The 230,686-nt window shown below is 36.1% G+C and carries 197 protein-coding genes, 17 tRNA genes, 5 rRNA genes, 7 pseudogenes, 7 riboswitches and 1 other annotated feature (2 of these 234 cut by a window edge); of the genes and pseudogenes, 62 read left to right on the top strand and 164 right to left on the bottom strand.

Translation table 11 applies throughout. The features are described 5' to 3' along the window. The 6 genes from queG to MHH66_RS02815 form a co-directional block, all read right to left on the bottom strand. Positions 1–745: the 5' portion of a tRNA epoxyqueuosine(34) reductase QueG gene (queG, locus tag MHH66_RS02840; protein ID WP_078185195.1), read on the bottom strand. 398 nt of this gene lie to the left of the window's left edge; the window shows 745 of its 1,143 coding nt (coding positions 1–745); it begins with the start codon at positions 743–745; the stop codon falls past the left edge of the window. A gap of 200 nt (positions 746–945) precedes the next feature. After that, positions 946–1,019: transfer RNA gene (locus MHH66_RS02835), tRNA-Gly, on the bottom strand. A gap of 115 nt (positions 1,020–1,134) precedes the next feature. Next, positions 1,135–1,788, bottom strand: coding sequence for a DsbA family protein (locus MHH66_RS02830; RefSeq protein ID WP_078185194.1), 654 nt, complete (start codon positions 1,786–1,788; stop codon positions 1,135–1,137). 186 nt (positions 1,789–1,974) lie between these two features. Further along, on the bottom strand, positions 1,975–2,754 hold the full coding sequence (locus tag MHH66_RS02825; RefSeq protein ID WP_078185193.1) for a transglycosylase domain-containing protein: 780 nt from the start codon (positions 2,752–2,754) through the stop codon (positions 1,975–1,977). A gap of 529 nt (positions 2,755–3,283) precedes the next feature. Next, positions 3,284–3,745 (bottom strand): NUDIX hydrolase, encoded by a 462-nt coding sequence (locus MHH66_RS02820; RefSeq protein ID WP_002063701.1) that lies wholly within the window; start codon positions 3,743–3,745, stop codon positions 3,284–3,286. Positions 3,746–3,894: 149 nt separating this feature from the next. Continuing rightward, on the bottom strand, positions 3,895–4,614 hold the full coding sequence (locus MHH66_RS02815; protein WP_002113875.1) for a YebC/PmpR family DNA-binding transcriptional regulator: 720 nt from the start codon (positions 4,612–4,614) through the stop codon (positions 3,895–3,897). Positions 4,615–5,276: 662 nt separating this feature from the next. On the opposite strand from MHH66_RS02815, the pseudogene MHH66_RS02810 reads away from it, so the two are divergent. Next, positions 5,277–5,605, top strand: a pseudogene (locus tag MHH66_RS02810) (DUF3884 family protein). 209 nt (positions 5,606–5,814) lie between these two features. Here MHH66_RS02810 and MHH66_RS02805 read toward each other — a convergent pair. From MHH66_RS02805 to MHH66_RS02715, 19 genes are all read right to left on the bottom strand, one after another. After that, positions 5,815–5,896, bottom strand: a tRNA-Leu gene (locus MHH66_RS02805). A gap of 9 nt (positions 5,897–5,905) precedes the next feature. Then, positions 5,906–5,976 (bottom strand) — tRNA-Cys (locus MHH66_RS02800). A 14-nt stretch (positions 5,977–5,990) separates the two neighbouring features. After that, a tRNA-Gly gene (locus MHH66_RS02795) sits at positions 5,991–6,065 on the bottom strand. A 5-nt stretch (positions 6,066–6,070) separates the two neighbouring features. Further along, positions 6,071–6,145, bottom strand: a tRNA-Gln gene (locus MHH66_RS02790). A gap of 66 nt (positions 6,146–6,211) precedes the next feature. Next, positions 6,212–6,287, bottom strand: a tRNA-His gene (locus MHH66_RS02785). Between the two features lie 19 nt (positions 6,288–6,306). Further along, a tRNA-Trp gene (locus MHH66_RS02780) sits at positions 6,307–6,380 on the bottom strand. 8 nt (positions 6,381–6,388) lie between these two features. Then, positions 6,389–6,472, bottom strand: a tRNA-Tyr gene (locus MHH66_RS02775). Between the two features lie 10 nt (positions 6,473–6,482). Next, a tRNA-Thr gene (locus MHH66_RS02770) sits at positions 6,483–6,558 on the bottom strand. A 14-nt stretch (positions 6,559–6,572) separates the two neighbouring features. Continuing rightward, a tRNA-Phe gene (locus MHH66_RS02765) sits at positions 6,573–6,648 on the bottom strand. Between the two features lie 9 nt (positions 6,649–6,657). Beyond that, positions 6,658–6,733: transfer RNA gene (locus MHH66_RS02760), tRNA-Asp, on the bottom strand. A gap of 3 nt (positions 6,734–6,736) precedes the next feature. Beyond that, positions 6,737–6,813, bottom strand: a tRNA-Met gene (locus tag MHH66_RS02755). A 57-nt stretch (positions 6,814–6,870) separates the two neighbouring features. Then, positions 6,871–6,947: transfer RNA gene (locus MHH66_RS02750), tRNA-Met, on the bottom strand. 24 nt (positions 6,948–6,971) lie between these two features. After that, a tRNA-Val gene (locus MHH66_RS02745) sits at positions 6,972–7,047 on the bottom strand. Between the two features lie 5 nt (positions 7,048–7,052). Then, positions 7,053–7,127: transfer RNA gene (locus MHH66_RS02740), tRNA-Glu, on the bottom strand. A 19-nt stretch (positions 7,128–7,146) separates the two neighbouring features. After that, positions 7,147–7,238 (bottom strand) — tRNA-Ser (locus MHH66_RS02735). Between the two features lie 2 nt (positions 7,239–7,240). After that, positions 7,241–7,315 (bottom strand) — tRNA-Asn (locus MHH66_RS02730). A gap of 8 nt (positions 7,316–7,323) precedes the next feature. Further along, a 5S ribosomal RNA gene (rrf, locus tag MHH66_RS02725) occupies positions 7,324–7,439 on the bottom strand. 100 nt (positions 7,440–7,539) lie between these two features. Next, positions 7,540–10,461: ribosomal RNA gene (locus MHH66_RS02720) — 23S ribosomal RNA — on the bottom strand. Positions 10,462–10,607: 146 nt separating this feature from the next. Further along, a 16S ribosomal RNA gene (locus MHH66_RS02715) occupies positions 10,608–12,159 on the bottom strand. Together the 16S, 23S and 5S rRNA genes with 16 tRNA genes alongside form the textbook arrangement of a ribosomal RNA operon. A 447-nt stretch (positions 12,160–12,606) precedes the next feature. On the opposite strand from MHH66_RS02715, the gene MHH66_RS02710 reads away from it, so the two are divergent. After that, positions 12,607–12,963 carry a YgzB family protein gene (locus tag MHH66_RS02710; RefSeq protein ID WP_002125074.1) on the top strand — a complete coding sequence of 119 codons (357 nt, stop codon included), beginning with the start codon at positions 12,607–12,609 and terminating at the stop codon, positions 12,961–12,963. A gap of 203 nt (positions 12,964–13,166) precedes the next feature. On the opposite strand, the gene perR is transcribed toward MHH66_RS02710, so the two are convergent. The 6 genes from perR to MHH66_RS02680 all read right to left on the bottom strand — a co-directional run bounded on the left by perR (position 13,167) and on the right by MHH66_RS02680 (position 17,461). Beyond that, positions 13,167–13,595, bottom strand: a complete 429-nt coding sequence (gene perR, locus MHH66_RS02705; RefSeq protein ID WP_000237831.1) for a peroxide-responsive transcriptional repressor PerR — start codon at positions 13,593–13,595, stop codon at positions 13,167–13,169. Between the two features lie 301 nt (positions 13,596–13,896). Then, the gene (gene bcp / locus MHH66_RS02700; RefSeq protein ID WP_002029647.1) at positions 13,897–14,352 is read right to left on the bottom strand and encodes a thioredoxin-dependent thiol peroxidase; all 456 of its coding nucleotides are present in this window, start codon (positions 14,350–14,352) and stop codon (positions 13,897–13,899) included. A gap of 44 nt (positions 14,353–14,396) precedes the next feature. Next, positions 14,397–14,801: a potassium channel family protein gene (locus MHH66_RS02695; protein WP_002125072.1), complete on the bottom strand. Its 405-nt coding sequence runs from the start codon at positions 14,799–14,801 to the stop codon at positions 14,397–14,399. 72 nt (positions 14,802–14,873) lie between these two features. Next, a complete protein-coding gene (locus MHH66_RS02690; RefSeq protein ID WP_002125070.1) occupies positions 14,874–15,659 on the bottom strand; it encodes an ABC transporter permease in 786 nt (261 codons plus the stop codon). Positions 15,660–15,663: 4 nt separating this feature from the next. Beyond that, complete coding sequence (locus tag MHH66_RS02685) at positions 15,664–16,455, bottom strand: ABC transporter permease (protein ID WP_078185192.1); 792 nt, start codon at positions 16,453–16,455, stop codon at positions 15,664–15,666. Continuing rightward, a complete protein-coding gene (locus MHH66_RS02680) occupies positions 16,448–17,461 on the bottom strand; it encodes an ABC transporter ATP-binding protein (protein WP_002029644.1) in 1,014 nt (337 codons plus the stop codon). The genes MHH66_RS02685 and MHH66_RS02680 overlap by 8 nt, the downstream gene beginning before the upstream one ends. 127 nt (positions 17,462–17,588) lie before the next feature. Between MHH66_RS02680 and hemL the strand changes: the two genes are divergently transcribed. From hemL to MHH66_RS02665, 3 genes are all read left to right on the top strand, one after another. After that, a complete protein-coding gene (gene hemL, locus MHH66_RS02675; RefSeq protein WP_002159373.1) occupies positions 17,589–18,887 on the top strand; it encodes a glutamate-1-semialdehyde-2,1-aminomutase in 1,299 nt (432 codons plus the stop codon). 202 nt (positions 18,888–19,089) lie between these two features. Then, complete coding sequence (locus MHH66_RS02670) at positions 19,090–23,526, top strand: glutamate synthase-related protein (RefSeq protein ID WP_078185191.1); 4,437 nt, start codon at positions 19,090–19,092, stop codon at positions 23,524–23,526. 422 nt (positions 23,527–23,948) lie between these two features. Further along, positions 23,949–25,037: an aromatic acid exporter family protein gene (locus MHH66_RS02665; RefSeq protein WP_002159375.1), complete on the top strand. Its 1,089-nt coding sequence runs from the start codon at positions 23,949–23,951 to the stop codon at positions 25,035–25,037. A 13-nt stretch (positions 25,038–25,050) separates the two neighbouring features. On the opposite strand, the gene MHH66_RS02660 is transcribed toward MHH66_RS02665, so the two are convergent. From MHH66_RS02660 to MHH66_RS02645, 4 genes are all read right to left on the bottom strand, one after another. Continuing rightward, complete coding sequence (locus MHH66_RS02660) at positions 25,051–26,811, bottom strand: ABC transporter ATP-binding protein (RefSeq protein WP_078185190.1); 1,761 nt, start codon at positions 26,809–26,811, stop codon at positions 25,051–25,053. Between the two features lie 55 nt (positions 26,812–26,866). Further along, positions 26,867–27,397 (bottom strand): nucleoside tri-diphosphate phosphatase, encoded by a 531-nt coding sequence (gene ntdP / locus MHH66_RS02655; RefSeq protein WP_000506630.1) that lies wholly within the window; start codon positions 27,395–27,397, stop codon positions 26,867–26,869. A 319-nt stretch (positions 27,398–27,716) separates the two neighbouring features. Next, positions 27,717–27,971, bottom strand: coding sequence for a YgaB family protein (locus MHH66_RS02650; RefSeq protein WP_078185189.1), 255 nt, complete (start codon positions 27,969–27,971; stop codon positions 27,717–27,719). Between the two features lie 188 nt (positions 27,972–28,159). Continuing rightward, positions 28,160–28,441, bottom strand: coding sequence for a gamma-type small acid-soluble spore protein (locus MHH66_RS02645; protein ID WP_002125062.1), 282 nt, complete (start codon positions 28,439–28,441; stop codon positions 28,160–28,162). A 125-nt stretch (positions 28,442–28,566) separates the two neighbouring features. Here MHH66_RS02645 and MHH66_RS02640 point away from each other — a divergent pair, with 125 nt between their 5' ends. Beyond that, positions 28,567–28,743 carry a hypothetical protein gene (locus MHH66_RS02640; RefSeq protein WP_002091123.1) on the top strand — a complete coding sequence of 59 codons (177 nt, stop codon included), beginning with the start codon at positions 28,567–28,569 and terminating at the stop codon, positions 28,741–28,743. A gap of 239 nt (positions 28,744–28,982) precedes the next feature. Here MHH66_RS02640 and mutY read toward each other — a convergent pair whose 3' ends face one another. After that, entirely contained in the window at positions 28,983–30,080 is a 1,098-nt protein-coding gene (mutY, locus tag MHH66_RS02635) for an A/G-specific adenine glycosylase (RefSeq protein WP_078185188.1), read from the bottom strand. A 149-nt stretch (positions 30,081–30,229) separates the two neighbouring features. Between mutY and MHH66_RS02630 the strand changes: the two genes are divergently transcribed. Beyond that, complete coding sequence (locus MHH66_RS02630) at positions 30,230–31,210, top strand: metal-dependent hydrolase (RefSeq protein ID WP_078185187.1); 981 nt, start codon at positions 30,230–30,232, stop codon at positions 31,208–31,210. A gap of 24 nt (positions 31,211–31,234) precedes the next feature. Here MHH66_RS02630 and MHH66_RS02625 read toward each other — a convergent pair whose 3' ends face one another. Next, on the bottom strand, positions 31,235–31,501 hold the full coding sequence (locus MHH66_RS02625; protein WP_002010328.1) for a YfhJ family protein: 267 nt from the start codon (positions 31,499–31,501) through the stop codon (positions 31,235–31,237). Positions 31,502–31,623: 122 nt separating this feature from the next. Between MHH66_RS02625 and MHH66_RS02620 the strand changes: the two genes are divergently transcribed. Beyond that, the gene (locus MHH66_RS02620; protein ID WP_002125059.1) at positions 31,624–31,782 is read left to right on the top strand and encodes a small, acid-soluble spore protein K; all 159 of its coding nucleotides are present in this window, start codon (positions 31,624–31,626) and stop codon (positions 31,780–31,782) included. A gap of 32 nt (positions 31,783–31,814) precedes the next feature. After that, positions 31,815–31,967 (top strand): YpzG family protein, encoded by a 153-nt coding sequence (locus MHH66_RS02615; protein ID WP_002010325.1) that lies wholly within the window; start codon positions 31,815–31,817, stop codon positions 31,965–31,967. A gap of 62 nt (positions 31,968–32,029) precedes the next feature. Here the strand turns inward: MHH66_RS02615 and MHH66_RS02610 are convergent, their stop codons facing one another. Then, complete coding sequence (locus MHH66_RS02610; RefSeq protein ID WP_002010323.1) at positions 32,030–32,347, bottom strand: YfhH family protein; 318 nt, start codon at positions 32,345–32,347, stop codon at positions 32,030–32,032. Between the two features lie 9 nt (positions 32,348–32,356). Next, positions 32,357–33,169 carry a recombination regulator RecX gene (gene recX / locus MHH66_RS02605; protein WP_002125056.1) on the bottom strand — a complete coding sequence of 271 codons (813 nt, stop codon included), beginning with the start codon at positions 33,167–33,169 and terminating at the stop codon, positions 32,357–32,359. 81 nt (positions 33,170–33,250) lie between these two features. Here recX and MHH66_RS02600 point away from each other — a divergent pair, with 81 nt between their 5' ends. The 4 genes from MHH66_RS02600 (at position 33,251) to MHH66_RS02585 (ending at position 36,462) form a co-directional block, all read left to right on the top strand. Beyond that, positions 33,251–34,156, top strand: coding sequence for a TIGR01777 family oxidoreductase (locus tag MHH66_RS02600; protein ID WP_002140287.1), 906 nt, complete (start codon positions 33,251–33,253; stop codon positions 34,154–34,156). Between the two features lie 147 nt (positions 34,157–34,303). After that, the gene (locus MHH66_RS02595) at positions 34,304–35,434 is read left to right on the top strand and encodes an amidohydrolase (RefSeq protein WP_002010318.1); all 1,131 of its coding nucleotides are present in this window, start codon (positions 34,304–34,306) and stop codon (positions 35,432–35,434) included. 240 nt (positions 35,435–35,674) lie between these two features. Then, positions 35,675–36,232: a GNAT family N-acetyltransferase gene (locus tag MHH66_RS02590; RefSeq protein WP_002091129.1), complete on the top strand. Its 558-nt coding sequence runs from the start codon at positions 35,675–35,677 to the stop codon at positions 36,230–36,232. Between the two features lie 110 nt (positions 36,233–36,342). Continuing rightward, positions 36,343–36,462, top strand: coding sequence for a YfhE family protein (locus tag MHH66_RS02585; protein ID WP_000358484.1), 120 nt, complete (start codon positions 36,343–36,345; stop codon positions 36,460–36,462). 526 nt (positions 36,463–36,988) lie between these two features. Here MHH66_RS02585 and MHH66_RS02580 read toward each other — a convergent pair. The 14 genes from MHH66_RS02580 to MHH66_RS02515 form a co-directional block, all read right to left on the bottom strand. Further along, positions 36,989–38,155, bottom strand: a complete 1,167-nt coding sequence (locus MHH66_RS02580; RefSeq protein WP_078185186.1) for a diglucosyl diacylglycerol synthase — start codon at positions 38,153–38,155, stop codon at positions 36,989–36,991. 411 nt (positions 38,156–38,566) lie between these two features. Further along, the gene (gene pflA, locus MHH66_RS02575; RefSeq protein WP_002010313.1) at positions 38,567–39,298 is read right to left on the bottom strand and encodes a pyruvate formate-lyase-activating protein; all 732 of its coding nucleotides are present in this window, start codon (positions 39,296–39,298) and stop codon (positions 38,567–38,569) included. Positions 39,299–39,367: 69 nt separating this feature from the next. Beyond that, on the bottom strand, positions 39,368–41,617 hold the full coding sequence (pflB, locus tag MHH66_RS02570; protein WP_002063690.1) for a formate C-acetyltransferase: 2,250 nt from the start codon (positions 41,615–41,617) through the stop codon (positions 39,368–39,370). A gap of 152 nt (positions 41,618–41,769) precedes the next feature. Further along, the gene (locus MHH66_RS02565) at positions 41,770–41,988 is read right to left on the bottom strand and encodes a hypothetical protein (RefSeq protein WP_078185185.1); all 219 of its coding nucleotides are present in this window, start codon (positions 41,986–41,988) and stop codon (positions 41,770–41,772) included. Further along, positions 41,960–43,504: a glycosyltransferase family 2 protein gene (locus tag MHH66_RS02560; RefSeq protein WP_078185184.1), complete on the bottom strand. Its 1,545-nt coding sequence runs from the start codon at positions 43,502–43,504 to the stop codon at positions 41,960–41,962. The genes MHH66_RS02565 and MHH66_RS02560 overlap by 29 nt, the downstream gene beginning before the upstream one ends. Continuing rightward, the gene (locus MHH66_RS02555) at positions 43,497–44,462 is read right to left on the bottom strand and encodes an NAD-dependent epimerase/dehydratase family protein (protein WP_002166985.1); all 966 of its coding nucleotides are present in this window, start codon (positions 44,460–44,462) and stop codon (positions 43,497–43,499) included. The genes MHH66_RS02560 and MHH66_RS02555 overlap by 8 nt, the downstream gene beginning before the upstream one ends. Next, a complete protein-coding gene (locus tag MHH66_RS02550; RefSeq protein ID WP_078185183.1) occupies positions 44,459–45,703 on the bottom strand; it encodes a nucleotide sugar dehydrogenase in 1,245 nt (414 codons plus the stop codon). The genes MHH66_RS02555 and MHH66_RS02550 overlap by 4 nt, the downstream gene beginning before the upstream one ends. After that, on the bottom strand, positions 45,693–47,273 hold the full coding sequence (locus MHH66_RS02545) for a glycosyltransferase family 2 protein (RefSeq protein ID WP_340866652.1): 1,581 nt from the start codon (positions 47,271–47,273) through the stop codon (positions 45,693–45,695). Before MHH66_RS02545 ends, MHH66_RS02550 begins: the two co-directional genes overlap by 11 nt. Beyond that, positions 47,254–47,448 (bottom strand): hypothetical protein, encoded by a 195-nt coding sequence (locus tag MHH66_RS02540; protein ID WP_002029614.1) that lies wholly within the window; start codon positions 47,446–47,448, stop codon positions 47,254–47,256. The genes MHH66_RS02545 and MHH66_RS02540 overlap by 20 nt, the downstream gene beginning before the upstream one ends. 16 nt (positions 47,449–47,464) lie before the next feature. Beyond that, positions 47,465–47,866, bottom strand: a complete 402-nt coding sequence (locus MHH66_RS02535; RefSeq protein ID WP_002125041.1) for a hypothetical protein — start codon at positions 47,864–47,866, stop codon at positions 47,465–47,467. 169 nt (positions 47,867–48,035) lie between these two features. Further along, positions 48,036–48,851 carry a sugar ABC transporter ATP-binding protein gene (locus MHH66_RS02530; RefSeq protein ID WP_078185181.1) on the bottom strand — a complete coding sequence of 272 codons (816 nt, stop codon included), beginning with the start codon at positions 48,849–48,851 and terminating at the stop codon, positions 48,036–48,038. A gap of 86 nt (positions 48,852–48,937) precedes the next feature. Beyond that, complete coding sequence (locus tag MHH66_RS02525) at positions 48,938–50,182, bottom strand: serine hydrolase domain-containing protein (protein WP_078180138.1); 1,245 nt, start codon at positions 50,180–50,182, stop codon at positions 48,938–48,940. 268 nt (positions 50,183–50,450) lie between these two features. Further along, entirely contained in the window at positions 50,451–51,956 is a 1,506-nt protein-coding gene (nagE, locus tag MHH66_RS02520; protein ID WP_078185180.1) for an N-acetylglucosamine-specific PTS transporter subunit IIBC, read from the bottom strand. A 141-nt stretch (positions 51,957–52,097) separates the two neighbouring features. Next, positions 52,098–52,211, bottom strand: coding sequence for a transcriptional regulator (locus MHH66_RS02515; RefSeq protein WP_078185179.1), 114 nt, complete (start codon positions 52,209–52,211; stop codon positions 52,098–52,100). Between the two features lie 69 nt (positions 52,212–52,280). On the opposite strand from MHH66_RS02515, the gene glsA reads away from it, so the two are divergent. Then, complete coding sequence (glsA, locus tag MHH66_RS02510; protein ID WP_078185178.1) at positions 52,281–53,210, top strand: glutaminase A; 930 nt, start codon at positions 52,281–52,283, stop codon at positions 53,208–53,210. Positions 53,211–53,384: 174 nt separating this feature from the next. Further along, positions 53,385–53,729, top strand: coding sequence for a DUF3969 family protein (locus MHH66_RS02505; protein ID WP_002125038.1), 345 nt, complete (start codon positions 53,385–53,387; stop codon positions 53,727–53,729). Between the two features lie 162 nt (positions 53,730–53,891). On the opposite strand, the gene ytaF is transcribed toward MHH66_RS02505, so the two are convergent. Beyond that, positions 53,892–54,503: a sporulation membrane protein YtaF gene (ytaF, locus tag MHH66_RS02500; RefSeq protein WP_078185177.1), complete on the bottom strand. Its 612-nt coding sequence runs from the start codon at positions 54,501–54,503 to the stop codon at positions 53,892–53,894. Between the two features lie 137 nt (positions 54,504–54,640). Between ytaF and MHH66_RS02495 the strand changes: the two genes are divergently transcribed. Continuing rightward, positions 54,641–55,294 carry a helix-turn-helix domain-containing protein gene (locus MHH66_RS02495; RefSeq protein ID WP_002169221.1) on the top strand — a complete coding sequence of 218 codons (654 nt, stop codon included), beginning with the start codon at positions 54,641–54,643 and terminating at the stop codon, positions 55,292–55,294. Between the two features lie 97 nt (positions 55,295–55,391). Here the strand turns inward: MHH66_RS02495 and MHH66_RS02490 are convergent, their stop codons facing one another. The 3 genes from MHH66_RS02490 to MHH66_RS02480 form a co-directional block, all read right to left on the bottom strand. Then, positions 55,392–56,714, bottom strand: coding sequence for an acetylornithine deacetylase (locus MHH66_RS02490; RefSeq protein WP_078185176.1), 1,323 nt, complete (start codon positions 56,712–56,714; stop codon positions 55,392–55,394). 47 nt (positions 56,715–56,761) lie between these two features. Further along, entirely contained in the window at positions 56,762–58,183 is a 1,422-nt protein-coding gene (locus MHH66_RS02485; protein ID WP_061674659.1) for an amino acid permease, read from the bottom strand. A 106-nt stretch (positions 58,184–58,289) separates the two neighbouring features. After that, positions 58,290–58,544, bottom strand: a complete 255-nt coding sequence (locus MHH66_RS02480) for a biotin/lipoyl-containing protein (protein WP_002010281.1) — start codon at positions 58,542–58,544, stop codon at positions 58,290–58,292. A gap of 301 nt (positions 58,545–58,845) precedes the next feature. On the opposite strand from MHH66_RS02480, the gene MHH66_RS02475 reads away from it, so the two are divergent. Then, the gene (locus MHH66_RS02475; RefSeq protein WP_061689201.1) at positions 58,846–60,249 is read left to right on the top strand and encodes a sigma-54 interaction domain-containing protein; all 1,404 of its coding nucleotides are present in this window, start codon (positions 58,846–58,848) and stop codon (positions 60,247–60,249) included. Positions 60,250–60,330: 81 nt separating this feature from the next. Continuing rightward, complete coding sequence (locus MHH66_RS02470; protein WP_002140273.1) at positions 60,331–60,528, top strand: hypothetical protein; 198 nt, start codon at positions 60,331–60,333, stop codon at positions 60,526–60,528. Between the two features lie 52 nt (positions 60,529–60,580). Here the strand turns inward: MHH66_RS02470 and truA are convergent, their stop codons facing one another. The 6 genes from truA to MHH66_RS02440 all read right to left on the bottom strand — a co-directional run bounded on the left by truA (position 60,581) and on the right by MHH66_RS02440 (position 66,682). Continuing rightward, positions 60,581–61,318: a tRNA pseudouridine(38-40) synthase TruA gene (gene truA, locus MHH66_RS02465; RefSeq protein ID WP_002125027.1), complete on the bottom strand. Its 738-nt coding sequence runs from the start codon at positions 61,316–61,318 to the stop codon at positions 60,581–60,583. Positions 61,319–61,401: 83 nt separating this feature from the next. Further along, positions 61,402–62,781: a 23S rRNA (uracil(1939)-C(5))-methyltransferase RlmD gene (rlmD, locus tag MHH66_RS02460; RefSeq protein WP_002029595.1), complete on the bottom strand. Its 1,380-nt coding sequence runs from the start codon at positions 62,779–62,781 to the stop codon at positions 61,402–61,404. Positions 62,782–62,791: 10 nt separating this feature from the next. Next, positions 62,792–63,655: a DNA-3-methyladenine glycosylase family protein gene (locus MHH66_RS02455; RefSeq protein WP_078185175.1), complete on the bottom strand. Its 864-nt coding sequence runs from the start codon at positions 63,653–63,655 to the stop codon at positions 62,792–62,794. A 59-nt stretch (positions 63,656–63,714) separates the two neighbouring features. Next, complete coding sequence (pdaA, locus tag MHH66_RS02450; RefSeq protein ID WP_016093405.1) at positions 63,715–64,497, bottom strand: delta-lactam-biosynthetic de-N-acetylase; 783 nt, start codon at positions 64,495–64,497, stop codon at positions 63,715–63,717. A 126-nt stretch (positions 64,498–64,623) separates the two neighbouring features. Beyond that, the gene (fumA, locus tag MHH66_RS02445; protein ID WP_088293327.1) at positions 64,624–66,147 is read right to left on the bottom strand and encodes a class I fumarate hydratase; all 1,524 of its coding nucleotides are present in this window, start codon (positions 66,145–66,147) and stop codon (positions 64,624–64,626) included. 352 nt (positions 66,148–66,499) lie between these two features. Next, positions 66,500–66,682 (bottom strand): SE1561 family protein, encoded by a 183-nt coding sequence (locus tag MHH66_RS02440; protein WP_002010264.1) that lies wholly within the window; start codon positions 66,680–66,682, stop codon positions 66,500–66,502. Positions 66,683–66,895: 213 nt separating this feature from the next. On the opposite strand from MHH66_RS02440, the gene yfkAB reads away from it, so the two are divergent. After that, on the top strand, positions 66,896–68,023 hold the full coding sequence (gene yfkAB, locus MHH66_RS02435; RefSeq protein ID WP_002125019.1) for a radical SAM/CxCxxxxC motif protein YfkAB: 1,128 nt from the start codon (positions 66,896–66,898) through the stop codon (positions 68,021–68,023). A 37-nt stretch (positions 68,024–68,060) separates the two neighbouring features. Here yfkAB and MHH66_RS02430 read toward each other — a convergent pair whose 3' ends face one another. Together MHH66_RS02430 and cax are read right to left on the bottom strand one after the other, a co-directional pair. Beyond that, on the bottom strand, positions 68,061–68,858 hold the full coding sequence (locus tag MHH66_RS02430) for a YfkD famly protein (RefSeq protein ID WP_078185174.1): 798 nt from the start codon (positions 68,856–68,858) through the stop codon (positions 68,061–68,063). An 81-nt stretch (positions 68,859–68,939) separates the two neighbouring features. After that, positions 68,940–69,995, bottom strand: coding sequence for a calcium/proton exchanger (gene cax, locus MHH66_RS02425; protein ID WP_078185173.1), 1,056 nt, complete (start codon positions 69,993–69,995; stop codon positions 68,940–68,942). Positions 69,996–70,174: 179 nt separating this feature from the next. On the opposite strand from cax, the gene MHH66_RS02420 reads away from it, so the two are divergent. The 3 genes from MHH66_RS02420 to MHH66_RS02410 all read left to right on the top strand — a co-directional run bounded on the left by MHH66_RS02420 (position 70,175) and on the right by MHH66_RS02410 (position 71,429). Continuing rightward, on the top strand, positions 70,175–70,591 hold the full coding sequence (locus tag MHH66_RS02420) for a pyridoxamine 5'-phosphate oxidase family protein (RefSeq protein ID WP_002010256.1): 417 nt from the start codon (positions 70,175–70,177) through the stop codon (positions 70,589–70,591). Between the two features lie 155 nt (positions 70,592–70,746). Further along, positions 70,747–70,893, top strand: a complete 147-nt coding sequence (locus MHH66_RS02415; protein WP_000817786.1) for a BH0509 family protein — start codon at positions 70,747–70,749, stop codon at positions 70,891–70,893. Positions 70,894–71,000: 107 nt separating this feature from the next. Next, complete coding sequence (locus MHH66_RS02410) at positions 71,001–71,429, top strand: EamA family transporter (protein ID WP_002029573.1); 429 nt, start codon at positions 71,001–71,003, stop codon at positions 71,427–71,429. 14 nt (positions 71,430–71,443) lie between these two features. Here the strand turns inward: MHH66_RS02410 and MHH66_RS02405 are convergent, their stop codons facing one another. Beyond that, complete coding sequence (locus MHH66_RS02405) at positions 71,444–72,037, bottom strand: DedA family protein (protein ID WP_078185172.1); 594 nt, start codon at positions 72,035–72,037, stop codon at positions 71,444–71,446. Positions 72,038–72,513: 476 nt separating this feature from the next. Between MHH66_RS02405 and MHH66_RS02400 the strand changes: the two genes are divergently transcribed. Next, positions 72,514–75,297, top strand: a complete 2,784-nt coding sequence (locus tag MHH66_RS02400; RefSeq protein WP_078185171.1) for a tetratricopeptide repeat protein — start codon at positions 72,514–72,516, stop codon at positions 75,295–75,297. A 43-nt stretch (positions 75,298–75,340) separates the two neighbouring features. Here the strand turns inward: MHH66_RS02400 and lepB are convergent, their stop codons facing one another. The 3 genes from lepB to MHH66_RS02385 form a co-directional block, all read right to left on the bottom strand. Beyond that, positions 75,341–75,877 carry a signal peptidase I gene (lepB, locus tag MHH66_RS02395; protein WP_002010249.1) on the bottom strand — a complete coding sequence of 179 codons (537 nt, stop codon included), beginning with the start codon at positions 75,875–75,877 and terminating at the stop codon, positions 75,341–75,343. A 287-nt stretch (positions 75,878–76,164) separates the two neighbouring features. Beyond that, positions 76,165–76,845, bottom strand: a complete 681-nt coding sequence (locus MHH66_RS02390; protein WP_078185170.1) for a lysoplasmalogenase — start codon at positions 76,843–76,845, stop codon at positions 76,165–76,167. A 122-nt stretch (positions 76,846–76,967) separates the two neighbouring features. Beyond that, a complete protein-coding gene (locus tag MHH66_RS02385; RefSeq protein ID WP_078185169.1) occupies positions 76,968–77,918 on the bottom strand; it encodes a DMT family transporter in 951 nt (316 codons plus the stop codon). Between the two features lie 426 nt (positions 77,919–78,344). Here MHH66_RS02385 and MHH66_RS02380 point away from each other — a divergent pair, with 426 nt between their 5' ends. After that, positions 78,345–80,270 (top strand): heavy metal translocating P-type ATPase, encoded by a 1,926-nt coding sequence (locus tag MHH66_RS02380; protein ID WP_078185168.1) that lies wholly within the window; start codon positions 78,345–78,347, stop codon positions 80,268–80,270. Between the two features lie 185 nt (positions 80,271–80,455). Here MHH66_RS02380 and MHH66_RS02375 read toward each other — a convergent pair whose 3' ends face one another. The 3 genes from MHH66_RS02375 to MHH66_RS02365 are packed head-to-tail and all read right to left on the bottom strand — an operon-like array spanning position 80,456 to position 82,365. Next, positions 80,456–81,325 carry a YihY/virulence factor BrkB family protein gene (locus tag MHH66_RS02375; protein WP_078185167.1) on the bottom strand — a complete coding sequence of 290 codons (870 nt, stop codon included), beginning with the start codon at positions 81,323–81,325 and terminating at the stop codon, positions 80,456–80,458. 6 nt (positions 81,326–81,331) lie between these two features. Next, positions 81,332–81,847 carry a DUF4075 domain-containing protein gene (locus tag MHH66_RS02370; RefSeq protein WP_002010240.1) on the bottom strand — a complete coding sequence of 172 codons (516 nt, stop codon included), beginning with the start codon at positions 81,845–81,847 and terminating at the stop codon, positions 81,332–81,334. Between the two features lie 53 nt (positions 81,848–81,900). After that, complete coding sequence (locus tag MHH66_RS02365) at positions 81,901–82,365, bottom strand: low molecular weight protein-tyrosine-phosphatase (RefSeq protein ID WP_002167009.1); 465 nt, start codon at positions 82,363–82,365, stop codon at positions 81,901–81,903. A 175-nt stretch (positions 82,366–82,540) separates the two neighbouring features. Here MHH66_RS02365 and MHH66_RS02360 point away from each other — a divergent pair, with 175 nt between their 5' ends. Further along, entirely contained in the window at positions 82,541–82,765 is a 225-nt protein-coding gene (locus tag MHH66_RS02360) for a DUF1128 domain-containing protein (RefSeq protein WP_002010236.1), read from the top strand. Between the two features lie 192 nt (positions 82,766–82,957). Beyond that, complete coding sequence (locus tag MHH66_RS02355) at positions 82,958–85,624, top strand: cation-translocating P-type ATPase (RefSeq protein WP_078185166.1); 2,667 nt, start codon at positions 82,958–82,960, stop codon at positions 85,622–85,624. A 34-nt stretch (positions 85,625–85,658) separates the two neighbouring features. On the opposite strand, the gene MHH66_RS02350 is transcribed toward MHH66_RS02355, so the two are convergent. The 7 genes from MHH66_RS02350 to MHH66_RS02320 form a co-directional block, all read right to left on the bottom strand. After that, positions 85,659–86,741: a toxic anion resistance protein gene (locus MHH66_RS02350; protein ID WP_078185165.1), complete on the bottom strand. Its 1,083-nt coding sequence runs from the start codon at positions 86,739–86,741 to the stop codon at positions 85,659–85,661. A gap of 18 nt (positions 86,742–86,759) precedes the next feature. Next, positions 86,760–88,391, bottom strand: a complete 1,632-nt coding sequence (locus MHH66_RS02345; protein ID WP_002140256.1) for a YceG family protein — start codon at positions 88,389–88,391, stop codon at positions 86,760–86,762. Between the two features lie 110 nt (positions 88,392–88,501). Next, positions 88,502–89,293 (bottom strand): TerC family protein, encoded by a 792-nt coding sequence (locus MHH66_RS02340; protein WP_002139507.1) that lies wholly within the window; start codon positions 89,291–89,293, stop codon positions 88,502–88,504. A 73-nt stretch (positions 89,294–89,366) separates the two neighbouring features. Beyond that, positions 89,367–89,945, bottom strand: coding sequence for a TerD family protein (locus MHH66_RS02335; RefSeq protein ID WP_002010227.1), 579 nt, complete (start codon positions 89,943–89,945; stop codon positions 89,367–89,369). An 80-nt stretch (positions 89,946–90,025) separates the two neighbouring features. Then, positions 90,026–90,610, bottom strand: a complete 585-nt coding sequence (locus MHH66_RS02330; protein WP_002010225.1) for a TerD family protein — start codon at positions 90,608–90,610, stop codon at positions 90,026–90,028. Positions 90,611–90,636: 26 nt separating this feature from the next. Continuing rightward, complete coding sequence (locus MHH66_RS02325) at positions 90,637–91,233, bottom strand: TerD family protein (protein WP_002091200.1); 597 nt, start codon at positions 91,231–91,233, stop codon at positions 90,637–90,639. Positions 91,234–91,361: 128 nt separating this feature from the next. Next, positions 91,362–92,240, bottom strand: coding sequence for an ROK family protein (locus tag MHH66_RS02320; RefSeq protein ID WP_078185164.1), 879 nt, complete (start codon positions 92,238–92,240; stop codon positions 91,362–91,364). Between the two features lie 207 nt (positions 92,241–92,447). Between MHH66_RS02320 and MHH66_RS02315 the strand changes: the two genes are divergently transcribed. After that, positions 92,448–93,569: a cell wall anchor protein gene (locus MHH66_RS02315; RefSeq protein WP_106408016.1), complete on the top strand. Its 1,122-nt coding sequence runs from the start codon at positions 92,448–92,450 to the stop codon at positions 93,567–93,569. A gap of 91 nt (positions 93,570–93,660) precedes the next feature. Here MHH66_RS02315 and proS read toward each other — a convergent pair. After that, a pseudogene (gene proS, locus MHH66_RS02310) lies at positions 93,661–94,917 on the bottom strand (proline--tRNA ligase); the annotation flags it as partial. Positions 94,918–94,962: 45 nt separating this feature from the next. Next, positions 94,963–95,170, bottom strand: a binding site (T-box leader). Positions 95,171–95,263: 93 nt separating this feature from the next. Further along, the gene (locus tag MHH66_RS02305) at positions 95,264–95,557 is read right to left on the bottom strand and encodes a YesK-like family protein (RefSeq protein ID WP_078185162.1); all 294 of its coding nucleotides are present in this window, start codon (positions 95,555–95,557) and stop codon (positions 95,264–95,266) included. A gap of 154 nt (positions 95,558–95,711) precedes the next feature. Here MHH66_RS02305 and MHH66_RS02300 point away from each other — a divergent pair, with 154 nt between their 5' ends. Beyond that, positions 95,712–97,025: an alkaline phosphatase family protein gene (locus MHH66_RS02300; protein ID WP_002124992.1), complete on the top strand. Its 1,314-nt coding sequence runs from the start codon at positions 95,712–95,714 to the stop codon at positions 97,023–97,025. A gap of 108 nt (positions 97,026–97,133) precedes the next feature. After that, entirely contained in the window at positions 97,134–98,417 is a 1,284-nt protein-coding gene (locus tag MHH66_RS02295) for an MFS transporter (RefSeq protein WP_002010215.1), read from the top strand. Between the two features lie 75 nt (positions 98,418–98,492). Here the strand turns inward: MHH66_RS02295 and MHH66_RS02290 are convergent, their stop codons facing one another. The 7 genes and pseudogenes from MHH66_RS02290 to MHH66_RS02260 form a co-directional block, all read right to left on the bottom strand. Next, positions 98,493–98,744, bottom strand: a complete 252-nt coding sequence (locus tag MHH66_RS02290; protein WP_003187029.1) for a helix-turn-helix transcriptional regulator — start codon at positions 98,742–98,744, stop codon at positions 98,493–98,495. A 71-nt stretch (positions 98,745–98,815) separates the two neighbouring features. Further along, positions 98,816–100,033, bottom strand: coding sequence for an MFS transporter (locus tag MHH66_RS02285; protein ID WP_002139492.1), 1,218 nt, complete (start codon positions 100,031–100,033; stop codon positions 98,816–98,818). A gap of 66 nt (positions 100,034–100,099) precedes the next feature. Then, the gene (locus tag MHH66_RS02280; protein ID WP_002124986.1) at positions 100,100–100,681 is read right to left on the bottom strand and encodes a TetR/AcrR family transcriptional regulator; all 582 of its coding nucleotides are present in this window, start codon (positions 100,679–100,681) and stop codon (positions 100,100–100,102) included. An 80-nt stretch (positions 100,682–100,761) separates the two neighbouring features. Then, positions 100,762–100,845: pseudogene (locus MHH66_RS02275) on the bottom strand (histidine kinase); the annotation flags it as partial. Between the two features lie 129 nt (positions 100,846–100,974). Beyond that, positions 100,975–101,226: a hypothetical protein gene (locus MHH66_RS02270; RefSeq protein ID WP_002063640.1), complete on the bottom strand. Its 252-nt coding sequence runs from the start codon at positions 101,224–101,226 to the stop codon at positions 100,975–100,977. Positions 101,227–101,239: 13 nt separating this feature from the next. Further along, a pseudogene (locus MHH66_RS02265) lies at positions 101,240–101,559 on the bottom strand (thioredoxin family protein). 10 nt (positions 101,560–101,569) lie between these two features. Next, positions 101,570–101,941, bottom strand: coding sequence for a DnaJ family domain-containing protein (locus MHH66_RS02260; RefSeq protein ID WP_078185161.1), 372 nt, complete (start codon positions 101,939–101,941; stop codon positions 101,570–101,572). Positions 101,942–102,313: 372 nt separating this feature from the next. On the opposite strand from MHH66_RS02260, the gene MHH66_RS02255 reads away from it, so the two are divergent. Continuing rightward, the gene (locus tag MHH66_RS02255; protein WP_078185160.1) at positions 102,314–104,338 is read left to right on the top strand and encodes a glycosyl hydrolase family 18 protein; all 2,025 of its coding nucleotides are present in this window, start codon (positions 102,314–102,316) and stop codon (positions 104,336–104,338) included. Positions 104,339–104,812: 474 nt separating this feature from the next. Here the strand turns inward: MHH66_RS02255 and MHH66_RS02250 are convergent, their stop codons facing one another. The 7 genes from MHH66_RS02250 to MHH66_RS02220 form a co-directional block, all read right to left on the bottom strand. After that, positions 104,813–106,345, bottom strand: coding sequence for an ABC-F family ATP-binding cassette domain-containing protein (locus tag MHH66_RS02250; protein ID WP_078185159.1), 1,533 nt, complete (start codon positions 106,343–106,345; stop codon positions 104,813–104,815). A 445-nt stretch (positions 106,346–106,790) separates the two neighbouring features. Then, complete coding sequence (locus tag MHH66_RS02245) at positions 106,791–107,540, bottom strand: ABC transporter ATP-binding protein (protein ID WP_002139487.1); 750 nt, start codon at positions 107,538–107,540, stop codon at positions 106,791–106,793. Next, positions 107,537–108,535, bottom strand: coding sequence for an ABC transporter substrate-binding protein (locus MHH66_RS02240; protein ID WP_002124979.1), 999 nt, complete (start codon positions 108,533–108,535; stop codon positions 107,537–107,539). Before MHH66_RS02240 ends, MHH66_RS02245 begins: the two co-directional genes overlap by 4 nt. Continuing rightward, entirely contained in the window at positions 108,532–109,305 is a 774-nt protein-coding gene (locus MHH66_RS02235) for an ABC transporter permease (protein ID WP_002091231.1), read from the bottom strand. The genes MHH66_RS02240 and MHH66_RS02235 overlap by 4 nt, the downstream gene beginning before the upstream one ends. Continuing rightward, entirely contained in the window at positions 109,277–109,597 is a 321-nt protein-coding gene (locus tag MHH66_RS02230; RefSeq protein WP_000082898.1) for an MTH1187 family thiamine-binding protein, read from the bottom strand. The genes MHH66_RS02235 and MHH66_RS02230 overlap by 29 nt, the downstream gene beginning before the upstream one ends. A 101-nt stretch (positions 109,598–109,698) precedes the next feature. Beyond that, a riboswitch (TPP riboswitch) is annotated at positions 109,699–109,800 on the bottom strand. A 51-nt stretch (positions 109,801–109,851) separates the two neighbouring features. Beyond that, positions 109,852–113,433: a non-ribosomal peptide synthetase family protein gene (locus MHH66_RS02225; RefSeq protein ID WP_078185158.1), complete on the bottom strand. Its 3,582-nt coding sequence runs from the start codon at positions 113,431–113,433 to the stop codon at positions 109,852–109,854. Positions 113,434–113,574: 141 nt separating this feature from the next. Continuing rightward, complete coding sequence (locus MHH66_RS02220; RefSeq protein ID WP_016097008.1) at positions 113,575–115,317, bottom strand: methyl-accepting chemotaxis protein; 1,743 nt, start codon at positions 115,315–115,317, stop codon at positions 113,575–113,577. 140 nt (positions 115,318–115,457) lie between these two features. Next, positions 115,458–115,542: riboswitch (cyclic di-GMP riboswitch) on the bottom strand. 282 nt (positions 115,543–115,824) lie between these two features. Between MHH66_RS02220 and MHH66_RS02215 the strand changes: the two genes are divergently transcribed. After that, positions 115,825–117,138: an anaerobic C4-dicarboxylate transporter family protein gene (locus MHH66_RS02215; RefSeq protein WP_016097007.1), complete on the top strand. Its 1,314-nt coding sequence runs from the start codon at positions 115,825–115,827 to the stop codon at positions 117,136–117,138. A 117-nt stretch (positions 117,139–117,255) separates the two neighbouring features. On the opposite strand, the gene thiE is transcribed toward MHH66_RS02215, so the two are convergent. Next, complete coding sequence (gene thiE, locus MHH66_RS02210) at positions 117,256–117,915, bottom strand: thiamine phosphate synthase (protein WP_078185157.1); 660 nt, start codon at positions 117,913–117,915, stop codon at positions 117,256–117,258. Positions 117,916–117,928: 13 nt separating this feature from the next. Further along, positions 117,929–118,738, bottom strand: a complete 810-nt coding sequence (gene thiM / locus MHH66_RS02205) for a hydroxyethylthiazole kinase (protein ID WP_002091241.1) — start codon at positions 118,736–118,738, stop codon at positions 117,929–117,931. A 72-nt stretch (positions 118,739–118,810) separates the two neighbouring features. After that, positions 118,811–118,920: riboswitch (TPP riboswitch) on the bottom strand. Between the two features lie 228 nt (positions 118,921–119,148). Between thiM and topB the strand changes: the two genes are divergently transcribed. Continuing rightward, positions 119,149–121,338, top strand: coding sequence for a DNA topoisomerase III (topB, locus tag MHH66_RS02200; RefSeq protein ID WP_078185156.1), 2,190 nt, complete (start codon positions 119,149–119,151; stop codon positions 121,336–121,338). A 39-nt stretch (positions 121,339–121,377) separates the two neighbouring features. On the opposite strand, the gene MHH66_RS02195 is transcribed toward topB, so the two are convergent. The 4 genes from MHH66_RS02195 to MHH66_RS02180 form a co-directional block, all read right to left on the bottom strand. Continuing rightward, the gene (locus MHH66_RS02195; RefSeq protein WP_078185155.1) at positions 121,378–124,356 is read right to left on the bottom strand and encodes a YhgE/Pip domain-containing protein; all 2,979 of its coding nucleotides are present in this window, start codon (positions 124,354–124,356) and stop codon (positions 121,378–121,380) included. A 305-nt stretch (positions 124,357–124,661) separates the two neighbouring features. Next, positions 124,662–125,453: an endonuclease/exonuclease/phosphatase family protein gene (locus tag MHH66_RS02190; protein WP_078185154.1), complete on the bottom strand. Its 792-nt coding sequence runs from the start codon at positions 125,451–125,453 to the stop codon at positions 124,662–124,664. 4 nt (positions 125,454–125,457) lie between these two features. After that, positions 125,458–127,095: a PTS transporter subunit IIBC gene (locus MHH66_RS02185; RefSeq protein WP_078185153.1), complete on the bottom strand. Its 1,638-nt coding sequence runs from the start codon at positions 127,093–127,095 to the stop codon at positions 125,458–125,460. 202 nt (positions 127,096–127,297) lie between these two features. After that, a complete protein-coding gene (locus MHH66_RS02180; RefSeq protein WP_002151609.1) occupies positions 127,298–128,962 on the bottom strand; it encodes a glycoside hydrolase family 13 protein in 1,665 nt (554 codons plus the stop codon). Positions 128,963–129,353: 391 nt separating this feature from the next. Here MHH66_RS02180 and MHH66_RS02175 point away from each other — a divergent pair, with 391 nt between their 5' ends. Beyond that, positions 129,354–130,688, top strand: a complete 1,335-nt coding sequence (locus MHH66_RS02175) for an FAD-dependent oxidoreductase (protein ID WP_033716062.1) — start codon at positions 129,354–129,356, stop codon at positions 130,686–130,688. A 30-nt stretch (positions 130,689–130,718) separates the two neighbouring features. Here MHH66_RS02175 and MHH66_RS02170 read toward each other — a convergent pair whose 3' ends face one another. After that, positions 130,719–131,645, bottom strand: coding sequence for a methyl-accepting chemotaxis protein (locus MHH66_RS02170; protein WP_407060706.1), 927 nt, complete (start codon positions 131,643–131,645; stop codon positions 130,719–130,721). 15 nt (positions 131,646–131,660) lie between these two features. Further along, positions 131,661–131,846 (bottom strand): annotated as a pseudogene (locus tag MHH66_RS28520) (HAMP domain-containing protein); the annotation flags it as partial. A 375-nt stretch (positions 131,847–132,221) separates the two neighbouring features. Between MHH66_RS28520 and MHH66_RS02165 the strand changes: the two are divergent. The 3 genes from MHH66_RS02165 (at position 132,222) to MHH66_RS02155 (ending at position 134,646) form a co-directional block, all read left to right on the top strand. Continuing rightward, positions 132,222–132,944 carry an amino acid ABC transporter ATP-binding protein gene (locus tag MHH66_RS02165; protein WP_078185151.1) on the top strand — a complete coding sequence of 241 codons (723 nt, stop codon included), beginning with the start codon at positions 132,222–132,224 and terminating at the stop codon, positions 132,942–132,944. Positions 132,945–133,065: 121 nt separating this feature from the next. Further along, the gene (locus tag MHH66_RS02160) at positions 133,066–133,860 is read left to right on the top strand and encodes an ABC transporter substrate-binding protein (RefSeq protein ID WP_078185150.1); all 795 of its coding nucleotides are present in this window, start codon (positions 133,066–133,068) and stop codon (positions 133,858–133,860) included. Positions 133,861–133,953: 93 nt separating this feature from the next. Then, positions 133,954–134,646, top strand: coding sequence for an amino acid ABC transporter permease (locus tag MHH66_RS02155; protein WP_234803735.1), 693 nt, complete (start codon positions 133,954–133,956; stop codon positions 134,644–134,646). A 50-nt stretch (positions 134,647–134,696) separates the two neighbouring features. Here MHH66_RS02155 and MHH66_RS02150 read toward each other — a convergent pair whose 3' ends face one another. Further along, positions 134,697–135,782: a fatty acid desaturase family protein gene (locus tag MHH66_RS02150; RefSeq protein ID WP_002091268.1), complete on the bottom strand. Its 1,086-nt coding sequence runs from the start codon at positions 135,780–135,782 to the stop codon at positions 134,697–134,699. A 578-nt stretch (positions 135,783–136,360) separates the two neighbouring features. On the opposite strand from MHH66_RS02150, the gene MHH66_RS02145 reads away from it, so the two are divergent. Next, positions 136,361–137,887 carry an FAD-dependent oxidoreductase gene (locus tag MHH66_RS02145; protein ID WP_078185148.1) on the top strand — a complete coding sequence of 509 codons (1,527 nt, stop codon included), beginning with the start codon at positions 136,361–136,363 and terminating at the stop codon, positions 137,885–137,887. 99 nt (positions 137,888–137,986) lie between these two features. Here the strand turns inward: MHH66_RS02145 and MHH66_RS02140 are convergent, their stop codons facing one another. Then, complete coding sequence (locus MHH66_RS02140) at positions 137,987–138,769, bottom strand: nucleotidyltransferase domain-containing protein (protein WP_002201921.1); 783 nt, start codon at positions 138,767–138,769, stop codon at positions 137,987–137,989. Between the two features lie 113 nt (positions 138,770–138,882). Further along, positions 138,883–139,992: a PRK06851 family protein gene (locus MHH66_RS02135; protein ID WP_063217671.1), complete on the bottom strand. Its 1,110-nt coding sequence runs from the start codon at positions 139,990–139,992 to the stop codon at positions 138,883–138,885. 149 nt (positions 139,993–140,141) lie between these two features. Further along, positions 140,142–140,254: riboswitch (SAM riboswitch) on the top strand. Between the two features lie 85 nt (positions 140,255–140,339). On the opposite strand from MHH66_RS02135, the gene MHH66_RS02130 reads away from it, so the two are divergent. Further along, on the top strand, positions 140,340–140,972 hold the full coding sequence (locus MHH66_RS02130) for a cyclase family protein (RefSeq protein WP_002091277.1): 633 nt from the start codon (positions 140,340–140,342) through the stop codon (positions 140,970–140,972). A gap of 25 nt (positions 140,973–140,997) precedes the next feature. On the opposite strand, the gene MHH66_RS02125 is transcribed toward MHH66_RS02130, so the two are convergent. The 7 genes from MHH66_RS02125 to MHH66_RS02095 form a co-directional block, all read right to left on the bottom strand. Further along, positions 140,998–141,381, bottom strand: a complete 384-nt coding sequence (locus MHH66_RS02125) for a hypothetical protein (protein ID WP_033715352.1) — start codon at positions 141,379–141,381, stop codon at positions 140,998–141,000. Positions 141,382–141,610: 229 nt separating this feature from the next. Next, positions 141,611–142,837 (bottom strand): ATP-binding protein, encoded by a 1,227-nt coding sequence (locus tag MHH66_RS02120; protein ID WP_061676153.1) that lies wholly within the window; start codon positions 142,835–142,837, stop codon positions 141,611–141,613. 143 nt (positions 142,838–142,980) lie between these two features. Next, positions 142,981–144,246: an S-adenosylmethionine decarboxylase related protein gene (locus MHH66_RS02115; protein ID WP_078185147.1), complete on the bottom strand. Its 1,266-nt coding sequence runs from the start codon at positions 144,244–144,246 to the stop codon at positions 142,981–142,983. A gap of 244 nt (positions 144,247–144,490) precedes the next feature. Next, positions 144,491–145,159, bottom strand: a complete 669-nt coding sequence (locus tag MHH66_RS02110; RefSeq protein ID WP_078185146.1) for a DUF2642 domain-containing protein — start codon at positions 145,157–145,159, stop codon at positions 144,491–144,493. A 178-nt stretch (positions 145,160–145,337) separates the two neighbouring features. Further along, positions 145,338–145,781 (bottom strand): hypothetical protein, encoded by a 444-nt coding sequence (locus MHH66_RS02105; RefSeq protein ID WP_002029527.1) that lies wholly within the window; start codon positions 145,779–145,781, stop codon positions 145,338–145,340. A 20-nt stretch (positions 145,782–145,801) separates the two neighbouring features. After that, positions 145,802–146,326 carry a hypothetical protein gene (locus tag MHH66_RS02100; RefSeq protein ID WP_061676150.1) on the bottom strand — a complete coding sequence of 175 codons (525 nt, stop codon included), beginning with the start codon at positions 146,324–146,326 and terminating at the stop codon, positions 145,802–145,804. A 205-nt stretch (positions 146,327–146,531) separates the two neighbouring features. After that, positions 146,532–146,771 (bottom strand): helix-turn-helix domain-containing protein, encoded by a 240-nt coding sequence (locus MHH66_RS02095; RefSeq protein ID WP_002029523.1) that lies wholly within the window; start codon positions 146,769–146,771, stop codon positions 146,532–146,534. A 174-nt stretch (positions 146,772–146,945) separates the two neighbouring features. Between MHH66_RS02095 and MHH66_RS02090 the strand changes: the two genes are divergently transcribed. Continuing rightward, positions 146,946–147,314 (top strand): hypothetical protein, encoded by a 369-nt coding sequence (locus MHH66_RS02090; RefSeq protein WP_060751286.1) that lies wholly within the window; start codon positions 146,946–146,948, stop codon positions 147,312–147,314. Positions 147,315–147,545: 231 nt separating this feature from the next. Here the strand turns inward: MHH66_RS02090 and MHH66_RS02085 are convergent, their stop codons facing one another. Further along, entirely contained in the window at positions 147,546–148,595 is a 1,050-nt protein-coding gene (locus MHH66_RS02085) for an NAD(P)/FAD-dependent oxidoreductase (protein WP_078185145.1), read from the bottom strand. A 338-nt stretch (positions 148,596–148,933) separates the two neighbouring features. On the opposite strand from MHH66_RS02085, the gene MHH66_RS02080 reads away from it, so the two are divergent. From MHH66_RS02080 to MHH66_RS02070, 3 genes are read left to right on the top strand one after another with little or no spacing between them, the layout of a single operon-like run. Further along, complete coding sequence (locus MHH66_RS02080) at positions 148,934–149,851, top strand: iron-hydroxamate ABC transporter substrate-binding protein (protein ID WP_000732562.1); 918 nt, start codon at positions 148,934–148,936, stop codon at positions 149,849–149,851. Positions 149,852–149,899: 48 nt separating this feature from the next. Further along, the gene (locus MHH66_RS02075; RefSeq protein WP_078185476.1) at positions 149,900–150,940 is read left to right on the top strand and encodes a FecCD family ABC transporter permease; all 1,041 of its coding nucleotides are present in this window, start codon (positions 149,900–149,902) and stop codon (positions 150,938–150,940) included. Continuing rightward, positions 150,937–151,944 carry a FecCD family ABC transporter permease gene (locus MHH66_RS02070; RefSeq protein ID WP_002191791.1) on the top strand — a complete coding sequence of 336 codons (1,008 nt, stop codon included), beginning with the start codon at positions 150,937–150,939 and terminating at the stop codon, positions 151,942–151,944. The genes MHH66_RS02075 and MHH66_RS02070 overlap by 4 nt, the downstream gene beginning before the upstream one ends. 44 nt (positions 151,945–151,988) lie before the next feature. Here the strand turns inward: MHH66_RS02070 and MHH66_RS02065 are convergent, their stop codons facing one another. Genes MHH66_RS02065 through mtnK form a run of 3 tightly spaced genes read right to left on the bottom strand, consistent with a single transcriptional unit; the run spans position 151,989 to position 154,970 of the window. Then, the gene (locus MHH66_RS02065) at positions 151,989–152,630 is read right to left on the bottom strand and encodes an L-fuculose-phosphate aldolase (protein WP_002010177.1); all 642 of its coding nucleotides are present in this window, start codon (positions 152,628–152,630) and stop codon (positions 151,989–151,991) included. Between the two features lie 54 nt (positions 152,631–152,684). Continuing rightward, positions 152,685–153,728 (bottom strand): S-methyl-5-thioribose-1-phosphate isomerase, encoded by a 1,044-nt coding sequence (mtnA, locus tag MHH66_RS02060; RefSeq protein WP_078185477.1) that lies wholly within the window; start codon positions 153,726–153,728, stop codon positions 152,685–152,687. A 12-nt stretch (positions 153,729–153,740) separates the two neighbouring features. Further along, positions 153,741–154,970 (bottom strand): S-methyl-5-thioribose kinase, encoded by a 1,230-nt coding sequence (mtnK, locus tag MHH66_RS02055; RefSeq protein WP_063217666.1) that lies wholly within the window; start codon positions 154,968–154,970, stop codon positions 153,741–153,743. A gap of 590 nt (positions 154,971–155,560) precedes the next feature. Here mtnK and ahpC point away from each other — a divergent pair. Next, positions 155,561–156,124: an alkyl hydroperoxide reductase subunit C gene (gene ahpC / locus MHH66_RS02050; protein ID WP_000924420.1), complete on the top strand. Its 564-nt coding sequence runs from the start codon at positions 155,561–155,563 to the stop codon at positions 156,122–156,124. Between the two features lie 14 nt (positions 156,125–156,138). After that, complete coding sequence (gene ahpF, locus MHH66_RS02045; protein WP_002124933.1) at positions 156,139–157,665, top strand: alkyl hydroperoxide reductase subunit F; 1,527 nt, start codon at positions 156,139–156,141, stop codon at positions 157,663–157,665. A 50-nt stretch (positions 157,666–157,715) separates the two neighbouring features. Here ahpF and MHH66_RS02040 read toward each other — a convergent pair whose 3' ends face one another. Further along, entirely contained in the window at positions 157,716–158,324 is a 609-nt protein-coding gene (locus tag MHH66_RS02040) for an SAM-dependent methyltransferase (protein WP_016103219.1), read from the bottom strand. 150 nt (positions 158,325–158,474) lie between these two features. Further along, on the bottom strand, positions 158,475–159,590 hold the full coding sequence (locus tag MHH66_RS02035; RefSeq protein ID WP_078185478.1) for a M20 peptidase aminoacylase family protein: 1,116 nt from the start codon (positions 159,588–159,590) through the stop codon (positions 158,475–158,477). Between the two features lie 289 nt (positions 159,591–159,879). Between MHH66_RS02035 and nhaC the strand changes: the two genes are divergently transcribed. Then, positions 159,880–161,301, top strand: a complete 1,422-nt coding sequence (gene nhaC, locus MHH66_RS02030; RefSeq protein WP_078185479.1) for a Na+/H+ antiporter NhaC — start codon at positions 159,880–159,882, stop codon at positions 161,299–161,301. Here the strand turns inward: nhaC and MHH66_RS02025 are convergent. Beyond that, positions 161,298–162,575 (bottom strand): hypothetical protein, encoded by a 1,278-nt coding sequence (locus tag MHH66_RS02025; protein WP_060751292.1) that lies wholly within the window; start codon positions 162,573–162,575, stop codon positions 161,298–161,300. The two genes, nhaC and MHH66_RS02025, sit on opposite strands and share 4 nt — an antisense overlap. A 93-nt stretch (positions 162,576–162,668) precedes the next feature. Between MHH66_RS02025 and MHH66_RS02020 the strand changes: the two genes are divergently transcribed. Continuing rightward, positions 162,669–163,778 (top strand): mandelate racemase/muconate lactonizing enzyme family protein, encoded by a 1,110-nt coding sequence (locus tag MHH66_RS02020; RefSeq protein WP_078185480.1) that lies wholly within the window; start codon positions 162,669–162,671, stop codon positions 163,776–163,778. Positions 163,779–163,792: 14 nt separating this feature from the next. Continuing rightward, positions 163,793–164,488: an N-acetyltransferase gene (locus MHH66_RS02015; protein ID WP_078185481.1), complete on the top strand. Its 696-nt coding sequence runs from the start codon at positions 163,793–163,795 to the stop codon at positions 164,486–164,488. A gap of 200 nt (positions 164,489–164,688) precedes the next feature. Here the strand turns inward: MHH66_RS02015 and MHH66_RS02010 are convergent, their stop codons facing one another. From MHH66_RS02010 to MHH66_RS01970, 9 genes are all read right to left on the bottom strand, one after another. Then, a complete protein-coding gene (locus tag MHH66_RS02010; RefSeq protein WP_016103213.1) occupies positions 164,689–165,396 on the bottom strand; it encodes a M48 family metallopeptidase in 708 nt (235 codons plus the stop codon). 94 nt (positions 165,397–165,490) lie between these two features. Beyond that, entirely contained in the window at positions 165,491–166,009 is a 519-nt protein-coding gene (locus MHH66_RS02005) for a YehS family protein (protein ID WP_002029506.1), read from the bottom strand. A gap of 376 nt (positions 166,010–166,385) precedes the next feature. Then, entirely contained in the window at positions 166,386–168,404 is a 2,019-nt protein-coding gene (locus MHH66_RS02000) for a GAF domain-containing sensor histidine kinase (RefSeq protein WP_078185482.1), read from the bottom strand. 214 nt (positions 168,405–168,618) lie between these two features. Further along, positions 168,619–169,608, bottom strand: a complete 990-nt coding sequence (locus MHH66_RS01995; RefSeq protein ID WP_063217660.1) for a tRNA dihydrouridine synthase — start codon at positions 169,606–169,608, stop codon at positions 168,619–168,621. Between the two features lie 445 nt (positions 169,609–170,053). Continuing rightward, complete coding sequence (locus MHH66_RS01990) at positions 170,054–171,049, bottom strand: HNH endonuclease (RefSeq protein ID WP_078185483.1); 996 nt, start codon at positions 171,047–171,049, stop codon at positions 170,054–170,056. A gap of 49 nt (positions 171,050–171,098) precedes the next feature. Beyond that, on the bottom strand, positions 171,099–171,647 hold the full coding sequence (locus tag MHH66_RS01985) for a hypothetical protein (protein WP_078185484.1): 549 nt from the start codon (positions 171,645–171,647) through the stop codon (positions 171,099–171,101). A 990-nt stretch (positions 171,648–172,637) separates the two neighbouring features. Further along, positions 172,638–173,813, bottom strand: coding sequence for an AIPR family protein (locus tag MHH66_RS01980; RefSeq protein ID WP_078185485.1), 1,176 nt, complete (start codon positions 173,811–173,813; stop codon positions 172,638–172,640). Between the two features lie 473 nt (positions 173,814–174,286). Then, complete coding sequence (locus MHH66_RS01975) at positions 174,287–174,538, bottom strand: helix-turn-helix domain-containing protein (protein WP_078185486.1); 252 nt, start codon at positions 174,536–174,538, stop codon at positions 174,287–174,289. Positions 174,539–174,679: 141 nt separating this feature from the next. Next, positions 174,680–175,669 (bottom strand): phage/plasmid replication domain-containing protein, encoded by a 990-nt coding sequence (locus MHH66_RS01970; RefSeq protein WP_078185487.1) that lies wholly within the window; start codon positions 175,667–175,669, stop codon positions 174,680–174,682. 363 nt (positions 175,670–176,032) lie between these two features. Between MHH66_RS01970 and MHH66_RS01965 the strand changes: the two genes are divergently transcribed. The 3 genes from MHH66_RS01965 to MHH66_RS01955 all read left to right on the top strand — a co-directional run bounded on the left by MHH66_RS01965 (position 176,033) and on the right by MHH66_RS01955 (position 178,560). Then, positions 176,033–176,533 (top strand): hypothetical protein, encoded by a 501-nt coding sequence (locus tag MHH66_RS01965; RefSeq protein WP_078185488.1) that lies wholly within the window; start codon positions 176,033–176,035, stop codon positions 176,531–176,533. A gap of 387 nt (positions 176,534–176,920) precedes the next feature. Further along, positions 176,921–177,082 (top strand): hypothetical protein, encoded by a 162-nt coding sequence (locus MHH66_RS01960; protein WP_165689475.1) that lies wholly within the window; start codon positions 176,921–176,923, stop codon positions 177,080–177,082. Continuing rightward, the gene (locus tag MHH66_RS01955) at positions 177,079–178,560 is read left to right on the top strand and encodes a recombinase family protein (RefSeq protein ID WP_078185489.1); all 1,482 of its coding nucleotides are present in this window, start codon (positions 177,079–177,081) and stop codon (positions 178,558–178,560) included. The genes MHH66_RS01960 and MHH66_RS01955 overlap by 4 nt, the downstream gene beginning before the upstream one ends. On the opposite strand, the gene rlmD (MHH66_RS01950) is transcribed toward MHH66_RS01955, so the two are convergent. After that, positions 178,550–179,932, bottom strand: a complete 1,383-nt coding sequence (rlmD, locus tag MHH66_RS01950; RefSeq protein ID WP_078185490.1) for a 23S rRNA (uracil(1939)-C(5))-methyltransferase RlmD — start codon at positions 179,930–179,932, stop codon at positions 178,550–178,552. The genes MHH66_RS01955 and rlmD (MHH66_RS01950) overlap by 11 nt on opposite strands. Positions 179,933–180,053: 121 nt before the next feature. Further along, a riboswitch (purine riboswitch) is annotated at positions 180,054–180,155 on the top strand. A 196-nt stretch (positions 180,156–180,351) separates the two neighbouring features. Here rlmD (MHH66_RS01950) and MHH66_RS01945 point away from each other — a divergent pair. Further along, positions 180,352–181,548, top strand: coding sequence for a NupC/NupG family nucleoside CNT transporter (locus MHH66_RS01945; RefSeq protein ID WP_002063580.1), 1,197 nt, complete (start codon positions 180,352–180,354; stop codon positions 181,546–181,548). Between the two features lie 51 nt (positions 181,549–181,599). On the opposite strand, the gene MHH66_RS01940 is transcribed toward MHH66_RS01945, so the two are convergent. After that, a complete protein-coding gene (locus MHH66_RS01940) occupies positions 181,600–182,307 on the bottom strand; it encodes a hypothetical protein (RefSeq protein ID WP_002140208.1) in 708 nt (235 codons plus the stop codon). Between the two features lie 503 nt (positions 182,308–182,810). Here MHH66_RS01940 and MHH66_RS01935 point away from each other — a divergent pair. Then, positions 182,811–183,877: pseudogene (locus MHH66_RS01935) on the top strand (polysaccharide deacetylase family protein). Between the two features lie 116 nt (positions 183,878–183,993). Continuing rightward, entirely contained in the window at positions 183,994–185,223 is a 1,230-nt protein-coding gene (locus MHH66_RS01930) for an aminopeptidase (protein ID WP_078185491.1), read from the top strand. 40 nt (positions 185,224–185,263) lie between these two features. Here MHH66_RS01930 and MHH66_RS01925 read toward each other — a convergent pair whose 3' ends face one another. From MHH66_RS01925 to MHH66_RS01880, 10 genes are all read right to left on the bottom strand, one after another. Then, on the bottom strand, positions 185,264–185,587 hold the full coding sequence (locus tag MHH66_RS01925; RefSeq protein ID WP_002113527.1) for a DMT family transporter: 324 nt from the start codon (positions 185,585–185,587) through the stop codon (positions 185,264–185,266). Between the two features lie 47 nt (positions 185,588–185,634). Then, on the bottom strand, positions 185,635–187,086 hold the full coding sequence (gene gabD / locus MHH66_RS01920) for an NADP-dependent succinate-semialdehyde dehydrogenase (RefSeq protein ID WP_078185492.1): 1,452 nt from the start codon (positions 187,084–187,086) through the stop codon (positions 185,635–185,637). Continuing rightward, positions 187,079–188,446 (bottom strand): sigma-54 interaction domain-containing protein, encoded by a 1,368-nt coding sequence (locus MHH66_RS01915; protein ID WP_002029493.1) that lies wholly within the window; start codon positions 188,444–188,446, stop codon positions 187,079–187,081. The genes gabD and MHH66_RS01915 overlap by 8 nt, the downstream gene beginning before the upstream one ends. 307 nt (positions 188,447–188,753) lie before the next feature. Further along, positions 188,754–190,118: a 4-aminobutyrate--2-oxoglutarate transaminase gene (gene gabT / locus MHH66_RS01910; protein ID WP_063217657.1), complete on the bottom strand. Its 1,365-nt coding sequence runs from the start codon at positions 190,116–190,118 to the stop codon at positions 188,754–188,756. A 155-nt stretch (positions 190,119–190,273) separates the two neighbouring features. Continuing rightward, positions 190,274–191,020, bottom strand: a complete 747-nt coding sequence (locus tag MHH66_RS01905) for an HAD family hydrolase (RefSeq protein ID WP_002010052.1) — start codon at positions 191,018–191,020, stop codon at positions 190,274–190,276. A gap of 194 nt (positions 191,021–191,214) precedes the next feature. Beyond that, positions 191,215–192,120 carry a diacylglycerol kinase gene (locus MHH66_RS01900; protein ID WP_002010051.1) on the bottom strand — a complete coding sequence of 302 codons (906 nt, stop codon included), beginning with the start codon at positions 192,118–192,120 and terminating at the stop codon, positions 191,215–191,217. A 556-nt stretch (positions 192,121–192,676) separates the two neighbouring features. Further along, positions 192,677–194,104 (bottom strand): Asp-tRNA(Asn)/Glu-tRNA(Gln) amidotransferase subunit GatB, encoded by a 1,428-nt coding sequence (gene gatB / locus MHH66_RS01895; RefSeq protein WP_078185494.1) that lies wholly within the window; start codon positions 194,102–194,104, stop codon positions 192,677–192,679. 14 nt (positions 194,105–194,118) lie between these two features. Then, entirely contained in the window at positions 194,119–195,576 is a 1,458-nt protein-coding gene (gene gatA / locus MHH66_RS01890; RefSeq protein ID WP_002010048.1) for an Asp-tRNA(Asn)/Glu-tRNA(Gln) amidotransferase subunit GatA, read from the bottom strand. Positions 195,577–195,590: 14 nt separating this feature from the next. After that, positions 195,591–195,881 carry an Asp-tRNA(Asn)/Glu-tRNA(Gln) amidotransferase subunit GatC gene (gene gatC / locus MHH66_RS01885; RefSeq protein WP_000086999.1) on the bottom strand — a complete coding sequence of 97 codons (291 nt, stop codon included), beginning with the start codon at positions 195,879–195,881 and terminating at the stop codon, positions 195,591–195,593. Between the two features lie 141 nt (positions 195,882–196,022). Further along, the gene (locus MHH66_RS01880; protein WP_002029490.1) at positions 196,023–196,259 is read right to left on the bottom strand and encodes a YiaA/YiaB family inner membrane protein; all 237 of its coding nucleotides are present in this window, start codon (positions 196,257–196,259) and stop codon (positions 196,023–196,025) included. Between the two features lie 230 nt (positions 196,260–196,489). Here MHH66_RS01880 and MHH66_RS01875 point away from each other — a divergent pair, with 230 nt between their 5' ends. The 4 genes from MHH66_RS01875 to MHH66_RS01860 all read left to right on the top strand — a co-directional run bounded on the left by MHH66_RS01875 (position 196,490) and on the right by MHH66_RS01860 (position 199,112). Continuing rightward, positions 196,490–196,972, top strand: coding sequence for a MarR family winged helix-turn-helix transcriptional regulator (locus tag MHH66_RS01875; protein WP_000942491.1), 483 nt, complete (start codon positions 196,490–196,492; stop codon positions 196,970–196,972). A gap of 228 nt (positions 196,973–197,200) precedes the next feature. After that, on the top strand, positions 197,201–198,382 hold the full coding sequence (locus tag MHH66_RS01870) for an ArsA family ATPase (protein ID WP_002124897.1): 1,182 nt from the start codon (positions 197,201–197,203) through the stop codon (positions 198,380–198,382). Beyond that, a complete protein-coding gene (locus tag MHH66_RS01865; protein WP_002091335.1) occupies positions 198,375–198,566 on the top strand; it encodes a DUF3926 domain-containing protein in 192 nt (63 codons plus the stop codon). The genes MHH66_RS01870 and MHH66_RS01865 overlap by 8 nt, the downstream gene beginning before the upstream one ends. A gap of 63 nt (positions 198,567–198,629) precedes the next feature. After that, positions 198,630–199,112 (top strand): HXXEE domain-containing protein, encoded by a 483-nt coding sequence (locus tag MHH66_RS01860; RefSeq protein ID WP_002091337.1) that lies wholly within the window; start codon positions 198,630–198,632, stop codon positions 199,110–199,112. A 167-nt stretch (positions 199,113–199,279) separates the two neighbouring features. Here MHH66_RS01860 and MHH66_RS01855 read toward each other — a convergent pair whose 3' ends face one another. From MHH66_RS01855 to MHH66_RS01845, 3 genes are read right to left on the bottom strand one after another with little or no spacing between them, the layout of a single operon-like run. After that, positions 199,280–200,134 carry a MetQ/NlpA family ABC transporter substrate-binding protein gene (locus tag MHH66_RS01855; protein WP_002029488.1) on the bottom strand — a complete coding sequence of 285 codons (855 nt, stop codon included), beginning with the start codon at positions 200,132–200,134 and terminating at the stop codon, positions 199,280–199,282. A 21-nt stretch (positions 200,135–200,155) separates the two neighbouring features. Further along, positions 200,156–200,821, bottom strand: coding sequence for a methionine ABC transporter permease (locus MHH66_RS01850; protein WP_002091343.1), 666 nt, complete (start codon positions 200,819–200,821; stop codon positions 200,156–200,158). Continuing rightward, a complete protein-coding gene (locus MHH66_RS01845; RefSeq protein ID WP_002010037.1) occupies positions 200,811–201,830 on the bottom strand; it encodes a methionine ABC transporter ATP-binding protein in 1,020 nt (339 codons plus the stop codon). The genes MHH66_RS01850 and MHH66_RS01845 overlap by 11 nt, the downstream gene beginning before the upstream one ends. A gap of 125 nt (positions 201,831–201,955) precedes the next feature. Beyond that, positions 201,956–202,060, bottom strand: a riboswitch (SAM riboswitch). Positions 202,061–202,301: 241 nt separating this feature from the next. Here MHH66_RS01845 and MHH66_RS01840 point away from each other — a divergent pair. After that, complete coding sequence (locus tag MHH66_RS01840) at positions 202,302–202,847, top strand: cysteine hydrolase family protein (protein WP_002091344.1); 546 nt, start codon at positions 202,302–202,304, stop codon at positions 202,845–202,847. A 331-nt stretch (positions 202,848–203,178) separates the two neighbouring features. On the opposite strand, the gene pruA is transcribed toward MHH66_RS01840, so the two are convergent. The 6 genes from pruA to MHH66_RS01810 all read right to left on the bottom strand — a co-directional run bounded on the left by pruA (position 203,179) and on the right by MHH66_RS01810 (position 211,946). Then, a complete protein-coding gene (gene pruA / locus MHH66_RS01835; RefSeq protein WP_078185495.1) occupies positions 203,179–204,726 on the bottom strand; it encodes an L-glutamate gamma-semialdehyde dehydrogenase in 1,548 nt (515 codons plus the stop codon). Positions 204,727–204,879: 153 nt separating this feature from the next. Next, positions 204,880–205,650 (bottom strand): TSUP family transporter, encoded by a 771-nt coding sequence (locus MHH66_RS01830; RefSeq protein ID WP_078185496.1) that lies wholly within the window; start codon positions 205,648–205,650, stop codon positions 204,880–204,882. A gap of 94 nt (positions 205,651–205,744) precedes the next feature. Beyond that, the gene (locus tag MHH66_RS01825; RefSeq protein ID WP_063217654.1) at positions 205,745–206,941 is read right to left on the bottom strand and encodes a CamS family sex pheromone protein; all 1,197 of its coding nucleotides are present in this window, start codon (positions 206,939–206,941) and stop codon (positions 205,745–205,747) included. A 16-nt stretch (positions 206,942–206,957) separates the two neighbouring features. Continuing rightward, positions 206,958–208,967, bottom strand: a complete 2,010-nt coding sequence (ligA, locus tag MHH66_RS01820) for an NAD-dependent DNA ligase LigA (protein ID WP_063217653.1) — start codon at positions 208,965–208,967, stop codon at positions 206,958–206,960. A gap of 15 nt (positions 208,968–208,982) precedes the next feature. Next, the gene (pcrA, locus tag MHH66_RS01815; RefSeq protein WP_078185500.1) at positions 208,983–211,244 is read right to left on the bottom strand and encodes a DNA helicase PcrA; all 2,262 of its coding nucleotides are present in this window, start codon (positions 211,242–211,244) and stop codon (positions 208,983–208,985) included. A 12-nt stretch (positions 211,245–211,256) separates the two neighbouring features. Then, entirely contained in the window at positions 211,257–211,946 is a 690-nt protein-coding gene (locus tag MHH66_RS01810) for a heptaprenylglyceryl phosphate synthase (RefSeq protein ID WP_002029470.1), read from the bottom strand. 482 nt (positions 211,947–212,428) lie between these two features. Between MHH66_RS01810 and MHH66_RS01805 the strand changes: the two genes are divergently transcribed. The 3 genes from MHH66_RS01805 to MHH66_RS01795 all read left to right on the top strand — a co-directional run bounded on the left by MHH66_RS01805 (position 212,429) and on the right by MHH66_RS01795 (position 214,057). Next, positions 212,429–212,812 (top strand): YgaP family membrane protein, encoded by a 384-nt coding sequence (locus MHH66_RS01805; protein WP_078185497.1) that lies wholly within the window; start codon positions 212,429–212,431, stop codon positions 212,810–212,812. A 219-nt stretch (positions 212,813–213,031) separates the two neighbouring features. Beyond that, the gene (locus tag MHH66_RS01800) at positions 213,032–213,877 is read left to right on the top strand and encodes an SPFH domain-containing protein (RefSeq protein ID WP_002063557.1); all 846 of its coding nucleotides are present in this window, start codon (positions 213,032–213,034) and stop codon (positions 213,875–213,877) included. 15 nt (positions 213,878–213,892) lie between these two features. After that, positions 213,893–214,057 carry a toxin-antitoxin system HicB family antitoxin gene (locus MHH66_RS01795; RefSeq protein ID WP_001085171.1) on the top strand — a complete coding sequence of 55 codons (165 nt, stop codon included), beginning with the start codon at positions 213,893–213,895 and terminating at the stop codon, positions 214,055–214,057. Positions 214,058–214,094: 37 nt separating this feature from the next. On the opposite strand, the gene purD is transcribed toward MHH66_RS01795, so the two are convergent. The 12 genes from purD to purE form a co-directional block, all read right to left on the bottom strand. Continuing rightward, entirely contained in the window at positions 214,095–215,366 is a 1,272-nt protein-coding gene (gene purD, locus MHH66_RS01790; protein WP_078185498.1) for a phosphoribosylamine--glycine ligase, read from the bottom strand. Between the two features lie 221 nt (positions 215,367–215,587). Then, positions 215,588–217,123, bottom strand: a complete 1,536-nt coding sequence (purH, locus tag MHH66_RS01785; RefSeq protein ID WP_002167054.1) for a bifunctional phosphoribosylaminoimidazolecarboxamide formyltransferase/IMP cyclohydrolase — start codon at positions 217,121–217,123, stop codon at positions 215,588–215,590. Positions 217,124–217,147: 24 nt separating this feature from the next. After that, on the bottom strand, positions 217,148–217,735 hold the full coding sequence (gene purN / locus MHH66_RS01780) for a phosphoribosylglycinamide formyltransferase (protein WP_002124872.1): 588 nt from the start codon (positions 217,733–217,735) through the stop codon (positions 217,148–217,150). After that, on the bottom strand, positions 217,732–218,772 hold the full coding sequence (purM, locus tag MHH66_RS01775) for a phosphoribosylformylglycinamidine cyclo-ligase (RefSeq protein WP_063217649.1): 1,041 nt from the start codon (positions 218,770–218,772) through the stop codon (positions 217,732–217,734). The genes purN and purM overlap by 4 nt, the downstream gene beginning before the upstream one ends. 100 nt (positions 218,773–218,872) lie before the next feature. After that, positions 218,873–220,288, bottom strand: a complete 1,416-nt coding sequence (gene purF, locus MHH66_RS01770) for an amidophosphoribosyltransferase (RefSeq protein ID WP_002124870.1) — start codon at positions 220,286–220,288, stop codon at positions 218,873–218,875. Further along, the gene (purL, locus tag MHH66_RS01765; RefSeq protein ID WP_078185499.1) at positions 220,273–222,492 is read right to left on the bottom strand and encodes a phosphoribosylformylglycinamidine synthase II; all 2,220 of its coding nucleotides are present in this window, start codon (positions 222,490–222,492) and stop codon (positions 220,273–220,275) included. Before purL ends, purF begins: the two co-directional genes overlap by 16 nt. Continuing rightward, a complete protein-coding gene (gene purQ / locus MHH66_RS01760; protein WP_002140189.1) occupies positions 222,476–223,159 on the bottom strand; it encodes a phosphoribosylformylglycinamidine synthase subunit PurQ in 684 nt (227 codons plus the stop codon). Before purQ ends, purL begins: the two co-directional genes overlap by 17 nt. Then, the gene (purS, locus tag MHH66_RS01755) at positions 223,156–223,410 is read right to left on the bottom strand and encodes a phosphoribosylformylglycinamidine synthase subunit PurS (protein WP_000278823.1); all 255 of its coding nucleotides are present in this window, start codon (positions 223,408–223,410) and stop codon (positions 223,156–223,158) included. Before purS ends, purQ begins: the two co-directional genes overlap by 4 nt. Continuing rightward, positions 223,403–224,122 (bottom strand): phosphoribosylaminoimidazolesuccinocarboxamide synthase, encoded by a 720-nt coding sequence (gene purC / locus MHH66_RS01750; protein WP_002029482.1) that lies wholly within the window; start codon positions 224,120–224,122, stop codon positions 223,403–223,405. The genes purS and purC overlap by 8 nt, the downstream gene beginning before the upstream one ends. Positions 224,123–224,210: 88 nt before the next feature. After that, positions 224,211–225,518: an adenylosuccinate lyase gene (gene purB, locus MHH66_RS01745; protein ID WP_002139387.1), complete on the bottom strand. Its 1,308-nt coding sequence runs from the start codon at positions 225,516–225,518 to the stop codon at positions 224,211–224,213. Next, the gene (gene purK, locus MHH66_RS01740) at positions 225,515–226,666 is read right to left on the bottom strand and encodes a 5-(carboxyamino)imidazole ribonucleotide synthase (protein WP_002140188.1); all 1,152 of its coding nucleotides are present in this window, start codon (positions 226,664–226,666) and stop codon (positions 225,515–225,517) included. The genes purB and purK overlap by 4 nt, the downstream gene beginning before the upstream one ends. After that, positions 226,663–227,148, bottom strand: coding sequence for a 5-(carboxyamino)imidazole ribonucleotide mutase (purE, locus tag MHH66_RS01735; protein WP_002167058.1), 486 nt, complete (start codon positions 227,146–227,148; stop codon positions 226,663–226,665). The genes purK and purE overlap by 4 nt, the downstream gene beginning before the upstream one ends. 110 nt (positions 227,149–227,258) lie before the next feature. Continuing rightward, positions 227,259–227,360: riboswitch (purine riboswitch) on the bottom strand. Positions 227,361–227,658: 298 nt separating this feature from the next. Here purE and MHH66_RS01730 point away from each other — a divergent pair. After that, positions 227,659–227,912, top strand: a pseudogene (locus MHH66_RS01730) (hypothetical protein). Between the two features lie 43 nt (positions 227,913–227,955). Here the strand turns inward: MHH66_RS01730 and rrf (MHH66_RS01725) are convergent. After that, positions 227,956–228,071: ribosomal RNA gene (gene rrf / locus MHH66_RS01725) — 5S ribosomal RNA — on the bottom strand. Between the two features lie 49 nt (positions 228,072–228,120). Beyond that, a 23S ribosomal RNA gene (locus MHH66_RS01720) occupies positions 228,121–230,686 on the bottom strand (it continues 356 nt past the right edge of the window).

The raw sequence follows: 230,686 nt of genomic DNA, 5'->3' as shown, positions 1-230,686 counted from the left end.
TCGGACAAACAGTCTGACACGTATCACATCCATATATACGGTTTCCTATTTTATCGCGATATTCTTCAGGCAGAAACCCTTTTGTCTGTGTTAAAAATGCAATACATTTCTTCGAGTCCAACTGCCCACCTTGTACTAAAGCACCTGTAGGACAAATATCAATACATTTCGTACAACTTCCACATTGATCTTCTATTGGCCGATCAGGAGGGAATGGAATATTCGTAATCATTTCTCCTAAGTATACATACGAACCAAATTCCGGCGTAATAATAGCGCAGTTCTTACCACTCCATCCAATACCGGCACGCTCTGAAACAGCTCGATCACTTAGCTCCCCTGTATCAACCATTGATTTCACTTCTATATCCGGCAGCTTTTCGATTAAATACGCCTCTAACTTTTGCAAACGATCTCGTAGAACAAGGTGATAATCTTGGCCCCAAGAAGCACGGCAAAAAATCCCACGTCGTTCCCCTCGTTTACTTAATGGTGCATTTTTTAATTTTGAAGGGTATGCTAAAGCAATCGCAATAATTGATTTCGCACCAGGTAACAATAGCTGTGGATTCGTTCTCTTCTCTATATCAGGCTCTTCGAATCCAGACTGATAATTCAATTGTTGTTGCTGGATTAGACGCTGCTTTAATTCCTCAAATGGTGAAGCACTGGCAAAACCTATTTTATCTATACCAATCGTTTGACTATACGCAATTACATCTTGCTTTAATTGTTCAAAGTCCATTTTCAATCGCCTCCACCGATGAATCCATCCCTTATGTAACGACTATATTGGTTATCAATTCACTTTTGGAATAATATTCTTCACTTCTATTTTCGCATACAATTATGATTTTCAAACATTAAAAAACGCAATGCTTCGTTTATCTTAGAAACGAAACACTGCGTTGATCACAATTTATTAGAAAAACATTAAATAAAATTTGGAGCGGGTGAAGAGAATCGAACTCTCGACCAGAGCTTGGAAGGCTCTTGTTTTACCACTAAACTACACCCGCAAATATGAAAAAAATATAAGATATTGAAATAACTTATGTAAAGTAGTATAGCATGTAAAAAAAATCGAAGCAAGAAATTTATCGAAAAAAGTCGAAAAAGTGATGAGATACCTCATCACTTTTTCAATTCTTTATCAATCGCCTTCTTCATACTATCGAAATCAGGGTTTGCAAGATTCCCATTTATATATACTGAAGGAGCACCTTGAACTTTTAATTTTTGAGCACGATCTGAATCTTTACGTACTTTGTCTTTCATTTCTTTACTGTGTAAATCTTTTTTAAACTGTTCTACATTAATTTTCGGAAGCTTTTCTTTCACAATATCAAGAAGTAATTCTTCTGTAATCCATTCTTCCGTATCTTTCTTTTGATTTTGATAAATCTCATCATAGAAAATCCAGAATGAATCTTGATCTTGTTTATAAATTGCTTCACCGGCAGCTGCACCTAAATCAGAGTCTTTTCCGATAAACGGGAAGTTAATAAAATATAACTGCACTTTACCTTTATCAATATACTCTTCTTTTAATCGTGGTAATACTGTTACATCCCAAGTACGACAAGCTGGACATTTAAAGTCTCCAAATTCAACTACCTTAACTGGAGCATCATCTTTCCCTAAAGATTGTTGCGTAGAATAAGCAAACATCTCATTCCCTTTATCTTTCTTGTCATTTATGATGCTATACACAATCGTCCCGATTACAATCAATACTGCGATAGAAAAAACTATACCAAGAGCCATGAGTTTGTTTGATGATTTCATATACATTCCTCTTTAATTTCATATTCTGTATACATCATTGTACACAATACACATAATATCAATACTTACATGGGTCACGCAATGAACACGCTCACATAAATTACAAAAATACAACGTTTGTGACAATATTGTGTCGCCTTTTGTCACAAATTATTAAAAAAAGAAGCTCCTATGTAGGAACTTCTTTTAACTTACTGCTTTTTCACGGGCATTTTTTAACATGGATTGCTCTGTTTTTATATCATGGCGAATTACTAATTTCTCACTAACTGCTTGCACATATTCATCATGATTTATATACCCTTCTTTCTCCATTAGCCTTAAAACTACATTCCGTCTCTCAACTGCTTTATCATAATTTTGTGCAGGTGAGTAATAAGCCGGTGCTTTTACTATAGCAGCCATCATTGCACTTTCAGCCAGTGTTAATTGATCCACTTTTTTACCGAAGTAAAGGTTTGCTGCTTTTTCAATCCCCCATGCGCCTTCTCCGTAGTAAATATTACTTACATACAATTTTAGTATCTCATCCTTTGTGAATGTACGTTCAATCTTTTTCGTATAAAAAATTTCTTTCCACTTACGGGAAAATGTACGTTCATTAGATAAGAAAGCATTTTTAGATAACTGCTGTGTAATCGTGCTTCCTCCTTGCACAACACCACCAGCTTTTATATTCTCAATAGACGCCCTGATAATCGCTATATAGTCTAAACCGTTATGATGATAAAATCTTTTATCTTCCGTCGCAATAAATGCGTGTGTTAATGATTCTGGCACCTCTAAATTAGCAGGTACATGCAATTTACTAATATCACTTCGCTCAATCATTACATTTCCAACGAATAATAATGCAAAACTTAACAATAATAATAATAATATAATGGCTTTATAAAGAAATTTAGTTAATGGATTTAATGCAACTTTTTGATGATAGTTCACTCTAGATAATACTCGTTCTTTCATCTCGAACACCTCTTTTCCACACAGCATATAACTCTTAATTTAAGAATACCTTGTTATAAAAGAATATCCCATCGATTTCTCTTACACCTACCTTACAACATTGTAAGGTGTAAAAATGTATTGTATCACAGTCCCTTTTTATCTACTATTCATATGAAATATTGAATATACATTTATTTATCACACTATTTATAGGAAGTAGGACTCTCCTTAATTTCACTTTATTCTTTTATTATATCAGTTTATACATTTATACTTTTAAACATCTAGCAATCTAATTATATACGATATATCACCATTATACAGAACGAATGTTCTATAAATCAATACTAGCTTTCGGATTATCTCGCTATTTGTGTGCAGTAAGAATTCTCCCTCAAAACTTGGCTAAAGCTAGGAAATTAGGTGGTAGTCCTGCTTCCTCCACCAATTATTAGCCTACACTTTATTATTGTGACCTTTTTCTGAAACAGTATACATAAAGAAAAGGTTAGCAATTTGAGATGTCCTCAAATAACTAACCAAAACTTTACAATCTTCCTATAAGATTATATGGCTGAACTTCCCATGTTTCGTATGGAATGAAATGCATTGCTTTCATCGCATCAAGTGTCCTTGATTTCATATGAGGACGCGTTATATACTCATCAATGTTCTCTTCGTTTAAAGCAACAAATTTAGCCTCTTGTATTTCTTCAGGTTGAATTTTTATTTCACCACTAACATATGCTACTTTAAAAACAACAGCTACAATATGCATAGAAGCATTATAATAAATCCCTGTAACTCCGATAGGCTTCACAGTTAATCCTGTTTCCTCCATTATTTCTCTGCAAACAGCTTGATCGAGCGCTTCCCCTTCTTCTACCTGTCCTCCAGGCATTTCCCACGTATCAGCTCGCCAGTGCACTTTCGTTAAAAGCACCTCATTCTTTTCATTTGTTAAATAACCTGCTACGGCAACAATATGCTTTGGTGTTTTATGTTCCACATTAAGACCTCCTAGAAATACGATTACTTCATATACACCCTATAACCATATTCCCTCTCTACAGCAATACACCTTTAATAATTCATCATCTTAATTAACTTCATAAAAAAAGACCCTGTCCATTAAAGGAAAGGATCTTCTGTCTTATATTATTCCCCTAAGTCTACGTTGTGGTAAACTTGCTGTACATCTTCTAAATCTTCTAATGCATCAACCATTTTTTCAAATTGTACTTGAGCATCTTCAGGAAGTTCTACATCACTTTGTGCAAGCATTGTTAATTCTGCAACTGTAAATTCTTCAACACCAGCACCTTTAAGTGCAGATTGTACTGAATGGAACTGATCAGGTTCAGCATAAACGATAACAGAATCTTCTTCTTCTAGAATGTCACGTGCATCTACATCTGCTTCCATTAAGATTTCAAGAACTTCATCTGATGTTTTACCTTCAAGACCGATAACAGCTGTCGCATCAAACATGTAAGCGACAGAACCGTTTACACCCATGTTACCACTGTTTTTGCTAAATGCAGCTCGTACATCTGCTGCAGTACGGTTTACGTTATTTGTCAGTGTATCTACAATTACCATAGATCCGTTTGGTCCAAAGCCTTCATAACGAAGCTCGTCATAGTTTTCTTCTGAACCGCCTTTTGCCTTTTCAATCGCACGGTCAATAATTGTTCTTGGCACGTTGTATGTTTTCGCACGTTCTAATACAACTCTTAACGTTTGGTTTGATTCTGGATCTGGCTCGCCTTGTTTTGCTGCCACATAAATTTCACGTCCAAATTTCGCGTATATACGGCTTGTATTTGCATCTTTTGATGCTTTTTTTTCTTTAATATTGTTCCATTTACGGCCCATACTTTCCACTCTCTTTCCCATTTTAAATCTACATAAAAATATTAATATGAAATATAATGTGTATTCAACACATTTTTAAAAGAAATATAAAAAGTTCATTTTTGATTCATATTACAGACATAATATAAATCACTATCATTTTGTTCTTTCGACAAGTTATATTATACATGAATTCCTAAGTTTATTACGAATTTTAGAATCACATAGCATAATTTAACAAAAAAAACCTAACATTTCTGTTAGGGTCTTTTTAGGTGACATTTATATAGAGTGCTACCCTTAAAATCCTTTATTTTAAAGCATTTTAAAAATTTTGAGCTTCTTTAAACATGATAAATTAAAATGAAACGGAGCCAAAATGGAATCATATTAAATAACTGACACCTTTTATTTTCATTTCTCTCCCTTAATTAAATTTATCATATTTCATTTATTACTGTGATGATTTATTTTATTATTTCTCGCTAAACAATAAGAAACAGGGCAAAGCTGCCATTTCCTTTTAAAGATTTGTTATGTAGTATGTTATGAACTATTCATTATCAAACTAAAGCTATTCCTTTTCATTCCTCTATTAATTCCATAATATTACCATAATTACTTTCTATTGCTGTATAATTAAAATAGGAAAAAATTTGAAGAAAAGATAGGGGAGAGTAATTATGACACATTCAAGTGAGAAAAAAGCACATGGTTTTAAAGGAATAGGAGAGAAGTTAAACCCAACTATCTATCAAGTGAGATTCATGAAATTGGATGGTCCAATTCACTTTGATTCGTTCCCTAAATTAAAGGAATTAGGGGACTGGTTGAGTACTTCAACGCAAATATGGTCGTGTCACTCAACTATGTACAAGTACAACAGAGAAGAGTTTGAAAAGAAGTTTTTCGAAATTTCGAAATTACGAAATTACCAGCTGATAATGTGGTAATTTCAACTGGTGGTATCGAATTTAACTTCATGTCACCAGGGTGGAGAGATTCTCTCTAGAGTGCTCGAAAAAATTCTTGTATATGTAATATTCTACTGAAATTTTATCCTTTTAATACTTCATAGTTTCTTCCAACTGTATCTAAAGTTCGTCACTTACTCACCGCACACTACCCCAACGCACTATTAGTGCTTATTTTGTAGTGTGAAGAAAACACAAAAAAACTCTACACAATTAGTGTAGAGCCTTGATGTTACGCCGTTCATGATACCGATGGTCGGGGTCGAACCGACACTCCCGAAGGAACACGATTTTGAGTCGTGCGCGTCTGCCAATTCCGCCACATCGGCATAAAAGAAAGGCGGCAACCGGATTTGAACCGGTGGTAAAGGTTTTGCAGACCTCTGCCTTACCACTTGGCTATGCCGCCATATGAAGTTAAAATGGAGCGGAAGACGGGATTCGAACCCGCGACCCCAACCTTGGCAAGGTTGTATTCTACCACTGAACTACTTCCGCAAAAATGGCTGGGCTAGCTGGATTCGAACCAGCGCATGACGGAGTCAAAGTCCGTTGCCTTACCGCTTGGCTATAGCCCACCGAAGTTTTACTTAATTATATGTAAGTATCCATTAATTTATTTGTAATTTTTTAAAAAATAAAAATGGGGCGACTGATGGGAATTGAACCCACGAATGCCGGAGCCACAATCCGGTGCGTTAACCACTTCGCCACAACCGCCATGTTGTGTTTATATATTTGGCAGGGGCAGTAGGAATTGAACCCACACTGGAGGTTTTGGAGACCTCAGTTCTACCTTTAAACTATGCCCCTATGTAAAATGGTGGAGGGGGGCAGATTCGAACTGCCGAACCCGAAGGAGCGGATTTACAGTCCGCCGCGTTTAGCCACTTCGCTACCCCTCCGAAACTTACATGGTGCCGGCTAGAGGACTTGAACCCCCAACCTACTGATTACAAGTCAGTTGCTCTACCAATTGAGCTAAGCCGGCATATTTTATTAAAATGGTGGCTCGGGACGGAATCGAACCGCCGACACGAGGATTTTCAGTCCTCTGCTCTACCGACTGAGCTACCGAGCCTTATTAAAATGGCGGTCCCGACCGGGGTCGAACCGGCGATCTCCTGCGTGACAGGCAGGCATGTTAACCACTACACCACGGGACCATTTGGTTGCGGGGACAGGATTTGAACCTGCGACCTTCGGGTTATGAGCCCGACGAGCTACCGTACTGCTCCACCCCGCGATAATATTATTTATATAATTATATGATAAGTGTTGGCAACCACATTACGAGAATGTTTGGTTGCGGGGACAGGATTTGAACCTGCGACCTTCGGGTTATGAGCCCGACGAGCTACCGTACTGCTCCACCCCGCGACAATATTATTCATATAATTTATATGGTGGAGGATGACGGGATCGAACCGCCGACCCCCTGCTTGTAAGGCAGGTGCTCTCCCAGCTGAGCTAATCCTCCAAAAGTGGTGACCCGTACGGGATTCGAACCCGTGTTACCGCCGTGAAAGGGCGGTGTCTTAACCACTTGACCAACGGGCCAAATATTATAAATTCCTTATGGCGGAGAGCAAGGGATTCGAACCCTTGATACGCTTGTGACGTATACACGATTTCCAATCGTGCTCCTTCGGCCAACTCGGACAGCTCTCCAATGGCTCCGCAGGTAGGAATCGAACCTACGACCGATCGGTTAACAGCCGATAGCTCTACCGCTGAGCTACTGCGGAATAATATTGCCTGGCAACGTCCTACTCTCACAGGGACAAGGTCCCAACTACCATCGGCGCTAGAGAGCTTAACTTCCGTGTTCGGTATGGGAACGGGTGTGACCTCTCTGCCATCATTACCAGACATTATTCTTTTGAGACAATCATTATTATAACTTATTCACCCTGAAAGTCAATAAGTTTTTTATATTCTCTCAAAACTAGATAACGTTGCTTCATATTATATGGTTAAGTCCTCGATCTATTAGTATTCGTCAGCTCCACATGTCACCATGCTTCCACCTCGAACCTATCAACCTGATCATCTTTCAGGGATCTTACTAGCTTACGCTATGGGAAATCTCATCTTGAGGGGGGCTTCATGCTTAGATGCTTTCAGCACTTATCCCTTCCGCACATAGCTACCCAGCTATGCCCTTGGCAGAACAACTGGTACACCAGCGGTGCGTCCATCCCGGTCCTCTCGTACTAAGGACAGCTCCTCTCAAATTTCCTGCGCCCACGACGGATAGGGACCGAACTGTCTCACGACGTTCTGAACCCAGCTCGCGTACCGCTTTAATGGGCGAACAGCCCAACCCTTGGGACCGACTACAGCCCCAGGATGCGATGAGCCGACATCGAGGTGCCAAACCTCCCCGTCGATGTGGACTCTTGGGGGAGATAAGCCTGTTATCCCCGGGGTAGCTTTTATCCGTTGAGCGATGGCCCTTCCATGCGGAACCACCGGATCACTAAGCCCGACTTTCGTCCCTGCTCGACTTGTAGGTCTCGCAGTCAAGCTCCCTTATGCCTTTGCACTCTACGAATGATTTCCAACCATTCTGAGGGAACCTTTGGGCGCCTCCGTTACACTTTAGGAGGCGACCGCCCCAGTCAAACTGCCCACCTGACACTGTCTCCCGGGTCGATGAGACCCGTAGGTTAGAATTTCAATACAGTCAGGGCGGTATCCCACCAGCGCCTCCACCGAAGCTAGCGCTCCGGTTTCAATGGCTCCCGCCTATCCTGTACAAACTGTACCAAAATTCAATATCAGGCTACAGTAAAGCTCCACGGGGTCTTTCCGTCCTGTCGCGGGTAACCTGCATCTTCACAGGTACTATAATTTCACCGAGTCTCTGGTTGAGACAGTGCCCAAATCGTTACACCTTTCGTGCGGGTCGGAACTTACCCGACAAGGAATTTCGCTACCTTAGGACCGTTATAGTTACGGCCGCCGTTTACTGGGGCTTCAGTTCAGAGCTTCGCTTACGCTAACCCCTCTCCTTAACCTTCCAGCACCGGGCAGGTGTCAGCCCCTATACTTCGCCTTACGGCTTCGCAGAGACCTGTGTTTTTGCTAAACAGTCGCTTGGGCCTATTCACTGCGGCTTTCCGTTAAGAAAGCACCCCTTCTCCCGAAGTTACGGGGTCATTTTGCCGAGTTCCTTAACCAGAGTTCTCTCGCACACCTTAGGATTCTCTCCTCGCCTACCTGTGTCGGTTTGCGGTACAGGCACCTTTTATCTCGCTAGAAGCTTTTCTTGGCAGCGGGGAATCAAAGACTTCGCTCCATAAGGAGCTTCCCCATCACAGCTCAGCCTTCACGATAAGCGGATTTGCCTACTTATCAGCCTAACTGCTTGGACGTGCACAACCAATCGCACGCTTCTTCTATCCTTCTGCGTCCCTCCATTGCTCAAACGATAAAGAGGTGGTACAGGAATATCAACCTGTTGTCCATCGCCTACGCCTGTCGGCCTCGGCTTAGGTCCTGACTAACCCTGAGCGGACGAGCCTTCCTCAGGAAACCTTAGGCATTCGGTGGACGGGATTCTCACCCGTCTTTCGCTACTCATACCGGCATTCTCACTTCTAAGCGCTCCACCAGTCCTTCCGGTCTGACTTCACTGCACTTAGAACGCTCCCCTACCACTGATACCATTGGTATCAATTCGCAGCTTCGGTGGTGTATTTAGCCCCGGTACATTTTCGGCGCAGAGTCACTCGACTAGTGAGCTATTACGCACTCTTTAAATGGTGGCTGCTTCTGAGCCAACATCCTAGTTGTCTAAGCAACTCCACATCCTTTTCCACTTAATACACACTTTGGGACCTTAGCTGGCGATCTGGGCTGTTTCCCTCTTGACTACGGATCTTATCACTCGCAGTCTGACTCCTAAGGATAAGTCATTGGCATTCGGAGTTTGACTGAATTCGGTAATCCGATGAGGACCCCTAGTTCAATCAGTGCTCTACCTCCAAGACTCTTACACTTAAGGCTAGCCCTAAAGCTATTTCGGGGAGAACCAGCTATCTCCAGGTTCGATTGGAATTTCTCCGCTACCCACACCTCATCCCCGCACTTTTCAACGTGCGTGGGTTCGGGCCTCCATTCAGTGTTACCTGAACTTCACCCTGGACATGGGTAGATCACCTGGTTTCGGGTCTACGACCACGTACTAAACGCCCTATTCAGACTCGCTTTCGCTGCGGCTCCGCCTCTTCAGCTTAACCTCGCACGGGATCGTAACTCGCCGGTTCATTCTACAAAAGGCACGCCATCACCCATTAACGGGCTCTGACTATTTGTAGGCACACGGTTTCAGGATCTCTTTCACTCCCCTTCCGGGGTGCTTTTCACCTTTCCCTCACGGTACTGGTTCACTATCGATCACTAGGGAGTATTTAGCCTTGGGAGATGGTCCTCCCAGATTCCGACGGAATTTCACGTGTTCCGCCGTACTCAGGATACATTCAAGAGAGAACGAAGTTTCGACTACGGGGTTATTACCCTCTGTGACGGACCTTTCCAGGTCGCTTCGTCTACCTCGTTCCTTTGTAACTCCGTATAGAATGTCCTACAACCCCAAGAGGCAAGCCTCTTGGTTTGGGCTAGATTCCGTTTCGCTCGCCGCTACTCAGGAAATCGCATTTGCTTTCTCTTCCTCCAGGTACTTAGATGTTTCAGTTCCCTGGGTCTGTCTTCCATACCCTATGTATTCAGGTAAGGATACCATACCATTACGTATAGTGGGTTTCCCCATTCGGAAATCTTCGGATCAAAGCTTACTTACAGCTCCCCGAAGCATATCGGCGTTAGTCCCGTCCTTCATCGACTCCTAGTGTCAAGGCATCCACCGTGCGCCCTTTCTAACTTAACCAAACTAAAATTAAAAAAATATGAGCTACACTGTTATCTAGTTTTCAAAGAACATACATTTAAACTTGAGAGATAGTTCTCTCAAAACTGAACGAAACAAAACAAGTCAACGTTTATTGATGAACTGCGTTCATCAATTCTCCATAGAAAGGAGGTGATCCAGCCGCACCTTCCGATACGGCTACCTTGTTACGACTTCACCCCAATCATCTGTCCCACCTTAGGCGGCTGGCTCCATAAAGGTTACCCCACCGACTTCGGGTGTTACAAACTCTCGTGGTGTGACGGGCGGTGTGTACAAGGCCCGGGAACGTATTCACCGCGGCATGCTGATCCGCGATTACTAGCGATTCCAGCTTCATGTAGGCGAGTTGCAGCCTACAATCCGAACTGAGAACGGTTTTATGAGATTAGCTCCACCTCGCGGTCTTGCAGCTCTTTGTACCGTCCATTGTAGCACGTGTGTAGCCCAGGTCATAAGGGGCATGATGATTTGACGTCATCCCCACCTTCCTCCGGTTTGTCACCGGCAGTCACCTTAGAGTGCCCAACTTAATGATGGCAACTAAGATCAAGGGTTGCGCTCGTTGCGGGACTTAACCCAACATCTCACGACACGAGCTGACGACAACCATGCACCACCTGTCACTCTGCTCCCGAAGGAGAAGCTCTATCTCTAGAGTTTTCAGAGGATGTCAAGACCTGGTAAGGTTCTTCGCGTTGCTTCGAATTAAACCACATGCTCCACCGCTTGTGCGGGCCCCCGTCAATTCCTTTGAGTTTCAGCCTTGCGGCCGTACTCCCCAGGCGGAGTGCTTAATGCGTTAACTTCAGCACTAAAGGGCGGAAACCCTCTAACACTTAGCACTCATCGTTTACGGCGTGGACTACCAGGGTATCTAATCCTGTTTGCTCCCCACGCTTTCGCGCCTCAGTGTCAGTTACAGACCAGAAAGTCGCCTTCGCCACTGGTGTTCCTCCATATCTCTACGCATTTCACCGCTACACATGGAATTCCACTTTCCTCTTCTGCACTCAAGTCTCCCAGTTTCCAATGACCCTCCACGGTTGAGCCGTGGGCTTTCACATCAGACTTAAGAAACCACCTGCGCGCGCTTTACGCCCAATAATTCCGGATAACGCTTGCCACCTACGTATTACCGCGGCTGCTGGCACGTAGTTAGCCGTGGCTTTCTGGTTAGGTACCGTCAAGGTGCCAGCTTATTCAACTAGCACTTGTTCTTCCCTAACAACAGAGTTTTACGACCCGAAAGCCTTCATCACTCACGCGGCGTTGCTCCGTCAGACTTTCGTCCATTGCGGAAGATTCCCTACTGCTGCCTCCCGTAGGAGTCTGGGCCGTGTCTCAGTCCCAGTGTGGCCGATCACCCTCTCAGGTCGGCTACGCATCGTCGCCTTGGTGAGCCGTTACCTCACCAACTAGCTAATGCGACGCGGGTCCATCCATAAGTGACAGCCGAAGCCGCCTTTCAATTTCGAACTATGCAGTTCAAAATATTATCCGGTATTAGCCCCGGTTTCCCGGAGTTATCCCAGTCTTATGGGTAGGTTACCCACGTGTTACTCACCCGTCCGCCGCTAACTTCATAAGAGCAAGCTCTTAATCCATTCGCTCGACTTGCATGTATTAGGCACGCCGCCAGCGTTCATCCTGAGCCAGGATCAAACTCTCCAATAAAGTTAGTTTGTCTAGCATCTAAAAATAAAAATTGACGTTCACGTTGTTTGTTTCGTTCAGTTTTCAAAGAACTACTTCGCCGCTCAATTGCGACTTCCTTATGTTAACATCTTCGTTTTTCGATGTCAACTAAGTTTTTCAAATTTCTTTCTTGTCGTTTACTGCGTTTCCGCATCAGCGACGTTTATTAATATATCACGCAGTATATATAGGGTCAATACTTTTTCTGAAAAAATTTCACATCCCGTTAAAAAACTAAATTAACTATAGAAAAAAATTACTACTCCTCTTTTATAGACATGCTCCTTCAACCTAATCTCTTTCTGTATTGCATCTTAAAAGAAAACACTACTGTTCTTTAATAAGTGATAAATTTAATCATCACCTTCGTTTTCGTAAAATATTCTAAATTGTGTGTTATATTATTCCTATAGGAGTGTGGTGGGAATGGGTATTAAATATTCGAACAAAATTAATAAAATCCGAACCTTTGCATTGAGTTTAGTATTTATCGGCCTCTTCATTGCATACTTAGGTGTCTTTTTTCGCGAAAACATCATTATTATGACAACCTTTATGATGGTTGGTTTTTTAGCTGTCATCGCTAGCACTGTTGTTTACTTTTGGATTGGTATGTTATCTACAAAAACGATACAAATTATTTGTCCAAGCTGCGATAAACCAACAAAAATGCTCGGTCGTGTCGACGCATGTATGCATTGCAATCAACCTTTAACACTTGATCGAAATCTAGAAGGAAAAGAATTTGATGAGAAATATAATAAGAAGAGTTATAAATCATAGGTATATGGAGCTTACAAAACTAAAGAAGTTTCATCTCATTAAAAAGGTGATTTCTTAACTAAGAAATCACCTCTTGTATTTGTTCTTATTAAATTTGATTCTTCACTTAACATTTTAAATCCTCATGAGTCTAACACGATTCCCATATATAATAAAGAAAGAGGTCGACGTATAGCCGTCAGCCTCTTTCTTTTTATTATATATTACGCCTTATGACACTCTGGACAAACGCCATAAATTTCTAAGCGATGACTATTAATAACGAAGCCTGTCGTTTTTGCAGCTTCCTCTTCAAGCTGTTCCAATCCTCCATAAGGAAAATCAACAATCTTACCACATTTTTCGCAAATCACATGATAATGTTGACTTGTAACATAATCAAATCTACTTGAAGCATCCCCATAAGTTAATTCCTTTACAAGTCCAACTTCTTTAAACACACGTAAGTTATTATAGACAGTTGCAACACTCATATTTGGAAACTTACCTTCTAATGCTTTATAAATGTCATCCGCTGTTGGGTGCGTCATAGATTCCACAAGGTACTCTAAAATAGCATGACGCTGTGGAGTAATGCGTACACCCGTATTTTTCAGCATTTCTAGCGCTTCTTTTAATTCTTCTTTGACCACCGTCATGCACCCCGATTCTATACGGATTATTATTTTATAATTCTTATAAAGAGTGTACTCTTTTTCTTATAAATCGTCAATATTTCTACTATAAGTATGTGGTTTATTTTCGTATATAGCCTTATTCTTATGTATCTTCCCCCATTCCCTATACATTTACATAGAAAAAAGTGCGACATAATCGCACTTGGAATACTATCATCTGAGGAGGTATGCCCTACACTTTCACTTTATGTATCGCAAGAAAATATGTATAGACGCATGCCTTACATATGTATTTTTTCTCCTCATTAATATAGATTTATTTTATATAAGAAAGAACATCCTCAATATGCCCTTTCACTTTCACTTTACGCCACTCATTTACAAGCTCACCGTCTTTATTAATAAGGAATGTAGAACGCTCAATTCCCATGTACTCTTTTCCGAAGTTCTTTTTCAGCTTCCAAACATCGTACAATTCTGCTACTTTATGATCTTCGTCTACTAAAAGTACAAATGGAAGCTCATGCTTCTCAATGAATTTCATATGTCTATTTGCTGAATCTGGACTTACACCAAGTATAACCGTATCCTTCTCTTGAAATAATCCATATGCATCACGAAAATCACATGCTTCAGTTGTACATCCCGGAGTCATATCTTTCGGATAAAAATATAGGACTACATTTTTACCGCGAAAGTCAGCTAAGCGAATTTGTTCTCCGTTACTTCCTTCTAATGTAAATTCTGGTGCCATTTCTCCTACTGTAATCATTGTTATCACTCCTTCTCTTTTCTTTTACTATATCAAATGCGACCTTATTTTTCATTGTCTATTACAGATCTCATCACAAAGGCAAACGGTAATGTATATCCAATTAGCGCTTCTCCAATTGCAATCCATCTTCCGATTCCAATCGGAGCTATATCACCATATCCAACGGACAATAAAGTAACCGCGCTAAAATATAAACATATTTCAACAAGCTGAAAGGAATGAGCACTTAACCTATCCCCATCTTCTTTCAAAACTGCAAAACCCATTTCCTCTAGCACAACATAACTTAATCCAAACGCAATCAGTACCGTTGTATAAATCAAAAACAACGTAGCTAAATTGTACAGCGAAAAGAAACGATTGGAATTTGAATATGAACTCCATAATAATTGGACACTTCTCAAAATAGCGATTGCTGCAATTAATAGAATAAATCCCCATAACATGTCCTCCACCTCGTTTTATATGTATGAGGACTGTAGCTGATTTATCCCTTAGAAACGAACAAGCTTCTATAATTAATTTCCTGCACCACGATATCGTTTAACCCCTTGATTCCAGAGGGTAATTGCAATAGTAAAACAGATAACACCAACAATTGGAGTTGCGAAAGCATAGCTATTCCACTCTGTTTTTCTTAAAAAGTATGCTGCTGGATATACCCCAACAAATGCAAACGGTAAAACAAACGTTAAAACAAAGCGAATAACACGGTTATAAATATCAACAGGGTAGCGTCCATAATTCCCTATGTTATACATAAGCGGCATAATGGAACTTTTCGCATCCGACCAAAAGCCAAAACTTGCAAGCGTAACAAATATCCCGCCGTACACAAGTGCCCCTCCCCCTACCATGAGTAGGAATAAGAAGAAATCATACCAGTAAAAAGATAATTGCAGCTCCATTGCTGCATAACCCATCACAATAATCCCCGTAATAGCTCCAATTAAAGATTCAAGTTCCATTCTTTCTAATATAATTTGAAATAAACTATGAATCGGTCTCGTTAATATACGGTCCATTTCTCCTTTAATAATGTAACGATCATTAAAGTCCCATATATTAAAGAAAGCTGAAAAAATGGCAAACGGTACTAAAAAGAACCCATAAATAAAGATCACTTCTTCTCGGCTCCACCCTTTTAGTGCTTGGGTATGCCCAAACACAACGAGAATGAAGATTAAATTAACAGCTTGTAGTGATAAATCTGAAAGTAATCCGACGATAAAATCGCCACGATACTCCAATTTTGTTTTTATATATTGACTTGCATATTGCAAAAATAATTTTATATATATCATCTCGTCATCCCCCTTGTACGATTAGACGTTTTCTCGCCGTTTTCCACATCAGTACAATTGGAATAATAAGTATAATTGCCCAAATCACTTGAAATAATAAAGCTTCATATAACTTATTTCCTTGTATACCTTCAGAGAAAATCATACTCGGAATATAACTAATTGCTTGAAACGGTAAAAAAACCATTGCTTTTTGGGCCCATAACGGATAAAAACTAATCGGTAATAATAAACCAGAAAATAAATCGATAACAATACGTTTCGCATACATAATTCCACTATTATTAAATAAGAAGAATGTAAGCATTCCTGTCATTAAATTTATTTGTGTATTAATGATAAAACTAAATATTAAAGATAAGAAGAAATATAACCACGTTTGAAAATTTGTTGTAATTTGTAATGAAAATAATAACGTAACAATAACCATACCCGGAATTGAAAAGAAAGCAAAACGAAATATCCCTTCTCCAAGCCCTTGCATAACTTTCATACCTAAATAGTTATATGGACGAATTAGCTCTACCGCCACACGTCCTTCTTGAATTTCCATCGCAATTTCTCTATCTATATTATTGAAATAAAAAGCGCGTGCCATCCATGCGATCGCAATATACGTAGTCATTTGCGAAATAGATAAACTTTCAATATTCTCTTTCCCGCTATAAATTGCTTGCCATAAAAAATAATACGCACCAATGTTAATCGTATAAATTAAAATCCCGCTATAATAATTTGTACGATAAGCAAGCATCATTAAAAAGCGAATCCGAATCATTTCAATATACTTACCCATGCATAATACCTTCTTCATAAATGTTACGAATAATTTCCTCTGTAGACACTTCGTTAATTTTCAAATCTTTAATTTGAAAGGCTTGTACTACTTTAGAAATCAACATAGAAATGATAACTTCTTCATTCGGTATTTTTGCAACCCATGCGTTTTCTTCTTTCGTTTTTGACCAAACAACATGACTATCCGGCATAACCATTGATAACTCCTGGTATGAAACTGGGGCAACAAACTGAAAATGTATTTCCTTCTCTACTCCCCACTGCGTACGAAGATTATCTAAAGATCCGTCATACATAATATTCCCTTCATCAAGCATGATGACGCGTTCACATAAAGCTTCGATATCAGTAATATCATGTGTCGTTAATAAAATTGTTGTTTTATAACGTTCATTCATCTCTTTTAAGAATTCTCGTATTTTCAATTTCACAAGAACATCTAGTCCAATTGTTGGCTCATCTAAAAATAATAACGGCGGATTATGAATTAACGCCGCTGCCAATTCACAACGCATTCTTTGACCAAGAGATAATTTCCGTACCGGTTTATCTAATAAAGGACCGATATCTAACGTTTCAATAACATGTTCCATATGTTCCTTATACTGAGCGTCTGATACACCGTACACTTTCTTCAATAAACGAAATGATTCTTGTACAGCAATATCCCACCAAAGCTGGGAACGCTGACCAAACACAACGCCGATTGTTCTTACAAATTCTTCTCTCTGTTTGTGTGGATTCATTCCATTCACTGTAATTTGTCCTGATGTCGGAGTCAAAATCCCTGTAAGCATTTTAATCGTCGTTGATTTACCAGCACCATTCTCACCAATATAACCAACCATTTCACCTTGCTTTACAGTAAAAGAAACATCATTTACTGCTGGTACTATTTTATAATTACGATTTAATAAATCGCGAAATGCACCCTTTAATCCCGGACGACTTGAATAAGCTGTAAACTCTTTACGTAACCCTTGTACCTCAATTACCGATTTCATAATCGGACCCCCTTCCTAAATGTCACAACGAATAGTTTACCCAACTGCTCCTTCTATCACAAACAATACGTCTTTTCAAAAAACATGTTAGAATAATACATAGATTTTTGTAAGGAGATGAATTGTAGTGAATTTCACAAAATCAGAAGCGTTACATAAAGAAGCTTTAGAACATATCGTTGGTGGTGTTAATAGTCCTTCCCGTTCTTTTAAAGCAGTTGGAGGCGGTTCTCCTGTTGCAATGGAACGCGGAAAAGGTGCTTATTTCTGGGATGTAGATGGAAATAAATATATCGACTATTTAGCAGCGTATGGCCCTATTATTACTGGACATGCTCACCCACACGTGACAGAAGCAATTAAAACAGCGGCTGAAAACGGCGTACTATACGGTACTCCAACAGCATTAGAAGTAAAATTCGCAAAAATGTTAAAAGAAGCAATGCCTGCTTTAGATAAAGTCCGCTTCGTAAACTCTGGTACAGAATCCGTTATGACAACCATTCGTGTTGCTCGTGCTTACACTGGCCGCACAAAAATTATGAAATTCGCTGGTTGTTACCACGGTCATTCCGATTTAGTACTTGTAGCAGCTGGCTCTGGTCCTTCTACCCTTGGAATTCCTGATTCAGCTGGCGTGCCACAAAGTATCGCCCAAGAAGTTATTACTGTTCCATTTAATAATGTAGAAACTTTAAAAGAAGCGTTAGATAAATGGGGACATGAAGTAGCAGCTATCCTTGTAGAGCCAATCGTTGGAAACTTCGGTATTGTTGAGCCAAAACCTGGCTTCCTTGAAAAAGTTAATGAACTTGTTCACGAAGCTGGTGCACTAGTAATTTATGATGAAGTTATTACTGCTTTCCGCTTTATGTATGGCGGCGCTCAAGACTTACTTGGCGTAACCCCAGATTTAACAGCACTTGGTAAAGTTATCGGCGGTGGCCTTCCAATTGGTGCTTACGGTGGTAAGAAAGAAATTATGGAACAAGTTGCACCGCTCGGCCCTGCATACCAAGCTGGTACAATGGCCGGGAACCCTGCTTCTATGGCATCAGGTATTGCCTGCCTAGAAGTACTTCAACAAGAAGGCGTATACGAGAAATTAGATGCACTTGGCGCAATGCTTGAAAAAGGAATTTTAGAACAAGCTACAAAACATAACATCGATATTACAGTAAACCGTCTAAAGGGTGCATTAACTGTATACTTCACGACAAATACAATTGAAGATTACGATGCAGCCAAAAATACAGATGGTGAAATGTTCGGTAGATTCTTCAAGCTGATGCTTCAAGAAGGTATTAATTTAGCACCTTCTAAATATGAAGCATGGTTCTTAACGACAGAACACACAAAAGAAGATATTGAATATACAATTGAAGCTGTTGGCAGAGCATTTTCTACCCTAGCGAACAATAAATAATCTCTTCATTCAAAAGGAAAAAAGAAAGCCCATCTTTCTTTTTTCCTTTTTTCTATTTCATAAATCCCTCATTAATAGTATAATTATTCATAATTATCTGTTTTATATTCTTTTATATCCTTACTATCCCTGTATACAAGGCAGTCCACGCCTTAAATAGTAAGATTATTCAAAATTCACTTTCCAGAGGGGGGATTGACGGATGCTCAATAAAAAAAATAAATGGACACCGTCTTTATTTCGGAATTATAAAAATGCAGAACATGATGCGTGTGGAATCGTTTCCGTTATGGAAAAACGAAGAATTCCTACAAAAGAAAACATCGATTTTTGTATACAATCACTAGTCAAAATGAATCATAGAGCTGGTTTCATTAATGGCGAAGGAGATGGCATCGGAATTCATATCGACATGCCAAAAGCACTTTGGAATGAAAAACTGAAAAGTAGCGGATATAATCCAACGATTGTGGATCATCCCCACTTTATCGTTGGACATTTTTTTCTAAACAAAAAAGAAAACATTGCTGAGTTAAAAGATTACATTCGTACGCAACTAAACAATGAAAACTTTACAATTGTTCTCGAAAATGATGATGTAATAAACTCAGATGCACTCGGTCCTCTTGGTAAACAAGAAGAACCTTTATTTTGGCAAATTGCCCTTATCGCCCAAAGTGAAGTTGAAAATATTGAACAAACATTATTTTCTGTAACAATACAAATCGAAGAAAATGAAGCAATTCATGTTGCCTCATTAAGTCATGAACATGTTGTATATAAAGTTCTGGGCGCTGGTGATACACTCGTTGCTTATTACAATGATTTACAACACCCACTTATCGCTTCAACTATGACACTAGGACATAATCGCTATTCTACTAATACGTTATCTAATTTTTTTCGTGTACAACCATTTAGTATTCTCGGGCATAATGGTGAAATTAACACGATTGCAAAATTACGCGATCAAGCTGAAATGATTAATGTACCACTTACTGCCGGGGGCAGTGATTCCCAAGATTTAAACCGCACCTTAGAAACCCTTCTCGTTCAGTATAACTACAGTTTATTTGAAGCAATGGATATATTATTTCCACCAATTATTAATGAAATAAAACTTTACGAAACAAACTTACAAAACTTATACACTTATATACGTGAGGCTTGGGGGCATTTCGCACAAGGTCCAGCTGGTATTATTTCACGTTATAAAGATGAAGCTGTTTTCAGTGTCGATTCCCTTGGATTACGCCCAGTTTGGAAAGTAGAGACAGAGAGCTCCTATATTTTCTCTTCTGAACCTGGCGTTGTATCACCAACTGAATATGTAGCAGAGCCGAAACCACTCGCTCCTGGAGAAAAAGTTGGCTTAAAATGGAATCAACAAGATGAGCTGGTTCTCTATGAATACGACAATTATCAAATTGAAGTATATAACCGTTTTAAGAAACGAATCGATGTTACCAATTATCATGTAAACTTATCTATCCCTGAAACGAAAGAAACTGAGGGATTATGTGATTCGGTTCAAGTTGAAACGAATCAATACGTCGCTTTCGGCTGGGATCGAGAACATATTCAGCTCCTTGAACAAATGGCGACAAAAGGCGTCGAACCAATTCGGTCACTTGGGCATGACTCACCACTTGCCGCACTTGATACAGATAGACGAAATATTGCTGATTTCATTAAGGAAAGTGTAGCCGTTGTTACAAATCCAGCAATCGATCGCGATCGCGAAGTTGAACACTTCTCCACACGTACTGTACTCGGAGAGCGTCCGGGTTTATTAGATAACTCTAAACAACCATTTGTAATCGAGATGCTTTCACCCATTATTTTAGAAGGGAATTTAGCTCAATCTATCGCGGCAGACTTACACACGATTACGTACGAACAACTTATACAGCTATTCATTACTTATAGCTCTGTCTCTACAATTTCTATTACATTTAGTCCATCAGAAACTCTACAAATCGCATTAAATCGAATTAGTTCCGAAGCGATAGCAGCCGTTAAAAATGGTGCTTCCCTACTATTATTAGATGACGCTAAATCTCATCAAAATGAACTGTTATGGATTGACCCACATTTAGTTACTGCTAAAGTACATCAAGCATTAACTGAAAATAAATTACGCCGGAAATGCTCTCTCGTTATACGTTCCGGTGCCCTTCGCTCCTTACACGATATCGTCACGCTATACGGATTAGGGGCAGATGGTATTAATCCATATTTATTGTTCGCAACGGTAAATGATGAAACAAAAGTACCAATTACTAATTTGTATACCGCACTTAATAAAGGACTAGAGAAAGTAATTTCAACGATTGGAATTCATGAATTACGCGGTTACGGTCGCCTCTTCTCCTCTATTGGATTACATGAGGAAATCGCAAATATATTACAAATTACAAACTTCTGCGGTTCAAATAATTTAGCTTTTTCACTTGAATCACTTGCTGAAGATGCAAAAATTCGAGCTGAGGATTTTAACAATCCAAAAGTTAGAATGCGAAAATCATTTCATATATTCCCACGGATTTGGAAAGCAATTGGTGATGTTGCAAAAGGAAACTCTTATGATGATTACCGCGACAAGTTAAGTGAATTAGAAGAAAACACTCCCATCGCAATCAGGCACCTTGTTCAAACAAAACAAGCACAGCATGTAGTTCCGACTGAAGAAGTGTCCATCGGCATTCACAATCATGATTTACCATTTATTATTAGTTCCATGTCATTTGGTTCTCAAAATGAAATTGCCTTTCGCGCGTATGCAGAGGCTGCCGATCAGCTAAATATGATTAGTTTGAACGGTGAAGGCGGCGAAATTAAAGATATGATTGGTAAGTACCCACATACACGCGGACAACAAGTTGCATCTGGCCGATTTGGAGTAAACGCTGAACTACTAAATTCATCAAATTTAATTGAAATTAAAATAGGTCAAGGAGCAAAGCCTGGTGAAGGTGGACATTTGCCTGGTTCAAAAGTGACTGCCAAAATTGCGGAAGCGCGTAATGCTACAATCGGTTCAGATTTAATTTCACCTTCTAACAACCATGATATTTATTCAATTGAAGACTTGGCTCAAATGATTACAGAAATTAAAACGGCTAATCATCTTGCAAAAGTAGCTGTAAAAGTTCCTGTCGTTCCTAACATCGGAACAATTGCTGTCGGTATCGCAAAAGCTGGTGCTGACTTTATTAACATTAGTGGATTTGATGGCGGAACAGGCGCTGCGCGTATTCACGCATTGCAACATGTAGGTCTTCCTGTAGAAATCGGTGTTAAAGCTGCTCACAATGCGTTACTAGAAGCAAATATGAGACATAAAGTAGAAATTTGGGCAGACGGCGGTATTCGAAGTGTCAATGACGCCTTAAAAATCATGCTCCTTGGAGCAAACCGGATCGGATTTGGCACATTATCAATGATTGCAATTGGCTGTACAACTTGCCGTGGTTGTCATCTCGATACGTGCCACGTCGGAATTGCAACACAAATTGAATCTGAAGCTCAAGCGAAAGAACATGGACTGCGCCGTTTCGTTCCACGTGAATTAGAAAGCGCAGTTACAGGGCTATTAAGCCTATTCACTACTTTCGGTACAGAATTGAAACGTTTAACAGGGCAGCTCGGTTACACAAACTTACAAGATATTATCGGACGATCGGATTTATTAGAACAAACTCGAGGCAAGGACTTATTAGACTTACGTAATTTAATACAAACGATAGAAGATTCATCTGTGAAAATAACGGCATCTGTACAAGAAAAACAATTTGAAACAACAAATTCTCTCCAGTCAAAAGAATTAGTAAGCGTCGGCGTAGAACAACGCGTAATGGGCGGTCTAGAATCCTGTTATCGTATTCGTAGCAAATTATATGAAAACACTCATCTTGAACCACTTACATTAAAGTATACAAAAGGATCTGTTCCCGGAAACGGATTAGGCGCGTACAATAGCGAGAACTTATTTATACACGTAAATGGTGGCGCGCAAGATGGAATTGGAAAAACTTCATTTGGCGGTGGCATTTATATAACGAAAGCAAAAGGAACAGATGGAACATATTATAACGGTTCTGTCGGAAAAGGATTTGGATACGGCGCTCAAAAAGGTGCATTATACGTGCAAGGTAACGCTGATGCTCGTGCTGGCATTCGCCTTTCTGGAGCAGATATGATAATTGGAGGCAGAATTACAAAACCACTCCGCGAAAAAGAACAAGGAAATATCGGAGTATATTCTAATATAAAAGGATTTGCTTTTGAATATATGACAAATGGTCGCGCTCTTGTTTTAGGAGATCCTGGTCCATGGATTTGTGCCGGCATGACTGGTGGTGTTGTTTATTTACATCATGAGCCAAACTTAGGTTTAACAGAGCACGCTTTAAAAAGAAGAATTGCTAAAGGTGCAAATGTAACATTGCAGCCAATTAGTAAAAATGGTTTGCAAGATGTGAATGAATTATTATTAGACTACATTCGTGTATTAAATGAGCACGAACAATATGAAGAAGTCGCTTTGTTAACACCATTATTAGATGATATCCAGCTTCACTTCTATGAAATTATCCCGAAAAAAGAACAGGCGGATCCATCTATTTCAACTGAATGACATGTACAATATTTATTTTCATAAAGTGAAACTTTAATCAGTGGGGGTTTTGTTCATCCCCCACTGATTATTAGCCCTCACCAATCGGGCGTTTACGGGCAGTTGATCTCCCACCTAACTTCTTTGCTCCAGTCGCATTTTGAGGTGGGAGTTTTACTGCCCGTTAATGCGGGATAAAAAAATTGACGAAGCGAGCATCGCATAGTAATCTAGAATAACAATTTGAAACCTGCTGAAATTCAGCAGGTTTTTTTATTAAAGAATAGATGTTTAAAGAGAATTTGGAGAAATTATAAATTGATTGTAATTTATTTATTAAACTTTTTAACGTCACTAAAATATCACTTGCTAACATATTGTAATGAATGTATAGTATCATGTTGTACATTCATTATGACAAGAGAAAGGATATCAATAAGGGTATGAAACTTGGTGCTCGCATTTTAAAAACGGGTATTGCCATTACATTAGCTTTATTTGCTTGTATTTTACTTCAATTACCGAGTCCAGTATTTGCGGGAATCTCAGCTATCTTTGCTGTTCAACCGTCTGTATATCGCTCGTATTTAACAGCTCTTGAGCAAATTCAAGCAAACGTAATTGGTGCGGTATTCGCTATCGTATTTGCTACTGCTTTTGGACATAATCCTTTTATTATTGGATTAACGTGTATATTAGTAATTGCTCTTACTTTACAATTACACTTAGAAAAAACAATATCACTCGCTTTAGTAACAGTTATCGCCATTATGGAGTATCAAGGCGAAGATTTCTTTAATTTTGCCTTACTTCGATTCGCGACGATTATGATTGGAATTATTGCGGCTTCGCTTGTAAATTTAGTATTTATGCCGCCAAAATATGAAACAAAACTTTACCATCGCATCGTTGATAATACAGAGGAAATTGTTAAATGGATTCGTATGAACAGTAGGCAAGCTTCTGATTTTACAACGCTAAAAACCGATATTGATCGCATGAAAGAAAAAATGATTAAACTAAATCATTACTATTTGCTGTATAAAGAAGAAAGAAGCTATACGAAAAAAATACAATTCGCGAAAATTCGTAAGCTCGTTTTATTCAGACAAATGTTAGCGACAACAAGCCGTGCTTTAAGTACGTTAAAGTCATTACATCGCACTGAAAATGAACTGCGCTATATGCCAGAAGAGTTTCAGGAATCTATTCAAAACGAACTTGATTCATTAACGCATTATCACGAACAAGTGTTATTAAAATTTATTGGTAAAGCAAAGAAACAACAATCCGTTGAGATGCTTGATGAAGTTGAAACAGGTAAACAAGAATTGATTGATATCTTTATGGATTATCAAAATAAGGACGATGAGGAAGCATATAAAATATGGTTACACCTCTTCCCTCTTATTTCTTCAATTATTAACTACAGTGAGGAAGTAGAGCATTTAGATTTACTTGTGGATAGCTTCTACACATACCATAAACCAGAGAGTGAACTCCAAATCGAAGATAAAAAAGAAGACGAATAAAAAACAGCTCCTTTTACGCTAAAGGAGCTGTTTCTGTTATATGCTGAAGTTGATATAGATTGTAATAAAATCCCCTCTTTTTCATTAACTCTTCATGAGAACCCTTTTCTTTTATTTCACCATCTTCAACATAAATAATTGTATCGACATGCGTAATCGTCGCTAATCGGTGTGCAATGATAATTGTTGTCCGATCCGCAGCTAACGTTTGCTGTGCCTCTTGAATATACCGTTCATTTTCTAAATCTAAAGCGGACGTTGCTTCATCTAATATAAGTAAAGACGGATTCTTTAGAAAAACCCGCGCGATTGCTACACGCTGTCTTTGTCCACCAGATAATTTCACACCACGTTCCCCAACGACAGTATCATAGCCCTCTGGCAACTCTGTAATAAAATTATGAATTTGTGCAGCTTTGGCAGCTGAAATCACTTCCGCCTCTGTAGCTTTCGGATTGCCATATAAAATATTAGCCCCGATTGTATCGCTAAATAATAAATTATCTTGTAGCACAATTCCAATATGACTACGTAAATTTCTCATATTATACTTTCTTACATCTATCCCGTCTATATAAACTGCACCTTCAGAAACATCGTAAAAACGCGGAATTAAACTAGCAAGAGATGACTTTCCTCCTCCGCTTGCCCCTACAAGCGCAACCTTCTCTCCCGGGCGCATAGTTAATGACAGATTATGCAATATTTCTTTTTCATCCGCATTATAACGAAAAGAAACATTATCAAATATAACTTCCCCATCTAGCCTTTTCGCTTGCACCGCATTTGGCACATTAACAATATCGTACTTTTCATCCAACAATTCAAACACTCGATCCATCGAGGCGAAAGACTGTGTTAATGTTGTAGATGAATTAACAAGGCGGCGAAGCGGACTATACAAACTATCCATATACCCGACAAAAGCAACCATAGTCCCTAGAGTTAACTGACCTTGAATTACCTCATATGCCGCAAAACCAATAACAAGTAACGGCCCTAAATCCGTTAACGTATTCACTACCGAAAACGTTCTCGCTGTCCAACTCGTATGAGTTAGTGCTTTCGTTAAAAATTCATTATTTCTCTTTTCAAACTGTCCTCTTTCATACTCTTCTAATGCAAAACTACGTGTCACTTGCATCCCTTGAATACGTTCATGTAAATACCCTTGCATAGTTGCTAACGCTTGCGAGCGCTCTTTCGTCAATTTTCGAAGGCGCCCGAAAAAATATTTCACTGCAACTACATAAATAGGTAAGATTAATAAAGCAACAAAGGTTAATTTTATATTCATAGAAAACATAACGATAATGGCAATAACAATTGTTGCAGTATCTAACCAGACATTCATAAGACCAGTAATTACAAAGTCCTTCGTTTGTTCTACATCATGGATTACACGTGAAATAAGCTCCCCTGTTTTTGTGTTCGAATAATAACGTAAGCTCAATTTTTGCAAGTGCCCAAAAATGTATTTTCGTAAATCGTATAGTATTGTATTGGCAATGCGCTGCGCGAAATATTGACGATAATATTCTATCGGCGGTCTTACTACTGCAAAAATAAAAAAAGCAATCCCAATTGCGGTTATTAATTGAGACGTTTTTTCTTGAAGCGATCCCGTGCCTTGAATAACATCATCAATAATATACTTTAATAACCATGGCATAATAAGCGGGATACCGAACTTCACAAGACCAATAATAATTGTAATAGCAATAAGCCATCGATATGGTTTAACAAATTGTAAATATCTTTTTATACCTTGCACATAATTCCCCCCTCTAATAGGACAAACCTGCCGGGAAATTCCCTGCAGGTTTGTTTTAATTTCTGTACATTAAATATCTTTCGTACCACATATCTACGAAATCCGGTGCGAATGGACCTTTTCTTTGATGAATCCACTGTGTTAAATGTGCTACATTTCGTTTTAAAATTGTATCAATAACAGGTGGATACTGCATGATTTGACTATGCTTTTCATACTCATCTTCATCCAAAAGTGTATATGTCATATCTGGATACACTTTAATGTCTAAGTCGTAATCAATATACTTTAATGCTTCAGAGTCATATGCAAAAGGAGAACTTAAATTACAATAATAATATACTCCTTCTTCTCTCAGCATTCCAATTACATTAAACCAATAATTAGCATGGAAGTAACAAATCGCAGGTTCGCGAGTAACCCATGTTCGACCATCTGATTCCGTAACTACTGTACGATCATTTGCTCCGATCACAAGGCTCTGCGTCCCTTTTAAAATTGTTGTCTCTTCCCACATTCTATGAATGGAGCCATTATGTTTATAACTATGTATTTGTACCTTTTCTCCTTCTTTGGGAAATCCCATATATGCTCCCTTCTTTCAACCGCAAATGCTTTTCTTAAGTTGTCTTAACTACCCCTTGAACTGCATTCACTTTTTTTCTATTATAACTTTTTTGTCAAAATTTTAAAACTAAAGCGATAGGACACTTGTTTTCATGAGGAATATAATGAAGTTTGTATTATTGAATACCACATCACTAACCCTTTTAACGAAGGAACATTTCCTATGAATTAGCAATACGTATTTTAGAAGATTAAACGAAGATATAACAAAAAGAAAAGCCCCCTCACCTCTGTTTAAGAAAGGACTTTTCACCTAAAATCAACAACATATCTCACCCTTAATTTGAAATTATTTTTTCGGTTTCAAAAGATTGAATCACATTATTCGTTTGCTTTTCAAATTTTTCATGCAAAAGTTTTAATGCTATTTCTGTTCTATATATTTCTTGACGGATAAAATGCAATTCTTTTTTATCGCACGTATCCCTTCCACTCATTTCAATTTGCTGATACTTCTCTAAATGTGATTGTAACTTTAAAAGCTCATCCATCGTTTCCAACTGCTCTCCTACCAACTTATCAAAATCGTTCATCACTTACCCCCTTTTTGATTCATTCGCCAGTTATAATTCCTATTACATATTTTCTAATCGTGAACTTCTTTCTCCTTTGACTATATTTGTTGACTTATTAGAAGTTATGTCGTTCCCTTTATTTTCATTACAGTGACACGCACACAAAGAAAACACTTCTCTCGAATTGGAGAAGTGTTTTTCTTTCATTACTCGTTTGAACTAGAAGATTGTGATTGTTTTGCAGCTGATTGTGCATTTTGTTTTTTCACTGCATGCACATCTGTTTCAGTTGCAAACTCTGTACCATAACTAGCATTTGCACTTTGAGCAGCAGAAGCTTGTGCTTTCTGTGCCTCTGATTGTGCGTTCGCTTGTTTTACTGCTTGTACATTCGTTTCAGTTGCAAACTCTGTACCATAGCTAGCATTTGTACTTTGAATGCTAGCACCAGAAGTTGCCTTATTATAACCTTGTTGTTTTTTACTCATCTTTCTCACCTCCACAATCAATAATGTAACCAATTCACTTAGAAGTTATCCCTAATTTTCTTTTTAAAAATTCACGTATATATCTCTTATCACTCATTCAAACTACATATGATGGAGGTGGGAATATGTATACTGGACGTGATATGACTGAGCTAACTATGATTTCCAAAAATGAATGGAAAGAGGATGAATTAGCTTATTTTCATCATTCATTTCAGCAAATTATGCCTTATCTAAATGTAGAGGGACAAACGATTTATAAAGAAGTTGTGAAAGAAATCGAGTCACGGGGCGGATTATAAACGCGTGGATTTTCAACCTCAAAATACAAATTTATTTTCAATATAAAAAAACGTGTTCCAAAGTTCTGGAACACGTTTTTATTATTTATCCCGCTATTTGCCGGGCAGTAAGACCCCACCTCAAAATGCAGCGAAAGCAAAGAAGTTAGGTTGGGGCCTTGCTGCCCATAAAAGCCCGATTGGTGAGGGCTAATAATCAGTGGGGGATGAAGAAACCCCCCACTGATTAAAGTTTCACTTTACTGCATTGTAATTTTCTCAACACACTTTTCGTAAATTGTACGATGTGATTTCGAGAAAGGTAACTGTTTAAACGCTTCTTTCGATACAAACTTTAATGTATCCGTTTCGACAATATTACCTGTTACTTTTCCGTAAAATATGAAGATATCCCAAGTACGATGTGTAAAAGTATGTTGTACATTCATCGCGTATTCATCAATAGAAACAGAGAGATCAAAGCTCTCCTTCATATAATCCGTAAGCTGTTGTTTTTGATTACGAATACCTTCACTTAGTTCAATATTCGGGAACTCCCACATATTAGCCAGTAATCCCGTACTTGGGCGTTTATTAATTACGTAACGGCCATCTTCAGTTTGAAGTACTCCCGCAACGAGCGGTACCATTGTAGGTGCTTTCGCTTTACTCTTCACTGGTAGTTCTTTTTGAACACCTTCAGCATACCCTCTGCAATGTTCACGTACAGGACAAAGTAAACAAGATGGATTTTTCGGTATACAAATTAATGCCCCTAATTCCATCAAACCTTGGTTAAAATAAGATGGATTTTCTATAGAAATAATTTCACGCACAATCTCTTCAAAAACTTTTCTCGTTTTCGGTTTTGCAATATCATCCCACACTGATAAAATACGAGATAATACGCGCATAACATTTCCATCAACCGCTGGCTCTGGTATGCCATATGCAATACTTAAAATGGCACCTTTTGTATATGGTCCCACTCCTTTTAATTTTTCAATTTTCTTTACATCGCTCGGTACTGTCCCGCCGTATACTTCTTTTACCTCTTTTACTGCAGCATGTAAATTTCGTGCTCTAGAATAATAACCTAAGCCTTCCCATGCTTTTAATACTTCTTCATCATCGGCAGTCGCTAGCGCTTCAAGCGTAGGAAACTTCCCCATAAAATTTGCGTAATATGGTTTTACAGCCTCTACCCTTGTTTGCTGTAACATAATTTCTGAAACCCAAACACGGTATGGATCTTTATTTTTTCGCCACGGTAAATCACGTTGTTCTTTTTCAAACCAACCAATTAAATCATTTTGAAACTGTTCTATGTTAAACTCATTTAATATTTCAAGTGTCAAACTTGGTCCCCCTCATTTTTTTGCATATACGTACTATTATAAAGATTTTAGGAAAAAATTTAAGTAAGATGACATAGGAAATAGAAGGCAAAGGACTTGAGGTATCGAATAAAAAGAGTTACATTAATAAAAAACGGAGGTGGATTTCTATGGACACAGCCACTCACCTTGTTATGGGCGTTACTCTAGGCAGTTTGGCAACATTAGATCCAGCTATAGCACAAAGTGATATTGGGCCACAAGCAGTGATGCTTGCAACAATTGCCGGTTCCAATATTCCTGACATCGATACAGTTTTAAAATTGCGTAATAACGCTAAATATATAAGAAATCATCGCGGGATTACTCATTCCATCCCTGCAGTGATCCTTTGGTCACTCCTTATAAGTGGCATCTCTTTCGCCTTCTTTTCAGACGCTCCCTATCTGCATCTACTACTTTGGTCATTTATTGCCGTCTTTCTTCATGTCTTTGTGGATATTTTCAATGCCTATGGTACACAGGCATTAAGGCCCTTCACAAAAAAATGGGTAGCGCTCGGCATAATTAATACGTTTGATACTGTCATTTTCTTTATCCATATACTTGCTATCGCCTGTATGCTTGTCGGAGCACATAAAGGCTATACTGCTTTAGCAGCGTATATATTAATGTTTGTTTACTATATCGGCCGCATTATGATGCATCGAAATATTAAAAGTGTAGTATACAAACGTTTCAAAAATGTAGAGAAAGTAATTATTTCTCCTTCTTACAAATTTTATCATTATCATTTAGCCGTCGTTACAACTGAACATTACTACGTAGCAAGATGGCACCGCGGTAACATCCTTTTATACGATAAATTTAATCGCGTACCGTTCCCGAATACCGCCATTATGCAAGCCGCTGTGCGAGATGAAAATATATCTGCTTTCTTATCTTTCTCGCCTGTATATCGCTGGGATATTTTCGATTATGATAACTATTATGAAGTTCGATTTATTGATTTGCGGTATCGAAGTAAAGATTATTATCCATTCGTCGCAATCGTTCAGCTCGATCAAAATTTAAATATTATTAGTTCATATACAGGATGGATTTTCAGCGAAGAGAAACTTCGAAAGAAACTGGAATTGCTTCCACATTAAAAAAAGCGACCTACGTCGCTTTTTTTAATGTTTCAAATGATCTTCTTGATTGATTAAATGGCTATACTTCGGATTATTTGTACGCATTTCATGAAGGCGCCCTCCATGATTATTAACCCATGTTCGTACCACTTGTTCAGTCATTTCCTCACCTTGGTAACGACCTGATTTAGCATAAGTTGTTCGGAAGTCTTCCCACAGTAATTCAACCCATGCACGAGCTTGTGCGTAAGAAAGGTTGTCATTTTTATCTAATAATTCTTTCGTTAATGTTTCATAAATATCATTCATGTTCTATTCTCCTTTTACCTATTTATTCCCTTAATTTCTAAAGGATAGTTTCTTCTATTTTGCACATTCTATAAGTGATACTTCTTAAAGAGGTATCAACTGATAATGAGGGGGCGTTCTTAATGGGTAGACAAGCCGAATTTTGGTCTGAGTCAAAAAACAACAGCAAAATCGACAGTCAACCGAAAGCGAAATCACGCTTCGCTTCGAAACGACCTAACGGCACAATTAACACGCACCCACAAGAGCGTATGCGTGCTGCAAATCAGCAGGAAGAGTAGTACAAATTAAATTCCTACACGAGGTGATAAAGATGAGCTACCGTGACCATTTAGATCGTCGTTCTGAATTATTTAACCATACGTGGACTCGTCCAAAACATGCGAAGGCGCAAGTTAACGGACAGACGCAACAAACCCAGTCTCTCATTATACTGGCAAACGAATGTAAAAAACGCCAATTTTAGAATCTCCTATCTCCTTTAACGCCTACCAAAGATGAAAACCAGAGAGATTCGCTCTCTGGTTTTTATTTTTCTTGTAGCAAGGAAATTGGTATTCCAATCTCTTCATTATCATGTTGCTTATATCCCCAAGCAAATACCCCATTGAAATACGTAATTTTAAATACCACACCAGGTTCTTCTACTAATTCATATGTCTCACCAATATGGAATTTATTTATATCTATCATATAAGCACGAGCCATAGCCATTTTTCTCATTAATACATCGAATTCATTTACAATTCCAAGTTGCTCAGCCTTTACTGCTTGCTCCTTCAAAACCCCAATTTCTTCCCTTAGCTCATGTGGTGTCATTTCACTGTAGCGTTTTGGCGTACCCATCTTATTTCCTCATCCCTCTTCACGTTTCATTTGTAAAAATATATCTATCTCATCAATAGAGAATCCTTTTCGATATAACGCTTGCTTCACCTTATTTTCGAATGTCCAACCATCATACTTCTTATATTTCTCATAATATTTATTCCCATGATAGTGTAACGCTTCTTCTTGCTGTTCGTCATCTTTTTCGTCTTTCAATTCTTCCAAGCAAATTTGAATCACATCTCTAGAATATCCTTTACGAACAAGCATTTCATCTAACTTTAGCTTCATTTGTAAAAATGAATGCTTTTGATAAGATTTTTTCTTCTTTTCTATAAGAAACAAAGCATTCTCCATTTGCTTCTCCTTTGGATACTCTTGTAAACTATGTGTAATGATTAAATCCTGAACACCTTTACTTAATAGCCCTCTCCTAATAACAGTTGGACCTTTTTGATTCACATTACTTTGCGTTCGCACGTATGAAATAGCGTACTCTTTATCATTAATATATCGATCATGTAATAATTTCGAAACGACTTCAGAGATGATGGCCTGTCCCACTTCTTTTTTTCGTAAGAAATCTTCTATTTCTTGTTTTGTTCTCATTTGATAGGATAAATAGGAAATCGCTTGTAAATATGCTTTTTGTACCTCTTCATTGTACAAAATATTCCCTAACGCTACTTCATCAATTTCTAAGCCTTTTTGTAACCCATGTTTCATTAAGATTGATTGATTCACACTAAACCCGTACTCTTCGCCTTGACCTTTATCAATATAAATATTAAATCGTTCTTTCGATCGTTTTTGCACTTCTATTTTTGTAATGACAGTCATACTCTCACCTCTCTATTATTTTAACATAGTCAAGGAACGTTTTTTCTTTTCAAGAATATATATAATGAGGAGGAAATGATTGTGAAAATCGCAATTTCTGGTGGCTCTGGCTTTATAGGCAAATCCCTTTCTAGTTTTTTTATTCAAAAGGGATTTACTGTTTACATTCTTACTCGAAAAAAAATTGCTGAAACTTCACACACTAACCTTCAATACGTACAGTGGACACCGGATTTACAGACCTTCCCTCTCTCCTCTATCGATGTAGTTATTAATCTAGCCGGAGAATCTATTAATAGTAGATGGACAAAAAAACAAAAAGAATCAATTTTAAACAGTAGAATTCAAACAACAAAAGGACTCATTAAACAATTACAAACACTTGAAACAAAGCCACACACATTTATTAATGCAAGTGCCATTGGATACTATGGGACATCTGAAACCGAATCTTTTACAGAACAGCAAGAGACTCCAGGAGATGACTTTTTAGCAAACACAGTATATTTGTGGGAGCAAGAAGCATCTAAAGCCCGCTCCATTGGAATAAGAACTGTCTACACAAGATTTGGAGTCGTATTAGGCGCAGATGGAGGAGCTCTTCCAAAAATGCTACTTCCCTATCAATTATATATCGGCGGTACACTTGGATCTGGAAACCAATGGTTATCATGGATTCATATAGACGATGTCGTTCGCATGATTGATTTCATCATTCACAAAAAAGAAATTGACGGACCTTTTAATATTACAGCGCCAACGCCAATACGGATGAAAGAGTTCGGTGAAATTATTGCCACTATAACTAGGCGACCTCATTGGCTACCTGTTCCTTCATTTGTACTTCGCGCTTTACTCGGTGAGATGAGTATACTTGTATTAGAAGGGCAACATGTATTACCCAATAAAGCTATTAAACATGGATATCAATACACATTTCCAACAGTTAACCATGCATTACAAAATATCCTCTTGCATACAATGTAGTACTTTTAAAATACAGTTTTACGGGTAGTCTATCTCCTCCAAGACTTCTTACTTTTTAAACACCGGAGCATTACTACACGAAAAACCTTTCAGTTACTTTGTCTAAACCTATTCTACACATTACAAGGTGACGGAAATGAGGTCTCTATGAAAATATTGCTCAAACAAGCCATTGTATATCCTATTACATCCCAAAAGTTTCAAGGAGATGTACTCGTTATAGGAGAACGCATTGCCGCGGTCAAACCTCATATTGATACTACTCAGGATATGACCGTTATAGATGCACGAGCTCTTCATCTCTTGCCTGGATTTATTGATGTTCATACTCACCTTGGCCTCTACGATGAAGGTACTGGTTGGGCTGGTAATGATGCAAATGAAACATCCGAAGTTTCAACACCACATATCCGTTCTTTAGACGGGATTCATCCTTTTGATATTGCATTTCAAGACGCTGTACAAAATGGTGTTACGACTGTTCACGTGATGCCCGGAAGCCAAAACATTATCGGCGGTACTACTTGCGTAATAAAAACTGCTGGAACTTGTATTGATCATATGATTATTCAGGAACCTGCTGGTTTAAAAATTGCCTTTGGAGAAAACCCTAAAAAGTTCCATAGTAACGGTACAAAAGAATCAATAACACGTATGGGAATTATGGGGTTACTTCGTGAATCATTCTATGACGCACAACACTACGGGCATGAAGCTGATTTTCGAATGCTACCTATTTTAAAAGCACTCCGCCGAGAAATACCGGTACGTATCCACGCTCACCGCGCAGATGATATCACTTCAGCTTTACGCTTTGCGACAGAATTCAATCTTGATTTACGTATTGAACATTGTACAGAAGGACACTTTATTGTTGAAGAGCTTTCGAAACACAATTTAAAAGTTTCAGTTGGACCTACTCTTACGCGACGTTCGAAAATCGAACTTAAAAACAAAACGTGGGATACTTATCATATTTTATCGAAAAATGGAGTAGAAGTTTCTATTACAACCGACCACCCTTATACACCAATTCAATATTTAAATGTTTGCGCTGCCATTGCAGTAAGAGAAGGATTAGATGAGAAAACAGCGTTGGAAGGAATCACTATTTTCCCAGCTCGAAATTTACGTTTGGAGGATAGAATTGGAAGCATTGATGTTGGAAAAGATGCTGACCTCGTGTTATGGACACATCATCCTTTCCATTATTTAGCCAAGCCTGTACTCACTATGATTGACGGAAAAATAATTTACAAAAAAAATAAAAAAAACTAGTTTATTTTTTTGACTAGATACAGTATTATACGATTATAAACTGAATGAAACCATAATCAATTTGTGTCGTGATTATCATTTTCAAATTGATGAATGGGGAAGGCAAATGGTGCGCCACCAGCGTTAGAAACTGGTTCTAGTGGGTTCGATTCCCACCCCGAAATTTTTTAAAGATTGATATAAAAATTTCGAGGGTGGGTGCTTTTTCGTCATGCTACCCTCGTGTGAGGAGGAGTTAGTGTGTTGAAAAAACGCGACTTACACGACAGCCACGTTCTATACGAATTAATGGTGGATCCTGCTGTCTTCCCTTTTGTGCGTCAAAAGGCCTATTCTTATGAAGAATATTTATTTTTAACGAAACAAACAATCGAAGCCGAAGAGCGTGGAGAATTAATCTCACGCACAATTTTAGATGAATGGGGTAACCCCATCGGCACAATTACTTTATTTGATGTGCAAGAAAAAGCTGGATTCCTCGGAACTTGGCTTGGCAAACCATATCATGGTAAAGGATATAATAAATTGGCGAAAGATTCATTTTTTAGCGAACTTTTCTATGAATTAGATATTGAAACGATTTTTATGCGTATTCGTAAAATAAATATTCGGTCTATTAAAGCTGCCGAAAAACTACAATATGTAAATCTAGCAAACGAAACAAGAAAAGCCGTTTATGATGAAATTAACGCGCATGAAGAAGTATATAATTTATATGAAATTCCAAAAGATCAGTATACACTTGCAACAATGCGAGATACAACATTCCAAGAAGCACACCAATTAAAAGAAGCGTAATCTAAAAATTCAGAAATAATAATTAATCATTACTAGTTTGACATATATGTATATCACCCCATGTCTTTGGAAACGATAGATAGTGACTTTAGGACACGAGGTGATTTGTAATGGATAAAAAGAAACGTGATAAAGCAAAAAACACATTATCTAGTACACAAGAAGTTCTCTATCAGCGAGAATTTCGAAAAGCAGATCGTGCAGCGGGCTATCGCTCAAAAAGTATTTAAAGTGAAACTGAATAATTAGAAGGTTTCCCCCCTAATTATTCAGTTTCATTACATAAGATTTTCCAATGAATTAGCAAAAAAGGTTCCTTATTTATAAGGAACCTTTTTTGTGGACAACCTTATCCACAAAAACCGTAGAATTGTGCATAAATTACAAAAGTATTTTACGAATTCATTTATTTAAATGAATTCGTAACGTGAGAATTGTGGATAATTTTCTAAAAATTGTGGATTATGTGGATATAGCTGTTAATATTCCGATTTTACTGTCTAATGACAGCGTAATCCTTTGTGGATAAAGTGAAACTTTAATCAGTGGGATTTTTGTTTATCCCCACTGATTATTAGCCCTCACCAATCGGGCTTTTGCGGGCAGTTAATCCCCACCTAACTTCTTTGCTTTCGCTGAATTTTGAGGTAGGGCTCTTACTGCCCACAAATAGCGGGATAAGTTAATAATTCACGTTTATTTTTTTTTACAACAATAAAAAAAACCCTCTTTAAATGCTTAAAAGAGGGTTTCATATTAAGTAAAAGATTCGGCAAGAACTGGTGATTTAATAGGTATATGATTCGGCTCTGCATGATTTTCTGCCAAAATTGTATCCACAATATGACCAGCTGGCTCAGGACGATAAATACTTTTCATTGCTTCTTTCATCTGAAGAAGCTTCATATCATCTTGTAATAACGCCTCTGTTTTTGCAAAAACTTCACTATCATCACGAATTACAACTGCAGCCCCTTTTTTTTCAAAATACAACGCATTTTCATTCTCTTGTCCTGGGACAGGTTTATATAAAATGACAGGTACTTGTAATGCAGCTGCTTCGCTTAATGTAATACCACCTGGCTTCGTAATCATACAAGAAGTAACACGGAACAATTCATCAATGTTTTCAACATAACCAAATACTTTTAAAGCACCAGAACCTTGTTCCTGTAATTCCATTAAATCCTGCTTTAAAGCTTCGTTTTTCCCACAAACGACAACTACTTGTAAGTTTGGTACTGACATAAATGACTGGCATAGCTCTTTTACACTCCCTAGCACACCATGAGCACCTGCTACAATTAGTAACATCTTTTTATCCTTACATAACTGATATTTATTATATATAATTGCTGGATTTATCTTTAGCTCAAAACTGCTACGAATCGGAATCCCTGTTTCAACAATTTGTTCTGCAGGTACACCGATATCAACCATCACTTTTTTCACATGATCGGTTGCTACAAAATAACGATCTACTTCTCGATGGATCCATATTTTATGCACGCAAAAATCCGTTAATACGTTATAAACAGGAATAGAAATACCTATTTGCTTTTTCAATTCTGGTACAGCGATGATTGGAAAGGTATTAATAACAATATCCGGTTTCTCCACCTGTAATAGCGTCTTCAAACGCTTTCTCCCAAAATTCGCATACCAAGATGCTATTTTTTTATCATAAATTTTCTCTACACCATAATAAAACAAACGATATAATTCTTTTCCTACCGTATAGCTTTTTAAATATAAATATTTTGTAATATCGGTTATAACTGGATGTGATTCTCCAAACAAGTCGCATACAATTACATCTTCGATTCCTTTTTGGCGAAATGTTTGTTCTAATGTTTTTGCCACTTGCACATGACCGTTACCGTAATGTGCAGTTAATATTAAAACCTTGGGGTTTTTTATCAAACAAATCCACTCCTAGCTTTTTGTTTCTCCATATTGCATATACGACAATAGGAAAAACATTTTCCTTAAAAACTACATACTCGGATTCTAATACTTTCCTGTTAGCTATGTATCTGTCGTGGATATGCAAAGCATATAAGATTGACCCCTTAATCCTATCTGTGCTCATATCTTTACATTATACTTTCCTATAAGAGCTTTCGCAATAACTTACAAATGTTCTATATTCCATAATACTCACTCTTTTACTTCTTAATTCTTTTTACTATTTTGATTTCCCTTTACAATTATGTAAATTTCTCCGCTTATTCTTTACAAAAATATGGATATTCCCTTTTCAGTATACTCTTTTCTAAATATATACTCTAGATTTTATTATGAAGAAACAAAAAGCCTAACCAAATGTTTAGGTTAGACTGCTTGTAAAATATGTTTTGCATGTTCAACATTTTCTTCTGTCGGTGGATTCACATCCGCAAGTGGATACTTATGTCCAAGTGCCTCCCATTTATAAACACCGAGCTTATGATATGGCAGCACTTCCACTTTCTTAACATTAGATAGACTTTGAATAAAGTTTGATAATTTTTGCAAATCCTCTTCACCATCGGTAACACCGGGAACCAATACATGTCTTACCCAAATTGGTTTCTTTCTATCCGATAAATAACGAGCAAATTGTAAAATGTGTTCATTTGGTTTCCCTGTTAATTTACGATGTTTCTTTGAATCAATATGCTTCAAATCCAATAAAACTAAATCTGTATACTCCATTAAAATATCTAGCTTATTTTGGAATTCTGGTTCTTCAGAATAACAACCGCCAGAAGAATCGATTGTTGTATGGATACCAGCTTCTTTGCACTTTTTAAACAACTGGGTTAAGAAGTCTAGCTGTAATAGTGGCTCTCCACCGCTAACTGTTATACCGCCTCCAGAAGCTTCAATAAATGGAAGGTAACATGTCACATCCTGCATCACTTCTTCAACTGTTATTTCTTTACCTTTACCGATTTCCCATGTATCAGCATTATGACAATATTGACAACGTAATAAACACCCTTGTGTAAATATGACATAACGAATCCCTGGGCCATCAACAGTACCACAAGACTCTACAGAATGTATTCTTCCTTTTACCATGTTACTTCCTCCTTTATTGAAACAGCCTCCCTCCGCTATATATTAAAAGCGGAGGGACACTTTTTTCACTTACATGCTTTCATGCATTGTACGGTTTATTACATCAATTTGTTGTTCACGAGTTAATTTAATAAAGTTAACAGCGTAACCAGATACACGAATTGTTAATTGTGGATATTTTTCAGGATGCTCCATTGCATCCATTAATGTTTCACGGTTAAATACGTTAATATTTAAGTGGTGTCCTTCTTTTATTGCATATCCATCAAGCATAGATACTAAGTTGCGTACTTGTACATCATCTTCTTTACCAAGTGCTTTTGGAATAATAGAGAATGTATTTGAAATACCATCTTGTGCATCTTCATATGGTAATTTAGCTACAGATAATAATGATGCTAATGCACCTTTTGTATCACGGCCATGCATTGGGTTTGCGCCCGGTGCAAATGGTTCTCCAGTACGACGTCCATCTGGAGTGTTACCAGTTTTCTTACCGTATACAACGTTAGATGTGATTGTTAAGATTGACATTGTATGAACAGAATTACGGTATGTTTTATGTTTGCGAAGCTTGTTCATAAATGTTTTCACAAGATTTACTGCAATTTCATCTACACGATCATCATTGTTACCGTATTTAGGGAAATCTCCCTCAATTTCGAAATCAACTGCAATACCATTTTCATCACGAATTGGTTTTACTTGTGCATATTTAATTGCACTTAAAGAATCTGCTACTACAGATAATCCAGCGATACCTGTTGCCATTGTACGAAGAACATTTGTATCATGAAGTGCCATTTCAATACGTTCATAGCTATATTTATCGTGCATATAGTGAATTACATTTAATGTATTTAAGTAAAGACCAGCTAACCATTCCATTGTCATATCGAATTTACGCATAACTTCTTCATAATCTAATACTTCAGAAGTAATTGGTGCGTATTCAGGACCAACTTGTGCTTTTGACTTTTCATCTTTACCACCGTTAACCGCATATAGTAATGCTTTCGCTAAGTTTGCACGTGCTCCGAAGAACTGCATTTGTTTACCGATTCTCATTGCTGATACACAACAAGCAATACCGTAGTCATCACCGTAGTCAGGACGCATAATGTCATCATTTTCATATTGAATTGCTGATGTTTTAATAGACATTTTCGCACAGTAGTTTTTAAAGTTCTCTGGTAATTGTTTAGACCAAAGAACTGTTAAGTTTGGTTCTGGTGCTGGTCCTAAATTATCTAATGTATGCAAGAAACGGAATGAGTTTTTTGTTACTAACGGACGACCGTCTAACGCCATACCACCGATAGATTCAGTTACCCAAGTCGGATCTCCAGAGAATAATTCATTATAATCAGGTGTTCTTGCAAATTTCACAAGACGTAATTTCATAATGAAATGGTCAACAATTTCTTGTGCTTCTTCTTCTGTTAAAGTACCATTTGCTAAATCTCTTTCAATGTAAACATCTAAGAATGTAGAGGTACGTCCAAGGCTCATTGCTGCCCCGTTTTGCTCTTTAATTGCTGCAAGATAAGCAAAGTATAACCATTGGAAAGCCTCTTGTGCATTTGTAGCTGGCTTAGAAATATCGAATCCATGAGAAGCAGCCATCTGTTTTAACTCTTGAAGTGCACGCATTTGCTCAGATAATTCTTCGCGTAAACGCATTGTATCTTCGCTCATTACACCGCCAGTTAAATTATAATCAGCTTTTTTCGCTTCAATTAAATGATCTATACCATATAGCGCTACGCGGCGATAGTCACCGATAATACGTCCACGTCCATATGCATCTGGAAGGCCAGTAATAACACCTGATTTACGAGCCGCTTTCATTTCTGGTGTGTATGCATCAAATACACCTTGATTATGAGTTTTACGCCAGTCTCTGAAAATACTACTAAGTTCTTTATCCATTTCATATCCATACGCTTCACAAGCTTGTTCCGCCATACGAATACCACCATATGGTTGTAAAGAACGTTTAAATGGTTTATCAGTTTGGAAACCGACCACTTTTTCAATATCTTTATTTAAATATCCTGGTTCATGTGATGTAATAGAAGAAACAATTTTTGTATCCATATCAAGAACGCCACCGTTTTCACGTTCCTTTGTTGTTAAATCCATTACTTGATCCCAAAGTTTTTTCGTTTCTTCAGTTGCTTCCGCTAAGAAAGAGTCTTCTCCCTCGTAAACGTTTACATTATTTAAAATGAAATCGCGAACATCAATCTCTGCTTTCCATTTTTCACCTTTAAAGTTTTCCCACGCGTTTTTTACATTTTCTAATACTTGAGTCATCCTAATCTCCTCCATTTTTGATTAGTACAGGACTACGTTTTTTTATATAACAGCTTACACACTTAGAATACTACTTTTTTTCGTAAGTGAACGAAATAGTTGTGACATGTTTGTGAAATGTTGAGCAAACTACTACATACATAGTGTTAACCTCATATAAAACTCTTTAGAATTAACCCTTTCTTTAATTGTATTTTTTTAGTATTCTTATATGCGAGTCCTATTTTGTAATATAAGAACGATACCCATTGTAGAGCTGTAATACTCTTATATCCTAAACTGTTATAGTTTTTATAACAAAGCAAAAAAGTGTACATACGTTGTACACTTTTTTTGTTACCACTATAAAACATCTCTTTTTCTATTTCCATCGTAAAATCCACCACGACTGTTTGTTAATGCAATTAATTGCTCTAATCCTTCTATATGATCACCAATAATTCGAAGGACAGCTGGAGGATGACCTATTTTTGCGAAATGTTCACTGGGACGAATACGGTTCATCTTATCAACATCGATACGACTTACACAAGCGATTTCAAAACCTGAAAGTACAGCTTTCACTTGTGCTACACAAGGTGACAATAATGATTTATACCCTATTTCCTTCAAACAAGTACGACTAAACGCATTAGGTACAGCAATAAGAGATCCTACTCCTAAATCTTTTCTATCACAAGCTAAATTTAATGCATATTTAAATGCTGTTACAAGATGAAGTGGTACTCTCAAATCTAAATAATGATTTAAATCATTTAATGCGACATCTGTTCCATCTGCAATAGCTTTTGCAAAAGGATATAGCTCACTAGCTGGAATAACAAAATCACCGTCTATAAATAAAACAATTTCTCCTTTTGCAAAATAAGTTCCAAGCGAACGCCCCACATCGTTTCCAAGTGCTTCTTTATACACAATTGTTGTTGCTCCCTTGTCTTTTGCAATTGTTGCCGTTTTATCGGACGAACCATTTACAACAACGATGATTTCAAAAGGTTCAATTTTGCGAAGCTCTTCTATAACGTTTCCAATTGTTTTCTCTTCATTTTGCACAGGAATAATTACCGATAATTGCTCTCCTTTATATAAATTAGATGTAACGCCCCATCCTTGATAAAAATCTTCAAAATTTAGAGTATGATAGACACTCTCTCTTTTCCTATTTCCATCATAATATCCTCCGCGCCCATTGCTGCCTAATATCCGCTCTGCTACAGCTTCTATATGATCACCTATCATTCGTTTTTCAGATTGAGAAAGATCCGTGCCATATGCAGCATGCTCGAATGGACGAAATTTATTTGGCGTAATAACGTCAATTGCACAATGACGACTAATTCTCCATTTACTTTGTGCTAGGCGTAGATGAGCCACAATAGGATTAACAAAACATTCGTCTCCAATACTGTGCACAACTTCCTTCGTCAGCGCATGAGGTACAGATAATAAAGAATCAATTTTTAATTCTTCACGCTCTAACATTGCATTTAATATTTGGCGCCATACTGTCACGGAGTGCGGTTTTTGTTTCTTTAAAAATAATGCGTCCAAATTATTTAAAACGATGTCCGCCTGATCATGTAAAATCGGATTAAGGAATAATTGTAATTTTGAAGTTTGAATAGCAAAATCTCCATCTACAAACAGTAATACATCACCTATCGCATGTTTTGCACCAACTGCGCGTCCAACGTCGTTACCAAGTGACTCTTTATGCTGGATTACTGTACAGCCTAAGCTCTCAGCAATCGCTTCTGTACCATCATTACAACCATTTGCTACTACAATAATCTCTACTGGATTCAATGGTTTTATCGATTGAACCACATCTGAAATCGTATCCACTTCATTACATACGGGAATAATAACTGATAACGACTTAGCCATTGTTTTCTTCACGAAACCATTTAATAGTTTCTTTCAATCCTTGTTCCCACGTTACTTTCGCTTGAAACTGAACAAGTTCTCTTAATTTCGTTACGTCTGGTCTTCTATTTGGAATCTCTTCAAATCCATGTGGATATACTTTCTCAAATGGAACGTGCACAATTTTGGAAATAGACTTCGTTAATTTTTTTATATCTTCCGCTACTACCCTTATATTTTTTTCATTCTCAGAACCTATATTAATAATTTCACCATTTACCTTCTCATCCATTGCACGAATTGTTGCCTCGACCGCATCACTTACATACGTAAAGCAGCGTGTCTGCTTTCCATCTCCATACACGAGAATATCGTCACCTTGCAAAGCCGCACGAATAAATCGTGGAATTACTCCTGCGTACGGACCATCTTTCGCTCTTGGACCATAAATATTAAAATAACGAACAATCGTTACAGGTAAACCTTCTAATGCGTACCCTAAACATAATGTTTCCTCTAACGTTTTACAAATTGCATAACTCCAACGTATTTTGGAAGTTGCACCGTATAAACGATCTCCTTCTTCAGAGAATGGCGGCTCTCCCTTTCCATATACTTCAGAAGTAGATGCAAATACTACTTTCTTCTTCCCTTTTAACGCTGCTTGTAAAATATTTCTCGTTCCATCGAAATTTGTTTCAATAAGCTCTACACTTTTTTCCATTGTAGTTTTGACTCCCAAAATTGCAGCTAAATGAAACACCACATCATGTTGATTCACTAATTCATAAATTGAATTTTTATCTAAAACGCTTATTGGAATAACCCGGAGCTCTTTCATTAACTCATTATGATATTTATTTTTTCCTTTATAGAAGTTATCCACAATAGTAACTTCATAACCTCTTTTCACCAACTCTTCAGCTAAATGCGAACCAATAAATCCTGCTCCACCTGTAATTAAACATTTTTCACTCATACACTCACCTTCTTTACGATTCCACGTGTATCTATTAATCGCTCAATCCCTTTAAAAAGATTCCAATCGATACTAGAGTGATCCGTTACAATTAAAATACAATCTGCTTGTTTAATTCTTTGTTCATCTAATGGAACAGATTGATATAGTGTATCTCTAATTTTCGCTGTAGAAATATACGGATCATGATATTCTATCTTGTATCCTTCTTTTATTAATAATTGAATAATTGGCAACGCCGGTGATTCTCTCAAATCATTTACATCTTTCTTATATGCAATCCCTACTATTAAAACCGTTGCGGGTGATTGCACCACACCTTTTACTTTCCCGATTATTTTCGCTGGCATTTCTTCATTAATTACATGTGCTGCCTCAATTAATTGACTAATTGCTCCAGCCTTTCTTATTCTCCATTGAAAATATAAAGGATCTACCGGAATACAGTGTCCTCCTATTCCTGGTCCTGGCCAATACGGAGTAAATCCAAACGGTTTTGTAGATGCCGCTTCAAGCACCTCATAAAAATTAATATTCAAACTTTCACAAAGTATATTTAACTCATTTACTAATGAAATATTAACTAAGCGCTGAATATTTTCAAATAGCTTACACATCTCGGCCACTTTCGGAGAGCTAACTGGAACGACTACATCAAATATAGTGCTATACAAATCCTGTACTTTTTGTTTACACTGCTCGGTTTGTCCACTAATAACTTTTGGAATTGTTTCAACTGAATACTGGCTATTCGCTGGATCAATTCGCTCTGGAGAATACCCAATATAATAATCTTCTCCTACCTTTTTACCTGTTTGAGAAATAATCGGAATGATAACTTCCTCCAGTGTACCTGGATATGTGGAGCTTTCAAAAATGAAGGTTTGTCCTTCTTGAAGGTGTTGTTGTATATAATGGGAGGCTGAAACGAGTGCACTTAAATCGGGTTCTTTATTCTCATTAATTGGCGTTGGCACAGTCACAATAACATACTCACTATTTTGGAACTCCGCAACACCTTTATCTGGTGTATTTACTATTAATTTTCTCTCGTTCAATAAATTTTGTAATACGTTAGAAGAAACATCAGGAATATAACTTTCTCCTTTAATTATTGATTCTATCTTCCTAGTATCTTTATCTAATCCAAGTACAGCATGTCCTCTTTCTGCAAAAAGGACCGCTAAAGGAAGGCCAACATATCCTAATCCAATAATGGTGACTTTACTACTAGCATTCATCTATATTCTCTTCTTCCCTTCTCAATTGTAGTATTATATCTCTATCCCTTTCTCCGTCTGTAAAACTCCCGCGCCCATTCGTATGTTGTAATAAATAAGCAATCGCCTCAAGCTGATCACCGAAAATACGATCGAATGCAGGAATTCTTCCATTTACAAACCCATGTTGCTCTGGACGTACTCGATTTGTTTTTATAACATCTACAAATTCCACTGCTGTAATAGAGCATTCTTCTAAAATAGCTTTCATTTGAGCTAATGGTGGAATGATAAGGGAATCATATCCAATTTTCTCTATTACCTTTTTATGCATAGCATGTGGCACTGCCGTTAATGAGTTGTTCCATAAATCTGGTCGTTTCGCTACCAAATTCACGAAATATTTCCCCATACTAATTGGATCTGCCGGGTGAAACATATCTAACAAACATTGCAAATCATTTAACGCCACATCATTTCCGTCTTCAATAGCATGCAAAAATGGAATTAGCTTTTTTGCCGGAATAGCAAAATCACCATCAACAAATAAACAAATATCTGCCGTAGCATGCATAGCCCCTATCGCTCGTGCTACATTATGTCCAAGTGCCTTCGCGAATTCAACTACAATAACATTCTCTAGCTTTGCTTGTTTAATTGTCTCGGCATCTGCTCCATTCGCAACAACTATGATTTCATCTACACCTGCCTTTTTCACTTCCTGTATGACAGATCTTATAGTCATTTTTTCTTCTGATACGGGTATAATAGCACTGTATTTCGCTTTTTCCTTTTGTAATAAAACTGGTTTATACTTCCCTATAAACTCTCTATCCCTGTTTCCCTCCGAAAAACCGCCACGTTTACCATATATTTCGATTACGTATTGCAAAGCACACAAATGATCACCCATAATACGACTAGTCGCCTTCGGATAAGGAGAACCAGGTGATGTACCCGTATGCACAGGACGAACCTTATTCGTGTGAATTACATCGACCGAAGCCATATCGGCAATATCTACTCCTCTAGACATCGCCATCGCTTGAAATAGTGCTGGATCTGCTAAATTCCACCACCCAAGATTCTCAATAACATCCCGATTCATCGCATGTGGAATTGCGATTAAAGAACCAACAACAAGCTCTTTTTTATTCAAATAACGATTCAACATGAATTTTCCAACTGTCGTATAGTGTGGTCTCATCTTTAAATAAACAGACCATGTTAAATTATTCACAACAATTTGATGCCCTTGCTGAACTCCTTTCACGAAACGTTGTAGCTCTTTACTCTCAATAACGATGTCACCATCTAAAAACAATACAATTTCACCTTTTGCTTCTCTAGCTCCAATTGCCCTTCCTACATCATTACCAAGAGAATGTTTATAATAAATTACATGGCAACTATGCTGTAATGCGACTTCATTCGTTCCATCTGTCGATCCATTATCTACTACAATAATTTCATACGGCTTCAGCTTCTCCACTTCTACTAAAACTTGTGATAAAGTACTTGCTTCATTATGCGCTGGAATAACAACTGATATTCTCATACTTGTATCACTCTTACCCTTCCAAGCGAACATAAGCAATAATAGGAATACGCACAAGTACATCTTCAGGTGGTCCATAAGAAGGAGATGTACGAACACTTACTGCCCCGTCCGTAACAGATAAAAGAATACCTGCAACAATTTCAACAGCTGTCACAACTTGCACTAATTCACCAACATGGTTACGCAATTCATCAGTAAATAACATATATAAGTCTCCTTTCTTACACTTCTTTCATTGATATAATACTTGTAAATGGTAATAAAACTTCAGTTCCTATTCCTTCTTGCAGCGTTAAGAAATCGTCACCAACTGCTACAATAACACCTATTAACTGTCCAACTGTCACAGTAATTTCTACGTTTTTACCTAAATATTGCTTTGCAATTTCCTTAAAAGGTGATGTATTGCATTCTTTTAAAATGTTACAAATAATAGATTGAAATTGACTTGATTCTATAAACTCTTCCGTAGCTTGCTTAGAATTTCTTTGAATAAATCTCGCAAAGTTTTGTGAAAATAAAAGTCGTTCCACAGCAGGCAGTAACTTGTCATCTAAAAAATAGCCTAATTGTCTATTAAACAGTCTGGATAATTTATGCCAATATTTTCTGAACAGACACATATGCTTCTCCTCCTATTATTTTTAAAGTATAAAAATTTACATCCATACATCTTAATTTATACAAAGCAGACTTTTTTTGTGATAGGTAAGGCATACATTTTCTAAAAGAAATAATTGTTTCAGAGCATAAAAAAGATAGATGGTTTCCCATCTATCGCTTTTCTAATCTTTAATTTTTAATTGTCACAATGGCAGCTACGCCGTAATATACCGCTCTTGATAATTCTGCTTGTTCGGATATAGAAGCTGTAACAAGGGATCCACCACTTGCCGAAAAATATTTTGCAGCTTCTAACGGAATACCATCTTCTTTCACATCAATATGTGTTCCATCTTGCCAGTCTATTTTCTGCATTGTTGCTGAAAAGTCCCCAGTCACTTTACCAATTTCCTTACCATTCATCTCTAAAAATATCCATTCCCATTTTGTTAAACTTAGTACTTGTTTCAACTCTCCAATTTTCTTTCCATTTATACTATAAAATATATAGAAGTTACGCACGCCCATCTTCTTTTGAACACGCAGCAATCTTTCTCCCGATTGATTATATAAATAAAATTGTTGCTTATGTAGTCCCTTAAAAAGAAAAGAAAGTGCACCTTTCCATATACTTTGAATAACGGAATTATACTCTTCTTTTAAAAACCCTACTGCCTTGCCATCTAATCCAAAGTACGTTATTACTTGAAATACCCCTACCTCTCTACGAACAACGAACTTTTGTTGTTCAAATAATCTAGAGCTCCCTATATTACAATTGTCCTGTTTAAGCATTTTTGCTCTTCGTTTTTCTATAAAACTATATATTAGTAATCCAAACGCTGGTAGCAAAATACCTATTAATTTCAGGATTTCTTTATCTGAAGTGAATATTGTTCCTTTTTTATATTCCATAACTAATCCCATTACAACGATAATCCATACAATGATAGCTATAAACAAAGTTCGTTTCGCATTGCGTGCATGATGCTTATGTATACTCATAAACCTCCCCCTTTTCCATTTATTTCATTATCGCACCGCACATATATTTCCTCAATGCAAAAAAGACTATCCAAAAGGACAGTCTTTTACACTTCTATATTTCGTAACATCGTATAAATGTCGTTATTCACTTTACCAAATGATTTGATGTTGTTTTGAATGTTAGATAATAACACAACATATACACTACCATTTTTACTAAATCCATTTAAGCAATTCCAACCTGGCATTACACCGTGATTTGAATAACTGCCTGGATCTACATACCAGCCAAATCCGTAATCCTTTTTCACGGCTGTAAACATTTGATCATAACTCTCTTTTGAAATTAATTTTCCTGAGAATAGCGCTTCATTAAATAAATATAAATCATGTGCGCTTGTATATATATCACCACAACCATATAGTTGTGACATGCTCGGAATGTTAGGTGTTGTCATGTTGTTATTCACTATTTTATAACCTGTTGATGGGAACCTTGTTTGCTCTAACGCTTTACCAAAACCAGAATGCTTCATACCAGCAGTAGCAAAAATATGTTGTTTAATATATTCTTCTAATGGTTGTCCACTTACCTTCTCAGCGATATAGGCAAGTATCGAATAGTTCGAATCGGAGTATTTCCATTTTTCTCCTGGACTCCCAACACGCTTTTGCTTTCCTATCCGTTTTATCAACTCTTCATGAGAGATATCTTCTGTTCCCTGCTCATATTCTGGAATCCCTGATGTATGTGTTAATAAATGTTTTAGCTGAATGCTATTACCTTGAGGAAAATCTGGAATATATTTTGCAACCGTGTCCTCTACTTGTAATTTATTTTGATCTTTTAATTGCATAATAGCAGTCGCTACAAATGCCTTTGAAATAGAGCCAATATAAAAGGTCGTTTCTGAATTATTCGGTACTTGCTTCTCTTTGTTCGCCATACCGTATCCTTTATTCAAAAGAACTTTTCCGTTCTTCACAATAACAGCTGTTCCACTAAATCCTGCGTTTTGTAAATATTGATCCAATTGAGCGTTTTCATTAATTTCTTGAGGCGGTCCTTCAGCAGGCTGCTCTATAGCTTGCGCTTGTTTCACTTGTTCTTCCTGCTCTTTTTGTTTTTGTGCTTCTTGCTTCTTTTTTTCTTCTTCTTTCTTTTTCAACTCTTCTTGCTTCTTCATTTCTGCTGCTGCTTTTAAAGTTTCCTCTTTTTTATTATGCGCAACAATTTTTGTATACATGAAATATACAAGTGACAGTAGTAGGGCTAGAATGATTGTTCTTTTTATGTATACAATCGACCGATTTGCTTTCCCATTAACAGTATTTTTTTCCTGATCCATGATTACCTTTTTCCCCTTATTTACCGATAATTTAATTCATCTACACAAGACTTATTTCAAATCATTTTCGCAGATTATGGACACTCCATTTTATGTCATCACTACTGTATCACGCACCGAACATATTACCAACCTATATGTTCAAAAAAGAAAAAGAAAATTTATAAAAGTAAGATTCCCTTTAAAAAATTAACAAAAAAAGAGGATATCCTGTAAAAGACTGTTGTTATCAATCTTTTTGGATATCCTCTTATCTAAATCTAACTATTTACACGTGTTTTTTCATATCATCGGCAACAGATTCAACGTTTGTGCCTACGATAACTTGTACGCTTGTATTACTTAATTTCATAACACCTTTTGCACCTGCGCGTTTTAATGCCGGCTCATTTACTAAACCTGCATCTTTCACTTGTAAGCGTAGACGCGTTGCACAGTTATCAATAACTGTTAAATTGTCTTTTCCACCTAAAGCAGCTACATAAGTTTCACCAATTGAACCTGCAACTGGTGCGTCTCCATCTTCAACTAACTCATCATCATCATCTTCACGACCAGGAGTTTTTAAGTCGAACTTCTTAATTAAGAAGTAGAATACTACAAAGTAAATTGCTGCGTAAATTAAACCGATTCCAGCTAGTAACACTGGTTTTGTTGCAATACCAAAGTTTAAGAAGTAATCAATTGCACCGGCACTAAATGTGAAACCATCGTGAATGCCAAGTGATGTTGTTACGAATAAAGAAATACCTGTTAACACGGCATGAATACCATATAATAATGGTGATAAGAACATGAATGAGAATTCAATAGGTTCTGTAATACCAGTTAAGAATGAAGTTAATGCTAGACCACCTAACATCCCTGTAACCATTTTACGTTTTTCTGGTTTAGCAGCTGCAATCATTGCGAAACAAGCTGCTGGTAAACCGAACATCATAACTGGGAAGAAACCAGTCATAAACATACCTGCTGTTTTATCCCCTGCAAGGAAGCGAGCGATATCACCATTTACAACATTACCTGCTGCATTTGTAAAGTCACCAAATACGAACCAGAAGTATGTGTTCATTACATGGTGTAAACCAATTGGGATTAATAGACGGTTTAATAAACCAAATAGACCTGAACCAACTGCACCTAAATTAACAATTCCATGAGCTAATGCATCGATACCATTTTGAATTGCTGGCCAAATTTGCGCGAATAGAATTCCTAATATTAGCATCACAACCGATGTAACAATCGGAACGAAACGTTTTCCAGCAAAGAAACCTAACCATTCTGGAAGTTTAATTTTATGGAATTTATTATAAAGTAATCCTGCTATAACACCGACAATAATACCACCTAAAACTTTCATATCCACTTTAGTCGATAATTCGGCTGCCTTAGATACTTGTGTCATTGTATCCGCAAGCTTAGATGGATCTACATTTGCGCTATTCCCTATTAAATCTTGAACTTTACCTAATTTATCTTGTAATTCTGCAGTAGAATATCCTTTACTAAGTGCATCAATACTATTTTTCATAACTAGATAACCAATTGCACCTGCAAGACCTGCTGCACCACTACCATCAACTGAAAGACCAATTGCAATACCAATTGCAAAAATAAGTGCTAAATTATCAAAAACCGCTGCGCCGGCCTGTGCCATAACAGGAATATTAAATACATCTGGTTGCCCTAAACGAAGCAATAATCCTGCTGCTGGTAGTACGGCGATTGGAAGCATTAACGCTTTACCAATACGTTGTAAAAACTGCAACATCTTAATTCCCCCTATCAAATTTATGAAATCGTTATCATTATAAGTACGCTTTAGAAAACGCTTTCTATTTACATAACCATAATAACATATAGTTGTATAGATGTGTAGTTTTTATTTCCGAACTTTTTATGGATAAATCTCCTATTTCCAAACTGTTATATAAAAGGGAAATTTTCCTTTTATAACACGGAATACTCGAAACTGAAGACTCACTATAGAACATTCAACTTTCGTTTTATCATTCCACTTTTTCATGTTATTATTTATTTCCGAGCATATCGGGAAAAGTAAACTTAGTTAATTCGAAATAGGAGCGTTGGTACTATGCAGTGCATTGAAACAAACAACTTACAGCAGTTGTTAGAACAAGTAAAACCATATACGAAAAAAGGAAAACTTGCTACTTATATCCCCGAACTAGGAAATGCAAATCCAAATGATCTAGGGATTGCCATTTTCCATAAAGAAACAGAATATATCCATGCTGGTAACTCACAAACACTATTTACTCTTCAAAGTATTTCTAAAGTAATTACACTTGCTCTTGCCCTTTTAGACCGTGGTGAAGAATATGTATTTTCTAAAGTTGGAATGGAACCAACTGGTGACCCTTTTAATTCTATTATTAAGCTTGAAACAACAAGTTCTTCCAAGCCTCTTAACCCAATGATTAATGCGGGTGCATTAGCCATTACAAGTATGCTAGCTGGTAATGATAACGAGGAGAAGATGGAACGCATTCTTCAATTTTTGCGTGATATAACAGACAACCCTACTATTAGTTATTCTTCTAAAGTTGCCACTTCTGAATTAGAAACAGCTTACTTAAACCGTTCACTTTGTTACTATATGAAACAAAATGGCATCATCGATAACGATATTGAAGAACTTATGGATTTATATACGCGTCAATGTGCAATTGAGGTTAACTGTATCGACCTAGCACGTGTTGGTTTAATCTTTGCAATGGATGGATATGATCCTTATAAAAAGAAACAGATCATCCCTAAACATATTACGAAAATTTGTAAAACATTTATGGTTACTTGCGGGATGTATAATGAATCTGGTGAATTTGCAATTCGTGTTGGAATCCCTGCAAAAAGTGGTGTAGCGGGCGGCATTTTCGGCTGCGTAAAAGGCGAAATGGGAATCGGTATTTTCGGACCAGCTTTAGATGCAAACGGAAATAGTATCGCCGGTTTTAAAATTCTTGAATTACTTTCTGCCCAAGAAGGTTGGAGTATGTTTTAATTTAGAAGTTATCCTGCTATATTGGCAGGATTTTTTATTTCACAAAAAATCCGTTCTACTAGGCATCAATACAATTCCAAAAAACAGTAATAAAAGTTCTCTTTATTATGCATATTTGCTCCCCCCTCCTGAATAATATAGTACAACCTAGCGCTGTATGTGGAGGGGTAAAAGATGAAACTCATATTTCAAATGGAGAAACAACCTGTTCTCGAAAAAACAATTCTTCTTTTTATATTGAGTATTGTAGAAAGTTTGAAACTAAAAGTTGTTTCACTCGATGAATCTCACCGATACATATTCAATTTAGAAGTGCTTGAACTATTAATGGATCGGAACATCGATGATCAAGTATTAGAACTTATTCATTTCGGAATGGGACTTGAAGACATTTACCATGTACTTCCCGAAGAACTTGAGCATAGCATTGAAGAACTGAAATGGCTTTGTATTCAAGTTTTAAGTGAGTACAGTATGCATGATGAAGAATGTGCACAACTAATTGAAGATATACGCTAAAAAGCACCTATACAGGTGCTTTTACTTTTTTAAACCTTTTCACACCAAAGATTTGTATAATACTTACAATCTTTCATTACCGTGAAAAGATTTCACGTCGATATATGCAATTTTTTAGTGTATTTCCAAGGAAATACTCGAATACTGTTTTCCCTATCCTTCTTACAACAATTGATCAATTCCAATAAGAATTAATAACACACCTGCAATTATAGTTGCCCATTTCCCTAAGTATTCAGCTAAAAATCTTTTACCAACATACGTAAAACCACTAATACAAATAAAACTAAAAACTCCAGAAATACATGCCGTAAGCCAAAGATTTAAATTTGTTACTCCAGCATCAAATCCACCTGCAATATTGTTTATGGACAATGCAACTCCTAAAACAATTGCTTCAGAAAAACTAATTGTTTTAGAACCATCAAAATCTGCTTTTTCTGGATCACGTAAAACCCCCATAAGTACACTACTATTTTTAGATTCTACGGTATCTTTTTGAATCAAGAAAGGCTGACATAAAATAAACACCCCGATTATTCCTAAAACGATTGCTCCAATAATGTTTGCTGTGAACTCTGAAATAAATAATGCGATCCAATTCCCAAAAAATCCAGCTAGTAAAGTAAATAAAAATCCAAAAAATGCGATGATAAAATTGTTAAGCCACGAAATTCGAATTTTACGAATGCCATATGCAATCCCAACACCTGCATTATCTAAATTAGACGCAATCCCGATTAAAAAAATTGAAAATAAACCTGCCGTACTCATCGTACAGTCACCCCTTTTCTCACTTTTCGTTGCATATTATGAAAATGTTGAGCAACTGTGCCTGTCTGTTTCATATACTTGTAATAAATGCTCAACATTTTTTCAACGATAGACAATAGAAAAGGAGTGCCTACATTATGCCCAATGAAAATCCAAATGAGCGGCTCGGTAAATTAATAAAGAAACTGTTAAAGGAGCGCGCTCTATCTATGCGCCAACTAGGAACACTTACAAATATTGATCCTGCAACAATTTCAAGAATAATTAATGGCAAACAACAACCGAAGCAAAACCATTTACAAAAATTCGCAAACTGTCTACAAGTTCCACCGCAATTATTACTTGATGAAATGTACCCTAACTCTCCACACATAAATAAGGAAAAAGCAGATATGTACACATCTCTCGATACAATTCAACAAACATTACAATCCTCTAACCTATTCGACTTCGAATACACAACAACTCGTGTAAAACAAGAACTTGAAAATTACGAGCGCTATGCTCAAACTACTGAAGGCGAAAAGCGTATTCACGAGAGTTTCAAAAGTAAAATAGAACAAATTGATAGTGCTGGTCCTTTCATTGAGCAATTAACAAATATGTACCAACAATTTTGTACAGAAACCATTTCAACCGAAGAGCGTGCAATTATTGGGGGTGCCTTACTATATTTCATTTTATCAACAGACATTATCCCCGATTATCTTTTTCCAATCGGCTATTTAGATGATGCGATTGCCGTTGAATTAGCTAAAGAGAAATTAATTGAAATAAAACGAAAAACATAGAAAAATAAAGAACTATTTCAGTTGTTTATGTTCAACTCTGAAATAGTTCACTAAAAAAGCGTACAAGTACATACCTGTACAATTTCAATATACTAATCTATTTTTTTGTATGACACCATTCATATATGAACGCTGTTATTACTTTTGTAAATTCAATTAACTGCTCAACTTCAACTTTCTCATTTATTGAATGAGCTTCTTCTAATGTACCTGGTCCGTAAATAACAGCTGGAATGTTAAACTCACTAAACCATCCGCCATCAGTTACCGTTGCTGACATATCTAAAATTGCATTTTTAGATAAAATAGATTCATGTACTGAACTTAGCGTTTTGACAGCAAAATGTTCGCTATCTACTTCTAAAGAAGGAAAAATTTCGCCACGATCCACAATCATTGATTCTCCGCCCCACTTAAATTGTGGTGGGTTCTCTCTTAACCATGGATCTGCTGCTGCCACTTTTCCTAAATACTCTTCTATTTCTTCTATTATTTGTTCATGCGTTTCATTTGGATAAAAATGTACGGTTATCCACAATCGGCACTCATCCGCGATAAATGCCGCATGACGTCCTCCTTCAATAACAGCTGGATTAATTGTTGTTGTTCCAGATGGATAGCCTTCATATGTTTTCATGACTGCCCAATGACGCTCTAATTCTTGTAAGCTTTGGACAATCTTCATCATTTTCTCAATCGCACTCGCTCCAAATAGACGTCCTCCAGCATGGATCATTTGTCTACGTGTTGCATCATGAAACGTTTGCGGGCTTTTCACTGTAATCCATCCAGTAATTACGCCGCCCTGCCCTTGCATATGTAAATTACTTGTATCAACTACTACTGCAAAATCAGCATCATAACCACGCTTACAACATTGAAGTGTCCCTGCTTCTCCTACTTCTTCGCCAATTACCGATTGAAAAATTAAATCTCCAGGTAATTCAATCCCCACTTCTTCTAAAAGCTGAATAGCAAATAAGGCTCCAGCTAGTCCACCTTTCATATCTGCTGCGCCTCTCCCAACTAACCAACCATCTTTTATAAACGGCTCAAACGGCTTTGTTTCCCACGGTTCGTCCTTTGATACTTCTGCAACATCTATATGTCCATTAATAATGAGACTTTTATGTGACTCACTTGCTGTCCCCTTTTTCACTCCAACAACATTCGGATCATTTGGATATACATCCCACTTATCAATACTAAAATTTCGTTTTTTTAGAAACTCCGCAACAAATTCTTGCGCCTCATTTGTATTTCTTGCTGGTGGTGCTGGTGTTTCAAAATGAATTAAAGTTTTTGTAAGTTCTAGTAGCTCCTCTTTTCGTAAATCAATCTGTTCTAATAGCTGTGAAACTTCTTGATTCATTGCTAATTCCCCTTTGCATACGTAGTATGTTTCCAAATTTATTTTCACAAAGAAAGAGACTGTTTACAATCTTACAGTCTCCAAATTAATCACTATTATAAACTTTCTAATTCAGTTGTATTTGTCTTTTCATTATGTTCTACTTTACTTCTCTTATTTCTGGTAGCACGATAAAATAGTAAACAAACAATCATAAATGGAATACCACAATACAATGCCATTCTTTGTTCTGGAATAAAAGCCATAGCTACAATTACTGTTAAATTTAACACTAAAGCAAGAATTGGAACAAATGGATACAGTGGTGTTTTAAATTTCAAATCCTTAATATCTCCCCCTTGCTTCACGTATGTCCTTCTAGCTAATAGGTTAGATAAAGCAATAGATGCCCAAACTAATATCGCTCCAAACCCAGCAATAGAAAGAAGCCATAAATAAACTGTATCTTCCGCATAAATACCTGATAGTAATGAGAGACACCCTACAAACGTACTTACAATCAATGCATAAATAGGAACACCGTTTTTAGATAATTTACCAAAAATCGGGCTAATCATTCCTTGATTAGACATCGACCATAGCATACGAGAAGTTGCATATAATCCTGAATTCGCAACTGATAGTACCGCTGTAATAATAACGAAATTTATAATATCAGCCGCATAAGGAATACCAATTTTATCAAATACAACTACGAATGGACTTTCTATCACGCCTGCTTGCTGCCAAGGAAATAGTCCCGCAAGAATAAAAATGGATAGTACAAAGAAAACAAGTATGCGCCAAACTGTATTATTAATTGCCTTCGGGATCGTTTTCTCTGGATTTTCACTCTCACCAGCTGCAATACCAACTAGTTCTGTTCCTTGGAATGAAAAATTAACTGCAATCATCGTAATTAAAATTGCTGATAATCCATTTGGGAACAATCCACCATAATCAGTAAAGCTAGAAAACATCGGTGCTGGTTCATTTCCTTTCATATCTAGAAAACCAAACATTGCTGCCCCGCCTAAAATGATAAATGCAATAATTGTAATTACTTTAATACTTGCAAACCAGAATTCAACCTCCGCAAAACTTCTTGAAGATAACGCATTAATAACAAAGAGCAATACGGCAAACACTACGCACCAAATCCATGATGATACATCTGGAAACCAACGTTTCATTAATATACTAACTGCAATTAATTCAATGCCTATCGTAGCCGTCCAGTTTAGCCACGACATCCATCCCACTACATAACCCGCTGCAGGTGAAATATGTTTTGTAGCATATGTTTGATACGATCCTGCATCAGGCATCGCAACCGCTAACTCTCCAAGACAGAGCATCGTTAAATACATAACAAATCCACCGACAAGATACGCTACAATCGCTCCTCCAGGTCCAGCTTCATGAATTGTATAACTGGATCCTAAAAAAAGCCCAGTACCAATAACCCCTCCGAGTGCAATCATAAATATGTGCCGACTTTTCAATTCCCTTTTTAATCCTTGGTTTTGATCCATCATATAAATCCCCCCTTTTCACTTTACAAACCCATTTAATGTAAGCGTTTTTAAAATTCTTCATAGTAAAAATAATTATTTAAAAGAGCAAAAATACACACTACTTATATTAATCACTACCTGTTATTAAAAGGTCATCTCTCACTGTTATTAATAGTTTTTGATCAGCGATAGCTTGTCCTTCTACCACTTCTAATGATTCGATATAACCACTGATTCCCACTTTAATTTCCACCTGCTGCTTATCTATTGTTTCAATTAACGCTAATTTTTCCCACTCATATACGTAAGAACTTTCAGTAACAAATAATTTCTCTACTTTCCCGTAACAAGGACTATACACGCCTTCTATAACCGTCTTCACTTTATAAATTCCTCCCTCTTATTAATTGAAACTGAAACGTTGCATACACTATAAAGATTCATAATCCCCCTACTCTTTAAATTTAGAGATCTTAACTACTATTCATGCAAAATACGTACCAACCTCAATACCTATGTAAAATTAGGATTTCTTACGAAAAAAATCTGCATAACCGCAAAATTTTTCTATCATTTGAAAATTTTTAAGAGAAAATAGCAAAAAAATTTTGCGATTTTATAAGAATTTTAATAAAATTATAAAAAGTCAGTCTTCATAGGGTATAACGAGGAGAAGATAATACATGCATACAGAAGAAATCAATTTTAAAAAGATTATTGAAATGAATGTGCTATACGAAACTTTACTCAATGAACTAGATATTGGGATCCATATTATTAATGAGGAAAGTAAAACGATTATCTATAACCGTAAAATGATGGAAATTGAATCAATGGATCGCTTAGATGTGCTAGATAAAAACCCTTTAGAAGTATTTGCATTTGAAGAAAATAAAAATAGTACTCTTATAGAGGCTTTAAAACTTGGAAAAACAAACAAAAATATAAAACAAACGTATTTTAACAATAAAGGACAAGAGATTACGACGATTAACGATACTTTTCCTATAATAGAAAATGGAAAAATTAAAGGCGCTATTGAAATTTCAAAAGAGATTAGTCATTTAAAGCAAACAATGAAAACGAACCTTTCTCGAAAACAAAATACTAAGTTTACCTTTGATCACATAATTGGTGATTCTAGAGCTATTCAATCGGTCATTACAGAAGCAAAGAGAGTAATACGTACGCCATCCTCCATACTTATAATCGGGGAAACAGGGACCGGTAAAGAGCTATTTGCGCAAAGCATCCATAATGAAAGCCAGCGTTCAACAAAACCATTTATTTCGCAAAACTGTGCCGCTATACCAGAAACCTTAATGGAAAGTTTACTATTTGGTACAAATCGAGGTGCTTTTACAGGAGCAATAGATAAACCTGGTTTATTTGAAGAGGCAAATGGGGGAACTTTGTTATTAGATGAAATCAACTCATTAAGCCCAGCACTTCAAGCTAAATTGCTGCGGGCTATACAAGAAAAAACAATACGAAGAATCGGAGGCACACAAGAAAAAGAAATTGATGTTCGTATTATAGCAACTATTAATGAAGATCCTCTTGAAGCAATAGCACACAATCGATTAAGACAAGACTTATATTACCGATTAAGCGTTGTTACTTTATGTCTTCCACCTTTACGGGAACGAAAAGAAGATATTGCATATCTTGTTCAACACTTTATTGAAAAATACAATATCCAATTTGATCTTAGCGTAAAAGATGTAGATTTAAACGTAAATAACTTCTTCTATAAATACGATTGGCCTGGTAATGTGAGAGAACTAGAACATATAATTGAAGGCTCCATGAACTTAATAGAAGATGAAGATATCATTACAGCGTTCCATATGCCAACGCACTTTCGCGAACTAGCAAAAAAGGAACTGAATATGCAGACTCCGCTAACTAGTCACAATACTGATACGCCACAAACTTTAAAACGTATAATCGAAGAAATGGAAAAGAAATATATCCATCAAATTCTTAAAGAAAATAAAGGTAATATCTCACAAGCTGCAAAATTTTTAGGATTGAGTAGACAAAACTTACAATATCGAATTAAAAAATTGCACTTACACATATGAAATGAATCTTTCTCCAAGTGCAAAGAAACTGGTAAAATATGTTATAATAAACGTATAATATGCTAGAAAGGGGCAATGTATATGAGTAATGATAAGAAGTTGAAGTTATTACACTACTTAGGTCTTTTCCCTACCATTCTATGTATAATGCTATTCATTGATATGAGCAGCTTTCCTCATGCAAAGCTCTTAGGCACAATTAGCGGCTCCTTTGCAGCTATTATGCTTGCTGCTTTTTGGAATTTGAAGCTACGTATGAAGAAAGAGAAATCTTCTTAATTTCAGAGTGCAAAAAAATCGAGCCTTATCAGCTCGATTTTTTTACTTATTATTAAAATTCAACATTCTCCAAATACAATCCACTCGCCTCAGCAAGACAATTAATTTGATTACGTTGTTTTTCCTCTAAAATGTTTGGAATTGCGTCCGCCTCTAATTGCCCTAATCCAACTTCAATTAATGCTCCAACAATTTTCCGCACCATGTTATGAAGGAATCCGTTACCACTTACTCTAATTTGTACAAATCCTGATTCTTCGGAAACATCAAGTGTATACACTTCTCGAACCATAGATTTTTTCTTAGACTTTGCATTTGAAAAGGCAGTGAAGTCATGTGAACCAACTAAATGTTTCGCAGCTTCTTTCATGCTTTTCACATTTAATTGTTTATTCACATGCATGCTGTATTTACGCATAAATGGGTTCGTATGCTCTTCATTCCAAATTTTATAAAGATATGTTTTTGCTTTAGAATTATAACGAGCATGGAAACGATCTGGTACTTCTTCTACACTCGTAATACTAATATCATTTGGTAAATATTGATTTAAATACTTTTTTACTTTATGTTCTACTAACTTCTCATCACTTTGAAAGTTAGCTACTTGATTCAAAGCGTGTACACCAGCATCCGTTCTACTACAGCCGATAATTTCAATTTCTTTTCCGACCATTTCAGATATTATACTTTCGATTTTCCCCTGAATCGTATTGTCATTATTACCAAGACGTTGCCACCCTTTATAACGCGCACCATCATATTGAATCGTCAATTTATAATTGTTCATTATATTCTCCTTACTTCCATTCGCTAAATAAAATATACCCTCACATAGCTCCTGCTTTGTGAGGGACATATCCTTATTGAATGTTACTTTCTAACAAGTTTCACTACATTTTCTACATGCGCAGTATGCGGGAACATATCAACTGGTTGTACATACTCCACTTCATAGCTCTCCATTAATGTTTCCACATCACGTGCTAATGAGGACGGGTTACAAGACACGTAAACAACTTGTTTCGGTTTCACTTTTAAAATCGTTTCAAGTAATTTATCATCACAACCTGTACGCGGTGGGTCGACAACAATGACATCTGGACGCCAGCCTTCTTTTACCCACTTTGGTAACCATTGTTCCGCTTTACCAGCTTCATACTTTGCATTTGTGAATCCGTGGCGTTTTGCATTTTTCTTTGCATCTTCAATCGCTTCTGGAATTACATCCATACCACGTACTTCCGCTGCATCATTCGCAAGCCAAAGTCCAATCGTACCGACACCACAATACGCATCCACAATCTTCTCGTTTCCTGTTAAAGCAGCTGCTTTTTTCGCTTCATCGTATAAAACAACTGTTTGTTCTGGATTTAATTGGAAGAATGCGCGTGCTGATAATTCAAATGATAAATCACCTAGTGTTTCTTGAATTACTTCTTTTCCAGCTAATTTAAATGTTTTATCACCGAAAATAACAGATGTTTTACGCCAGTTTACGTTTTGCATAATTGATTTAACACTTGGCATTTGTTTTTGCACTTCTGCGATAAATTGATCTTTATTTGGTAATTCTTCTTTTGTTGTAATAAGTGTGACTTGCACTTCCCCTGTTTGAACTGCAGTACGTGTCACAATTGTGCGTACTAAACCTTTTTGTTTTTTCTCATTGTAAATAGAAACATTTAATTTTTCTAATATACGTCTTACAACTTTTGTCGCTTCATTCGTTGCTTTATGCTGAATCATGCAATGAGAAATATCAATTAACTGATGTGAGTTTTGCTTATATAACCCTGTAATAACCTTTTCGTCTTTACGCCCCACTTGCAATTGACTTTTATTACGATAATGCCATGGATTTTCCATACCAAGCGTCGGACGAATTTTCTCTTCCAGACTGTTATTCATGTACTTCTCAAATGCTTGTACAACGATATCACGCTTTTGATTTAATTGTTCTTTATAATCTAAATGCTGCAATTGACAGCCACCACACTCCTCATATACTGAACATGGTGCTTTCACACGATGTGGTGAGGATTTACGAACTTTTTTCACTTTCGCTTCAGCGAAGCCACGCTGAATTTTCGTTGCTTCAGCAACAACTTCTTCTCCTGGTAATGCCCCTGGAATAAAAACAACTTGTCTCTTAAAATAACCAACGCCTTCTCCGTTAATCCCAAGACGTTTAATTGTCACAGGAAACGTTTGACCAACTTCCAACTTACTCTCTTGTTGCTTTTGTATCATTATTACACCTCTACTCTATACTTTTCCATAAATATAACGCTGCATAACTGCAATATGGTTCACACTCTTGTTTCACTTTTTCTAAAAATGCATCATCAGGCTTATTATCTAATTGAAATACACCTTGCACTGCGCGCTGAATTCCAATGTCTGCTTTTGGAAACATATTTTTCCGACCAAGCCCAAACATTAAAAAGTTTTGCACTGTCCATGCTCCAATACCCCTTATTGGTAACAATTGTGCCGATACTTCTTCTTCTGTTTCGTTTTCTATCCTTGCTAAATCTAATTTACCGCCTACAATATGTTTTGCTAATCCTACTATATATTCGGCTTTTCGCTGACTAAACTTCTGCTCTCTCAATTCTTCTATTGAAATGTTTGCTACTCTTTCTGGTGTTGGGAAAAAGAAAACGCCGTTCTTCTCTGTCCCATATCGTTTTACAAATTGATCTGTTAGCACAGTAGCAAATTTCAAATTTATTTGTTGATGAATAATACAGCGAAGAAGACAAGCGAAATAATCGAATTCTAAAATAATTGGAGTATAAGCATATGTTTCAAATAGTGGACGTAATGATGTGTTTAAAAAATGATTTTGTATATTTTGAAACGGTTCATTCCAGTGAAAAATGGATCTCATTCGTTTCATTACTTTCTCTTGATCTCCTGCCTGACTAGAGATCCAAAACTGTGGATTTTGAACAGTACCAATCCCTTGCAAACGAACAACAATCTGTTCTTCGTCTATAAAAACCGGGACATAAATTACTTTCTCGTCTAATTGAATAACGTTTAACGGGTCGAAAGATAAACGCTTTAGTACTTCCTCAAAATGGTACGGATATTCTAACGTAACATGTTCGCTCCACATACGTTTCCCCATCCTTTTTACACATCATTATAGCATGAGAAAACCGCAAGCATACATGCTTACGGTTGATTGCTTTTTACTAAATCATCTAGGCTTTTAAAATGATACCCTTTCTCGCGCAAATCATCAATGATTTTCGCAAGTGCTTCTGCATTATCTTTTGATATTGCATGAAGTAACAAAACAGATCCTGGATGAATCATAGTCATTACATTATTATGAGCGTATTGCCATCCTCTTTGCTGATCTACTTTCCAATCAAGAAATGCAAGCGACCAAAACACGTTATAATATCCCATTTCTTTCGTAAGCGCTAGCGTTCTTTCACTAAACACGCCTCGCGGAGGGCGTACATATTTCACTTCTTTTTGCCCAGTAACTTTTTTAATCTCTTCCGTTACGCTCGTTAATTCTTCACGAAGTTTTGCATCATTTACTGTTGTAAAATCTGGATGACTCCAAGAATGATTACCAATAATATGTCCTTCATTTTTCATTCTTAATAATAAATCTTTTTGTGTTTTTATATAATGTCCCGTCACAAAGAAAGTTGCTGGTACTTTTTTCTCCTTCAGTACATCTAAAATCTTTCCTGTATATCCATTTTCGTATCCATTATCAAATGTTAAATAAATATCTTTTTTCTTCGTATCTCCTAAATAAAACCCACCATTTTTTTGTAGTAATTCTGTATATAGTTTCCCTGCATCTGGCACCGTTTCATTTTTAGGACGTGGGATTCCCCAGTTATGTGGTGTATTCGTATAAGCAAATGTTGAAACTGGAACAAGTGCCATCATAATTGAAAAAATGAGACCTATATATAACCATTTATATTTCATAAATAGTCTCCTTTCCATATATAATCGTACCTGTAGTTTCTGTTTCCCTGCTTTCTTTCATGCTGAACATGTTTTTCTATATATACCAAAAAAATGCACCTCGAATAATTCGAGATGCACTTCTCTTTACTTAAATACAGGTTCTTTAAAGCTTGCCAATTTTTCAAGTGATGTTTTATCAACATCAGCATGTAGACTTTTACCATGAGAATCCATCGTTACAACTGCTTTAAAACCATCGATACGTAAATGCCACATTGCCTCTGGGATACCGAATTGTAAGAAATCAACATCTTTCACTTCTTTAATACATTCAGCATAATATTGCGCTGCACCACCAATTGCATTTAAGTACACACCACCGTGTTCTTCTAAAGCTGCTAATGTTTTAGCACCCATACCACCTTTACCAATTACAGCACGAATACCGAACTTTTTCATAATATCACCTTGATATGGCTCTTCACGAATACTTGTCGTTGGACCTGCCGCTTTAATTTGCCAATTATCATTTTCATCTTTCACTACAACTGGACCACAATGATAAATAATTTGTCCCTTTAAATCTACTGGACAATCGTTATCCATTAAATGTTTATGAATCGCATCACGTCCTGTATACATCATGCCGTTAATTGTAACAACATCACCAACACGAAGTTCACGAATTTGCTCTTCTGTAATTGGAGCTTGTAATACGATTTCACGCTGCTCTGTTTGTTCTTGCGCAGCATCTTGCTGAAGTGTATCTTCACCTTCCTGGTACAACCAATCCATAATTTCACCTGTTTCAGGATGAATTGTTACACCAAGACGACGATATGCCCAACAATTATACGCAACAGATACGTAGAAGCTCGCTGGCAAACGATTATATACTCCAATTTTGCAACCTAATAAAGTTGTTTCTCCGCCAAATCCCATCGTACCAATGCCAAGCTTATTCGCATTCTCTAATACATACTCTTCAAGCTTGTGTAATTCTGGAACTGGATTTACATCATCTAATGTACGGAATAATTGATTTTTTGCTAATTCGTAACCTGATGTGCGGTCTCCCCCGATACCGACGCCGATTACTCCTGCGCTACACCCTTGACCTTGCGCTTGATATACTGCATGAAGAAGGCATTTACGAATTCCTTCTAAATCACGCCCAGCTCGTCCAAGTCCTTCTATTTCACAAGGCAGGCTATATTGAATATTTTTATTCTCACAACCGCCGCCCTTTAAAATTAAACGTGCATCAATGTAATCTTTTTCCCATTGTTCAAACTTAATAACAGGTGTACCTGGTCCTAAATTGTTTCCGCTATTGTCTCCAAAAAGAGAATCAACAGAGTTTGGACGAAGTTTACCATCTTTTGTCGCCCGCTCAAGCGCACTATAGATAGCTTCCTTCAGTTTTAATTGATTCACACCAACTGGTGTATAAATTTTAAACGTTGGCATCCCTGTATCTTGGCAAATTGGCGAGATATTATCATCTGCCATTTTAATGTTATTCGTAATTGTGCCAAGTGCCATCGCCGAACGAGTTCCTGCATTTTCTCGTTCTTTCGCTTGTTGAATTGCGCGACGAACATCTTTCGGTAAGTTCGTTGACGTTTCAACAATTAGTTGATACATGCTTTCTTGAAGCTTTTCCATTGTTACTTCCCCCTCAATTGTGAACGCTACCAAAACGTTATGAAATGAAAATTCCATTGTTATACTCTTCAGCTGTTTATTTATCCCGCATTAACGGGCAGTAAGACTCCCACCTCAAAATTCAGGTGGAGCAAAGAAGTTAGGTGGGAGATCAACTGCCCGTAAACGCCCGATTGGTTCAACTAATACTCAGTGGGGAATGACCCCCACTGAGTAAAGTTTCACTTTATTTCACGCCATTAAAGGTTAGATGAAATTTTTCACAACTTGATTATACCTTTTTTTCTATATTCCTTCTATTATCCGTACAGAAAAAGGCTGCCAATTTTGTAGTGGCAGCCTTTTTAATATATTATTCGTCTTTTTTAAATTGCTCACATTTCAGTTCTAATTCATCTAACATTGCAAGAAGACGATCTACATCTTCTAATTCTACCTCTTCTGGTTCAATCGTATCAATTACTTCAATGAACATATTTAAACGTTCTTTCAAATATACTAGTTGTGAATCTTTACCTTGAATTGCTTTTCCCATGAAGGCACTCTCCTTTTAATTCGAGTTGCTTTTATTATACCGCAAAAATGATTGCTATGGGCATGTAATTTCATCAATTTCGTCACAGTAATTCATTATAATGTAAGCCCTCTCTCTTTTTTCACAAAAAAGTTTCACTTTATAAAAAGCTCATATTCTTCTATTATAGAGAATGGACAAATTGTTATTTCAATAGTCAAAGGAGTATTTCATATGACGATATCACAAATAATGAAGCCGATTACTCCTTCTTACGATCCATGGGAAGCGTATATGGACCTTGAAGAGTACGGCAAACTACTATTAACAAACGTTGAGTTTACAACGACGACGTTATGCAATATGCGTTGCGAGCATTGCGCTGTTGGTTACACATTACAGCCGAAAGATCCAAACCCGCTTCCGATGGAGCTTTTATTAAAACGATTAGATGAGATTCCTCATTTACGTTCTTTAAGTATTACAGGCGGAGAACCTATGCTTTCAAAAAAATCCGTCGACAACTATGTAACACCACTCTTAAAATACGCCCATGAACGAGGCGTTCGCACTCAAATTAACTCAAACTTAACTATAGATTTAGCACGTTACGAACAAATTATTCCCTACTTAGATGTATTGCACATTTCACATAACTGGGGAACAATCGATGACTTCGTTGAAGGCGGATTTGCAATGATGGAGCGTAAGCCTACTTATGAACAGCGCGCTAAATTATTTGAAAGAATGATTACAAATAGTAAAGCTCTATCAGAGGCAGGTGTACTCGTATCAGCCGAAACTATGTTAAACAAACGAACTCTACCACATATTGAACATATTCACCGTCAAATCGTTGAAGAAATGGGCTGTAAACGTCATGAAGTTCACCCGATGTATCCGAGTGACTTCGCTAGCACACTTGAAATTTTAACAAAAGAAGAAATTCGAAATGCAGTTGAACATTTATTAGAGATCCGTGATGAAAATGTGTGGATGTTATTCGGAACATTACCTTTCTATGCATGTAGTGATAATGAACACGATTTAGCTACACTAAAGAAATTACATGAAAGTAAAAATGTAACTGTCCGCAATGATCCAGATGGTCGTTCTCGTTTGAACGTAAATATTTTCGATGGAAATATTATCGTGACCGACTTCGGTGATGTCCCGCTTCTAGGTAATGTACAAACAAATACACTACAAGAAGCTTACGACAAATGGTGTGACTCAAAAACAGCAAAATCATTAAGTTGCCATTGTCCTGCCGTGAAATGCCTTGGACCAAATGTTCTTGTAAAAAATAGCTACTATCCAAAAGAAGATTTCTTATCAAAAACATCAAACATTATGTTATAAATAAAAAACGTCAGCTTATAGGCTGACGTTTTTTATTTCATTGTGCATGCGATGAAGAAACAAATTTGAAAAATAAATGATCATGAATTGGAATAGCGGCTCCGATTCCTTGAGATGTAATATTTTTCACGACAAGCCTTTTTTGATTCCCTTTTAACACAAGGTAGACTTCTCCAAATGTTACTTTTCCTTTTTCATTTACTGCTGGTGTATACGCATATAAATATCCAAGTTGACTTGGACTAATATTATAAACACGCTCATGTCCAGTACCATAACCAATGGTTGTTTTAAATGAAAGTGGCAATTGTACTTTTTCAAGCGCTTTTAGAAGCATCATTTTTTTCACATCTGTAGTATCTTTCATATCTGCTGTTAAATCACCTTCGATTGTCTTTTGGGTTTCTTGCTTATAGCGAAGTGGGTATAAGCGATCCCCTCCGCGATTATCATATACATTTCGATTTACTTGCTTATATTCCCAATTAATCGATGTGTCTATTGACTCATAATTTAATGCCCATTGCCCTAAATAAATTTTCGCTCGGTACCCTACTGCAAGCGGTGCATTCGAAATTGTCGTTTCATTAAACATTCGAATTAAATCTGGGTTTTCAATTTTGATATTTGCTGTTTTCAATAGTTCTTGCGCAAACTTACTTGGCTGTAAACGCGGTAAATCTTGTGCATCATTTGGAAATGTATTATCCTTTGAAATATTTAAAACAGATGAAGGCATTTTTACTTCTACCGTTGTCTTTGCAAAACTACTGTTAGGAAATAATAAAATAAACGAGACCATGGTTGAAAGACATATGCTGTATATTCGTTTCACCTGTCTGGCTCCTTCCTATGTAAAGGTATATAAATTACTGTATTTAGTGTTTTCCCTCTGAAGCATTGTTATCCCTATTTTTCATAATAAATAAAAACCAATTCCCATAATGATATACGCAGCTAATAAAGTGCCTCCTTCAAACCAGTTTGTATCCCCATCATTTGAAATAGCAATAGTTAAGAAAACAGCTGTAATCATAGAAACAAGTTCTGGTATTGTAAATACTAACGGCATCTTTTGTGCAAAAAACATCGAAAGAAGTACTAACACAGGAGCAACAAACATGGCGATTTGTAATGTAGAACCTACTGCAATTTCTACTGCGATATTTACTTTATTTTTATATGCCATAATAATCGCAGATGCATGTTCTGCTGCATTACCAACAATTGCAACGATAATAACCCCTATAAATAACTCTGACCAGCCAAACGACTTTGCGACCGTTTCAAAAGTATGTACGAGTGCCTCTGACACATAAGCAACTGCAAGTGTTGCTATCGCTAAAACGAGTAGCGCTTTACCTTTGGACCACTCAGGCTCTTCCTCATGCGCTACTTCATCACTTTTATGTTGATATACACCACGGTGCGTAACTAACTTAAATAGCAATGCAGCAAGATACATAATGATCATGATAATAGAAACACCAATACTTAATTGATACGTCTTTCCAGCATCCATCTTCATTGAAAAAATCTCTGGAATAACAAAGGCTACGACAACAGCAAATATTAATAAAGCTGAATTATGTCTTGCATCATAAACATTGAAACTTTGTCTTTTATACTTAAGGCCACCTATAAAGAAGGATAACCCTCCTACCAGTAATAAGTTTCCAAGTACAGAACCAGTTAAGGAAGCTAAAACAACTTCTGTTAATCCTGCCTGGAGTGCAAAAATTGAAATGATAAGTTCCACGGCATTACCGAAAGTTGCATTTAATAAACCACCTATCCGAGGCCCAGAAACAATTGCTAAACTTTCTGTCGCCCTCCCCATAAAACCAGCTAATGCAATAATAGTAATGCAGTATACAGCAAACATAATAGTTTGTGGCCAATGAAGTGTTTTTCCGATCACAGAAAGTGGTACACCTATAAGCGCTACTATAAGAAATATTTTATTAAACATGCTTTTCATCCTTCCATCGTATGTATTTCTCCTCGATATTATTATTATTCATCTCCTAACTTGTCCGATTTCATCACAATTACGTTTAAAAAATCGGATTGAAGAAAACAGTATGAAAGATATTTAAATTATCTTGTCCAGACAGAAAAAATTATGAATTATGAAAAGAGGCTAAAAATATGCACTTAAAAGAAAAAATCGCAACTATTATTCAAGGTCAACGCACTGGTGTATTATCTACTGTACGTAACGATAAGCCACATAGCGCCTTTATGATGTTTTTCCACGAAGATTTTGTACTATATGTTGCAACAGATCGAAATTCAAAAAAGATAACAGATATTGAAAAAAATTCCAATGTACATGTACTACTTGGACGTGAAGGAAAGAAATTAGATGAGGATTACATTGAAGTTGAAGGTATAGCTTCCATCGAAGAAGATCAAACATTAAAAAACAAATTTTGGACTAATAGCTTAAAACGCTGGTTACTCGGTGCGGAAGACCCTAATTACGTACTAATAAAAATCAATCCCGATACAATTTATTACATCGATGGTGCTGGTACGACCGAGCCCGAGTTTTTACGACTATAAAATAAAAACAAGCCCCCTTAGGTGGGCTTGTTTTGTCGAAAGGTTCTTCTGAAAAAAACAATAAAATAGGTGGAACTTTCTAAAGATTCTGTTATATAATAGCAGTAACTTAAATAAACTGTATTAAAACAGATTGAGGGGAGAAATTAAAATTGATGAAAAGAGAAGAACGAAAAAACATGATTGAGTTTATTGAAAAGAAAAAAGGGATTGAACGTGACGAATTATTATTTATGACAGACGATGAAGTAGAGCATATTTATAATGTAACGTACTTTTTATATGAAGAAATAGCAGAGTAGTATAATAAACCCCCACCTTATTAAAAATATAGGGCGGGGGTTTATTTCGTTTTTATACATGAGAATGATTTTCATGTATAATAATGTAAGATTGGAGGAGTTTCACTATGAGTTCATGGCTATTATTCGCACTATTATCAGCAATTGCTGCTGCCCTCGTATCTATTTTCGGAAAGATTGGCTTAGATGGAATCGATGCCAACGTCGCAACAACGGTTCGCTCTATTATTATGGCATTATTTATGGTAGGAGTTATTATTATACAAGGTAAATTTCAAAATATCGGTGATGTCCTCCTAAATAAAAAAGCACTGCTATTTATCACATTAAGTGGAATCGCTGGTGCTTCGTCATGGCTATTTTATTTTCTTGCATTAAAAACAGGAAAAGTTTCACAAGTAGCACCTATCGATAAATTAAGTGTAGTATTTTCCATTATTCTCGCGATGATTATATTAGGTGAAAAGTTAAACTTTATGACCGGTATTGGTGTAGTCTTTATTACAGCTGGTGTATTATTTATTGCTTTCAGCTAAAAAAACCGCTATTATTAGCGGTTTTTTCTTTTCCTTATGTAAATCCACACAATCAATATTACAATTGCCGAAACTAATAAAATCCATATTCCATAATGATGTAAACTATATTCAACAAAGCGCCACTTCTCTCCCAGTTTCCAACCTAAGCCAATAAAAACACTTATCCAAATTAGTGCACCACCGTAAGCATACAAACAAAATCGCCACAATGTTAAATTTGAAACTCCAGCAAAATATGCTGTTAAATGACGTACTCCCGGTATAAAGTAGCCAATCATTAAAAGAAATGGACCGTATTTTTCAAATAAAATATGTTTTTTTTCAATATGATGTTCCTTAATTCTAACTTTCGGACCATATTTTTTTAAAACAGGGAGCCCAAGTTTTAAACCTAATATGTAACTTAATGTAATGCCAAGCATTGCACCTGCCATTCCACTTAAAAAAGCAGCTGTTCCTGACATAACTCCTTTTGAAATGTTATATCCAATAAAAGTCAATAAAAACTCATCCGGTATAGGTAATCCAACAATCCCGCCAGCTAAAGCTATAATAATTCCAAAATATCCATAATGTGCGATTAACTCGCCAATATGTTGTTCCATTCGGAAGACACATCCTATACACGATCGTTATCCCATATTGTGCCCATTCTATCTTTAAGACAAACATGGTATACATATTCACTATACATTGTTTTTATAATGAACTCTACTTCTATTCCATTCCTTAAATAGAGATTTAATCGGTGGTTTTTTATCCATCCCCACTGATTATTAGCCTGAACCAATCGGGATTTTACGGGCAGCAGGTCTCCCACTTAACTTCCTTGCATTCGCTCAATTTTGGAGTAGGAGTCTTACTGCCTATAAATAGCGAGATAAAAAAATAAAAATTCATAGGCTTATTTTTTTGTTACAATAAAGGGAAGTTACTTTTTGCAACGGTTTAACTCTCAAGAAAAATGATATATCTAGCAAAAACATAGTTTGGTCTATATAATGCAACTTCTACCTATTAGAGTAACATGCACCCTTTTACATACAACATCATTTTTCTAAATTATACAGGGGGAACGAACATGACCATTGAAAAACAATTTATCCAAAAGATTTACTATAAAACATTTTTAACAGAAGACTCTTCCATTCCGGTAGCGGAAGTACTCGGTGAAGCATATATAAATGAATCAAAAAATGAATTCTCCAATATATCTAATATTCGCTTTGCACAAGGTGAAGTTTATTTTCAAACTAACGACTTTGAAGCCGCTATATTCAAATGGGAGAAAGTAAATAATGAACTTGCTCTCTGGGCTATGAAGAATATTGCAGATGCTTATTTCGAATTAGATTTCTTGCCAAAAGCAGAAGAAATTTATACATCTATCCAAACAGAAGATACAACTCTTACAATGGAAGTTTCCCTACAACTTCTTTCCCTTTATATAGAGCAAAATCGTTTAGGACTAGCATTTAAGACGATTAGCGAGGCTGTTGCATTTCAACCAGACTATCCAAATATTACTGCAATCGCTCGATCGTTCTATGAAAAACAAGAAGATTGGAATAATGCTATTGAACTCGCTGTTCAAGAAGGAATTCGAACAAAATCATTACACTGGTTCGATACTTTAATCAATTATGTGAACAGAGGCTTTACTAAAAAAATTAAACCTGAGTATTTCTATGAATCTTTAAAAGCCTTATATACAATTGATCAAGTTCAATTTAAAGAGCTTGTTATCTCACTTTGGAACAGCTATGAAAATGAATCATTCCATCTCCCTTGGATTCAAACAATAAATCACCTATTCTTACATGTTGAAGTAGATGCTCATGACGATTGGAATGAAATTTCTACTCGCTATCAAGAGACGTACTTCGAATTGATTACTGGACAAAATTTCATGCACGAATTACAAGGACTTGTACCAGATTTATTAACAAATTGGTTTAGTTTAATGAGAGCGGAAGATTCTTTACTTGTCTCCGCAGCAGTATTAGCATGGAATGAAGTTTCACCGACAACTCTAGAATCATTACTCGTAAAAAGCGCATTTGCCTTACTTTCAAATGCATCAGCTCATGCAAATGTTGATATGGCAGACGTATCAGCATTATTTGAAACGATTGCTGTATGGGCTGAGAAGAATGATGTAGATTTAGGTCATCAATTCACACTACTTGTTCGTGAGTTATACGATTTAACTGTTACACAACTTCTAGTAGCAGGAGCTAGCGATTATGATAAATCAGCCTTTATTAACTCTATACTAGGAGAAAATATATTAAATGAGGCTATAACAACTTCAATTACATTTAAAGATGATAGTCAAACTGAAATAACTGAGCTTACAGAACTAGATATACGAAATATACCAAACTTTGACGAACTTCATAACATACTAGCGGTACCTTCTCAGTCAAAACTAGAAAGAAAATGTATTGAAGTTAAATTACCAAGTAGATTTTTACGAAAAAATAAGTTTTCATTCCTTGTCACACCTACTGTGCATGGACAACTTGACAAAAACAGCTCTCACTTTGAATACTTACAGGCAGCAGATAGTCTCATCTATGTCCTAAATTCAGCTTCACCATTACATGATGAAGAGCTCGATACATTATTATATATTCGTGAGCAAGTACCAAATTTACAAATTAAATTCGTCTTACAAACAATTGATACGAATACTAGTGAAAATATCACGAACAGCATTAAAAAGAAAATACTCGTACATTTCCCAGAAGCACACTTTTTCCCTTACTCTCCTTCACAAGAGAGTAGTGAACAGCTAGGTAATGTAACAGACTCTATTCTTTCTAACCTTACTCAGCGTAACGTGGAAAAAGAACGCATTGAAAAATTATTATGGTTTATCCAAAAAACAATTGCATACCTTGTAAATGAACGTGTGGAATTAGAAAATACGTTAGTGAAATCCGTTCGCTGGAATAAACATATTTTAGTAAAACTTGATGGTTTTATTAATAATCTTACTGCCATTCAAAAAGATAAAATTCGTTCTATTACAGAATCTTATCTCTTAACAAAAGAAGAGATTACGCAGGATATACATTCTCAAATCCCTGAATTGTTGCAGAGTTGCTCTGACCTCGTTCAAGAAGATAGTGATTTCAAACTGGTCCATGAAGAACTAAATGTAGCAATGAATGAAAGAATTCAAAAACATGTACAGCAAGTGCTTCTTCCTAAGTTTACTGGGTCTATTCAAGAATGGATTGAAACTGCTCATAATGAATTCATTCAAGCTCAGGCTTATTTAGATGAAATGAGCGATACCTTTAATAAGCTCTATGAGGAAGAGCGTATTAAACTTCCTTGTGATTTCAAATTACTAGATGACTGGGATAGAGATGTTGCAAGAATGACGAATAGAATTACAGTAGCTAACATCAATATTTTATTACGCTTTACACCGACACAATTTTTCTTAAAGAGTGCAGGGAAATTATTCGGTAATATGCAAAAAAATCAATCTATGCTATCAAATAAATATAAACAATATATTGAAACAGAAGATTATACAGAAGTTGCTCAGATGATTTCAAAACAATTCTTCCTTCAATTTGAAGTATTTGAAGGTGCGCTAGAACGGGATATCATGATGTTCTTTAAAGACCCTCTTAGCATATTGAAACAAACCGTAGAAGCGGCCCAACTTGAAATACAAGAAGATGAGCAAACATTAACAAAGCTAAGAACGAACCCAGAAACTTATCATGATCCTTTAACACTCTTTAAATTGCAATTGTTACAACGAAAATTCATGTTAAATATCGACCAAAATAATGAACATATTGCTTCACAAGAAACAATAAATAAAACACCAACTGTTTAAATAAGAAAAACCAAGCAACTAATTCGCTTGGTTTTTCTTATTTTTAATCTACAATTTTCACATGTTCAAATGGATAATATATCGCCATGAACTTTCCTAATACTTCTGTTCTATCAATGAGCCCTAAGCCGTTCCTACTATCCCTACTAACTAAACGATTATCTCCCATCACAAAAATTTTATTTTTAGGAATTGTAATCGGTCCAAAATCTTCAGTTAAATTGATAAGTAATTTTTCTGCCTGTTTTTTATTATTCTTTAAATACTCTTCATTTTTCACTTGATGATTAACATATAATTGATCATTCTTCATCTCAATTACATCTCCTGGTAATCCAATAACTCTCTTCACGTAGAAATTATCTGTCTTCACGACAATAATATCCTCTCTCTCATAACTTTCAAATCTCTTTGCAAGTTTATTAATAATTACTTTATCTCCATCTTGTAACGTCGGCCTCATCGACGCTCCTTTTACAGTCGTAGGAAAAAACAAAAAGATTTTCGCCAAAAACACCAATAAACATGCAATTGCAATTATTTCAAAGAATTCACGCAAACGTTTTTTCTTTTGCATCATTCCACCATCTCATCATCTTTTTATTTTTATTATAAGTACTCCGACTAGTTAATTTCCACAAAATTCTGAATTATAACATTAGAATATTACAAATATAAAAATAATAATCTCTATAAATTTATTATTTTTATATACTATATTTCCCATCTGTCAAGCAGGATTCCCCTTATGAAATCCATACTTAGAAAGTATAAAATACTGCACAAATTAAACAAACAAATATAATAGCATAGCAATAAAAAAGATACTCTCAAAATAGTTTATCAACTATTTTTGAGAGTATCTTTTTATAATCCTACATATACAATACACATCTGCGCTGCGACATATGTAAACCAAATCCAAAGCGGTTCATACTTCAGTTTGCGCCCTCCGATATCTGTCACGCCGATAATAAAATCAGAAATCACAAACAGTAAACCACCAAGTGCTGGTATCCACCATATTCCTATATTCTCGTAATATAAGGCGAATGCAAAACATGCCATTCCTCCAACCCACAAACCGTAAATTAGAGCGCCTATTGTAAAAAGTTTGTCTTGTTTTTCATTTCGAATAAAGAAAAACCACCCTATAATTAGAAAGAGTCCGTATACGAGTAAACCGATCCAAAAACCATTCCATGAAATACCTGTTTGTAAAAATGCTTTCACATAGAAACAATGCGCAAGAGCGAAAGTAACCATTCCTCCAATTAATCGATGACCAATTGGAATTAATCCTGCCATAAATAAATCCCCTACAGTTGATAAAGTCATACCGAGTGCAACCCACGTACTGTACTCAACCGATGGATCTTGTAACCATATCCAAATTGCACTTCCTGTTAAAGAAAAACTAAGAATAAGACGAACCGCTAAAGGTAACGGCATATTATTTCTCGTTCTCTTCGTCTGTCCTATTGCATAAATTGCTCCCATTACAAAAAGAATAATTTGCCCGACTAACACAATGTAAAGTACATTCATAATATGTTCTCCTCAATAAATGCTTTTTCTATCTTTTTTTCGTTACATATAGCACGTTCTCCTTTTTCTATGTAAAAAAAAAGAACAATACTGTTCTTCCATTTTAATCGTTTTTCTGTTCTCTATGCTACTTGTTTTTCTTGCTCAACTTTCTTTTTAACCGGGTTACGATTTACTACAATAATTCCCGCTGCGACACATGCTAAACCAAATAGTACAAAGGAATGAATTGCTTCCCCTAAAATCAGGCTTGATAGTAGCACACCAAACACTGGTATAAAGAACATATACATCGAGACTTTCCCTACTTTGTTATACTTCATAATTGTATTCCATATACAGAATCCCGCTGCTGATAAGAACGATAAATATACGAGCATAAGTATTGCATGTAGATTAAATGCGAATGGCATCATTCCAACTTGAAATGCACCTATACATAGCAATCCAATTGATCCGAAAATCATCTGATATGCTGTCATATACCCAATATCTAATGTTTTACTACCTTCTTTCGCTAATATGTTTCCATACGAATACATCATGGCTGCCCCAAGAAGTAATAAGCTACCTATTCCAAAATGAAATGATAAACTTCCATCACTCGGTACATTCACTAAAATCACACCGCAAAAACCGATAGCTACTCCAATTATTTTTCGCCTATTTAGAGCATCATCTTTATATAAAAAGTGTGCGAGTAAAATTTGAAAGAATGATGATGTTCCTGAAATAATCGCTCCTTCAATTCCTGAGCTGTAACTCATTCCAATATAAAAACATATATATTGAAGAAAAGTTTGAAACAAGCCAATTTGAACTAACTGCTTTCCTGTTCCTTTTTTGAACTTCATATCTTTTCCTAACGCTTTAAAAAATAATAAGAGCATTACACCAGATAAGAAAAAGCGATAGCCAGCAAATAATATTTGTTCCCCGACTTCTTGCGGCTGAATTCCAAGTTCAGCATAGCTTAATTTAATAAAGGGAAATGCGCTTCCCCATAAAAATGTTGCTACTATCGCAGCAATAAACACGCCAATCGGATGGGTAAAAAATTTCTCTGTCTTCAACTTGATGTCTTCCTTTCCGACCTTTTTATGAACAATATTCATATATACCAAAGGAAATGCGAAAACACAAGTTTTCAGTTTATCCCGCTATTCGCCGGGCAGTAAAACTCCCACCTCCAAATTCGGCTGGGGCAAAGAAGTTAGGTGGGAGCCCTGTTGCCCGTAAAATCCTGATTGGCGAGGGCTAATAATCAGCGTGGGATGAACAAAACCACCACTAATTAAAGTTTCACCTTATACTAAAACAAAAACATATCATCTAAGAAAAACATATGCTATACTATAGAATAATTACAACATAATAACTATTAAAATCAGATTCAACAGAAATGCTGCTATCCATTATGGATGGCAGCTTTCGTCGTTTTATAGGGGTTTCGATTTTGATTCTTTTTCTCAATAAGAATTCGGAAGGAGCGAGTATTAATGAACGCAGAAGTAAAAACATTACAAGCACAAAAAGATATTTCTAATCCCTCTTTATGGGATACATTAAAGAAACATTATGAACTTATATTTGCAATCGCATCTGGTATTTTTATTTTAGCTGGTTGGTTATTCACAAAAAATGATGTAATAAGTGCAGGTATTACTTTATATATCCTTGCTTATGTAATTGGAGGATTTGCAAAAGCGAAAGAAGGTATTGAAGACACAATTGAAGAGAAAGAGCTAAATGTTGAAATGCTCATGATTTTTGCAGCTATCGGTGCCGCAGTTATTGGTTACTGGGCAGAGGGTGCTATTTTAATCTTCATCTTTGCATTAAGCGGAGCAATGGAATCTTATACATTAAGTAAAAGCCAAAAAGAAATTTCAGCGCTTCTTGATCTACAACCTGAAGAAGCATTACGTATTTCAAACGGAACTCCGGAACGTGTTCCAGTTGAACAATTACAAATTAACGATATTATTTTAATTAAGCCAGGTGAGCGTGTTCCTGCTGATGGCACTATTCATACTGGTGAAACAAATATTGATGAAGCTGCTATTACAGGAGAACCCATTCCGAATGAAAAAAAATTCGGCGATGAAGTATTTGCCGGCACTGTAAATTTACGTGGTGCTATTGAAGTTAAAATTACGAAGCCGAGCGATCAAACATTATTCCAAAAGATTATTCGTCTCGTTCAAAGTGCACAAAGCGAAAAATCCCCATCACAACTATTCATCGAAAAATTTGAAGGAACATACGTAAAAGGTGTACTACTTGTTGTTGCGCTTATGATGTTTGTTCCTCATTTCTTACTTGATTGGAGTTGGAATGAAACGTTTTATCGCGCGATGATTTTACTTGTAGTCGCTTCTCCTTGTGCGCTAGTTGCAGCCATTACACCGGCAACTTTATCAGCAATTTCAAACGGAGCGAGAAACGGTATTCTCTTTAAAGGTGGTATTCATTTAGAACGTCTAGCTTCAGTAAAGGCGATTGCCTTTGATAAAACAGGAACATTAACACAAGGAAAACCTACTGTAACAGATGTATATGTTCGAGAAGGCATAGCAGAAAGTGAAGTACTTTCTATTACAGCAGCGATTGAAAGTCACTCTACACATCCTTTAGCAGAAGCGATTGTTAAATATGCAAAACATGCTTACGACATTACGATAAAAAAACCAGAAAACGTTGAAGATGTAACTGGTTTTGGATTAAAAGGAATATTAGAAAACAAATCTTACAAAATTGGTAAAGCTGATTTTATCGGGGAAGAAACAAAGACATTTCATAATGGTATTTCTACCTCCCTCGAAAAAAAAGGTAAAACTGTCGTTTATATAAGTGATGAAGATGGTATTCTTGGACTTATCGCTTTAAAAGATACACTCCGTCAAGAAACAATTGCTGCTATTCGCGATTTACAAAGCATTGGTGTGGAAGCAATCATGATTACTGGCGATAATGAAGAAACCGCAAAAGCCATTGCTGCTGAAAGCAATATAAAAGAGTATTATGCATCCTGTTTACCAGAAACAAAAGTTGAAACGATTAAAAAGTTAAAAGAAAAATACGGTACAGTAGCAATGGTCGGAGATGGTATAAATGATGCACCTGCGCTCGCTACTGCTAGCATTGGTGTTGCAATGGGTGAAGGAACAGACGTAGCTTTAGAAACTGCAGACGTTGTACTGATGAAGAACGAATTGTCTCGACTTTCCCAAGCCATTCGTTTATCAAAACGAATGAACCGTATTGTAAAGCAAAATGTAGTATTTTCTCTAGCTGTAATTGCACTGCTAATCTGTTCAAACTTCTTGCAATTTTTAGCTCTTCCATTTGGTGTTATTGGGCATGAGGGAAGTACAATTCTTGTCATTTTAAACGGGTTACGATTATTAAAAGGAAACAAATAAAAACGGGTCCCTCATAGAGGACCCGCTTTTTTTAATGGTAGCTATTATGCCCGTTCGCACTACTACTCGTTTTATGCTTCGGATGCGAACTGCTCTTTTGTTTATTGTTGTTTTTATTATTGTGGTTCTTTTTATTATTACTCATGAAATATCCCCCCTGTTCCTTTTTATTATGGAACAAGAGCTCATTTTTCATTACGGGAATTATTGTCACCCGTTCTATAGTGATGGAGTAGACCATTAATTTCACCGCCAAGTAAAATTACCCATCCAGTTAAGTAAAACCATAACATTAAAATAATAATTCCACCGAGACCACCATATGTATTGGCGTAATTCGCAAATTTATCTACATAATAAGCAAATGAGTACGATACCACAATCCATCCTACAGTAGCAAATAACGCTCCTGAAATGACTTCTCTTCTTTTTAATTTCCGATCTGGTGCAAACGTATATAAAAAACTAAACAAGGCAAATAGTACGAAGAAACTCGCTACTAACCGTGTAATACTCCACACGTAAGAAAAACTATCTGATAAACCGAGCGCTTTAAACACCGCTGCTCCAATAACTTGTCCGAATACCGGGACAATTAACGCAAAGACAATCATAAAAATGATAGCTAATGTAAACACAATTGATAACGCTCTTGTTTTAATAAAAGATCGTGTTTCTTTCACATCATAGGCGCGGTTAAAAGCGTTCATAACCGCATTCACCCCGTTTGAAGCAAACCATAACATCGATAGTAAACCGAATGATAATAAACCACCATTTTGCTGATTTACAACTTTATCTACGTTTACTTCAATTAAGTTCATCGCATCATCTGGTACATAAACCTCTAATAAACTAAGCACATCCTCTGTTTGAATGGGAATAAATCCAAGAAGCGTAATTAAGAAAACGAGCCCAGGAAAAATTGCAAGCAAGAAGAAATAAGCGAGCTGTGCTGCCAAGCCCGCTACATCATCGCGCATTGTCCGGTCATATAAATCTTTTCCAAACGAATAAGTGCGATTTCTTCTCACCTTTTCTAAAATTTTTCTCATATATGTTTAAACGCTTTTCTTCTCTTCTTTATCTTGCTTTAACTCAATGTACGCTTCAGTTTTTTTTTCCTCTGCATTTGAGTCTTTCATAAATAATTCACGCGCTTCTTTCATACCGCCATCTTCAGCAACTACCGGCTCTTCTTCTGCTTTAAGCTCATCTACCTTTGGAGATACAGCTTGAATTTCAATCGTTTCTGGCTTTTCTTCTCGCTCAACTTTTCTCTTACTAAAAATTTCTTTCGTTTCTTTTAACGTTTCTACAACAGACGGCGTCAATTTTTTAATTTCTGCTACTTTCGCTTTCACTACATTGAAATCAGCAAGCTCGCGTCCTTTATCTGTAACAGTTTGCACTTTTTCTTTGATTTTCGCATTTTCACCAATTTCAATCATCTTTGTTTTTGCTTTTTCTGCCGTATTTTTTACTTTTTCACGGTTTTCTTTCTTTAACATAGATACAGCTACCCCTGCAGCTACACCAATCGCAATGTTTCGAGCAATATTATTTTTCTTTGCCATATTCCTTCACCCTTTCATTTCTTATATTAGAAAGTATTACTTTCTAAGCTTCCTCATATTCCTTGTTCATTTCGAATGAAAGCTACTAGCTTTGCACACCCTTCTGTTACAAGGTCATACACTTCTTGAAAGTTCCCTGTATAGTAAGGGTCAGGAACGTCTGTCCAGCCACCGTCTGGACCAAAATCGGACAGCCTACCAATATAGCCTCCAGTTTTACCTAAACTTTTTAAATCCGCTATATTCTTGTTGTCCATGGCAATAATATAATCAAACTTTGTTAAGTCTTCTTTTTCTACTTGCCTTGCTTTAATTCCTTCAAAAGCGACTTCATTTTCTTTTAAAATTTTTTGTGTTCCTTTATGTGGTGGATGACCAATATGCCAATCTCCAGTTCCTGCAGAATCAATGACAATTTTCTCTTCGAGTCCCTCTTTTACGACAAAATCTCGAAAAATTGCTTCTGCCATTGGAGAACGACAAATATTCCCAAGACAAACAAACAATACTCGGACCATATTTTTGTCTCTTCCCTTCTTGGTGCATTTCTTAATATATATCTATAGTATAAGCAACCAATTATTAATTATAAAGGAAATCCCTACTAATTTAATAGGATTGAAAAGTTTCATTAACGAAAATGATAAAAAAATGTTAAGATAACCTTATGTTATTTTAAAGGGGGACACTTCGGTGGATTTATCCGTAAAATCAGAAGCAAACGTTGAATATATGGTAGAAGCTATTAAAGAAAAATTACGCATGGTTAATGCTGGAGCAATGAGAGCTGCTAGTTTTAACGAAGAAATGTACGAGGACTTACGTGACATTTATGAGCACGTTATGAAACGTGAAACATTCAGTATTAGTGAAATGCAAGCTATTACTGAGGAATTAGGTACATTAATTAAAAAATGACAAAGAGCCTCACGTATTCGAGGCTCTTTTAATTTCAACAAATTCATGACAACTCTTCTCTTTTCCTCCTCACATTCTAAATTACTGTACAATGAAAGTAGAACCTCACCTTAGATTTTTTCTCCATACATACTACTCTAAAAAAATTGCCACACTACCATTGCTAACTGTTTTTACTGGAGGTGCTTACTTATGAGCAATTGGTACAGTAAGACGAAAAATCAAACATTAATCGACCTAGAAACAAATGAACAACACGGTTTAACAGATAAAATCGTAAATGAACGTTTAAAGCAATATGGTTCTAATGAATTAGCTACCAAACAAAAACGTACTTTATGGCAGCGCGTTTTCGCCCAAATTAATGACGTCCTCGTGTATGTCCTTATTATCGCTTCCCTTATTTCCGCCTTTGTAGGTGAATGGGCCGATGCAAGTATTATCGCGCTCGTTGTAGTTTTAAATGCTGTTATCGGTGTAATCCAAGAATCGAAAGCGGAACAGGCTTTAGAAGCATTGAAAAAGATGGCAACACCTAAAGCTATCGTAAAGCGAGATGGTGAACTAAAAGAGATTCCATCTGAGCACGTCGTTCCAGGTGATATCGTTATGCTTGATGCTGGGCGTTATATCCCCTGCGATTTACGACTTATCGAAACTGCGAATTTAAAAATTGAAGAATCTGCTCTAACTGGTGAATCTGTCCCTGTCGATAAAGATGCAGTCTACCACCCTTCCATGCAAAATGATGAGCAAGTACCATTAGGTGATCAAAAAAACATGGCCTTTATGTCGACGTTAGTAACATACGGACGTGGCGTCGGTGTTGCTGTTGAAACTGGGATGAACTCACAAATTGGCAAGATCGCTACCCTTTTACATGAAGCAGACGATGATATGACACCACTTCAAAAAAGCTTAGCACAAGTAGGAAAGTATTTAGGATTTGTCGCTGTAGCTATTTGCACTACTATGTTTCTCATCGGTTTTTTACAGGGCCGGGATACGTTAGAAATGTTTATGACCGCAATTAGTTTAGCTGTTGCAGCCATTCCAGAAGGCTTACCAGCTATCGTTTCCATCGTTCTTGCAATTGGTGTTCAGCGTATGATTAAACAAAACGTTATCATTCGTAAACTACCCGCTGTTGAAGCTCTCGGTTCTGTCACAATTATTTGTTCAGATAAAACAGGTACATTAACTCAAAATAAAATGACCGTTACTCACTTTTATAGTGATCGCACATACGACCAGCTAGAAAATTTGAATGTAAATAATGATGCACACCGTCTATTATTAGAAAATATGGTTTTATGCAACGATGCCTCTTACGGTGCCGACTCACAAACAGGGGATCCTACAGAAATTGCCCTTCTTGTTGCCGGAAGCTCTTTTAACATTCAAAAAGATCATTTAGAAAATAAACATGAACGTGTTAACGAATTGCCTTTCGATTCTGATCGTAAAATGATGTCAACTGTACATACGTACGATGAAGGCTACTATAGCATGACGAAAGGTGCTATTGATAAACTTTTACCTCACTGTACCCATATCTTTATAAATAATAAACTTGAGGTCCTAAAAGATTCTGATAAAAATCAAATATTAGAAGCTGCCGGGTCAATGTCGCAAGAAGCCTTAAGAGTACTTTCATTCGCATATAAACGATACGATTTAAACGATATGGATATAAATCATCTCGAAGAAAATCTCATCTTTATCGGTCTTGTCGGTATGATTGATCCACCACGTACAGAAGTAAAAGATTCAATTACAGAATGTAAAAAGGCTGGTATTCGCACAGTTATGATTACGGGTGATCATAAGGATACCGCCTTTGCAATTGCCAAAGAACTTGGCATTGCTGAAGAAATATCTGAAATCATGATTGGAACTGAATTAGATAACATTCCAGATACAGAACTAGCAAGTAAAATTAATCACTTAAATGTATTCGCTAGGGTCTCTCCAGAACATAAAGTGAAGATTATAAAAGCATTACGTGCTAAAGGAAATATCGTTTCCATGACTGGTGACGGTGTAAATGATGCTCCATCTTTAAAACAAGCAGATGTTGGAGTAGCAATGGGAATTACAGGAACAGATGTCGCAAAAGGCGCAGCAGATGTAGTTTTAACAGACGATAACTTCTCATCTATTGTGAAAGCTGTTGAAGAAGGAAGAAATATTTATCGTAATATTAAAAAGTCTATTCTCTTCCTACTCTCTTGTAACTTCGGCGAAATTATAGCTCTCTTTTTAGCTATTTTACTCGGCTGGGCAACACCACTACGCCCTATTCACATTTTGTGGGTAAATTTGATTACAGATACACTACCTGCATTATCACTCGGTGTTGATCCTGAAGATCCAGATGTGATGAAGGAAAAACCACGACATGCGAAAGAAAGCTTATTTAGCGGCAGCGTTCCTTTTCTTATTTTCAATGGGGTTGTAATTGGACTTCTTACTTTAACAGCCTTTATCGTTGGGGCAAAGCTCTATACAGGAGATACAAATTTATTTCCTCTCTTCCCAGATCAAATTGATGAAGACGCTCTATTACACGCCCAAACGATGGCATTTGTCGTTCTTAGTTTCTCTCAACTCGTTCATTCATTTAACTTACGTTCAAGAACGAAATCAATTTTTTCAATTGGGATATTTACAAATAAATATTTAGTCTTCTCACTTCTAATCGGTGTTCTTATGCAAGTGTGTATCATCTCCATCCCACCTCTTGCCAATATATTTGGTGTGCATGCATTAACAATGCGAGATTGGGGATTTGTTCTCTTGTTAAGTATCATTCCGCTTGTTGTGAATGAAATCATTAAATTAGTTAAGAGGAACTAAAAGGCAATGAGGACTGTTCCTCATTGCCTTTTCTTTATCCTTGTAATTCTTTTTTGATGTTCTCTGTTAATGTAGCCATGCGCTTGCGGCTTTCTTCACGCTCACGTTTATTTTGCTCTTCAATTTGTTGTGTTTCTTGCATACCTCTTGAAATAATGTTCCAAGTTTCCTCAAGTGTTTCCATCTTAATACTAGAAGAACCTGATAATCTCGCTACTTCCACACTTTGAGTTGCGATATTTTGTGCATTTTTCTTAAGTAATTCATTTGTACGGCGATCAAGTTCAGCCATAGAGTCCGCAACAAGCTTTTGACGTTTCGCATTTACCGCTTGAATGATACCATTTTTAAAGATAGGAATCGTTGTAATAAATGCCGTATTGATTTTACCGATTAATTTATTGTTACCCCGTTGAATCATACGAATTTGTGGTGCTGTTAATAGAGCAACCATACGTGCTTTTTCTAAATCATCAATACGTTGTTCTAAAATTTCAACAGAGTTTTTAAGCGATTCTAATTCAATACCCGCTAACTGATCATTATTACGTATGCGCTCTTCGTACATCGGAACTAACTCTGTATTTAAACGCTCTAATAACATTTCCCCTGCTACTACGTATTTTCCTAAGTCTAAATAATACTTTAAGTTTTGCTCATATAAACCATCTAACGTACCAATTGATTTTTTCATTTCATCTTGATACTTCGTAATTTCTACGTATACTTTATCCATTTCGCGACCCATCGTCTGATACTTACTAAAGATTTGTTCAATCATTTTATCTGCTTTTTTGAACATACGTGAGAAGAAACCACTTTTCTCTTCCGCAAAGTCTTTACTATCAAATCTGTCCATAATTTTACCAAGCTGCTTTAATAATTCACCAGAGTCTTCTACTTTCGATAAAGACATTGTATGTAAAATTTGATCAGCGAAACGTGAAATTTCCATAGAAGGTTCTTTTCCGAGTTCAATTAATTCTAATTGATCTTTAATGTCTACTGCGTTATAAATACGTTGCACTTCTGCATCTTGTCTAAGTTGCAAGCGAACATCTTGTGCGGTTTGCTCATTCAATTCTGTTTTCGAATCTAGTACGACTGGGTTATTCATATGGTATTCTCCCTTTCCTTATAAAAATGGACGAAATAGTCCTTTTATTGTTTGTGATAAATTTTTATAGGCTGATGAACCATGAAATTCAAGATCGAAATTAACTTCTTCAAGCCAATGTGAATCAAATGCTCCTGATTCAATATACGGTTCAATATCGTTTCTCCCCGTTGGATTAAAGTGGAATACATCTACTCCAATTTGATTTAAAAATAGTAATAACACAGCATCAGAACGACTTAATTCTCCGCTCTTCTCATTATTAAATATAACAATTTTCGGTACTTCTTGCGAATAATCAAATTTCTCAAGCTGCTCTAAAATGTTCGGTGGTATTTGAGAGAGTTGTGCGAAAACATACAGCGCTACATCTTGTTTCGTCTCTTTCGCAATTGGTTTACACATTTCACTTTCACACGTATGGATCATTGCTTCTGCAATACCATGTTGTAACCCTTCTGGTAAACGCTTATGCGGCCACCAATGGCTGTTCATAATTAAATCCGGATGTAACTTCCCCCCGCGGTCCAATGCATCTCGATAATGATATTGGAAATTCGCTTTTTGTTCTTTCGTAAACGGGAAGGTATTAATTAATAAACTGTTATCAAACGATGTAACAGCCTTTAGTCGCTGAAAATATTCTTTATCATTCTTTGAAACACCTGATATTTTTGCAAATAAAGAAGGAATATAAATATGCTTATTTTCAACAAAGAATGTTGGGCGTACAAATGCCTTTTCTTTCGTAATTAAAAAGAGTTCATCGTACGTCGTTTTGAGCGTACGGGCTACAGGTGTATACGAACGGAATTGCCACGGTTTGTATAATAATGAATTATCGTGGTGAAGTACTTGCTCGATTTCTTTTGAAGCTTGATAAGCTACCGTTGCGACGCGTTCACGACGCCGATCAGGAAATGGTTCCAATGAAATACGGCCTGAATGAGATACGACAAATGTCTTTCCTTCCTCATCTACACTCTCAAATCCATCTTTTCCTTCTGGGTGATAATAAAGCACATCACAGCCGAGCATAATAAGAAAGTATAAGAAATATATACGACTCTCCGTCGCATCACCGTACCAAACGATACGTGGCATTTGTTTCTTATAATTAATCGTAGAGAACCACTTCGCTACGTAATTTTCACTTAATTTAATCATATCGATTAAGAAACGCCGGAATCCTTCTGTTTTTAAAGATTGATTATGTTGTTTCTCATACAATTTCAATACAGAAATAAACGTCGTATGTATATAATGCTGTAAATCAGGATTGTCTACTTGCGGTAATAGTTGTTTTCCAGACAGATGGGCGACAAGCCTATTTACTGTAAGGCCATTCGGTGCTTCTTGATGCAATGTAAAAACCTCTTGAATATGGCGCAGTTTTTCGGGATCAATCACCTTATTTAAATTTTGTTCATGCAAAACCACGATCCCTTTCACTTCGCTATAATCAAATAGCTCATTGAAATATTCATCTACATCATTAGGAACACCAAGAATACGAGTTGCTATATAACTAAACTTCATCTCATTCTCTGTCAGTTCATATTGTGGGCGTTTTTCTAAAAGCGCTTCAAATTGCTTTAAATCTGATTCGTCTTTTAATGCACATGGTTGAAGTGTAAAACGTGAAAACACAACAGTTCACCTCCAAAAACATTTACTTTTTTTATAAAGTCTCTCTTCTATTATAAACTATTTTTAGTTATAAAAAATGGGCGCTCGCATAACGAGCAAACCCATTTCAATTATTTATGTTCATTTTTAGTAGCTGCAACTTCCTCTTTAGCTTGCCCAGAATTCTTCATGTAGTGAAGTATAAATGTTGCTCCAAACGCTATAACTAAAATAATAAAGAACAGCATATGACTTACTTCAATATGAACGACAGACAGTAGCATTTTTGCTGCAATAATTAAGATTAAAATATATGCTGTCGTTTCAAGTTCTGGAATACGCTCTAACAATTTTAAGAATACGCCAGCGATACCGCGCATCATTAAAATACCGAGCATTCCACCTAATAGTAAAATCCAAACTTCATTCGATACACCAAATGCAGCAAGTACACTATCTACAGAGAACGCAATATCCATTAACTCAACCATCGCAACCGTTCCCCAGAAGACACCAAACATTCTGAAGAGAATACTATTTTGGTTCATACCATGAGCTTCCTCTTCTTCTGCATTACCTTTTCGTTTATCAATGAAGTATTTAATTGATAGCCAAGCTAAGTAAAGTGCACCTAACACTTTTACCCATGCTAATTTAATTAAGAACATTCCGATTCCAATTGCAATAAAACGGAATACATAAGCTCCAATAAGTCCATAGAATAATGCTTTTTTTCGTTTTTCTTCTGGAAGATGTTTTACCATTACCGCTAACACAAGTGCATTGTCAGCAGATAATAACCCTTCAAGTACAACAAGTGTACCTATTAACCCCCAAGATACTGGATCTTGTAACACTTTAATCCACATGTCCAAGTCGAAAAACTGAGCATACGTATCAAGGATTCCTTGCAAAATACTCATCTTACCTTTATCCCCTATTCTTTGCTAGATTTATAGAAAGGTCAAAAAAAGGAAACGAATACCGTTTCCCTTCTTATGCATCCAAGCCATACGCTCTTACAAGCGCACCTAATCCACCTTGGAATCCACTTCCTACTGCACTAAACTTCCACTGTCCATTATGACGATATAATTCACAAAAGACAACTGCTGTTTCAATGGAGAAATCTTCCCCTAAATCAAAACGAAGAACTTCTTCGTTTGTTTCTTCATTTGCTAAACGAACGAATGCATTTGCAACCTGTCCAAAGTTTTGATTACGGCCTTCACCATCATAAATTGTAACTGTAATAGCAATTTTATGAACATCTGCTGGAACCTTTTTCAAATCGACAACAAGTTGCTCATCATCACCGTCACCTGCACCTGTACGGTTATCTCCTGTATGTAAAACTGATTCACAAGGAGACTGTAAATTATTATAGAAAATAAAATCAGTTTCCTTCGTACATTTCCCGTTCGCATCTAATAAAAAGGCAGATGCATCTAAATCGAAATCAGATCCACCATCATAAGATTTAATATCCCATCCTAGACCAATTACTGCTCTTGATAAACCTGGGCTTGTTTTAGCTAAATCAATTTTCTGCCCTTTTTGCAATTGAATAACCATATATATTCACCTCTATATCTTAATTTTTAAAAATATATCCATCAGTAAATATGCGTTTCACTGATGGATATATAAATCTATTACTCTACATCTAAACCAAAGTTATTACATAGAGAACCTAATCCACCTTGGAATCCACTTCCGATTGCATTGAATTTCCATTCACCTGCGTGACGGTATAATTCGCTTACTACTACAGCTGTTTCAATAGAGAAATCTTCTCCTAAATCATAACGAATTAATTCTGCATTCTTTTCTTCATCCATAATACGTACGAAAGAATTAGAAACTTGTCCGAAGTTTTGGCTGCGGCCTTCTCCATCATAAATTGTAATTGTGAAACAAATGCGCTCAATGTTAGCAGGAACATTTTTTAAGTCTATTTTAATTGTTTCATCGTCGCCTTCACCTTCACCTGTACGGTTATCTCCTAAATGCTCTACAGCACCATTCGCACCTTTTGGATTATTATAGAAGACGAAATCCTCTGCACCTGAAACTTTACCGTTAGCACCTACTAAGAAGATACTAACATCTAAATCGAAATCATTTTGTCCGTCATAACGATTCGTATCCCAACCAAGTCCTACAAGAACTTTCGAAAGACCTGGATTTGTTTTTGTTAAGTCTACCTTTTGTCCTTTTTTCAATGAAATAGATGCCATATTATACTATTCCTCCTTGGTTTATTTTATTGGTAACGTGATACAATCTCACTTAAGTTTTTATCTTGTGTTCCTTCTCCCACTGCTGAAAACTTCCATTCGTTTCCGTGTCGGTACATTTCACCTGCAATTAAAGTCATTTTGCCAGCATAATTATCTGACAAGTTATAACGCGCTAATTCTTCACCTGTTTGTGGGTTTTGAATACGAATATATGCATTGCGAATCATCCCAAAGTCTTGACGACGATTTACACAGTCATAAATATTTACAACGAATACTAAACGATTAATACGGCTCGGAACTTTATGTAATTCTACGAAAATTGTTTCGTCGTCACCAGCGCCTTCACCTGTTAAATTATCTCCTGAATGAATAATACTACCACAAGTAGAAAGTTTGTTGCCGAAGTACACTAGATCATTTTTGTTTAAAAAACGATCCCCTTCTAACATAACGACAGATGCATCACAATCTACACTTGGTTTACTTCCAAATAAAGAAGACAGAAACCCACCTGATTGCCCAATTGGATCCCAGCCTAAGCCAACCTGTAGTTTCGCTACTCTCGGTTGTCCTTTCGTTAAATCAATCTTTTGTCCTTTTTCTAAAATAATAGGCATGAAGTTTCTTCCTTTCTACAAAGCATTTTCCAACTCGGAAAACATTGTATTCTTCTCTTATATTGTAGCATTATTTATCTAATGAGAAAAAGGATAAATTCTCAATTATATGAAAACAGATACTATATTTATTTATACTGATGTAATAAGTGGTAAATAGAGCCAATCATTCCTGCACAATTACCGCTTTGCGCAAGTTTAATCTCACAATTACTATAAATCTCTTGATTTAAGTATGTTCCTATCTCTTCCTTCACTTCATTTAAGAAATCATCTCCTCTTTCAGTAATTCCCCCACCAATAATAATCATTTTCGGATTAAAAATATAAGCAAGATTGCTAATACCAATCGCCAAATGTTTAAAGAAAATCTTCACGGCTTGAGTAACACCGCTATCACCCTTATCATATAATTCGAAAATTGTTTTACCATCCCATTCCTTTTTACCTTTATATCTTCGTACGAGATGAATTAATCCCGAAATTGAGGCAACCTCCTCAAAAGTTTTCCCTTCTATTAACATGTTCCCCCATTCCCCAGCGCCAAACGAATGTCCACGGTATAACTCTCCATTTATAACAATTGCTCCACCAATGCCCGTTCCAAGCGTAAGCATAATAAAATCGCTTTCTCCCCTCCCTGTACCTTTCCATTTCTCGCCTAAGGCTGCACAATTAACATCATTTTCAATAGATACAGGAACTTTTAATACTTCTTGCAATCTCTCAACAATAGAAATATTAGCATAACGCGGAATATGATCCACACCTCCCGTTATAACTCCTTTATCAATATCAACAATTCCCGCTGTACTAATACCAATTCCGGAAATAGTATGTTCAGTCATTAACTTTTTTGATAAACCTATAAGTTTTTGAACAATTTGTTCCCCGCCCAAGTGAATTTCTGTTGGGACCTTTTTATGTATTAGTACTACCCCTATTTCTGAAACAATTCCATATTTAATTTGCGTACCACCAATATCAAATGCAATATATTCTTTCATCCGTTGCCACTTCCTCTACTGTTATGAGTGTAAATTCTCCATCACTCTACTATTTGCAAGGAATTTACATTAACTCTTTTCTCCCTTTAGAAATACACCACCTTTTTCTATATATAGTTTTTTTTGCATAAAACTCTTTTTCCTATGAAATATTACAAAGGGGTGTATTTTAGATGGAACAATAATTTTTTCTTCAGGAGGAAAACAATGACAAAAATATTTATTTTAGCATCAACACTTTCTTTATCCTTTTTTAGTGGCTTAAATATTGGTAATGCTGCAACTGAAAACTTCCATCCAATAACAAACGCTATTGTACAAAATAACGATACTTTAGCAGAAGGTAATTCAAAAGATAATAATAAACCTCCAGGAAACAATGGTTCTCAGGACGATAGTGGTTCTGGCGGCAGTGGTTCTGATGGCAACGGTTCTGGCGGCAATGGTTCTGGTGGCAGTGGTTCTGACGGCAACGGTTCTGGCGGCAATGGTTCTGGTGGCAGTGGTTCTGGCGGCAGTGGTTCTGGCGGCAGTGGTTCTGGCGGCAGTGGTTCTGACGGCAACGGCTCTGGCGGCAATGGTTCTGGTGGCAGTGGTTCTGGTGACAATGGCTCCGGTGGCAACGGTTCTGGTGGCAACGGTTCTGGTGGCAACGGTTCTGGTGGCAGTGGTTCTGGTGACAATGGCTCTGGTGGCAATGGCTCCGGTGGCAACGGTTCTGGCGGCAACGGTTCTGGCGGTAACGGCTCTGGTGGCAGTGGTTCTGGCGGTAACGGCTCTGGTGGCAGTGGTTCTGGTGACAATGGCTCTGGTGGCAACGGTTCTGGCGGCAGTGGCTCTGGTGGCAATGGTTCTGGTGGCAGTGGCTCTGGTGGCAACGGTTCTGGTGGCAGTGGCTCCGGTGGCAATGGCTCTGGTAGCAATGGTTCTGGTGGCAATGGTTCTGGTGGCAATGGTTCTGGTGGCAATGGTTCTGGTGGCAATGGTTCTGGTGGCAGTGGCTCTGGTGGCAGTGGCTCTCAGGGCGGCAACCGTGTTAAAGGCGACAGCAGTTCTCAAGGTGGTAATGACTCTCAGGGCGGCAACCGTGTTAAAGGCGACAGCAGTTCTCAAGGTGGCAATGGCTCTCAGGGCGGCAACCGTGTTAAAGGCGACAGCAGTTCTCAAGGTGATAATGGCTCTCAAAATGGCAAAGCAAAAGATAATTCAGTAAAACAAGGCGATAAGTTACCTAATACTGCAACACATTATCCTACATCTATTTTAATGGGACTTTCAACATTCCTAATTGGTATGTTACTATTTATTCGCCGTAAAAACGCAAAATAAAAAACAACATCCTTCCATCTAAAAAATACATGAAACAAATTGTAAAACTAAAAAGGACTTTGGATTGCATTTTATTATGCAGCTCAAAGTCCTTTTCATCAGCTATTTCTTTCATCTCTCCGAAATTCGTCACACTATAGGTACTCTCATCTCTAAATACTTTTGCTTTACTAAATAAAGAATGATGAATCTCCTCAAGTAATGATGGGATGCGCTCTTCTAATTGATCCATTGCTATAAACTCTTTTTCTTTCGTATCTCGCCTTACAAGTACAACTTGATTCTTTTCAATATCCTTTGGACCAACTTCTAATCTAATTGGAACACCCTTCATTTCATACTCATTAAATTTCCAGCCAGGTGTTTTATTACTAGCATCTATTTTTACTCTCGCAACCTTTTGAATACGCCCTTGTAACTCTGTTGCTTTTTCTAAAACTCCTTCTTTATGCTGAGCAATAGGTACGATAACAACTTGTAATGGTGCAACTTTTGGCGGCATTACAAGTCCGTTATTATCGCTATGAACCATAATAAGTCCACCTATCATTCTTGTTGATACACCCCAAGATGTTTGATGTACGTATTGCCATTTACCGTTACGGTCTAAAAACTTAATATCAAATGCTTCAGAGAAATTCGTTCCAAAGTTATGAGATGTTCCTGTTTGAAGTGCTTTTCCATCATGCATTAAACTTTCAATCGTATAAGTTGCCTTCGCTCCTGCAAACTTTTCTTTTTCTGTTTTTTGCCCTTTAATAACCGGAATCGCTAAATACTCTTCACAAAAAGCAGCATATAGATTTAAAATATTTAATGTTTCAATTTGAGATTCTTCTGCCGTTTCATGAATCGTATGACCTTCTTGCCATAAAAATTCAGTTGTACGAAGGAATGGTCTCGTCGTCTTCTCCCAATGAACTACTGAACACCACTGGTTATATAACTTTGGTAAATCATTATATGATTGAACAATTTTTGAAAAATGCTCACAAAATAAAGTTTCAGATGTAGGGCGTATACAAAGTCTTTCCGCCAATTTCTCATCCCCGCCATGAGTAACCCATGCTACTTCAGGAGCAAATCCTTCAACATGATCTTTCTCTTTTTGTAATAAACTCTCTGGAATAAACATTGGCATATACACATTTTCATGACCAGATTCTTTTAATTTTTCATCCATTACTTTCTGCATATTTTCCCATAATGCATAACCGTATGGACGTAGAATCATACAACCTTTCACACTTGAATAATCAACAAGCTCCGCTTTTTTTACAATATCGGTATACCACTGAGCAAAGTCTTCTTCCATCTTCGTAATGGCTTGTACTTGTTCTTTTACCATAGTTATTCTTCCTCCTTTAGAAAATAGAAAAAGCCCGTGTCCCCAAATAGGGACCGAGCTTTGTCGGCGTTACCACCCTGATTCATACACAAAAAAATTGAGTATGCTCTCTTTTTGATAACGGGAATTTCCCGCTGCATATGCAGAACTCAAAGGTAGGTTCCATATCACCTCTTCAAGAATCTTCCAGCCAAAAGGATTCTCTCTCTGCAAAAAGGTAAGACATGTACTATTCCTTTTTCATCGTTATAACAAAATAAATTTGTTGAATATCATAATATAAATTTCATTTCAAAACAAGAGCCAATTTTCTTATTTTTATACATTATTTTCAATTATCACTGTTTTATACGTAACTTTTCCGAACTATTTTTACAAGTTGATGAGCAACCATACCAATTAGTGTACCAATTAAAACGAAGAAACAAATAAATCCGTATCCCATTCCTTCCCAACCACCAATAGCGATCATTGTTACAGGAAAGAAAGCTAAACAAAGAAGTACTAAACTAAGTGCAAATATAATATCAAACTGTTTGTCTGGAAAACGTTTCTTTAGTAAATATGACATAAAAAATACAAGGAGAACGGTGACTCCACCAATGATGTAAAAGATACCAAATCCATTTAGCCAATCCATAGTATTCCCTCCTTCCATTCATTCCCTTATACTTATTATATGTTTAATTTTTCTGAAAATAAATAAAAAAATTTTATTCGAAAATACATTTTTATTACCAGGTATTAATAGTAATATATAAGAATAGGTTTTATATAATCAGGAGGGAAACTTTATGGATAAAGCATTAACAAATCGCGTCATTATTTTATCTTTCGACTGCTTATCAGCTTTAGATTTTCCTATATTACAAAAACTACCTAATTTCCAAACTTTAATAAAAAGGGGCGCGATTGCGAAAAAAGTGGAGCCAATTTATCCTTCTGTAACATATCCAAGCCACTCAACAATCGTAACCGGTAATTATCCTAATAAGCATGGCGTTGTCAGCAATACATTACTTCAACCAGGACGTGAGTCACCAGATTGGCATTGGTACCGAAAGTCCATTAACGGGACAACTTTATATGATGAAGCACGCAAAGCAAATTTAACGACAGCAGCCCTTCTATGGCCTGTTACTGGAAGAGCAAATATCGATTACAATTTACCAGAAATTTTTCCAAATAGACCGTGGCAAAATCAAATTTTAGTTTCATTATTTAGCGGTAGCCCGCTATATCAATTAGATTTAAATCGTCGTTTCGGCCATATACGAAATGGATTGTCACAGCCTGAGCTTGATAATTTCGTCCTTGCTTCTGCCGTACATACAATTCAGACGAAAAAGCCTAATGTTATGTTTGTACATTTTACTGATTTAGATACCCAAAGACATTACCATGGCTTCGAGTCCGAGGAAACAGTAGCTGCAATCCACAGACACGACGAACGCCTCGGAAAAATTATCCATACATTAAAAGAAAGTGGTATATACGAAGAAAGTACAATTATTGCACTTGGTGACCATAGCGCTTTAAGTGAAAACAAAGCAATCCAATTAAATGTCCTATTCTGTCAAAAAGGGCTTATATCCGTAAATAAACGTGGAAAAATACACGATTGGAAAGCTTATTGCCAAAGCTGTGATGGATCTGCCTACGTACATGTAAAGGATAAAAATGATACTGAAACGATTAAAGAGATTCAACTTCTTCTTGAAGAGCTTCTTCAGGATAAACAAAATGGAATTGAATTTATTCTGCACGATGAAGATGCAAAAGAACGTGGCGCTGATGGTAATTGCTTATTTATGCTAGAGGCCATGGAAGGTTATTACTTCATTGAAAATTATACAGGTGATTTCATAAAAGAAATTAATAAAGAAGATGTTAATTCTAGTAAGAAATATACATTTGGAACACATGGATATTCCCCAACAAAACCTAACTATGAAACAATTTTTATGGCTGCTGGGAAAGGCATTCAAAGCGGCGTTACAATTCCGTATATGAGACTGATTGATGAAGGTCCGACTATCGCTAGGTTACTCGGTTTGCACTTAGGTGAAACAGACGGCGCAATTGTAGAGGATTTACTTCAATTGTAAAGAACTGTGTATATATGTAAAAGTTATGTAAAAATCATCACTGTTTCTCTTTTTATAATTTTTATTTTTGTACACTGTTAGTAGAACAAATTTAAGGGGGAACATTATATGAAAAAAATGTCCAGACAAGAAAAAAGCTGGATATTGTACGATTGGGCGAACTCGGTATATTCGCTCGTCATTACAACTGCATTATTTCCAATTTACTTTAAAGCAGCTGCAAAAGAAGCTGGACTATCTGGCGCAACTTCAACAGCCTATTGGGGATATGCAAACTCGTTCGCTACACTTTTAATTTCTATACTCGCTCCTATTCTCGGCACAGTTGCTGATTATAAGGGATTTAAAAAACGATTTTTCACATTCTTCTTTGGACTCGGTATCGTATTTACAAGTATGCTAGCAATTGTTCCAACATCTCAGTGGTACTTATTACTAGGATGCTATATGCTCGCATTAGTTGGCTTTGCTGGAGCAAATATTTTTTATGATGCATTTCTAGTAGATGTTACCTCTGGGGATAGAATGGACCGAATTTCTACGCGAGGTTTTGCATTAGGTTACATTGGGAGCACAATTCCTTTTATCGGTTGTATTGCTCTTATTATTCTTGCTCAAAAAGGAACTATCCCCTTATCAGTCGGAATTGCTAGTCAAATTTCCTTTGCAATAACAGCTCTTTGGTGGGGACTATTTACGATACCAATGCTAAAAAATGTAGAGCAAACACACTATATTGAACGTCATCCAAGACCAATTGCAATGAGCTTCAAGCGCCTTGCTAATACGTTTAAAAATATTAAAGAATATAAAACTGTATTTATGTTCCTAATAGCTTACTTTTTCTACATTGATGGGGTAGATACAATTATCACTATGTCTACTGCTTACGGAACAGATCTCGGTATTAGTGCAACCAATCTATTAATCATCTTATTTGTAACACAAATTGTCGCTTGTCCATTTGCTTTATTATATGGAAAACTATCGGAAACATTTACCGGTAAAAAAATGCTATATGTCGGCATTATCATTTATATCATTATTTGCACATATGCTTATTTCTTAAAAACGACGTTTGATTTCTGGATTTTAGCAATGTTAGTTGCTACTTCTCAGGGCGGTATTCAGGCACTTAGCCGTTCTTATTTCGCAAAACTAGTACCGAAAGAATCTGCAAATGAATTCTTCGGATTTTATAATATCTTTGGTAAATTCGCGGCAATTATGGGTCCGGTATTAGTTGGTGTCACAACACAATTAACAGGAAAAACAAACGCTGGTGTCCTTAGTATTATTGTCTTATTTATTATCGGTGGATTCTTATTAACTAGAGTACCCGAAAATGATACGTCCGTCACACCACCTAATCCGAAAACTAAAACAATATAAGAAAAAGATCCCCTTCACACAAGAAGGGGATCTTTTTCTTATATTTTTAACGATAACGCCCCACAATTAAAAACTCTAAAGCTTGTACAAAAATAGTTTATCTACAGTTGTTCCTAATACTTCTGCTAACCGGAATGCTAGTGCTAAGCTTGGATCATATTTATTATTCTCAATTGCATTTATCGTCTGTCTTGATACGTTACACTTATCCGCTAATGCACCTTGTGAAATATTATTTGCAGTGCGCAATTCATAGATTTGATTTTTCACACCGTTTCTCCTAACCTGTAAAATCGTTTTTACATCATCAGTATATAGTTGGGGCATGTCATTGTCAAAAGATTGCCACAAGAAAAGGGAGCAATTCTGCTCCCTTACAATAGCTATTTCGAAACTAATCAATTCGTCATTTCCTCTCGATTCACAATATCTTCTTTCTTTATTTGCATACGTAAAACCGGACCTATCGCAAATAAAATAAGTGCCATTGCTATACAAAATACAGTAACTAGTGAGGTCATCTCCTTCAATCCTCCAGCTAGTGAAGTTCCAATTAACATTGCCCCCATGAACAGTGGTAAAATCGTTCCATTTACTCTGCCAATCATATTTTCTGGTACAAGTTGAATCATAAGCGTACCGACAACGATATTAACACAAGCTAAACAAATACCTGTTCCAAATCTCATGAAACTAGTAATCCAAAATGATGTAGATAACCCTTCTACTAAAAATGATATCGCTAATATGCTCATACCGAATACAAACATCTTTTTCGGATTCACTTTTGAAGCAAAAACTGCAGCAACAATACCACCAATTAACATACCGATTCCATCAGCTGCGGCTAAATATTGAACGGCTTCTTTTTCCATTCCAAGCCGTTCTATTACAAGAAACACTTCTAATGGATTCGTTAGTCCAACAGCTAAGCCCATAATGGTGAAAGTGATCGTAATCATACGTAAATTTTTCGTATGAAGAACGTATTTCCAACCTTCTTTTATATCATTTTTTAATGAACCTCTCGCCACTTGCTCTTGTTCCACCCATTTTGGTAAAAATGAAAGAGCGATAGCAGATAACAAAAATAAAATAATTAAGCTATATAGTGACGTAAATAAACCAAGTTGTGTGTACACAAGCGATCCTACCACTGGTCCAAAAATCATAAATAGCGACTGTAATGTTTGATTAAATGCAATCGCATTTGCTACCTGTTCTTCTTTTACATAGCGTTTAAATATACGCGAAGATGATGGCTGAGAAAACTGACCTACAATCGCGGAAATGAGTGTTGCAAAAAATATAGCCTGCCAATAATCCAGCTTTAACAACAAGACAATTCCTACAATAGACAGTACACTTAATACATCTCCAGCAACCATCGTTCTTTTCGGATTCCAGCGATCAGCTAGCGCCCCACCGATAAACGAGAAAATAAAAATAGGTGCATATTCCATAACCGATAACAAAGAAACTGAAACTGGATCATTATTCGTTCGCTCCATTATGAAATACAAAAGAGCCATATTTCTGATCCAAATTGCAAATTGTTGTAAAATATCAGATGCCATAACGAGCATAAATGCTCGGTTTTTAAATAAAGCGTTCATTTTCATTCCCCTTTCATAAACCGACCGTTCGGTCTAATTTATTTTGTAAGAAAAGCAACTGACCTATTATTCAGCTGCCATTCCTTTTAACAATACATCTATTGCCTTTTTATAAATACGTTTCAGCTCTTTATAATCTAACTCGTAGTAAAGTACTCCAAGCCCCGATAATAATCCATTCACAATATACATAAGATCACGCGTATCATCTTCTTGAAACTCTCCAGACTGTATACCTGCTTCAATTAATTTCTCAACCATAACATATGATTCTCTAGTTAAAGCTAACAGTTCATCCAGAATTTCTTTACTTACAACTTGGCTCATAGAGAATTCCTCTATTGCATTTGAAATGGGTTGCTGTATGTCCTCTACATAATATTCCGCGAGACCATATAGTTTTTCAGTACTAGTACTATACAACTTCTCTTTTTCATTCCATTTTTCAAGCCAATCATACGTATGCTGTTTCACTACAAATAAAAATAATTCTTCTTTACTTTTAAAGTGATAATAAATGCTTCCTTTACTTCTCTCTGTAATTTCACAAATCTCTTCCATAGATGTAGCTGCATAGCCCTTCTGTGAAAACAGACTTTCTGCTTTATAGGCAATTTCTTTCTTTATCTCTTCTGCGCTTCTTCTCATATTCACACCTCTTTAAACCGACCGTTCAGTCTAATAATAACAAATAAAAAACCTCTATCGCAAGAGGCTATACTCCTTATTTAAGAAAACGTACTTTCAAACCACATTCGAATCATATGTATTATTCCAAATTTAAATCCTAATTTAGTAAGAAATACGGTTCCCTTTTCATTTCCCCTAGCATGTTAAAAATATTTAATCAAACGTTTGTTTAACTGTTTTTATGCATATGTAAGCCAACTAATCAAACGTTTGTTTAAAAAGAAATACGCCCCCTATAAGGCGTATTCTCATCAATCACCGCCGCCTCCACCACCGCAGCTACCTCCACTATCTCCACCAAAAGAACCTCCGCAATCATGTGAACCTCCATCGTGCGAGCTATCATTATCCGATCCAGCAAAGAAAAATAATGGTGATGAGCTGTTGGATGAATTATGAATGTTATTTTGTTTTGTAAAATTTACCTTCTTTTTGTTTGATCGAACTGCTGTTACGATCGTTCCAACTACAACAAATAATAGTATGACAATAATAAATTCCATATAAAAGCCTCCCTTAATCTTCGAATAATTGAATGGTTCTCTCTAAATTTTCAAGTGAAATGAAGCGCGATTCACGAAGGATCTCTTTTCCATTATGAAATAATAAAACTGTTGGCCCTGTAAATACTGCATATCGCCCCGCAATCTCTTGCATGTCTTGTAGTAATATTTCTACTTTCTCTACGTAATCATAATTCTCTAATACGCAATTTACTTTTCTTAACATAACATAACATCACAAACACCACAATTTTCCGTTTTAATAAACAGCAGTACTAATTGTTGTCCTTCAATATATGTCGCTAATTCTTCTATCGTTTCAAATGTATTCATCTTATCCCTCTTAGCGTAATTTACGAAATACTTTACCCTGATACATACGAAAAACTGAACTATCTTTAATCTTTCTCTTTTCCATTACCTGCTGAAAACGCAGCGTTTTTGCTGTTAACTCTTCTTGTAATTCTTTTCTCTCTACTTCATCATAACAGCACGCAATTAAGTCTTCTATTTTTAATATATCTTTTTGTAGTTCCATTTCTGGTGGAATCATACCTGCATTTTTCAAGATTTTATAACTCATTCTAAGTTCTGGAGGTACCATTGAAAGGTCTTCTAATTGTAGTGGTTTTCCTTTCCCCGGAATATGATCGAGATCACCATTCCGTATTGCTTGTCGAATTTTTTCTTCAGCAATGTTCAAAAAGACATCCACACCATTCGCTCCTTTACATATTTTTACTATTATTTTACATGATATTTTCTCATCTTGCTACGCTATTACAAATTGACTTTATACAATTTTTTCTCAAATTTAATTACAAGGAGCCTTTTCCTCCCTAATCAATATTTTATTTTCATGTGTAGTCTGTATTAGAGCCATTTAATATTGAGAAAATCTTTGCGAATCAAATAAAGCGTTTACACCAAATCTTGCATTTGCTACGATTTAATCACCCCCAGCTCCCTTGTATAGACTTCGTGATGTCTGATCATTTTTATCGAGACTTTTCATACGTCTAGATTCACTTTGGTTTATTGGCGCATGCCTTTAAATATATCTTTTATTTTGAAAGGAGAAATGACTATGAAATCAAAAAAATTCACGCTGCTATTACTATCCCTACTACTTTTCTTACCTCTTTTTCTCACAAACTTTATTACTCCAAATTTCGCATTAGCAGATTCACCAAAGCAAGGTCAAAAAATTGTTGGGTATTTTCCTTCATGGGGCGTTTACGGACGTAATTATCAAGTTGCAGACATTGATGCATCAAAGCTAACTCATTTAAACTATGCTTTCGCTGATATTTGCTGGAATGGAAAACATGGAAACCCTTCTACTCACCCCGATAATCCAAATAAACAAACGTGGAACTGTAAAGAATCTGGTGTACCACTGCAAAATAAAGAGGTCCCTAATGGCACTCTCGTACTCGGTGAACCATGGGCTGATGTCACAAAATCTTATCCGGGATCGGGTACAACTTGGGAAGATTGTGATAAATATGCCCGCTGTGGAAATTTCGGAGAACTGAAACGATTAAAAGCTAAGTATCCTCACTTAAAAACAATTATTTCAGTTGGTGGCTGGACTTGGTCTAACCGCTTTTCTGATATGGCCGCTGATGAAAAAACAAGAAAAGTATTCGCTGAATCTACAGTAGCTTTTCTTCGCGAATATGGATTTGACGGTGTTGATTTAGACTGGGAATACCCGGGTGTTGAAACGATTCCTGGTGGTAGTTATCGTCCTGAAGATAAACAAAACTTCACCCTTCTCCTTCAAGATGTTCGAAATGCATTAACGAAAGCTGGTGCAGAAGATGGTAAGCAATATTTACTAACAATCGCGTCAGGTGCAAGCCAACGTTATGCGGATCATACAGAGCTAAAGAAGATTTCTCAAATACTGGATTGGATTAATATTATGACATACGATTTCCACGGTGGATGGGAAGCTACTTCTAACCATAATGCTGCACTATACAAAGATCCAAATGACCCCGCAGCGGATACGAAATTTTACGTAGATGGTGCGATAGACATTTATACAAATGAAGGGGTTCCAGCGGATAAACTCGTATTAGGTGTACCTTTTTACGGACGTGGATGGAAAAGTTGCGGAAAAGAAAATAATGGGCAATACCAACCTTGTAAACCAGGTAGTGACGGAAAGCTCGCTTCTAAAGGTACTTGGGATGATTATTCTACCGGTGACACAGGTGTGTACGATTATGGTGATTTAGCAGCTAATTATGTGAATAAAAATGGTTTTGTTCGCGGATGGAACGATGTAGCGAAAGTACCTTATTTATATAATGCGACTACAGGCACGTTTATTAGCTATGATGACAACGAATCTATGAAATATAAAACAGACTATATAAAGACAAAAGGTTTAAGTGGCGCAATGTTTTGGGAACTAAGCGGGGATTGCCGTACAAGTCCAAAATATAGTTGTAGTGGACCAAAATTACTTGATACGTTAGTAAAAGAATTACTTGGTGGACCTATTACTCAAAAAGATACTGAATCACCAACAAACGTAAAAAATATTTCTGTTACAAATAAAAATTCAAACTCAGTTCAATTAAACTGGACTGCATCTACTGATAACGTAGGAGTTACGGAATATGAAATTACTGCCGGAGAAGAGAAATGGAGTACAACAACAAATAGCATTACAATTAAAAACTTGAAACCTAATACAGAATACACATTTTCAGTATTAGCAAAAGATGCTGCTGGTAACAAATCACAACCTACTTCTATTCTTATAAAAACAGATGATGCTAACACAACACCTCCTGGTGGAAATGGCAATGCTACCTTTTCAGTCACTTCAAATTGGGGAAGTGGTTACAACTTCTCGATTGTAATTAAAAATAGCGGAACGACCCCTATTAAAAACTGGAAATTAGAATTTGATTATAACGGCAATTTAACACAAGTTTGGGATTCTAAAATTAGTAGTAAAATAAATAATCATTACGTAATTACGAATGCAGGATGGAATGGTGAAATTCCTCCTGGTGGATTAGTTACAATCGGAGGGGCAGGAACAGGCAATCCCGCCGAACTTGTAAATGCATCCATTAGCGAAAACTAAACGTAACCTCCATTAATTATTTCACTAAAGTTTGAATTTAGGTTTTAGTGCTCTATCCTAAATTCAAACTTTTAATTTTATGAAAAATCACAAATTTATATTATAATAACCTATTATAATTATATTTAGTTTATAATATGAAGTTTATGTGAAGTTCATCTGAATTTTACATGAATTTCCTTTAAGTTCTATTGTCTTCCTATACTAATCACATTATCCTTTACATATAGGAATTATTTTCATTCCATTTCTAACTATCTATATATATAAAGAAAGATAGTCGCCTATTAGGGAAAGGCATCTAGTATTATTATAAATATAACCAAAGAAAAAGAACTCTTATGGTGCGCTTATAAGCGCACCATAAGAGTTCTTTTTCATACAATTCTCATTTGAGAGTTCTCGAAAATCATGTTAATTACAAAGAAAAGGCATTAGCTCATACAAGCTAATGCCTTTTCTTTGTGATTATTTTTAAACGTTCCATTCTTCAATATTCCATACTTTTGTTATCCACGCTTCATAGAAAGAAGGCTCATGTGAGACAAGTAAAACTGTTCCTGTATATTGTTGTAACGCTTCTTGCAAAGACTTCTTTGTTTCTATATCCAAATGATTAGTCGGTTCATCTAAAATTAAAACATTGCTTTTCGTTACGATAAGTTCACATAAACGCACTTTCGTTTGTTCTCCGCCGCTTAATAAACGAATAGGTTTTAATACGTGCTCTTCTTTCAAGCCACACTTTGCTAATGCTTGGCGTACTTCTTTCCTTGTCATATCTGGTCGTTCTGCCCAAACTTTCTCTAATGGTGTTGTTTCTGAAGCAAACTCTTCCTGTGCAAAATAGGCAGGATTTACTCGCTCACCAACAGAAATTGAACCACTTATCGGCTTTATTTGTCCTAATAACGTTTTTAACATTGTCGTTTTTCCAATTCCATTATGACCAACAATCGCTATTTTTTCTCCTTTTTTCACCTGTAAATTCAACTCTGGACATAACGGATCACTATAACCTATCCTTAGTTTCTCAGCTTGCAATATACGACTCACTGGCTCCTCATAAACATTGAAATCAAAACGGGATCGAGTTACATGATTAACCTTTTCAACCCTTTGCATTTTCTCTAATACTTTTTCTCGACTTTTTGCCTGTTTCGCTTTACGAATTTTATTTTTTTGAATAAAACCCTCTAAATGTACAATTTCTTTTTGTTGTTTCGCATACGCCGCTTGTAATTGTTTCCTTTGTAATTGATAACTTTGCAAAAAGGTTTCATAATCTCCTACATAGCGCTTAACCTTTCGTTCTTCTAGATGATAAATAACATTCGTAATATTGTTCAAAAATATTTCATCATGCGAAATGATAATATAAGCTTTTTCATACATTTGTAAATATGATTGCAACCATTCTATATGTGCTGTATCTAAATAGTTAGTTGGCTCATCTAGCAATAAAACGTCAGCTTTTTCTAAAAGGAGCTTCCCAAGTAATAACTTTGTTCGCTGTCCTCCACTTAAATTTGAAACATCCTTTTTCAACCCTATTTCAAATAAACCTAAACCGCTTGCTACTTCTTCAATTTCTGTATGAATTTGATAGAAATTAGAGCTTTCCAATATAGTTTGTAATTCTCCATACTTTACTAACAGTTTTTCTACCTCTCCTGCTCCATTCATTTCTTCAGCAATTTTTAACATTTCACATTCAATCGCATACAAATTAGAAAATGCACTTTGTAAGTATCCTTCAATTGTTATCCCCTCTTGCAAATCCATATGCTGCTGTAAAAAGCCTACCTTCATATGTGGAAACCATTCAATCTTCCCGTCATCATGTATAAGTTCTCCTGTTAAAATCCTTAACAATGTTGATTTTCCAACTCCATTTTTCCCTACTAGCCCAACATGTTCACCCTTTAATAATCGAAAGCACGTATTATATAAAATGGTTTTCTCACCATATGAATGACTTACATTTTCTACTGTTAATATACTCATCTTTTCTCTCTCCTTTTCTTATGATCCATAAGCTAAATAGAGAGAACAACAGTATAAGGCCTTATTTAGTTATACATATAAAAATGGGTAAGGTGAATACACCTTACCCATTACATATTATCGTAAGAAAGGATTAAGGTTCTTTACCTGCTGTCTTCAATTTAGCTTCATCTTTAAAAATGGGCAGACTTCTCCCGTATCAAGCTAAAACCATTTGAAGAACAGTTGATAAAGTCATTTTATCCTTTCACTCCTTTAACATTTGTTATATTAAGAGTATAAACCACTCTGTTATATTCTATTCTCTACTTTTTCTTTTGTTCCTTCTTCCAATTTATCCGATGTTAATGAATCCACTATTTCCCCTATAGATTTCATCTTTCTCCTTCAATAGAAAAAAGACTCTTAACAGCAATTATACAAAAAACTGTTAAAAGACTTTTTTCTATTTTTTCATATAAGGAGCCAATACTCTTAAAATTTCTTCCTTATCCTTCTTTAACTCAAGAGATGTTAACATATCCATCGTTCGCGGCCTAGGTAATTCCACTTGTACCTCGCCAACTATTGATGCTGGTCTTTGAGATAAAATAAATACGCGATCAGAAAGTAAAATTGCCTCATCTAAGTCATGTGTAACCATAACAATTGTCTGCTTTTCTTGATGCCAAGAATTTAAAAGCCAACTGTGTACTTCCATTTTTGTAAATGCATCTAATTTTCCAAAAGGCTCATCCAGCAGCATAATTGGCTTTTCACATAAATATGTGCGAAGGAAACTAATTCTTTGACGCATTCCACCTGATAACTCATCTGGATAATGGTCCGCATATTCATCTAGCTCAAACTGCTTTAATGCTTCCATTCCTTCTGTCAGCCTTTGTTTTTTAGGCTTTCCTTCAATTTCCAATGGAAGAACGATATTTTGCAAAGCTGATCGCCAAGGTAGTAATAAATCTTGTTGCGGCATATAACTAACAACATCTTGTTTTTTTACATACTCTTCGTTATAAAACACTTCTCCGCTCGTTGGCTCTTCAACACTTGCAATCATATTTAATAATGTACTTTTTCCACAACCACTCGGACCTACAAAAGAGACAAACTCTCCCTCTTGTATAGAAGCACTAATATTTGCTAATACATTCTTTCCATCGAAAGCTTTTACAATATCTTTTATTTGTAATCCACTCATTTTTCACTTGGAAGGAATTCATTTGTAAAGGCATCTTTTACATCGATTTTCTTTTTAATAACTTTGTTGTCATATAAGAAATTCATGTAATTTGTCCAAATCTCTTCCTTCTGTACTCCCCACGCTTTTGCATCATCTTGATACTTTGTACTTAACCACTTTTGGCTTTCTTGTACTAATTCTTTATTCACATCTGGAACAGCTTTAATTAAAATATCCGCAGCTTCTTTCGGTTCTTTAATTGCAAAATCATAACCTTCTGTCGTTGCCGTCATAAATTTTTTCACAAAATCTTTATCTTGCTTCGTATGTTTTTCACTTGTAATAATAACAGGACTATAGAAATCAAGCGCTGGATCTAAGTCTTTTACCATAATTGTATTTAACTCTTTTCCTTGACGCTTCGCTTCAATTCCATCCCATCCATAATAAATCCATTCAAAGTCTGCATCACGACCGATTGATTTAAAGAAATCTGTTTGTCCAAGAATAATTTTTTCAACTTTATTAAAATCAGCTTGATGTTTCTCCATAATCGTCTTTAACGTCGCTTCTTCTGCTGGTCCCCCCCAGCCGCCGTAACGTTTACCTTCAAAATCTTTTGGTGACGTCATATTATCTTTTTTTAGAGATGCAAAAGCAGAGGTATTATGCTGAATAATTGCACCAACAGAAACAACTGGGATTCCTTCAACACGAGCTAATGTTACATTTTCTTGTGCGCTTATTGCAAAATCAGCTTTTCCTGAAGCAATCATCTGCTCTGCCGTTACATTATCACCAGGCTGGATAATTTCTACATCAAGTCCTTGCTTTTTGTAATAATCTTTCGTTTGCGCTACATATAAGCCAGTATGATTCGTATTTGGAAACCAATCTAAAACGACTTTTACTTTTTTATCTTTACTTGAACTTTCTTCTTTCTTCGCCGGATTACATCCGGCAACAGTTACTGCTAATAATGCAGCTAACATAATTTTTAAACCTTTTTTCATTTTCTGCCGCCCTTTCTGTATATCCATGGTGCTGTTATTCTTGCCATAAATTCAACAATAAAGTACAGACATAATGTCACCATGACGATAATCGCTGCAACACCAAATACTCGAGCCGTTAAAAAGGATTTTGTTGCTCTTGTAAGCATAACTCCTAATCCTTCACTGGCACCAAGCCATTCCCCAATAATCGCCCCCATCACACTATATGTAACAGCAATTTTTAAACCTGAGAAAAAGTATGGGAGTACTGCTGGAAACTTTACTTTCTGGTAAACTTGCCATTTCGTTGCCTTCATTGTTTGTAACAGTTTCAGCATATTTTTATCTACCGTTTGGAAACCTTCTAAAATGCTAAGCGCAATTGGGAAGAAACAAACAAGAATAACAACCATTACTTTTGGCAACATTCCGTATCCAAACCAAATAATAAATAATGGTGCGAGCACAACGATTGGAATTGTTTGCGAAATAACGAGCAATGGATTCATTAAAATCCGAAATAAAGGGATGACATCCATAATGATAGCAATGCTCGTCCCAAGTAAAATTGCAAAAAACAACCCAATTATTACTTCCTGTAACGTTTGCACTGTATTCGGTAATAGTAAATCTTTCATTCCAATTAACTCTTGCACAATTGCAGACGGCTTCGGTAAAATCCACGGCTCAATTTTAAATAATGAAACAGATCCTTCCCATATAGCAATGAGAAGGATAAGCCAAATTGTTGTGATTATTTTAGATCGCTTCTGGTTTTGCATATTCATCACGGTACTTCCAAACTTTTTCGTCAATCGTTACGCCTGTACTTGGACGATAGTGAATTTTAATAGAAGTGATTACTTCTTCTGCTCCAGCATCGACGCAAGCTTGTTGCGCGCGTTTAATGACGTCAAGAAGTACATCTAATTCTCCTTCCAACGTTGTTTCCATTGCCCCTACTTCATAACGAACTCCCGACTGTTGTACAACTTCAATTGCTTTATCAACAACGGAATACACATCTTTGTTCTTCGCTTGTGGTACTACTGAAAATGAAATTGTAACTTGTTGTGACATAATAAAATCCCCCTTACAAAATATGGTTTCAAAAAAAGAAAAGGCTTTCCTACCATGTAGGAAAGCCTTGTATACAAGTTATTCTATAATAACTTATGCTACATCACTTTAAAGTAACTCCCTACGCTGGCATTATCCAGATCAGGTTGAGGGTCGATGTATACTTACATCCTCTCAGCCAATTGGCTCCCCGGTTCTTAATTCGTTTTCATTGTAGCATGATTTATTTTATTGAACAAACAAAAGCGTACATATCATTTCATTATTTTTGGAAAATATCCAACTTCTTCACCATGAGCTAATAATTGCTGAATAAATTCTTTATTAATCGCTGGCACTACCAGTTCTTTTTTCTTAATCCATTCATTCGTTCTACGAGTACCCATTACAATTTCAGATTGCTGTGCTCCATCTCCTGCAACTTGAGAAGCAATTAGCTCTGCTATTACTTCATCTTCCTTCGCTAATTCGAGTCCATCATCTACATATTGCAAAAGCGGAACCATTTCAAGATTATATCCACATTCCTCAATTAGTTGTACAAAATGTTCAAATTCAACTTGATGTGGATGACAAATATGTAACGTCTCTCCTACAATTTGAGGATCTTGTAAATACGATACAATCGACTTACTAGCAAAATCAATTGGTGTAAAGTCAATTTTCCACTTCACGTTTGGTGCCTTTCCGATTAGCAGCATTGTTTTAATAAGACGATAAAATGCATTTCCTTCAATATTTCGTTGGAACGAACCCGTTTCTGAATGACATGCTAGGTTACCTGCACGATAAATATTCCCTTGTATGCCGCTCTTCAAAGCTTCACGAACAAGATTTTCCGCCTGTAGTTTACTATCGGAATACACATTCTCTAACTCTACATTATAATTGAAATCACCTGTTTCCATATATGTATCCCATTGCTCTACCGCTAAATCTATTGGAATACCAATTGTAGAAATAAAGTGGAATGTAGCACCATTCTCAGCTAATGCTAGCATACGGCCCGTGCCTTGGACATTCACATTTTCAAATTGTTTTACATCTCCAAAATGTCTTACATCTGCACCACAATGAATTACCGTATCAATCTTAGAACTAATTAAAGTGAATTCCTCTTCGCTCATCCCAAGATACTCTTCTCCGAGATCACCAGGTACAGCCTGTATACGCTGTAACCACTCTTCACATATATCATTAAAGTAACTTGCTAATGTATCGATAATTCTTTGCTGCACATCTTTTGTCGGCCTTACTAAACAATAAATAGTAGCAGATGTATCTCTCAGTAATTCATATAATATGTGCGACCCCAAATAACCAGTAGCTCCTGTTAAAAAGACATTTGAAATGTGGATTTCTTCCAAAGCATTTGAATAAGTAATGGTATCCGGTTCATGAATCACCTTATATTCACGGAACACTTCTTCTGTCTCTACTTTTACTTCTCTCTCAATTCTAGCTAATCCATATATCGTTCTTTCTTTAAAGAAATCCTGAATTGTTAAGTGTGAAAAATCTTCTTTTAACAATGTTAAGACTCGTAATACCTTCAATGAATGTCCACCAATTGTAAAGAAATCATCATGCACTCCAATTTTTGAAACCCCTAATACCTCCGCCCAAGCGTTCGCTATCTGTTTTTCTGCTTTAGTAGAAGGCGCAACATATTCTTGTAGACGGATCGGCTCGTACTTTTCTTCTAACTGGGCTAACTCCTTAACATCAATCTTTTTATTTGGTGTAAGTGGTAGTTCATTAATATAAATTAGTTTAGATGGCACCATATAATCCGGTAACTGCTCTTGTAGCTGATAAACTAATTCTGGTATTTCCTTTTTGTTTAAAGTTGTATAGAATGCAATTAAATATTGGCTACCTTCCTTACTCTTCTTAGCAAAAACAGCATTTTCTTTTATATTATGATCTTGAGAAATTTTACTTTGAATTTCTCCTAATTCAATACGATGTCCTCTAATCTTTACTTGATCATCTTTCCGATGTAAAAACTCTATATTTCCATCTTCTAATAGTTTAACAACATCACCTGTTTTATATATATTGACTACAGGATTAAAAGGGTTTGGAATAAAAGCTTCAACTGTTTTTTCAGGCTTATTAAAATACCCCTTTGCTAATCCTACTGAATCTATATACAATTCACCAGGTACACCAATTGGACAAAGATTCATATTCTCATCCAAAATTATAACTTGATAATTAGCACATGGCTTACCAATTGGGATACTCGCATCATCCTCATTCAACTGACTAGGTATTTGATAGGTTGTCGTCACTACAGTACATTCTGTTGGTCCGTATACATTATGAATTTCAACATTTGTACCTATTCTTTCTCTCCACAATTTAATAACCTCTACAGGCAACATTTCACCGCCAATAGCAATTCTTTTTAAGGAAGCTAGCTTATATACATCTTCTTTTGCTAAATAAGTTGCTACTTGTCGAACAAAAATTGTCGGCAACGCCAAGATTGAAGTCGCTTTTACTTTATGGATTGCAGTTGCAAATGCTTCTACAGACAATCGCTCTTCCTCTAATAATACATACAAGTTTCCTCCGCAAAATAAAGAAGCGAATGACTCCCATACAGAAGCATCAAAGCTAAAGGAAGGAAATTGTGCAAATACATCTTCTTCTGTCAATTCATATTGCCTTTGCATCCAAGTGTACAGGTTAATAACACCTCTATGTGCTAACATCGTTCCCTTTGGATTTCCTGTTGAACCAGATGTATAGATCATATATGCTACATCATCACAATGAATAGACAACTTTACATCTGTAGCCTCACAAGTTTCACTATCATAAATTGAGACAGTTTGAACCTCATCACATGTTATAGGTGTTTCTTTCATTAAAATAACTTTCGCTTGGCTATCTTGAATAATGTACTGAATTCTACCTTCTGGATAATCTGGATCAATTGGAACATACGCTGCACCAGCTTTCAATATGGCCACCATACTTACTACTGTGTCTATGCTACGTTTCATAAATATTCCAACATAGTCGCCTAACTGCACACCATTCTTAATTAACAGATGGGCTATTTGATTACTTTTTTTATTTAGTTCCTCATATGTTAAAGTACCCTCTTTTGAAGATAAAGCTGTACGATTCGGAAATTGAGTAACAGTTTTGTAGAACATATCGACAATACTTTTTTCAGGGTATACTGCTGTCGTGTCATTCACTAGATTATAAAGTGCCATCTCGGTCTCTGTAATAATATTAAAATGCTTTATATACTTACTTGTATTTTGTAATGCATCAATTAAAACACCATTTATTTGTTGTGCATAACGAATAATTGTTGTCTCTTTCCAATTAACACTATTAAATATCATTTCTACACTTTGCATATTTTTATTCAATACAAATTGTAACGTATTCTTGTCTTGTAAATCATAATACGTTTCACCAATAATAATAGGTGAAATTTCAGATGAATTATTACTGTTTTGAAACTCTCCTATTTCTTCCTCATTCATTTCTTGGATTTGTTCCACTTGCTCTACAATCTGTAAATTCAAACTTTCATAGGAGAGATAATTAGAAACTTCAATAGTAATAGGAAATAAACTTCCTCTTGTATGATAGAGCACGATAATGTGCTTTTCTTTAGAAATATGATATAACCACGTTGCAGTTGCTCCTATTAAATCTACAATATGAGTCAGTTTTGGAGATGGTATAGTTTTTCCTTTTATTCTAAACTCCATCTCCTGCGCATCTTTAGGTATTTTAATACTTCCTTCTACTTTTCCTAAAAATTCTTTTACCATCTCATTATAAGAAATCGCTAATTTCATATTTATGTAAATTCCTTTCCTAAATATAATAAAGGTGTGAAAATCCACACCTTTTTTCATCCCGTATTTACAGGCAGATTGGTTCAATTCATAATTAGAGGGTTGGATAAACCAACCCCTGATTAGAATTTCACTTTCTCCTTATTCGCTTTTAAACTCACCAATTAGCTCTTGTAATTCCTGAGAAAGCCAACTTAAAGAAGTCGCCAATTCTGCAATATCTTGTACTGATATTTCTTGCTCCTTCATACTTTCTTCAACATTACTACTGCTATTCGCATAAGTATTCGCGATATGTGATAATTCATTTACGACTTGAACGATATTCTGGCTATTTTGTAAAATATCACCTGAGTTGCTAGAAACAGCCCTAACTTGATCTGTAACAGACTGTGCTGACTTTGAAATTTTCTCGAAGAACGCACCACTACTTTGAACAAGAGTAATTCCAGATTCTACTTCTTTTGAACCTTTCTGCATTGAAACTACAGCCTCTTCTGTTTCAGTCTGCGTTTCACTAATTAATTTCGCTATATCTTTCGCTGACGTTTCAGTTTGTTCTGCTAATTTGCGCACTTCATCAGCAACAACTGCAAACCCTCTTCCAGCTGCTCCAGCACGTGAAGCTTCAATAGAAGCGTTTAAGGCTAATAAATTTGTTTGATTTGAAATACCTGTAATTACAGTTACAATATCACTAATTTCTTTTGACCTTGTTTCTAACGAATAGATGATAGAAGATAAATCTTGTACTGCATTTTGGATTAAACTCATTTGATTAATGATTTGTCCAATGACTTCATTACCTTCAATTGAATGTTGCTCCATACCCTCTGAAGCAACTGCAACTTGTTTCGCGGCCCCAGTTATCTCTTCTACCTTATTTTCCATTCCATGTACAATTCCTAGGCATTGTTGTACTGAAGTTTCTTGAGATTGCGCTCCTACTCTTAAACCTTCAATAGAACTTGCAATCTCTTGAACTGCCATACTGTTTTCCTCTGTACTTGCCGACAATTCTTGTGAAGAAGAAGAAACTTGCTCAGCAGTCTGCCTTACTTTATCTATAATTCCTTTAAATTTATCAATCGTATTATTGAAATATACATTAATAATTCCAATATCATCTGGTCTTTCTTTTAATTTAATACTTAAATCACCTTCACCAATCTTACGTAATCCCTCTCGCAAATCTTTTAATGGAGCTAACGAGTGACGTACGATAAAGAATTGAGTAATAGTTGCAATTGCTAATGAAATAATAATAAAGAGTATACCCTGTAGCACAAAATTCTTTTTTGTACTAGGAACGATAGAAGCATCTAAGTCAGCCGCAACAATTGCAACAATATTGTTTTCTCCATCTGTAATTGGCTCTAATATTGTCACCCACGAACCTAATTCATCTTCATATACTTCTGTCATCTGAGCCTTTTTCGTATCCATCACTTTATCGTATGCATTCATCCAATGAGCGGGTTGTTCATAATAATCTCCCGGCTTTACAGGGACTGCATTTGTTAACTCTGTAGTCAAACCAACGAGTTGTAACTCTCGCTTTTCATTCGCTTTTGCTCCTGTAACATACGTTTGTCCAACACTTTTCAATTCTTTTGACACTTCATCTAATTGCCCTGTTAACTTTTCTTTTTTCACTCTTTCGGCTGTAGGATCTTTCGTCATGTCTCTAACTAATTCTACATCCAGTTTTTTTAGCACTATCTCTCCCGTTTCAATAGACTGTCTTTCAAATAAAGACATCATACTATTTTGAAACATGTTGAAGCTTAATGCACCCATACTTCCAACAAGCGTCAAAATAACTAAGACAGTTAATAAGACGTTCTTTTGAAGAAATGATAACTTATGCCAATACTTTTTCATTAATATTCACCTTCCTTAATTATCAAAATTAAAAACAAAAAAACAAAATATACGAATATTTTGTTTGAAAATGATTCTCAATATGTTCGAGAATAAAAAAAGACCAATGTAAAAGCATTGGCCAAGACCAACCCTATCCGTCCGGTAACTGGCTAGCATAGCCTTTCGACCTTAGCTCCTGTAGTTTTGCGTCCTCATGTTTCCATAAGTTTGCCTTTCTCGCTGAACGAGTTGAACGATATGGGAGTTCTATGAGAATTACAATATTCTCTTTCAAAGATTACAACATAAAAATTAAAATGTCCACCCATTTGTACATATAAATATAAAGTTTTAACGGATTATTTTTTCGAAATAATTTAACAAAGTACGTGAATGTTACATTTCTTGTGTTATATAATAAAAAATGTATATAAAATAAGGATTATCACGGATATTTATTTAATTTTCATTTAAATTAAATTATTCGAATATATCTTAACTTACGAATTTCGGAGGTAGTTTATCATGTTTTGGCTACAATTTCTTACGTTACTACTCTGCATTTTTATTGGCGCACGCCTAGGCGGAGTTGGTCTAGGAGTAATGGGTGGCGTTGGTATGGCAATACTTGTTTTCGTCTTCCACTTACAACCTACAGCCCCTCCTATTGATGTAATGCTTATGATTTTATCAGTAATTACAGCTGCCGGTGCTTTGCAAGCTGCTGGAGGAATGGATTACCTTGTCTACCTTGCTGAGAAAGCATTACGAAAAAATCCAAAGCGTATTACATTTTTTGCTCCTATTGTTACTTATTTATTCACGCTATGCGCGGGAACTGGGCATGTCGCTTATTCTGTACTTCCCGTTATCGCCGAAGTATCTCGCGAATCAGGAATTAGACCTGAACGACCAATGTCAATTGCCGTTATCGCTTCCCAGCAGGCAATTACAGCTAGTCCAATATCGGCTGCAACAGTTGCACTTTTAGCAATGTTAGCCGACTATAAAATCACCTTGTTAGATATTTTAAAAGTCAGTATCCCTTCTACTTTTATTGCTTGTATGGTAGCTGCATTCGTTGCTAGTAAAATGGGAAAAGAATTAAATGAAGACCCTGAATACTTGAAGCGATTAAAAGAGGGAATGATCCCTAAACTTGAAGAGAAAAAAGAATTTGCGGGTGTAAAAGGCGCTAAATTATCAGTTATCCTTTTCCTAGTAGGAACTTTCCTTGTCGTACTTCTTGGTTCATTTGAAGCCCTTCGTCCGGGATGGATGGTTGACGGGAAGTTAGCTCGTCTTTCCATGCCAAACACAATTGAAATGGTCATGTTAACCATTGCTGCTCTTATTATTATTTTCTGTAAACCAAATGTGGAAAGCATTGTAACTGGTAACGTCTTTAAAGCAGGCGCAACAGCAGTTGTTGCTATTTTTGGTATCGCTTGGATGGGAGATACTTTCTTCAACGGAAACTTAAATATAATTCAAGGATCAATTCAACACTTAGTGACAAGTGCACCATGGCTATTTGCTATTGCACTATTCATTCTATCTATTTTACTGTATAGCCAAGCAGCAACAGTTCGTGCTTTAGTGCCACTCGGACTATCACTTGGTATTCCGCCGGCATTACTTATTGCGATGTTCCCTGCAGTAAATGGATATTTCTTCATTCCAAACTACGGGACAATCGTTGCTGCAATTAACTTTGACCGTACTGGTACAACAGGAATTGGTAAATATGTTTTAAATCATAGCTTTATGATTCCGGGCCTGATCGCAACCTTTACTTCTATTGGAATTGGAATGCTCTTAATTTCAATTATGTTTTAAAGAAAAAGCACAAACCTTTATTTAAAAAGGTTTGTGCTTTTTTAATCAAACGTTTGTTTAAACTTTTTTGGCAGTCTATTCCTCCATATAGCATTTAAAATATTACATAGGCTTTTTCTACAAACTCTTATTTACTTCCTCAACTAATTTCTTCGTACTTTCATACGCAGATTCCGCTAAGCTAATCGCTGAAATAACTGAAACACCATCCGCACCCGCTTCTATAACAGAAGCTGTATTTTCAATTGTAATCCCACCAATCCCAACGATCGGTATTGTAATCTCTTGTTCCCTAAAATACTTTAGACCTTTCGTTCCTTGAACCGCTTTTGTATCTTTTTTCGTACTCGTCGGGAAAATTGGACCAACTCCTAAATAATCGGCTCCATTTTCAATCGCCCAGCGTGCTTCTTCAATTGTATGTGTAGATACTCCAATAATTTTATCTCCCATTTTTTTACGAACAGATGTAATTCCTTCATCATCTTGTCCAACATGCACGCCATCTGCATCTAACTCGAGGGCTAGTTCCACATCATCATTTACGATGAATGGTACACCGTACTCCTTGCAAAGCGCTTGTAGTTCTTTCGCAAAATCAATACGTTTCTCTCCCGTTAAAGCCCCTTCTCCCTTTTCACGAAGTTGAAAAATTGTTATACCACCTTCTAGTGCATCTCTCAATACTTGTAGTGGCTCCTTCGTACAATTGTTACTTCCCATAATAAAATATACTGGTAATAACCTAGACATTTCATCCATTGTAATGCGCGACATCTAGTTCCTCTCCTTACTGTATAACCTCAATCTTTCCATACTTCTCAATATCATCTGAAGTTGTATTCGCTAACTGATTTAAAAATTCAATTTGAAAGCTTCCTGGTCCATTCTCTACTGTTTTCGAAGCCGCTACTTCTGCTGCTACTCCATAGAATGTTAATGCGGCTACTGCTGCCTTTACATAATCCTTTTCAACCGCTACAAATGCTCCTATTACAGAAGTTAGTAAACAACCTGTTCCAGTAACTTTCGTTAAAATAGGATGGCCATTTCGAATAAGAATAGTTCGCTCTCCATCTGTAACAACATCTTCTTGTCCAGTAATTATCGCAACTGTATTTAATTCATCCGCTGCCTGTTTTGCAATATTTACAACATTACCGTTTCCAGTACCAGCATCTACACCTTTAATTTCCCATTTCTCATTAATAACGTTAGCTATTTCAGCTGCATTTCCGCGAATAACAGCTAAATCGATTTCAGCTGGAATATATCTCGCAACTTCTGTTCGATAAGAAGTTGCTCCTGCCCCAACTGGATCAAACAATACTGGTACATCATTCTTATTTGCTGATTTACCAGCAAGTAACATCGCTTCTACCTCTTCAGGACGAAGTGTACCCATATTTAAAACAAGGGCTCCCGCAATGCTAGCCATTTCTGCTACTTCTTCTTTTGCATACGCCATTACAGGTGATGCTCCTAATGCTAACAAACCGTTTGCTGTAAAATTTGTTACAACAACATTTGTAATATTATGCACGAGTGGATTAGACTCTCTCACCAAATCCACTACTTTACTAATTTCTTTCATATTCATCCTTTTCATCTCCTAACTATAGTAATGGGAGATACACAAAAAGGCACTTTGCGCGTACGCAAAGTGCCTGAACATGTGCTTTTACACTCTCCCTACGCTGGCATTATCCAACAGGTTCAAATGGTCAATGACGGACTAGTCATACTCTCAGTTTGCATCCACAAACTCCCATGTGTTTATTATTCATCTACTTCAAAGTCTACTCTTATTCTAGTAAAATAACAAGTTCTTTACTTTTATAGAATGATAGAGATCAGAACTCTCCTGGTTCAACCATTCTTCGCCTTTATATAAGTAAAACTCTCACACGTATATTTCACCACAAATAACTCAAACCGTCAGCAAGACTGAATAGAACAAAGATGTATGCTATATTTAACGTATGGAAATTTGAAAGGATGTTTTTAAATATGGCAAAAAGTATTGTAATTGCTGAAAAACCTTCTGTTGCACGTGATATCGCACGTGTACTGAAATGTGATAAAAAAGGGAACGGCTATCTTGAAGGTAGTAAATATATTGTTACTTGGGCTTTAGGTCATCTCGTTACATTAGCTGATCCAGAAAGCTATGATGTGAAATATAAACAGTGGAATTTAGAAGATTTACCAATGCTACCGGAGCGTTTAAAACTAACCGTTATTAAACAAACAGGGAAACAGTTTAACGCTGTAAAAAGTCAGCTTCTTAGAAAAGATGTAAATGAAATCATTATAGCTACTGACGCCGGTCGTGAGGGCGAGTTGGTCGCACGCTGGATTATCGATAAAGTTAAAATGCAGAAACCGATTAAACGTCTATGGATTTCATCTGTTACCGATAAAGCAATTAAAGATGGCTTCGCAAATTTAAAACCAGGAAAAGCATATGACAATCTATACGCTTCGGCTGTCGCACGTTCAGAGGCTGACTGGTATATCGGGCTTAATGCGACTCGAGCATTAACTACTCGCTTTAATGCCCAACTAAATTGTGGTCGTGTTCAAACACCTACTGTAGCCATGATTGCAAGCCGTGAAGATGAAATCAAACATTTCAAAGCTCAAACTTACTATGGTATCGAAGCTCAAACAGCTGAGAGATTAAAGCTAACTTGGCAAGATACAAAAGGAAATAGCCGTAGCTTTAATAAAGAAAAAACTGATGCAATCGTGAACAAAATTAGTAAACAAAATGCTACTGTTGTAGACATTGATAAAAAACAAAAGAAATCGTTCGCTCCTGGTCTTTACGATTTAACTGAGCTACAACGTGATGCGAATAAAATATTTGGTTACTCTGCGAAAGAAACATTAAACATTATGCAAAAATTATATGAACAGCATAAAGTTTTAACGTACCCTCGTACAGATTCACGCTATATTTCATCTGATATTGTCGGCACACTTCCAGAGCGTCTGAAGGCTTGCGGAGTTGGAGAATACCGTCCTTTAGCACATAAAGTATTGCAGAAACCTGTAAAATCTAATAAATCATTTGTTGATGATAGTAAAGTAAGTGATCATCACGCAATTATTCCAACAGAGAGCTATGTAAACTTCTCAGCTTTCACAGATAAAGAACGTAAAATTTATGACTTAGTTGTAAAACGTTTCTTAGCTGTTTTATTCCCGGCCTTTGAATATGAACAACTAACATTGCGCACGAAAATTGGTGACGAAACGTTCATCGCACGCGGAAAAACGATTTTACATGCTGGTTGGAAAGAGGTTTATGCAAATCGGTTTGAAGATGATGATGCAAGCGATGATGTAAAAGAACAAATCTTACCTCGCATCGAAAAAGGCGATACATTAAACATAAAACTAATTGTCCAAACATCAGGTCAAACGAAAGCACCTGCACGCTTTAATGAAGCAACATTACTTTCAGCAATGGAAAACCCAACAAAATACATGGATACGCAAAACAAACAACTTGCTGACACGTTAAAGTCAACTGGTGGATTAGGTACTGTAGCTACACGAGCTGATATTATCGACAAGTTATTCAATTCGTTCTTGCTTGAAAAACGTGGTAAAGATATTCATATTACTTCAAAAGGCCGTCAGTTACTTGATTTAGTGCCAGAAGAACTGAAATCTCCTACACTAACTGGTGAATGGGAGCAAAAGTTAGAAGCTATCGCTAAAGGAAAATTAAAGAAAGAAGTATTCATTTCAGAAATGAAGAACTATACGAAAAAAATTGTTGCTGAAATTAAATCGAGTGATAAAAAATATAAACATGACAACATTTCAACGAAGTCTTGTCCAGACTGTGGTAAACCGATGTTAGAAGTAAACGGTAAAAAAGGTAAAATGCTTGTATGCCAAGATCGCGAATGTGGTCACCGTAAAAATGTATCCCGCACTACAAACGCACGCTGTCCTCAGTGTAAAAAGAAACTAGAACTTCGTGGTGAAGGAGCGGGCCAAATTTTCGCATGTAAATGTGGCTATCGTGAGAAACTTTCTACATTCCAAGAGAGACGTAAAAAAGAATCCGGCAGCAAAGCTGATAAACGTGACGTCCAAAAATATATGAAACAACAGAACAAAGAGGAAGAACCATTAAACAATCCATTCGCAGAAGCATTAAAGAAATTAAAATTTGATTAAATAAAAAGGTTCCTACCCCTATCGGTAGGAACCTTTTTATTAATGAATGATTTTACTTCCTTTTGCGTTCTCAACAAACTTTTCACTTGATTTGTTAATTGGTGTTTTCAGTAATAATGCAGCCACAATCATAACTACTACGAAAACACTTAACACAAGTAAATCTCTAGTTACTATATCCCAAAGCATTCCGCCAACTGTTTCACGAATTGCACTAATTGCATATGTGAATGGTAAGAACGGATAAATCGCTTGGAAGAACGGTGGTGTCATTTGAATTGGGAATGTTCCGCCTGATCCTGCTACTTGCAGTACAAGTAAAATGATCGCCATCGATTTCCCAACGTTTCCGAAAATAGAAACGAGTGAGTATACGATACAAACAAAGACTCCCCCAATAAATAAACTAAATAACACAAACCAGAACTTATCGACTACGTACGTACCGAGTAAGAATATATCTCCCATTGATACGATAAACGCTTGTGAAAGACCTATCGTTAAGAATGTTAATAAACGTCCGAAGTAAACTTCATGGCTCTTATAATTCGCGCCCTCTTCGTGTACTTCTACCGTTAATAATGAAACCATTAATAATGCGCCTACCCATAATGCAAGCACTGTATAGAATGGTGACATTGCTGAACCGTAGTTCGGCATTGCAAATAATTTATTCTCTTTTAAATTTACTGGATTTGCAAAGTAGTCACTTTGCTTTTCAACATCATTCTTTAATAAGCGTATGATGTCTTTTATATCCTCTTCAGATTCAAAATCACGAATTTTATCTGCTAATTCTTTAATCTTTTTCTCAGTCTCCGGCATTTCAGCTTTAATGTCTGCAATTTTCTTTTGACCATCTACTAAGCCTTTTGATGAATCTTCAAGTAATTTTTTCACATCTGGAAGCTTCTTATCTGCCTCGCCTAAAATTTGAGATGTATTTTTAGACATCTCTTTTGTACGAGCAATTGCTGCGTTAAAGTTTGGAACGATTTCTGAATCATATTTAGCTAAAATGTCACCCAGTTGCGATGAAACACTTTTAGATACTTCATTAATACTTTCAATAACATCTGCTGCTGGTTTTTGACCTTTATTAATAGCGTCAATTCCTTTATCAGTTAAATCGATTCCTTTTTGCAAACCATCTTTTACTTTATTTAACTTAGTAATTGTGCCATTAAGATTTTTGCCACTATTCACATCGGTTAAAACTTTATTTGTATTTTCCATAACCGGAATCATATCATTAACTAAATTCCAACCTGCTTGGAACTGTCCATTTAAATCATTTAAGGCTACTTTTGTAGAATCTAATCCATTAACGCCTTTATTACTCAAATCTTCTTGTGCCTTTTGAAGCTCTGCTTTTATTCTGTCATAATCATTTTTCGCTGTATCATATTTACCTTTAAACTGTTCGTATGCATCTCTACCTTTTTGTATTCCACTATTAGCCTTTTGTATATCTTGATTCAAGTTTGTTTGAAGTTGCTGCGCATCTCCATGTAAATTTTCAGCTTTATTTTTCAATTGATCAGCTGTGCTTACTGCTTTTTCAAAATCAGCTACAAATGTTGCGTTATAGTCCTTCTCAGCCTGACTAACTAAATTATTCACTGTGTCTAGTTTTTGATTAATACCATCTCGCACATCTTGTTTAACTTCTTGTCCCGAACTAATTAAATCTCCTACATGCTTAACTCTGTTATTAACATCCACCATAGAATTTTTAAGCACTTTTAGACTTTCCGCTCTGTTTCCAAAGAACTGCTTACCAAAGTCCGTTGAAGCTGATTCTTTAAAAGTTGTAAAGAAATCAATTAAATATGAAACACTATCAATACGGTCTTGGAGAAGTTTTGAAGCATCCTGAACGTTTTTCTGAGCTACAGCTGGGTCCACACCCTTATTTTGAAGCCCATCCATAACACTTTTCACATATGCCGTTCCAACACGAGTAGAATTGAAAACATTGTTTACAGTTTGATCAATATTTGTAGCAATATTTTTATAACCTTCACCGTTGATTTGTGGAAGTGCTGGAATTTCTGGTATCTGTGGGATAGTGAAATTGTTAGACAGTTCCGGAAGATTAGGTAACTGTGATGCATCCGGAAGATTCATATTAAAATCAAATGCCGGATTTTTTAAATAATCCGTGATTTTAGCTGCACCATCCATCCCCTGTTTCATTACGGTTAAATTGTTCTTAATAGTTCCTGGTGCACGTTTTAACGTTTCGTCATTTCTTGCAAAAAATGCATCTAAACTCTTGAGTGTATCTTGCCCATCATTAATAACACTTTCTACAACTGGCAACTCTTTTTGTGCTACTTTCACAACATCTTCTGCCCGAGTCGCATCATCTAATGCCTTATCCACAAGTGTATTCATTTCTGGGAACTGCGCTTCTAATTTAAATACAAGATCTTTTACTTTCTCGATACTTGGTAAGTTTGTTTCTAAATCGATTCCAAGGTCATTGAAGATTTCAAAAATCTCACCGTTTGCTGTTTTAACAAAGTTTTTACTAACCTCTTCTGTAAGACCCGATGCACCTTTAGCTGTAATTTTCGGTGCAATCGCATTTACTTTTTCATTTACATAGTAATCAAGTTCTGGTTTCTGTGGGTTTTCATTCAAGACTGTTGCAATCTTTTCAGAAAAATCTTTTGGGATAGTAATACTTGCGGAATAATCTCCACGCTCTACTCCATAAATTGCTTGCTTTTCATCGACAAACTTCCATCCAAAATTTTTGTCCTTCTTAAGTGAATCTACAATTTCTTTCCCGATGTTAATATCTTTCCCTCTTAAATTTGATCCAACATCTTGGTTAGAAACTGCAATCTGGATTCCTTTCGTATTTCCGTAAGGATCCCAAGAAGCTTTAATGTTAAACCATGCATATAACGATGGTAAAATCATTAACCCTAAAACAATAACAATTGCAGCCCAATGTTTGGCTACATTCCGTAAATCTGTCTTATAAATACGCCAAATCTGTTTCATATAAGCAATCACCTAATTATATATTTTTCTTTCTTTAGAAAATGATACATACATTTTGCAATTATATCACTTTCTACATCGTGGATTAAACGAAAACATACTATTTTTCCCATTAAATATTTCACTTACTTCATTATATAACGAAATAAAAAAAGTATGCATACAAAATGACCAAATTAGTTTTACATTCAATAATAACAAATATATAGGAAATGTCATAAAAAATACAAGTATTTTCTCTTGGGAATACTTGTATTTATCAAAAAATCCTCACAGCTTTTCATTATCTGTGAGGATTTCTTCTATTATATATCTAATTGTACTTCTACACCGAAATGGTCAGAAATTACATTTCGATTTGTTCCATTAAAAATGACTTTTGAAGAATTAACTGTTTTACTTTGATTGCTTAATATTAGGTCGATTCGTAAGTTTTGTTTATTTTCATCCCAACCAGCAATCTCTCCTTGGACAGTTGTTCCTTCATCCTTCTTTATCGCTAGTTCATATGTGTCATATAAACCTTTTTGCATCGTATACTCATAACCCTCTCCTTCCAAACGAGCATTGTTATTAAAATCACCCATTAAGAAGGAAAGTTCATTGCTATTTACACGCTCCATTAAACGATCAACTTGGTCTTTGAATGATTCTTCTTCATCATTCCACCAACCGAGATGGCAAGAATAAAACGTTATATTCTTATCATTATAAGCAATTGTTGCACTTACAATTTTGCGTGTTTTCCAATACGTTGTATCCTCATTTTCTGAGACAAAGAACGTATCTTCCTTTACAATGTTGTGCTTTGTTATAATTGCTAATCCTTCTTCGTACACATCATATCCAATATGAGAGAAATCCCAAATAATATTGTATTCTTTTACATTTAATGCTCTTAACTCTTCTAGCAGTAAAAGCCCAAAATTATCTTTTTTCTTGTTACCGCATACATTTTCAGCTTGTATAGACTGACTTACTTCTTGCAATGCGATCACATCATAATCTTCTTCTTGAATTGCTTTAGCAAGATACTTTATTTTTTCAATTTGATTCTCTTCTTGCCAAGAGTGACAATTTAAAGTTAGCAATTTCATATTATTACGCACCTAACATATCTTGAATATCTGACTTTAATACGTCAGCTTTCGGGCCATATACTGCTTGTACACCTTTATCTTTTACAATAAGTCCTAAAGCACCATTTTGTCTCCATTTCGCTTCCGGTGCAACAACATCTAAATCTTTTACTGTTACACGTAAACGTGTCATACAAGCATCTACGTCAGCAATATTATCTTTTCCGCCCAATAAATCAATAACTTTTGTTGCTAATGAACCATCTTGTACATTTCCTGTTCCTTCTGTTGACTCATCTTCATTATCAATATAGTTACCTGCACGCCCTGGCGTTGGTAAATTGAATTTTTTAATTAAGAAGTTGAATAACGTAAAGTTAAGGCCGAAGAACACTAATGAAACAATGACAAAGTTGATTAAATCTCTCGTTAAACCTGCATTGATCATCATTGGTGTACGTGTAATTAACTCAATAAATCCAAATGCATGAACACGTAAATTAATTAAATCCGCTAATGCGAATGCAAGTCCTGTTGTAATTGCATACACAACATATAATACTGGTGCAATAAACATGAACATGAATTCAATTGGTTCTGTTACACCTGTTAAGAATACTGCTAATGCAGCTGATAAGAACATTGGTTTATATTTTGCACGTTTTTCTTTATCAACATTACGGAACATCGCAAACGCAATCCCCATTAACGCTGCCGTTGAGCCGATAACTTGTCCAGCTTTGAAACGAGCTGGTACAACGTTATTTAATAAATCGTTATATGCTTTCGTATCTCCATTTGCTAATAAGTTATTTAAATCTGTAATCCATGCAAGCCATAACGGATCTTGTCCCGCTACAATTTGTCCAACCTTTGAGCCAGTTAACATCGTATATGTTCCGCCTAGCTCTGTGTAGTTCATCGGAATCGTTAACATATGATGTAATCCAAATGGTAATAATAAACGTTCTAACGTTCCATATACAAACGGTGCAACAACTGGTGCACTATCTTTAGATGCTGCGATCCAGCGGCCAAATTCATTTAATCCACTTTGGATAAATGGCCATACAAGTGATAATACAATCGCAGTGACTGTAGACCAAACAATTACAACGAATGGTACGAATCGTTTTCCATTAAAGAATGCTAATGCCTGTGGCAGTTTATTATAGTTATAGTATTTGTTATATAAATTAGCTCCTAAGAACCCTGTGATAATCCCTACGAAAACTCCCATGTTTAATGCTGGTGCACCAAGTACAGAAGTAAAGTAATCTTTTACAATTAAATCTCCTGCTAATACTGAAGAAACTGTCGCTTTTGAATCCGCTAACATTTGAGCGTTTACTCCAAATATAGCTCCTGTAATTCGGTTTGTTAAGACGAATGCTAATAGTGCTGCAAATGCACCACCTGCGCGATCCTTCGCCCAAGATCCCCCAATTGCTACTGCGAATAAAATGTGTAAGTTTGTAATAATTGCCCAACCGATGTCTTCCATTACTCGAGCAATGGTATGAACTGCGTTAACATCCCCAGCAGACATCCCAATTAACTTACCGATGGAAATCATTAAACCAGCTGCTGGCATTACAGCTACAACAACTAGTAACGCTTTCCCAAACTTTTGCCAAAAATCAAAAGACGTAATTTTCATCTGTTCTTCCTCCCCTTTATTTATAACAACATAATGATTTAAATTATAATTTCTGTTTCTCTTATGAAAACGATTCCTTATGTTACTTTTTTATCTTTACGCAACCGTTTTCATAAATCTATTTTAATAAAAGCGTTTTCACATTGCAATAGAAATTTATTTTTTTTCATAAAAAAAGATGCTCAAGGAGCATCCTTTTTCATTATAAAATGCGATAAACCCTTGTTTCATAAGGTTTCAACGTGATTGTAGTTATTTGTTCATGTTCCGCAACTTCATAGTTATTTAAAAGCAAACGTTTGCGTTCTAATGCGAATAAACTCTCATTATACACAGCTTCCTCTTTTGAGATATTACTAATTACAATGACTTTTTCATCCTGTAACGTACGTGTATACGCATAAATTTGTGGATCATCTTCTAAAAGTAAATCGTACGTACCGTAGTTCAACACATCGTGCTCTTTTTTCAAGGCAATCATTTTCTTATAGAAATTGAAAATAGACTTTTCTTCATTTTTTTGCTTTTCAACATTAATTTCTTTGTAATTTGGATTCATGCCAAACCAAGGTGTACTTGTTGTGAAACCAGCATTCATCTCATCGTTCCACTGCATAGGTGTACGTGAATTATCGCGGCAAGAAGCCCATATAATTTCCATCATATCTTGATGTGATACGCCCTCTGCAATTTTCTCGCGATATAAATTTTTAATTGCTACATCATCGTAATCTTCAATATTTGGTAACTGAACATTTGTCATACCAATTTCTTGTCCTTGATAAATAAATGGTGTACCGTGCATAAAGAAATACATCGCTCCTAGAGCTGTTGCACTTTCACGCCAATATTGTTTATCATCTCCCCACGTTGAAACGATACGTGGTTTATCGTGATTCTCAATGTATAAAGCATTCCATCCTTTATTTTCTAATCCTTTTTGCCATTTCGTTAATACCTTTTTCAACCCTACAACATCAAGATCTTTCTTCTTTTCTGCATCCCATAAGCTTAAATGCTCAAACTGGAATACCATATTGAATTTACCTTGCTCTTCTCCAACCCAAAGCTCAGCATCTTCAATTTTAACGCCATTAGCTTCACCAACAGTCATAATATCGTACTTAGAAAATGTATTTTCTTTTAACTCTTCTAATAAAGGTTGAATACCATCCACATTCATATGTTTATCAAAAGATGGCACATATTTTAATTCTTTTGGATTTGGCATATCCTTGAGGCCATCTTCTTTCTTAATATGACTGATCGCATCCACACGGAAACCATCAATTCCTTTATCAAGCCACCAATTAACCGTATCGTATAACACTTCGCGAACTTCTTTATTCTCCCAGTTTAAATCTGGTTGTTTACGTGAGAATAAATGTAAATAATATTGTCCTGTTACTTCATCGTATTCCCATGCCGAACCATTAAAAATACTTTCCCAGTTGTTTGGTTCCGCACCATCTTTGCCATCATGCCAAATATACCAATCACGCTTCGGATTGTCTTTAGATGAACGCGATTCAATAAACCATGGATGTTCATCACTCGTATGATTAATAACTAAATCAATAATAAGCTTCATATCACGCTTATGAACTTCATCTAGTAAAGCATCAAAATCTGCCATTGTACCAAACTCATCCATAATGTCTTGATAATCACTAATATCATAACCATTATCATCATTAGGTGACTTATACATTGGACAAATCCAAATTACATCTATACCTAAATCTTTTAAATAATCTAGTTTTGCAATAATACCTTGTAAATCTCCAATACCATCACCATTTGAATCCATAAAGCTACGTGGATAAATTTGATAAGCAACTGCTTCTTTCCACCATGTTTTCTTCATAATAACTCTCTCCTTTTGCATCTCTATTTTTTATGCAAACGTTTTCGTAACACTATCATAACAAAATATGGAGAGTTTGCAACTGTTTTCATTGAACTCCATGTAGATTCCTTATTCTTATGCTTTATTTATTTCTCGCAAAGGTAAAACGAAACTTTAATCAGTGGGGGGTGTCCATTCCCCACTGATTATTAGCCCACACCAATCGTACTTTTACGAGCGTCCTGATTTTCATCTAACTTCTTTGCTTCAGCCAGATTTTGAGGTGGGGGTCTTACTGCTCACAACTAGCAGGATAAATCTAACACTTCTCTGCTTCTTGTCCATACGCGTTAAACACACTCTTCATATACTAATACAAACTCATATTATTTCAGAAAGGAGATACAAATTGAAACAAACAAAATTAACTGGTCGTATCGTCGTTCCTTCGGATCCCGGGTATGACATAGCCCGAATGAATTTAAATTTAAGTATTCCAAAACTCCCTTGTATTATTGTTTTTTGTCAAAATAAAAATGATGTGTGTAACGCCTTAAAGTGGGCACGTGAGCATCATGTACCATTTCGCTTAAGAAGCGGACGTCATAACTATGAAAATTTCTCTCTTTTAAATCGAGGACTTATTATTGATGTGAGTGAAATGAAGCAAATTACGGTTAATACAGGGAAATTAACAGCAACAATTGAAGCGGGTGCAAATCTTGGCACTGTTTATAAAGAACTTTGGAAACACGGTGTTACAATACCAGCTGGCACAAGTGCAAGTGTTGGTATCGTTGGATTAACACTTGGCGGTGGCATCGGCATGCTTTCACGCTTATTTGGACTAACATGCGATCAATTAGTAGAAGTCGAAATGGTACAAGCGTGCGGAAAATTTGGTGCAAAACTCATTCGTGCAAATGAACAAGAAAACCCTAACCTGTTTTGGGCATGCCGCGGCGGTGGGGGTGGGAATTTCGGGATTGTTACTTCCTTAACTTTTCGTGTCCATCCTATAAAAAACGTCTCAATTTTCTCGATTACATGGGAATGGGAAGACTTTATTGCTGCATTTCAAGCTTGGCAAAACTGGGCACCTTATATAGATGAACGTCTCACTTCATCAATTGAATTATTCTCCAAACAACGAAATAAAATTGAGGTGAAGGGTGAATTTGTTGGCTCTCCCTCTGAACTCTATCCTCTATTATCTCCTCTTCTTGAAACTGGTAACCCCTCTCTCTTTATAGATGAAGTTCCTTATATAAAGGCTGTTCAATTCTTTAATAGCGGTAATATCCCTGAAAAATTTAAGCGCTCTGGTTCCTATGTATATAAAACGATTCCCCTTAAAGGCATTCAAATCATGCAACATTTTCTTTCTCATGCACCAAATAAAGATGCGAGTGTTTGGCACCAATCACTCGTAGGTGCTGTAGAAAACATTTCCCCTAATGAAACAGCTTATTTCCACCGCAAGGCAATTATTGCTCAAGAATATATTACCTCTTGGAAATGCGATGATGAAGAAAATCGAAATATATGCTGGGTTAAAGATTTACGGGAAAGCTTAGATCCTTACACACTGGGAGACTATGTCAATTGGCCCGATATCGACATAAAAAATTGGCAAACTAGTTATTATGGCTCTAATTTTCAAAGGTTGCGTAAAGTGAAGACAGCATATGACCCTTGTAATGTTTTTCGTTTTCAACAAAGCATTCCTCCTTTCCATACGTAAAAAGGAAGAACAGAATTCTGTTCTTCCTTTTTACATTGAAAATCGTTCAATGGTTTGTTTCAAGTCCGCTGCTTGCTTCTCTAAATCCTTTAATAATTGATCGATTACTACCATATTTTTAGATTGTTGCAACGTCACACGTGCCACTTCTTGTGAACCAGCTGATGTTTCCTCAGCAATTGCTGCTACAGCCTTCGTCTGTGCTCCTGTTTGATGAATGTGACTCACTTGTTCGTTCATATAGCTACTAATTTGCTTAGTTGCATCGGCAACTTCCATAATACTCGATGACATTTCTTTTAAAATTAATTCAGTAGCTTCTCCTCGTTTTGCCTCTTCTTTAGCTGTTTTCACTTGCTCCGTCATTTTCAATGCGACTTGTTGCACTTCCTCTTGCATATTTCGTAATAACTGCGATATATTTCTTGCAGAATGATCGCTTTCATCAGCAAGTTTACGTACTTCTTCAGCTACAACTGCAAAGCCCCTTCCATGCTCTCCAGCACGAGCTGCCTCAATAGAAGCATTTAATGCTAATAAATTCGTTTGACTAGCAATCTCACTCACAACAGAAACAATATGTTCTACTTGTTTCATTCGTTCTTCTAACTTCTGTACATTTTGCATCGAATCTTCATTCTCTTTTGCCAATGTTTGAATGCCTTGAATTAAAGAAGTAAAGACACGTGTACTTTGTCCTAAAGCTTGAACCATTTCTAAGGACAATTCGTCGGACTTTTTTGCTTTTTCTTCTACTTCACTCGCAATAGAGGTTGTTGTATCGACAGTTGAAACAATCGCCTGAATGGAAGCTGCTGATTGCTCGGCGCCAGAAGAAATCTCTGCAAGAGTTTCAGACACACCGCGTGCTTGCTTTGTCGCTTCACCTGTTTGTCTTCTAATTTGCTGAACTTGATTATTTGTATACGAAAATGTAGTATCGATATTTTTTACCATGCCCCTTAAATTCCCTAGCATCATATTAAATGCAACACTTAAAGAATTAATCTCATCATCGGTCTTTGGCAATGGGACATCTTCACGAATATCACCATCAGCCGCTTTCCTTGCTGCTTCTTCCAACTTTCGAAGTGGTTTAATTAAAAATATTGCTGCCCCATACGCTAAAATTCCAGACCATACTACACCTAATAACATAACGATAATATTATAAACAGTTTGACTTACATAACTTTGAAAATAATCATATATAACGTAAATAAAAAATAAACTTGTTGAATATGTAATTAAAGCTAAAACTGTAGTGAATAGCATAAGTTGTGTACGTAAGCCAAAGGAAAATGTCTTCCTTTCTTTTTCCATCTCTTCTTTCCCCCTTCTTATAAGCAATATAAGTGCTACCTATATATTATTATCCATATTTTCGTTATAGAAAGATATAGAGATTTTAAAAATCATAATTCCCTTGAATATCAAATTCCGTCAAAAAAATAAAGGATTCTGACAATTTATGACTAATAACAGAAATAAGGGGAAACATTTGTAAAATATATTTTTGACTGGGGGTTTTGTATGATTCAGGTTCGAAATCTAGTAAAATCATTCGGCTCGCTTGATGTTTTAAAAGGAATTGATTTAGAAATAACAGAAAAAGAAGTTGTTGTTTTAATTGGTGCCAGTGGTTCCGGTAAAAGTACATTACTTCGCTGTCTTAACTTTTTAGAAATGTACGATGAAGGTGAAATTCACTTACAAGGTGAACGAATTGATCCGAAGCATTCAAATTTAAACAAAGTCCGTGAAAATGTCGGTATGGTTTTTCAACACTTTAACCTCTTTCCTCATATGACCTCACTAGAAAACATCATAGAAGCACCTATTCACGTAAAAAAATTGGAGACAGCAGACGCGAAGGATGTTGGGAATCAACTCCTACAAAAAGTCGGCCTACAAGATAAGGCGGATGTAACTCCTCACCTCCTGTCAGGTGGTCAAAAACAACGCGTTGCGATTGCACGAGCTCTTGCTATGAATCCTAAAATTATGCTATTTGATGAACCTACCTCAGCCTTAGACCCTGAACTTGTTGGAGAGGTATTGCAAGTTATGAAAGAACTTGCTGAAGAAGGAATGACCATGATTATTGTTACTCATGAAATGAATTTCGCAAGAGATGTAGCTGATCGCGTCATATTTATGGATGACGGAAAGATTGTAGAGGACGCTCCGCCAGCACAATTCTTTTCAGCTCCATCACATGAACGAGCAAAACAATTTTTACGCAACGTTTTATAATGTAACTTCTGTTTCAAATGAAAAGAAATACATCCATACGGTGCACAACTAATTGTCCAAATAAAATATCTCAGTAACATACTTAAAACCATCCGTATGATCAATATATAGGAGGGGTTTTATGAAAAGAAAACTATTAACCATTGTTGCGAGTATTACATTATTTACATCCTTCATACTAGGAGCCTGTAGTAAGGAAAGTGCTACTACTTCTTCAAATGGTGAAAAAGAATTTCGTTATGCGATGAGTGGCTTATATAAACCTTTTAACTATAAAGAAAATGACGGAAAGCTTGCCGGTTTTGATGTGGAAATTGGTGAGGCACTTGCGAAAAAAATGAATATGAAACCCACTCCTATTACAAATCCATGGGAAACGCTAATTCAAGGTCTACAATCGAAAAAATATGATGCTATATTGGGCAGTATGGCAATTACAGAAGAACGCTTAAAAGCTGTTAGTTTCTCCAATCCTTATTATCGTTCTGGTGCCCAAATTTTTGTGGCTAAAAAGAATACATCTATCTCTTCTCCAGAAGATTTGAAAGGTAAGAAAATTGGTGTTGTAAAAGCTAGTACCTTTAAAGACCTTGTTGCAAAACATACAGATCAAATCACAGAATATGATAGCGATATTACTGCACTTATGGACTTAGAGCCTGGACGTATTGATGCAGTAATCACTGATCAAATGGTCGGTTTACGTATGATCAAAGAAGGTAAATCAAATATAAAAGAAGCTGGAAAACCATTAAATCTTGATGAAATGGGAATTGCTATTCGTAAAGATGATAAAGAAATGGTTGAGAAAGTAAATAAAGCTTTAGATGAAATCATTAAAGATGGTACGTATGAAAAGATCAGTAAAAAATGGTTTGGGCGTAATATTCTCGGTGAAGAGGAAAAAACGAAGTAAATTAGCTATTCAAATGTTTCATACATTATGCCCCACTTTTTATGTGGGGTATTTCATTCCCTACTAAAATCCATACAATATGAGGTGACACATATGTTTGAAATTTTTATGTCTACTTATCCCACACTCTTAAAGGCTACTATTGTCACATTACAATTAACACTAACATCCCTATTACTTGGTTCACTAATTGGATTACTATTCGCTTTTTTTCGAATCTCTAACAATAAGATTTTAAATAGTATTGCTCATGTATATATCGCCATTATTCGTGGTACACCTTTAATTGTTCAAATTGCCATTCTCTATTTCGGTATTACATCGATTATTGTCTTCACTCCTTTTTGGGCAGGAGCAATTGCTTTAGCAATTCATAACGGTGCATATATTACTGAAATTTTCCGCGGATCCATTCAGTCCGTTGACCGTGGACAATTGGAAGCTGCTCGCTCTTTAGGTATGCCTTACCCTTTAGCTATGCGCCGAATTATATTACCACAAGCATTTCGTCTGTCTCTTCCCCCTCTAGGGAACCAATTTATTATTGGATTAAAAGATTCTTCTCTTGTTGCTTACGTAGGATTGTCCGAATTATGGGGATCAGGTTTATCAATTGCTGCAAGTAACTTCCAACAATTAGATACATACATAATTGTTGGTTTATATTACCTCGTACTTGTTCTTCTATTTACTTATTTTGTTAATCTTTTAGAAAAACGACTTCAACGAAAAGAACATAACTCTGTCCAGGTCAAGACGAAGAACAAGAAAGAAGTCTCTTTATAACAAAAAGCAAGCTCTAAGAGAGCTTGCTTTTTCATCGTAAAATATGTCTATTATTGATTTACTTTTTTTATAGTCTCTTTTTCCTCTATATGTTCCTCACGATATGAAATATTATGAGGATCCAATCCATTTCCTAAAGAACCATAGAAATGCTCCCTATGCGGATCAACTAATTCACTTCCGTGATAATACACACGTGGTGTATTCCAAAGTGCTGCCAAAGCTTTTGTCATCGGCATTTCGTGATAGCGTTCCGGCCACATTTCTTTAATTTTATCTTTTACTAATGGATAGTATTTAGAACTCATAGCAGGAAACAGATGATGTTCTGTATGGTATGAGAAATTGAAATGTAAAACGTCTACCCAGCGCGGTACTGTTACTGATAAACAGTTTGCTAAAGGATCATTTACTGGAACAATAGGATTTAAGCGGTGATTTGTTGCGATATACGCCATTACAATAAAGTTAGCAATTAACAACGGAATCACGTATGCAAAGAACCACTTTGTAGGTCCCATAATAAACAATAAACTAATCCAAACTGTCCAGGGCAAAAGAAGTTGAAGCCATACAGATTTTTGATTGGATGACTTAAATTCTTTTATAAAATGAAAGAACATTCGAGTCGAATGTAACGTAAATTGAATTGTTAGTGACAGGAAACTAAAGAATGAACGTACATGAAGAGGCATGCGATATACCCAACTCAAAAACTTACTCTTTTTCAGTTTCTCAAATGTCGGCCATGCATCTGGATCATTCTCTTCATGCTGTGTGTGAACATGATGCGTTGCATTATGCCACTTTCTCCAAAGTTTTGGGCCAGTTGATAATGGCATAAATGCTATCGCACCTAAAAAATCACGAAGCCATGCCTTTCTTACAACTGTTCCATGTAAAATTTCATGTCCTAAAAATCCAAGTGAAGCAAAACATAATCCAAGAACAATTGCAATTCCTAGATTTGCCCACACATTCAATTCAAATACACCGATCGTTATTAAACCAGCCAATGCCACAAGTAAATAAGCCAGTCCACCAAATAATCGATTAGGAACTGGTTTAAATGCTTTTTTCGGCAAATGTGGTGCTACACGTGCTGCATACCACCCAAACGTATGAAGCTCCTTCATCCTTTTGCCCCTTTCTTATGCCGCGCCCCGCGCAACTTGCATATATCAATTCTTGCTTCCAGATTGATTTTACTACGTGATCCAAAAAGCATTTATCATAAGGAAAATATACTCACTCTATCGTCACTTAATTTTCGCTTTTATTATCAATGAAAAACATTTCTCTTTTTACTCTCTATCAACCTTTCCACATGATGAATCATAACAATAGAATTTCTATATTGTCAACAACTTTTATGACCTAGTAATAAAAGTTGGTTATATTTTTATAATTATACTTTATTTCACTAAAGAAAAAGCATAGATTTCATAAGGCTTTATCAGGTATATATACATATCCACTTAAACAATATAGACTCTATCTTATTCAAGAACTATCTATGTAATCAACAAATGGAATCACTTGAATTTAGCTTTATATAAATCCTACTTCTTCATACTGCCCCAATAAAATAATTATATTAAAATATTTTTTCTTTCGTTTAGTAAAAATAAAACGCTACGAAAACAACATACATGAATTCCATATAATATGGAAATATTAAAAGGAAAATTGTTCTAATTTGGAGGTTTTCAAAATGACAGATGACACATTTCCGCAGTTACCATCATCCTATTGGATTGAATCTACTCAATTTCCTACTTTTCCTCATTTATCCGAAAATATAAAGACAGAAGTTGCTGTTATCGGAGCTGGTATTACAGGCATTACCACCGCCTATTTACTCGCTAAAGAAGGAATGAAAGTCGTTTTAATTGATTCTGGTTCTGTTTTAAATGGAACAACTGGGCATACAACCGCAAAAGTAACAGCTCAACATGATCTTATTTATGATGAATTAATAAACAATTTTGGTGTTGAAAAAGCCAGGCTTTACTACGAATCAAATAGTAAAGCTCTACAATTCATAAACGAGACTGTACAAAAATATAAAATCGACTGTAATTTCACAAATGAAGATTCGTATTTATATACAACTACCAATAATGGCCTGCGAAATTTAACGAAAGAATATGAAGCCTATCAAAAATTAAATATTCCTTGTGACTATGTTCAATCCCTGTCGATTCCTATTCCCGTACAATCTGCACTTGTGATGAAAAATCAAGCGCAATTCCATCCCCTCCTTTATTTAAAAACACTTTTAGAAAAGTTTGTGGAGATGGGCGGAAAGGTTTATGAGCAAACAACAGCTATTGATGTGGAAAAAGGAGATTATCCACAAGTTATTACAAAAGGTGACCATCGCATCACTTGTAAATATATTGTCTCTTGTTCACATTTTCCTTTTTATGATGCTAATAGCTTTTTCTTTACGCGAATGTACGCAGAACGCTCCTATGCCCTCGCAATAAAAGCAAAAACGGATTATCCAGGGGGCATGTATTTAAGTATCGATGATCCAAAACGCTCCATACGTTATACGACAAGCAATGGAGAAAAGTTGATATTGATTGGCGGAGAGAGCCATAAAACAGGCCAAGGAATTAATACGATGCTTCATTATGATGCACTATATTCCTTTGCTGAATCTACTTTTGGAGTAGATGAAATTCCTTATAGATGGTCAGCGCAAGATTTAATCACGCTAGATAAACTCCCTTATATCGGACATATTAACGAAAGGAATCCAAATATATTTGTGGCAACTGGATATCGTAAATGGGGAATGACGACTGGAACTGCAGCAGCTCATTTACTGAAGGACTCCATTCTAAAAGTCCACAGTCCATATAAAGAACTGTTTGCACCATCACGCTTTCATGCAAATCCAGATATAAAAACTTTCCTCTCTCAGAACATTGATGTTGCTAAACACTTAATTGAAGGAAAAATTGAAACCGCATTACGTAAGCCAGAAGATCTTGAAGTTGGCGAAGGATCTGTTGTACATGTCAACGGTAAACGAGCAGGTGCTTATAAAGATAAAGAAGGAAAATTACATATCGTCGATACAACTTGCACACACCTCGGCTGTGAAGTTGAATGGAATAACGGTGATTGTACGTGGGATTGCCCTTGTCACGGTTCCCGTTTTTCAATTGATGGGGATGTTATGGAAGGTCCAGCAGATCAACCATTAAAACGAGTTGATAACGAATAATTACAGATTCAGCGTGAATTTTCATTTACTCCCTTTCGTAAGACTAATCGTAACTAGCGCCGTTTTCTTTACTCCTAAAACACAAAAAAGAGCACAAACTCACTTGTGCTCTTTTTCATATACTTCAAACAACATATTTCGAAATAATGTATTCAAACTCTCAATATCAATCCCTAATCTCTTTTCAATGCCTTTCACGTATTGCTGATAATAATTAATTTGTTCTTCTAAAAATTGATTTAGCACCTCGATTTTCAATCCAACGTCCAATTCAGTACCTGCTTTTTTCTTTATTAATAACTTTTCAATTTCATCTAACACGCTACGTTCTAATATTAATTCTGTAATCAATCGATCAAATTCTACAGGAGGCAAAGTCGATTTCTCCTCTAACCATTTACAAGCTAAAATAGGACGTAATACATAAAAGTACTTTTTCAACTTTACATTTTCACCTTGTAAAAATTCACGATAATTTTTTGAAGCCATATGTAAGTAATGGTATATTGTTGCTTTCGGATCAAAATCCTTTTTACTCATTTGCTGAAGCTCTTCTGGAAGGTTCGAGTTTTCCGAATAAAAAATCGGTGATCTAATCCATTCGAGTAACGCTGGATTAGATTTTGCAAATAGTTGCAATGCCTTTTTAAGATCCCAGCCACTTATGTCTAAATCATCACTAATTGGATATTCGATTACATCACGCTTATCATGGATTGATAAATACCATTCTACAGGGTGTATATAAACAAACCTAACATCATAATCACTATCTTTCGATGGAAATCCCCACGCCCGGCTCCCTGATTCTACAGCGAATAAAATTTTCACATCATTCTCTTTTTCAATTCTTTCTAGTTCCAACTCAATTTTCTCTCTCATTTCATACCCTCCCCATTTTTTGATCATTTCCCTGGAAATTCGACAAATATAAGACCAATTTTACCACATACTAAAATAGCTGTCAGAAAATTCCCGACAGCCTAACAAAACACCTATTTTTTCTTTTCGATTACAGTAATTGCAATTCGTTCAATCTCTTTTTGGATTTCTTCTTTATATGCATCGACTTTTGAAAAATCCATAGCGGCAATATAAATTCGTTCTAATTTATCACGAACTGATTTTGCCTTTGCTAAGAAAGACATCGCCTCATTCATTTTTGTTTTATACTGAATTGAAACGTCGCGAATTTCCGTAGCATATTTTTCATCTGTCCCTGGTGCAACAATGAGATCATACATATCGATAATCTCATCCCCCTCACGGCTTGGGAAGTACTCATGCGGTGCTGTGCTATCAAAAATGGCAAATCCTAATTCCCTTACAATAATCATATCGAGACTATTTGGATCAAATCCACAATGATACACTTCTACTTCAAAACCTTTTTCTTCTGCTGCCTTAGCTAATTTTTTAAGCATCGTTGATTTTCCAGAACCTGGGCGACCTTTTATAAAATAGCGATGCGGAAGCCCTTCTGTCAAATTAGGAACGAAATCAACTGCTCCCTTCGGTGTAGCAGCCCCTAAGAAACGATGTTTCACAATTGATTTCTTCCCGCCTTTATCTGCCAATAATTTCTGTATAAGCTGATCTGTTAATTCGTTTGCTTTATTAAAATCAATGTTATTAATATATATTTTCTCCCACTCATCATGTATAACTAGCGCCTCTTTAAAACACCCGTAAGCTGCTTGAAAGGCTTTGCTTGCTTCTGAAACAAATCGTTCAATCTCTATTTTCTGCTTTCTTAATTTATCTGAGTCCCAAGCAACACCTAAATTTATATACTCTTCAACAACTCCAGGCATTTTCGGCTCAATAACGTGCGGTGATGTACCGTCAACAATCCCTACTTTTAATTTTGGAATAATCACACCATCAACTGATTTATTGTCAGAAGAACAATGTAAAAATTCAATATCATATCCTTTTTCAACCCATTCACGACCTATTGCCTTAATTAAAGAAGATTTTCCCGTTCCTGGGCCTCCCTTTAAAATAAACAACCTGTCTAGCCCCTTCAAATTCTCTTCGTATAAGCTGTGAAATCCTCTAGCTGTATTTCCACCGGCATAATAATTCAATACATTCCCTGTCACTGCACTCACTCCTTCGCAGCATTCTACTTACATAAGCTACAATATGCGAGCAACTTTATTTGGGTGAACACCTAATTTGTATTGCATGAAAAAAGGAAATGAATTACAATTTAAACATCACAAATATTCCGAATTTAAAACAGAATAAACCTTTATCAAGAGAGGCAGAGGGACCGGTCCTTTGAAGCCCAGCAACCTCAGTTTATGCAAACTGAATAGGTGCTAATTCCTGCAAAATGCATTGCATTTTGGAAGATAAAACTCAACTAGTATGTAAAGCTCATCTTTCTTGATTATGAAGGGTGGGCTTTTTATTATTTGAAAAAAATATATTGGAGGTATGTAAAATGAAAGTAATTGATCTATCACAAACGTTTGAAAATAATATGTCTCAATTTCCTGGAACACCAAAAATCCAACTAGAAGCCATTACAAGCGTTGAAGAAACAGGTTATCAAGTTACGAATTTTCATTCTGTCGTTCATGTTGGTACGCATTGTGATGCGCCTGCTCATTTCATTTCAGGCGCAACCACTATTGATCAATTACCCCTAAATCAATTTGTAGGCGAAGCTGTTCTTATCGATGTGACTCATGTTCAAGAGCGAAAATTACCTAAGGAAGTATTACATACTGTCGACATAAAAGAAGGCGATATTGTCATTTTCCATTCCAATCTATCTAATAAATGGAATACCGAAGCTTATGAGAAAGAAGCGTTTTATCTTTCCGAAGAATTAGCTGAAGAACTAGTTCAATTAAAAGTAAAATCTGTCGGTTTAGATTTTATTTCTCCTGATGAGGTAACGACAGAAACATCACCGATTCATCACATACTGTTAGGAAATAATATTTACTTAATTGAAAACTTAACAAACTTAGATGCCATTAAAGCGAAACGATTCTTTTTCTCAGCAGCACCTTTAAAAATTAAAAATAGTGACGGTGCTTTCGCAAGGGCATTCGCTGTTATTTTTTAAACATGGTCTACAAAAAAAGCAAAGATCACTTTTGACCTTTGCTTTTATATTTTTTATTTAAGTTAAAAAAGAATTGCTCCACCTTTGGTCGTATCCACGCTAAATAATCTTTATCTTTCTTCTTTGTACAAGCTATCTCTTCTCCATCTACCATTTCGACAAGTTCTAGCTCTAACAGTTGCCTCGTAAATGCTACCATATTTACTTCTTCTGCTGGATATTCTTCTTTTAATTTCTCCTCAATTTCTCCCAATAAAAAACCGTCACGCATCATTGCTAGTGCATCAATCCAAAGTGGCGGCATTTCATATGTCTCTCCTGTAATCGTATCTTTTACAATATAGTTCTTTTGCTCTTTTCGAAATTGAATCGTGTGTAAACATACAGTCGAATTTAATGTTAATTCCATCATACCACCCCTTTCATCATATCCGCATAGAAAAAAGGATGCGCGTGCACCCCTTCTTTTCTTTTCATAACACTACTGAACCGTTACATGAGCTAAAAGCTCTATGTCGATATTTTCCTCCATTATAAACGAAGTTTTTTATAAAAAAAACCCTTCTTGAAACATTTTATAAAATGTTTATATTTACACAACAAGAACACTTTTCTGAAAAGTAATTTCGTCTAATGCACTACACTGTTGGTAAATAAATTTTCACTTTCGTTCCTATCCCCATACTACTTTCAATCGCGATACTCCCTTGATGTTCTTCAATAATTTTATATGTAATCATTAATCCAAGACCTGTACCATTCTCTTTTGTTGTATAAAAAGCTTTTCCGATCTTTTCTATTTTCTCATTTTCTATCCCAAGACCTTGATCTTCAACAGAAATACACAAGTTCTCTCCAGCTTTTTCATATGCCAGAATCTGAATATTTCCGCCTCCTGGCATCGATTCAATTCCATTTTTGATGATGTTTAACAACACTTGTTTTAATTGCTTATCATCACCATTTATAACGGGTAAATTTCCATCTACTTGCAAATTAAATTTCACTTTATATTGAGTCGCATAGCTTTCCATTAACTGTACAACATATAAAAGGATTTCCCCTATATTACACCATTCATAATTTGTTGGTTTCGGTTTTCCTAATAACATCAATTCACTAACAAACCCATTAATTCTCTCAATTTCTTGCAGCATAATCTCATAGCTCATCGTATCTTCAGGATTTCTTTCTTTTTGAATTTGTGTAAATCCTTTTAAAGCTGTTAATGGATTTCGAATTTCATGAGCGATTGTTGTAGACATAGTCCCAATAACCGCTAAATTTTCTGTCTCTTTCATACTGTTCATCATCTCAACAACTGTCCTTACATAAGATTGAAATCGCTTTAATAAAGAATGCGAAATGATGAAAAAGAATATACATAATACAAGCGGAATCACAACTTTTACATCTTGTAATATCAAAGTAAAAAATACATATTTTCCAATTACACTACAGGAAACGAAATAAAAATATTTTCTGTTCACGAAAATCGGTGCAAATAAAATTAAAAATATTTCAACCATATTTCCATTTTCAAAAACACGATCACTGTGTAAATAAATCATTAAGTTATTAATAAGATCAATAAGCATGTACCCAATTAAAAATAAGTATTTCACAAAATATACATAACCTTGTTTTTGAAGATATATTGAAATAGGAAATAAAGATATTACTAATATATATACACCTATTCCCATACCACCTTCTGGCCACCCTACCCTTGCTTCATTAATATTCATAGCGGGATAAACAAAATAATAGATAACGTCATATAAAAAGAATATAATATAGAATAATAATATAAATACTTTTAAAGCTTCTCTTTCTTCATAAATCAAGCTCTTGTATTTGTTCATATAAAAACTCCTCTTGATCAATACAAAAAAACATTTCAAGTGTTATCTCTTTAAATTATAATTATGAAATTGCTTTCAGGGCAACATGTAACCTTCTAATACTAAAAGGAAGGAGATACAGCTCCTTCCTTTTCAGTTACAATTTATATCCATCTTACCCTATCATTTAGCAATCCATCTGTGAAATTATTATGTCCTACTACAAAATCCTTCATATATAAATTTAAATATTCCCCATACTTACTTTCAGTATTTAATAATAATTCTTCTACATAATAAGCGCCTTGTCCAAAAGTATCTAACAGTAAACTACATAAGCCAGCATAAATTCCACACCCTACTTGGAAGTACGTCGCATTTGTTTTATATTTTTGAAAAACTTGGCTACTATTCATTACATTATACATGTATGTCTCATTATGTTCATAAACGAGCAACACACCGACTAAATCTTCTCCTATAATATCATCTTCTGCTGGATTAAATACTTTACGATTCCAATTCCATAAATCTTCCACTTTATCTAAGTTCTGTCTAATTAAGTTTGTTGTATACTCATTGATCCGATAAAGAAAACCCACTTCCATATTAAAAGATTTCCCTAAAATTAAAACTTCTTCATGTGGCATTAAGCAACCATAAAATTCTTTTTCACCTAACTTTACTTTATACTCTGAAGCATATACATCCTCATAAAAGTAAAGTGGACGATGATGACTCATATACATAGGATAACTCCATATCGCTTCATCAAGAAAACGCTCTACTGCCCATGATGCATAAAGTGTATGAGGTTTTATTAGCCCTTTATCACTCAAAAACGAAGTATCATGTTCTACAATATAGCATGCTCGCGGCTTTTCATTTGGACATTCTTTCATAAGCTCAACAACCATCCATTGAACAACACCAGGGTTCATACCTGAGCCTATAATCGCTCTTGTATTTGTAAATGTTTCTTTCTCCTTCTCAAACCTCGTATACCTTTCCGTAAGCTGAAAACCAAGTAAACTATCGTCTTGATCTACTGCCTCATTTTCCAAAGCCGAATTAATATAACAAATGCCAAGGTCATTACAACAACTCAGTACCCTAATTGTATCTGCACCTGAAACATCAATAACAACCTTCGTTCTTTTTTCCTTTAAATGATCTTTAAATTTGACTACATCTTGAAGGTTTATTTCATATAAAAAAAATTGCTCTTTCAAATTTGGAAACAACTCATCATAATAACTTTTATCTTTTTGTTTTATATCCACCAAATGGAAGTTCACATTCTTTATCACTTCATAAATTGGATCTTTTTCATTTACTACCGCTTGATTCAAAATTGCTAACACTGCTTTTGCTGCTCCACCAGCACTGCCAAGCAACGTAATCGAAAACGAATTTAGAAACTGCTCCACAAATAAAACCCCTTTAATAAATTAGTTGAGCAGCACTCCCTCAAAAAGTGAATTGAATACAACAAAAAGTAGCTCGTACATCTTTTTTTATAATGTAGTACAAGATTACCTCTTTATAAATAAAAACAGTAACATACTTATATATTCAATTCACTTTCCCCCTCATATCCAAATAACGGTAAACAAATAGGCTCGACCTTTTCTTCCGCATATATAAAAGAAAAAGCCAGCCATTTAAACTAGCCTACGGACAATGGACAGATTTCACATGTTGAAGATTTACATACATTTTTGCATCACGTGCTTTTAATATTTCAATATGCCCTTCATCAATTTTCGCCATCTTTCCGATTTTATTAGATTCTTCACCTAAATCAAACACCATAATTTTCCCTGACATTTTAATAAGCTGTTCTTCAAAAGTTCTAGCTAGAGTAATATTTAATGGATTTACGGGGAGTTCATTTTTATTGAGGGAATAAGGGACTTGGTTCTCTTTATAAGGAATTAGCCATTTCAAATGCTTTAAAGATATATATACCGTTTTATAAACTGGACTATAAAAAACAATATAATCGTTCATTACACTTGTAACATAACCGTGTATCGGAACATTTCCTGCCACATAAATTTCTGTAAAAATCCCTTTAGATGTGATTAATACTTTTCTCAAAGAAATTGAAGGTGATTCCCTCTTAATTACAGAGTCCACACCAGGCTTTAATATTTCTTCATCATGCTCTCTTAAAAATTTATAATATTGGATATGGTATAAAGATATATATACATAGTCTTGTCCATTGTAAATAACTACAATATCATTTCCTACATCAATTAATACACCTTTAAATCTTTTTTCACCGATTAATTTAACGTATATATTTTCTCCAATATTTTTGTTTAACTCATTCATCTATATCCTCCTTTCTATAAAATACTACTTTTCCTGCCTTCCATTTCTAAAAAAATAATCAGGGCAATGTTCTGTCTTTTAATAGTAAGAGATCCTTTTCATATATCGTTCATAATTGTAGCGAAATATGAAATCGTTCTTCACTTTCAATCATAATGCCCCTTTTATTTATTAAACATTATTCTTCTTCATTCTTTTTGTTTTTAACTATTTGACTCACACTCTTAATATGAGAATTAATTATATAAATGACCTCATCACCGTTTACTAGTGTAATACTTCCATCATGTATATCACTTAATAAACCTTCCACACACTCTGGTCCACCACGATTAATCTTTATCCATTTATACTTCAAGTCATTTAATACATCTAAAAAAGTATCTTCATCAGCATAGAAATATGAACCATATTCTCCCGGTGCTTCTTTCACTTTCCTAACTAGACTCTTCACATGTTTCAACTGGTAATATACTAATTCTCCAAGAGGCAATTGTAGTGTAAGGTAATCTTTTCCTAATGATACGAGTACACCTACTCTACTTTCTGGTCCGCGAAGATTTACTTTTACATTTTCACCGACTAAACCTTTAATTTGATCACAGCATAATACACTCTCCAATTTTGTACCCTCCTTTCTTATTATCTTCCTCTACTTGATTGTCTTTGTGCACGAGCGCGACTTGAATTATTACTGTTTTCATTACTTTTCTCATCGCTACTCTCATCACTATTCTCTCCACTTACTGGTGCATTATAATTAACACTCTTAATATGAGATAGTGCAATTAATACCACTTCTTCTTTTATAATTAACGTTACATAATCGCAAGAAACGTCTTGTAAAATACCTTCAACTTTCTCTGGACCACCACGATTAATTTTCACCCAGCGGTATTTGAAGCCTTGAAGTAGCGTTTCAAAGTCTTCTGCACTGTCTTCTTCCAACCATACAGAATCACCTATCCCACCATCTTTCGTATTTTTTGTAATGCTTTTCAGATGGCGAAGCTGGTAGTAATGGTACTCTCCTTTTTCATTCTGTAATACGACGTAGTCCGTACATACTGACACTATTATTCCTTTTTGAGATTCCGGTCCACCTCTGTTTACTCTTACATAAGATCCAATTAATTCTTTCAAAAAATCCCAATGAAATAAACTCACGAGAAAACCCCTTCCATTAATTTATAAGCTTTTGCACTGATAGTATATGTATCTGTACAGGTTATGTTCGCTATGTTTGTCCCCGCTATGAAAAAATATGCTTTTAACTAATAGTACTAATCCCTATAAAATCTTCTTTCACTTAAAGTAACTCTAGGATTTCGGATGACTTTTTCATCCCTTAATACGGGGGATTTTTATAAATTTAATCTTCGTCTTTAACATCCATATCTTCTGGAATTGGTTCGTTTAATATTTCTTCCACTAACTGCTTATATTTCTCCATTTGTTCTAAATGTGTATTAAACTGTTCCTTGTTTATTAAATATTGCTCTCCATCAAACAGTGCACGAATTTTCTTTTGCTGAATTAAGTCTTCAACATACGATTTTGGTAATTTCAAATACTCCGCAGCCTCTTCTATCGTTATATACAATGTGTTCATTCCTTTATTATTTTTTCATATATATACTGTATCTTACTTTATTTTTGTAAACAAATAAAAAAGATTTTGTAAATACAAATTAAAAAGCAGGTAGATGCATTCCATATATTGTATAATAGTATAGTAAGTATTTTTTAAAATATAGAATGGTATTACACAAAGGAGAGTTAACATATGGCTACTCGTCACATCATTACAATGTTAGAAAAAACATTACAAGTTGAAACAGAAAACACAATTTCTCATCTATCTAATTCTTTATCCGATCGTATTCTTTCACAAAGTGCAGCAGTACATGAAAACAATTGCTATCATACAATTGGCGAATGGTACAAAAATCATTTCTTATTCCAACAAGATGATTTCCTTTGGGCTAAATACGTTTTCTATGACGCATATTGTGAGGCTATAAAAAAACAAGGTCATCTTACAAAACGCGTTCGCCAAATATTAGAATCATTAGCTCGAAAACACGGAAAACAATACATTACGTCTATACTAAATATGCCATTTCCTAATGAACAGGCAAAAGGGACCGCATAATTTTATAATGGACAGCGCGAACCAAATGTAGATTCATTATTTTCTAGACAGATTTACAAATAAAACGTTCAAGTCTTTGTATTCCCTTGTTAAAGAAATACATTCATATGACAAGAACTAATGAAACCGGTGTCATGATAATGATTGAAGATATAATAAACAGGAAAACCCCCATTTACCTCTCTCATCCATACGAATAGAGAAGTAAATGGGGGTATACTTGTTCCTTTATTATTTCATCATCTGCTTAATCAATTCTCGATTTCTCTTCTTAAATACTTCATTATGAGAAGAAACCATTCCGTACTCACTTGCATCAGGTTGAATAAATTGTTTCGCTTTATTCACAGCGTTTCCAGCATCTTGGAATGCCCCTGCAATTAAATGTAATTTCCCGTCATGCTTTAAAATATCTCCAGCAGCATATAATCCATCTACAGACGACTCACTATTTGCATTACCTGCAATATAAAAATTATCTATAATTGCAACATCTAACTCACTATTTTCCAATAATGTAATATCACGTTCATATCCATGATTAATAATAACTTCATCGATAGATAAATGAGAAATCTCTCCTGTTTCATGATTTGTTAATTCTACATATTCAATTGCTTCATGGTTATCACCAGCAATTAATTTTGTAATCGATGTATTAAAGAAACATTCTGCCGAACTGTTCATAAGTTGTTTTACTTGTGCTTCATGACCAGATAATTCTTCTTTTCTATATGTTAAATAAACTTTTTTCGCAATCGGTTCTAATTCATTTGCCCAATCAATTGCAGAGTTCCCTCCGCCTGAAATAATTACCGTTTTATCTTTGAAACGTTTTAACGATTTAACTGTATAATTTAAATTTGAGACTTCGAATCTCTCTGCACCTTCAATTGATAACTTTTGTGGATTCAATATACCACTCCCAGTTGCGACGATCACCGTTTTTGAAAAATGTTCTTCCCCAGAGCTTGTTTTCAACGTAAAAATACCCTCTTCATTACGAATAATTGATTCTATTTTTGTATTCAATACAACTTCAGGCTGGAATGTTAATCCTTGTTGTACAAGTTGCTCAATTAATTTCTCACCAGTAACCGGTAATAATCCGCCGATATCCCAAATCATTTTTTCTGGATAAACATGTATTTTACCACCTAACTGTGGTTGAAATTCTATTATTTTCGTTTTCATCTCTCTTAGTCCGCTATAAAAAGCTGAATAAAGCCCTGCAGGTCCTCCGCCTATCACAGTTACATCAAACAATTCTTCTCGATTCATTCGTGCCCACTCCTCAGCTATTAGAAATTGATTATCATTCTCAATAAAATATAACCTGTTTCCGCAAAATTTACAATCAAAATTACTATTGACAATACACCTATATAAAATTATATTATTTAAAGAATCAATAGTGATAATCATTATCAGTTTGTTAATAATTAGCAAATTTGGGATTACATCTTCTTTCATTAATATGGTCAATACTATATTATGAAATCTCATATTCAAGATTTTTAATAAATATTTTGTATTCTGTATTACCACTACTCTTTCAAAAAGATTGCAGTTAAACAAATTATTGTATACACATATCATCTATTTAAAGGAGAAAGACGATGAAAAAATTATTTATTTCACTAACAGTTCTGTTCGTCCTTGTTATGAGTGCTTGTAGCAACGGTTCAACAGACAAGAAGAACGACGCAAAAGGTAAGAAATCAGAAACAATTACATACCAATCTGAAAATGGTAAAGTAGAAGTTCCAGCAAATCCACAACGTGTTGTTGTCCTATCATCATTCGCTGGTAACGTAATGTCATTAGGGGTAAATCTTGTTGGGGTAGATTCATGGTCTAAACAAAACCCACGTTTCGATAGCAAACTGAAAAATGTCGCTGAAGTATCAGATGAAAATGTTGAAAAGATTGCAGAATTAAATCCAGATTTAATCATTGGTTTATCAAATATTAAAAATGTTGATAAGTTAAAGAAAATCGCTCCTACTGTAACATACACTTACGGAAAAGTTGATTACTTAACACAACACTTAGAAATCGGTAAATTATTAAATAAAGAAAAAGAAGCAAAAACTTGGGTTGATGATTTCAAGAAACGCGCACAAACAGCTGGAAAAGACATTAAAGCGAAGATCGGTGAAGATGCAACCGTTTCTGTTGTTGAAAACTTCAACAAACAGCTTTACGTATACGGCGAAAACTGGGGCCGCGGAACAGAAATTCTTTACCAAGAAATGAAATTAAAAATGCCTGAAAAAGTAAAAGAAAAAGCTTTAAAAGAAGGATACTACGCATTATCTACTGAGGTATTACCTGAGTTTGCTGGTGATTACTTAATCGTAAGTAAAAACAAAGATACTGATAACTCATTCCAAGAGACAGAATCATATAAAAACATTCCAGCAGTAAAAAATAATCGTGTATATGAAGCAAACATGATGGAATTCTATTTCAATGATCCACTTACATTAGATTTCCAACTAGACTTCTTCAAGAAGAGCTTTCTTGGTCAATAATACAAACATGAGGAATTCTTAATTTAAGAATTCCTCTTCCTTTATTCTATGAAAAGAAAAGATGTGAAACGAATGAAAAAAGAGCAAGACAACCTACGTTCCAACGCTTTTACATACAAATTAATTTTGAGTATCATTGCATTCTTTCTTATTTTTATGTTTGCAATGGTGTTAGGCGCTGCAGATACTTCTATAAAAGACGTATGGTTAGCACTTACTTCCTCTGCTAAAGGAGATAAGCTATCCATCCTTCGTGAAATACGTTTACCACGTGAAGTTGCTGCTATTTTTGTAGGAGCTGGACTCGCTGTTTCTGGTGCAATTATGCAAGGATTAACGCGAAACCCACTTGCCGATCCTGGATTACTTGGCCTAACTGGTGGCGCAAATGCTGCACTTGCACTAACACTTGCCTTCAATCCTTCTATAAGCTACCTTTACTTAACACTAGCTTGCTTTATCGGTGCTGCAATTGGCGCTATTATGGTATTTGGAATTGGCATGGTGAAAAAGGGCGGACTTTCCCCTCTTCGAATTGTATTAGCTGGTGCTGCTGTTTCAGCATTTCTACTTGCAATCTCAGAAGGTGTTGGCATTTACTTTAAAATTTCACAAGATGTATCAATGTGGACGGCTGGGGGCGTAATTGGAACGAGTTGGAGCCAATTAAAAATTATTATTCCGGTTATTTCAATAAGTATATTTATCGCTATCTTACTTGCAAAGAAATTAACAGTTCTTAGTTTTAGTGAAGAAGTTGCTGTTGGACTCGGTCAAAAAATTATCGTCATTAAAACAATTTTATTTATCATTATTATCTTGCTTGCAGGTGCTTCTGTAGCGCTTGTCGGAAACATGGCATTTATCGGCTTAATGATACCTCATATGGTTCGTCCAATCGTTGGACCAGATTACCGTTTTGTTATACCGATGTCAGCGATCACTGGTGCTTCCTTTATGCTGCTCGCAGATACAATCGGACGTACAATTAACGCTCCGTATGAAACACCAGTTGCTGCAATCGTCGCAATTGTAGGATTACCATTCTTCCTATTTATTGTACGTAAAGGAGGAAGAACTTTCTCATGATGCAATCTATTCTAAAGAAACAACGCCTTATCATACTTGCATTACTCATACTTACCATCACAACAATTGTAATTGGAATGGGACTCGGTTCTGCCGCTCTCTCCTATGACAGATTAATCCCAACACTTATGGGACAAGGTTCATTTAAAGAAGAATTCGTTTTATATTCTTTAAGGCTACCTAGAATCGTCATTACATTATTAGCTGGTATGGCACTCGCTTTATCAGGTGCTGTATTACAAGGTATTACCCGAAACGATTTAGCTGAACCTGGTATTCTCGGCATTAACGCTGGTGCTGGTGTTGCAGTTGCTTTTTTCTTTCTATACTTCCCGATAGACGTAGGTTCATTCCTTTACCTACTACCAGTCGTTGGATTTATCGGTGCGTTTCTAACAGCTGTTCTAATTTACGTATTTTCATATAGCAAATCCACAGGCCTTCAGCCAATAAGATTAACATTAACCGGCATCGGTTTTTCCTTTGCACTATCTGGCGCGATGATTGTACTTATTTCATCTGCAGATCGTATGAAAGTAGACTTTATCGCTAAATGGATTGCCGGAAACATTTGGGGAGATGACTGGACATTTGTTTTAGCAATGCTTCCATGGCTAATCGTATTAATCCCATTTGTCTTCTATAAAGCAAATCGATTAAATATACTAGCATTAAACGAACCAGTAGCAATCGGTGTTGGAATTGAAATTGAAAAAGAACGAAGATACTTATTAATCGCAGCCGTTGCACTTGCTGCCGCTGCTGTTTCCGTAACAGGAGGCATTAGCTTTATCGGACTTATGGCTCCTCACATCGCCAAATCTTTAGTAGGTCCAAGACATCAAATATTCATCCCTATCGCCGTTTTAATCGGCGGATGGTTATTACTACTAGCGGATACAATTGGACGAAATATCGTCGAACCTAGCGGCATTCCAGCTGGTATTGTCGTTGCTTTAATTGGTGCACCTTACTTTATGTATTTGTTGCTTAAGAAAGTGTAAGAAACACCCTCAAGATTTTTTCTTGAGGGTGTTTTCATTTCATTTTACTGCTGTCCATACCCTTCAAACTTCTTCGACAAATTCTCCATCTCGTCTTCTGGCAATAATTTTGGTTCCCCAACACTTTTCGTTTGGTAATAGATTTGAGCACAAAACTCAATTTCTTCTGCAATAGTAAACGCCATTTTTATATTATTCGCTCCGGCCATTAAACCATGGTTCGCAAGTAAAACTGCACGGCGATCAATCATGCCCTCGAAAGCTGCCTCTGCTAATTGCTTCGTACCAAATGTTTCATATGGTGCACAGCGTACATTCGGGCCTGCGAAAGCAATTAAATATGATACAGCAGGAAGTTCCCATCCTAATGATGCGATTGTCTTGGCATAAGGAGAATGTGTATGTACAAGCGCATTTATATCTTCACGATTTCTATAATAGATAAGGTGCATATCTAATTCGCTTGATGGTTTTCTCTCTCCTTCTATCACTTCACCATCTAAATTCAATATAACTACATCTTCAGGCGTCGTTTCATAATAATCTAGACCACTTGGGCTAATTGCAACAAGACCTTGTTCACGATTAAAAATACTAATATTACCGCCAGTCCCCTTTGTTAAACCACTAGAAATCATTTTCTTTCCGTACGCTACAACTTCTTCTCTTTCTTTTTGCAGTAACATATACATCCCCCTAGTAAGAAACTTATGATGACTATTTTTCTAAAAACTATCTACTTATTGAAATAGCTTTTTTAAATTCTCCATAAACGGTGCTCTCACAATTCCCTTTTCCGTAATAATCGCTGTTACATTTTCATATGGCGTGACATCGAATGCCGGATTGTATACTTTACTTTCTTGAGGAGCAGAGTATTGTCCGAAACGATTGATCACTTCAGAAGCATCCCTTTCTTCAATTGGAATTTCTTTTCCTGTCAGTGTTTTCAAATCAATTGTCGGCGTTGGTGCTGCTACATAAAACGGAATGTTATAATATTTAGCCAAAATCGAAACACCTAATGTTCCAATTTTATTTGCTACATCCCCGTTTGCTGCTACACGATCACATCCAACGATTACTGCATCGATTTTCCCTTGTGACATGACCATTGCCGCCATATTATCTGTAATGACCGTTACATCAATTCCCGCTCGCTGCAGTTCTAATGCCGTTAACGTTGAACCTTGTAATCTAGGGCGTGTTTCATCGGAATAGATTTTCAAGTCCCATCCTTTTTTTTTCGCTAAGTACATTGGAGCTGTCGCAGTGCCATACTTAGTCGTTGCTAACGCACCTGCATTACAATGCGTTAATACCCCCATGCCATCATGGAATAATGTTAATGCATGTTCTCCAATTTGACGGTTAATTTCTTCATCTTCTCTATGAATCTCTTTTGCTTCTTCTAATAATCTATCTTTCAACTGCGCAATTGATAAGTGAGCATTCTCTTTCGCGACACTTTCCATTCTTTCAAGCGCCCAAAATAAATTTACTGCCGTCGGTCTTGATGTCGCTAAGTATGCACATACCTTTTTTACTTCCGCTATGAATTCTTCCGCCAAACTTTCCGCAACTTCCTTTACTCCTAAATACACACCGTAGGCTGCTGAAACACCTATTGCCGGCGCTCCTCGTACTTTCATTACTTGAATCGCATCCCACACACCTTCAGCCGTTTTAAAAGATTCATAGACTACTTCGTTCGGTAATACCGTTTGATCCAATAACACTAAAGCATCATCTTTCCACTGAATTGGTATTAATTGCTCTGCCATCATCTTCTCCCCTTATTTCGCACTATGCATTGACTGTTTTTTTAACGTTTCTACAAAGCTGCTACCTGTTTTATATTGATTCGCTTGTAAAATAAACTTCTTCGCTGTCTGAAGACAAATTCGCTCCGCTCTAGCACGCGCCTCTTCATTCTCAATACAAGTCATATCCTTTACCTTCGCTAGACCAACAATACGACGAATTAACTCAAGACCCGTCACTGCAGCTGTATCCTCTAATACAGATTGTAAATAAACTCGGTTAAAGCCTTCTTCCTTCGCCATAATCTCTGTCACATGAATATCCCAAGCATCTAAAAACTTCTTCTTAAATAAATCAATTACATCTATCATGGTAGATTCTATCCAGTTCATATATGTATCTTTCTCAATACCAGATTGCATCACTGCATCTGCATTCACCCATGCAAACATTAAATTCGCCATTATATTCCCAACGTCATATCCCATAGGTCCATAAAAAGCAAATTCAGGATCAATAACCTTTGTAGAATCACTTTTTACAAAAACAGAACCAGTATGTAAATCACCGTGAAGTAGCGCTTGTGCATTCGTCATAAACGAAAACTTAAGTTTTGCTACTTCCATACGAAGCTCTTTATCACTATAAATATGCTCTCTAATCCATCCTTCGTTTAATTGAAACAATTCGTTGCGTTTATTATGATTTGTAAATGGCTCTGAATATACGAGGTCCTCTGTAATCTCACATAACTCAGGATTTATATAATTTTTCACGAGTTCCTTCTTTTCTTTATGATTCATTACAACATCTGATGTTAATAGAAGGGTATTTACCATAAAAGTAGTTAAATCATCAGCAAGCCTCGGAAACATTTGATGATTTATGAGTGCTGTACGCAATATTGTGTGATTTGATAAATCTTCCATCACGCAACAATTCATCACACTATCAAACAAATATACATTTGGCACGAGTCCAGATGCTAACTCTCCTTCTAATCGCAATACATCTGATTCTATACGGATTCGATTCGTCGACAACTTAAACTCATCTGAAATACGCGCTGTATCCCCAGCTTGCTTTACAATGACAGAAATGTTCTTCTGTTCATCCCAAACGCGGAACACATAATTTAAATTACCATCACCTATTTCTTTACACTTTAGCCCCTTTGCATGCTCGAACTTAGGTAATTTCTCTTGCACATATGCAATCACATCTTTAGCTTCCATTAAAAAATACTTCGTAAACTTAGACATGGTTTCCCCTCCACACTAAATGTAAACGTTTTCTAAAAGCCGTAAAAAATAATAGACTGAAACTTTTTCAATCTATACTATATCTTCTCTATTGCAATACATATCTCGCTTTTATTATATCTTGTTAGAAATGAGCGTCAATGTTTCTATTTCTCATTGCAATATACTTCTTATTATATATATTTAAGATGACAATAATTGTTCACAAAGATTCCGATACATTTTGTTTTATTTATTGCACAATTCTTTGTAAAATAGAAGTAAGCAGTTCCTTTTCAAATCCACAACTTCTAAGAAATATTTCCTTCCTAAGAATTTATACTTACACCATGTCTCTAACATACACACTACTCTTTCAAACACTCATTGAAAATTTATGACTTGAAAATTACCTTTTAATTCCCTAGCAGCCTTAATTGAGAATAAATATTAATTAAATTGGTATAAAGTTGGTTTATTCTCTTGACAAAATAACCACTTCTATATGATAATTAATATCGAATTAGAATTATTATAGTTAATTAAAAAATATATTTTATGAGCAAACTAATTTCCGATGCTCAAAACCAACCTTTAGGAGGAATTTTAATATGTTATTAATCGGCACAGAAGTAAAACCGTTTAAAGCTAATGCTTACCATAATGGAGAATTTATCCAAGTTACTGACGAAAGTTTAAAAGGAAAATGGAGCGTAGTTTGTTTCTATCCAGCAGACTTCACATTCGTTTGTCCAACTGAACTTGAAGACTTACAAAACCAATACGCAACTCTAAAAGACTTAGGCGTTGAAGTATACTCTGTATCTACAGACACTCACTTCACTCACAAAGCATGGCATGATAGCTCAGAAACTATCGGCAAAATCGAATACATTATGATTGGTGACCCAACTCGCACAATCACTACAAACTTCAACGTTTTAATGGAAGAAGAAGGTCTTGCTGCTCGTGGTACATTCATCATCGATCCAGACGGCGTTATCCAATCTATGGAAATCAATGCTGACGGTATCGGCCGTGACGCAAGCATTCTTGTTAACAAAATTAAAGCAGCTCAATACGTACGTAACAACCCAGGTGAAGTTTGTCCAGCTAAATGGCAAGAGGGTTCTGCAACACTTAAACCAAGCCTTGACCTTGTAGGCAAAATCTAAGGAGTTCGATCAAAATGATACTAGATGCAGATATAAAAACACAACTATCCCAATACCTTCAGTTAATGGAGAACGATATTTTACTTAAAGTGAGCGCAGGAGACGATAACGTATCTAAAGATATGTTATCTCTAGTAGATGAATTAGCTACTATGTCATCTAAGATTACAGTAGAAAAAGTTGAACTAGAGAGAACACCAAGCTTTAGTGTAAATCGCCCTGGTGAAGACACTGGTGTCGTATTCGCTGGTATTCCATTAGGACACGAATTTACTTCATTAGTGTTAGCTTTACTACAAGTTAGTGGACGTGCTCCAAAAGTTGAACAAAAATTAATCGATCAAATCAAAAACATTCAAGGCGAATATCATTTTGAATCTTATATCAGCCTAAGTTGTCATAACTGTCCTGATGTTGTACAAGCTCTTAACGTAATGAGCGTTCTAAACTCTGGTATTACACATACTATGATTGATGGCGCTGCATTTAAAGAGGAAGTAGAAAGTAAAGACATCATGGCAGTACCAACTGTTTACCTAAACGGTGAATCTTTCGGAAGCGGTCGTATGACACTTGAAGAAATTTTAGCTAAAATGGGTAACGGTCCAGATGCATCAGAGCTTTCTGATAAAGATCCATACGATGTTCTTGTTGTTGGTGGCGGCCCAGCTGGTGCAAGTGCAGCAATTTATGCAGCACGTAAAGGCATCCGCACTGGTATCGTTGCTGAGCGCTTCGGTGGTCAAGTAATGGATACTATGGGTATTGAGAACTTCATCAGCGTAAAACGCACTGAAGGTCCTAAGCTAGTAGCAAGCCTTGAAGAGCACGTAAAAGAATACGACATCGATGTAATGAATCTACAACGTGCGAAACGTTTAGAGAAAAAAGAACTTATTGAAGTGGAACTTGAAAACGGCGCTATTCTGAAAAGTAAGAGCGTAATCGTTTCAACAGGTGCTCGCTGGCGTAATGTTGGCGTACCGGGTGAAGCTGAGTTCAAAAACAAAGGTGTAGCATACTGCCCACACTGTGACGGTCCATTATTCATCGGAAAAGATGTAGCGGTTATCGGCGGTGGTAACTCTGGTATTGAAGCAGCTATTGACTTAGCAGGTATTGTTAAGCACGTAACTGTTCTTGAATTCATGCCAGAATTAAAAGCTGATGCTGTATTACAAGAACGTCTTAACAGCTTACCTAACGTAACTGTTCTGAAAAACGTTCAAACGAAAGAAATTACTGGTACTGACAAAGTAAACGGTATTTCTTACATCGATCGTGAAACTGAAGAAGTACACCATGTTGAATTACAAGGTGTATTCGTTCAAATCGGTCTTGTGCCAAACACAGACTGGTTAGGCGAAACAGTTGAACGCGTTCGCGGTGAAATCGTAACAGACAAGCACGGGGCTACAAACGTACCAGGAGTGTTTGGTGCAGGTGACTGTACAAATAATCCGTACAAACAAATCATCATCTCTATGGGTTCAGGTGCGAATGCAGCTTTAGGTGCATTTGATTACTTAATCCGTAACTAATTATATAAACGTGAGTTTTAAAAAAGCAGGTGCCAAGGCACCTGCTTTTTTTATAATCCTAATGTATAAACTAAAAATCTCTCATTCCCATTCTTCTCATAAGCACCCGGTAATCTTATTTCCTTCTTCAATTCAAATGCAGTCTGATTCTCCAAGAAGAAAATATAATCTTCAGAAGGGTAGTATAAAATAATATCAATTTCTCTCTCCACCGCTTCTACTGAAAGCAAAATGTTATTTACTACATTCATAAACACTTGAACAGAAAATGGATTGAAGAAATAAAACCGGTTATCACGTGGATCAATCTCATATTCCTGCGCTAAACAACATTCAAACCGAATTTTATCTTTACTGTTTCTCACTTTTCGCGCATAACGATCACGATTATCCATTGCTTCTTTATAAAACTCTTCATTCATTTCAATCCCAACGGCCGAAGCACCACACTTATGGTGCATGTAAAAATTCAATCTCCCTTTTCCGCACCCGAAGTCTACAATTCGATCGCTACTTGTTATTTCATATTGATTCAATAACTCATCTAATCCGCTATATGGCGTCGGTTCATAACGGTGATAATGCATAGACTTATTAAATCCTTTTTGCTCACCGACGGTTTTTATATTTAATACAGCATCGTAATATTGTTCGTTCATTTTTTTCTCCTATTAACAAATGGTACTTATTATTATACACCATGTACTAGAGGAGAATTTTTCATCAAATTAATTGGTACGTGAAATTATATCGCCGCAAAATCGAATATATCAACTTAACGACAAGTCCCTACAAAAAACAGGAGCTTTCTAGCCCCTGTCTTCTAATACTTTCAATACAGTTTGTTTCAATATTTCTACTCCATCCATTATACAGCTATGATCAAACTTCATATACGGATGGTGTAATCCAGGTTGTAAGTTCGCCCCTAGTCCAAGCATGACAGCTTTTAAATGGGGTCTTTTCACTGTGTAGTAATGGAAATCATCGCTTCCTGTCGTATACAGTGGTCCAGTACATCCCTCTTCCCCGTACACTTCAAGAATGCCTTTCCGCATGAAACGCTCAGCTTCTTCTGACACTTCAGCTCCTGGTGCGAGATCAATCCACTCATAAGAAAGTTTAGATCCCATTGATTCAGCTGATTGAATTACTTGCTCTATTTTTCGCTTCAATTCATCTAGCAATATGTTATTTTCTGCTCTTACATCTAAACTAAAGTGCCCGTTACCTGGAATAATATTTAGATTATCACCACCAGCTTGGCATCTCGTCATCTTAACAGAATAAGACGTCTGCGGCGGTAACCATATATTTTTCAATCCAATATTGATCATCGAAATGATATCAATTGCATTTATACCTTGATGTGGGCGTGCCCCGTGTGCATCATCTCCATGAATCATCCCTTCTAAAAATGCTGCAGCTCCGTGACGAATAGATGGGGCTGCTTGTTTCAAAGGCAGTTCTTCAATCGGCCTTAAATGAACACCAAATAAGAAATCAGCATCATCCACGGCGCCCTTCTCTACCATCTTTAAGGAACCACTTCCTTTTTCCTCTGCCGGCTGAAAAATAAATCTAACAGTACCGCTATCCCATCTCATATTTTTCAATTGTAAAATAAGGCCCATCACAATTGTCATATGAGCATCGTGGCCGCATGAGTGATTCGCTTTAAATTCTCCGTCTACTTCTTGCCATAGTGCATCCATATCAGCACGAATCGCGATAACTGGATTCCCTCTTCCGATTTCAGCAATCACGCCAGGGCAATCATCAAATATTTTATATGAAATTCCTTCTTCTTTTAGAAAGTTAGTAATATAAGCTGTCGTTTCATATTCCTTCCAGCTTACTTCAGGGTTTTCATGTAAATGCTGAAAAATTTCAGTTAAACGCTCTTGTAGTTCTAATGTTTTCAAAGCTTCATTCTCCTTCCCCTAATTACAAACCATTCAGATTAATTATACTTATGAAAAACAGATGTTTTTATGAACATATTGAATTTTAAGAAAAAAGTCAATTGTTTATTTTTTAATACCGTTAATACCCGATTTCAACTCACCTTATAAAGATATCCATACAAATAGAAGATTCGATATTTTCTGTTTTTATATTGACGCTTACATCTATTTTTAGTTATTATAACTTAATAACGTCTATTTTGCGACAATTCTAAAAATACAAACATACATAATGAGGAGGCAGTTTATGAAAAGAGAAATACCTTTTGGCATAGCAATAATCCCTATTATCATTACAGTTGCAGTTATGATGGTTACAATTGTTGTATTAGAACAAAGCCCTCACGTCCCACTTATTATCGGTACAACCGTTGCTTCGATCGTCGCTTGGCGATACGGTTACAAATGGAATGACATTGAAGAATCGATGTATAAAGGAATTCGCCTTGCATTACCCGCTATCGTTATCATTATTCTTGTAGGTTTAACGATCGGTGCTTGGATTGGCGGCGGAATCGTCGCTACTATGATTTATTACGGCTTAAAACTTTTAACTCCATCACTATTTTTAGTTTCAATTACAATTATTTGTTCTATCGTTGCATTAGCAATCGGTAGCTCTTGGTCTACAATGGGAACAATCGGTGTTGCTGGAATGGGAATTGGCCTAAGTATGGGAATCCCAGCTCCAATGGTTGCCGGTGCTATAATTTCCGGTTCTTATTTTGGCGATAAAATGTCACCGCTTTCAGACACAACAAACTTAGCCGCAGGATTAACAAATACAGATTTATTCGTACATATTCGTCATATGTTATTTACTACAATTCCAGGTTTAATTATTACTCTTATCGTCTATGCTTTATTAGGAAGAAGCTTCGGTGATAACAATATTGATGCAAAAAGCATCGATCAAACGTTACAAGTATTGCAACAAAACTTTGTTATCTCGCCTTTCCTATTAATCATACCCGTAGTCGTTATGGTATTGGTCGCTAAAAAAGTACCAGCTATACCAGCTATTCTCGTAGGTATTATTTTAGGATTTTTATCACAAGTCTTTATTCAAGGTGGTTCTGTCTCAGCATCTGTCGGTGCACTCCAAACTGGATTTGTCATAGACACTGGAAACAAGCTAGTAGACGAACTATTTAACCGCGGTGGCTTAGATTCGATGATGAATACAGTTTCTATGACAATTGTCGCTATGACTTTCGGAGGAGTACTAGAACATACTGGCATTCTTCGCTCAATTGTAAATCAAATTTTAAAATTAGCGACATCATCAAAAGGACTTATCGCTTCTACTATCGCATCTTGCTTTGCAACGAATCTTACTTGCTCTGAACAATATATTTCGATTGTTGTTCCTTCAAGAATGTATGCAAATGCGTACACAGAAAAAGGACTACATTCTAAAAATTTATCCAGAGCATTAGAAGATGGTGGAACATTAACTTCTGTTTTCGTACCTTGGAATACATGTGGTGTATTTATACTCGCAACACTTGGAGTCGGTGCATTCGAATATGCTCCTTATGCTATATTGAATTTCATCGTACCTATTATCTCAATCATTTATGGTATAACTGGCTTCACAATTACGAAGCTATCTGATATTGAAAAAGCAGCCCTACTGAAAAAGCAAAAAGCACAACTAGAAGCTTAAAATTTTTGAAACGAATACAACGGTAAATTTAGCTCATATATTGCACGAGGGCGCCCTTGTTGATAGGGCATTTCCTCGCCGCAAATATTGGCATATCTGTAATCAACTAATTTCTTTAACAGCCTTTCCGTCGATCGCCGAGTCACTTGTAAGTACTCAGAAAGATCCGCCGCTGTAAATTTCAATGATGGATGCGATTGACTAAACTGAATAATTTTTGACAAGTTTGCAGGACTAAGCTTCGTTTCCTTCGCTATTTTCATTAATTCAGGATTATCGTTTTTCAAACTTTGTACTCTCTGTTCTTTCGGGAACGGACCAAATAATTCTTTATCACTTGTTAGTATATAAAAGCAGCTTTCTATCGGATTATTCTTTGCGAAACCTCGAGCGATTTTTGCATTTTGTTCCGCTTCATTTACTGTTTTTCCGTAACCAAATCCAATAGATACTGCGTCTTCTATATTCATAAATAAACGATCTATCGTATTTGTTTTTATACTCAATTCAATATCACCACGAGTTGTATACAAAATAAAAGTCATTTCATCAACTTGTTTAAATGAACCACGTAATTCTTTTGAAATTACATTTAATTGTTCAAGCGAGCTTTCTTGTAACTCTATAAAGGATATAATACAAGCACCAACAGTAGCTGAATGGCTTTTTGCTAACTCAGCTTTTATTTTTGCATCTTTTAACCCATGTATAATTGATTGCGTTGGATCTATCATACGCTCTGAAGGAATCCCTATTTTTTGAAGTTCATCGTAGACAGCGTGAATACTAGTTAAAGCTAAATCAACCTCTCCAGATTGATATTTAGCTAAATGAAAATCAATGATTCTCTTAATTTCATCATTACTCCATAACATATTTTCATAATCCATCACTTGCGGCGTTTCTTTCAGACCGATGTCATGGAACACATTTGTAATAAACGAACGATCTACTAAATCAATTGAAATTTTATGAGGTTGAATACTTTGATGGTATATTATAGAAAGGAGTGAAGATGCGACAGTTGTCTCGTCTTGCTGCAAATATACACTTGGAATTGGTAATTGTTCTCTTATTTCTTTTGCCATATAATAAGGTAGGGCACCTGAGAAAAAGATAGCATCACAAGGTTTTAAACGCTTTAATAGTTCAGAAGATTCTGCCGGATGAAGGTAAATATATGGATCAATCTCTATTTCTTCTAGTTTATGAGCAATAGGTAAAAGATTCTCCATAAACTCTTTTGAACCGACAACTGCAATTTTTATCATCATTTTCTCTAACTCCTTATCATTAATTAACGACTATTTAACGTCAACTATATCAAATGTACAAAACCATTGTAAACAGGAAGGGGTCTTTATTCAATGAAAATTACAGCTATTCATCTTTACGCAATTCGTTTACCACTTCGCAATCCGTTTGTTATTAGTTATGGTTCTTATTCTGATATGCCTTCTATTATCGTCAAAATGGAAACAGATGAAGGCATTATCGGTTACGGTGAAGGCGTTGCTGATGATCACGTTACAGGTGAATCATGGGAAAGTACTTTCCATGTTTTAAAACATACACTAGCTCCTGCTCTAATTGGGAAAAATCCAATGAATATCGAAAAAATACACGATATGATGGACAATACGATTTACAGTGTTCCTACAGCGAAAGCTGCGATTGATATCGCTTGTTTTGATATAATGGGCAAAAAATTAAATCAACCTGTATATCAATTAATTGGCGGACGCTATCATGAAGAGTTTCCTGTCACTCACGTCTTAAGTATTGCAGATCCAGAAGACATGGCTGAAGAAGCTGCCTCTATAATTCAAAAAGGTTACCAATCTTTCAAAATGAAAGTCGGTACAAATGTAAAAGAAGATGTAAAACGAATTGAAGCTGTACGTGAACGTGTAGGAAATGATATCGCGATTCGCGTTGATGTAAACCAAGGGTGGAAAAATAGTGCAAACACATTAACAGCACTTCGTTCATTAGGTCATTTAAACGTCGACTGGATTGAACAACCTGTTGTAGCGGATGATATTGACGCAATGGCTCATATTCGTTCGAAAACAGATCTTCCGCTTATGATTGATGAAGGACTAAAAGGCTCTCGTGAAATGCGCCAAATTATTAAATTAGACGCAGCTGATAAAGTGAATATAAAACTAATGAAATGCGGCGGCATATATCCAGCTGTAAAACTCGCTCATCAAGCTGAAATGGCAGGCATTGAATGCCAAGTTGGATCCATGGTCGAATCATCTGTTGCCTCTTCCGCAGGATTCCATGTCGCTTTCTCAAAAAAAATCATTACTAGCGTCGAGCTAACAGGACCATTAAAATTCACGAAAAACATCGGAAACTTACATTACGACGTACCATTTATTCGCTTAAACGAAAAGCCGGGACTTGGCATTGAAATGAACGAAAATATATTACAAGAACTAACCGTCTTTCAAGACGTTGTACGCTAAAGGAGGACTAACGCATGACGATTCTTTACGAAGGAAAATTAAAACAAAACAACGATTCATTTCACGTTACATTACTATCTTTAGAACATATGGAACAAATTTTATCATTACAAAACGTTATAGTTGAAGCGCTAGAAGATAAAGGTCGTTTACAACCACTCTCGCTAGAAGAATTTCAATACATTCTAGAAGGAAACGGCATGATGATCGGTGCGTTTATACAAAACGAGCTCATCGCATTTCGTGCCCTACTAGTCCCTCCTATCGACGATGAACATTTAGGGCTTGATATTGGTCTACCAGAAAGTCAGCTACACCGCGTCATCTATCAAGAAATCTCAAACGTTCATCCAAACTGCCGAGGAAATGGCATGCAAAAAATATTAGCCACAGTCATCATGGATAAATTACAAAAAGAAGACAGCAAATACGATTACGTTTGCTGCACCGTTGCACCTTTCAACATTCCTAGTTTAAAAGATAAGTTCGCGCAAGGAATGGAAATTGCTGCGCTGAAGGAGAAGTATGGCGGTAGTATGCGGTATGTTTTTGTGAAGGAATTGCGTAAGGATACAGAAAGAGATTGGACGGATGTTAAAGATATTCCGATGAGTGATGTTAGTGAAAAGCAAGCGTTACTTTCGGAGGGATATCGCGGATATGAGATGGAGAAAATAGATGGGAATTTCGTTGTGAAGTTTGGACGATAATTCCTACACCCGTAAAAGGAGATGTCCACTGTGACATCTCCTTTTACTTTCTCCTCATTCAATAATTACCTGGTAAATGAGATTATATGAGCGATTTTTTGAATATATTGACCGCAACTCCAAATTTATCAGCGATTTTTGAAATATATCGACTTACCGACAAGTATTGACAATAATCGTAACCTATATAAATCGCACTACTAAACCGTCATCTTCCAACTAGATAACGCTAACCAGTTTTCCATTTCCTTATAATCAGGCATTATCTTGCCAACAAGACGCCAAAAAGATCGATCATGATTTAGATGAACCATATGACACATTTCATGAACAACTACATAATCAATTACTCGCTGTGGTGCCATCGCTAACTTCCAATTGAATGTTAGCTGTAAATTTGAATCACACGTTCCCCATGTGCGGCTACTATCTGTAATACGAATAGAACGCGGCTTTGTTTTGAAGTTACTTTGATGCACTTTAATACTCTTCTCTACTAATGACTTACACTGCTTATAGTAAAATCGTTTTAACGCTTGTTGTATTTTCTCATCCTTAAGCTCATTCACATAAATGTGTAGCTTATCCCCTTCAAAAACTGCATTGTCTTGCGTAATACTTGCATCTTGAGAAATCTGTATCGGATACGTATTCCCTAAATACAGAAAGCCCTCTCCTTGATCATAACCCTTTTCCTGTGGTCCAAGCGCTCGCTCCTGCATTTCCTTACGTGTTGCCTGAATCCAATCCCATTTCTCCTCTAACAATTGGACTAAGTATTCAACAGGTGTCCCTTTCGGAGCCTGCACTTCCACATTCCCATACGAATCTACAAAAAGACGCGCCGTCTTTTTCTTCTTATAAGTTATATGAAAATTAATTGTCTCACCTAAATATGTATGTACCATTTCATCACCTAGTATATTATTTTACAAATAAAAAAGAATAGGACACAAACGCCCTACTCTATCCATTATATCATTTACTGTTTCACCGAACTTATTATCCTCTGTACTTTACACCTAATCCCTTAATGAAATTCCTTGCGTATCTATCGCCGCACTCTTTGTAATGCTTATGGCCTTTCTTTCTTAATAAAGCGCCTAACTCTCCTTTTGTTACGATGACGCCTACGCTATCTAATATATCAAGCACATCTTCACTCGTTAAAGATAGTGCTATTTTCATTTTCTTTAAAAGAAGGTTATTGGCACTCTCCTTGCTCTGTACAGGTGCCGGTTGCCCTGGTTTCGGATCTTGCTTCCCTCTTTTTAAAGTAATAAATCCATTTAAAAATGCCTCTAGCATCATCATGTTGCATGTTAATACGTACTCATCTTCGATTACATCATCATCTTCCGCTTCATGTTGTGGACTTCTCTTTACTTTTGTAAGCATATCAAGTACGTCCTCTTTCGTTACTTCCATCCCGCCAAGTTCAAAGATTTCTACCATATCTATATCTCTTATATCTAAAGCGTATCTTACTCTTTTTAATATATCGTTGTTGCTCATTGCCATTGTATTTCCTCCTGAAATGTTGATTATAGTAATGCTTTTAGCATGTATAAATTAATATCGTTAAGTTACTACTTTAACATTTTAGAGGTAGGTTTTGTAGTCTTAGGTGGATTAATGCTTTTGGGGATGATTTTAAAACAGCAAAAAAGGGTGGGATAATCGCGCAAAATTACGTATGGGGATTTACTATTAATTAACACACTTAAAAATGGACTAACCTGATATAGGTTAGTCCATTTCTTTTTATGCAACTCTAATTTAGTGGGCAACTCAAACATGAATGTTACGCAAAATTCAGGTGAAATATATTGATTGTGTTTACTTAGGTTTTCCTTTTTATTTGTGGTACGGTTCACCGTAACTAATCTAAATGAGGTTATTGTTCATTATTTTCATAATTAAATTTAACAAAAAAGGTAGTGCCTTCCGAGCCTGTTTGAATTTCTATTTTCGCATTATGCCGGGTAGCAATAGCATAACATACGCCTAATCCCAATCCAGTTCCATTATCTTTGGTCGTGTAAAATGGAGTACCCAGTTTCTCTAATACTTCAGGCCTGATACCTTTTCCTTGATCCCGCACTGCAAGCACCACACAATTTTGACATTCCTTGTAGGTGCTAATGGTTAGAATTTTTCCTGTGCTCATCGCTTCTAAGCCATTACGGTATAGGTTTATTAATAATTGCCGTATCTCATTACGATTTAAAAGTAATTCTGGAATGTCATTTGTATCGACTTGAATATATTTATTTTGATTATACGTATCAATCTTTATTAAAGGAATAATATCGTGGATAATTGAATTTAAATCTAACATCTGCAAATCCGATTTCTTTGTATTACCCATTGAGAGAAATTCAGTAATAATAGAATTGGCACGGTCAAGTTCTTCAATCATTAATTTAAAGTACTTATTATGTTTCTCATAGGTGTGCTCTTCTTTTAATAACTGCAAAAATCCTCTTACTGTTGTCATTGGATTTCTAATCTCATGGCTGATACCTGCTGCCATTTGCCCTATTAAATCTATGTTGGATAACCTTTTCAATTCCTGCTCATATTGCTTTTTTTCCGTTATGTTTTTAAAAATACAACAAATACCATCATCATACGGGTATGCAATAACTTCGTGCCAATATTCATCAGAGATAGAAAAAAATTCAAAATGAACTGTAATTCGCTCTGACATTGCACGATGAAATTCCTTATACATAACTGCGTCGACGCTACTCGGGAAGACCTCCCATATATTCTTACCTAATACATCTTTTGCTGTTTTTCTTTGTGGAAAATATTGATGCTTATTTACGTACGTGAATTCCCATTTATTATTCAAAGTAAAGAATCCATCCGTAATAATTTCAATCACACTTGTAACTTTTTCATTAGCAGCAGCTAGTTCTCTCGTTCGCTCTTCCACCATGCTTTCAAGTTGATCCATATATAACAAGTTTGAAAACGTAGGAGCTGTGGCATCAACGATAGATTTTGCCAGTTGAATTTGGGAATTATCATAATTGTGAGCTTTTCCCTCTTTGCCCACGACGATTACCCCTAATACTTCTCCCATTGAAACCAATGGAATCATCAGTAGACCCTTACTATCTATATTTTTTGTTTGAATAACCTCTTGGATCTTGGCTTCATAGCTTTTCTCCATCCAATCCACTTCTGTCCAATCACAGTCCTTGCTTAACTTCGTTGTTTTAATCGTTGTTTTGTCTAGCGGGTCTAAAAGGTGGGCAGCCATGTTTTTACTCTCTAAAATCTGTCCTAAGTAAAAAAAACATTTATCAAAACTCTCCTGTATCGAGGAACACATTGATAAATCACGGGTAACATCTAGTAACAGCTGCTTCTCGGCAATAAGGTTTTCCTTTTGTGTTAAATTATTTGCGTTTTGAATTGCGACCGCAGCCATATTTACATAAGCTTCAACACTTTGAATCTCTGAATCTGTTAAGTTCATTGGAACTCCATAATCAAATAAAAAAACCAGACCAAATAACTCTTGTCCAAATGAGATAGGCAAGGCTAATAAGGACTTAATTTTGAACGCATCAACTGGTCTTGGATCCGGCCGAGGATCCTTTGAGGTATCAGGGATATAGATGGTTTTTTTTGTTTCAATAACTTCTTTTGCCAATAAGTCTATTTCAGGATCAATTACCTGAGTATCGAGCGTTACGCCATTTATGGTCTCTGGTTTCCCTGCAAACCCTCTAAATGTTCCATCTTCCTGGGGTAAATAAATTCCAACAGCGTTGCACCTAACAATCTCCTCTGATATCGCCATTGTTACACGCTGCAATACTTCACGTAGTTCTAATTTTGTATTTATTATTTTTGTTATATTCGCGAGCCTAGAATATCTCGTCTGATCACTTAACATTCACATAGCCTCCAAGTTATAGGCATAATAAAATAAACATGATAATATCAGTGAAAATCAAGACCAACCTGTCATTTTCAATTTTCTCCTGTATTCTTTTCTTACCCTTGTTTTACATAGAATATCTCACTTACTTATGATATGGTTCACCTTAATTAAAATGAAACAAACACTCATAAAATCGCTACACCCTATCCCCTCTAACTTTCAAAAGTTACACTGTTTCACTATCTCCATCCTTATCAACACTAGCCTCAAACTTATCAAGCAACGCACGCACTTCATCAGTTGATTTCGTGTTCATCAATTGATTTCTTAATTCAGCAGCTCCAGGGAATCCCTTTACATAAATTTTGAAAAAGCGATGAAGCCCTGTGATTGAGCGTGGTAGTACTTCTGCATATTGATCTTGAAGATCAAGCTGCAGTCTTAGAAGATCAAGGTGTTCTTGACTGCTATGTTCTCTTGGCTCTTTTTCAAAGGCAAATGGATTTTTAAAGATACCTCGTCCAATCATAACGCCATCAATACCGTATTTTTCAGCAAGTTCCATTCCAGTTTGACGGTCAGGAATGTCTCCATTGATTGTTATTAGCGTATTTGGTGCGATACGGTCACGTAATTTTTTAATTTCCGGAATTAGTTCCCAGTGCGCATCTACTTGGCTCATTTCTTCTCTTGTACGTAAGTGAATAGAAAGGTTCGCAATATCTTGTTTGAAAATGTGCGTTAACCAATCTTCCCACTCACTTAACTCTTTAAAGCCAAGTCGTGTTTTTACGCTGACAGGTAGTCCTCCCGCTTTTGCTGCTTGAATAAGTTCTGCCGCAACGTCTGGACGTAGAATAAGGCCACTACCTTTTCCTCTTGATGCTACATTCGGTACAGGGCAGCCCATATTAATATCGATACCTTTAAATCCTAGCTCTGCCATACCAATACTCATTTGGCGGAAATATTCAGGAGTATCTCCCCAAATATGTGCGACTATCGGCTGTTCATCTTCTGTAAAAATTAAACGGCCACGTACACTTTTCATACCTTCTGGATGACAATAGCTATCCGAGTTTGTAAACTCTGTGAAAAATACATCTGGGCTACCAGCTTCACTTACTACGTGACGAAAAACAACATCTGTCACATCTTCCATGGGTGCAAGTACGAAAAATGGTCGTGGTAAATCATTCCAAAAATTATCTATCATTTCAAATTCAAATCCTCTCAATATGAATACAATTTCAAACTCTCAATTTAAAAATATAAAGCCAAATAGCAAAAGTACATTTGGGCATTTATAATTTGTGAAAATCAGTAATATTTATTTTAACTAAAATCGTTGCTGAATGGTATTTTTATAAACCAAAAAGCAGATGGTATAGATTTTTTCTATATCAACTGCTTTTCTATTATACCAACTTAAGCCAAGCCACACACTCCACATGACTGGTGTGCTGAGTATAGATAAAATTTTAAAATCGATGTAGTATTGTTCACCCAATATTTATATATACATTTTACTTATAGCATGTTTCAACATAATATTAACAGCAGTATACAAAAATTTGTAAGAATGAAAATTCAATTTCAATTTCTAAATAGAGGGAGTTCCTTCTTAAGGAAAATTTAAAAACCTCGGTTAACTATTTCTATTAGACATCCTTTTTAAAATCTGTGTGAATCTCTTTTTTATCATAAGTGTATGTGATATCTATTGTTTGCCCCTTCACCTTTGTACCAGATGAGAAATCTTTAAGAAGCGTCTGGATTGTGCCTTCAGGTAAGGCCATTTCGTACTTAGAAGGGAATAACAAATACTTATATTTTTCTTCTGGCACATCATCACTACAATCCGGTCCTGCAAATGGTAGGTAGATTTGGTAAGAGAAATTTCCAAAACATATTATAAAGATACAAAATGGTGTTTTCTCACTTGATTCCCATTTCCTTATAGCTAAGACCATTTCAATATCAATAAATCGTTTTGGACCAGGAATAAACTGTTCAAAAATTTTACACACCGGAGTGTCACGTAACAAATAATTTTCTTCTCTAATCCAATCAAACGTCTCCCAAAAGTATGGCAAATAGTGTTTTGGCATTATTGAAAGTGCCATTTTCACAAAACATTTATATACCGACAGCGGAACGTAAGGACTTCTCTCTCCTTTTATAGTAAATGAATTATCATTTGAATCCTCAACTATATTACCACTATTAATCACATCCTGAATGATAATCCTACGCTTCTTTTTCTCTTCCTCTTCCTTTTCATGCTCAATCCTTAGCCCTGTTTTATTCTTATACACCGGAATACCTGTCTTACCTCTTATACCTGTTGTAGAGCGTTCGAATGAAAGGTAATTTGCTAATTCGTTTTCAAGTTTGGAAAAAATTTTGTTGCACTCATCACATTCTTCATACGAAATCAAAACTTTATTCCCAAGCAATTCAGGTATTGCATGAGCAATCTTCCTAAAGGTTGTTTTTCCCTTTTCTTTACCGCAAAATCTACACTTTCTTTTATTCTTACCTCCAATAAACTCCTTATCCTCATTTCTAATATTCTCAGTCTTAAGCTTATAGGTTGTAATGTTGTAGTTTTCCATATAAAATTCAATATGTTTTTTTGCATCATTTTGTTTCACTTTATTCACCCGCTATTTACAGTGTTTCACAGTTTACATTCCATAAACTTTATGAATATATAGCCTCTCTTATCTCAGGTTTTAATTCATATTTACAACCCATATTAAACCCAAAGATCTCTAAAACTTTATTCCCATGTTTTTTCATTTGTTCTTCTTGAAAGCGATACGCATCTCTTTCGGATGGTAATTTATAATATGCTTCAAGATTTCCATCAATTATAGTTATTTCCTCTTCATTTTGGAATAAATTATTTTCATTTTGCCAGGCATGGCGAATCTCATGATATACATTACCAATTAACTTAATAACTTCACCTGGGTTTCTTTTTAGATCTCCAAAAAGAAATAAGAAAATTTTAATTTTCCCTTCTTTTCCAATAGTTACGCCCGCAATCTCATTTTGACCACTTAATATCTGTACATAATTCTCTTCTTTCATATCAAACATATTTTGCTGTTCCTTTTCAAGCTTTTCTCGACTTTCATAAAAGTAGATAGTGTAATTTAAATCTCTATATTCCTCATCTAAAAGTGCAATACATTTCTTAACTTTAATTTCCAACCCTTTTTTTATATTTCTTATGCTTAATCCCATAGCTATTCTCCCTTACTTTATCATTCCGTTTATTATTATAATAAACTTAGAACATATTGTTTTATATTTACATATTTAATTCTATACCAGTAAATTTAATATACCATTTGATTCCAATTTTTGTATTTCCATCCTCAATAAATGTATCCATATCTGCTTTTAAAATCCCTTTATAAAGATCCTACACCAGTTCTAAGGGACTTTGTATAACTGAGGATATTCTTTCTTAAACAGGCTCTAATACCCTTTTAACGCTCTCTATTTTCTTACTATGTAATTCTAATAATCTATCAATATTAATATTAAAAATAATAATTAAAATGCATTTGTATCTATAAAAAATAATTGACTATAGTTGACGACTCTTAAATTTATTTATTATTGTCAATTAGAAATTATATTATTCATAAATTAGGAATAAAGAGCCCATTTCAGTTAAAAATAAGAGCGAATTTAATTAATAGGAGTGGCGTTTTGTATGTTTGAAGAAATACTTTAGTGAAGAAAAGCTAATTAAACGAAGACTTAGAAACTTTTCCAAAGATGAAATAAAAGCATTTGAAGCACCGAAAATCTATTATCGATTCTCGGCCCCACTGTTTTACCATTTTATTCTCATCAGCCACACACAACATTTTATAGGGAACTGGATACTGATTGTAACTTTATATTAAAAATACATATAGTTGAGCTCACCTTAAATGTTATTTTTGTATATAAAAGAATAACATTTAAGGTGAGCAAATGAATTGTAAAATAATCTATGTCCTATTTATACCAAAAAATATTATTATTTCACACTAATCACATTAATGTACTTGTGTGATTTCTTGTTTTAAATAATCACACCCCTTACATCTAATTATTTTTAATATAATCAATTTTTCTTTAAAGAATAGTTCAATTAACTCACATTCCCTACTACACTTCGGACACCTTATATTTATTTGCATAACTACTACCTCTTAATTTAATTACGATTTATACATATTAATTATTAATTTCATACGTATTCCAGAACCCTTTTTTATTTATATGCCTATCTACAATTAAATAAAGTATTCCCCATAGGTTCCTATCTTTGCTTATCAAATTAATATTTTCATGATGACTTTTTTGAAAAGCATATGATAGTTTACGAAATAACTCTGAGCTACACTTTTGATATAACTCTACTGGGTTCTCATACCATCCTATTATTTCCTTATCTTTGTCATACTTAATATTGGCCCTAAAACTTGCTAATATTGGATAAAGAAATTGCCTTGGAATTATAAATCCTGGTTTTTCGTTAAGAAACACTGTCCGTTTTGCTTTTTTATTATTTTCTGCACCTTTAATAATATTTAGTTTCCTCATATCTTTTGATAAATGAAAATTAAGTTCAATGTATTCTTTTAGTACCAAAATATCATTAATGAGCGGAACAACGTGCTCATACAACTTTTGGTTTTTCTCCCAATTCCTAAATACTTGACCTTTATTTGTAGATGAAGCATTTGGCTCTTTTTGTCTATCAGAATACACACTATTATTTGTTTCTACATTAAATAAGTTGATTATTGCTATTAAATCAGTTACCTCAATAGCATTTTTATTTTTAGTTTCACATCCGGTATACCAAATTATTTGCCGTCTATATCTATCTTCCATTGATTGTTTTATTAATTCAAAATCTCCCCTTTTATTATTAAAGCAATATTTTTTTACAGGTTTTCTTAGATTTGTTTTTTCTGAATGCATTGCCATCTCAGCTTTAGTCAAATCTGCTTCTTTTACTTTTAATAAATACATACCTTGTAAATTCTCTCCTAAGTTTTGTTGAGCATCCAGCATAACTTCTTGAGTATGTCCTCCATCTTTGATTCCAGAGTTTTGCTTGAAATATAAGCTCATAATCCCCGTTACCTCATCTATGCTTACCTTATTTGCGTTCAAAGCTATTCCCCCATGAAAATCTATATATACATTGGGATTCTTTTCTAAGGTTTGAAGTACTCCTTTATATATATCGTCTTTATAAAGGGATTCTGGTTGGCGTATATTCCCTTCATTGGGAAGTCTCTTATGATTTTTACATTTAACTAACACAAAAAATCGTGTTAATTTATCTTCTAAGGTAATACTCATGTAATCTTCATATTTAATATCTACACGTTCTTGCATCTCTATATCACTCCAAAAAACATTTATAATCTTAAGAATGACAATAGATTAACAGTATATTTATAGTGTAACAATGTGAATTACTGGAATATTTTCACTATAGTCAATATCAATTTTTCATTTCTAAATTTGATAAAACAAAAGCGTGTTATATCAACAAAATTTATTTACTATAGTCAATGGAGCAAATAAAATTACCATAAATTACACATAAATATTTTATATTCTCTCTCTATTAATCACTTTTATATAAAATAAAAAGTCTGTCTCATTACTTTTAAGACAGACTTTTCTGCTACATACCTACTTTTAACATATAAAAGTTTTTACGTAATTCTTCTAATTTCATCAATATTACAGACTCATCTTTTCCTTCTATATCTTCTTCACATACCATTAAATTTTTTCCAATAGAATTAAAAAATCCCCTTTCTATTGTTGTATCCTATACTCTCTTATAAAATGGCTCTGAGTTATTCATGATCTACATCAAATTTACAACCATAAAAAAATATACTGTTAATTTCTCCAGTGCTAATATCTAACGCTTCTGATAATTTAACTACAGCTTGAATACTTGGGTTAGTCCTTACACCATTCTCGATAAGGTTAATATAACTCGCACTTAATCCTGTAATTTTTCCAAGTTCACTTAAAGAAAACTTCTTTTTTTTACGTAATTCATAAATTTTTTCCCCAAACTTCCTTTTTTTATCCCCTTTCATCAATTATCTCCTCCTTTTAAAAAGCTACTAAAATGTAGCACCTGTTTAATTTTTATATATAATTATAAGCATTTAAATTCTGTGTTATAACTAATAATTTAAATTATCCACTTCTACTATTGTTAATTTATAAATTTCATATTAAATGTTAAATGGATTCTTTATCTTCTTCTCTGCTCCTAAATTTAGTTTATTGTTCTTTGGAAGTAAAATAGGATTAATGTTAAACTCTCTTAAATATCCACGATATTTTTTAAATAGGTATTCAGTATATAATGTATGTTTTTTGTTCTTATTTTCTTCTTTCCATTGCTTTACCCCATCGACTCCATATCGAGATATATCACAAAGAAATTGGCGTAATTTAACTTTTTCCTTATCTTTTAAACTACTGTTATTAATTATTTTCTCAGCATGATAAATACTATAATAATCTCCTTCATAAATAATATTTTTCATATAGTTATTCATATATTTTTCCCATAAACCTTTTTTAAAATAATCCTTTAATGTCTTTTGAATACCATTTTTAGATCTCATATTTAATAAATGCTTATTTTGAAGCCTAACTTCAAACCTTAAAACATCTCTTTCATATTCTTTAATATCAGTCTTAGTTTCCAATCGTTCCCGCTCTTTATCATAAATGATTCCATTTATACTCTTAGAATTAAAATACATTGTAGTTTTATATTCTTGATTACTTCCTTTTTTTCGATTGCATCTCTTTTGATGTCTATACTTCTTTGTTAACTTTTTGTATAAACAAAATAAATATTCCCTATGTTTTTGATTTTTAATAACTATATCATAACGATAATCAATTCTTAATAAGGTTAGTCCTACTTCATTATCACTAAACAAAAAGTACAATACTTCTTTTATCTTCTCTCTAATCAATCCATAATCTTCCTCAATAATTACTCCATTTTCTCTTGAAAGTAACTCAATAAAATCAACAATAATGTACATAAGCCAAGCACCTTCACGCTTTTTAAAATATGTAGTAATACCCTTAAATTGTTTTTGAATAGTACTATTAATGAGCAGTATTGTTGTATTAAACCTGTCTTCCATTTTATATTTCTGCTCTTCTGATAACTCTACATAGAACATTCCTGTATGGACCATCTAAATACCTCCTTTTTTCTATTGACGGGAAAAGTAAAAAGCTTATATAGCAATACTTACACTGCTATTTCGAGGATTTTTTTCCCTGAAAGTGAATAAATTTATTACCTCTTCAACACCATTGATAATGGCATTTCATCTTTATTTAGATTAAGTGTTCAATATTATTGCTCCAATAAAAAAACACTGTATTCCCTTATACAGTGGCTCTCATAAAAATATTCAAGATGTCATACATTTGTATGTTTGACCTAAGGTTTATGCATATGTAAATTCATTATTTCAATGTATATAAGAATAATTTTTTTTAGATATCTATAATAAATAAACATTATAAAAGTACTGAAAGGGGCGATATTATTTATGAATGAAAAAGAATTCTTTGAAATAAATACTGAAGAAAGAGTGAAAATAATAAATGCAATGTTAGAAGAGGAATCGAGTAAGCCACTTGAAAGTGTTGCAAAAAGAATTGGAGTTAAATATTCTACTTTTACTAAAGAAATGCAAAAGGACAATTATGTTTATATTCAACGAAAAAATAAGTATTTTAAATTCTACGACGAAGAAGAACTGGCCACATCTACTCATTCAATTAACGAATTCGAAAGAGAATTGAATTTCCTAAAGAATAACTTGGATTCCGTAAAATTATTAATTCAGAAAGAACATAAAAAATTATTAATTTTAGATGAAGACGTGTATAAGAAAACTCATAAACATATTACAAAAACTATTAAAATTAAAGAAGACATCTATTACATGTTTAATCAAATGTGCGAAGACCAGTTTTCCCATTACAAAATACAAGACCTCTTTGCACAATCCTTGTTAGAGTTTTGTAAAAAATATTCAAATTCCTAAGACATTAGTAAAAAACTAATGTCTTTTTACATTTAAAAAATAGATACAAGGGTCAGACAAGGTACGACCATTTTATTATTCCCTCTACTTTTAATATTCCTTAAACTTATTAACAAATATGATTAATGCCTCTTATCTCAAGAGTTGAAAAAGAGGTCAAACAGGGTACGACCATTTTACTATTTATCAAACTTTCAATACCGATTAAACTTACAACAAATGGAATTGATATCTTTTATCTCAATAATTGAAACAAAGATCGGGACAGGGTGAAGCATTCTTCTATTTATCTAAGTTTCTATAGGTAACATTATTAAATTGATATTAATAGATTTTATTTCCGTACACTAAACAGAATTTCACCAATAAATATCAGGAGGAATATACATGAATATTGAACGAGTATTTAACACAAAAAATGATATAAAAATGGAGAATATCATTAATTCTATTATTAATGATAAAATTGACAAAATTATTGAGAGTCATTACGCTTTCAATAAGGTGAACTCTACTACATCCACTAAAAAGGGAAGTGATGTAGCATGAAGTGTGCTGTATATATTAGGGTTTCAACAGATAAAGAAGAACAAAAACTATCATTAACCAATCAGCGAGACCTTTTTATCAAATACATATCTGAAAAAGGCTGGGACATTCATGAATTTTATGTGGATGTCGAAACTGGAACCACTGATAAACGTGAACAGTTACAACGACTTATTGCAGATGCCAAAGAAAAGAAATTTGATGTCATTTTAGCAAAAGAACTATCTCGTTTAGCTCGAAACGGGGGACTATCTTATCAAATACGAGACCTTGCGGAGCAAAAAGGTATTCACATCATTACTCTTGAAAATGCTATAAATACATTAGAGGGAAATAACAATATGTTCGGTCTGTTTGCTTGGATGTATGAGCAAGAATCTCAAAATGTCAGTAATCGAGTGAAATCAGCATTAAAAACCCGTGCTGAAAAAGGGCTATTTAAAGGCTCAATTCCTCCTTATGGATACTCTCTAATTGATAGAAAACTTTTCATCAAACAAGATGGAACAGCCGATACAGTAAAAAGAATTTTTACATCCTATCTATCAGGAAATGGTTTCGATAAAATTGCCAGGGACTTATATAATGATGGTGTTCCTACACCTTCACAAATTAATGGCAAGTTAAACGCTAATGACAAATGGCAAGGCTCAACAATTAGGCTTATACTAACCAATCCTAATTATACAGGGGACTTAGTCCAAGGACGTTCTACAACTAAAAGCGTAACAAGTAAAGTTCGTGAGTTTCTACACAAAGAGCAATATATTATAGTTCCAAATACTCACGAAGCTATAATTTCTAAAGAAGATTTCGAAGCTGTTCAACTACTTATTGAGAGTCGAAAACGTATTCGACCACAAAGCGAGGCACATTTATTTACAAACACATTATACTGCCATGAATGTGGAAAAGGCATGCATTTCAAAAACACCAGAAAAGGATATGTCTGCGGAAGTTTCAATCGACATGGGAAAAAAGCATGTACCCCACACTTCATTAAGGAGTCCGAACTAACACTCTTAGTACTAAACGAGTTCGAGTCATTATCTTCCATATTAAAAAATGATTCTTTCATTCCTATGTTAGAAAGCAAGCTAAAAGCTAAAAAACAAAAAATCAATCATGACATAAGTAAATACACTAAAGAAATAGAGACGTTAAAAAAGTCAAAAACAAGGACAATTTCTTTATTAGCTGAGGAAATCATTACAAAAGAAGACTACAATGCATTCACTTTAGATACTAATAAACAAATAGGGGCCTTATCTCTAAAAGTAGAAAATCTTATGTCTATTATTGAAATAAGCAATGACCAATTAGCAATAGCTGAAATGAAAAAACAACTTGATTCTGTTACTTTATTCAATGAATTAACCCCCACAATCTTACATCGATTAATTGATAAGATTGAAATAAAAGCATGTGGAACACCGAGAATCCATTATCGATTCTCGGTTCCACTGTTTACTCTTTAACTCTCTTCAGCCACGCACAGCATTCTACGTGCGTAGTATGCGGGAACATATCAACAGGTTGTACTTCCTGTGTTTTATATCCGCCTTCTTCTAGTACTTTTAAATCACGTGCTAATGTTGCTGGGTTACATGATACGTATACGACACGCTTTGGCTTCATGTCGATGATTGTGTTTAGTAATGCTTCGTCACAGCCTTTACGCGGTGGGTCTACGACCATTGTGTCGGCGATTACGCCTTCTTTGTACCATTTTGGAATGACTACTTCTGCTTCTCCTACGCCAAATTCAGCGTTTGTCATGTTGTTTAGTGCTGCGTTTCGGTTTGCGTCTTCGATTGCTTCTGGGACGATTTCAACGCCGTACACTTTTTTCGCTTTTTGTGCTAGGAATAAGGAGATTGATCCAATTCCGCAATAGGCATCAATTACTGTTTCGTTACCATTTAATTTTGCGTATTCTAACGTTTTATCGTATAGCACTTTCGTTTGTTCTGGGTTTACTTGATAGAATGAACGTGCTGAAATCGCAAATTTAATGTCACCGATAAAGTCATAAATATATTCTGATCCGTACAGTACTGTCGTTTTATCTCCGAAAATAACGTTTGTACGTTTCGTGTTTACGTTTTGAACGATTGATTTTACTTCTGGGAATTTCGCTGCGATTTCTTCAATGATTGCTTCTTTATTTGGCAATTCAGCTGTACGTGTAATGAAGACAAGCATAATTTCCCCTGTTACTTGTCCGTAGCGAGCCATTACGTGGCGAAGTGTTCCTTTGTTACGCTCTTCATTGTAAGCCGAAATACCGTGCTTTTCACAAATACGTTTTACTTCTTGAATTAATGTATCGTTTTCTTCCGCCTGAATTAAGCATGATTCCATATTAATGATGTCATGCGTTCCTTGACGATAGAAACCAGCTACAAGTCCACCTTCACGTTCTCCAATTGGCACTTGTGCTTTATTGCGGTATACCCACGGGTTTTTCATGCCAAGTACAGGATGAACAGGAACATCACTTAATCCACCGATGCGCTGCATAACGTCACGTACTTGTTTTTCTTTCGCTTTTAATTGTCCTTCATATGTTAAGTGCTGAAGTTGACAACCTCCGCACTCGTTGTACACGGGGCATTCTGCATCTTTACGATATGGACTTTCTTGATGAAGCTTCATTAAACGACCGAACGCGAAGTTTTTCTTCACTTTAATAATTTTAATTTGCGCTTCTTCACCTGGTAATCCGTTTTTTACGAAAATAGGATATCCCTTCACTTTCGCAACACCGGCACCATCATGTGTTAAATCTTCAAACACTACATCTATAAACTCGTTTTTTTCAACTGGTGGCGTCATTTTTATACTCATTTTCCGACCTCTCTTTTTCATAACACTGCGTTACATTTTATCATACTTATATGGTCTATTTCTATTGGAAGAAAAAAAGCTATTGACGATAGTTCTCTAGTAATGTTACGCTACTACTAATTTAATACGGACGATGTTACCTCATATATAGTCGATAATATGGATCGAGAGTTTCTACCCGGCAACCTTAAATTGCTGGACTATGGGGAAAACTAATGAATATTAGCCTATGTATAAAAAAGACTCCTATTGATTAGCTTTCTCTCATAGATGAAAGTGAATCCATAGGGTCTTTTTTTTATTTTTCAAAAAGGTCAGACATCTTACGTATGACATGAAACTTCCATTACTTTATTTTTAGTAATATAACGAGCGTTTTATGTAAAAACTTTATACGAACTTCTGAAAGGGGCAACTACATGCAATATGTAATGAGCATTATCGGTATTCTTGTCGTTTTAGGTTTATGCTTTGCTTTGTCAAACAACAAAAGTAAAATCAACTTCCGTGCAATTGCTATTATGATTGGTTTCCAAATTTTAATCGGTTGGTTTATGTTTGGCACAAAAATTGGTCAACAAATTATCATCTTCATTAGTAAAGTTTTCAACAAACTAATTAAACTCGGTACGACAGGTGTCGATTTTCTCTTTAATGGAATTCAAAGAGATTTTGTCTTTTTCTTAAATGTATTATTAATTATCGTATTTTTCTCAGCACTACTTTCTATCTTTAGTTATTTAGGTGTTTTACCATTCATCGTTCGCGTTGTCGGCGGTGCAATTTCAAAAATTACTGGTTTACCACGCGTTGAATCATTCCACGCAGTAAACTCTGTATTCTTCGGTTCAAGTGAAGCGTTAATCGTTATTAAAAACGATTTACAGCATTTTAATAAAAACCGTATGTTTATCATTTGTTGTTCTGCGATGAGCTCAGTTTCTGCTTCTGTTACAGCATCATACGTAATGATGTTAGATGCGAAATATGTACTAGCAGCTCTTCCACTAAACTTATTCTCAAGCTTAATCGTTTGTTCGTTATTAACACCAGTTGATACGAAAAAGGAAGATGAAGTGATTCAAAAATTTGATAGAACTCTATTCGGAGACAGCTTTATCGGCGCTATGATTAACGGTGCGCTTGATGGTTTAAAAGTAGCTGGTATCGTTGCCGCATTAATGATCGCCTTTATCGGTGTTATGGAAGTTGTAAACTATGTAATCAGCGCTGCTTCAGGTGCAATGGGATATGCTGTTACTTTACAACAAATCTTCGGTTATATACTTGCTCCATTCGCATTCTTAATGGGTATCCCAACTCATGATATTATCCCAGCTGGTGGTATTATGGGTACGAAGATTGTATTAAACGAGTTTGTAGCAATCCTTGATTTAAAAGGCGCTGCCGCAACATTAGATCCACGTACAGTTGGAATCGTTACTGTATTCTTAATTAGCTTCGCAAGTATTAGCCAAATTGGTGCAATCGTTGGTACAATCCGTGCCCTTTCTGAAAAGCAAGGAAGCATCGTATCAAAATTCGGTTGGAAAATGCTATTTGCATCAACACTTGCTTCTATTTTATCTGCAACAATCGCTGGATTGTTTATTTAATAAAAAATCACCTTCGCTTAGACAGCAAGGTGATTTTTTTATTATCATCATTTAAGAAACTGAAGAAAACTCTAATGCCTCTTCCTTATTAATAATTTCTCCCTTATATTCACCTTTCACCGAAATATCAATAATTGATTTATTTCCTGTTTCCATTTTCCCTAAAGAAAACATATATATTAAGTCATCTTTTTTTAACATCCATTGTTTTCCGTGCCAAGGACCAGTTAACTTCTGTTCTGGCGATGCCAGTATTTCTCCAAAATATTCACATTCGCCTAGAGATGTTTTTACTGTATTCTTCTCCGTATCAATAACTATATATTTAAGAAGTTTTATACTTTCACTTGAAAAAATCTCTACTTCATGGTCACTTTTTTTCTTGAATTTCAGCTTTCCATCCTTTGTATTAACCAATTTACTTTGATCAATTGCATTTAGTACAAACTCATACTCTTCTTTTGTAACACCGAAATTAGGATGATATGGAAAACTTTTTTTCTCTGCATGCTCTTCTACGTATTTTAAATACCATTCCATATTATTCACTAGATGCTCTCTCATTCTTTGACCAATATTCCCTACCTTTTTAAGAGCATCTGGATCCATCTCTAATGTCATAATATCCGCCGTCACTTCCGCATTCATAAGATGCGGCGGAATATACTCTTCCACACTATTCGCTTTACTCGTTTCACTTTGACAACCGACTATGAATAGCGATATGAGAAGGATATATACTATTTTTTTATATTTCATTTCTATTCTCCACTCCATACATCATTCTTACTTAAATTTATAGCGGTTTTATTATAGTCCAAAACCCTTATATTTTAATATAAACTACTCTACATATGCAAAATTACATATTAATAAACCTTTCTCTTACTTTAAAATTAACTTAAATCTTTTACCAAAATATACAAATTACAAATGAACAATGTTATAATTTGTAAAAAAATATTGGAGGATATTATGAAAGCTCACGCCCTTTTCGACTTCTTACACTTACTAGTTTTAAGCATGAAAAGCTATTATGTATGGGGAATGCCAATCTATGTATTCATTATCCCTCTTATTTTTGTAGTAGGTTATATCATTATCAAATCAAATAAGAAACGCAAGAATACCTCTATTCAAAGTCACTAACCTACCATTCACCTAAAAATGATATGATGAACAAGGGTATATCCCCACCTCTCTTATAGCGGTGGGGATTTTAATGTAAGCATGCAACATAATACACAATAGAAGGTGATTTTATGAGAAAATACGCAGCGATTGCTTTATGTACATCTGCTATTCTAGTAGGCTGTAATACTAGCAATGTAAGCCAAGAACCTAAAAAGAGGTCAAAAAACAAGAAGAGATGGTGCGGGAACAAGGTAAAATTTCTTATAATCCAATTACGCACGAATCTACAAACGCCAATATTCATATTACAGACATAAAAGATTCTTTAACCGAAGTACAATATAAAATTTGGCGTACTGCTGATGGAAAAGAAAGTGCTAAATCTTTTTCTTCTAAAGAGAAAGATCAACAATTTACACTTCCCTTTGATATAAAAGAATTTGAAGGAAAACGCGGTGAATACCAAATTGAAGCAACAGGAACAACAGAGGGTGGAAAAGCTATTCCACTTACGAAATCTACTATTACTTTCGAGCAAAAAGTTCCTGTTCTTATGTACCACGCAATTGATGATTATCATGGACAAGGTATTAAAGATTTATTCGTATCGCCTGCTAACTTTGAAGCACAAATGAAGTATTTAAAAGAAAATGGTTATACTTTGTTAACGTTTGAACGCTGGGGCGATATAAATAAAGTAAACAAGCCTATCTTCGTTACATTTGATGACGGTATGAAAAATAATATGAATGCATTTCATGTTTTACAAAAACTAAAAGACGATACATTTAAACCAGCGGCAACAGAATATATGATTGTTGATAACGTTGATGTAGAAGGCGCCCTTTCTACATCTGAAATAAAAAAAATGGTTGATTCAGGTATTTTTTCTGTACAATCTCACACAGCAACACACGCAGACTTGCCGAAAATTACAAACTATGATGAAGAGTTAAAAGGATCAAAAGAAAAGCTAGAAAAAATAACAGGTAAGCCTGTTATCGCAATTGCTTATCCATTCGGTCATGTAGATGATAAAGTTGTCGCAGAGACAAAGAAATATTATCAATTTGCAACGACAACGAAACCTGGGCAGTTCATTACGAAAGGTGAACCAGATGAGTTGTTAAAGATGAAGCGTGTTCGTATACATCATACAACTACTGTGGAGCAATTCGCCTCTTCCATTAAATAAATGTGAGAGCTCAATACATTTTGAGCTCTCTTTTTACGTTATATTTATATATATTTTTAGAATTTTCTTGTATTATATATAGTAAGAAATCTTTCAAACTAAAGGAGATTATACATATGTCATTTGAACAAACGTTAGAGAAGTATGCTGCCCTTGCAGTCAATGTTGGTGTTAATATTCAGCCCGGACAAACTTTATCAATTAGTGCACCTCTTGAGGCTGTACAGTTTGTACGCCTCGTTACAGAAAAAGCATATCAATCTGGTGCAAAACACGTATATGTTGATTGGAATGATGAGACGTTAACACGCTTAAAGTTCGATCTAGCTCCTGAAGAAGCTTTCTCTGAATTCCCTTCTTGGAAAGCACATGCTCGTGAAGAATTAGCAAAAGAAGGCGCTGCATTTATGTCCATCTATGCAGAGAATCCTGATCTATTAAAAGGTGTAGAACCAAAGAAAATTGCAACGGCTCATAAAGTAGCTGGAGAAGCGATGAAAGTATACCGTGATTATGTACAAGCAGATAAAGTGAGCTGGTGCGTAATTTCTGTTCCTACGAAAGAATGGGCTGCAAAAGTATTCCCTGACGTAGCGCCAGAAGAACAAGAAGCAAAACTATGGGATGCTATCTTCAAAGCTACTCGTGCTGATTTAGAAAATCCTGTGGAAGCATGGAAAGAACATGATGAAACGCTACATACAAAAGTTGATTACTTAAACGAAAAACATTATACAGCTCTTCACTATACAGGTCCTGGAACAGACTTAACAATTGAACTTCCAGAAAAGCATGTATGGGCTGGTGCTGGTAGCTTAAATGAAAAGAACGTAGCATTTATGGCTAACATTCCAACTGAAGAAGTATTTACAATGCCTCTTAAAACAGGTGTGAACGGCCAAGTATCTAGCACAAAACCGTTAGCATTTGCAGGTAACATTATCGATAACTTCACGTTAACATTTGAAAACGGACGTATCGTAGACTATAAAGCTGAATCTGGTGAGGAAGCTTTAAAACATTTAGTGGAAACAGATGAAGGTTCTCACTTCTTAGGCGAAGTAGCTTTAGTACCTCATGATTCACCAATTTCAAACACAAATATTTTATTCTACAATACGCTATTTGATGAAAATGCATCTTGCCACCTTGCAATCGGAAATGCTTATGCATTTAACTTAGTTGGCGGAAAAAAAATGTCTAAAGAAGAACTTGCTGAAAATGGCGCAAACGCTAGTATTACACACGAAGACTTCATGATTGGATCAGCTGAGCTTGATATCGACGGCATTACAGCTGATGGAAGACATGAGCCGATCTTCCGTAAAGGTAACTGGGCGTTTTAATAAAAATAAAAGGCTATCTTCCACGCCGGAAGATAGCCTTTTATGATGCCGATGACACTTTCAATCCAATTACTCCTAAAACAATAAATAAAATGCAAAATGCTTGGAATAAATTAATATGCTCTTTAAAAAAGTACACACTAATAATCGTAATAAGAAGGGTCCCTAAGCCCGACCAAATCGCATAAGCAATACTTAAGTTAATCTTCTTTACGACGATAGCAAATATACTGAAACAAATACCGTAAAAGACAAAAATAAGTACACTTGGAACAAGCTTTGTTAAACCGTTCGATAACTTCATCGCAATCGTTCCAGCTACTTCAAAAATAATTGTTACGAGTAATAATAGCCAATATACCATACTAGAATCTCCTTCTCTGTTACCTTATAGAGATTCTAGTATACTACTTATAGTCCTAACGAAATATATTTAATTTCTAAATATTCCTCGATACCGAAATGGCCTCCTTCACGGCCGATACCACTTTCTTTAAAGCCCCCAAATGGTGCTTGTGCAACTGATGGAAGGCCATCGTTTAAGCCGATAATTCCGTACTCTAACGCTTCACTAATTTGGAATGCTTGACTAATATCTTTTGTGAAAATATAAGCAGCCAAGCCATATGGTGTATTATTTGCTCGTTCGATTACTTCTTCAACTGTTTTAAATTTCGCAACTGGTGCAACCGGTCCAAATGTTTCTTCATTCATACAAAGCATCGTGTCATTTGCCAATCCAATTACCGTTGGCTGAATGAAATAACCATCTAACTCTGCAAATTTATGGCCTCCGTATAAAACTTCTCCGCCCTTTTGAATTGCATCTTCAATATGTTCTTGTACTTTCGAAACTGCATTCGCATCAATAAGTGGACCTACAGTTGTTCCTTCGCCGAATCCATCTCCGACTTTCAGCTGCTCTACAGCTGTTGTGAACTTCCCTGCAAATTCTTCATACACTTCTTCTTGAACAAAGATGCGGTTTGTACATATACACGTTTGTCCTGCGTTACGGAATTTCGAACCAATTACCGCTTCTACCGCCTTATCTAAATCAGCATCATTCATAACAATAAATGGAGCGTGACCACCTAATTCAAGCGAAACCTTTTTCATCGTTTGCGCAGCGCTAGCCATTAATTTTTTTCCAATTTCAGTTGATCCTGTAAAGGAAACTTTTCGAACACGCTCATCTTCCATCCACGTATCAGCAATTGCTTTTGCACTACCTGTTACAATATTTATTACACCTTTTGGAATATCTGCTTCATGTGCTAATTCAACTAACTTCAATGCAGTTAATGGCGTTTGACTCGCTGGTTTCACAACTGCCGTACAGCCTGCTGCAAGTGCTGGAGCTACCTTTCTCGTAATCATAGCAGCCGGGAAATTCCAAGGCGTAATAGCTGCCATAACCCCAACTGGTTGCTTCATAACTAAAATACGCTTATTCGGATGAGAAGCAGGAATCATTTCACCGTATATTCTCTTTCCTTCTTCTGCGTACCATTCAACAAAACTATTTGCATAATTCACTTCACCAAGTGCTTCTGCAAACGGCTTCCCTTGCTCTCTCGTCATGATTGCTGCAATTTCTTCTTTATTTTCATCAATGAGCGTGAACCATTTTTTTAACTTTACTGCGCGATCCGCTGCCGTTAATTTTGACCATAATTTAAAAGCCTCATGTGCAGCATCAACTGCTTGCTTTGCCTCTGTAATCCCGCCCTTTGGTACAGTTGCAAATACTTCCTTTGTCGCTGGATTATTCACTTCGATTTGTTCTTGCAGTGTAATCCACTCACCATTTATATACATCGCTTTTTTATCTAAGTTTACGAACGTCGCTTTTTTATCCAATGTTTTCTTCCTCCTCTATGAACTTCTTAATCTTCCTAGTGGCAGCAGATTGACTTATTTGCAAAAACTCAGCCACTTTATAACTTGATCCATACGTTTTATACGCTTTAAGAATAATATTTCTTTCTACCTCTTCCAGCATTCTATAAAGACTTTGTCCGGATTGTTCAACTGTGGCCTCTTGCATAGATAGTGGCAAATCTTCTACCGTTACAAAATCATCTGCAGTGATAACAATTCGTTCAATTACATTTTCAATCTCTCTATTATTTCCTTCCCAAGGATACCCTACAAACATTTGTAACGTACTAGGAGCTAACTTTACATCACGTCCGTACTTTTTATTAAAATGCTGTAAATAATGATAGATGAGCGGCAAAATGTCTTCTGTTCTCTCCCGAAGTGGCGGAATTGAAATTGGAATGACATTCAGACGATAGTATAAATCTTTCCGGAATGTTCCTTGTTTCACCATCGTACTTAAATCTCTATTTGTTGCCGCTACAATTCTAACGTCCACCTTTTTTAATTCTCTTCCGCCTATAGGACGAAACGTTTTTTCTTGCAATACTTGCAAAAGCTTCGCTTGAATTTCAAGCGGCATTTCACCAATTTCATCTAAGAAAAGAGTTCCTTTATGCGCTGATTCTAATAGCCCCTTTTTCCCTTCACGATTTGCCCCTGTAAAAGACCCACCTGAATATCCAAAAAGCTCAGATTCGATTAAATTCGTCGGCAATGCCGCACAATTAATTTCATAGAAACTTTCATTCTTCCGGTGACTCACTTCATGCAAATGGCGTACTAATCGGCTTTTCCCCACTCCAGTCTCACCTAATACGAGAACAGTACTATCTACTACTGATACTTTTTTTATTGTTTCGATTATTTTTTGCATAGCAATACTTTTAAAAATAAGTCCTTCGTGTTCATATGTTTCTCTTAATTCTTTTTTATATGTTTTTAACTGATTATCCATTTCCTCTACCTTTTGACGTAATTGATAGAGTTCTGTAAGATCACGAGAATAACTAATCACTCTTCTTAAATTTCCCTCATCATCAAAAACAGGCCTTGTACGAACATGCAAATACTCTCCTGATTTCGTTGTTTGAACAAGTTCAACTGGCCTTTTCTTTTCAATTACTTCTAACGTTGCAGACGGATAAAAAATCCCTTCTTTTTGTAGTTCTTTTACATGCTTTCCTACTAATTCCTTAGCAGAGAGCTGGTAATGTCTTTCACACATGCTATTTACACGTACAACGATTCCTTTATCATCCGTAACAAAAATTTCGTCAAATGCATATTCAAATACATCTTGTAAATCCATCAACACTCGTTCCTTTTCTGCAACCATCCTAGCCACCCCTTACTTTAAATCCATCGATTCACTTCACTACCTTTATTATAAAGTGAATTTTCTGCATTTTATATAGAGTAAGCTAGAATGTTTTCAATTTGTTATTTATACAAATCTATTTATATTTTTTCAACACATAATTCGCTGCCTTGAAAAATACAGAATGCCATCGCAACCACACCCTCACTTTGTTTTAGCTTGGCATGGGTCAGGAAAAGGGGCTGACCGATTCTATGCATGGCCAGATGCTCTCTTTCGCCTAAAAAGAAAAGCTTTATGCCCTTTTTTAAGTTATCCCAATTCTTTATACACGAGCGATATTTGCTTGCTCATAACAAGCTTGCAATGATTCTTCAATTATTGTTAAACCTTCCTCAAGTTGCTCATCTGTAATCACTAATGGCATTAAAACACGAATAACATTTCCATATGTTCCTGCTGATAGTAGAAGTAATCCATGCTTATTTGCCTCTGCACATAAATTAGACGCTAATGTTTTATCAGGCGCTTTCGTTTTGCGATCTTGAACGAGCTCGAATGCACACATTGCCCCTAAGCCGCGCACATCACCGATGCAATTATATTTGTTTTTCATCTCTTGGAATCGGTTCATTACGACTTTCCCTACTTCTATCGCTCTATCATTTAATTTCTCTTTTTCTATTACATCAAGCACAGCTAATGCAGCCGCACATCCCAGTGGGCTTCCTGCATATGTTCCGCCCAGTTCTCCCGGTGCAGACTCATTCATAATTTCTTTACGTCCAATCACGCCACTTATCGGTACACCAGCACCTAATGATTTAGATACCGTAATTAAGTCTGGAACGACATCATAATGATCAATTGCAAAGTATTTTCCGGTACGACTAAAGCCTGTTTGAATTTCATCAGCTACAAATAAAATACCGTGCTCTGAACAAATGCTGCGTACTTCTTGAACGAATTTCTTACTTGGAACGATAAATCCGCCTTCCCCTTGAACAGGTTCCATTACAACTGCTGCAATTGTTTCTGGTGCTACTTCTGATATGAAGAAGTTCTTAAACTCTTCAATGATAAAGTCATCATACTGCTCTTCTGTTAAACCTTCTGGGCGACGGTATTCATATGGGAATGGCGCTTTATATACTTCTGGAGCAAATGGGCCAAATCCAAATTTATATGGTTTTACTTTACTTGTCATCGTCATTGTCATTAATGTACGCCCATGAAATCCTTTAGAAAATGCGATAATTCCAGGTCTCTTCGTATATTTACGAGCAATCTTCACTGCATTTTCAACCGCTTCTGCCCCACTATTTAAAAACAGCACTTGTTTATCGAAATTACCTGGCGCTAATGCGGCAAGCTTTTCTGCCAATTCAATATACGGCTCATACATCATCACATTAAATCCAGTATGAATATATTGATCTACTTGTTTATGAAGCGCTTCTTTAACAGCTGGATGACAGTGTCCTACATTAATTGTCCCAATTGCTCCTGCGAAATCAATGTACTGATTTCCATCCACATCTGTTACGAGTGCACCATTTGCAGACTGTACAAATGTTGGAATACCATTACTTACTCCTTTTGGTACTATATTTTGGCGGCGTTCTAATAAAGACGCTGCTCTCGGTCCTGGAATTTGTTCATTTACTTTAGCAAATTTTTTTGTGTTCATTGTGTACCCCATCCTTTTCTATACAATGTTTTCTCTTTATATTGCAAGATGTATGCCAACTTCCACTTTCTAGTATTCATCCCATTCTCTTACTATCTCGGCATAAAAAAATAAGTCTATAAAGACTCATATAGAGTCTTTATAGACTTATTCATTTATACATTAGACTTTCCTTGTTCCCAAATAAACTCACCTGAATGAGAAATTAAATCTTCAACAGATTGTAATACTAAATCTGCAAGTGGTTCTAACGTTTGACGATCACCCGTACCAGATAGTACGCCAATCGCATAACAGTCGCCACCATTTTTCGCTAAATGTAAATCCGTCGGTGTATCCCCGATGACTGCTACTTCACATGTCTCTAAATTAAATCTCTCACAAAACGATTCTACAATTTTTTTATCTGGCTTCTGTGCTGGAAATGTATCTGAAGCTATAACACAATCAAAAAAAGCTTCCAATTGATATTGCTTTAAAAATAATTCTGTCGGCGCGAAATCATCAGCTGTAACGACACCTAGAATAAACCCTCTATCCTTTAACGCTTGTAAAACTTTCGGTAAATCTGCCGTCATTCTCATATGTGAACGATGCTCGTACATAAGAGCAAACAACTTTTCACTCACCCATTGATGCATCTCTTCTTCTCTAGATGATGCAATATACTTACAAAGCCCCTTGGCCACATCAAGACTCGTTCCAGCAGCGAGCGCACTACGCGGGTGAACAAATGCTCCATCTACGCCAATCTCTTTTAATAAAGCCTGCTGCATTGACTGTGGGAGTTGATATAATTTTATACATTCAGCGACAAGCTCTTCAGCTACTTTTATCCAAATTGAATGAAAATCCATTAATGTCCCGTCTTTATCAAATAATATTGCTTTTACCTTCTCCATAGCATCCTACCTCTCATTTCTTATCTCTTCCAGTGTATCAATAAAATATGGATATAAAATAAACGGATTGTAAAAATACCATAAAAATCAAACTAACTTACAATTTACAATTCATCTGCACATAGAGAAACTTTAATCAGTGGGGGAATCTTATTACTCGCAAATAGTGAGGTGAAAGCAAAAAAAAGATGCCTTTACAGGGCATCCTCTTGATGTTCAGGAACAAATAGTTCCAGACAATGATATATATTTTCAAATTCCATTGGTGCATCTCCGCCATATTCACCATCTAAGTTGATCATTAATTTATCAGGTGAATGCACTTTAATACGATTCGCTTGTGTATATAGTACTTTCGGATTGTTAATATGTTCCCCACGCTGCGCTTGTGTTGCTGCTTTAATTAAATCAGCGATAGAACCTTTTTTGAGTACTAATAAATCAAATAATCCATCGTTAATAGATGCATATGGTGCTACTTTTTCGAATCCACCAACTGAACGAGTATTCGTAATTAAAAACATCGTAATTTCTTCTTGTAGCAACTTCCCATCATACTCAATTTCAACATATGTTGGATGTAATGATGGTAACATTTCGATTCCTTTTAAATAGTAAGCAAGTTGGCCTAATACCGTTTTTAGCTTGCTTGGTACTTCATATGTTAATTCTGTAATACGGCCGCCACCAGCGATATTAATGAAATATGTATCATTTGCTCTACCAAGATCTAACGGTACCGTTGTTCCTTCACAAATAATATCCGCAGCCTCTTCAATAACACGAGGTACACCGATCGCACGCGCAAAATCATTTGTCGTTCCAACTGGAATAATTCCAAACTTTGGACGATGCTCATGTCCTACTAAACCGTTCACTACTTCATTTAACGTACCATCACCACCAGCTGCGATAACAACATCAAACTTACGATCCGCAGCTTGCCTCGCTGCCACAGTCGCATCTCCAGGACCAGTTGTCGCATGACAAGACGCTTCATATCCAGCTTGTTCTAATTTTTGTAATACTTCTGGTAAGCTCTTCTTAAATAGCTCGCGCCCAGAAGTAGGATTATAAATAATTCTTGCTCGCTTCATCATTTATTAGCACAGGAAATTCCTTATTCATTGAAAAACGAATACACCGAACCCTTATTCAGTATCCCTATGCTTACCTCCTCTCATCTTCCTATCCTTCTTTAATTCCGCTCAAACAGGCAGTAAGAACCCGATTCGTGTGGCCCATCAAAAGTAACTATTCACTCCTGATAGTTTTGCTTTATTTAACCAAGAAATTTATCCCGCTATTTACGGGCAGTAAAACTCTCACATCAATTTACATATAATGAATAATAATTATCTATTATTTCATGAGATGAAAAAACTCTCTATGTCTAGATTTATCATTATTCCCACCTTTTTGCAACTATCATACCATAGTTGCTATACAAACATTTTTTCACTTTTGACAGTTAATCAAACGTTTGTTTAAATTATTTTTCACCATTTAAACAAACGTTTGTTTAAATTATTTTTCACCATTTAAACAAACGTTTGATTAACTCAGAAAAAACACCCAAATACGGGTGTTTTTTCTGTTTAATCTTTAAGAACCTATACTATTTTAGCGTTCAAAAATAAGAATTCTTCTCTTTTTTTAGCGCTTATTAATCTCTTCAAGTAAGATTTTATTAACAAGCGGTGGATTTGCTTGTCCTTTTGTAGCTTTCATAATTTGACCAACTAAGAAGCCAATTGCACGGTCTTTACCGTTTTTAAAGTCTTCAATAGATTGCTCATTATTATCAAGAATTTCTGTTACAACCTTACGAAGTGTTCCTTCGTCAGAAATTTGAACCAGACCTTTCGCTTTAACGATTTCTTCTGGGTCTCCACCTTTTTCAATTAATTCATTAAATACTTTCTTCGCGATTTTAGAAGAAATTGTACCTTTTTCAATTAATTGAACCATTTTAGCTAAGCCAGCTGGCGTTAATGCAACGTCTTTTAATTCTTTTTGTTGTTTGTTTAAGTATGCAAGTACTTCACCCATTAACCAGTTTGATGTTAATTTCGCATCAGCACCGTCTGCAACTGTTGCTTCAAAGAAATCAGACATCTCTTTCGTTAATGTCAATACATGCGCATCATAAGCTGGTAAGCCAACTTCTTCAACATAGCGAGCTTTACGTGCATCTGGAAGTTCTGGAATAGAAGCACGAATTTTTTCTTTCCACTCATCGTCGATGTAAAGTTCAACTAAGTCTGGCTCTGGGAAGTAACGGTAATCGTCAGATCCTTCTTTTATACGCATTAAGATTGTTTTCTTCGTTGCTTCGTCATAACGACGTGTTTCTTGTTGGATGATACCACCAGATAATAATTCTTTTTCTTGGCGCACTTGCTCATGCTCAAGACCTTTTTGCACGTAAGTGAAAGAGTTTAAGTTTTTCAGTTCTGCTTTTGTACCGAACTTCTCTTGTCCAACTGGACGAAGTGAAATATTCGCATCACAACGAAGAGAACCTTCTTCCATCTTACAATCAGATACACCTGTATATTGAATGATTGATTTTAACTTCTCTAAGTACGCATATGCTTCTTCTGGAGTACGCATATCTGGCTCAGATACGATCTCGATTAAAGGCATACCTTGACGGTTGTAGTCTACTAATGAACCGTCAGCTGCATGCGTTGATTTACCAGCATCTTCTTCTAAATGAAGACGTGTAATACCGATACGTTTCTTTTTACCGTCTACTTCGATTTCAATCCAACCATTTTCACCAATTGGCTTATCAAATTGAGAGATTTGGTAAGCTTTCGGATTATCTGGGTAGAAATAATTTTTACGGTCGAACTTCGTTTCCGTTGCGATTTCACAGTTTAATGCCATTGCAGCTTTCATTGCAAAGTTAACCGCTTCCTTATTTAAAGTAGGAAGTACCCCTGGGTATCCTAAGTCAATTACACTTGTTTGTGTATTTGGCTCCGCTCCGAATTCTGTTGGACTCGCAGAGAAAATTTTCGAATTTGTTTTTAACTCAACGTGAACCTCTAAACCAATAATTGTTTCTAAATTCATCTATGCTCGCCTCCTTACAGACTTGCTTTTTTTGTATGATAGTCTGTTGCTTGCTCAAACGCATGTGCAACGCGGTAAATCGTCGTTTCATCGAAGTGTTTACCAATGATTTGTAGACCAAGTGGCATGTTGTTAGCACCGAATCCACATGGAACAGAAATCGCTGGAACACCCGCTAAGTTTACTGGAATTGTTAAAATGTCATTTGCATACATTGTCATTGGATCGTCCACTTTTTCGCCCACTTTAAATGCTGGAGTTGGCGTTGTTGGTCCAATAATAACATCGTAGTTAGCAAATACATTTTCAAAGTCATTTTTAATTAATGTACGTACTTGTTGTGCTTTTTTGTAATATGCATCATAGTAACCAGAGCTAAGAGCAAATGTACCAAGCATAATACGACGTTTTACTTCATCACCGAAACCTTCGCTACGTGTGTTTTTGTAAAGATCTAATAAGTTATTTACATTATCAGAACGAACACCGTAACGTACGCCATCAAAGCGTGAAAGGTTCGCAGATGCTTCAGAAGAAGATAATAAGTAATACGTTGCTAGAGCGTATTTAGAGTGCGGAAGAGATACTTCCTCCCAAGTTGCGCCCATACCTTCTAATACTTTTAAAGCAGCTAGTACTGACTCACGAGCTTCTTCGCCAACACCTTCGCCTAAGTATTCTTTCGGTACAGCAATACGTAAACCTTTAACATCACCTGTTAAACCAGCTAAGTAGTTTCCTACTTCAACGTTTGCAGAAGTTGCATCCATACGGTCAATACCTGAAATAGCTTGTAATAAGTATGCATTATCTTCTACTGTACGTGTAATCGGTCCGATTTGGTCAAGTGAAGATGCGAATGCTACTAATCCGTAACGAGATACGCGTCCGTAAGTTGGTTTTAAACCTACAACGCCGCAATATGCAGCTGGCTGACGGATAGAACCACCCGTATCAGAACCTAGAGAGAATAATACTTCTCCTGCTGCTACTGCTGCTGCAGAACCACCACTAGATCCGCCTGGAACGTAGTCTAAGTTCCATGGATTTTTTGTAGCGTAGAAGCCTGAGTTTTCATTTGAAGAACCCATTGCGAACTCGTCCATATTTAATTTACCGATTGTAACTGTGTCAGCAGCTTTTAGCTTTTGTACAACTGTCGCATCGTAAATTGGATCGAAGTTTGCTAATATTTTGCTCGCACAAGTTGTACGAAGACCGTTAGTTACAATGTTATCTTTTACACCAATTGGCATACCGAATAATAAACCATTATCCTCAGCACCAATCTTTGCATCTAATTCTTTCGCTTTCGCGCGTGCATTTTCTTCATCTAATGTAAGAAAAGCTTTTACGTTATCTTCAACATCCGAAATACGTTTGTAAGATTCTTCTACTAAATCCGTAACGGAAATTTCTTTGTTGTTTAACTTCTTATGTAACTCTGATACAGAATGATCAAATAATGACATCGAAATTCCCTCCTCTATTCTAATACTGCTGGAACACGGATTTGATTATCTTTGTGATCCGGTGCATTTTTTAATACTTCTTCTACTGGTAAACCTTTTTCTGGTACATCTTCACGCATAACATTTTTCATAGTTAATACATGAGTTGTTGGTTTTACATCAGTTGTATCTAATTCATTTAACTGTTCTGCAAATGTAACAATTGCATCTAGTTGTTTTTGAAATTTTTCTGCTTCTTGATCAGTAATTGCAAGACGTGCTAAATGTGCTACGTGCTTTACATTCTCAACGGAAATTCTTGACACGGCTAGGCCACCTCCATAATATATCGTTCAATCTACAATACTATTGATGATACCAAATTTTCAGTACTTCAAGCAAGTCAACACACGGCACTTACGGCATTTTTACATAAAAAAAGAAAGGCAGGTGCCTTTCTTTACAATTTACTCTTTATCTAACGATTTATTTTTCGGAAATCTTTCATTATCTTCCTCATTATCACGAATTGTTTTTTGTAATACAAAACAAGACATCGTTAAAAATAATGTTCCGATTAAATAGTACCCTTTTACACTAAGCGTTTCATCTAACGTGTAAATCCCAATTAGCATTCCTGAAAGCGCACAAACAAATGAAGTCCATGCTAAAAACGTGAACGCTTGCGTATTTCGTCTTCTCATCGTTCTCCCCCTCGTTAGCTGCACACCTATTATAGATAAATATATTTATCACAATGGTTTTTTATGTAAAATCATTTTTCTATTTATTAATCTGTCACAAAAAAATTCTATTTTGAAGATAATTTTCTTTCTAATCTGAAAAAACAGTTAAAAACATTGACATTTATTTCAATTCCACATAAAATAAAAACAAATATTACGAACCTCGAAATATACGGGAGTGGAAATAATTGTTACAATATGAACATTTTTTAGACTTACTGCTAGATAACGCCAAGAAACTTTTCTATCCTGAAGAATGGGTAAGTCTTGATTTAACACTTTCCAAGACAGAAGTATTTTGTTTACTTTGGATGGAGCGAAATACGGATATTACAATGACAAAAATTGCTGATCTTCTTGATATACCGATGAGTACAACAACGGGCGTTGTAAATCGCCTTGTAAAAAAGGGATATATTGAACGCTACCGGAATGAAAGCGATCGACGCATTGTATTAATTCGTTTAACAGAAAACGGCGTAATGCTCGTTCAAGAAGTAAAACAAAATGCGGCCCATTACTTTAGCCTAGTGACAGATGCATTGTCAGAAGAAGAAAAAGCATTCTTACTACAAATATTCCAAAAGATCATGAATCACATTGCTACGTCACAGCAAAAAACAGAAGAAAAGGTTTCTACACCTAAAATGAAAAACATTCCGATTGAATAAAGTGAAACTTTAATCAGTGGGGGTTTTTCTCATCCCTCACTGATTATTAGTTGAACCAATCGGGCATTTACGGACAGTTGACCTCCCACCTAATTTGTTTGCTCCATTCGAATTTTTGGGCGGGAGTCTTACTGCCCGTTAATGCGGGATAAGACCCTAGTTGGGTTTTTATTCAATTAAATATTTCGACACTCGTAATATTCGATATTCGAAACAAAGGGGATATTAATGATGAGAATTATTCTGTATACAGGTAAAGGCGGCGTTGGAAAAACTAGCATTTCAGCAGCAACAGCAATCCAAAGTGCAAAACAAGGATTAAAAACATTAGTAATGAGTACAGATCCTGCTCATAGTTTAGGGGATTCATTTGGCATAAAACTATCTTCTGAGCCACTAGAAATTCGCGAAAACTTGTGGGCACAAGAAATTAACACTATTTATGAAATGGAAAAAGGCTGGGGGAAATTGCAGAAATATATTACACTACTCTTCACTTCCAAAGCAGCTGATGATATTACAACAGAAGAATTAACGATGTTCCCTGGTATGGAAGATTTAATTAGCTTACTTCGAGTACTCGATTACTATAAACACAACACTTACGACGTCATCATTATTGATTGCGCACCGACTGGAGAAACTTTAGCAATGCTTAGCTTTCCAGACATGCTCGGCTGGTGGATGGAAAAACTCTTTCCTATTAAAAGGAAGATTTTAAAAGTTGTTCGTCCTGTAGCTCAACCACTTCTTGGTGTCCCCCTTCCAACTGATGATATTATGGACGAATTAACGAATACGCTTGAACAACTTGGAGAAATGAGAGATATTTTATCAAACCGAGAAGTAACGAGTATTCGCGTTGTTGTAAATCCTGAAAAAATGGTCATTAAAGAAGCTCAGCGTAGTTTTACTTATTTAAACTTATACGATTATAACGTAGATGCCATTATGATTAACCGCGTCATCCCTAACACTGTTACCGACCCTTACTTTCAGGCATGGAAAGATACACAAAAGAAATATAAGGCGTTAATTAAAGATAGTTTTCAGCCACTTCCTATTTACGAAGCTCCCATGTTTGAACAAGAAGTTGTTGGTTTACCTATGTTAGAGCGTGTAGGAAATGCTTTATTTAAATCAGACCCCTCTCCTACTGAAGTGAAATTTAATGGCCGCACACAATATGTAAAAAAAGATGGCGATGAGTATATTTTCGTTCTGTCCATTCCCTTCTCAAACAAAAGTGAACTTTCATTAAATCAAAAAGGTGATGAACTTATTATTCGAGCCGGCTCTATGAAGCGAAATATCACCTTACCAAAAACATTAACACACCTTTCTATTCAAGGAGCTAAGTTTGAAGATGATGTACTAAACATTCGGTTTGGAGGTGTAGTACATGCATGATGAATTACTAAGAAAGGTAATTCGTACAAAAATAAAAATCGGTATGCGTATATTAGAAGAGCTACCGAATCCGATTCAGCAATCAGCTAAGCACGCACTAAATATTTTGCAAGAGGAGCTCTCCTCTTATGCTGAAGAACAACCGCAACCTGAGAGTAATTTAAAAAGCATCATAATTGAATAACTATACCCTTGTAGAAAGCCTTTTCTTATAGGCTTTCTATCCCTTTATTGGAGCTGATATAAGTTGATAAAAACATCTTCAACAAGACATTTCACCACTAATACAATCTGGCTAATCCCCCTTCTATTCTTTTTTCATAACCTTGAAGAAGCTTTCCAAATGCCACAATATATCGCTAATCGATTTTCGATCCATTTTATAACTAACAAACAATTTTTCATTGCAATTTCCATATTAACAACCTTCGTCTTACTCATAGTCATTCTATATCAATTAAGCATCATATCTTCTATTTATTTGATCATTTTTATACAGGGCTGTATCTTCTTTAACGCCGTTCAGCATATTATCTTGTATTTCATTTATCGTTCTTATAATCCAGGAGTAATCTCAGCATCTATCATTATCCTATTTTCTCTTTTCTTATTTTCATCAAAGAAACTATTAATCCCTAAAAAGAAATTAGCAAGTACACTCATTTTTAGTTTAATCTCTTACCCAATCATAATTTGGATTTCCTTATTATTAGCCAGCTGCTTTAATTAAAAAAAGACCAGGAAAACTCCTGGTCCATCACTCTACTTAACAAACATTGGATTCTATGTTATACAAAATTAGAAGGTACAGAATTAGGGTTTTGTTTGTTAAGTAGATTATATGTTGAACGAGCTAACAGCGGAGGGGTTCCTACTGTTAGTCGTTAAACTCAATAATTATTTTACGATTTTTTCAAGCTCATCAAGTGAAAGATCTACTGAAATTGAACCATCATTTGTTTCTTTCTTAATTGCATCTGTTACTTCTTTTGAATGGTATAACTCAATTACTTTTTTCAGTGTTGGATCATTTTTATCTTTCGTACGAGCTGCGAAAATATTAATATAGGCCTTTGCATTTTCATTATTTGGATCTTCTAAGAAAATTGGATCCTTCGCTGGGTCTAATCCAGCTTGACCAGCAACACCGTTATTAATAACTGAAGCCGCTACATCTTTTAACACACGAGGTGTTTGCTGTGCGATAACCGGTGTAACTTTTAGCTTCTTCGGATTTTCAGCGATACCGCTTGGATCCCCAAATAGACCAAAATCTTTCTTAAGCTTTAATAAGCCAGCTGCATCAAGAAGTTTTAATGCACGTGCTTGGTTCGTTGGATCATTCGGAATAGCAATTTCCGAACCATCTGGGATTTCATTTGCTTTCTTATATTTTTCAGAGTATAAGCCCATCGGTGCAATTTGCGTTGTACCAACAGCTGTAATATCTAACTTATGCTCCTTTTTAAATTGCTCTAAGAAAGCAATGTGCTGGAATGAGTTTAGTTCAATATCTCCATCAGCTAACGCTTTGTTGGGTGTTGTGTAATCAGAGAACTCAACCAGTTTAATTTTAATCCCTTCTTTTTCAGCTTTTTTCTTTAAAATTTCCCAAACGTCTCCATCTGTTCCAGTTACACCGACGCGAACTACTTTCTCTTTCGCTCCTGCACCTGTGTCTCCACCTGAGCAGCCGCTTAATGCTGTAATTCCTACGATCGCTGATAATGCAAATGCTAAAATTTTCTTCATTTTCTTTTCCCCTCTTCCTTTTTATGATCTGCGTAAAAAGACTTTCGCAAAGTAGTTCCCTAAATTTTGAGCCACCTGTACAAGAATAATAAGTAAAACGACCGTTACAAACATAACTGACGTATCAAAGCGTTGATAACCATATGTCATAGCTAAGTCACCAAGACCGCCACCACCGACAAGTCCTGCGACTGCAGAAAATTCAATTAAACCGACCGTCATAAACGTGACACCCAGGATCAATGGTGCTAAAGCTTCTGGTACGAGGATTTCAAAAACAATTCTAAGTGGTGAAGCGCCCATTGCTTGTGCTGCTTCAATTACTCCTTTCGGAACAGAAACAAGATTGGTTTCAACCATTCTAGCAATACCAATTGATGCAACTAACGTCATTGGGAAGATTGCTGCAGCCGTTCCAATCGTCGTTCCAATAACACTTCTTGTTAGTGGGCTTAAAGCTACTAAAAAGATAATGAATGGAACCGGACGAATTGTATTAATTATGATATTAAGAATAGAAAAGACCCATTTATTTTCTAAAAAATTCCCTTTTCTCGTTACATACAATAGTAAACCTAGAGGTATACCAAGAATTGTAGCGAATATAAGGGTTACAATTACCATTAAGAGGGTATCCCCCGTCGCATCTAATATGCGAGGCCAAAATATACTCCAATCAACTCGCATGAGCTTCTACCTCCTTCAGCTGCACTTGCAGTCTTAGATGTTGTAATGCTTTTTGAATTTCTTTCTGTTCACCTTGTAGTTCTACAAGAAGATTTCCAAATAGCACATTTTGGAGTTCAATAATATTTCCATAAAGAACATTTACATCGACGTTATAGTTTTTCGCAATATATGATAGTACAGGCTGTCCTGTCTCTTCCCCAGTAAAAGTCAGGCGATAAATCTGACCTCCGTTTTGAATTTTCGCTAGAACACTTTCTGGTAAGTGATCATTAATAACAGAGCGTACAAAATTTTGAGTGGTCTTTGTTTTTGGTTGTGTGAAAACGTCAAACAGTTTTCCTTCCTCAATTACTTTTCCTTTTTCCATAACGGCTACACGGTGACAAATTTCTTTCACAACGTGCATTTCATGTGTAATAAGTAGAATCGTTAAATTGTACTCTCTATTTACTTTCTTTAATAAATTTAAGATTTCTGTTGTTGTTTCCGGATCTAAAGCTGATGTTGCCTCATCACATATGAGAATATCGGGTGATGTCGCAAGTGCTCTTGCAATCCCAACACGCTGCTTTTGCCCACCTGATAACTGTTCTGGATAATAGTTCGCTTTATCTTCTAAACCAACAAATTTTAGTAGTTCATTCACTCTTTCTTTTATCTCATTCTTCGGCAATTTCGCTAACCTTAATGGATAAGCAATGTTCCCAAACACCGTTCTTGAATTAAATAGATTGAAACTTTGGAAAATCATCCCAATTCTTTGTCTTAGTGTCCGTAATTCTTTCGCCGATAATGATGTAATATCTTTATCATCTATTGAAATTGTTCCTGCAGTTGGTCTTTCTAACATATTTACTAAACGTAATAGCGTACTCTTTCCAGCACCACTAAATCCGATAATGCCAAAAATTTCGCCCTTTTCAACTGACAGCGTTACATCCTCAACCGCATGAACAGATTGCCCACCTGATTCATATACTTTACTTACATTGTTAAAAGAAATCATTTTCTTCCCTCCTATATGCTGTAAAACTTGAAGTAGAGCTTTCGAGGTAAAATAAAAAGTGCTCTCCTCCTTATCAGTAATAAAAGATAAGAAGGAGAGCACTTTTATATGTACTCATTCACATCTTCTCATCTTCCAAGCCTTTATAGGCTTGCTGGAGTTAGCACGGTATTAAAAAACCCGTTGCTGAGGTATCGTAGGGCCAGTCCCTCCACCTCTCTGGATAAGAGTGTATCGATTTAATTGTCGTTTAATTAAGTCTTATTATAGAACTCAGAATAATGAGAGTCAATACATTTTTCGGAAAAATATTAATTATTTCTCTATTTAAATTTTCAAATAAGAAGTAACAATACAATAGTGATTTTTAAAGTTATGTAAAATCCTTCTCACTCATACTTTTAAAAAGGAGAATCTTCTCTATTCATTGAATAACATTATTTGAATATGAAATCGGAGGAAGATAGATATATGAAAACAGCTCTTTTGCTCGTCGACATTCAAAATGATTATTTTCCAAGCGGAATGATGGAATTACGTAATCCAGTAGAAGCAAGTGAATATGCTAGTCAGCTACTACAACATTTTAGAATAAGAAACGAACCTATTTTTCATATCCAACATGTAGCTATAAAAGATAGCGCTACTTTTTTCCTACCCAATACAGAAGGTGTCCATATTCACGAAAATGTCCGTCCACTTAGAGAGGAAACCGTTATCCTTAAACATTATCCAAATAGCTTTCGAGAAACTGATCTTCTAGAACAATTACAACGTTCAGGAATTGAGCACGTCGTAATATGCGGGATGATGACCCATATGTGTATTGATGCTACAGTAAGAGCTGCTTTTGATTTTGGTCTTCACTGTACCGTAATACACGATGCTTGTGCTACAAAAGATCTTTCATTTAAGAATGCTACTATACCAGCTGTTTATATTCATAATACAATTTTGGCGAGTTTAAATGGAGTATACGCAAATATAATGAGTACAGAAGAGTTTTTAGCGACCTAAAAAAAACACTCCTTTCAGTTAGCAAAGCCGAAAGGAGTGTTCTCTTGTCTAACCATAGATTTTCTTTCAAATTGTATTATACAGGAAATCCTCAAAATGAATACTAAAAAATATGACTAATAAGTCAATTTTTCTCGCTGTTTTGTTTCTATTTTCATGTTTATCCCGATATTAATAGGGTTTAACTAATTCAAAAGAACAAATAGTAATATTTAGAAACCTTTTCTTGATTGAAATTAACTAGCTTCTATAAAATCGATTGCTTCTGCTATAGAGAGTTTCTCAAAAAGAAAAGATCTTCACAGTCTGTGAAGATCTTTTCTACTATTTCTTATAAAGTTTCAGAAGTAGTTTTTGCTTGCATGTGAAGCGCTAAGTAATCAGGGCCACCAGCTTTAGAGTCTGTACCAGACATGTTAAAGCCACCGAATGGTTGGTAACCTACGATTGCACCAGTACATCCACGGTTGAAGTATAAGTTACCAACGTGGAAGTCTTCACGTGCTTTTTCAATATGGTCACGGTTGTTAGTAACAACTGCTCCTGTTAAACCGTATTCTGTATTGTTTGCAATTGCAAGTGCATGATCAAAGTCTTTTGCTTTACAGAATGCTACTACTGGTCCGAAGATTTCTTCTTTCATTAAGCGAGCATCTTCTGTAACGTCAGCAACGATTGTTGGTTGGATGAACCAGCCTTTAGAATCGTCTCCTTCGCCACCTGATACGATTTTACCTTCTTCTTTACCAATTGCAACATAGCTCATTACTTTATCGAATGCAGCTTGGTCATTAACAGGTCCCATGTTAATATCTTTTGCATCTGGGTTACCTACTGTTAATTCTTTTGTTAATTCAACAGCACGATTTAATACATGATCGTATACATCTTCATGGATTACTGCACGAGAACATGCAGAACATTTTTGTCCTGAGAATCCGAATGCTGATGCAACGATAGATTTAGCTGCTAATTCAAGATCTGCCTCTTTATCAACAACGATTGTATCTTTACCGCCCATTTCAGCGATAACACGTTTTAACCAAATTTGTCCTGGGTTTACTTTTGCTGCACGTTCGTAAATACGAATACCTACATCGCGAGATCCAGTGAAGCTAACGAAACGTGTACGAGGGTGATCTACTAAATAGTCACCAACTTCAGAACCATTACCTGGAACGAAGTTTACTACGCCAGCTGGTAAACCAGCTTCTTCTAATACTTCCATAAATTTCGCTGCTACTACAGGAGTTGTACTAGCTGGTTTTAGTAATACTGTGTTACCAGAAACTACGGCAGCTGTTGTCATACCTGCCATAATTGCGAATGGGAAATTCCAAGGAGAAATGATAACACCTACTCCTAATGGAATGTAAGAGAAACGATTATATTCAATTGGACGGCTTTCTACTGGAATACCGTCTTTTAATTTCAACATTTGACGAGCATAATATTCCATAAAGTCGATTGCTTCTGCTGTATCAGCATCTGCCTCATTCCATGGTTTACCTGCTTCTTTTACAAGAATAGCAGAGAACTCATGTTTTCTACGACGAACGATTGCTGCAGCACGGAATAAAATATCTGCACGCATTTCTGGTTTTGACTTTCTCCAAGTTTGGAATGTTGCATCCGCTACTTGCATTGCTTTTTCAGCTAATTCACGGCTTGCTTTTGAAACACGACCAACAAGTTCCTCTTTATTTGCAGGGTTTACAGAAACAATTTTGTCTTCTGTAGTGATTTTTTCTCCCCCGATAATTAATGGATAGTCTTGTCCAAGATAAGATTCTACTTTCTTTAAACCCTCTTCAAACGCTAATTTGTTAGCCTCTACTGAAAAATCTGTAAATGGCTCATGTTTGTATGCTACTACCATCTTTTTAGCCTCCCCTTAGAAAAACGTTTACATTTTACAACATTATTCTACACGATAATTTAGATTTATTCAAATATTCCTAGACTTATATTTTAAAAATTAATAAATTTTTAAAATATAATAAAAAAAAGAGATTCATACATACGTATGAATCTACAAAATATGAGTATATTCCAAAACATTTTTCCCGATTAATAAAATAGTAACTAATAAAAATAAAGTCCTTACATATCCAACACCTTTTTGAACCGCAAACTTCGATCCAAAATAAGCACCTAAAATCATTGATAAGCCCATAATTATACCGTATTCAAAATGAATCACATCTAAAAATAAAAAAGTAATTAAAGATACGATATTACTAACGAAGTTCAAAAGTTTTCCAGATGCTGCCGCTTGAATAAAATCCAAACCAATTAATAAAAATGCAAAAATTAAAAAGGATCCTGTCCCTGGTCCAAAAAATCCATCATAAAATCCTATCATTAAAATAACAAAGAAAAACATTAATGTTTTTCCTTTTGTCATTTTTTTATAGGTAGATGCACTTCCCAAATCTTTTTTCGCAATAATATAAATGGCAATAAAAACCAACATCACGAGCACTAGTGGACGCAAAATATCAGGCGGAATAAACTTTACTACTAAAGCCCCTGCGACTGCTCCAATAATAGTTAACGGGATTAACTTTCCTACAATCCGAAAATTCACCTTACCTGATCGAATAAAATAAATTGTGCTCGTAAGCGTCCCCATCGTTGCAGCTAATTTATTCGTTGCGATTGCCGAAGCTGGTGATAAACCAACAAACATAAGTGCAGGAAGCGAAATTAACCCTCCCCCTCCAACAACCGAATCAATAAAAGCAGCTAAAAACCCGAATGCAATTAATAAAATAATGACTTGAAAGCTTAGTTCTTCCATGACTTTGCCCCTTACCCCTTTATTTGTAACATTTAAAATTATAACAAAATTTTTCAAGAAAAAAAGCTGTTCCTTTATGGAACAGCTCTCATCTTTAATCTAAAATTTTCACAAATGGTTCATCTTGCTTCGCTTCACGTATAATAATTGCTTCTGGACGTTCTACAGATTTAATTGTTACTTGTACTTTCATATAATTCGGGAAGTATTCCATAACAAGTCCAGCTACATATTGTGTAAAACCAATTACTTCAGCTTTCCCATTGAATTGGACAGGAATATCGAGCTTCATTTCTCTTAATTCATCATCTCTATACATTCCAGTACCGATAACAGCTGTATAATCGCCTTGGAAATACTCACTTAACTTCGCTTTAAAGTTTGACACCCTTGCAAGGTCTTCACGTTTATTATCCGCTTTTGCCTGTTCTGACGGGAACAAATAATATTTCTCATTGATTGGTTTCCAATCCTCAACCGTTTCACTACCTTTTTCTACCTTAGCATAAGAAACAAAATTCCCTGGTACAAGCGAAGACTTTGGACCTTGACGATAAATCGCAAATGTAACCGGAATATTTTTTATTTCAGGCTTTTTTTGCTGCATTACTTTCAAGATTTCTTGGGCCATCCTTTTCCCTTCAGCTAACATTTTTACATCTGGAATTGCAGCCTCACGCGGATAACCATGCTCTTCCTCATAATATTGAACAGAATTCATCGCTAATCCAACTACAATGCCACCACGTTCAACATCGTTCTCACCTTTTCTTACATAATAATCATGCTCTAAAATATTTGAGATATACATTGGACTTTTTTTATTCTTTACTTCTAGCGATTCTGATCCTTCACTTAAGGCTGGATTCAACCCTACATTCGGAAATTTAACTGCATCTTTTTTCAACTTGTCCTCTAGCTCTTTTTGTTCAGCGTCTGTACGCTTTCTTTTTACAAGCATTTGAACACTTTGAGTATCTAAAACGTCTCCGCCTTTAAAGAAATAATCTTTCGTGCTAAATGATTCTTTGGCAATACGCATTAATCCTGTTTCAAATTCATCTACATCTAGACGACTATTTAAACCTTGCACAACTAAACCACGTGCAGATCCTGCATTAAATGGAACTGTTGTCTTATAATATTCATCCGAAATCGAGTATTTTGGGATAACAGCTTGCTCTTTCGCTTTCCCCGATTTCTCAACTGTTTTTTCATCTTTATTAGAACCAATGCTACACCCACTTACAAGTAGGCTAAGACTTAATACCGCTAACGCTATTTTTTTCATCGTAAGTTTGCACCTCTTACTTATTCAGCTCTTGTAAGAACCTCTCTTCATTCCAAACTTCAACATTGTGCTTCTCTGCTTGCGCTAATTTCGAGCCTGCAGCTTCACCAGCAACAAGTAAATCCGTACTTTTACTAACACTTCCTGTTACTTTTCCGCCTAATGCCTCAATTTTCTTCTTCGCTTCACTGCGGCCCATAACTTCTAATTTCCCTGTTAAGACGACAGTTTTTCCTGCGAAGTACGATTCAACATTTTGTAAATCAGCAATTTTTATACCTTTGTATGCCATGTTCACGCCATACTCTTTAAATTGTTGTAATAGCTCTAATACGTCTTCATTATCGAAATACGTTACAACGGATTGAGCCATTTTTTCACCAATCTCATTAATTGTTTTTAATTCTTCTTCCGTCGCTTTCACAAGCTCATCCATCGTTTCGAAATGCTCAGCAAATGTACGTGCCGCTTTCGCACCGACATGACGAATACCAAGACCGAATAATAATCGCTCTAATGAGTTTTCCTTAGAATTATCAATTGCTTGGACTAAATTTGTTGCTGATTTTTCACCGAAACGTTCTAGCTCTAATAATTGCTCTTTCGTCAATGAATATAAATCAGCAAACGTACGAATATAATCCGCATCAAAGAGTTGTGTAATTACACGTTCTCCAAGTCCATCAATATTCATTGCATTTCTTGAAACGAAATGGATTAATCCTTCACGAATTTGAGCTGGGCAAGTCGGATTTATACATCGAAGTGCTACTTCTTCTTCTAAACGAACAAGTTCACTCTCACATGCTGGACAATGCGTTGGCATATGATATTCTTCTTCCTCACCAGTACGCTTATCAAAAATAACGTTCACAACTTCAGGAATGATATCTCCAGCCTTTTTCACAACAACGTAGTCACCAATTCGAATATCCTTTTCACGAATTAAATCTTCGTTATGTAAAGAAGCACGACGAACGATAGTACCAGCCACTCTAACTGGCTCGAGCTCTGCAGTTGGTGTTACAACTCCTGTGCGGCCGACACTTAATTCAATCCCTGTTAATCTCGTCACAACTTCTTCAGCTGGGAATTTATAAGCTATTGCCCATCTTGGACTCTTTGCTGTAGTTCCTAAGCTTTCTTGAATAGCAACATCGTCTACTTTTATAACGATTCCGTCAATCTCATAATCAAGATGCGGGCGTTTTTCTTGCCACTCTTCTACATAGGCTATTACGTCTTCAATTGTTTCACATGTACGACGATTTGGATTCGTCTTAAATCCAAGCTCACCTAAGAAATCCAGTGATTCACTGTGGGATGGAATTGTTTTTTCTTCTACATTAGCAAGACCATACACAAACATAGATAAGTTACGCTTCGCTGCAATTTTCGGATCAAGTTGGCGTATCGATCCTGCTGCCGCATTACGTGGATTCGCAAATACATCTTCACCATTTTGCTCTTTTTCCTCATTTAATTTAACGAATGAACGCTTCGGCATATAAGCCTCGCCTCGTGCTTCTAACGTTACTTCTTCATTTAAACGCAGCGGGATAGCTTTAATCGTTTTTAAGTTTTGGGTAATATCTTCACCCGTTATACCATCACCACGTGTTGCTCCTTGAATGAAGCGTCCTTTTTCATAATGAAGTGAAACAGCAAGTCCGTCAATTTTTAATTCGCATATATATCTTACATTCGCATCATCAATTCCCTGATGTACTCTTCGATCAAAATCACGCAAATCTCCTTCATTAAACGCGTTTCCTAAACTTAACATTGGTGATTTATGCGTTACCTTTTCAAATATATCAAGAACAGTCCCCCCAACGCGAATGGAGGGAGAGTCTTCACTCATAAACTCTGGGTTCTCTGCTTCTAATTTTATAAGCTCCTGCATATCACGGTCATATTCCGCATCAGAAACAGAAGGATTGTCTAATACGTGATATTGATAGTTAAATGTATTTAACAAATCACGCAGTTCTTCTATACGTTTTTTGGCTATCTCTTTTGACATATCCTCAGTCCTTTCCTATTGTTTCGTCACAGGTGCAAATTTTGCTAATAAACGTTTAATACCAATTGGGCTTGGGAACGCAATATCTAATTCTTTTGAATCTCCTTCACCCTTTACACTTACAACTGTACCGACTCCCCACTTTTGGTGAGCAGCTTTATCGCCTATTCCCCAGCCAATTTGCTCGCCACCTGTCGTCTTAACAGCTGGACGCGCGAAAGCTGAACGAGAACGTGTTGTAGTTGTAGTTGTAGTTGTAGTTGTCATTTTACTTGTACTTGTCGTTCTGCCTTTTGCACCAAACGAAGTTTCACGCTTCGGCGCTGTTTCATTTAACGATTCTACTAGCTCTGCCGGGATTTCTGTAATAAATCGAGAGGCAGCGTTCATACTTGTTCTACCAAATAAAGTACGCATTTGAGCATTGGATAAGTATAGCTCTTCTTCTGCACGAGTAATACCTACATAGGCAAGACGACGCTCTTCTTGCATTTCATCCTCTTCCATAAGAGAACGAGTATGCGGGAATATCCCTTCCTCTAAGCCAACAATAAAGACAACTGGGAACTCTAATCCTTTTGCTGAGTGCATCGTCATTAAAATAACTTCTTCACCAGCAGTTGGATCTTCATCTACACGATCAATATCAGCAACAAGAGCTAAGTCTGTTAAGAATGCAACAAGGCTCTTATCTTCGCTTTGGGATTCAAATGTTTGTGTAACAGATAAAAACTCGTCTAAGTTTTCTAAACGACCTTCTGCTTCTAAAGAACGCTCATTTTTCAACATATCGCGATAGCCTGTCTTCTCAATAACTTCTTCTACTAATTCTGTAACAGATAAATACTCTTGCATATTTACCCAGTTGTGTAATAAACTTGCGAATTCTTTTACTGCTTTTGTTATTTTTGCACTTACACCAACATGCTCAATCTCATCAAATACAGCAGTTAATGAGATTCCGTTTTGCACACCATAATTAATAATTTTATCGATAGAAGTCGCACCAATCCCGCGCTTTGGCATGTTTATAATACGTCCAAAACTAATCTCATCATCTGGATTCCCAATTAAACGTAAGTACGCCAAAATGTCTTTAATCTCTTTACGGTCGTAGAACTTAGTACCTCCGACAATTTTGTAAGGGATATTAGATTTCAGGAAAATCTCCTCAATCATACGAGACTGGGCATTTGTACGATATAACACTGCAAAATCAGTATATTTTCGGTTCCCCATTTGAATATCGTCACGAATTTTTTTCGCAACAAAATACGCTTCGTCCTTTTCGGTTGCAGCACGATAATACGAGATTTTGCTTCCAATTTGATTTTCTGTCCATAATTTCTTCGGTTTACGGTTTGAATTTTTTTCAATTACAGCATTAGCTGCATTTAAAATATTTTGTGATGAACGATAGTTTTGTTCTAACAGAATAACTTGTGCATTCTCATAGTCTTTTTCGAATGACAAAATGTTAGAAATGTCAGCCCCGCGCCAGCGGTAAATAGACTGATCCGAATCACCAACAACACAAAGGTTTTTAAAACGTGATGCCAAATGTTTAACAAGAAGGTACTGAGCTTTGTTCGTATCTTGATACTCATCAACGTGAATATATTGGAATTTACGCTGATAAAACTCTAGTACTTCTGGAACACGTTCAAATAGCTGAATCGTCGTCATAATTAAATCATCAAAGTCTAATGAGTTATTTTTCAAAAGACGTTTTTGATATTCTGTATATACATCGCTCGTTAATTTTTCATATGGATCAGCGGTTGTAATTTTTTTTGCATATTTATCTGCAGATAACAGTTCATTTTTCGCATTGCTAATACCCGCTAAAATAGAGCGCGGCTCAAACTTCTTCGGGTCAATATTGCGCTCCTTCATAATTTTTTTTACTACAGTTAACTGATCACCTGAATCTAAGATTGTAAAGTTACGATTAATACCAATGCGGTCAATATCACGTCGTAAAATACGTACGCACATAGAGTGGAACGTAGAAATCCAAATATCTTCTGCTTCTGGTCCAACAAGTTTATCAATACGCTCACGCATTTCACGAGCAGCTTTATTTGTAAAGGTAATTGCTAGTACATTCCATGGCGCCACACCTTTTTCACCAAGTAAATATGCAATACGGTGTGTTAACACACGTGTTTTCCCACTACCTGCGCCTGCCATTAATAGAAGTGCTCCATTTGTTGTTTGTACTGCTTTTTGTTGCTGCGGATTTAAACCATTTAATAACTTATCTGTCGTACTCATATGTGCCTGCACCTACTCTCCTTTTACTGCTTTAACTGTTTTTAATGCCGATTTTATATCATCATAAATAATATTTCCAACAACTACTGTATCAGCATACTGCGCCATTTCTTTCGCTTGTTCTGCATTAGAAATACCACCGCCATAATATAGCTTAGCTTGTTTCAATTCTGCTTTTACATTTTTAACAAGCTCAATGTCTCCATAGGTCCCGCTATATTCTAAATAGAATATCGGTAAATGTAATAGCTTGTCTGCTAAACGCGCATATGCAATAACATCATCTTCTGTTAAATCACATTTTGCATCTGTAAGCTGGGCTACTTTCGCTTCTGGGTTTAAAACACAATACCCTTCCATGTAAATTTCGTCCCAGTCCATAATATCCCCAAATTCTTTCAATGCCTCATGATGAACACCTGTTACCCATTCTACTTTTCGGCTATTTAAAACACTTGGGATGTAATAAAAATCAAATCCTGGTGTAATTGCCTCCACATCAGAAACCTCTAACACACAAGGCACTGCATATCTACGAATGCTAACTAGCATGTGTAATACGTTATCAATTGTTATACCGTCACTTCCGCCTACAATAACAGCATCCGTTCCAGATTCACAAATCATTTCTAAATGTTCGTCACTTAACTCCTTATTTGGATCAAGCTTAAATACATGTTTCCATTTGGAAATATCGTACATGAAAACACCCTTTCTTTTCTCTAGTTATATAATTTCTGTTCAAAATAACAGTTAATTTTTATCAAGATTTTTTACATTCCTTGCTATATCTTTACCAGACTGGCGTATGCAACGATGAAATGAGACAGCTATCTTTACCGGACTTTTTGAACTTCCCTACTATATTTGTTCAAAAAGGAGGATATAGAGAGCCGAGCAGATCGAGGCGCATTCGCCAGGAGGAACGGAATGTAGTTTTTCCTACATGAGTACCGGACTGGCGTATGCAACGATGAAATGCGGCAGCTATCTTTACCGGACTTTTTGAACTTCCTTTTACGCATTCTTTCATTATAACAAAAAAAGCTACCTACACACACGCCCAATCCAACATCTTTTTCAACGTCAAATGTTGGATTACATATCAAAAAACTTATACGGAATACTAACAAATGAAATAGTATTTTCTATTTCGAAGTTAATTAAAAAGGAGTGTTTTTCTAATGAAGCAAAACATCGGCACAATTAGTGCTCTAATTCGAATTACACTCGGACTCATCCTCTTCGGTTGTAGTACAGCTAAACTCGTACGTAAACCTTGGTGCACTTGGTCTAAAGTTTTGCTATGGATTGGTGCCATGAAAATTGCGGAGGGGATCGTTCGTTTCTGCCCTATTGTTGAAGCCTGTAAGTTTGGAAAATATATGAATATGAGCGCATTTAAAATGCCTAGCATGGATTTCACTGAAAAAGGACATAATAAAGAAGAAGTTAATTCAGCTTCCAGTCATGACAAGCCAAAGTCAAAGTCAGATGGAAGTTATGACACTTCTGACAAAGAGATTGAGTCAGCGATTGAAGAATTAATCCTGGCAAAACCGCTTTGAATCATTTGTCACGATGCAAGATGCTCTCAAAGGGACTTAGCTGCTGCAGTGGGCAGCTAAGTCTTCTTTATTTTACCACGAAACAGAACATACATTCTTTTTTCACCCTTAAAACGTACATAAAAGATATCAAACAATAAAATTCAGAAAATTAGGTGTAACCCTCTTGCATGTAATGATATAAAAGTGATATCATTTTTATATCAAGGAGGCGATCATATGAAAGAAAAACAAGTATTTTATGTTAATGGATTTCTCGGCGTTATTGGAATTTTAGTTTTAGCCGCTATCGGTGTATTTTGCCTTGTACAAGAAATGTTTGTAATAGCTATTTTAGCTCTCATATTAGCATCTGTTTTAGCTACAGGTATCGGTATCGTTCAACCGAATCAAGCGAAAGTTATTACGTTCTTCGGTAGTTATTTAGGAACAATTCGTCAAAATGGTTTATTTTTAACAATTCCATTCGCTTTTCGTCAAACTGTATCTTTACGTGTTGAAAACTTTAACAGTAAGAAATTAAAAGTAAACGATGTTGAGGGTAATCCAATTGAAATTGCAGCCGTTATCGTATATAAAGTTGTTGATTCCGCAAAAGCAATGTTTGGTGTTGAGCATTACGATCGATTCGTAGAAATTCAAAGTGAAACAGCAATCCGCCACGTTGCTACAAAATATCCTTATGATAATTTCCAAGATGAAACTTGCATCACGTTACGAGGAAATACTGAAGAGATCTCTGAAGAATTAAAGCGTGAGTTAGAAGCACGACTTGAAATCGCTGGCGTAGAAGTATTAGAAACTCGTTTAACACATTTAGCTTACGCAACAGAAATTGCCCATGCAATGCTCCAGCGTCAACAAGCAAAAGCAGTATTAGCTGCTAGAAAAGAGATTGTTGAAGGTGCTGTGAAGATGGCGAAAGATTCAATCCATATGTTAGATGAAGAAGGCGTACTGGAACTCGATGACGAGCGTAAAGCAAATATGGTGAACAATTTATTAGTTGCCATCGTTTCAGATAAAGGTGCGCAACCAGTTATTAATACAGGAAGCCTATACTAAAGGTTGTAAGTGATTATGGCCAAAAAGAAAAGCTTTCCATTACGTATTGATCCTGAATTACACGCAGTCATCGAAAAATGGGCGAATGATGAGTTTCGTAGCGTCAATGCACACATCGAGTATTTACTTCGAGAAATGGCAAAGCAAAAAGGGAAATTAAAAAAAGATAAAGATGCATAAAAAATCCCGCTGAGAAATCAGCGGGATTTTTTATATATTAGCTTCTCGTCATCTCATGCCCAATTGCACGATATCCTATATCACTTCGGTAAAATAAACCATCACTCTCAATTTTACCGATTTCTTTATAGACCTTATCTTTCGCTTCTTGTAAATTATTCGCCTTACAAGCAACAAATAATACACGGCCACCGTTTGTTACAAAGTCACCATGTTTCATCGCTGTACCCGCATGGAAAACTATTACATCTTGCAGTGCATCTAATCCGTTAATAATTTCACCTTTTTTATATGCTTCTGGATATCCTTTCGAAGCAAGTACGACACCAATAACTGCTTCCTTTGACCATTGTAACGTTAATTCACTTTCATCTAATACAGCGTTACATACATCAACTAAATCATTTTCTAAGCGTGGTAATACAACTTCCGTTTCAGGATCGCCAAAGCGTGCATTGAACTCAATTACCTTTGGACCATCATTCGTTAAAATAAGCCCCGCATATAAAATTCCTGTAAACGAACGATTTTCTTGGATCATCGCTTTAGCAGTTGGATGTAATACTCTTTGAATCGCTTCTTGAACCGCTGATTCCGGAATTTGTGGTACTGGGGAATATGCACCCATTCCGCCTGTATTAGGACCTTTATCAGCATCAAAAGCGCGTTTATGATCTTGAGCAATTACCATCGGATGTACGGTTGTTCCATTTACGAATGCCATTAATGAAAATTCTTGTCCATCTAAAAACTCCTCAATAACGACCTTCTTGCTTGCTTCACCGAATTTCACATCTTGCAGCATTTCTTTCACAGCTTGTAATGCATCTTCAAGCGTCATTGCTACGGTTACACCTTTACCAGCAGCTAACCCATCTGCCTTAATTACGATCGGTGCACCAACTTTCCGAATGTACTTTACTGCCTCTTCATAGTCTGTAAAAGTTTCATATGCCGCAGTTGGAATATCATACTTTTTCATCAATTCTTTTGTAAAAGCTTTACTACCTTCAATAACCGCAGCCGCTTTATTAGGTCCAAATACACGAAGTCCCTCTTCCTTAAAGCGATCAACGATTCCATTCATAAGTGGAATTTCTGGTCCAACGAAAGTTAAGCCTACATTGTTTTCTTTTGCGAATAAGACTAATGCATCAAAATCATTCTCATCAATATCAACTGGTGTTGCAACATCTCGCATACCTTCATTACCTGGCGCTACATATACTTTTTCTACCTTTTCAGATTGTGCAAATTTCCAAACTAAAGCATGCTCACGTCCACCACGGCCGATTACTAAAACATTCATATTTCATCCCCCAATAATTAAATAAGTACAAACTAGAAGCTATGCTCCTAGTTTGTTTTCATATCAATAAAAGTTTAAAAAGGAGGATCAAGAGAACCGAGCAGGTCGAGGCGCATTTGCCAGGAGGACACGGAGTGTAGCTTTCCTACATGAGTACCGCACTGGCATTGCAACGACGACATGCGACAGTTATCTTGACCGGACTTTTTTAACATCCTCTATTAGTGTTTGAAATGACGTACGCCAGTGAACACCATAGTAATCCCATACGCATCTGCCATTTTAATAGAATCTTCATCACGAATCGATCCGCCTGGTTGGATGATTGCTGTAATTCCAGCTTTTGCTGCTTCTTCTACTGTATCTGGCATTGGGAAGAAAGCATCAGATGCAAGTGCGCTACCTTGTGCTTTTTCGCCAGCTTGTGTAATTGCGATTTTTGCAGAACCTACACGGTTCATCTGTCCCGCGCCTACACCAACTGTCATGTTATCATTCGCTAAAACAATTGCATTTGATTTCACATGTTTTACAACTTTCCAAGCTAGTTTTAAATCTTTCCATTCTTGCTCTGATGGTTCACGTTTCGTTGGAATTGAAATTGCGTCCTCATCTAATGATAACGTATCTTCTTCTTGAACAAGAAGACCACCTTGTACAGAAGTTAGTTTTTTGCTTGCACTTGTCGCTTTTTCAATATTTACAGTTAGTAAGCGTAAGTTCTTCTTACTTTGCAACACTTCTAAAGCTTCTTGCGAGAACGAAGGAGCGATAACAATTTCTAAGAAAATTTCGTGTAACTTTTCTGCTGTAGCTTTATCAATTTCACGATTTGCTGCAATAATACCGCCGAAGATTGATACTGGATCCGCTTCATAAGCACGAGTATATGCTTCGTGAATATCAGTTCCTACTCCAACACCACATGGATTCATATGTTTTACCGCTACTACTGCTGGTTCTGTAAATTCTTTCACGATGCTAAGTGCTGCATCCGCATCGTTGATATTGTTATAAGATAATTCTTTACCGTGTAATTGTTCTGCGTATGCAACAGAAGAAGTTGCTGCGAATGGCGCTTTATAGAATGTCGCTTTTTGATGTGGATTTTCGCCATAGCGTAAATCTTGTTTTTTCTCAAATGTCACCGTTACTGTTTCAGGGCTTTCTTCGCCCATTTGCTCTGTTAAGTAGTTAGAAATTAACGCATCATATGCCGCTGTATGACGGAATACTTTCGCTGCTAATTTACGTTTCGTTTCCTCTGTTACTTCACCGTTCTCTTTCAGTTCTGCTAATACAACATCATAATCTACTGGATCTACAATTACCGATACAAATTTATGATTTTTCGCAGCAGAGCGAATCATTGTTGGGCCACCGATATCAATATTTTCAATTGCATCAGCAAATGTTACATCAGGCTTAGCGATTGTTTCTTTAAATGGGTATAAGTTAACAACAACAAAATCAATTGGTTGAATACCTAATTCATTCATTTGCGCTACATGCATTTCATTATCACGAACTGCTAATAGACCACCATGAATATTTGGATGTAATGTTTTTACACGACCATCCATAATTTCTGGGAAACCAGTTACTTCAGAAATACCAATTACTTGCAAACCGTTTTCTTCTAATAATTTTTTCGTACCACCTGTTGAAATAACTTCAATCCCTTGTTCAAGTAAACCTTTAACAAATTCTACTACTCCTGTTTTATCTGAAACACTTACTAATGCACGCTTTTTCATTTATCCTTCACCCCTGGTTGTATGTTAGTTAACAGTTGGTTTTTTCACAGACTGAACAATTTGATTCACTGTATTTACGTATAATTTATGTTCAACTTGTTGAATTTTCTTTTGTAAGCTTTCTCTCGTATCCCCTTCAGAAACAACTACTGCTTCTTGTGCAATAATTGGACCTGTATCCATACCTGCATCTACATAGTGAATCGTTACTCCGGTTACTTTCACACCCGCTTCTAACGCTTGACCAACAGCATCTTTCCCTGGAAAACTCGGTAGTAGTGATGGATGAATATTAATAATTTTCCCGCCGTACGCTTCTAGTAAAGTCGTTCCAATTAAACGCATATATCCTGCTAAAATAACATAATCAATTTCATACTCTTCTAGCTTTTTTAATATCTCTTTTTCAAATGCTTCTTTTGACTCATATGCTTTCGCTGAAAAGGAAAAACACGGAATATGGTGATAGTGTGCCCGTCCAATAGCGCGTGCCTCTGGTTTATCACATACTAATAAACTAATATCTGCATCCAATATTTTGTCTTCTACCGCATTAATGAGAGATTGAAAGTTAGAGCCGCTCCCAGAAGCAAAAACTGCTAATCTACTCATACTTCCGTTCCCTCAATAAAGGTAACATCAGACCCTTGTACAGTGTGTCCAATAATATGAGCTTTCTCGCCTTGTTCCTCAAGAAGACGAACAATATCTTTTGCCTCTTCTTCCTTTACTGCTACTACCATACCAATACCCATGTTAAAAATATTGAACATTTCTTTCTCTTCTAGTTTTCCAACTTCTTGAAGTAAACTGAAGATCGGTTGAACTTGCCAAGATCCTAATTCAATTTCCGCACCGATTCCTTCTGGCAACATACGTGGAATATTTTCAATGAACCCGCCACCTGTAATATGCGCCATACCGTATACTTCATGTTTCTTCAATAGTTCTAAAATAGGTTTGACATAAATTTTCGTTGGTTTTAATAATTCTTCACCAAGAGGTAGTTCTAGGCGGCCGTAAATACGGTCTAAAGATAGTTCTCCATCTTCTAGTAATACTTTTCGTACTAAAGAATAACCGTTACTATGAATACCGCTAGATGCTAAGCCAATTAATACGTGACCAGCTTCAATTTTTTCACCTGTTACAATTTTCTTTTTATCAACAATTCCAACTGTAAAACCAGCTAAATCGTATTCTTCTGTAGAATACATTCCTGGCATTTCAGCTGTTTCTCCACCAATTAATGCACAACCAGCTTGGCGACAGCCCTCTGATATACCTTTGACGATGTTTTCAATTTTACTAGGTTCAGCTTTACCACAAGCAATATAATCAAGGAAGAAAAGCGGCTCTGCTCCTTGGACAACAATATCATTTACACACATTGCTACTGCATCAATACCAATTGTGTCATGTTTATCTGCCATAAAAGCGAGCATCAATTTCGTTCCCACGCCATCTGTTCCAGATACTAATACAGGTTCTTCTAATGCAAATTTTGATAGATCAAACATACCTCCAAAACCGCCTAAACCGCCTAGCACTTCTTTTCTCATAGTTGTTTGTACGTGTTTTTTCATGCGAGATACCGCTTCATATCCAGCTTCAATATCTACTCCTGCTTGCTTATATGCATTCGCCATCGTTTTTTACACCTCGTCTTTTAATTTCTCCCCATCCAGGGCGGCCGTTCTAAGAAAGAAGCTAGCTTCTACATCAAAAGAAGTAGAAGCTTTTTTCTTCTTATTTCATACTTTCTAAAAGCTCTTGCTCATAATCATAAAGAGCTGTTGGATAGTCTCCATTGAAGTAAGCCATACATAGACCACCGTATTTCCCTTCATATGGGCGTCCAATTGCATCTACTAATCCATCTTCACTTAAAAATGTTAGTGAATCTGCTCCGATGATTTGACGGATTTCTTCTATTGAATTATTTGCTGCGATTAATTCTTTTCTCGTTTGAATATCAATGCCATAGAAGCATGGATACTTAAGAGGTGGTGAAGCAATTCTTACATGGACTTCTGTCGCTCCAGCCTCGCGAAGCATACGAACAATTCGTTTACTTGTCGTTCCTCTTACGATAGAATCGTCAATCATAACAACTCGTTTTCCTTCAACTACGCCTCTTACTGCTGAAAGCTTCATCTTAACCCCTTGCTCACGCAGTTCTTGAGAAGGTTGAATAAACGTACGTCCAACGTAACGATTTTTAATTAACCCTAACTCATACGGAATTCCTGTCGCCTCCGCATAACCAATTGCTGCTGAAATACTAGAGTCTGGTACACCAGTAACAACATCAGCTTCAATAGGAGCTTCCGCCGCTAAACGTTTCCCCATGTTTTTACGTGCTGCATGAACATTAATACCAGCTATATTAGAATCTGGACGTGCAAAGTAAATGTATTCCATACTGCAAATCGCATGGTCTACTTCATTTGTAAAACGATCTACGTGAATTCCTTCATCATTGATAATAAGCAATTCACCAGGTTCTACATCACGAATGTATGTTGCACCAACTACATCGAAAGCACATGTTTCCGATGCTACAACGTAAGCATCCCCCATCTTTCCAATTGAAAGAGGACGGAATCCATTTGGATCTAGCGCAACGATCATTTCATTTCCAGTTAGTAAAAGATATGCAAACGCACCTTTCACTTTATTTAGAGCCTCTTTTACACTATCAATTAAAGAATCTTTTGTACTACGCTTAATGAGGTGTAAAAGTACTTCTGTATCTGAACTTGTTTGAAAAATACTTCCCTCTGCCTCTAATTCACGACGAAGCATTTTTGCATTAATTAAATTTCCGTTATGAGCTAACGCCATGCTATGATCGGAAAAACGGAATAATAATGGTTGAACGTTAGCAACTTCACTTCCACCAGCTGTTGCATATCGTACGTGTCCAATTGCTGATTTCCCGTTTAATCCCTCTAGCTCACCTCTTGAAAACACTTCTGATATTAAACCTAACCCCTTGTGACCGATGATTTTTTCCCCATTATTTACAACAATGCCTGCGCCCTCTTGCCCACGGTGCTGCAAACTGTGCAATCCGTAGTACGAAACTTGTGCTGCATTTTCATGCCCCCAAATTCCAAAAACGCCACATTCTTCATTTAACCCCTTTATTTCAGCAAGCATGGGATTGCCCCTTTCCAAGCCTTTCTCATTTCATCTACATTTACTGTAAGTAATACTTCATTTTCTTCATTATGAATTGTTACTTCATTTGTATTTGTCACTTCTCCAACTTGAATTGCTTCAACAACTTTCTCAAATGCTTCTTTATTTTCACGTTTTACGGTTATAACGAAGCGCGATTGTGATTCTGCAAATAATACTGCTGTTGCTTCTCCGTCTAATTTCACAGTAGCACCTAAACCGTTAGCACCAATTGCACTTTCAGTAATTGCAACTGCTAAACCACCTTCTGCAACATCATGTGCAGATTGAACAAGGCCAGCTTGAATTGCTGCTAGTACTTGCTTTTGGCGTTTTAATTCTACATCTAGATCGATGCTTGGTGATTGACCGAAAATTTTTCCGTAGATCATTTTCTGTAATTCACTTCCGCCAAACTCAGCTTTCGTCTCTCCGATTACATAAACTAAATCGCCAGCTTGTTTAAATTCTTGTGTTGTTACGTGTTTTAAATCGTGTACAAGTCCAACCATCCCAACAGTTGGTGTTGGATATACAGCTTCACCACTACGCTCGTTATACATTGATACATTCCCGCCGATAACTGGCGTTTGTAACTTGCGGCAAGCTTCACTCATACCGTCTACTGATTTCTCAATTTGCCAGAAGATCTCTGGTTTTTCTGGGTTACCGAAGTTTAAGCAATCTGTAATTGCAAGTGGCTCTCCGCCAGAACATACGATATTACGTGCTGCCTCTGCTACTGCAATTTTACCGCCCACTTCTGGATCTAAATAAATGTAGCGAGAGTTACAATCTGTCGTCATTGCTAATCCTTTTTCTGTACCGCGTACACGTATAACCGCTGCATCTGAACCTGGTGTAACGATTGTGCTAGTGCGCACTTGATAATCATATTGATCATATACCCACTCTTTACTTGCAATCGTTGGTTGTTGTAATAAAGATAATAACGTTTCTTTATAATCTTCTACTTTTGGTGTTTCCATTTTCATCTGCTGGAACTCAGTAAAGTATGCTGCTTCTTTTGACGGTTTATGATAAATTGGTGCTTCTTCTGCAAGAGCATCCGCTGGTACTTCAGCTACCATTTCATCTTTATGGAATAATCGAAGCATTTTATCTTCAGTTACTTTCCCCATCGTAACTGCTGCAAGACCATACTTCTCAAATAAATCTACTATTTCTTGCTCTCTACCTTTTTTCACAACGATTAACATACGCTCTTGTGATTCAGATAACATCATTTCATATGGAGTCATTCCAGTTTCACGCTGCGGTACATCATCTAAGTACATTTCAATACCCATACCTGCTTTACTTGCCATTTCTGCAGAAGATGATGTTAAACCAGCAGCTCCCATATCTTGAATTCCAACAAGTGCATCAGACTGAATAAGTTCTAAACATGCTTCAATAAGAAGTTTCTCCATAAATGGATCCCCTACTTGAACTGCCGGACGCTTCGCTTCTGAGCTTTCAGATAACTCTTCAGATGCGAATGTTGCACCGTGAATACCATCACGACCAGTTGATGCTCCTACGTACATTACTGTATTACCAGCACCATGTGCTTGCCCTTTTTTAATATCTTCATGATTAATTAGGCCTACACACATTGCATTTACAAGTGGATTTCCTTCATAACATGGATCAAACTGTACTTCGCCGCCAACAGTAGGAATACCAATGCAGTTACCGTATCCTGCGATTCCTGCTACTACTTCTTCAAATAAATATTTCACGCGTGGTGATTGTAATTCACCGAAGCGAAGTGAGTTTAATAGAGCTACCGGACGTGCTCCCATAGAGAATACATCGCGAATAATACCACCGACACCTGTCGCTGCCCCTTGATATGGCTCAATTGCAGAAGGATGGTTATGACTTTCCATTTTAAATACAACCGCTTGATTATCACCGATATCTACAATTCCAGCGCCTTCTCCAGGTCCTTGTAAGACACGCTCACCTGTCGTTGGAAACTTACGAAGAACTGGCTTTGAATTTTTATAACTACAATGTTCAGACCACATAACAGAGAATAGTCCCGTTTCTGTATAATTCGGCAAACGGCCTAAAATCTTTTCAACCATGGCAAACTCTTCGTCTGTTAGCCCCATTTCCGCATATATACGCTCTTCTTTAATTTGTGTTGGATTTGGCTCAAGCATTAACGACATATGTTTCCCTCCACTGTTTTAAGATAGATTGAAAGACTTTTAACCCTTCAGCACCGCCAAGTAATTCATCTACAGCACGCTCTGGGTGTGGCATCATACCAAGAACATTTCCTTTTTCATTTACAATACCTGCAATATCTGAAACGCTTCCATTCGGATTTTCTACGTAACGGAATGCGATTTGATTATTCTCTTCTAATTGTTTAAGAGTTGCTTCATCACAATAGTAATTCCCCTCACCATGTGCAATTGGAATATTGATTACTTCATTTTTTTCATATTGTGATGTAAACATAGTTTCATTATTTTCAACACGTAACTGAACCGTACGGCACATAAACTTTAAGTTTTCGTTTCTCATTAATGCTCCTGGTAGTAATCCTGATTCAACAAGAATCTGGAATCCATTACACACTCCTAAAATTGGCTTTCCTTGCTCAGCAGCCTTTTGCACTGCTTTCATTGCGTTAGCAAAGCGAGAGATAGCACCACAACGTAAATAGTCACCGTAAGAGAATCCACCTGGTAGTAAAATTGCATCATATTCATCTAAATTCTCTCTATCGTGCCAAACATAATCTACTTCTTCACCAAGCTCATCTTTAATTGCATGGAACATATCGACATCACAGTTCGAACCTGGGAATACTATGACTGCAAATTTCACTGTGCGACAACCTCCTCAACTTCATAACGGAAGTCTTCCATTACAACGTTTGCTAATAATTTTTCACACATTTCTTTTACCTTGCTATCCAGATCAGATACTGATTTATCAATTGTTAATTCCATATATTTTCCGATTCGAACGTCTTGTACTTCTGTAAATGAAAGACTATGAAGCGCTCCCTTTACCGCAGTTCCTTGTGGATCTAATACACTTTCTCTTAACGTTACATATACCTTAACTTTATACATGTGAAGCTCCCCCTAAACGTTTTAAAATTTCTTCATATGCTTCTGTTAAATTCCCAAGATCACGACGGAATACATCTTTATCAAATTTTTCATTGCTCGTTTCATCCCATAAACGGCAAGTATCTGGTGAAATTTCATCTGCTAATATGATTTCCCCTTCTTCTGTTACGCCAAACTCTAATTTAAAATCTACTAATCTTACACGACAGCTTGCGAAATGCTCAATCATCACTTGATTGATTTGTAGAGCTGCATCTCGTAATACGCTTACTTGCTCTGGTGTTGCAACATTTAACAAACGAATATGATCTTCCGTTACAAGTGGATCTCCTAAATCATCATCTTTGTAGTAAAATTCTACGATTGGTGTTGTAAGAGCAGTTCCTTCTTCCATTCCTAGTCTTTTTGAAAGACTACCTGCAATTACGTTTCTTGTGACAACTTCTAATGGAATAATACTCACCTTTTTGACAAGTTGTTCTGTATCAGATAACTTCTCCACAAAGTGTGTTTTAATTCCAACTTCTTGTAACTTTCTGAACAATAAAGTTGTAATCTCATTGTTCAAACGACCTTTTCCTGTAATTGTCGCTTTTTTCTCCCCATTGAAAGCAGTCGCACTATCTTTGTACTCTACCCAAACCATATCTGCTGCTTCTGTACGATAAATTCTTTTTGCCTTACCTTCATACAGCAATTCTAGCTTTTGCATTTCGCAAGCCCCCTGTAGTTTGAAAAATGTGAATAATATTTTTATAAAGAATGGCACAGAATGACTCTATTCTGTGCCATATGAAATTTTACGCTTCGTTTAATCCAAGGCGTTCAAAGATTGTATCAACGTGTTGCATATGATGTTCATAATTGAAACATTCGTTAATTTCTTCTTGCGTTAACTTACTTGTAATACGCTCGTCAGATTCTACAAGCTCTTTAAATTGTACTTGTGTTTCCCAAGCTTCCATTGCTTTAGGCTGTACGATATCATAAGCTTCTTCACGTACCAGACCTTTGTCAATTAGTGTAAGCATTACGCGCTGAGAGTAAATTAAGCCGTATGTTCTTGTCATATTGCGTTTCATATTCTCTGGGAATACAGTTAAGTTTTTAACGATATTACCAAAGCGATTTAACATGTAATTTAACGCGATTGTAGCATCTGGTAAAATTACGCGTTCTGCAGAAGAGTGAGAGATATCACGCTCATGCCATAACGGAACATTCTCGTAAGCTGTCATCATATAACCGCGGATAACACGAGCTAAACCAGTCATATTTTCAGATCCAATTGGATTACGTTTATGTGGCATTGCAGAAGAACCTTTTTGACCTTTTGCAAAAGCCTCTTCAACTTCACGTGTTTCACTCTTTTGTAAACCACGAATCTCAACTGCCATCTTTTCAACAGATGTTGCGATTAGTGCAAGTGTTGACATGTAATGTGCATGACGATCACGTTGCAATGTTTGTGTTGAAATTGGTGCTGCTTCTAATCCTAAGTTTTCACAAACATACTTTTCTACGAATGGATCAATATTTGCATATGTACCAACCGCACCAGATAATTTACCAACGCGAACTGTATCAGCAGCTTGTTTGAAACGCTCTACGTTACGTTTCATTTCTTCATACCAAAGACCAAGTTTTAAACCAAATGTTGTTGGCTCTGCATGTACACCGTGTGTTCTTCCCATCATGATCGTGTATTTATGCTCTTTCGCTTTATTAGCTAAAATACTAACAAAGTTTTCTAAGTCTTTTAACAAGATTTCATTTGCTTGTTTTAAGATATAAGATAACGCTGTATCTACTACGTCTGTAGATGTTAAACCGTAATGAACCCATTTACGTTCCTCGCCTAATGTTGGTGTTTCTGATACAGCACGAGTGAAAGCAACTACGTCATGACGTGTTTCTTTTTCAATTTCATAAATACGATCAATATCAAATGATGCATGTTCACGAATTTTTTTCACATCTTCTTTTGGAATATCGCCAAGCTCAGCCCATGCTTCACACGCTAAAATCTCAACTTCTAACCACGCTTTAAATTTGTTCTCTTCCGTCCAAATCGCACCCATTTCAGGGCGTGTATAACGATTAATCATCTTTTTCCCTCCAACAGTTGTTCTTGATGGTCCCAAATATGCAAACTCTTCGCTTTTTCTAGAGCGACTTCAATATTATCATTTAAAATATTAACATGCCCCATTTTTCGCTGTGCTTTTGCTTCTTCTTTTCCATACAAGTGTAAATAGCACCCGGTTAGTCTATTCACTTGTCCTAGGACCCCTTCTATATGTTCGCCTAAAATGTTAACCATGACAACTGGTTTTAACAAATTTGTTTCTCCAAGAGGTAAATTACAGATTGCTCGAATATGTTGACCAAATTGACTCGTTTCACATGCATCCTGTGTATAGTGTCCTGAATTGTGAGGTCTTGGTGCTAATTCATTAATGTAAATCTCACCGTCAGCTGTAGCAAACATCTCTACCGCTAGTGTTCCCACAAGTTCTAGTTCATCCGCAAGTACCTTTGCGTAAGCAATTGCTTTTTGAGAAAGTTCTTCTGTAATGCGGGCTGGAACGATAGATTCATGCAAAATGTTATTTACATGAATATTTTCCGCTACCGGAAATACTTTCGTTTCACCACTTACACTACGAATTACAATAACTGATACTTCTTTTTCAAAGGGCACCCATTTTTCTAGAATGCACTCTGCTTTATTAGTAAGTTCTTTTGCTCTCACAACATCAGCTTCACTCTTTAAAACCACTTGCCCTTTACCATCGTATCCACCTGTCGTTGTTTTTAAGACAGAAGGGAAAGATAACTCTTTAATTGCTTCTGTAAGTTGATCTTGATTTTGAACCAATCTATACGATGCTACTGGTAACCCAGCTTTTTCAATTGCATTCTTTTCTGTAAAACGATTTTGCGTTTTATTTAACAACTGACTACCTTGTGGTAAGTAAGCATGTTTTTCAAGCCATTGTAAACATCTATAATCAATATTCTCAAATTCATATGTGACAACGTCGCTTATCTCTGCTAAATGCTGAATTGCTTTTAAATCGTCATATGGTGCAACGACTTCAACATCAGCAACTTGTGCACATGGTGAATGCTTTGTAGGATCTAAAACAGCAATTTTATAACCCATTTCCTTAGCTGCCAACGCCATCATTCTTCCAAGCTGGCCGCCTCCAATAATGCCGATTGTTTTTCCAGGTAAAATGATTCTCGTCATACTAGCTCACTACCTTCACGCACAGTTTTCTCAATAGCTTCTCGTCTCAACTCTAATGCATCATGTATATCATCATGAAATGATCCAAGTATTTGTGCAGCAAGTAATCCAGCATTCGTTGAACCAGCCTTACCAATTGCAACAGTTGCAACTGGAACCCCTCCTGGCATTTGGACAATGGATAATAACGAATCTAGGCCGTTTAACGCCTTTGATTGAACTGGAACACCAATTACAGGAAGATTTGTCTTCGCTGCAACCATTCCTGGTAAATGCGCTGCTCCACCAGCTCCAGCAATAATAACTTTTACTCCACGTTCACGAGCTGTTTCTGCATATTCAAACATATAATCCGGAGTCCGATGAGCGGATACAACTTTTTTCTCATACGGTATATTTAATTCATCTAAAATGTCACAAGCATATTTCATTGTTTCCCAGTCTGACGTGCTTCCCATTATGACTCCAACTAGTGATTTCATATTAGAATCCCCCCGATTCAAATAAAAAAAGCCTGAAATAGAACAGTTTCTCTTTTACTATGAGAGAAAGTGCTCTACTCAGGCATACGTATCCCTTGTGAATAGAAAAATACCGAGTGACTTTCCCTCATAGTCTAACGAATAACGGTCGTTAGGTAGAGACTTGCAGGCCATATCCCCGCGATTATATGAGGTCTTATATATTATTGTTTCTATGGCTATATTAACAATATTTCATAAACAATGTCAATAAATAATCGAATGTTTTTTTATTAGTCATCAATAACGTTCGTGTTTTAGTTATATTCAAAAGAAGAATTGCAACTATATGCAAGAAGGAAAGGGAATTAGAATATATATTTCTAGAGATCTATTTTACGTATAACTATTTATATAATACTTCAGTATGTTTTAATCAATATATATACTCTCTTGTGTTCTATACATCGATAGAACTTATATTATAACGATTTAATTTCAAAGGAGGAATAACCGTGAAAAAAAATAACTGTGCTATTATCCTATTTATTTTTCTCTATCGCAGTAATTGCTGTAATTATTGAATGCTTATTTATATCATCCCATTTTTTCTACTCTCATTATTATGATAGAAATAATCTTTCCTATTCTTAGGGATTATTTTAGGAGCATTCGAAAAATCCGGAGCACAAAAAATCATTACCATTATTTTAAACTGCCTCTATTTCATTCTTTTTTCGTCTTTAGGATTATTAAATTTATGGATTTTAACCTTCGGTAAATAAAAATAAACACAAAAAAACCTAAGTCGAAACGACTTAGGTTTTTGCTTGGCGACGTCCTACTCTCACAGGGACAAGGTCCCAACTACCATCGGCGCTAGAGAGCTTAACTTCCGTGTTCGGTATGGGAACGGGTGTGACCTCTCTGCCATCATCACCAAACTGATGAAGGTATATTCCTTCAAAACTAGATAACAGTGCTTCATATTATATGGTTAAGTCCTCGATCTATTAGTATTCGTCAGCTCCACATGTCACCATGCTTCCACCTCGAACCTATCAACCTGATCATCTTTCAGGGATCTTACTAGCTTACGCTATGGGAAATCTCATCTTGAGGGGGGCTTCATGCTTAGATGCTTTCAGCACTTATCCCTTCCGCACATAGCTACCCAGCTATGCCCTTGGCAGAACAACTGGTACACCAGCGGTGCGTCCATCCCGGTCCTCTCGTACTAAGGACAGCTCCTCTCAAATTTCCTGCGCCCACGACGGATAGGGACCGAACTGTCTCACGACGTTCTGAACCCAGCTCGCGTACCGCTTTAATGGGCGAACAGCCCAACCCTTGGGACCGACTACAGCCCCAGGATGCGATGAGCCGACATCGAGGTGCCAAACCTCCCCGTCGATGTGGACTCTTGGGGGAGATAAGCCTGTTATCCCCGGGGTAGCTTTTATCCGTTGAGCGATGGCCCTTCCATGCGGAACCACCGGATCACTAAGCCCGACTTTCGTCCCTGCTCGACTTGTAGGTCTCGCAGTCAAGCTCCCTTATGCCTTTGCACTCTACGAATGATTTCCAACCATTCTGAGGGAACCTTTGGGCGCCTCCGTTACACTTTAGGAGGCGACCGCCCCAGTCAAACTGCCCACCTGACACTGTCTCCCGGGTCGATGAGACCCGTAGGTTAGAATTTCAATACAGTCAGGGCGGTATCCCACCAGCGCCTCCACCGAAGCTAGCGCTCCGGTTTCAATGGCTCCCGCCTATCCTGTACAAACTGTACCAAAATTCAATATCAGGCTACAGTAAAGCTCCACGGGGTCTTTCCGTCCTGTCGCGGGTAACCTGCATCTTCACAGGTACTATAATTTCACCGAGTCTCTGGTTGAGACAGTGCCCAAATCGTTACACCTTTCGTGCGGGTCGGAACTTACCCGACAAGGAATTTCGCTACCTTAGGACCGTTATAGTTACGGCCGCCGTTTACTGGGGCTTCAGTTCAGAGCTTCGCTTACGCTAACCCCTCTCCTTAACCTTCCAGCACCGGGCAGGTGTCAGCCCCTATACTTCGCCTTACGGCTTCGCAGAGACCTGTGTTTTTGCTAAACAGTCGCTTGGGCCTATTCACTGCGGCTTTCCGTTAAGAAAGCACCCCTTCTCCCGAAGTTACGGGGTCATTTTGCCGAGTTCCTTAACCAGAGTTCTCTCGCACACCTTAGGATTCTCTCCTCGCCTACCTGTGTCGGTTTGCGGTACAGGCACCTTTTATCTCGCTAGAAGCTTTTCTTGGCAGCGGGGAATCAAAGACTTCGCTCCATAAGGAGCTTCCCCATCACAGCTCAGCCTTCACGATAAGCGGATTTGCCTACTTATCAGCCTAACTGCTTGGACGTGCACAACCAATCGCACGCTTCTTCTATCCTTCTGCGTCCCTCCATTGCTCAAACGATAAAGAGGTGGTACAGGAATATCAACCTGTTGTCCATCGCCTACGCCTGTCGGCCTCGGCTTAGGTCCTGACTAACCCTGAGCGGACGAGCCTTCCTCAGGAAACCTTAGGCATTCGGTGGACGGGATTCTCACCCGTCTTTCGCTACTCATACCGGCATTCTCACTTCTAAGCGCTCCACCAGTCCTTCCGGTCTGACTTCACTGCACTTAGAACGCTCCCCTACCACTGATACCATTGGTATCAATTCGCAGCTTCGGTGGTGTATTTAGCCCCGGTACATTTTCGGCGCAGAGTCACTCGACTAGTGAGCTATTACGCACTCTTTAAATGGTGGCTGCTTCTGAGCCAACATCCTAGTTGTCTAAGCAACTCCACATCCTTTTCCACTTAATACACACTTTGGGACCTTAGCTGGCGATCTGGGCTGTTTCCCTCTTGACTACGGATCTTATCACTCGCAGTCTGACTCCTAAGGATAAGTCATTGGCATTCGGAGTTTGACTGAATTCGGTAATCCGATGAGGACCCCTAGTTCAATCAGTGCTCTACCTCCAAGACTCTTACACTTAAGGCTAGCCCTAAAGCTATTTCGGGGAGAACCAGCTATCTCCAGGTTCGATTGGAATTTCTCCGCTACCCACACCTCATCCCCGCACTTTTCAACGTGCGTGGGTTCGGGCCTCCATTCAGTGTTACCTGAACTTCACCCTGGACATGGGTAGATCACCTGGTTTCGGGTCTACGACCACGTACTAAACGCCCTATTCAGACTCGCTTTCGCTGCGGCTCCGCCTCTTCAGCTTAACCTCGCACGGGATCGTAACTCGCCGGTTCATTCTACAAAAGGCACGCCATCACCCATTAACGGGCTCTGACTATTTGTAGGCACACGGTTTCAGGATCTCTTTCACTCCCCTTCCGGGGTGCTTTTCACCTTTCCCTCACGGTACTGGTTCACTATCGATCACTAGGGAGTATTTAGCCTTGGGAGATGGTCCTCCCAGATTCCGACGGAATTTCACGTGTTCCGCCGTACTCAGGATACATTCAAGAGAGAACGAAGTTTCGACTACGGGGTTATTACCCTCTGTGACGGAC

The organism is Bacillus sp. FSL H8-0492, assembly GCF_038006145.1.
Taxonomy (GTDB): domain Bacteria; phylum Bacillota; class Bacilli; order Bacillales; family Bacillaceae_G; genus Bacillus_A; species Bacillus_A mycoides.
The sequence above is the reverse complement of the archived record's forward strand: the minus strand, read 5'-3'. Positions and strand labels throughout refer to the sequence as shown.

Excerpts from the sequence above, each read along its gene's own strand:
- MHH66_RS02645 (WP_002125062.1), bottom strand. The coding sequence starts at position 28,441 with ATGAGTAAAAAACAACAAGGTTATAATAAGGCAACTTCTGGTGCTAGC.
- thiE (WP_078185157.1), bottom strand. The coding sequence starts at position 117,915 with ATGTCGCGCATTACAATGGATGAAATGTCTAGGTTATTACCAGTATAT.
- MHH66_RS02195 (WP_078185155.1), bottom strand. The coding sequence starts at position 124,356 with ATGAAACAGATTTGGCGTATTTATAAGACAGATTTACGGAATGTAGCC.
- ahpF (WP_002124933.1), top strand. The coding sequence starts at position 156,139 with ATGATACTAGATGCAGATATAAAAACACAACTATCCCAATACCTTCAG.
- MHH66_RS01880 (WP_002029490.1), bottom strand. The coding sequence starts at position 196,259 with ATGAGAAGACGAAATACGCAAGCGTTCACGTTTTTAGCATGGACTTCA.
- MHH66_RS02690 (WP_002125070.1), bottom strand. The coding sequence starts at position 15,659 with ATGATATATATAAAATTATTTTTGCAATATGCAAGTCAATATATAAAA.
- MHH66_RS02185 (WP_078185153.1), bottom strand. The coding sequence starts at position 127,095 with ATGAAAATTACGTCTTTTGATTTTTGGCAAAAGTTTGGGAAAGCGTTA.
- MHH66_RS02695 (WP_002125072.1), bottom strand. The coding sequence starts at position 14,801 with ATGTTATGGGGATTTATTCTATTAATTGCAGCAATCGCTATTTTGAGA.
- purK (WP_002140188.1), bottom strand. The coding sequence starts at position 226,666 with ATGACGAGAATCATTTTACCTGGAAAAACAATCGGCATTATTGGAGGC.
- MHH66_RS02285 (WP_002139492.1), bottom strand. The coding sequence starts at position 100,033 with ATGAACGCTTTATTTAAAAACCGAGCATTTATGCTCGTTATGGCATCT.
- MHH66_RS02315 (WP_106408016.1), top strand. The coding sequence starts at position 92,448 with ATGACAAAAATATTTATTTTAGCATCAACACTTTCTTTATCCTTTTTT.
- rlmD (WP_002029595.1), bottom strand. The coding sequence starts at position 62,781 with ATGATACAAAAGCAACAAGAGAGTAAGTTGGAAGTTGGTCAAACGTTT.
- MHH66_RS01925 (WP_002113527.1), bottom strand. The coding sequence starts at position 185,587 with ATGGTATATTGGCTATTATTACTCGTAACAATTATTTTTGAAGTAGCT.
- MHH66_RS02245 (WP_002139487.1), bottom strand. The coding sequence starts at position 107,540 with ATGAGTGGATTACAAATAAAAGATATTGTAAAAGCTTTCGATGGAAAG.
- thiM (WP_002091241.1), bottom strand. The coding sequence starts at position 118,738 with ATGAATATGAAAGAAATTAGTAAAGTAGTGGATTTGGTGAGAGAGTCT.
- MHH66_RS02685 (WP_078185192.1), bottom strand. The coding sequence starts at position 16,455 with ATGGGTAAGTATATTGAAATGATTCGGATTCGCTTTTTAATGATGCTT.
- MHH66_RS02165 (WP_078185151.1), top strand. The coding sequence starts at position 132,222 with ATGATTCAGGTTCGAAATCTAGTAAAATCATTCGGCTCGCTTGATGTT.
- MHH66_RS02550 (WP_078185183.1), bottom strand. The coding sequence starts at position 45,703 with ATGAATGCTAGTAGTAAAGTCACCATTATTGGATTAGGATATGTTGGC.
- MHH66_RS01795 (WP_001085171.1), top strand. The coding sequence starts at position 213,893 with ATGGCCAAAAAGAAAAGCTTTCCATTACGTATTGATCCTGAATTACAC.
- MHH66_RS02020 (WP_078185480.1), top strand. The coding sequence starts at position 162,669 with ATGAAAATTACAGCTATTCATCTTTACGCAATTCGTTTACCACTTCGC.
- MHH66_RS02325 (WP_002091200.1), bottom strand. The coding sequence starts at position 91,233 with ATGCCTATTATTTTAGAAAAAGGACAAAAGATTGATTTAACGAAAGGA.
- MHH66_RS02130 (WP_002091277.1), top strand. The coding sequence starts at position 140,340 with ATGAAAGTAATTGATCTATCACAAACGTTTGAAAATAATATGTCTCAA.
- MHH66_RS02560 (WP_078185184.1), bottom strand. The coding sequence starts at position 43,504 with ATGGCTAAGTCGTTATCAGTTATTATTCCCGTATGTAATGAAGTGGAT.
- MHH66_RS01975 (WP_078185486.1), bottom strand. The coding sequence starts at position 174,538 with ATGAAAGGGGATAAAAAAAGGAAGTTTGGGGAAAAAATTTATGAATTA.
- rlmD (WP_078185490.1), bottom strand. The coding sequence starts at position 179,932 with ATGAGTATAAAAATGACGCCACCAGTTGAAAAAAACGAGTTTATAGAT.
- MHH66_RS02160 (WP_078185150.1), top strand. The coding sequence starts at position 133,066 with ATGAAAAGAAAACTATTAACCATTGTTGCGAGTATTACATTATTTACA.
- MHH66_RS01965 (WP_078185488.1), top strand. The coding sequence starts at position 176,033 with ATGAATGAAAAAGAATTCTTTGAAATAAATACTGAAGAAAGAGTGAAA.
- MHH66_RS02095 (WP_002029523.1), bottom strand. The coding sequence starts at position 146,771 with ATGAACACATTGTATATAACGATAGAAGAGGCTGCGGAGTATTTGAAA.
- MHH66_RS02420 (WP_002010256.1), top strand. The coding sequence starts at position 70,175 with ATGCACTTAAAAGAAAAAATCGCAACTATTATTCAAGGTCAACGCACT.
- MHH66_RS02330 (WP_002010225.1), bottom strand. The coding sequence starts at position 90,610 with ATGGCATCTATTTCATTGAAAAAAGGACAAAAGGTAGACTTAACAAAA.
- ligA (WP_063217653.1), bottom strand. The coding sequence starts at position 208,967 with ATGTCAAAAGAGATAGCCAAAAAACGTATAGAAGAACTGCGTGATTTG.
- pflB (WP_002063690.1), bottom strand. The coding sequence starts at position 41,617 with ATGACTCAAGTATTAGAAAATGTAAAAAACGCGTGGGAAAACTTTAAA.
- MHH66_RS02300 (WP_002124992.1), top strand. The coding sequence starts at position 95,712 with ATGGATAAAGCATTAACAAATCGCGTCATTATTTTATCTTTCGACTGC.
- MHH66_RS02495 (WP_002169221.1), top strand. The coding sequence starts at position 54,641 with ATGCCCAATGAAAATCCAAATGAGCGGCTCGGTAAATTAATAAAGAAA.
- MHH66_RS01825 (WP_063217654.1), bottom strand. The coding sequence starts at position 206,941 with ATGAAAAAAATAGCGTTAGCGGTATTAAGTCTTAGCCTACTTGTAAGT.
- MHH66_RS02335 (WP_002010227.1), bottom strand. The coding sequence starts at position 89,945 with ATGGTTATTCAATTGCAAAAAGGGCAGAAAATTGATTTAGCTAAAACA.
- gatA (WP_002010048.1), bottom strand. The coding sequence starts at position 195,576 with ATGTCATTATTTGATCATTCTGTATCAGAGTTACATAAGAAGTTAAAC.
- MHH66_RS02400 (WP_078185171.1), top strand. The coding sequence starts at position 72,514 with ATGACCATTGAAAAACAATTTATCCAAAAGATTTACTATAAAACATTT.
- nagE (WP_078185180.1), bottom strand. The coding sequence starts at position 51,956 with ATGTTGCAGTTTTTACAACGTATTGGTAAAGCGTTAATGCTTCCAATC.
- MHH66_RS01800 (WP_002063557.1), top strand. The coding sequence starts at position 213,032 with ATGAAAGAAAAACAAGTATTTTATGTTAATGGATTTCTCGGCGTTATT.
- MHH66_RS02815 (WP_002113875.1), bottom strand. The coding sequence starts at position 4,614 with ATGGGCCGTAAATGGAACAATATTAAAGAAAAAAAAGCATCAAAAGAT.
- MHH66_RS02240 (WP_002124979.1), bottom strand. The coding sequence starts at position 108,535 with ATGAAAAAAGGTTTAAAAATTATGTTAGCTGCATTATTAGCAGTAACT.
- purB (WP_002139387.1), bottom strand. The coding sequence starts at position 225,518 with ATGATTAATCGTTATACACGCCCTGAAATGGGTGCGATTTGGACGGAA.
- MHH66_RS02290 (WP_003187029.1), bottom strand. The coding sequence starts at position 98,744 with ATGCCCCAACTATATACTGATGATGTAAAAACGATTTTACAGGTTAGG.
- MHH66_RS02505 (WP_002125038.1), top strand. The coding sequence starts at position 53,385 with ATGAAACTCATATTTCAAATGGAGAAACAACCTGTTCTCGAAAAAACA.
- MHH66_RS02145 (WP_078185148.1), top strand. The coding sequence starts at position 136,361 with ATGACAGATGACACATTTCCGCAGTTACCATCATCCTATTGGATTGAA.
- MHH66_RS02225 (WP_078185158.1), bottom strand. The coding sequence starts at position 113,433 with ATGAAATTAGCGATTTCTTATAATGAGATGGTAAAAGAATTTTTAGGA.
- purD (WP_078185498.1), bottom strand. The coding sequence starts at position 215,366 with ATGAATGTTTTAGTAATCGGCCGTGGTGGACGTGAGCATGCTTTAGTT.
- MHH66_RS02625 (WP_002010328.1), bottom strand. The coding sequence starts at position 31,501 with ATGAATGATATTTATGAAACATTAACGAAAGAATTATTAGATAAAAAT.
- pruA (WP_078185495.1), bottom strand. The coding sequence starts at position 204,726 with ATGGTAGTAGCATACAAACATGAGCCATTTACAGATTTTTCAGTAGAG.
- MHH66_RS02680 (WP_002029644.1), bottom strand. The coding sequence starts at position 17,461 with ATGAAATCGGTAATTGAGGTACAAGGGTTACGTAAAGAGTTTACAGCT.
- MHH66_RS02005 (WP_002029506.1), bottom strand. The coding sequence starts at position 166,009 with ATGGCAATGAGCAACAACGATATATTAAAAAGAGTAAGATACGCTTTA.
- MHH66_RS02585 (WP_000358484.1), top strand. The coding sequence starts at position 36,343 with ATGGATAAAAAGAAACGTGATAAAGCAAAAAACACATTATCTAGTACA.
- MHH66_RS02190 (WP_078185154.1), bottom strand. The coding sequence starts at position 125,453 with ATGAAATTGCTAACTTTAAATTGTCACTCTTGGCAAGAAGAGAATCAA.
- bcp (WP_002029647.1), bottom strand. The coding sequence starts at position 14,352 with ATGATTACAGTAGGAGAAATGGCACCAGAATTTACATTAGAAGGAAGT.
- MHH66_RS01985 (WP_078185484.1), bottom strand. The coding sequence starts at position 171,647 with ATGGGATTAAGCATAAGAAATATAAAAAAAGGGTTGGAAATTAAAGTT.
- ntdP (WP_000506630.1), bottom strand. The coding sequence starts at position 27,397 with ATGGGATTTCCCAAAGAAGGAGAAAAGGTACAAATACATAGTTATAAA.
- MHH66_RS02455 (WP_078185175.1), bottom strand. The coding sequence starts at position 63,655 with ATGTGGAGCGAACATGTTACGTTAGAATATCCGTACCATTTTGAGGAA.
- MHH66_RS02015 (WP_078185481.1), top strand. The coding sequence starts at position 163,793 with ATGACGATTCTTTACGAAGGAAAATTAAAACAAAACAACGATTCATTT.
- MHH66_RS01945 (WP_002063580.1), top strand. The coding sequence starts at position 180,352 with ATGCAATATGTAATGAGCATTATCGGTATTCTTGTCGTTTTAGGTTTA.
- MHH66_RS02530 (WP_078185181.1), bottom strand. The coding sequence starts at position 48,851 with ATGAGTATACATAAGCATCATGCACGCAATGCGAAACGAACTTTGTTT.
- MHH66_RS02280 (WP_002124986.1), bottom strand. The coding sequence starts at position 100,681 with ATGAGAAGAAGCGCAGAAGAGATAAAGAAAGAAATTGCCTATAAAGCA.
- MHH66_RS02630 (WP_078185187.1), top strand. The coding sequence starts at position 30,230 with ATGGACACAGCCACTCACCTTGTTATGGGCGTTACTCTAGGCAGTTTG.
- purS (WP_000278823.1), bottom strand. The coding sequence starts at position 223,410 with ATGTATAAAGTTAAGGTATATGTAACGTTAAGAGAAAGTGTATTAGAT.
- MHH66_RS02085 (WP_078185145.1), bottom strand. The coding sequence starts at position 148,595 with ATGAATCGAGAAGAATTGTTTGATGTAACTGTGATAGGCGGAGGACCT.
- MHH66_RS02120 (WP_061676153.1), bottom strand. The coding sequence starts at position 142,837 with ATGAACAAATACAAGAGCTTGATTTATGAAGAAAGAGAAGCTTTAAAA.
- MHH66_RS01980 (WP_078185485.1), bottom strand. The coding sequence starts at position 173,813 with ATGCAAGAACGTGTAGATATTAAATATGAAGATTACATGAGTATTACC.
- MHH66_RS02555 (WP_002166985.1), bottom strand. The coding sequence starts at position 44,462 with ATGAGTGAAAAATGTTTAATTACAGGTGGAGCAGGATTTATTGGTTCG.
- MHH66_RS02650 (WP_078185189.1), bottom strand. The coding sequence starts at position 27,971 with ATGAACGATTTTGATAAGTTGGTAGGAGAGCAGTTGGAAACGATGGAT.
- MHH66_RS01845 (WP_002010037.1), bottom strand. The coding sequence starts at position 201,830 with ATGATTTCTTTTAACAATGTAAGTAAAGTATATGAATCAGGTGGGCAA.
- MHH66_RS02830 (WP_078185194.1), bottom strand. The coding sequence starts at position 1,788 with ATGAAATCATCAAACAAACTCATGGCTCTTGGTATAGTTTTTTCTATC.
- MHH66_RS02250 (WP_078185159.1), bottom strand. The coding sequence starts at position 106,345 with ATGAGTATATTAACAGTAGAAAATGTAAGTCATTCATATGGTGAGAAA.
- MHH66_RS02320 (WP_078185164.1), bottom strand. The coding sequence starts at position 92,240 with ATGAAAGAATATATTGCATTTGATATTGGTGGTACGCAAATTAAATAT.
- MHH66_RS01955 (WP_078185489.1), top strand. The coding sequence starts at position 177,079 with ATGAAGTGTGCTGTATATATTAGGGTTTCAACAGATAAAGAAGAACAA.
- MHH66_RS02405 (WP_078185172.1), bottom strand. The coding sequence starts at position 72,037 with ATGGAACAACATATTGGCGAGTTAATCGCACATTATGGATATTTTGGA.
- MHH66_RS02375 (WP_078185167.1), bottom strand. The coding sequence starts at position 81,325 with ATGAGAAAAATTTTAGAAAAGGTGAGAAGAAATCGCACTTATTCGTTT.
- recX (WP_002125056.1), bottom strand. The coding sequence starts at position 33,169 with ATGACTGTCATTACAAAAATAGAAGTGCAAAAACGATCGAAAGAACGA.
- MHH66_RS02170 (WP_407060706.1), bottom strand. The coding sequence starts at position 131,645 with ATGGTAAAAAATATCGATACTACATTTTCGTATACAAATAATCAAGTT.
- MHH66_RS02380 (WP_078185168.1), top strand. The coding sequence starts at position 78,345 with ATGAACGCAGAAGTAAAAACATTACAAGCACAAAAAGATATTTCTAAT.
- MHH66_RS02620 (WP_002125059.1), top strand. The coding sequence starts at position 31,624 with ATGGGTAGACAAGCCGAATTTTGGTCTGAGTCAAAAAACAACAGCAAA.
- purN (WP_002124872.1), bottom strand. The coding sequence starts at position 217,735 with ATGAGTAGATTAGCAGTTTTTGCTTCTGGGAGCGGCTCTAACTTTCAA.
- MHH66_RS02180 (WP_002151609.1), bottom strand. The coding sequence starts at position 128,962 with ATGAAGAAAACATGGTGGAAAGAAGCAGTTGCTTATCAAATTTATCCA.
- MHH66_RS02040 (WP_016103219.1), bottom strand. The coding sequence starts at position 158,324 with ATGAACGAACAATATTACGATGCTGTATTAAATATAAAAACCGTCGGT.
- MHH66_RS01865 (WP_002091335.1), top strand. The coding sequence starts at position 198,375 with ATGCATGATGAATTACTAAGAAAGGTAATTCGTACAAAAATAAAAATC.
- purL (WP_078185499.1), bottom strand. The coding sequence starts at position 222,492 with ATGTCGTTAATGCTTGAGCCAAATCCAACACAAATTAAAGAAGAGCGT.
- MHH66_RS02670 (WP_078185191.1), top strand. The coding sequence starts at position 19,090 with ATGCTCAATAAAAAAAATAAATGGACACCGTCTTTATTTCGGAATTAT.
- pflA (WP_002010313.1), bottom strand. The coding sequence starts at position 39,298 with ATGGTAAAAGGAAGAATACATTCTGTAGAGTCTTGTGGTACTGTTGAT.
- MHH66_RS01840 (WP_002091344.1), top strand. The coding sequence starts at position 202,302 with ATGAAAACAGCTCTTTTGCTCGTCGACATTCAAAATGATTATTTTCCA.
- MHH66_RS01905 (WP_002010052.1), bottom strand. The coding sequence starts at position 191,020 with ATGGAGAAGGTAAAAGCAATATTATTTGATAAAGACGGGACATTAATG.
- MHH66_RS02355 (WP_078185166.1), top strand. The coding sequence starts at position 82,958 with ATGAGCAATTGGTACAGTAAGACGAAAAATCAAACATTAATCGACCTA.
- MHH66_RS02340 (WP_002139507.1), bottom strand. The coding sequence starts at position 89,293 with ATGAGTATTTTGCAAGGAATCCTTGATACGTATGCTCAGTTTTTCGAC.
- MHH66_RS02545 (WP_340866652.1), bottom strand. The coding sequence starts at position 47,273 with ATGTTCGCTTGGAAGGGTAAGAGTGATACAAGTATGAGAATATCAGTT.
- MHH66_RS02090 (WP_060751286.1), top strand. The coding sequence starts at position 146,946 with ATGGCTACTCGTCACATCATTACAATGTTAGAAAAAACATTACAAGTT.
- MHH66_RS02565 (WP_078185185.1), bottom strand. The coding sequence starts at position 41,988 with ATGGAAATAGAAAAAGAGATGTTTTATAGTGGTAACAAAAAAAGTGTA.
- MHH66_RS02525 (WP_078180138.1), bottom strand. The coding sequence starts at position 50,182 with ATGGATCAGGAAAAAAATACTGTTAATGGGAAAGCAAATCGGTCGATT.
- MHH66_RS02215 (WP_016097007.1), top strand. The coding sequence starts at position 115,825 with ATGTTTTGGCTACAATTTCTTACGTTACTACTCTGCATTTTTATTGGC.
- truA (WP_002125027.1), bottom strand. The coding sequence starts at position 61,318 with ATGAACAATTATAAATTGACGATTCAATATGATGGTGCGCGTTATAAA.
- MHH66_RS02415 (WP_000817786.1), top strand. The coding sequence starts at position 70,747 with ATGAAAAGAGAAGAACGAAAAAACATGATTGAGTTTATTGAAAAGAAA.
- ytaF (WP_078185177.1), bottom strand. The coding sequence starts at position 54,503 with ATGAGTACGGCAGGTTTATTTTCAATTTTTTTAATCGGGATTGCGTCT.
- MHH66_RS02410 (WP_002029573.1), top strand. The coding sequence starts at position 71,001 with ATGAGTTCATGGCTATTATTCGCACTATTATCAGCAATTGCTGCTGCC.
- MHH66_RS02470 (WP_002140273.1), top strand. The coding sequence starts at position 60,331 with ATGAGTAATGATAAGAAGTTGAAGTTATTACACTACTTAGGTCTTTTC.
- mtnA (WP_078185477.1), bottom strand. The coding sequence starts at position 153,728 with ATGGCAGAGCAATTAATACCAATTCAGTGGAAAGATGATGCTTTAGTG.
- MHH66_RS02475 (WP_061689201.1), top strand. The coding sequence starts at position 58,846 with ATGCATACAGAAGAAATCAATTTTAAAAAGATTATTGAAATGAATGTG.
- MHH66_RS02125 (WP_033715352.1), bottom strand. The coding sequence starts at position 141,381 with ATGGAATTAACATTAAATTCGACTGTATGTTTACACACGATTCAATTT.
- MHH66_RS02365 (WP_002167009.1), bottom strand. The coding sequence starts at position 82,365 with ATGGTCCGAGTATTGTTTGTTTGTCTTGGGAATATTTGTCGTTCTCCA.
- glsA (WP_078185178.1), top strand. The coding sequence starts at position 52,281 with ATGCAGTGCATTGAAACAAACAACTTACAGCAGTTGTTAGAACAAGTA.
- topB (WP_078185156.1), top strand. The coding sequence starts at position 119,149 with ATGGCAAAAAGTATTGTAATTGCTGAAAAACCTTCTGTTGCACGTGAT.
- purM (WP_063217649.1), bottom strand. The coding sequence starts at position 218,772 with ATGGCGAATGCATATAAGCAAGCAGGAGTAGATATTGAAGCTGGATAT.
- MHH66_RS01900 (WP_002010051.1), bottom strand. The coding sequence starts at position 192,120 with ATGATGAAGCGAGCAAGAATTATTTATAATCCTACTTCTGGGCGCGAG.
- yfkAB (WP_002125019.1), top strand. The coding sequence starts at position 66,896 with ATGACGATATCACAAATAATGAAGCCGATTACTCCTTCTTACGATCCA.
- MHH66_RS01960 (WP_165689475.1), top strand. The coding sequence starts at position 176,921 with ATGAATATTGAACGAGTATTTAACACAAAAAATGATATAAAAATGGAG.
- MHH66_RS01915 (WP_002029493.1), bottom strand. The coding sequence starts at position 188,446 with ATGGTTGCAGAAAAGGAACGAGTGTTGATGGATTTACAAGATGTATTT.
- ahpC (WP_000924420.1), top strand. The coding sequence starts at position 155,561 with ATGTTATTAATCGGCACAGAAGTAAAACCGTTTAAAGCTAATGCTTAC.
- MHH66_RS02540 (WP_002029614.1), bottom strand. The coding sequence starts at position 47,448 with ATGTTATTTACTGATGAATTGCGTAACCATGTTGGTGAATTAGTGCAA.
- MHH66_RS02350 (WP_078185165.1), bottom strand. The coding sequence starts at position 86,741 with ATGAATAACCCAGTCGTACTAGATTCGAAAACAGAATTGAATGAGCAA.
- MHH66_RS02370 (WP_002010240.1), bottom strand. The coding sequence starts at position 81,847 with ATGGCAAAGAAAAATAATATTGCTCGAAACATTGCGATTGGTGTAGCT.
- MHH66_RS02065 (WP_002010177.1), bottom strand. The coding sequence starts at position 152,630 with ATGTTACTGCAAAAAGAAAGAGAAGAAGTTGTAGCGTACGGAAAGAAA.
- MHH66_RS02640 (WP_002091123.1), top strand. The coding sequence starts at position 28,567 with ATGTATACTGGACGTGATATGACTGAGCTAACTATGATTTCCAAAAAT.
- purC (WP_002029482.1), bottom strand. The coding sequence starts at position 224,122 with ATGCAAAAGCTAGAATTGCTGTATGAAGGTAAGGCAAAAAGAATTTAT.
- MHH66_RS02235 (WP_002091231.1), bottom strand. The coding sequence starts at position 109,305 with ATGAATATGCAAAACCAGAAGCGATCTAAAATAATCACAACAATTTGG.
- MHH66_RS01930 (WP_078185491.1), top strand. The coding sequence starts at position 183,994 with ATGTCATTTGAACAAACGTTAGAGAAGTATGCTGCCCTTGCAGTCAAT.
- MHH66_RS02305 (WP_078185162.1), bottom strand. The coding sequence starts at position 95,557 with ATGGATTGGCTAAATGGATTTGGTATCTTTTACATCATTGGTGGAGTC.
- MHH66_RS02140 (WP_002201921.1), bottom strand. The coding sequence starts at position 138,769 with ATGAGAGAGAAAATTGAGTTGGAACTAGAAAGAATTGAAAAAGAGAAT.
- MHH66_RS02295 (WP_002010215.1), top strand. The coding sequence starts at position 97,134 with ATGAAAAAAATGTCCAGACAAGAAAAAAGCTGGATATTGTACGATTGG.
- pcrA (WP_078185500.1), bottom strand. The coding sequence starts at position 211,244 with ATGAGTACGACAGATAAGTTATTAAATGGTTTAAATCCGCAGCAACAA.
- MHH66_RS01970 (WP_078185487.1), bottom strand. The coding sequence starts at position 175,669 with ATGGTCCATACAGGAATGTTCTATGTAGAGTTATCAGAAGAGCAGAAA.
- gatB (WP_078185494.1), bottom strand. The coding sequence starts at position 194,104 with ATGAATTTAGAAACAATTATTGGTTTAGAGGTTCACGTTGAGTTAAAA.
- MHH66_RS02595 (WP_002010318.1), top strand. The coding sequence starts at position 34,304 with ATGAAAATATTGCTCAAACAAGCCATTGTATATCCTATTACATCCCAA.
- MHH66_RS01805 (WP_078185497.1), top strand. The coding sequence starts at position 212,429 with ATGAAGCAAAACATCGGCACAATTAGTGCTCTAATTCGAATTACACTC.
- MHH66_RS02075 (WP_078185476.1), top strand. The coding sequence starts at position 149,900 with ATGAAAAGAAAAGATGTGAAACGAATGAAAAAAGAGCAAGACAACCTA.
- MHH66_RS02110 (WP_078185146.1), bottom strand. The coding sequence starts at position 145,159 with ATGAATGAGTTAAACAAAAATATTGGAGAAAATATATACGTTAAATTA.
- MHH66_RS02710 (WP_002125074.1), top strand. The coding sequence starts at position 12,607 with ATGGGTATTAAATATTCGAACAAAATTAATAAAATCCGAACCTTTGCA.
- MHH66_RS02150 (WP_002091268.1), bottom strand. The coding sequence starts at position 135,782 with ATGAAGGAGCTTCATACGTTTGGGTGGTATGCAGCACGTGTAGCACCA.
- MHH66_RS02220 (WP_016097008.1), bottom strand. The coding sequence starts at position 115,317 with ATGAAAAAGTATTGGCATAAGTTATCATTTCTTCAAAAGAACGTCTTA.
- MHH66_RS02665 (WP_002159375.1), top strand. The coding sequence starts at position 23,949 with ATGAAACTTGGTGCTCGCATTTTAAAAACGGGTATTGCCATTACATTA.
- gabT (WP_063217657.1), bottom strand. The coding sequence starts at position 190,118 with ATGAACACAAAAAAATTTGCTAAAGTAAATGAACAAATTCCAGGACCG.
- cax (WP_078185173.1), bottom strand. The coding sequence starts at position 69,995 with ATGTTTAATAAAATATTTCTTATAGTAGCGCTTATAGGTGTACCACTT.
- fumA (WP_088293327.1), bottom strand. The coding sequence starts at position 66,147 with ATGGAAAAGCTTCAAGAAAGCATGTATCAACTAATTGTTGAAACGTCA.
- MHH66_RS02010 (WP_016103213.1), bottom strand. The coding sequence starts at position 165,396 with ATGGTACATACATATTTAGGTGAGACAATTAATTTTCATATAACTTAT.
- MHH66_RS01855 (WP_002029488.1), bottom strand. The coding sequence starts at position 200,134 with ATGAAGAAAATTTTAGCATTTGCATTATCAGCGATCGTAGGAATTACA.
- MHH66_RS01830 (WP_078185496.1), bottom strand. The coding sequence starts at position 205,650 with ATGGAAGAACTAAGCTTTCAAGTCATTATTTTATTAATTGCATTCGGG.
- MHH66_RS02485 (WP_061674659.1), bottom strand. The coding sequence starts at position 58,183 with ATGATGGATCAAAACCAAGGATTAAAAAGGGAATTGAAAAGTCGGCAC.
- MHH66_RS02615 (WP_002010325.1), top strand. The coding sequence starts at position 31,815 with ATGAGCTACCGTGACCATTTAGATCGTCGTTCTGAATTATTTAACCAT.
- MHH66_RS02070 (WP_002191791.1), top strand. The coding sequence starts at position 150,937 with ATGATGCAATCTATTCTAAAGAAACAACGCCTTATCATACTTGCATTA.
- MHH66_RS02255 (WP_078185160.1), top strand. The coding sequence starts at position 102,314 with ATGAAATCAAAAAAATTCACGCTGCTATTACTATCCCTACTACTTTTC.
- MHH66_RS02610 (WP_002010323.1), bottom strand. The coding sequence starts at position 32,347 with ATGGGTACGCCAAAACGCTACAGTGAAATGACACCACATGAGCTAAGG.
- MHH66_RS02230 (WP_000082898.1), bottom strand. The coding sequence starts at position 109,597 with ATGTCACAACAAGTTACAATTTCATTTTCAGTAGTACCACAAGCGAAG.
- MHH66_RS02025 (WP_060751292.1), bottom strand. The coding sequence starts at position 162,575 with ATGATGATAAAAATTGCAGTTGTCGGTTCAAAAGAGTTTATGGAGAAT.
- MHH66_RS01850 (WP_002091343.1), bottom strand. The coding sequence starts at position 200,821 with ATGCGAGTTGATTGGAGTATATTTTGGCCTCGCATATTAGATGCGACG.
- mtnK (WP_063217666.1), bottom strand. The coding sequence starts at position 154,970 with ATGTCTAAGTTTACGAAGTATTTTTTAATGGAAGCTAAAGATGTGATT.
- MHH66_RS02825 (WP_078185193.1), bottom strand. The coding sequence starts at position 2,754 with ATGAAAGAACGAGTATTATCTAGAGTGAACTATCATCAAAAAGTTGCA.
- nhaC (WP_078185479.1), top strand. The coding sequence starts at position 159,880 with ATGAAAAGAGAAATACCTTTTGGCATAGCAATAATCCCTATTATCATT.
- purH (WP_002167054.1), bottom strand. The coding sequence starts at position 217,123 with ATGAAAAAGCGTGCATTAGTAAGTGTTTCAGATAAAACAGGAGTAGTA.
- MHH66_RS02535 (WP_002125041.1), bottom strand. The coding sequence starts at position 47,866 with ATGTGTCTGTTCAGAAAATATTGGCATAAATTATCCAGACTGTTTAAT.
- purE (WP_002167058.1), bottom strand. The coding sequence starts at position 227,148 with ATGAAATCACTAGTTGGAGTCATAATGGGAAGCACGTCAGACTGGGAA.
- purF (WP_002124870.1), bottom strand. The coding sequence starts at position 220,288 with ATGCTTGCTGAAATAAAGGGGTTAAATGAAGAATGTGGCGTTTTTGGA.
- MHH66_RS01995 (WP_063217660.1), bottom strand. The coding sequence starts at position 169,608 with ATGATAGATAATTTTTGGAATGATTTACCACGACCATTTTTCGTACTT.
- pdaA (WP_016093405.1), bottom strand. The coding sequence starts at position 64,497 with ATGAAATATAAATGGTTATATATAGGTCTCATTTTTTCAATTATGATG.
- MHH66_RS02080 (WP_000732562.1), top strand. The coding sequence starts at position 148,934 with ATGAAAAAATTATTTATTTCACTAACAGTTCTGTTCGTCCTTGTTATG.
- MHH66_RS02270 (WP_002063640.1), bottom strand. The coding sequence starts at position 101,226 with ATGGAATTTATTATTGTCATACTATTATTTGTTGTAGTTGGAACGATC.
- MHH66_RS01940 (WP_002140208.1), bottom strand. The coding sequence starts at position 182,307 with ATGAAATATAAAAAAATAGTATATATCCTTCTCATATCGCTATTCATA.
- MHH66_RS02390 (WP_078185170.1), bottom strand. The coding sequence starts at position 76,845 with ATGAATGTACTTTACATTGTGTTAGTCGGGCAAATTATTCTTTTTGTA.
- MHH66_RS02515 (WP_078185179.1), bottom strand. The coding sequence starts at position 52,211 with ATGAAAAAGTGGAATGATAAAACGAAAGTTGAATGTTCTATAGTGAGT.
- MHH66_RS01870 (WP_002124897.1), top strand. The coding sequence starts at position 197,201 with ATGATGAGAATTATTCTGTATACAGGTAAAGGCGGCGTTGGAAAAACT.
- lepB (WP_002010249.1), bottom strand. The coding sequence starts at position 75,877 with ATGATGCAAAAGAAAAAACGTTTGCGTGAATTCTTTGAAATAATTGCA.
- MHH66_RS02000 (WP_078185482.1), bottom strand. The coding sequence starts at position 168,404 with ATGTTAAGTGATCAGACGAGATATTCTAGGCTCGCGAATATAACAAAA.
- MHH66_RS02155 (WP_234803735.1), top strand. The coding sequence starts at position 133,954 with ATGTTTGAAATTTTTATGTCTACTTATCCCACACTCTTAAAGGCTACT.
- MHH66_RS02440 (WP_002010264.1), bottom strand. The coding sequence starts at position 66,682 with ATGGGAAAAGCAATTCAAGGTAAAGATTCACAACTAGTATATTTGAAA.
- MHH66_RS01810 (WP_002029470.1), bottom strand. The coding sequence starts at position 211,946 with ATGTACGATATTTCCAAATGGAAACATGTATTTAAGCTTGATCCAAAT.